Source organism: Janthinobacterium sp. OK676, from assembly GCF_900103595.1.
Taxonomy (GTDB): domain Bacteria; phylum Pseudomonadota; class Gammaproteobacteria; order Burkholderiales; family Burkholderiaceae_D; genus Janthinobacterium.
Map to the genome: position 1 here is coordinate 170,329 of NZ_FNHA01000002.1, position 230,686 is coordinate 401,014.

The window sequence follows — 230,686 nt, forward strand, 5'->3', positions numbered from 1 at the left end:
CCGATGACCAGCGTGTGGCCTGCATTGTGGCCGCCCTGGAAGCGCACCACACCCTGGGCGTGATCGGTCAACCAGTCGACGATCTTGCCTTTACCTTCATCGCCCCATTGGGTGCCGATGACAACGACGTTCTTTGCCATAATTTTCTTTGACATCACTTAACCTAAGTTTTTAAGAATCCAGCTACTACCATTATCGGCAAGTACCAGCACGCGATCGCACTCGAACTCGTCTTGTTCATTACTGTGACCCGGCATACTCTGGATCACGACCTCGCCCGCCTTGCGCAACTCGGCGATTTTTTCCTTCAATTCTGGCGCGCTGCCCCATGGGGCGCGGATCGAATGCTTCCGTTCCGCCGTTGGCAACAAGCGCGCCAGTTCGCGCAAATCGAGCGAGAAGCCGGTCGCGGGACGTGCCCGGCCGAACGCTTCGCCGACGTGGTCATAACGGCCGCCGCGCGCAACCGCGTTCGGCAAGCCAGGTACATACAGCGCAAACATCGCGCCACTTTCATATTGGTAGCCGCGCAGGTCGGCCAGGTCGATCGCCACTTCGGCGCGGCCCATAGCGGATCCTGCCAGCGCGGCCAGTTCGGCCAGCGCCTTCAGCACGCCCGGCAGCGGCGGCAGCACTTCGCGCGCACGCGCCAGCACGTCGATGTCGCCATACAGGTTCGGCAAGGCCAAGAGCGCATCGCGCGTGACGGCATCGTAGGATGCGGTCAGGGCGCGCAGGCCCGGCGCATCTTTCGCGCGCAGCAGGGTGTACAGCGCAGCTTCGTCGCGCACGGCGGCGGCGTCTTGCGCAATGATAGCGCGCAACAGGCCGACGTGCGACAAATCCAGGCGGACGCTGTCAAAACCGGCCAGCGCCAGCGAGGCGAGCGCCAGTTCCTGGATCTCGGCATCGGCTTCCAGGCCGGCGTGGCCATAGATTTCGGCGCCGATCTGCAGCGGCTCGCGGGTGGCGTGCAAACCCGACGGACGGGTATGCAGCACGCTGCCAGCGTAGCACAGGCGGGTCACGGTGGCACGGTTCAGCAGGTGGGCGTCGATGCGCGCCACTTGCGTCGTCATGTCGGCGCGCAGGCCGAGCATGCGGCCAGACAGCTGGTCGACCAGTTTGAACGTGCGCAGGTCGGTATCCTTGCCAGCGCCGGTCATCAGCGATTCCAGATACTCGAGCAGCGGCGGCATCACCAGTTCATATCCGTACAGACGGAAATTATCCAGCATGAGGCGGCGCAGCTCTTCGATCTTGCGCGCTTCCGACGGCAGAACATCGGCAATATTTTCGGGCAAAAGCCAATTCGGCATGAGGGAGCGAGATACGGAAGAAAGTTGAAAAAATGCATCATGCGAGGCAGCGGCGGGCGCGCCAGGCAAGAGGCCGAACCTGATATTTTACGCGAAAACACGGGCCTTTAGGGATAAGTTGTCCGAAACGCTGCCGCACAGCCCTAAAAACACCGCATTTTCCACCTTCCCGCAACAGCCCGGCGGGCACAAAAAAACGGGGCCGGCAATGACACCGGCCCCGCTCATGCTGTTCCCCGTCCTCGCGGCCGGGGGCAGTTTCGATGCTGCCTTACTTCTTGGCCGAACCGGCTGCGCCGCCGCCCTTGAAGTACTTGAAGAACTCCGAACTCGGATCGACCACCATCACGTCGCCCTTGTCCTTGAACGTAGCGCGGTAGGCTTCCAGGCTGCGATAGAACTTGTAGAACTCCGGATTCCGGCCAAACGCTTCCGCGTAGATCTGCGATGCCTTGGCGTCGCCCTCGCCGCGGATCTTCTCGGCTTCGCGGTACGCTTCGGCCAGGATCACCGTGCGCTGCTTGTCGGCGTCGGCGCGGATTTTCTCGGAGTCGGCCGAACCGGTCGAACGCAGCTCGTTGGCCACGCGCACGCGCTCGGACTTCATGCGCTCGTACACGGAGTTGTTGATCTGCTCGACATAGTCGACGCGTTTCAATCGCACGTCGACGATTTCCACGCCGATGGCCTTCGCTTCCGCCGACACCTTCGCCAGGATCGCTTCCATCACCTTGCCGCGCTGGCCCGAGATCACTTCGCGCACGGTGCGCTTGGTGATTTCATCGTTCAGCGCCGCCTTGACGATTTGCGACATGCGGTTGCGGGCCGGCTTCTCATCGCCGCCGAAGCTGCGGAAATACAGGCGCGGGTCGGCGATGCGCCATTTCACGTAGGCGTCGACGAGGATGTTCTTCTTCTCGGCCGTGATGAAGCGTTCCGGTTCCGGCGTGTCCAAAGTCAGGATGCGCTTGTCCAGGTACAGCACGTTCTGGAACGGCGGCGGCAGCTTGAAGTACAGACCCGGCGTGCTGATGACTTCCTTGACTTCGCCGAGGGCGAAGACGACCGCATACTTACGCTGGTCGACCACGAACACGGTCGAGGACAAGAGCATGATCGCGATAAAGCCCGCGATCAGGGCGGCTACGATACGGTTCATTAGCGGCTCTCCCGTTCACGCGAAGAGCGGCTGTCGCGGCGCTGATTGACTTCTACTGTCGGCATGGCTTCCTGTGGCAAAACGGTGTTGGCTGCGGGTGTCGCGGCAGCACGGGCGGCGGCAGCGGCAGCATCGGTAGCGGCCGTCTGGGCGATCAGCTTGTCGAGCGGCAGGTACAGCAGATTGCTGCCCGTCTTCGCGTCGACCATGACCTTGCTGGCACTGCTGAACACCTGCTGCATCGTTTCGAGGTACATGCGGTCGCGCGTGACGACCGGCGCCTTCTGGTACTCGACCAGCACCTGCTTGAAGCGCGAAGCATTACCGGCCGCGTTCTCGGTCACCAGCGCGCTGTACGCTGCGGCTTCCTCCATCAGGCGGAATGCGGCGCCGCGGGCTTTCGGAATGACGTCGTTGGCGTAGGCCTGGCCTTCATTCTTCTGGCGTTCGCGATCCTGGCCTGCCTTGACGGCATCGTCGAAGGCGGCTTGCACCTGCTCCGGCGGCTGCACGGCCTGCATCGTCACGTTGGTGATGACGGCGCCGACCTTGTAGCGGTCGAGAATCTGCTGCATCAGCTGCTGCGTATCGTAGGCCACCTTTTCGCGGCCTTCGTACAGCACGAAGTCCATCTTGCTGCGGCCGACGACTTCGCGGATCGCCGTTTCGGCGACCTGGCGCAAGGTGTCTTCCTGGTCGCGCGTGTTGAACAGCCAGGCCACGGGATCTTTCAGGGTGTACTGCACCGCGAACTGGATGTCGATGATGTTTTCATCGTCCGTCAGCATCAGCGATTCGCTGGCCTGCTTGTTACGCAGCGACTGGCGGTAGCCCACTTCCACCGTGCGCACCTGCGACACGTTGACGGTTTCGTCGGTCTGGAACGGGTACGGCCAGCGCCAGTTGAAACCGGCCGGCGTGGTGTGGCTGTACTTGCCGAACGTCAGCACGACGCCGTTCTGGCCCTCCTGCACGATGAAGGCGCCGCTGGCGAGCCAGATGAAGACGGCGATCACGCCGACCACGCCGGCGGTGATGCCTGCGCCCTTCATGTCGGGACGCGGACCACCTCCGCCACCGTTGTTATTGCCACCGTTGTCGGGACGGTTCTTCTGTCCGAAAAAGGCGTTCAGGCGCTGATTGAAATCGCGCCACAACTGATCGAGGTCCGGCGGACCTTCGCCGGGCTTTTTGCCTTCTTGGGCTTTCTTGCCGTCGTCCTTGCGATTGCCCCAGCGGGGATCGTTCAGGGACAACTTCAAGCCTGTTTTTTTGAGTAGGGAGACAAGCATAACTATCGTGTTCCGACTTGGGAGTGGGTGGAAATCCTATCGTCCTCGCCAGGCTCTTCGTCCTGGTCCGGGGCGGCGCCATCGTGCTGGTCGTACTGACCGTCAAACTGATCTTCCTGCGATGCTTCGTCGTTCTGATACAGGTGGGCCGAACCGGGCGCCTTCCTGGCCATCTCGACGATCGCATCGCGCAGCAGGTCGAGCCCGCTGCCCTTCTGCGCACTGACGAACACGCGACTGATCGTAGCATATTCGTCGCGCTCCACCGAAGGCTCCAGCCCGACCGCATCGATCTTGTTCCACACGAGGATTTGCGGAATATGATCGGCGCCGATCTCTTTCAAGACCAGGTTGACCTGCTCGATCTGCTCCATGCGCACCGGCGACGCGGCGTCGACGACGTGCAGCAGCAAATCGGCATGGATGGTTTCTTCGAGCGTGGCGCGGAAGGCGGCCACCAGCTGATGCGGCAACTCGCGCACGAAGCCGACCGTGTCGGAGATCACCACGTTGCCCACTTCCTGGCCCAGGTAAACCCGGCGCGAGGTGGTGTCGAGCGTGGCGAACAACTGGTCGGCGACATACACGCCGGCCTTGGTCACGGCATTGAACAGGGTCGACTTGCCGGCATTGGTATAGCCGACCAGGGACACCGAAAATGTGTGATTGCGGCCGCGCGCGCGGCGCTGCGTTTCGCGCTGCTTGTGCAGCTTTTCCAGACGCGCGCGCAAGGCCTTGACGCGCTCGCCGATCAGCCGGCGGTCGGTCTCGAGCTGCGTCTCGCCGGGGCCGCGCAAGCCGATACCGCCCTTTTGCCGCTCAAGGTGGGTCCAGCCGCGGATCAGGCGCGTGGCCAGATGCTGCAGCTGGGCCAGCTCGACTTGCAGCTTGCCCTCGTGGCTCTTGGCGCGCTGCGCGAAGATGTCGAGAATCAGGCTGGTACGGTCGAGCACCCGCACATTCAGGCGCTTTTCCAGATTGCGCTGCTGGGCAGGCGAGAGGGCGTGGTTGAAGATGACGATTTCCAGGCCATCATTGACGACGACGTCGCCAATTTCATCGGCCTTGCCGCTGCCGACGAAATACGCGGAATCGGGACTGGAACGCTTGGCCGTGATGGTGGAAATCGGGTCCGCGCCAGCCGAACGCGACAACAGCATGAGTTCCTCCATGCTGGCGGCGAAGTCGCTGTGACCAAAGTCAACCCCGACTAGTGCCGCGCGCATGATGGCATCTGATGAGTTGCGGCGAACGCCGACGCCGATGCAAACGCATCAGCGCCGCTGCTGCGGACGGGGGCGATGGACGGTGAAAGGCGCTGGGCCGTCAAGCTCAACGCTTTACTCCGCTTCAGATTCAATATTGAGATTGACGGCACGGGCCGGCACCACTGTCGAGATGGCATGCTTGTACACCATCTGGGTCACCGTATTGCGCAGCAATACGACATATTGATCGAACGATTCGATATGGCCCTGCAATTTAATGCCATTGACCAGGTAGATCGAGACAGGAACATGCTCTTTGCGTAATGCATTGAGGAATGGGTCTTGTAACAGTTGCCCTTTGTTGCTCATAACAGCTCCGTTGTTTATGTTGTTGTGTAAGAATTGGAGGCGACTCGCTTGATTTCAAGTGCTCTCACACCTTTCAAATAAAGAAAGATGCGTCATAGCTACTGTAACCTGTTTTCGCGATCGCTGTCGCGCATGGCGCATTAACACTTTATTATTTTCGTGCAAACAGCCATTAAATCGCTGTCGGCGCCGCATTATCTCCGCGGCGCCTTAATATGCACTTAATTCAGCATTTAAAACATTACTTGCTTGGCGTGCGTGCAAACGGGTTTTTACCCGTGCGCAGCTCGATGCGCAATGGCGTGCCGACCAGCGCAAACGTATCGCGGAAATGTTTTTCCAGATAGCGCTTGTACGGGTCGCCGACGGCGTCGAGCGCATTGCCGTGAATAACGATCACAGGCGGGTTCATGCCGCCCTGGTGGGCATAGCGCAGCTTCGGACGGATCGACCCCTTGCGGCGCGGCTCCTGCTTCTCCACGGCCTCGATCAGGGCGCGCGTCAGCTTCGGCGTCGACAGGTCGCACATGGCGGCCGCATACGCGGCGTTGAGCGACTTCATCAGCGGACCGATGTTGGTGCCCTTCAGCGCCGAAATGAAATGCATCTGCGCGAACGACAGGAAATCGAGCTTGCGGTCGATATCGATCTTGATTTCGTCGCGCTGGTGCGATTGCAAGCCATCCCATTTATTCACGGCCACGACCAGCGCGCGGCCCGATTCCAGGATGAAGCCGGCGATGTGCGCGTCCTGCTCCGAGATATCCTGCTGCGCGTCGAGCATCAGCACGACCACGTTGGCTTCGGAAATCGACTGCAGCGTCTTCACCACCGAGAATTTCTCGATCGCTTCGAACACCTTGCCCCGGCGGCGGATACCGGCCGTGTCGATCAGGGTGTATTGCTGGCCATCGCGCTCGAACGGGATTTCGATCGAATCGCGCGTCGTGCCCGGCATGTCGAAGGCGATCACGCGCTCTTCGCCCAGCAGGGTGTTGATCAAGGTCGACTTGCCCACGTTCGGACGGCCGACGAGGGCGATCTTGATGCCGCGATCGGTCTTTTCCAGCTCTTCAGGCTCATCCGGACGCTGCGCGAACGCCAGGTCCAGCATCACTTCGACGAGGTCGTTGACGCCGTCGCCGTGCGCCGACGAGATCGCATACGGATCGCCCATGCCCAATTCATAGAATTCGGACACGACGGCCGTATAGCGCATGCCTTCGCTTTTATTGACCACCAGCAAGACCGGACGGCCGCTCTTGCGCAGGAAGTCGACGATGGTCTTGTCATGCGGGGTCAGGCCTTGACGGCCGTCCACGATGAACACCACCACGTCGGCCTCGGCCACGGCCTGCTTGGTCTGCAGTGCCATCTGGTGCATGATGCCTTCCTTGGCGACGGGTTCGAAACCACCCGTATCAATGACGAGGAAGGGACGTTCGCCGACACGGCCTTCGCCATAGTGACGATCGCGCGTCAACCCAGGCAAATCCGCCACCAGCGCATCGCGCGAGCGGGTCAGACGATTGAATAAAGTCGATTTCCCAACATTGGGTCGACCTACTAGTGCAATTACCGGCTTCATTGTATTACTCGACCGCGAGAGCGGTCACTGTCCCTGATTGGGTTTGAAAAATCAAATTCGAACCGGCAACAACGGGAGCCGAAACAATCGGGCTGCCGTCGGTGCTGACACGACCTATTAATGCGCCATCTTCCCGTGACAGGAAGTGGATGTAACCTTGATAATCGCCGACGGCGACGCTGCGGCCGTAGGAGGCCGGCGTCGACAGGCGGCGGCGCGCCAGCGCCTCGTTCTTCCAGGCGCTCTGGCCGCCTTCGCGGCTGAATGCCACCACGCCGCCCTGGTCATCGGCGACAAACACGAAACGCTGGTCGACGGCCACGCCCACATCGGACGAGATCGGCTTGGCCCAGCGCGGCACGCCCGTGGCGGCGTCGAAGCAGCCCGCCTTGCCCTGGTAGGTGACGGCGCATACTTCGCCTTCGTACACCACCGGCGCGCCGGCGATATCGGAGACGCGCTCGAGTTCGGTGGCGCCGCGCGGTTCGCTGACGACGATCTCCCAGCGTACCACACCGGTGGCCGCCGTCAGCGCCAGCAGCTTGCCGCCAGGCTGGGCCACGTAGATGTTCGCGCCGCCCAGCACCATGCCCGGCGCATTGCGCAGGGTCAATGCCGGCGTGGCGCGCTGCACCGTCCACTTGCGCTCGCCCGTCTTGGCGTCGAAGCCGACGATGCGGTTGTCGACGCTGCGCACGACGACCACGCCCTGCCCCACGACGGGCGCCGTCAATACTTCGCTGGACGCTTGCGCCTTCCACAGTTGCTTGCCATCGGCATCGAATGCCAGCACGGCGCCCTTGGCCGCACCAACGGCCACGACCGTGCCATCGCTGCCGGCGCCGGACGTGATGTCGCTGCCAACCTTGACGCGCCACGTTTCACGGCCGCTGGCCGCATCGAGGCGCGCCAGCGCGCCATCGGCGCTGACCACGTACAGGCTGCTGCCGGCCAGCGCAGGCGTGAACGCGTACACGCCCGCCTTGCCGATCGAATACTTCCAGGCGTCGCGCACGGCGATGCTCGATTTTAACTCGACCAGCTTGGCCGGCTCGACTTTCGGATCCTTCGAAGCGAACGGGTTCCAGGACGAGCAACCTGCCATCAGGGCCAACAGACTTGCAGCTACCAGCTTTTCAGTGACACGCATAAGTGTTATCCAACCTTTTTCTTGTACTTGTAAGGGCAAGGCAGGCGGCGTACAACGCCGCGCCGCACAACCATCAGTGTTCCTGTCAGGCGGCAGCCTTGTCGGCCTTGGCCTTGTCTTCCGGCACCGTACCGCCGATCGCTTCCAGTTTGACCTGGATCAGTTGACGGCCTGGATTGTTCTTGTCCGTCGCGGCTATCGCGGCCAGGTAAGCCGTGCGGGCATCGGCCAGCTTGTTTTGCGCCACCAGGATGTCGCCCTTGCGGTCGGCCACGGCGCCGGCAAATTGCGCCACGGAAGCCGTTGCCAGCACTTTCAGCGCTTCATCGTAGGCTTTTTCATCCAGCAGGACGCCGGCCAGACGCAGCTTGGCGATGGCTTTGTACTCTTCCGTGCCATGCTCGGCAACCCATTGCAATTGAGTCTTGGCCGTTTTCAGGTCGTTCGCGTCGAACGCCACCTTGGCCGCGGCCAGGGCGCTCATCTGCGCATACGCCGTGCCGCTGAAACGCGACTGCATGTCGCCGGCCGCGCGCATCACCTTGGCCGTGTCCTTGGCGGCGATGGCGTTTTGCAGTTCGTCGTACAGCTGGCCCGCTTGCGCAGCCTGCGTGCGCTGGTAGTACTGCCAGCCGGCCCAGCCGCTGTAGCCTGCCAGCGCCACGATCAGGACCCAGGAGGTCAGATTGCCATTGCGCTGCCACCAGGCCTTGAGGGTTGCCAGTTGTTCTTGTTCTTCGTGATCGTATGCCATGGGTCGTCAGTTTTAATGAGTAGTTGATCGAGGGTAGAACGGTCTTGCTGCAAATCAGTGGTGGTGATGCACGTGGCCGCCAGGACCGTGGTCATGGCCGCAATCGTGGTCGCCGATGATCTGGTCCACCACGTAATCGACGACATCGTCGAACGGCACCGTGTTCTGCTGCGCGCCGGCATCGGCTTCGCGCATGGCTTTCACCGTCGCGACGCAGTTGGCGATTTCATCGTCGCCCAGGATCACGGCAAACGCCGCGCCGCTGGCATCGGCCTTTTTCATTTGCGTCTTGAAGCTGCCGCCACCGTTGCTCGCTACGCAATGTAGCACAACGTCCAGGCCCGCATCGCGAATCCGCTCGGCCAGCACGAACGCTTGCAAGCCTGCCTGCTCGCCCTGGTGCACCAGGTAGACGTCGCATTGGGCTGGCTGTTCCGGCTCGGCCGCGTCCTTCATCAGCAGCACCAGGCGCTCGACGCCCATGCCGAAACCGACGGCCGGTGTCGATTTGCCGCCAAACATTTCCACCATGCCGTCATAGCGGCCGCCGGCGCAGACCGTGCCTTGTGCGCCCAGCTTGTCGCTGACCCACTCGAACACCGTGCGGTTGTAGTAATCGAGGCCGCGCACCAGGCGTGGATTGATGGTGAACGGAATGTTGTTGTGGTTCAGGATCTTCTGCACGCCGTGGAAATGGGCCAGCGATTCCTCGCCCAGGTAATCGAGCAGCTTCGGCGCGCCATTGACCAGGTCCTGCATGGCAGGGTTCTTGGTGTCGAGGATGCGCAGCGGATTGCTGTGCAGGCGGCGCTTGGCTTCTTCGTCGAGCAGCTCGCTGTGGCTTTCCAGGTAAGCGATCAGGTCGGCGCGGTGGCGCAGGCGCTCGGCCGCGTCGCCGATCGAGTTCAGTTCCAGGCGGATGCCTTCCAGGCCCAGGTCATCCCACAGGCGGCGGGTCATCATGATCAGCTCGGCGTCGATATCCGGGCCCGTAAAGCCGATGGCTTCCGCGCCGAACTGGTGGAACTGGCGGTAGCGACCTTTCTGCGGACGCTCGTGGCGGAACATCTGGCCCTTGTACCACAGGCGTTTCGGGCCTTCGTAGACGAGGTTGTGCTCGACCACGGCGCGCACCACGCCAGCCGTGCCTTCCGGGCGCAGGGTCAGGTTGTCGCCGTTCATCGAATCGATGAACGAATACATTTCCTTTTCCACGATATCGGTCACGGCGCCGATGGCGCGCGCGAACAATTTCGTTTCTTCCACGATCGGCGTGCGGATCTGCTGGAAGCCGTAGCTTTGCAGCACGGATTGCGCCGTGTTTTCAAACAATTCCCACAGCGGGGCGTCGGCGGGCAGGATATCGTTCATGCCTTTGACGGCGGTAATCTTATCTGCTTTTTTATTTTCGGACATAGTGTTCTTCTTTGCTTTAACTGTGGCGTCGGATTACGCGCACGGCGCTAATCCGACCTACGCGGCAACCGGCGCGGTCTTGCCATAATGGCTTTTAACATAATTGAGGACGATGTCCTGGAATTCCTCGACGATGCGTTCGCCGCGCAGGGTGACGACTTTTTCGCCGTCGACAAACACGGGCGCGGCCGGCGACTCGCCCGTGCCGGGCAGGCTGATGCCGATGTTCGCATGCTTCGATTCGCCGGGACCGTTGACGATGCAGCCCATGACGGCCACGTTCATCGCTTCCACGCCCGGATACGATTTTTTCCATTCCGGCATCTGCTCGCGCAGATACGTCTGGATGTTGTCGGCCAGTTCCTGGAAGGTGGTCGACGTCGTGCGGCCGCAACCGGGGCAGGCGATGACCATGGGCGCGAACTTGCGCAAGCCCATGGTTTGCAGGATTTCCTGGCCGACGATGACTTCGCGCGTGCGGTCGCCGCCCGGTTCGGGCGTGAGCGAAATGCGGATGGTGTCGCCGATGCCTTCCTGCAGCAGCACGGCCAGGGCCGCCGTCGAAGCGACGATGCCCTTGCTGCCCATGCCCGCTTCCGTCAGGCCCAGGTGCAGCGGATAGTCGCAGCGCCGGGCCAGTTCACGGTACACGGCGATCAGATCCTGCACGCCCGAGACCTTGCACGACAGGATGATCTTGTCGCGGCCCAGGCCCAGTTCTTCGGCGCGCACGGCGTTTTCAATGGCCGACGTCACCAGCGCTTCATACATGACGGCTTGCGCCGGCCACGGTTCGGCGCGGCCCGCGTTTTCGTCCATGATGCGGGCCAGCAAGGCTTGATCGAGGCTGCCCCAGTTCACGCCGATGCGCACCGGCTTGTCGTAGCGACACGCCGCATCGATCATTTGCGCAAATTGCGTGTCGCGCTTGGCGCCCTTGCCCACGTTGCCCGGATTGATGCGGTACTTCGACAGCGCGCGCGCGCAATCGGGGTAGTCGTTGAGCAGGGTATGGCCGTTGTAATGGAAATCGCCTACCAGCGGCACGTCGATGTCCATCTTGTCGAGCTGCTCGCGGATGTACGGGACGGCCGCGGCCGCTTCCGGACGGTCCACCGTCAGGCGCACCAGTTCCGAACCGGCACGCGCCAGTTCCTTGATCTGGATCGCCGTGCCGATGGCGTCGGCCGTATCCGTGTTCGTCATCGACTGCACCACCACGGGGGCGTCGCCGCCCACCCAGATCTGGCGCTGGCCGTGCGCGATCAGCACCTTGCGGCTGTCGCGGCGGCCGGATGGACCGGAGCCGATCGCTGTTTTCGAGGTAGCCATAATATTATCTTCTGAGTTTGCTTGAACGGTTACTGCAATTATTTGATGCTGACGCGCGAGATCGTGCCGCCGGCAACGGTCGGCAGCTCCAGCTTGGCGCCGCGCAGGGTTGCCTGCACCACACCAGGTTTACCCACCACCAGGGTGGCCGGACCCGTGATATCAAACGTTTCCGTGCTGCCCGCCTTGACCATGCGCGAAATCAGCGGCGTACTGCCGGGGCGGCGGATTTCCACCCAGGAATCCTGCTCCACTTTCAACACGAGCGCATTCGCGCCCACGGCCGGGGCAGCGTCGGCAACGGGCGGCGTGGCGGCGGCGGCCGCTGGCGCGGGGGCTGGCGGCACGGCGGCGGCAGGCACCGAAGCGGCGGCGGATGCCGGCGCGCCCGTCTGCGTATCGTTGCCTGGCGGCGGCGGTACGGAAATCAGGGGCACGGACGGCGTCTGCACGGGCGTCAAGTCCTGGCCCGGCTTGATCAGGGTCGTTTCCACGGGGCCCACTTCCGCGTGCGATGTTTCTTTCCCCGCCTGCGAGGACAGCAGGCTGGCCGGCACATAACCGAGTTTATACGCGCCAAAGGCGGCCGCCACGACGACGGCCACGGCACCGGCGATCCAGAGGGGAGTCTGGTTCGACGAGCGCTGCGTCATCGACGGGAAGCGCGATTCGGAAAACGTGGCGGAAATCTCGCGCCGCACGGGCGCGGCCGGGTCTTGCGCCGGCGCCGGGTGGACTTCGATCATGGCCACCAGCGGCGCCGCGTCGAGACGCACGACCTTGGCGTAGGCGCGCACGAAGCCACGCACCACGGCCAGGTTCGGCAAGGCCGCCATGTCGCCCTCTTCCAGCGCGATCACCTGGCGCGGCGCCAGCTTGAGCTGGTCCGCCACCTGCTCCACAGGCCAGCCCAGCGCTTCGCGCTGCGCCTTCAACTGTGCGCCTGCCAACGCAAGATTGCCCTGGGGCTGCTGCTGAGGCGTTTCTGCCCACTCTGAATTCATTGGTATCCCTGTCTCACTCATCAAACGCCCCATTTTGATAAGCAGCATATTCGGGCGAGCCGGAATGGTGGTTGCGCAAATGCGCCCCCAGGCCAGCTTCCGCACCCGCATCCCCGAGCTTATGCTGCACCTTGATCCCGAGCCACAGCACATCGGCCGTCTGGCTCTCCATTGTTGCTATCTTACCGAGCCGCTGCAAATAATAAGCCGCTTGCCGGTAATCTTGCTGTTGGTAATGCACGCGCACCAGGCCGGCGTTCGTCACTGCCACGTCCGGTGCGATGCGTATGGCGCGCATCAAATATGCGCCCGCACGCGGGTAATCGTTCAAGGCCAGGCTGCAAGCGCCCCCATTGTTGAGCGCTTTTTCCGGCGATACATACGCAGCGTCCGCCAAGGCCGCATCGAAATATGCCAGCGATTGCGCGGCGCGTCCCGTCTGGCACAAAAACAGGCCGTAATTATTGCTCAAGTCGGGATTGTGGGGCGCCAGGCGCAAAGCGTAAAGGAAATCTTTCTCGGCAGACGCAGTTTGCCGCTGTGCCGCCAGGATCAGGGCGCGCACGCCATAGGCTTGCGCATCGCTTGGCGCCAGCTGCACGGCTTGCTGCGCTTCCGCCAGGGCCACGTCGAGCTGGCCTTGCGCATAATAGGCACTGGCCAGCTGCAGCCGCAGCGCGGCGCGTTCCCCTGTATTCGCCTGCCCATCCTGGGGCAAGGCGGCGCCCGCCTCAACGGGAGTGGAAGCACAGCCGACCAGCAGCACGGCCAGGCAGACAGCGGCCACAGCGAGCGAGCGTTGGTAAGCCATGCCTTCCCTCATCAGGAGCGGATCTCCACGATCTTGCCGAAATTGGCGCCAAATTTCTGTTGATACTCGGTCATCTTTTCCATGCGTTCCTGTACCCGCGTGCGGTCCTTGACTTCGCCGGCCAGCTGGCCGCAGGCCGCATCGATATCGTCGCCGCGCGTCTTGCGCACGGTGGTGATGATGCCGCCATCCATCAGCACCTGGGCAAAGGCCTTGATGCGCGGGTTTTTCGAGCGGAACAGGCCCGATTCGGGGAAAGGATTGAATGGAATCAGGTTGAACTTGCAGTTCACGCCGAACTCGCGGTCTTGCACCAGCGCCAGCAGTTCGCGCGCGTGCTCGTCGCTGTCGTTGACGCCGTCGAGCATGCAGTATTCGAACGTGATGAAATCGCGCGGCGCGAATTCCAGGTAGCGCTTGCAGGCCGCCATCAATTCCTTCAGCGGGTATTTCTTGTTCAGTGGAATCAGCCCGTCGCGCAAGGCGTCGTTCGAGGCGTGCAGCGAGACGGCCAGGGCCACCGGCACTTCCTGCGACAGCTTGTCCATCATCGGCACGACGCCCGACGTCGACAGGGTCACGCGGCGGCGCGACAGGCCGTAGGCGTTGTCGTCGAGCATCAATTTCAGGGCCGTGACGGTCGGCTCGAAGTTCAGCAGGGGCTCGCCCATGCCCATCATCACCACGTTGGTAATCTGGCGCTCGCCTTTCGGGCCCGGTTCGATGCCCTTGGTGCGGCGCAATTCGAATTCCGCCATCCACAGCTGGCCGATGATCTCGCCAACACTGAGGTTGCGGTTGAAGCCTTGCTTGCCCGTCGAGCAGAAACGGCAGTTCACGGCGCAGCCGGCCTGGGTCGAGATGCACAGGGTGCCGCGGTTGTCTTCCGGAATGAACACGGTTTCCACGGCATTGCCATTGCCCACGTCGACCAGCCACTTGCGCGTGCCGTCCGTCGACGTATGGTCGCTGATGATGGCCGGGGCGCGCACTTCGGCGCGCGTGGCCAGCTTGTCGCGCAGCGACTTGGCCAGGTCCGTCATGGCGTCGAAGTCGGAGGCGCCGAACTGGTGTATCCAGCGTTGCAATTGTTTCGCACGAAACGGTTTCTCTCCCAACTCGGCGCAGTAAGCGATGAGTTGCGCGGGATCGAGGTCCAGCAAGTTGGTGAGGGTCGTCGTATTCATGATCTTGTCTATTCTAAAAATCCGTCCCCGCGCGCATCCGGAGCGAAAACTCCACAGCGCAGCGGGAACAGGGGGGGGTGATAAGTTATTTCACAGATAACGCCAGGAAATAACGTTATCTAAGGCAATTAAGCCTTCAGTTCTGGGAAGAAGTAAGCGATTTCCACTTTAGCAGCTTCGACGGCGTCGGAACCGTGTACGGCGTTAGCGTCGATCGAATCGGCGAAATCGGCGCGGATCGTGCCTTTTTCTGCTTTCTTCGGATCGGTCGCGCCCATCAGGTCACGGTGGGCCAGAACGGCGTTTTCGCCTTCCAGGGCTTGGATCATGACTGGACCGGAAACCATGAAGTCGACCAGGTCTTTGAAGAAGCCGCGCTCTTTGTGCGCTGCGTAGAAGCCTTCAGCTTGTTCGCGCGACAGTTGGGTCATACGCGCTGCAACGATTTTCAGGCCAGCGTTTTCAAAACGGGTGTAGATTTGACCGATTACGTTTTTTGCAACTGCGTCTGGTTTGATGATCGACAGGGTGCGTTCGATTGCCATGTGTGAAAACTCCAATAAAAAGAAAGGTTTAAAACGGTAAATTGAGAACTCAATCAACCTTTGATTTTACCATACTCCACCCCATATCACCCAGACAGGCAGGGAGCATCTTGCCGCCCCGCACCTGTTTAATGAAATCTTAAGCTGCTTTTTTGGCAAATTCCGGCCCTCATGCTATCCTTGGACAAAGCAGTAATTTGAATTGACAACACGGAGGCACTATGAATCAGAACATGCAACGCACCTTTGATCTGTCGGGGGGCATGCAGCAAGTCCGCCACCAGGTCTTGCGCAACACTTACTGGCTGCTGGCGCTGTCCATGATCCCGACCGTGCTGGGCGCCTTCATCGGCGTGCAAATGCATTTGCCGATGCTGACCGGCGGCATGGGCTTCATCATCTTCATGGCCGTCGCATTCGGCTTCATGTACGCGATTGAAAAGACCAAGAACTCGGGCCTCGGCGTCGCCGTCCTGCTGGGCTTTACCTTCTTCATGGGGCTGATGCTCACGCCTATCCTGACGCGCACGCTCGGCTACTCGAACGGCGGCATGCTGATCATGACGGCATTTGGCGGCACGGCCACCATCCTGGCCGTGATGGCGACGATCGCCACGGTCTCGAAGCGCGACTTCTCGGCCATGGGCAAATGGCTGTTCGCCGGCGTGATCGTGCTGATCCTCGCATCGGTGGCAAACATTTTCCTGGGCCTGTCGGCACTGTCGATCGTGATCTCCATGGTCGCCATCGCCATCTTCTCGGCCTACATCCTGTATGACGTGCAGCAAATCATCAACGGCGGCGAGACCAACTACATCTCGGCCACCCTGCGCATCTACCTGGACGTGTACAACATCTTCACCAGTCTGTTGTCCTTGCTGGGTTTCGCCGGCGGCAGCCGCGACTAAGCGCCAGCGCAAAAACGCCCAGGGCGGCGTTGCAGTGCCTCGCCGTACTAGTCGTACTGTCTTCGGCACCGCGCCTTGCCCTGAACGTTTTATGCGCTGCGCTTATGCGCATGAGCAGGACAAGAAAAGCCGACCCTCGGGTCGGCTTTTTTACGTCCGTCGAACCTACTTGATTCTCTCCGCCACCTCGAGCAGGCAGGCGCGGGCCCGGTCGAGGGTAGGGTTATCGCGCTGGGCAGCATACACGGCGCAGGCGGAATGCGAGAATTCCGGCGCGTCGCGCACGCGGTGCAGCAAGCCCGCATCAAGGTAGGGTTGTGCGCTGCCGATGCGGAAGTAGCTGGCGCCGCCCACTTCCAGCAGGTAGACGAGGGCCAGCGGCCCCAGCGAGATCGACACGGGCGGACTGCTCAGCTCCGGATACGCCGCCTGGTGATTGGCCGCGAAGCTGGGCCCCCAGTCCACGTACACATAGGTATCGGCATGCATCTGCCCATCGGCGCGCGTGGTCACCATCACGAGCTTTTCCTCGGCCAGCAATTCGCTGGCCAGGCCCGGGCGCTGGGGCGGGTTGTACAGCACGGCCAGGTCCAGCGAGCCGTCATGCACGGCGTCGAGCAGGCGCGCGGGACTGTCGACCTCGGCGCGCAAGGCGATCTCGGGACAGTCGCGGCTCATGCGTATCAGCCAGTCGCCCAGCAGCGGCGGCCACAAGCTCAGTTCGCAGCCGATGCTGACGGCGTCGTCGCGCCCCGGCGGCAAGGCCACCTGGTGGCGCGCCCGCTCCCACACCTGCACCATCGTGGCCGCGTGGCGCATGAAGCGCTCGCCGGCCGACGTCAGGCGCGCGCCCGCCTTGTTGCGCACGAAGAGCTGGCGCCCCAGCTGCTGCTCCAGGGTGCGGATGCGGGCGCTGACGGCCGTCTGCGTCACGTGCATGCGTTCGGCGGCCATGATGAAGCTGCCGCAGGACGCCACTTCGAGGAAGGTCCGCGCTTGATTGATATCCATCAGTCCATGATATCAGCTGACACGCTCATACCCTCCCAGCACACCCTGCTTCGACAGCACCCACTGCCACAACTGCAGGTCGCGCGCGCGGAAAGCGCCCGCGCAGGACAGCAGATAATATGACCACATGCGGTGGAAGCGCTCGCCCAACTGGGCGGCAAAGCGTGGCCACGCCCGCTCAACATTGTCATGCCAGGCCATCAGCGTCTTGTCGTAGTCGGCGCCGAAGTTGTGCAAGTCCTCGACAACGAACAGATCGTCCATGGCGTCGCCGATCTGGCCGATCGACGGCAAGTCGCCATTCGGGAAGATGTATTTGTCGATCCACGGATCGCACGTGGAATGGCGCTTGTTTTTGCCTATCGTGTGCAGCAGGAACAGGCCGTCGTCTTCCAGGCAGCGGTGCGCCACTTCCATGAAGGTGCGGTGGTTTTTATGGCCCACGTGCTCGAACATGCCGATGCTGACGATGCGGTCGAATTTTTCATCGGTGTCGCGGTAGTCCTGCAGGCGGAAGTCCAGGTGCCCGCCGCCCGGCATGGCGCGCGCATACGCGGCCTGCTCTTGCGAGATCGTCACGCCCACGCATTGCACCTGGTATTTTTCCGCCGCATAGCGCATGAAGCTGCCCCAGCCGCAGCCGATGTCGAGCACGCGCATGCCCGGTTCCAGCCCGAGCTTGCGGCAGACCAGATCGAGCTTGGCTTCCTGCGCCTCGGCCAGGTTGCCCGCATCCTTCCAGTAGCCGCAGGTATAGGTCATGCGCGGGTCGAGCATGGCCGCATAGAAGGCGTTGCCCAGGTCGTAATGCTCCTTGCCCACCATCCAGGCGCGGCGTTCCGTCTGCAGGTTGAACAGGCGTGCATACAAGGCGTGGAAGGCCAGGCGCATGGGACGCACGTCGTCGGCCACCCGGGCGCGCAGCAGATGGCAAAAGAATTCGTCGAGCTGCTGCGCATCCCAGTCGCCGTCCATGTAGGCCTCGCCCAGGCCCAGGTTGCCGCTGGCGAAGGCGCGCTCCGGCACGCCCGGTTTGCGCAGCTGCATGTCCCAGGCGGCGCGGCCATTCAGATGGATATCGGCCCTGGCCAGCAGTTCGGCCGCTTCGCGTGTCAGCCGCGTGTCGAGCTTGAGTTCGGTACTACCTGCTGGTGCTTGCTGTAACTGCGTCATTTGCTGCGTGTTCATGCCCTGCCGCCTCCAGATGGTTGTCGGTGCTGGCGCCGCGCCAGCCATCAAATTATCCGCCCGCCACCGCCATCTGGATAATGAAACATCATGGCCATTCATATCAAAATAATTGCTGCAAAATGATTTGAATCAATTATTTTATGGAAATATCTTATACAAGAAGCGCGCCGTAGCATGAAAAAAGCCGCCCGTAAGGCGGCTGTTCGCGACACATTTGCAGCGTAATCAAAAGTCGTGATTCGGCGGATACTTGCTATAAAAATCGTTATCCCATTTGAAGTTGGTAAACGCCACCGTCATCGATACGTCGAGCGCTTCGACGAAATGCCAGCAGCCGACAGGCAAAAACAGGATCTCGCCCCGCGCCAGCACACATTCGCGCACCTGCACGTCGGCCATCAGCGGATAGCGCCGCACGTCGATGTCGCGCCCGTCGACGGGCGTAAAACAGTGGCGCTGGTTGTACACGCGCGCCACCTCGCAGGCGGCCATGATGCGCAGGCGCTTGCGCCCTTTCACCTGCGCCATGAAATTGTTCGTCAGGTCGTGGTGGAACGGCGTCACCGTGCCGGCCGGGCCGAACCACAGAAAGCCCGTGGGGCCGCCATCCTGCTTCAGGTATTCGGGCAGCTGGCCGATATCGTCCCACAGCTCGCGCAAGGCTTGCCGGTTTTGCGAATCGTTATTCGCCGTCATGTAGAAATCGTTGGTCGCGCCGCTGCCCTCGACCAGGCTCACGTACTCGCCGAAGGCCATCTTGCGCTTGTGGGCCACGCTGTTCATTTCGTACTGATCGTCCGCCTCGCGGCCGAACTGCACTTCCACTTCGCGCTGCGCGTAATGCGCGCGAAAATAGGCGGGGCTCCACTTGGCCATGGCGGGCCAGTCGTCCATCATGCCCGTGATGATCACGGGCTGGTTGGTGGAGTAATACTCGTCGAGGAATTCCTGCGCCGTCAATTTGTCGCGGCGCGGTATCTCGGGGTCGCGCAGCTGGTTCAGCTTGCGCTGGATATCAATCACCCAGTCGCGCTTGGCCAGGCGGTTCGACAGGCGCACGGCACCGGCCAGATAGGGGCTGTGCAGCGCCAGCTCGATTTCGCGGCGCGCCAGACTTTCCGCGATGCCGGCCTGTTGCAGCACCGGCATCAGCGCCGACGGGTGGCTGCCCAGCATGAGGTTTTCCGCGATCCAGCTGCGCCACTCGCGGCTCAGTTCCTGTTCCGGCTGCTGTTCTTTCTGTTTGACTCCGAATGTCGATACCGCCGCCATCGCCCATCTCCTGTTTTTTTATGTGCACAAGCGGCCGGGCAGCAATGCCGCCCGGCCGCGTCTTGCTCTACTCCAGTGTTACCGCACTTTCCACACCTCGGTCGCCAGCACGCCATTCGCGTCGCCATCGAGTTCCCACGAGAACGCGCCGCGCAAGCCCTGGTCCTTCACATATTTCACCTTGGTGCCGATGACGGTCGGGTCATCGTAGCTCCACCACTGGCCGCCCGCCCCCGTGTACAGGTACAGCTGCTTGGTCACGGGATGGTAGTAGCGCGTGCCGGCCTTGGCGACGAGGATTTTATAGTCCTCGATGCCCGACTCGTAGGTGCCTGGCGCCATGCCCGTGGCGGCCTGGTACAGGCCATCGCCATTCGGCCCCGGCGCCACGCCCGTCCAGCCGCGGCCATAGAACGGTATGCCCAGCAGCAGCTTGTCGCGCGGCACGCCGGCGGCAATCATGTACTGGACCGCCTTGTCGCCCACGTATTCGCGCGCCATGCCCGTCGACGGATCGGCGGGGTCGGCAAACAGCTGGGCGTTGAAGTTGGTGCTCGTTTCCCAGCCGCCGTGGAAGTCGTAGGTCATCAGGTTGATCCAGTCCATGTACTGCGAGTACAGGGCCGGTTCCGTGTTGTCGATCTTGTCCTTGCCCGCGCCGACAGCGGCCGTCAACAGGTAGCGCTTGCCGTTGGCCGCACCCAGCGCATCGAGCTGGCTGCGGAATTCCGCCATCAGCAAGGTGAAGTTGCGCTTGTCGTTCGGGCTGACCGTGTTGTACGGCTGGCCGCCGCCGACCGGATATTCCCAGTCGATGTCGATGCCGTCAAAGATGTTGGCCGCCGCGCCCACGCCACCACGGCCGCCCTGCACCGGCAGGTTGCCCTTGATGTAGATATCGATGCACGAGCGGACCATCTGCTTGCGCAGCGCATCCGTGGCCGAACCGACGGAGAAGTTCTTCGACCAGCTCCAGCCGCCCAACGAGATGAACAGTTTCAGGTTCGGGTGCGCCGCCTTCAGTTTTTTCAGCTGCAGGAAGTTGCCCGACAAGGGAGCATCCCAGGGAATGGCCTGGCCATCGACGGTGCGCTTCGGCGTGCGGATGTAGTCGGCCTCGGCATCGCCGCCCGTGCCCGCATCCGGCGCATTCGGATTCGTCGCGCCCGGCTCCGCCTTCGTGATCATGCCGCATTCATAGCCGCCGTTTTTCGGGTAGATATTGCCGAAGGCGTAGTTGATGAAGGTCAGCTTGTCGGCCACGCCGCTGGAATGCACGTTCGCCACTTCATAGTCGCGGCCATACACGCCCCACTGCGCGAAATAGGAACCGACTTCGCGGCCCGTTGGGGTTGGGGTTGGCGTTGGTGTCGGCGTTGGGGTTGGCGTTGGTGTCGGTGTCGGTGTTGGCGTTGGCGTTGGCGTTGGTGTCGGCGTTGGTGTTGGTGTTGGCGTCGGCGTTGGCGTCGGCGTTGGCGTAGGAGTCGGCGTGGTGCTGCAGATTTCCAGGCTGGTCCATGGCTTGCCCGTGCCGGCGGCGCCACTGCTGGTCGACGGGTTGTCGCCCTGCGTCCAGTAATTGGCGCGGTAATTCGTCCCCGCATAGCTGACGGTGGCGCCCGCGCTGTAAGCCGTGCCGGCCACCCAGGCCAATGCGCACGTGCCGCCGGTTGGCGTCGGTGTCGGGGTAGGCGTTGGGGTCGGAGTTGGATTCGGCGTCGGTGTCGGCGTTGGTGTGGGAGTAGGTGTCGGAGTCGGCGTGGTGCCGCCGTCGCAGGTGCCGCCGGCGCTCCACAGGCTCGGCGTGGAGACAGGGTTCCATCCGGAACCCACGTGATCGGTCTGCGTCACGAGGGCCGTGTAGTTGGCGCCCAGGTAAGTGACGACCGTGCCGGCGTTATACGTGCCGCCCTCCTGCCATGGCACGCACGCGACGACCGTGCTGGCCGCCAGCAATTGCGAGCCGCCCGGGGCGCTGGCGTCGCCGCCACCGCCGCATGCCGCCAGCACGCCGCCGCTGGCCAGACATACCATCATGTTCCTGATTGTTTTTTTAAGTATTAAATTTTCCACGCTGTCTCCTGTTCAGGTTTGCGGAGTGCCACTGTGCTTCGTAAATAACTACCCTGTGATCTTGTTTTTTTGCAGTTGCAAGAACAGCATGCTGCTGAAAAAATAGGCGGTCAAGTGGTTTTAAAGTGGCATCAAAGCGAGCAATACCACTTCGAACAGAAAGCGCTGCGGAAGATGCAGACGGCGTGTTGTCCTACTGGACAATGAAAAAATGGCAGAGGGAGAATGGAAAAAGACGCTGGAACGGGAAAAGACAGACCAGTTTTATAACACGGTGTAAGTGGTATTGGGGGAGTTCGCCGCGCCGCTGAATGCGGCAACGGCGGGTGCCTGCCTGGCCACCCGCCGTGTTTTGAATGCTTATTGCGCCAGATCAAACACGGCCATCGACTCCACGTGCGACGTATGCGGGAACATGTTGACCACGCCCGCCTTGCTCAGCACATAACCGGCTTCCAGCGCCAGGATGCCGGCGTCGCGCGCCAGGGTCGACGGGCTGCACGAGACGTAGACGATGCGTTTCGGCATCAGGGCAGGACGCACTTGCGACAGGCCGACCAGCGCCTGGCACAGGGCCATGGCGCCATCGCGCGGCGGGTCGACGAGGATGCGGTCGAACTTGCCCAGCGCGATCAGGTCGTCCGTCGTCACTTCGAACAGATTGCGCGTCGAGAACGAGGTTTTTTCCGCCAGGCCATTGGCCAAGGCGTTTTCCAGCGCCCGCTCCGTCAGGGTGGTGCTGCCTTCGATGCCGACCACTTCGCTGCCTTGCGTGGCCAGCGGCAAGGTGAAATTGCCCAGGCCACAGAACAGGTCGGCCACGCGGTCCGTCGGCTGCACTTCCAGCAGACGCAGGGCTTTCGACACCAGCACGCGGTTGATGTGATGGTTCACCTGGGTGAAATCGACGGGCTTGAACGGCATCTTGACGCCGAATTCCGGCAGCAGGTAGTGCAATTGCTTGTCGAGCGGATAGAACGGCACGGCCGTTTCCGGGCCTTTCACCTGCAGCCACCATTGCACGCCGTATTCGTCGGCAAAGGCCTTCAGTTTCGTTTCATCGTCCGCCGTCAACGGCGCCATGATGCGCAAGACCATGGCGGTGACGTCTTCGCCGACGGCCAGCTCGATCTGCGGCATCTGGTCGAAAATCGACAGCGAACCGATCAGCGCGCGCAAGGGCAGCAGCATGGCGGAGATGTGCGGCGGCAAGATTTCGCAGCTATCCATGTCGGCAACGAAAGCCGATTTCTTTTCATGGAAGCCCACCAGCACGGCGTCTTTCTTCTTGACGTGGCGCACGGACAGGCGCGCGCGGTAGCGGTAGCCCCACGTCGGGCCGTACATGGGACGCATGATGCTTTGCGGACGCACCTTGCCGATATGCCACAGGTTGTCTTCCAGCACGCGCTGTTTGATCGCCACCTGCGCCGACGGTTCCAGGTGCTGCATCGAGCAGCCGCCGCAATTGTCGAAATGCTTGCACTTGGGCGTCACGCGCATGGACGATTCGCGGTGCAGCGCCGTCATGCGGGCCATTTCCCAGTTCTTCTTTTTCTTGAACGTCACAAAGCTGACGCGCTCGCCCGGCAACGCGCCTTCGACAAACACGACCTTGCCCGGCGAGCCGTCTTCGTTCTCAATATGGCCAACGCCACGGGCGTCCATGTCGAGCGATTTGATTTCGATGATATTTTCTTGCATAGCGATCAATAGGTAAGAGTGGGCCAGGACGCAGGGCCGCGCTGGAACTTGAAAGAATGGGGGACAGGTCAGGCGCCGCGAGCGGGGCGTATGATAGCAGATGCGGCCCCGGAACTACCGGGACCGGGCGTCCTACAATAATGAGTCGCGCACGACGCCGCGCGCCGCCATGGCGCGTTTCAGTTTAATCAGCGCTTCCTGCTGGATCTGGCGCACGCGCTCGCGCGTCACGCCCATTTCCTCGGCCAGGGTTTCCAGGGTGGCCGGGTCGTCGTTGTCGAGGCCGAAACGGCGCATGATGACGACACGCTGCTTGTCGGGCAGCTTGGTCAGCCAGTCGCGCACGAGCACCGTCATTTCATGGTGTTCCGCGCGCGCGTCGGGGCTGTCTTCGCTGGCGCCGGGCAGCATGTCCATCAGCGACGATTGGGGGTCGTTGTCGAGCGGCGCGTCGAGCGAGGTGGCGTGCTCGGACAGGGCCAGGATATCCTGCACCTCTTCCACGGGACGGCCCACGAGATGGGCGATGTCTTCCGCGGTGGCATCCTTGCCATCGTGGTGCTGGGCTTCCAGGTGGTATTTGCCGCGCAAGATCTGGTTCAGTTCGCGCACCATGTGCACGGGCAGGCGCACCGTGCGCGCCTGGTTCATGATGGCGCGCTCGATGCTCTGGCGTATCCACCAGGTGGCGTAGGTCGAGAAACGGAAACCGCGTTCGGGCTCGAACTTGTCGATGGCGCGCATCAGGCCGATGTTGCCCTCCTCGATCATGTCGAGCAAGACCACGCCCCGGTTGATGTAATGCTTGGCGATCGACACGACGAGGCGCAGGTTGTGCTCGATCATGGTTTGCCGGGCTTCGAAATTGCCCTGCTTGGCGAGGGTGGCGTAATGCACCTCTTGCGCCACCGTCAGCAGGGGCCGCGTGCCGATCTGATTCAGATAGTGCTGCGTGGTATCGGTCGACAGCTCCGCCGCCAGCACTTTTTTCAGTTCATCGACACTTTCGACCAGCACGCTGACGCTGGCCACCTCGCCGCCCTCGCCCGCCTCGACGGCGTCAATGCCGTCGAGCTCGCCGACATCGTCCGTCACGACTTCGTCTGCCCCGTCTTCCGGCAGTTCCGGGTCATCGTCCAGCTGGTCGTGCGGCGCGTGTGTCATTGCTTTACCTAACGGTTAGGCAGGAATTTCGAAGGGTCGACGGGCTTGCCCTGCTGGCGGATTTCAAAGTGCAGCTTCACGCGGTCGGCATCGGAATCGCCCATTTCGGCGATGGCCTGGCCTTTGTTGACGTTCTGCCCTTCCTTCACCAGGATGCTGCGGTTATGCGCATACGCCGACAATAAACTATTACTGTGCTTCACGATGACAAGATTACCATAACCACGGATTCCGCTCCCGGCATACATGACTTTTCCCGCTCCGGCGGCCACCACTTGCTGGCCCGCCTTGCCTGCGATATCGACGCCCTTGTTCTTGCCTTCGTCGAAAGTGCCGATGACCTTGCCTTCGGAAGGCCACATCCAGCTGATCTTGTCTTCGCCAGGCGCCGATGCGGTCGGGGCTGCCGCGGCGGCGGCCGGGGCGGCGGCGGCGACTGCTGCCGGTGCCGGCGCAGGCTTGGCGTCGCTGGTGCCGCCATCGGCGCGCAGTTCGGCCAGGGCGGCGTCGGAATAGGCGCGCTTCTCGCCGCGCGGGCCCGTTTTCTTCGGCACGACAGGCGCGGCCGGCTTGATTTCCGTCGATGGCGGCATGACGATGGCCGACGTTTGCGCGCCGCCCGTGTCGCCGGTCGGCGGCAGCACGCGCAATACCTGGTCGACCTTGATGTCGTTCGGGTTGCTCAAGTCGTTCCAGGCCACCAGGTCGCGGTAGTTCTGGCCGTGCTCGAGGGCGATGCGCAACAGGGTGTCGCCGCGCTTGACGGTGTAATAGGCCGGGTCGCGGTCGCGCGGATCGCTGGCGGCGGCACTGCTGCTCGTTGGGTGGCGCTCCACGACGGGCGCCTGGACGCCTGTAGTGCCGCAACCGCTCAACAGCGCGGCCAAGGTGATGCTACATAGAAGTATGTTACTTTTCTTAATCATTCGCATGTAATTGTATGTCCTGCTTGCTAGCTGATCCGGGGATCATATGGTGCCCGGGCGCAAAGGCACGAAATGGCAATCTTCCAGGGTCTGGCTGGTCCATTCCATTTTCCCCACCCGGGTAATGAGTTGTAAGTGTTGCAATTTAGCCCCCACCGGCGCAACCAGACGCCCGCCGGGCGCCAGCTGTTCCAGCAAGGCTTGCGGGACTTCCAGGCCGGCTGCGGCAAGGATGATCCCGTCGAAGGGCGCCGCCTGCGGCAGGCCAAGCATACCATCTCCGTACTGCAAGCGCAGATTCGACACGCGCAGCGGGCGCAAATTCGCCTTCGCCAGCTCGTGCAGAGGCCGGATGCGCTCGATCGAATACACCTCTTTCGCCACCAGCGACAGCACCGCGGCCTGGTAGCCGCAACCGGTGCCGATTTCCAGCACGCGCTGCAGATTGCCGCCCTGACGCATCACTTCGATCATGCGCGCCACGATGTACGGCTGCGAAATGGTCTGGTGGTGGCCGATGGGCAAGGAGGCGTCGATATACGCCTGCGACGCCAGCGCCTCGTCCATGAACATGTGGCGCGGCACGGCTTGCAGGGCGTCGAGCACGACCTGGTCCTTGACGCCCTGCTTCGCCACGCGGGCCACCATGGCCCGGCGCACGGCTTCCGAGACGAGCGGGTTTTGCCGCGGCGGCGCCACCACGGCCGGCTGCGCCCGCTCATTGGCGATGGCTTGCGCGCGCGACGGCGCGATGGCCGCGTGCGCGCCATACGGCTGCGCCACGCCGCGCGCCGCGTTCTGCGCCGCATTCTGCGTGGCCGTCTGCGGCGTGGCGATCCGGGACTGGGCCAGCGACTGCCCCCCGCCCTGCCTGGCGGGCTTGCCGGCCAGCGAATCGAGGGAAAGAGGGAAGGTACGCGGCTTGTCAGTCATAGTGAGCGCTCATGCCAGGCCTTTTGCCAGCGCATCGAGTTGGGTGGTATGGGTCAGGTCGATCTGCAGCGGCGTGATCGATACTTTTCCATGTTCAACGGCATGGAAATCCGTGCCCGGACCGCCTTCCTTGGCCGCGCCGGCGGGACCGATCCAGAAGATTTCACGGCCACGCGGGTCGAGCGCGCGGATGACGGGCTCGGCCGAATGGCGCTTGCCCAGGCGCGTGGCCGCCATGCCTTGCAATTGCTCGTAAGGGATGGCCGGGATGTTCACGTTCAGCAAATACGGTTTTTGCAGGGCGTCGAACTGGCGCTCGACGATTTCCCTGGCCACGCGGGCGGCCGCGTCCAGGTTGGCCCAGCCGAACTGCGACTGGGAAAAGGCGATGGCGGGAATGCCGAACAGATAGCCTTCCGTGGCGGCAGCCACCGTGCCCGAATACAGGGTGTCGTCGCCCATGTTGGGGCCGTTGTTGATGCCGGACACCACCAGGTCGGGGCGCTCGATGAGCATGCCCGTCAGCGCCACGTGCACGCAGTCGGTGGGCGTGCCGTTGACAAAATAAAAGCCGTTGGCCGCCTTGTGCACGGACAAGGGCCGGTCCAGGGACAGCGAATTGGATGCGCCCGAACGGTTGCTGTCGGGCGCCACCACGACGATGTCGGCGATGGGCGCGAGTGCGTCGGCCAGGGCTGCCAGGCCTGGCGCCAGGTAACCGTCGTCGTTACTGATAAGAATTCTCATAACGAGATTTTACCTGAAGCAATGCCCACACTGCGCATGCCGCACACCGATAAGCAGCATTTTTTGTGCTGCCGTGCGGACATGGCGCGCAGCCTCAGCGCTGCTCGATGCGCGCTTCCGACAACGCTCCTTCCAGCGCCTGCACTTCATCTTCCTGCAAGGCCAGCAAGGCATTCAGGTCGCCTTGCAACTTGTACATTCTTTTCAGCTGCGCCATGCCGCGCCGGCGCAGCTTGCCCGGCACACCGGGGCGCAGCAGGCAGGACTTCAAATGTTCGGCCAGTTCGCCCGCCTGCGCATACTGTTCCCGTTCGATCATGCCTTGCAACATCGAGACCATGCTGCCCAGGGTGTCCGGTTCGGCCACGTCGTGTCCGCTGGCGCGGCCGGCCAGGATGGTTTCCTGCAAATGCCGCGCGCCGTCCAGCACGCTGTCCGCATGCCCCGTGACGGGCGCATTCAACAGCCGGTCGCTGCCGCTGAGCACGGCGTCTTCCAGCATGCGCGCCGCCTCGCTGTCGCCCTGCTGCTGCAAGGTACCGGCCAGCTGCTTCTTGCTGTGCAAGGTGTCGAGGTGGTCTTCGCCCAGCAGGCGCGCATGCACTTCCAGCACCTGCTCCTGCACGCTGCGCGCCGCATCGAGCTCGCCGCGCCGCAGCAGCGCCTCGGCCAGCTTGCGCTGGCTCATCAGGGTTTCCGGATGGTCGAGCCCGTGCGTGCGTTCGCGCGCCGCCACCTGGTCTTCGTGCAGCTGGCGCGCGCCGGCCCAGTCGCCCTGCCCTGCCACGATGTCGGCCAGCAAGTCGCGCGTGGCCAGGGTGGCCGCATGGTCGCCGCCCAGGCGCCGCTCCTGCGCCTGCAGCACGGCAACGAGCAGGCGCCGCGCGCCTTCCAGGTCGCCTTCGCGCCCCAGCGCCTGCGCCAGGGCCAGCTTGCTGCGCAAGGTATCGCCATGCTCGGCGCCAAACAGGCGCTCGCGCGCCGCCACCACCGTGCCCAGCACTTGCTGCGCCTGCGCCAGCCGGCCCATGCGCAGCAAGGTGGCCGCGCGGCCATCCATCGCTTCCAGGGTCAGCGGATGCTCGCCGCCCAGCTGGCGCGTATAGGTGGCCAGCACCGCATCCTGCAGCAGCAGCGCCGCCGCCAGTTCGCCCTGCAGCAACAGGGTTTGCGCCAGGCAGGCGCGGGCGGCCAGGGTGTCGGGATGCTCGCTGCCCAGCACGCGCTCGCGCACGTCGAGCACGTCTTCTTCCAGGAAGCGGGCTTCATCGAACTTGCCCAGCTGGCGCAACAGGCGCGCCATGCCGCTCTTGCACGCCAGGCTGTCGGGATGCTCCTCACCCAGCAGGCGCACGCGGATCTCGACGCTCTGGCGAAAGGCATCGAGCGCCTGGGCGCTGCGCCCATCCTTGCGGTACAGCTCGCCCAAACGGGCCAGGTCGCGCGCCAGCGGCAAGGCCACGGCGCGGCCCGGCTCGGCCAGCAAGGCCTGGCGCGCTTCGCTGATGGCGCCCAGCAAGGCGATTTCACGGCTCGACTGCCATGGGAAGTAGCCGCCCGTCAACCAGTGCAAAAACGCTTCGAAGGTGCGCGTGAGGGAAAAGCGGTCGCCGCCCTGGTCGATGCGCACGGCCAATTGCTCGCCATAGGCAAAGGTTTTCGTCTGCTGCAGCTGAACTTCGTCGAAATAGCTGTCGAGGGCGATCTGCGGCAAGCCGTAGGAAGTGCGCAGCAGGCGCTCGAACATGGGCTGGAAGCCGGCGATGCCCTTGTGTACATCGCCGCGGCGCCACTCGGCGCGCTGCGCCCCATCGCCCATCTCTATGCGCGAGGGCAAGGGGTAGACGAGCAGCGGGCGCTGTTCGTCTTCATGGCTGCGGCGATACTCGATCGCCCGCGTGACGAGCGCGTCAACGCCCTCCAGGCTTTGCCGGTTCGGCGTGAAGACCACCACCAGCTTTTTCGGCAGCAAGGTGGTGCAGATGCCGGCGCTGTCCGTGCGGCCCGTGCGCGAATCGACGAGCACGTAGCGGAAATGCTGGGCCAGGGTATCGGCGAAGCAGCGGAACAGGGCCGGGCACGTGTCGAACAGCTGATCCCAGCGCATCTGCGCCAGGCGCTCGCTGTAGCTGGCGTCGAAGCGTCCCGCGCGCATCAGGTACAGCGGACTGCCCTGGTCGACGCGCACCACGTACTGCTGCCAGTCGATGGCGTCGAGCACGCGCTGCGCCAGCGCCGCATCTTCGCGCCCGCCGCCCTGCCCGCCGGCGCGCGTGCCCGCCGTTTCCAGGCTGATGCGTTCGAGCTGCTGGCGACACGCCTCGAAGAACTCGAGCACGCCCGGTCGCTCCTCGTGCTGCTCGAAATAATGGTGCAGGCCCGGCGCTTCCATGTCCCAGTCCAGCATCAGCACGGGCACGCTGGCGTTTTCACGGCGCGCCAGCAGGACGGCGATGTTCGACAGAGCCATGGTGCGGCCGGTGCCGCCCTTGTAGGAATAGAAGGTGACGACTTCGCCAGGGGCGCTCAAAGGCGGCAGGGAGAGGCGTTGGCATTCCATGACAGGACCTTTTACGTGATTAACGCGGAAAGTGGGGAGGCGGAATGGCGCGCCATTCCGGTGGAATATCGGGCAACACGAAACGGCTGCAATCGTGGCCGGGCGGTGTCGACCGCTTGAGCAAGTGGTAATGCGTGGCGATGCGCTGCACGATGCGTTCGATGTCGGGCAGATATTGGGGGTTCGATTTCAGGTCGCCGCTGGCCAGGGTATAGCCGGAAAAATCGACGTACAGTCCCGATTCCGTGATTTGCGGCGGCAAGCCGTCCGGATGGCGCGTCATGATGATGGGGATGATCAGGTGGCTGGGCAGTTCATACCAGGCGCGCCGCTCCTGCTCGATCAGCTGCATGGCGGCAAATTCACGCCGCGTGTAGCCGTGCGCTTCATATTTGGGCGTGTACAGCACGATCATGCAGACGCTCTGGCACATGGCGCGCGCCACGCGCAGGTCGATATCGTCGCCGCCGCCCAGTTGCTCGCTGTCGATGAACAGGACTTCCTCGCGGTCCAGGTGCGGTTCCAGATAGCACGCCAGCGCCTCGATGAGGTCATTCTTGAACTTGTTCATGAACGCATATTGGCCGTGTGCATAACTCAAGAAACAGCCGTAGCGGATCTCCATGGCATCCCCCTGTTCCCCGTGCGGCCCTGCCATCGCCGCGCCTTGGTCCTGCAAGGCATGGGCTCACTGTAGACTGCCCGGCAACAGCCCTATTTGCGCTGGCGCAAAGATGTGTCTGGCGTCCTGGACATGCGTCACAATGCCAGAAACTGGCGCGATCGCGCCGCTTGCTGGCATACCGGGCGCGCAAGCGGGCGCCGCGCGAAAAACGCTACTCGCTTGATAACAAAGGGAAATATGCCGGCGCGCGGATGGCGCCGGCAAGCTGAATTTAAGCGCCCTTGGCGGGCAGGTTGCGGAAGAACTCCACCACTTCGGCGGTATCGCGCGTGCGCTTGAACGGCGGCAGGCTTTGCCAGATGCGCTTGCCATACGGCTTGGAAATGAGGCGCGGATCGCAAATCATCAGGACACCCCGGTCGCCCTCGTCGCGGATCAGGCGGCCCGCGCCCTGCTTCAGGTTGATGATCGCTTCCGGCAGCGAATGGTGCATGAAACCATTCTTGCCCTGCTTTTCCATCACTTCGATGCGGGCCGCCAGCACGGGATCGTCGGGCGGCGCGAACGGCAGCTTGTCGATGATGACGAGCGACAAGGCATCGCCGCGCACGTCGACGCCTTCCCAGAAGCTCTGGCTACCGATCAGCACGCCATTGCCGGCCGCGCGGAACTGGTCGAGCAATTCCGTACGGCCCCGGTCGCCCTGCACGAACAGGGGGAAGTTCAAACCGCGCTGCTTGAATTCGTCGGCCAGGCGTTCGGCCGCGCGCTTGACGGCACGCAAGGTCGTGCACAGGAAGAAGGTGCGCCCGCCCGCCGCCTCGATGATGGGCAGGGCGCAGTCGATGACGGCGTCCGTGTAGCCGAGCGAGTTCGGCTGCGGCAGGTTTTGCGGCACGAACAGCAAGCCTTGCTGGCCATAGTCGAAGGGACTTGGCCACGTATGCGACGGCTCGCCCGTCAGGCCCATCTGTTCGGAAAAATGCTTGAAGTCGTTTTTCACGGCCAGGGTGGCGGACGTGAAAATCCAGCTGCGCGGCGTGCCTTCGCGCTGGTTGTTGAAGATCGGCGCGATCGACAGCGGCGTCTTGTGCAATTGCAGGGAGCTGGAAAACGCTTCCACCCAGAACACGGCTTCTTCGCCGGCCGCCACTTTCGCCTTCGGATCGAACTTCCAGCCGCTCAGCTGCTGCGCCAGCTCGACGCCGCGCACGCGGCACTGCTCCAGCGTTTCCGCCCGTTCCGCCTGGGTTTCCAGCACGGCCACCATGCCGTCGAGCTCATCCTTGAGCGTATCGAGCGCGGGGAAAAAGTCGCTCGACGGGGCGATCTGCGGCAGGGACATGCGCACGATATCTTGCGGGAAGGTCAAACGCAGGTCGCGCGCCGCCTTTTCCACCACCGTGACGGTCTTGGCCCAGTCGATGCCGCGCGCGTGCGCGAGGCCCTCGGCCAGCACGTCGCGGCACAGTTCCAGGATTTGCGAGGTCGACACCGTGTTACCGAAGAACAAGGTCGCCGTATCGGGCAGCTGGTGCGCCTCATCGAAGATGATGGTATTGGCCGACGGCAGCAATTCCGCCACGCCCGTGTCTTTCAGGGCCACGTCGGCAAAGAACAGGTGATGGTTGACCACCACGACGTCTGCCTGCTGGGCTTCCTTGCGGGCCTTCATGACGAAGCAATCCTGGTAATACTGGCACTCGGCGCCCATGCAGGTGTCGCGCGTGGACGTCACCAGGTTCCAGATCATGGCGTTTTCAGGCACCTTGGCCAGCTCGGCCTTGTCGCCGGAACTGGTCATCTTGATGAAGCGCGAAATTTCCCGCAAATGGCCCACGTCGTCGCGCGACGTCATGCGGCCATTCTGCAGCGTGCGTTCCAGGTGGTAATGGCAGACGTAGTTCGAGCGGCCCTTGAGCAAGGCGACGGAAACGGGCGCCTGCAGCGCGGCGCGCACGGTGGGGATATCGCGCAGGAACAATTGATCCTGCAAGTTCTTCGTGCCGGTGGAGACAATGGTCTTGCCGCCCCACATCAGGGCCGGCACCAGGTAGGCGAAGGTTTTACCGGTGCCCGTGCCCGCCTCGGCGATCAGGGTCGTCTGGCTGTCGATGGCGCTGGCGATGGCTTTCGCCATTTCCGTTTGCGAACGGCGCGGCTTGTAGCTGCCCACGGCCGGACCGAGCGGGCCGCCGGCGCCGAACAGGCGCTCGATGTCGGCATCGTGCTTGCCGGGCGCCGCCTGCGGTTCGGCTGGCACATCGGCTGGCAAGGCAGCAGGCTGGCCATCTTGGCTTGCGGGCAATAAATTGTGATCGGTCAAAATATACTTAGGTGAAGGCTGGACTGGACGCTACTGGCGCCCCTCAGGCGGGAACGTCGGGCACCAACTGCATTTTCAGCAAGGTGATGTGATCCTTCAATTGCAATTTGCGCTTTTTCAGGCGGCGCAGCTGCAGCTCGTCATGGTGGCCATCGAGTATCAGCAACTCGATGACGGCATCGAGGTCGCGGTGTTCCACGTTGAGTTCAATCAGGCGCCGCTCTATTTGCTGTGCATCGCTCATGTGTTGCGTTCCAGGCAGTGTTGGTAACAGTGTTGGGAAACCGGCGCACGCAGCGTACGCAGGCAGCCATGGTGCGTAGTTTAACCTGCCGCGCGCCTTAGGGCACGCCATTTCCGGCCTGCCCCTGCGCGGCAGTGTTATTTGGCCGGCGGCACAGGCACAGCGGCGGCCGGCGTGCCGGCGGCGGCAGCGGCCGCCTTGGCAGCCTTGGCCTGCGCCTCGGCCTGGCGTTCGGCCAGGCGTTGCGCCACCCGCTTCTGGCGCGCCTCGGCATCCGCCTGTTTTTTCGCATATTGCGCTTCACGGGCCGCGCGGCGCGGCGCGTCGGCGGCGTCGGCGGCAGCCTGTTTCGCCACCTTCGCCGCTTGCTCGGCCTCGCGTTCGGCTACGCTCTTGCCTTGCGGCTTGGGCGGCGCCGGCTCGGGCGTGACCACTTTCACGGGCTTGGGCACGGCTGCGGCGCGCTGCTCGGCATCGAGGCGCGCACTTTCCTGCGTACGGGCCAGCTCGATATCGCGCAGGCGCACGGACTCGGCCCGCTTGAAGTAATTGGCTTCCGCGTCGATGGCGCGCAGGCGCACGAGGATCAGGCGGCGCTTTTCCTTGGCCTTGTCGAGGCAGTTATTCACGAAAAACTTGTCGTAGCACTCCAGTTCGCGCGCGGCAAACTCGTTCTCCGCCGCCTCGCGCTCGCTGGCCGATTGCTTCAGCTTGGCGTCCGCTTCTTCCACGGACAGGGTCGCGGGCACCTGCGGTACGCCGACCTCGTCCAATGCCGCCGCACCCTGGTGCGCGCAGGCGGACAACGCCAGGACCAGGCCCAGCGCCGCACCCAGCTTGTATAGTGTATTTGCCATCATGTTCATTATCCCTGCCTCAAACGATCGCGTCGGCCGCGCCGCGCTGTTCTTTTTCCATGTATTCGCGCGATTGCATCTCGATGATACGCGAAACGGTGCGGTGAAACTCGTTGGCCAGCATGCCGTTCGTGTACAGCTGCTCCGGCGGCACTTCGGCCGACATGATCAGCTTGACCTTCTGGTCGTAAAACACGTCGATCAGCCAGGTAAAGCGGCGCGCCTCGGACGACTGCGCCGCCGACATGGCCGGTATGCCGGACAATATCACCGTATGGAAGCGGCTGGCGATTTCCAGGTAATCATTTTGCGAGCGGGGACCGCCGCACAGGGTGGCGAAATCGAACCAGATGATGCCGCCGGCACGGCGCAGGCAATGGATTTCGCGGCTCTCGATACGGATGCGCGCGTCTTCGTCGGCCGTCTCGGCGATGCGCGCGTAGGCGTCGCGCAAGGCCTTGTCGGTCTCCGCACCGAGCGGGGTGTAGTAGCTTTCCACCTGTTCCAGCGCGCGGCCGCGGTAATCGACGCCGGCGTCGACGTTCATCACGTCGAGTTTTTCCTTCAGCAGCGCGATGGTCGGCAGCATGCGGTCGCGGTGCAGGCCGTCCGGATACAGCAGGTCCGGATCGTAATTCGACGTCATGATGAAGGACACGCCATTGGCGAACAGGGCCGACAGCAGGTTGTACAGGATCATCGCGTCGGCGATGTCGGAGACGTGGAATTCATCGAAACAGATGAGGCGGTATTTCTTGGCGATGCGCTTGGCCACCTCGTCGAGCGGGTCGGCCACGCCTTTCAATTCGTCGAGCTGCTGGTGCACGCCGCGCATGAATTCATGGAAGTGCAATCGCGTCTTGCGCACCAGGGGCACGACCGAGTAAAAACTGTCCATCAGGAACGATTTGCCACGCCCCACCCCACCCCACATGTACACGCCTTTCGGCACGGCGGGACGGTTCAGCAGGCGCTTGAAGGTGCTCGAGCGCTGGCCCTTGTAGGCCACCCACTCGTCATAGCACAGCTGCAGGCGGTCGACCGCGCGCCGCTGGGCGGCATCGGCCTTGAAATCACGCTTCTGCAGCGCGTGCTGGTAAAACTCTTCTACGTTCATGGGATTCGCTTTAACGCACAAGGGCGCCGGCGGAAAAAATCCGCGAGCGCCCCTGCAGGACTAACTACAATTAAAAGTTCAACGTGCGCTTGTCAATCGCCAGTGCCGCTTCCTTGGTCGCTTCCGACAGGGACGGATGGGCGTGGCAGATACGCGCGATGTCTTCGGCCGAAGCCTTGAATTCCATCGCCACGACGGCTTCGGAAATCAGTTCGGAAGCCATCGGGCCGACGATGTGCACGCCGAGGATTTCATCGGTGGTCGCATCGGCCAGGAATTTCACCATGCCCGAGGTGTCGCCCAGCGCGCGCGCACGGCCGTTGGCCATGAACGGGAAGGTGCCTGCCTTGTAGGCGACGCCTTCGGCCTTCAGGGTTTGCTCGGTCTTGCCGACCCACGCGATTTCCGGCGAGGTGTAGATGACCCAAGGAATTGTGTTGAAGTTGGTGTGGCCATGCTGGCCGGCGATACGCTCGGCCACGGCAACGCCCTCTTCTTCCGCCTTGTGCGCCAGCATCGGGCCGCGCACGACGTCGCCCACCGCCCACACGTTCGGCAGGTTGGTCTTGCAGTCGCCGTCGACGGCGATGAAGCCGCGCTCGTCCAGCTGCAGGCCGACCTTGTCGGCACCGAGGCCGTTGGTGTTCGGCGTACGGCCGATCGAGATGATCAGCTTGTCGAACACGGCTTTTTGCGCTTCGCCCTTGGCGTCCACGAATTCCACGGTGACGTCTTTCTTGCCTGGCGTGATCGCACCGATCTTGCAACCGAGATTGATCTTCAAGCCTTGCTTGGTGAACAGCTTCGACGCTTCCTTGGCGATCTGCTCGTCCACGGCGCCCAGGAAGACCGGCAAGCCTTCGAGCACGGTGACGTCGGAACCCAGGCGGCGCCATACGCTACCCATTTCCAAGCCGATCACGCCGGCACCGATGACGCCCAGCTTGGCTGGTACGGCGTCGATGGCCAGTGCGCCCGTGTTCGACAGGATCAATTTCTCGTCGAATGGTGCGCCCGGCAGTTCGCGCGCGTTCGAACCCGTGGCGATGACCACGTGCTTGGCGCTCAGGGTTTCGTTGGCTTCGCCCGTCACGCTGATCTCGTACGCGCCAGCGGCGGCGGCAGCGAATGCGGCGCGGCCGTGGAAGAAGGCGATCTTGTTCTTCTTGAACAGGTACAGGATGCCGTCGTTGTTTTGCTTGACGACGGTGTCCTTGCGCTTGAGCATCTGGCCCAGGTTCAGCTTCAGGCCGGCGACGTCGATGCCGTGCTCGGCGAAGCTGTGGCCCGCGTGTTCGAAATGCTCGGACGATTGCAGCAGCGCTTTCGACGGGATGCAGCCGACGTTGGTGCAGGTACCGCCAGGAGCGGCGCCGCCCTTGGCGTTCGACCACTCGTCGACGCAAGCGACGGAAAAGCCCAGCTGCGCTGCGCGGATGGCGGCGATGTAGCCGCCAGGGCCCGCACCGATGACAACTACGTCAAATTGTTTAGTACTCATGTTTTGTTATTCCAATCTCTTCGTCTGGTACGAAAATCCACAATAGAAGGTAAATCACCACGCCGAAGCCGAAGGTCAATGTAAACAGGACGAAGACGAGGCGCCAGATCCACGCATCCATGCCGGAAGCGCGGCCAAGGCCGCCGCAGACGCCGCCGAGCCAGCGGTCGTTGCGCGAACGGCGCAGGCGGTTGAATTCCTGCACCAGGTCGTTCGACGGAGCGGCAGCCGCACCGGCATTGGCGCCGGAAGTGCCGTCCGGCTTGTCCAGGTTGATACTGCTCAGGAGCTTGGCTTTCGCTTGCGCGAATTCCGCATCGCTCAGGGCGCCCGCCAGGTGCAACTCGTGCAGACGCTTGATTTCTTCAGAGATGTTCATAGGAATCCTCTTTCATTGAGATCAGCCAGCTGCGTCTTCTGGCAAGGGTATCAGCTACATTGCCCCGGCGGCTACGCCGGGGGACTACGGTGCTTACAGGTCCAGCAGCAGGCGTGCAGGATCTTCCAGCGCTTCTTTCATCGCCACCAGGCCCAGGACGGCTTCGCGGCCGTCGATGATGCGGTGGTCGTAGGACATGGCCAGGTAGTTCATCGGACGTACCACGATCTGGCCGTTTTCGACAACGGCGCGGTCCTTGGTCGCATGCACGCCCAGGATGGCCGATTGTGGCGGGTTGATGATCGGGGTCGACAGCATGGAGCCGAAGGTGCCGCCGTTCGAGATCGAGAACGTGCCGCCCGTCAGGTCGTCCAGGGTCAGCTTGCCTTCCTTGGCTTTCGCGCCGAATTCACCGATTTTTTTCTCGATGTCGGCGATCGACAGCTGGTCCGCGTTGCGGATGATAGGCACGACCAGACCGCGTGGCGAACCGACGGCGATGCCGATGTCGAAGTAGCCGTGGTAGACGATGTCGTTGCCGTCAACGGAGGCATTGATGATCGGGTACTTTTTCAGGGCGGCGACGGCGGCCTTGACGAAGAAGGACATGAAGCCCAGCTTGACGCCGTGCTCTTTCTCGAACTTGTCCTTGTACTTGTTGCGCAGGTCGATGACCGGCTGCATGTTCACTTCATTGAACGTGGTCAGGATGGCGTTCGTCGATTGCGATTGCAGCAGGCGCTCGGCGATACGTGCGCGCAGGCGGCTCATCGGCACGCGCTCTTCCGGGCGGTCGCCCAGGTTGGCGGCCGACGGCGTGGCAACTTGTTGCAGCGCCGGCTTGGCAGCGGCTGGCGCCAGCGGCGCGACAGCTGGCTTGGAGGAAGCGGCCAGGGCGTCGCCCTTGGTCACGCGGCCGTCTTTGCCCGAACCGGCGACGTCGCCAGCGGACAGGCCTTTTTCGGACAGGATCTTGGCGGCGGCAGGCATGGCGACATCGCCCTTGGTCGCGGCGGCTGGCGCCGAAGCGCTAGCGGTATCTTGGGCGGCGGCAGCCAGGGCTGGTGCAGGCACGGCCGACACTTCCATCGGGCTGACCTTGGCCGAGCCGTCGGTGTCGATGATGGCGATGACTTCGCCGGCAACGACGGTGGCGCCGTCAGCCTTGATGATCTGCACGATCACGCCAGCGGCAGGCGCCGGCAGTTCCAGCACGACCTTGTCGGTTTCGATATCGATCATGTTTTCGTCGCGCGCAACTGCTTCGCCGACTTTCTTGTGCCATGCCAGCAGGGTCGCTTCTGCAACCGATTCCGACAACTGGGGAACTTTGACTTCGATTTGTGCCATGTAAAACTCCGTTTATTTTGTTATTGCGGCGCCGCCCCTGCGTAGCAAGGGCGGCGCTCCGTCATGATGTAACGAGCAAGCGCCATGCAATCGCATGGCGCCCCTCATCCTGCCGCTTACTTGGTCAGGATAAAACCCTTCAGCTTCGAGAATGCCGTTTCCAGCAGATCTTTTTGCTGGGCGTAGTGCTTGTCATAGTAACCGACAGCTGGCGACGCCGAAGCGGGACGGCCGGCGTAAGCCAGACGCTGACCCGATTCCAGGCCTTCGAAGATGTTGTGCTGGATCTGGAACCAGGCGCCCTGGTTTTGCGGCTCGTCCTGCGCCCATACGACTTCGACCAGGTTCGGGAACTTCTTCAGTTCGGCAGCGAACGACTTGTGCGGGAACGGATACAGCTGTTCCAGGCGCACGATGGCCGTGTCGGTCTGGCCACGGGTCTTGCGTGCGTTGACCAGGTCGTAATAGACCTTGCCCGAGCAGGCGACCACGCGCTTGACTTTCTTGGCGTCGATTTTGTCGTCGACTTCGCCGATGACGGTCTGGAAACCGCCCTTGGCCAGGTCGGTCAGCGGCGAACCGGCATCCTTGTTGCGCAACAGCGACTTCGGCGTCAGGATGACCAGCGGCTTGCGGAACTGGCGCACCATCTGGCGGCGCAGCAAATGGAAGATCTGCGAAGCCGTCGTCGGCTGCACCACCTGCATGTTGTTGTCTGCGCACAGCTGCAGGAAACGCTCAGGACGCGCGGACGAGTGCTCAGGACCCTGGCCTTCGTAACCGTGCGGCAGCATCATGACCAAGCCCGAAGCGCGGCCCCACTTCACTTCGCCGGAGCTGATGAATTGGTCGATCACCACTTGCGCGCCGTTGGCGAAGTCGCCGAACTGGGCTTCCCAGATCGTCAGCGTGTTCGGTTCAGCGGTCGAGTAGCCGTATTCGAAGGCCAGTACGGCTTCTTCGGACAGCACCGAGTCGATGACGGTGAACGGCGCCTGGTTGTCCGACACGTTTTGCAGCGGAATATAGGTACCCGCATCCCAACGCTCGCGGTTCTGGTCATGCAGCACGGCGTGGCGGTGCACGAAGGTGCCGCGGCCCGCATCCTGGCCGGTCAGGCGGATGGCGTAGCCGGACGATACCAGCGAAGCGTAGGCCAGGTGTTCGCCCATGCCCCAGTCCAGGTTCATTTCGCCGCGGCCCATGGTGGCGCGGTCGCCCAGGACTTTTTCAACCAGCGAGTGGACCTTGAATTCTTCCGGCACGGTGGTGATGCGCGCGGCCAGGCGTTTGAGTTCCGTCATCGGCACGGCGGTGTCGGCCGAGTCGGTCCATTTCTTGTTCAGGAACGGCAGCCAGTCGACGGCGTACTTGTTCTTGAAGTTCGAAATGACCGGGTCGACGGTGTGCTTGCCGGCGTCCATGGCGTCGCGGAAGGCGGCCACCATCTTGTCGCCGCCATCGGCAGGGATCACGCCCTGGGCAACCAGCTTGTCCGCGTACAGCTTGCGGGTGCCTGGATGCTGGCCGATGCGCTTGTACATCAGCGGCTGCGTCAGGGCCGGCGTATCTTGCTCGTTGTGGCCAAGTTTACGGTAGCAGATGATGTCGAGGACGATGTCCTTCTTGAATTCCATGCGGTAGTCGAGCGCGATTTGCGTCGCCAGCACCACGGCTTCAGGATCGTCGGCGTTGATGTGCAGGACCGGCGCTTCGATCATCTTGACGACGTCCGAGCAGTACAGGGTCGAGCGCGAGTCGCGTGGGTCCGAGGTGGTGAAACCGATCTGGTTGTTGATCACGATGTGCACCGTGCCGCCCGTGCCGTAGCCGCGGGTTTGCGCCAGATTCAAGGTTTCCATGACCACGCCCTGGCCGGCGAAAGCGGCATCGCCGTGCACCAGGATAGGCAGCACTTGCGCGCCGTGCACGTCGCCGCGACGGTCCATGCGGGCCTTGACGGAACCTTCGACCACAGGGTTGACGATTTCCAGGTGCGACGGGTTGAACGCCAGCGACAGGTGGACCGGGCCGCCCGCGGTGGAGATGTCCGACGAGAAGCCTTGATGGTACTTCACGTCGCCGGCAGGCAGGTCGTCGCCATGCTTGCCTTCGAATTCTTCGAACAGTTCCTGCGGCGCCTTGCCCAGGGTGTTCACCAGCACGTTCAGACGGCCGCGGTGGGCCATGCCGATGACGATTTCCTGCACGCCTTTTTCGCCGGCGCGCTGGATGGTTTCATCCATCGAGGCGATGAAGGTTTCGCCGCCTTCCAGGGAGAAGCGCTTCTGGCCCACGTAGCGGGTGTGCAGATAGCGTTCCAGGCCTTCAGCCGCGGTCAGGCGGTCGAGGATGTGGATTTTTTTCTCTGGGGTGAAATTCGGGGTGGAGCGGATCGATTCCAGTTTCTCTTGCAGCCAGCGCTTTTCGGCCGGGTCGGAGATGTACATGAATTCGGCGCCGATCGAACGCGTGTAGGTGTCGCGCAGATAGTTGAGCAGATCGCGCAGGGTGGCGGTCTCGGGGCCAAAATACGTATTGCTGATGTTGAACACGGTGTCCATGTCCGCATCGGTGAAGCCGTAGAAGCTCGGATCGAGTTCCGGGATCATCGGACGTTCCTGGCGCTGCAGCGGATCCAAGTTGGCCCAGTGCGTGCCCAGGTAGCGGTAAGCGGCGATCAACTGCGTGGCGGCGACGCGCTTGCGGCCCATTTCGGCGTCGAAGGAAGCGGTCACTGTGCGGATCGGGCCTGCTTTTGCGCGCTCGGCGAACGAGGCGACGACGGAGGCGTGAGCCACGTCAGGCTTGTTGGTGCCATCGACGGCAGGCACGTGCTGCATGGCGTCGAAGTAGGAACGCCAGTTGTCGGGTACCGAGCCTGGGTTGTTCAGATACGCCTCGTACAGGTCTTCCACGTACGGAGCATTCCCACCGAACAGGTAGGAGTTGGTCGTTAATTGCTGCATATATTGCTCACCTTTCTTCGCGCTTCGCGAGGAATTAGCGGGTTAATCTAACCTTCCGCGACACGGCCTGACCGGTTAGCGGATTGCACATCAAGTTGTGGGGAAGGGCTTTTTTATTGCACCAGCATTCTGCATACCGTCATTTAGAATAGCACGCGGTATTGTAACGCAACAACTGCCAGTTGGATTTTATTTGGCAAGCAAATGTAAGCTGTGTTGTTGATTTTACCGGGCTTGCAAGCCTGCCACTGTTGCGCTTACGGCACGTCGGCGCCCCTGCCGGCCTGCCGTTTTCGCCCCACTGGTCTGCCCGGCAAAGGTGCCGCCGCGATGGCGGCCAGCCAGTCGGCATCGCCGGCAAACCACTCGACCAGGAAGTCGAGCATGGTGCGCAGCAGGGGCGACATGTGCTGGCGCGACGTGTAGACGCCGTAGATGCCCATGTTCTGCGGCTGGTAGGCGGGCAACAGTTCCACCAGCTGCCCGCTGGCGATCAGCGGCGCCGCAGAAAAGCGCGGCTGCATGGCGATGCCCGCCCCCGCCACCGTGGCCACCAGCAGGACCAGCGACTCATTCGCCGACAGGCGGCCGCTGACGGGGACAGTGAGCGCTTCCCCGTCATGCGTGAATTGCCACAGGCTCTTGCCGAAATAGGTGTACGTCAGGCAGTTGTGCAGGGCCAGGTCTTGCGCCCGTCGCGGCGTGCCGTGCGCCGCCAGGTACGATGGTGCGGCGCACACCACCGACGCGCAGCTGGCCAGCTGGCGCGCGATCAGGTTCGGCTCGAGCGCATTCGTGATGCGGATCGCCAGGTCGATGCGCTGCTCCACCAGATTGACGGCGCGGTTCTCCATCTGCAGGTCGACGGCGGCGCGCGGGTAGCGCCGCAGGTAAGCGGTTACTGCGCCAGCGAGCGCCGTCTGCGCCAGCGATTGCGAGCAGGTAATGCGCAGCAGACCGTGCGGCGTATCGAGTCCCTCGGGCGAAGTGACGGCCATGGCGCCGGCCACTTCCAGCATCTGGCGGCAGCGCGCCAGGGTGGTCTCGCCCGCATCCGTCAGGCTCAGACGGCGCGTGGTGCGATGCAACAGGCGTGCCTCCGCCCACTCCTCCATCTCGGCCAGATAACGCGTCACCATGGCGCGCGACATGTCGAGCGCGTCGCTGGCGGCCACCATGCTGCCCCGCTCGGCGATGGTGACGAATACTTGTGCGGCGGTGATACGGTCCATCTGCGGCTCCCTCTTGATTCGTCCGATCCATGCAACTAAGTATTGCAATCTACTCTATTTGTCCCGTTTGGTCGAAAGGATCTATGCAAGGAGCGTATCGAATAGCGAAAGAATCATATGCTTGCACGCGCCGCCCGCCCCTTCCGCCCCTTGGAAACCTTTCCGATGCGGCGCAGTTAGCGCACACCATCGCCGCCACTGGCAAGCGGCATTGAACTGAGGCTGGCCCCGCTGCCTACAGCGCCGCCAGGAAACCCACGTACTCGTGCGCGCTGCGCGCCAGTCGCTCGGCATAACCGGCTTCCTTCGGCCCGTCTTCCGCGCCATAGAAGGCAAAGAAGCGGCGGTTGTCGGCGCCCACATACGCCAGGGTGACGTCGAATGGCGCCAGCAGCTGCGCCAGGGTGACTTTCCACTTGCCTTCCGGCCTGAATTCTTCCTCGCGGATGCCGGCCGTGACGGCCAGTGCCACCTTGCGCCCCCGGAAAGCATCGCCGCCCGTGCCGTAGGCCCAGCCATACGCCAGCACCTCGTCAAGCCACTGTTTCAGCAAGGGCGGGCAGTTGAACCAGTACACGGGAAATTGCAGGACCACATTGGCGTGCGCCTCCACCAGCGCCTGCTCTTGCGCCACGTCGATGATGCCATCGGGGTAGGCCCGATGCACATCGTGGATGGTGTACTGCTCCGGGTATTGCGCCACTTCCTGCAGCCAGCGCTTGTTGGCCACCGAAGTTTCAATGGCGGGATGGAAGACGATAACGAGGGTTTTCAACATGCTGTTTTCCTGAAAATGGATGGACGCACCGGCCCCGCGCCCACAGAAAATCAGGCAAGCCGGTACCCTGCCCCATGGCGCGTGGTAGCGCCCGCAGAGGCAAAAACAGCATAACCATCACGAGTACTTTTCACAAGTACGCACATTGACTGGTCATACAGTAAGAAAAGTAAGTTACTTGACGAGGAAAAACCCCTTGGCCATGCGCATCGGGCTCAGGTTGGCTGGTGCCGCTCGCCCCACTCGCACAGGGTATGCAGCACGGGGATCAGCGAGACGCCCTTGCTTGACAGCGAATATTCCACCTTGGGCGGCACTTGCGGATATTCCTTGCGCACGATCATCGCGTCCGCTTCCAGTTCCTTCAGCACGACGCTGAGGGTCTTGAAGGCGATGCCGCCAAGATGGCGCTTGAGTTCGTTATGCCGCAGCACCGTGTTTGCCGCCAGCGCGTACAGGATCAGCATCTTGTATTTGCCGCCAATCAGCGACAAGGTGTAGCCAAACGCCGTATCGGCCAGGGCCACGCCGCTGGGGGCGCAGGTTTCTTCATTCATCGCGTGTGCTTCCTGTTGAACCAGGGCCCGAGCATAACAGCCTGGCATAAAAAAACGGGCCGAAGCCCGTTTTTTTGCTTGCTCGATACCGCTCTGGATTAACGCTTGTCCAGTGGCAGTACTTCACGCGTGGTCGAACCGACGAACAGCTGGCGCGGACGGCCGATTTTCTGTTCCGGGTCGGCGATCATTTCGTTCCACTGGGCGATCCAGCCGATGGTGCGGGCCATGGCAAAGATACCGGTGAACAGCGACACAGGGATGCCCAGCGCCGATTGCACGATGCCCGAGTAGAAGTCGACGTTCGGGTACAGTTTGCGCGACACGAAGTACTCGTCGTTCAGTGCAATCTTTTCCAGTTCCATCGCCAGCTTGAACAGCGGGTCGTCTTGCAGACCCAGTTCTTGCAGCACTTCGTAGCAGGTTTCACGCATCAGCTTGGCGCGTGGATCGAAGTTCTTGTACACGCGGTGGCCAAAGCCCATCAGCTTGACGCCGGAGTTCTTGTCCTTGACTTGCGCGATGAAGGCAGGGATGTTCTCGACGGTGCCGATTTCTTTCAGCATATTCAGTGCCGCTTCGTTGGCGCCGCCGTGGGCAGGGCCCCACAGGCAGGCGATACCGGCAGCGATACAGGCGAACGGGTTGGCGCCCGACGAACCGGCCAGACGGACGGTCGATGTCGATGCGTTTTGCTCGTGGTCCGCGTGCAGGATCAGGATGCGGTCCAGGGCGCGCACCAGCACGTCGTTGACCTTGTACTCTTCGCACGGGTTGGCGAACATCATGTGCATGAAGTTGGCGCTGTACGACAGGTCGTTGCGTGGGTACACGAACGGCTGGCCGACCGAGTACTTGTAGGTCATGGCGACCAGGGTAGGCATCTTGGCGATCAGGCGGATGGCCGACACTTCGCGGTGACGCGGGTCGTTGATGTCCAGCGAGTCATGGTAGAACGATGCCAGCGCGCCGACGGTGCCCACCAGGACCGACATCGGATGCGCGTCGCGGCGGAAGCCACGGAAGAAGAATTGCATCTGTTCGTGCACCATCGTGTGCTTGGTGACGGTGTCGACGAACTTGGCTTTCTGCGCCGCGTTCGGCAGTTCGCCGTTCAGCAGCAGGTAGCACGATTCCATGAAGTCGGCGTTGACGGCCAACTGTTCGATCGGGTAACCACGGTACAGCAGCTCGCCCTTGTCGCCGTCGATGTAGGTGATCGACGAGTTGCAGGCGGCCGTCGACATAAAGCCTGGGTCGTAGGTGAACTTGCCGCTACCGGCGTACAGTTTGCGGATGTCGATGACGTCCGGGCCAACCGTGCCTTTGTAGATTGGAAATTCAAGCGATGGGCTGCCATCGGAGAACGACAGGGTAGCTTTTGTGTCAGAGATATTCATGGGCTCTTCCTTCTCGGGAGTGAGTCGAAATTAAAATCAAAAATTCTGGCTGCAATTCGCACCGCACTCGGCAGTGCTACAGCGCGCCACTCGCACCGTTTGCAATATATCGCCCAGGCGTCTAGGCAATGCGCAGTCGTTGCAGCAGTGCGCGCACATGCGGCAGATCGACTTCGCCTTCCGGCTCTTTACGGGCCAGTACCAGATCCATTAACGCATTGTCCGATAAATCCAGCAAACGCGTCAGCGCGTCAACTTCTTCATCGGTCAATTCGGTTTCATACGCATCGAGAAAACGGGTCAGGATAATGTCGTTTTCCAGCAGGCCACGGCGTGAACGCCAGCGCAGGCGGGCGCGGTTGGCCGGGTCGGCCTGATGCGAGGACAAAATTGATTCTGTCATTTGGTTTACCACTTTACGTGTGCCTTGCGGCACGGTGCTGCTTTGCAGGCGCCGCCTGCAGGCAAGAGAGGATACCCTCTTCCCGCAAACGGCGCCCGGCGGATGCGATCAGGAGGATCAGATCGCGCGGCGGACCATCAATTCCTTGATTTTGCCGATCGCCTTGTTCGGGTTCAAACCTTTAGGGCAGACGTCGACGCAGTTCATGATCGAATGGCAGCGGAACAGGCGGTACGGGTCTTCCAGGTTGTCCAGACGCGCGCCCGTGGCTTCGTCGCGCGAATCGGCGATGAAGCGGTAGGCTTGCAGCAGGCCGGCCGGGCCGACGAATTTGTCCGGATTCCACCAGAACGACGGGCACGACGTGGAGCAGCATGCGCACAGGATGCACTCGTACAGGCCATCGAGTTCTTCGCGCTGTTCCGGCGACTGCAGGCGCTCTTTTTCAGGCGGGATCGAATCGTTGATCAGGAAAGGCTTGATCGAATCGTACTGCTTGAAAAATTGCGTCATGTCGACGATCAGGTCGCGGATGACCGGCAAGCCTGGCAACGGACGCAGCACGATAGGCTCGGTCAGTTCGTTCAGGTTGGTCGTGCATGCCAGGCCGTTCTTGCCGTTGATGTTCATCGCGTCCGAACCGCACACGCCTTCGCGGCACGAGCGGCGCAGGGCCAGCGAGTCATCGACGTCCGACTTGATGCGCTGCAGTGCGTCGAGCAGCATCTTGTCGGTGTCTTTCAGCTCGACCGTCAGGTCTTGCATGTAAGGCTTGGCATCCTGGTCAGGATCGTAGCGGTAGATTTTGAATTTGAGAGTGCGTGCCATGGTATAGCCTTAGAAAGTACGTGGTTTCGGTTTGAAGGTATCAACCGTCAAAGGCTTGGTCACGACTGGCTTGTATTCCAGTCGGTTGCCTTCCGAATACCACAGCGTGTGCTTCATCCAGTTGTCGTCGTCGCGGGTCGGGTGGTCGTCCTGGGCGTGGGCGCCACGCGATTCCTTGCGGGCCGCTGCCGAGACGATGGTCGCCTTTGCCGTTTCGATCAGATTGTCCAGCTCCAGCGCTTCCACGCGAGCCGTGTTGAAGACCATCGATTTATCCTTGAACGAGACGTGCTTGCGGCGCTCGTCGAGCTTCATGATTTCTTCGACGCCCTTGTTCAGCATCTCGTCGGTACGGAACACGCCGCAATACTTCTGCATGGTGGCGCGGATGTCGTTCGCCACGCCCTGCACGGTTTCCGTGCCGGTCGAGTTTTCCAGGCGCTGCAAGCGGCCCATGGCAAAGTCGGCGGCATCGGCTGGCAAAGGCTTGTTTTCCTTGGCTTTCAGGCCGCTGCCCACGATGTGGTTGCCGGCCGCGCGGCCGAACACCACCAGGTCGAGCAGCGAGTTCGTGCCCAGGCGGTTGGCGCCGTGCACGGAAACGCAGGCGCATTCGCCGATCGCGTACAGGCCGTTGACGACTTTCGCCGAACCTTCAGGACCGGTCGGGGTGACGACCTGGCCGTGGATGTTCGTCGGGATACCGCCCATCTGGTAGTGAATCGTCGGCACGACAGGAATCGGTTCCTTGGTGGCGTCGACGTTGGCGAACTTGTGGCCGATTTCCAGGATCGACGGCAGGCGCTTGGCGATGGTGTCGGCGCCGATATGGCGCAGGTCCAGCATCACGTGGTCCTTGTTCGGACCGCAGCCGCGGCCTTCCTTGATTTCCTGGTCCATCGACCGCGAGACGAAGTCGCGCGGCGCCAGATCCTTCAGGGTAGGCGCATAGCGCTCCATGAAGCGTTCGCCTTCGCTATTGATCAGGATGCCGCCTTCGCCGCGCACGCCTTCGGTGATCAATACGCCCGCGCCGGCCACGCCGGTCGGGTGAAACTGCCAGAATTCCATGTCCTGCAGCGGCAGGCCGGCGCGTGCCGCCATGCCCATGCCGTCACCGGTGTTGATGAACGCATTCGTCGACGCGGCGAAGATGCGGCCTGCGCCGCCCGTTGCCATGACCGTCGTCTTTGCTTCCAGGATCATGCATTCGCCGGTTTCCATTTCCAGCGCGACAACACCGATCACGTCGCCTTCGGCGTCACGGATCAGGTCGAGCGCCATCCATTCGACGAAGAAGTGCGTACGGGCGCGCACGTTGCGCTGGTACAGCGTGTGCAACAGGGCGTGACCGGTACGGTCGGCTGCCGCGCAAGCGCGCTGCACCGGCTTTTCGCCGAAGTGGGCCGTGTGGCCGCCGAAAGGGCGCTGATAGATGGTGCCGTCAGGGTTGCGGTCGAATGGCATGCCGAAGTGTTCCAGTTCGTACACGACCTTCGGTGCTTCGCGGCACATGAATTCGATGGCATCCTGGTCGCCCAGATAGTCGCCACCCTTGACGGTGTCGAACATGTGCCAGAACCAGTTGTCTTCGGCCATGTTGCCGAGCGACGCGCCGATACCGCCCTGCGCCGCCACGGTGTGCGAGCGGGTCGGGAAAACTTTCGAGAGGACAGCGACGTTCAGGCCGGCTTCAGCCAGCTGCAACGACGCGCGCATGCCGGAACCGCCGGCGCCAACGATGACCGCATCAAAGCGGCGGGTAGGAATTGCAGATTTATATGCTGCCACGATTACACACTCCAGAGTATCTGTACCGTCCAGCCGGCACAAGCGATCAACCACAGCATGGTGGCAATTTGCAGGGTCAGGCGGAGGCCAACGCTTTTCACGTAGTCCATCCAGATATTGCGTACGCCGACCCATGCGTGGTAGAACAAGGCAACAAACGTCACCAGGCTGATTAATTTGAACCATTGCTGTGCGAACAGACCAGCCCAGCCTTCATAGCTGAAGTTGCTGCCGGTCAGGAAGGCGATCAGCAGGATGGCGACGTAGGCCACCATGACGAGGGCGGTGACGCGTTGCGCCAGCCAGTCGCGCAGGCCGTAATGGGCGCCGACAACGAGGCGTTTCGGTCCGATGTTATTGTTTGCCATTAAAATACTCCAAACAGTTTCAAAGCGACCAGAGCGGTCAGTACCAGACTGATCACCAGAACGAACTTGGCCGTATTGCGCGCAGGCTCTTTCTCGGCGGCGACGTGCACGTCCATGAACAGGTGGCGGATACCGGCGCAGAAGTGGTGCAGGAAGGCCCAGACCAGACCCAGGGTGATCAGCTTGACGAACCAGTGCGAGGCGATGCCCTGGAAGTAGGCGTAGGACATTTCGGAACGCAGGCTCAGTTCCAGCATGTACAGGATGCCCGGCAGCAGGGCGAAAATGATGATGCCGCTGATGCGATGCAGGATCGAGACGATGGCGCCGATCGCCATGCGGTAGTTCGACAATTCGGTAACATGAATGTTACGGAATTGCGGCCGTTCTTTTTTTGGTACTTCTCTTACGGCTTCAGACATAACAAAAACCTCCCCTTTGAATTTCAACTAAATATTGAAGCCGCGATTTTCGCCGATTTTCGCAACCGATACCAATATCTATTGTTACATATAACCAAAATGGTTTTTTACTACAAAATACCGCGCTACTTTCCGTAGTTCACGTAATTTAATTACAGAATCGCCGGCAAAACACGGCCCGCCGGGGCCGGCCATGCTTTACCTGCGCGTTCTGTTGTCTCCATGCCCGCCTCGCGATGGGCACTTCAAGCGATGCACTTCCGCCTTGCCGCTTGTTCGGGCACCCATGGGCACCCCGCCGCTTCAGCTGAGTTCATTCTGATAATGGTGACGAATGGTCAGGTACAGGCCCCGGCGCAGTTCGACCGGCTTGTCGCCGTAGGTAAACGACACGCGCTCGGAACTGAGCAAGGGCGTGCCGAGGTCGATATTCAACAGTTGCGCGGCGCCCGCGTCGGCGCACACGGCGCGGATCTGCTCGGACGCGCGTATCATGCGCGTGCCAAATTCCGTTTCAAACAGGCCGTACATGGGGCCCTTGTATTCCACCAGGCGCTCGGCCGTCAGTCCCTTGAAGATCAGGCCGGGCAGCCACAGCTCTTCCACGATGGTGGGAATGCCGTCGAAATACTGCACGCGCTTGATGAAGATGACGGCGTCGCCGGACTTCAGGTCCATCAGGCGCGCCACGTCGGCCGGCGCACGCACGCGCTTGACTTCGATAAATTTGCTTTCGGGATAATGCGGCACGCCTTCGTCCGGCACCAGGCGCAGGAAGCGGAAATGCGCGCGCGCCTCATGGTGGGTGGAAACGAAGGTGCCCTTGCCCTGGCGGCGCATGACGAGATTCTCGGCGGCCAGCTCATCGATGGCCTTGCGCACGGTGCCCTGGCTGACCTTGAAACGGCCTGCCAGCTCGACTTCGCTGGGGATCAGCTCGCCCGGCTTCCATTCGCCCGATTGCAGGCTTTGCGTGATGAGCGCCTTGATCTGCTGGTACAGGGGACTGAAGGTGGGCGAAGCGGTCGCGGCAGGCGCGGGCGCGGATACGGCCGTGGCAGGGGTGGCATTAGCGCTGGCGGCAGGGGTGGCCGGGGCGCCCGCGGTCGGACTGACCGCCCCGCTTGCAGCAGTGGCATTGTTGGTCAGATTGGACGAGGCGGAATTCATAGTCCGACATTTCAACACAAATCACTGCCCGCGTCCAGTAAAACGCATGTAGTTATCTGTCTTATATAAGACATAAGATATGATTGACAGATAGGGATCAGAGGCCTAAACTGCCCTCGATAAAACTTGTGAGCCAGCGTTTTATGTTGTCGGCCAGCCACTCTGGCCTCGTGCAGCACATGCGTCGCGGCAGCGTACACCAGCAATTCGGTGGCGCGGGCCGGTTTTGGTATCATTACAGTTTTTCCGGATAAGCGTAAGCCCAGCTTCAAGCCCGTTTTCTTTCCCATTTTTGGAGATTCATCATGGCTAAAACCCCAATGCGTGTTGCAGTGACCGGCGCCGCCGGCCAGATCGGCTACGCCCTGTTGTTCCGCATCGCCAATGGCGACATGCTCGGCAAAGACCAGCCTGTCATCTTGCAACTGCTTGAAATCCCGGACGAAAAAGCCCAGAAGGCGCTCAAGGGCGTGATGATGGAAATCGACGACTGCGCGTTCCCGCTGCTGACGGAAATGACCGCCCACTCCGATCCGCTGACCGCATTCAAGGATGTCGACGTGGCCGTACTGGTTGGCGCGCGTCCGCGCGGCCCAGGCATGGAACGCAAGGACCTGCTGGAAGCGAACGCCCAGATCTTCACGGTGCAAGGCAAGGCGCTCGACGCCGTCGCTTCGCGCAACGTCAAAGTGCTGGTGGTCGGCAACCCTGCCAACACCAACGCCTACATCGCCATGAAATCGGCGCCATCGCTGCCAGCGAAGAACTTCACCGCCATGCTGCGCCTGGACCACAACCGCGCGCTGTCGCAAGTCGCTGCCAAGACCGGCACCGCCGTGAAAGACATCGAGAAGCTGACCGTCTGGGGCAACCACTCGCCAACGATGTACGCCGACTACCGCTTCGCCACCGTGAACGGCAAGGCCGTCAAGGACCTGATCAACGACCAGGAATGGAACGCCAACGTGTTCCTGCCTACCGTCGGCAAGCGCGGCGCGGCCATCATCGAAGCGCGCGGCCTGTCGTCGGCAGCGTCGGCAGCGAACGCCGCCATCGACCACATCCATGACTGGATGCTGGGCACGGCCGGCAAGTGGACCACCATGGGCGTTCCTTCGGATGGCTCGTACGGCATCCCTGAAGGCACCGTGTTCGGCTTCCCGGTCACCACCGACAACGGTGAGTACACCATCGTTCAAGGTCTGGAAATCGATGCATTCTCGCAAGAGCGCATCAACCTGACCCTGAAGGAACTGACCGAAGAGCGCGAAGGCGTGAAACACCTGCTGGCCTAAGTCCAGTTTTGGCGGCGCGGCAATGCGCCGCCCGCCAAGAAGGCCGCTCCGCGAGATTCGCGGCGCGGCTGTTTTCTCAAGTAGTCTTTACCTGCAGAAATGCCTTAAGCATGCACCCTTCCGAGGTTTTATTCCAAGGCAAACGCCAGCCGCTGTTGCTCGCCGCTTGCGACCACTACGCCGGCTCCGAAAAGCTGATGCGTAAATCGATTGCTTTGCAACAAGAGCTTGGCCCCCTGTTCGACATCACCTTCGACTGCGAAGACGGCGCCAGCGCCGGCAATGAAGAAGCCCACGCGCTGATGATCGCCGGCCTGCTGGCCAGCGACGAGAACCAGTTCAACCGCATCGGCGTGCGCGTGCACGACGTCGACAGCCCGTTTTTCGCGCGCGACGTGGAAATCATCTGCGGCGCCGCATCGCGCCTGGCCTACATCGCCGTGCCCAAGGTCGCCGGCGTGCAGGACGCCATGCTGGCCATCGACCTGATCAACCTGCACGCGCGCCGCGCCGGCCGCGACAACCTGCCCGTGCACATCCTGATCGAAACGCATGGCGCGCTGCGCGACGCCTACGCCATCGCCGCCCTGCCGCAGGTCGAATGCCTGTCCTTCGGCATCATGGATTTCGTTTCGGCCCATTACGGCGCCATTCCCGCCGCCGCCATGCGCACGCCGGGCCAGTTCACGCACCCGCTGGTGGTGCGCGCCAAGCTCGAAGTGGCGGCCGCCTGCCACGCGCACGGCAAGGTGGCGTCGCACAACGTGACGACGGACGTGCGCGATTCGGCCGTGGTGGCGAACGACGCCCAGCGCGCGACGGCCGAATTCGGCTACACGCGCATGTGGAGCATCCACCCGGACCAGATCAAGCCCATCATCAAGGCCTTCACGCCGCGCCTGTCCGAAGTCAACGAAGCGAGCAACATCCTCAATGAGGCGCTGCGCGCCAACTGGGGACCGATTGCGCAAAATGGCCGCTTGCACGACCGCGCCAGCTACCGATATTATTGGACCGTTTTGCAACGCGCCAAACTGGCGGGCCTTGGCCTGCCCGAGGCGGCCGCCGCATTACTCAACACCCCCTCTTCCAGCACCACTGAAAACTGACAGGAATTACACGATGTCCCTCTCCAAATTAGCCATTGCCTGCAGCGTCGCGCTGGGCGCCATGTCCCTCACGCTGGCGCCAGCCAGCTTCGCCGCCACGGCAGAGGCAAATCCCAAGGCCGTCAAGGCTGTCAAGGCCAAGCCAAAGGCCAAGACCGCCAAGGCCAAGGCAGCCGCCAAGGAAGCCCATCCGCTCGCCATGTCGGTCGCCGACAAGGAAGAATCCGATGAGCCGGACACCGCGGGCTCGGCTTCCACCGATTTCAATTGTGAACTTGGTAACAAAATTACCATCTACACCAATGCGACTGACGACAAACACATCGCCCTGCGCTGGAAGAAGCGCCTGCACCGCCTGAGCCGCGTCGGCACCACGACCGGCGCCAACCGCTTCGAGAACCGTCTGTACGGCCTCGTGTGGATCGGCATCCCGGCCAAAGGCATGCTGCTCGATTCCAAGCAGGGCCGCCAGCTGGCCAATGAATGCAAGGATGCGGAGCAAGCCAAGCCGGCGGCAGTGGTGGAAGCCGCGCCATCGCTGGGCGTGCTGCCGGCCGCCGGCGGCTGATGTGCGTAGCAAGGGCCTCTTCGGGGGCTCAGTCATGTTTTGTAATTTGAATAATCAATAAATAGACGATACCCAACAAGGAGAGGTCATGTCCCGCAACACTCTGAACACGCTCAAGGACTTTAATATTTCGGATAGCAAGAAGGGCAAGCTGTACTCCCTGCCTGCGCTGGAAAAAAGCCTGGGCATCAATGTCTCCCGCCTGCCAGTGTCGATTCGTATCGTGCTCGAATCGGTATTGCGCAACTGCGACGGCAAAAAAGTCACCGAAGAACACGTCAAGCAATTGGCGAGCTGGGGCCCGACCGCCGAGCGCACCGACGAGATCCCGTTCGTAGTGGCGCGCGTCGTGCTGCAGGACTTCACCGGCGTTCCATTGCTGGCCGACCTGGCAGCGATGCGCAACGTGGCCGCCAAGATGGGCATCAACGCCAAGAAGATCGAGCCTTTGGTGCCGGTCGACCTGGTGGTCGACCACTCGGTGACCATCGATCACTACCGCGAAAAGAAAGCGCTGGACCTGAACATGAAACTGGAATTCTCGCGTAACAACGAGCGTTACCAGTTCATGAAATGGGGCATGCAGGCATTCGACACCTTCGGCGTCGTGCCACCAGGCTTCGGCATCGTCCACCAGGTCAACCTGGAATACCTGGCACGCGGCGTGCACCACGCAGGCAAGAAAGCCGGCGACGTGTACTACCCTGACACCCTGGTCGGCACCGACTCGCACACCACCATGATCAACGGCATCGGCGTGGTCGGCTGGGGCGTGGGCGGCATCGAGGCGGAAGCGGGCATGCTGGGCCAACCGGTCTACTTCCTGACGCCGGACGTCATCGGCGTGAACCTGTCGGGCGCATTGCGCGAAGGCTGCACCGCCACCGATCTGGTACTGACCATCACCGAATTGCTGCGCAAGGAAAAAGTCGTCGGCAAGTTCGTCGAATTCTTCGGCGAAGGCACCGAGTCCCTGACCCTGACGGACCGCGCGACGATCGCCAACATGGCACCGGAATACGGCGCGACCATGGGCTTCTTCCCGGTCGACGAAGCGACCATCGACTACTTCAAGGGCACCGGCCGCAGCAAGGCAGAAATCGCCGCGTTCGAAGGCTACTTCAAGGCGCAAAACCTGTTCGGCGTGCCAAAAGCCGGCGACATCGACTACACCCGCGTGGTGGAACTGGACCTGGCATCGGTCGCTCCGTCGCTGGCCGGCCCGAAACGCCCGCAAGACCGTATCGAGATCGGCAACGTCAAGGCGAACTTCGCCGAGCTGTTCGCCAAGCCAACCACGGAAAACGGCTTCAACAAGAATCCGGCCGACCTGGCTGCCGTGTACGAAACGACGAACGGCGTGAAAGTGTCGAACGGCGACGTGCTGATCGCCGCGATCACCTCGTGCACCAACACCTCGAACCCGAGCGTGATGCTGGCTGCCGGCCTGCTGGCCAAGAAAGCCGTCGAAGCCGGCCTGAAAGTCGCTCCGCACATCAAGACCTCGCTGGCCCCTGGCTCGCGCGTCGTGACCGAGTACCTGACCGCTGCCGGCCTGCTGCCATACCTGGAAAAACTGGGCTTCGGCGTGACCGCCTACGGCTGCACCACCTGTATCGGCAACGCGGGCGACCTGACGCCCGAGCTGAACGCAGCCATTGCCACGCACGACATCGTCGCGTCGGCCGTGCTGTCGGGCAACCGCAACTTCGAAGCGCGTATTCACCCGAACATCCGCTCGAACTTCCTCGCTTCGCCACCGCTGGTCGTCGCTTACGCCATCGCCGGCAACATGACGCGCGACCTGATGACGGAACCGGTCGGCAAGGGCAAGGGCGGCAAGGACATCTACCTGGGCGACATCTGGCCGACCTCGGCTGAAGTGTCGGCCATGATGAAGTTCGCCATGAACGCCAAGGTGTTCAAGGACAACTACGCTGACGTCAAGGGCGCGCCAGGCAAGCTGTGGGAAAAAGTCACGACCGTGTCCGGTCAAGTCTACAACTGGCCGAAATCGACCTACATCGCGGAACCACCGTTCTTCGACAACTTCTCGATGACGCCAGCGGCAGTGGCCACCGGCATCGAAGGCGCACGCGCACTGGGCGTGTTCGGCGATTCCATCACCACCGACCACATCTCGCCGGCCGGCTCGATCCAGGAAAACGGTCCTGCAGGCAAATGGCTGAAGGAAAACGGCGTCCTGAAAGCGGACTTCAACTCCTACGGCTCGCGTCGCGGCAACCATGAAATCATGATGCGCGGCACGTTCGCCAACGTGCGCATCAAGAACCGCATGATCCCTGCCAAGGCAGACGGTTCGGCGGTCGAAGGCGGCATCACGATCCACCAGCCTTCCGGCGAACAGATGTCGATCTACGACGCGGCGATGAAATATGTTGCCGAAGGCACGCCAACCATGGTCTTCGGCGGCGAAGAGTACGGTACGGGCTCGTCGCGCGACTGGGCGGCAAAAGGTACGCAACTGCTGGGCGTGAAAGCCGTGATCACCCGTTCGTTCGAGCGCATCCACCGCTCGAACCTGGTGGGCATGGGCGTATTGCCGCTGCAATTCATCGGCGACGACAGCGTGCAAACCCTGGGCATCACCGGCAAGGAAACCTTCGACCTGAAAGGCCTCGAAGGCGAAATCAAGCCACAGCAACTGGCTACCCTGGTGATCCACCGCGCCGACGGCTCCAGCCAGGAAGTCAAAGTCCTGCTGCGCATCGATACGCCGATCGAAGTCGATTACTACAAGCATGGCGGCATCCTGCCATTCGTGCTGCGTCAACTGCTGGCCGAGTAATCGATCAGTTGTGATGCAAGATAAAGGCGCCGGTTTCGACCGGCGCTTTTTTTCGTCCCTGCATCCTGTTCCGACTTGAAATTTCGACTATTGGCATGATCTAAGGACAGCTTACGTATTGCGTGCGGCTGAATCCTCTACAATACGGTTATAAGGGTTTATCATTGTTTGACTGATCCATTTTTTTCACTTTCCGAGACTCTTATCCCGCTATGCGTCGTCCTTCCAAAGATTCATCCCATAAACTGACTGCCGACAGCCAGCGCCTGGTCACCTTTGCCCAGGCGATCGTACAGGCAGCCAGCCGTCTCGAAGAGCGGTCCTGGGAACACAGCCTGGATACGCAGCTCCAGAAATTACTCAAAACCGGCCACCAGGACACCATCGACAACACCCTGGGCAGCCTGTTCAAGGATGACTTGAACGCCTATGACGTGCTGATGGACTGCGTTGAAGCCGTCAGCGAATCGACCGTCATCACGCATGAAGACGTGCGCTACGACGCCCTGCTCGTCGCCGTGCCCATTCTCGCGTGGACGCGCTTTTCCATCGCCTCCGGCCCCATGGCCGGCGACGCGCACGGTGTGCTGTCGGCGCATTTCGCTGCCCACCTGCTGGCCGACGGCACGAAGATGGCCATGGCGCCAACGCTCTACTCGATCGACCAGTTGCCGCGCAGCCATGTCGAGACCTATGCCAAGACGCAGAAGCTGGCCCTGGCCGCGCTGAAAGGCACGGCCGTCAAGCCGTCAAGCAAAGAAGCGGAAACGGCGCCCTTCCTGGCCGACACGCGTTACCTGCTGGTGGCCGTGGTGGCCCCTGCCGGCGCGCCGCTGTTCCGCTGGCAGACGCCGGCCAGCCAGCTTGACTTCATCGCCGAACGCAGCGCCGCGCTGGAGCAATGGCGCACGCAGGCGACGCCGACGATTGCCCGCCTGCTGCCCGGCTGCGGCCTGGAATTGCTGCTGCCGGAAGCGTATTACGTGGCCTGCCGCGAAGCGGACAAGCTGATACGCCCCGTCTCCGTGCGCGCCGCCGTGCACTACCTGACGCATACCTTGGCCATCGAGCCGTCGGAACTGCGCGCCGTCATCGCCGGCTTCGGCGAGGAAGCGGCCGATGGCCAGGTGGACGAGTACCGCATCGCCTTTACCCTGCGCCAGGCGCCGGACGTCATCTACGGCATCGTCTGGCCTTTGTACGGCCAGGAAGACGAGGATGGCACGCCGATCGAAGGCCTGATCCAGGTCGGCATCGCCGCGCTGGACAAGCAAAAGACACCGGTCGATGAAATCATCGAGCACCTGAACGCCGCCGGCGTGACGCAGATCAAGCGCCATGCGGAACGTTTTGTCGGTGAATACTGCGACGATTGCGGCGCGCCCCTGTTTGCCGACCCGGTCGGCGAGCTGGCGCATGCGGAGATGCCGGAAGATACGCCGCAGGGCACGGAACACTTCCATTAATGCGGGCTTGTCGGATTACGCGCTGCGCGCTAATCCGACCTACGATGCTGTCATAGGCCGTAGGTCGGATTAGCCGGCACAGCGTAATCCGACAGCAGCGTTGGCGCACAAAAAAAAAGGCGGAACCGAGGTTCCGCCTTTTTCATTGCAACGTCATTTACAACGCCATCACCACTGCGAAAACGGATGGCGGATCAGATTCGCGTTGTAATAGCGCGCGTCGCCCGACACTTCCGCGCCTATCCAGTCCGGCTTGTCGAAGGGCTGGTCTTCCGAAGCCAGCTCGATCTCGGCCACCAGCAGGCCGGCATTGGCGCCGAGGAATTCGTCGACTTCCCATACCATGCCCGCGTGTTCGATGCGGTGGCGAACCTTTTCGATCAGCGGCTGTTCGCACAGGCCGTCGAGCAGTTCGGCCGCGTCGGCCAGCGGAATCGGATACTCCCACTCGCCGCGCGTGGCGCCCACGTTCGCGCCCTTGATGGTCAGCATCGCCTGTTCGCCCTCGATGCGCACGCGCACCACGCGCTCGCGCGCCGAGGACAAATAGCCCTGGCGCAGCAGCACCGCCTGCCCCAGGCCGCGCCAGGCATCGCCGGCCAGCAGAAATTTACGCTCGATCTCGACGCCCATGATCAACGCCGTTCAATCGAGCGACAGCAGGATAGGCTGCAGCATGGCCGCGCCCAGTGCCGCGCTGCGCGCGCCGTTCCAGCCCACGGCCGGATCCGGCAAGTCGGCGTTTTCCTTGAACGGCATTTCCAGGGTCAGCGCCAGGCAGCCGAAGTGGTGGCCAATGTATTTCGACGCCAGGGTCAGCATGTCGGACTTGTACTTGCTGGCCGCGTAGCCGAACTTGTCCTGGAAGTCGGGGCTGGCCTGCTTGTAGCGCTCGATGAAGGCCTTCTGGTGCGCCGCTTGCGCCGGCGTGAAGTTTTCCAGCATTTCATTGCCGGCCACAAAGTTGTACGGCAGCGCTTCATCGCCGTGGATGTCGAAGAACATGTCGACGCCCGTTTCGTGGATCTTGTTTTTCACGCACAGCACTTCCGGGCTCGATTCCAGCGATGGCGTCATCCATTCGCGGTTCAGGTTGGCGCCGGCCGCATTCGTGCGCAGGTTGCCGCGGATGGAGCCGTCCGGGTTCATGTTCGGCACGATGTGGAACACGGCGCGCTGCAGCAGTTTGCGCGCGATCGGGTTGGCGTCGTCGAGCAGCGAGTCGATCAGGCCTTCGACGAACCATTCGGCCATCGATTCGCCCGGATGCTGGCGCGCGATGACCCAGATTTTCTTTTCCGCCTGCGGATTGCCGATGGTGACCATGTTCATGTCGCGGCCGTCAACCGTGCTGCCCAGGTCGGACACGCGCGCCAGCGGATGCTCGGCCACTTCGCCCAGCAGGCGCAGATGACGTTCCCACGAGTACGGCTCGAAGTAGGCGTAATACACGCTGTCGAGTTCAGGCGTGTGCGAGATCGTCATGACCTGGCCATCGAACGCCGTCGGCACGCGGAACCAGTTTTCGCTGTCGTAGCTGGCCACGGCCTGGTAGTCTTCATAGCCGGCCGGATAGGTGGCCTGGCCCGCGTTCAGGAAGCGCATCGTGCATGCCTGGCCGCGCGCGCCCTGCAGGCGGAAGTGGAACCACTGGTGGATGTCGGCGTGGCTATCCTTGCGCAAGTTCAGGTCGATGGCGCCGGCGCTGGTGGCGCTCACCACGTCGATGGCGCCCGAGTCGAAGTTCTGGCTGATTTTAATGGTCATGTAATGATCCCGTCCTAGGTAAGTGTTCCGGCGCGGCCTCGTGGGCCACCGCCGTCGCGCTAAAAAACGCAGTGTAAGCTATCCCGCTATTTTCCGCCCTTTGACTCCGATCGCAAAGCCTGACCCGGCGATTTATGCACCATTCCGGGGCATCGATGGAAAAGTGCCGGGCAAAAGCGCGAAAAATCGGTCCGCTGTCGCATCTACCGGACAAAAAACTGAATTGTAACAATGTCAGAAACATTGGCGGCCCATCATCCCCCTATAATTCCTGCTTTCATAGAGTCGCCAGGAAAGAGTCGTGGACAAGAAGCTGACCAATATTCAAGAAAGAAAGTTACGCGAGGCACAAGCGCGGCGCGAGCACATCATCGACGTCGTCAAAGATCTCATCAAGAAGGGCGGCGCGCGCGCCGTCTCCATCCGCAAAGTGGCCGAGGCGGCCGGCTTTTCCACCACCGTCGTGTACGCCCTGTTCCGCGACAAGGCCACCCTGATCGCCCAGGCCATGGACAAGGATTTGCTGGAACTGGTGCGCGCCATGCGCACGGCCTGCGACACCAGCACTGACCCATGGGAACGCATCAGCCTGGTCGGCCGCGCCTACATCGAGTACGGCTTCCAGCATCCCGACGAATACTCGCTGATCTTCATGGAGCTGCGTCCGCACGCGGAAGTCGACGCCGTCGAAGTGGAACACGGCAATATCGAGCAAGACCCGTATGCCTACGCGCTGCACCTGTTCGGCGAGCTGGCGCAGGCGGGCCAGGTACGCCAGGATGAACCGGCGCTGCACACGATGACGCAAATCTTCTGGCAATCGCTGCACGGCCTCGTGTCGCTGCGCATCGTCATGGATGCGGGCGACCCATGGACGCCGCATCCGGAAATGAACGCGCACATCGACGACTTGCTCGCCGTCGTCACGGCAGGCATCCGCCTGCGCTTTGCACCGGCGGTCTGACCCTTAATCTGGCGCAACATGCGCCAGGCGAAAAAAAGGCAGGCGCGGTGCCGCAGCGCCCTGCCCTGTCCTTGCGCTGACGAGGATTTACTGCGCGGCCAGCATGCTCTGCGTTTCCTGATAGCGCACATGCCAGGCCAGCGCCTCTTGCAGGATGTGCGGCGTGTGGCCGCCGCGCTGGCATGCCGCGTCGTAATAGGCACGCAGCTGCGCGCGGTAATCGGGGTGCGTGCAGCGCTCGATGATCAACGGCGCCCGTTCGCGCGGCGCCAGGCCGCGCAAGTCCGCAAAACCCCACTCCGTCACCAGCACGTCGACGTCATGCTCCGTGTGGTCCACGTGCGAGACCATCGGCACGACGCTGGAAATGCGTCCGCCCTTGGCCGCCGATTTCGACACGAACATCGACACTTGCCCATTGCGCGCAAAGTCGCCCGAGCCGCCGATGCCGTTCATCATGTGCGTGCCGCACACGTGCGTGGAATTGACGTTGCCGTAGATATCGAACTCGAGCGCCGTGTTCAGGGCGATGATGCCCAGGCGGCGCACGATCTCGGGGTGGTTGCTGATCTCTTGCGGGCGCAGCACGATCTTCGAGCGGTAATGGTCGATATTGTCCATCAGCTTTTGATGCACGGCGGCCGACAAGGTGATCGACGAGGCCGAGGCAAACGCCAGCTGGCCCGAATCGAGCAGCTCGATGGCGCTGTCCTGCAGCACTTCCGAATACATGGTCATGTTCTGGAAAGGCGAACCGATCAGGCCATGCAGCACGGCATTGGCGATGGTGCCGATGCCCGCTTGCAGCGGCAGCAATTCCGGCCCCATGCGCCCGGCCGCCACTTCGCCTTCCAGGAAGGCGATCACGTGGCCGGCGATCGCCTGCGTTTCCGCGTCGGGCGGCAAGGCGTTCGACGGGCTGTCGGGGCTGTCCGTGATGACGATGGCGGCGATGCGGGCCGGGTCGATGGCGATGGCCGTGCTGCCCAGGCGCTGGTCGACGCGCGTGAGGGGAATCGGTTCGCGCCCCGGCAAGGTGTGTGGTATATAAATGTCGTGCAAGCCTTCCAGCGCCAGCGGCGTGGACAGGTTGATTTCGATGATCACTTGCGTGGCTTGCTGGGCAAAGGCGGCGGAATTGCCCACCGACATGGTCGGAATGATGGCGCCGGCCGCCGTGATGGCTGTTGCTTCGATGACGGCGATATCGACGGCGGCCAGGTTGCCCGAACGCAGCTGCTCGGCCGTCTCCGACAGATGCTGGTCGATGAACATGACCTCGCCGTTGTTGATCTTGCCGCGCAGCACAGGGTCGACCTGGAACGGCATGCGGCGCGCCAGCACGCCCGCCTCGGCCATCAAGCCATCGCTGCCATTGCCCAGCGAAGCGCCCGTGATCAGGGTCAGGCTTAATGGATCTTGCAGGGCGCGCTCGGCCAGCGCGCGCGGCAGGGCCTTGGCGTCGCCGGCACGGGTAAAACCGCTCATGCCGACACGCATGCCGTTATGGAACAATTTGGCTGCCTCATCGGCGCTCATGATTTTGCCGAGCAAGCCTGGGTGGCGGATACGGTCTTCGTACATCGGATGCTCCTGATCTTCTTCATATTCTCAAACTGGATGGCTGTCATACACCAGCCCCATAAGTGGAATCAGTATAAAATCGCGGTCACATGCATGGCATGAATTAATTTCGCCACATCCAGTCGATATTTTCATGGCTTGCCAACGCCGAGCACCTACCTTGGATATCCGTTCCCTGCGCTATTTCGTCGAAACCGTGCGCCTGTCGAGCTTTACGCAGGCGGCCGAATCGCTGCACCTGACCCAGTCGACCATCAGCAAGATGGTGCGCCAGCTGGAAGATGAAGTGGGCGCGCAGCTGCTGGTACGCGACGGGCGCAAGCTGACGCTGACGGACACGGGCCGCATCGTCTACCAGCACGGCCAGGAAATGCTGGCGAACATGCGCCAGCTGACACTGGAAGTGCGCGACACGCAGGCCTTGCAGCGCGGCAGCCTGACGGTCGGCATCCCGCCCATGATCAATGTGCTGTTCACACCTGTATTAAAGGCCTTCCGCGCGCGCCACCCGAACATCAGCCTGACCCTGCAGGAAGATACGGGCCAGCAGATCGAACGCCAGGTGGCGGCCGGCGAGCTGGAAATCGGCATGACGGTGCTGCCGGCCGATCCGGAACTCGATCTGGTGGCCGTGGAAGTGGCCAACTACCCGATCTGGGCCCTGGCCGAGCCGGGCACGTTCCAGAAAAACCGCACGACCCTGCCCTTCAAGGCGCTGGCCGAACTGCCGCTGGTGTTATTGAAGGATGACTTCGCCCTGACGCGCGGCCTGCGCCAGCATTTCGCGCAAGCGGGCTTCGCGCCGACGATCGCGGCGCAGAGCGGGCAGTGGGACTGGCTGGTGGCGATGGCGTCGGCGGGCCTGGGCGTGGCCCTGCTGCCCGAGCCCTTCATCCACCGCCTGGCCGGCGAACCGCTGGAAGCGGTGCGCATCGTCGAGCCTGAGGTGGCGTGGCAGGTGGCGCATGTCTGGAGCGGGCGCTATCTGTCGCATGCGGCGCGCGCCTGGCTCGAGGTATGCCAGGACGTGCTGGGCACGCCGTTCGCCCCCTGACGAAAAAAGGGTGGCCGAAGCCACCCTTTTGCCTGATCACGCCACCTTGCTTACTTGGCGCTGTCGTTGTACATGCTGGCGTACTTCCAGCCGAAGTACAAAATGAAGGTGTAGCACAGGGCCGGCACGAGGAAGGACAGTTGCAGGTTGATGTGATCGGCCAGGAAGCCCTGGATGAACGGCACGATGGCGCCGCCGACGATGGCCATGCACAGGATGCCCGAACCTTGTCCCGTTTGCGCGCCCAGCTTGTTCAGGGCCATGCTGAAGATGGTCGGGAACATGATGGAGTTGAACAGGCCGACGGCGATCAAGGCCCACATCGCCGTGTGACCGCTGGAGAACACGGCGACGAGGATCAGCGCGATGACGACGGCGGCGTTGAAGGCCAGGGTCTTGCCCGGGCTGACATAGCGCATCACGGCAAAGCCGACGAAGCGGCCCAGCATGGCGCCACCCCAGTAATAGCTGACGAAATAGGCTGCATCGGCATGGCTGAGGCCAGCGATATGGCTCTCGCCCAGGAAGTTGATCAGGAAGCTGCCGATGCTGACTTCACCGCCCACGTACAAAAAGATGGCCAGCGCGCCCAGCACCAGGTGGCGGTGCGACCAGATCGAGACTTTATTGCCATCGTGCGCCAGGGCGGCGGCATCGTCGGCATGCGAAATCTTCGGCAGTTTTGCCAGCGCAAACAGCACGGCCAGGATCACCAGGGTGGCGGCCAGCACCAGGTACGGGCCTTGCACGGAGGCCGCTTCCTTGGCGCGGTAAGCCAGTTGCTCGGCCGCCGGCAGCAAGTCGAACTGCTGCACCGTCAGCACGGTGCCCGACAAGATCAGCATGCCGCCCAGCGCAGGCGCCACCGTGGTGCCCAGCGCGTTGAACGCTTGCGTCAGGGTCAAACGGCTCGATGCCGTCTGCGGGTCACCCAGTTCCGTCACGTACGGGTTGGCCGCCACCTGCAGCACGGTGATGCCGGCCGCCAGGATGAAGAAGGACAACAGGAACAGCGCATAGCTGCCGGTCGACGCCGGGTAGAACATGGCGCAGCCGGCGGCCGCGATCAGCAGGCCGGCGACGACGCCGCGCTGGTAGCCGATCTTCTTGATCAGCATGCCGGCCGGCAGCGACACGATGGCGTAGGCGCCAAAGAAACAGAACTGCACCAGCATCGCCTGCACATACGTCAGGGTGTAGATCGAGCGCAGATGGGGAATCAGCACATCATTGAGCGATGTCAGCAGTCCCCACATGAAAAACAGCACCGTGACAATGATCAGGGCGCCCGTATTGTTTTGCGTGCCGGCCTGTGCGGACGGTACGCCCTGGCCTTGCTTTACGTATTCCATACCTTCTCCATTTTTCAATTCCAAGTTGATCTTGCCAGGCATGGAAGCGTTTCCACCCGGCAGCACCAGGACGCGCAAGCGCCACGCAGATATCAGCGTGGGCCATGACTGCCATCAGCAAAACAGGGGCAGGCATGGCGCTACTTGCACGCGGCAGGCGCACGGCCGACCGTTTCTCGCCAAAATGATGTCTTGTGGGCGCGGCACGCCTGCGGGCTGCGTCTGAAAACAACATTCAGGACAAAACAGTCTTGTAGTAAAACTACGATACTGCGCCCGCATTATGCCTTAAAGCCCCGTATTGCGCAGCTTTCGCAGCTGTTATTCTAAAAATGAATAGCCGACATTTGAAATCAAAAGTAGCCTTATAACTTGGAATCGCTATACTTATATTGCAGTGCAGCACAACGCGGCACGCCACATAAGGAGTCTGCCATGTCTACCGCATTTACTTACCACACCACGCAAAACAGCAATATCGTCGCCACCCTGGTCCACGCCGCCAAACGTGTTGGCGCCTGGCTGAACCAAAGCAGCGACCGCCGCGAACGCGCTTACGAAGAAGCGTACCTGGCCGAATCGACCGACCGTTACGACCTGGAATACCGCATGCGCGAACTGGCCCGTGCCAACCCGCAGCCAAGCTGGATGAGCGGTCTGAGCCGTTAATATTGCCGCAGTCCCCAGTCGCTCACCGGCTGTTGCAACATCGATAGCGCCATCCTGCTCGCCTTGCGCTTGAGCACAGGATGGGCTATACAGGCGGGATGCATACGCCCATGACCATTCTCGCCATCGCCGGCAGCCTGCGTGCTGCCTCGCTGAACACCGCCCTGCTGCGCGCCATCGCCGGGCTTGCGCCACCGCCATTCGACATCCGCATCTATTCGGGACTCGGTGAGTTACCGCTGTTCAATCCCGACCTCGACGCCGACAGCCTGCCGGCCGTGACGGGCCTGCGCGACGCCATCCTGGCGGCCGACGTGCTGATGCTGGCCAGCCCCGAATACGCGCATGGCGTGAGCGGCCCCATGAAAAACGCGCTGGACTGGATGGTGGGAAATGAATCGTTCATCGACAAGCCGCTGGTGCTGCTGAACGCCTCGCCGCGCGCCACGCATGCGCAGGCGGCCTTGCGCGAAACGGTGCGCACCATGTCGGCGCGCCTGATCGACGACGCTTGCATCAGCCTGCCCCTGCTGGGGTCGGGTCTCGATGCGGAAGGCATCGCCGCGGACCCGGCATTGCGCCGGGCCATCCTCGCCATGTTGCAGTGCATCAGGTCATTTTCATGACCTTCTGCACGTTTTACTATCAATTCATCTAGTTTTACTACGTACTTCTACGGACCGCTCAATGCGGGATCATGCCGGTGAACACGTAGGCCTGCAGCATGGTGATGATGCCGATGATGACGGCAAACAACAGGCTGTGCTTCAAGGTGAAACGGAACAGGTCCGATTCCTTGCCCACGAGGCCGGTCGCCGCGCAGGCGACGGCGATCGACTGGGGCGAAATCATCTTCGCCGTCACGCCGCCCGTCGTATTGGCCGCCACCATCAGGGTGTCGGACACGCCGATCTGGTGCGCCGTCGTGTTTTGCAGGGAGCAGAACAAGGCGTTCGACGAGGTGTCGGAACCCGTCAGGAAAACGCCCAGCCAGCCCAGGAACGGCGAGAAGAACGGGAAGGCGGCGCCGCTGCCGGCCAGCAGCAGGGCCAGAGTGGACGACATGCCCGAGTAATTGGCGACAAAGGCAAACGCCAGCACCAGACCGATCGACAGCACGGGACGGCGCAATTCCACGATCGTTTCCACAAACGCCTTCCAACCATCGCGCGGCTTCATGCGCAGCATCAGCATCGACAGCACGGCCGTCAGCAAAATCGCCGTGCCCACGGCCGACAGCAGATCGAGCTTGAACACGGCGTCGTACGCCTTCGGCTCCGCCACGATGGGCATGGTCTTCATCACCAGCTTGTCGAGATAGGGCACGTGGATCTTGATGACCAGGCCGGACAAGGCGCCGCCGGCGGCGAACAGGGCCTTGAAGCCGGGCAGGCTCCACACGGTGACGATGGCCGTCAGCAGACCGAACGGCGCCCAGGCGCGCATGGTCTGCGCCATCGTGTAGGGCGAGGCGGCGCGGTTGCCGGCACCGCGCACGGCCCCAGCACCGCCCGCACCGCCGAAGCCGGACAGCGCAGCCGTACCGCCGCCGACGGCGTGCGCCACTTTCGCATTCTTCGGCTGCCACACTTTCAGGAACAGGGTCAGCGACACGAGGCTGACGAGGGCCGAGGTGATGTCCGGCAGTTCAGGGCCGATATGGTTGGACGTGAAATACTGCGTGACGGCAAAGCTCAAGCCCGTCACCAGCGCGGCCGGCCACACCTCGCGCACGCCGCGGAATCCATCCATCATGAACACCAGCCAGAACGGCACCAGCAGCGACAGCAGCGGCAACTGGCGGCCCGCCATGGCGCCGATCAGGAAGGGGTCGATGCCCGTCACCTGGCCCGCCACGATGATGGGGATGCCCATGGCGCCGAAGGCCACGGGCGCCGTGTTGGCGATCAGGCACAGGCCCGCCGCGTACAGCGGATTGAAGCCCAGGCCCACCAGCAAGGCCGACGTGATCGCCACGGGCGCGCCGAAACCGGCCGCCCCTTCCAGGAAGGCGCCGAAGGCAAAGCCGATCAACAGCACCTGCAGGCGCTGGTCGTCCGTGACCGACAGCACGGAGGCGCGGATGATGTCGATCTGCCCCGTTTTGACGACGATCTTGTACAGGAAGACGGCTGTGACGATGATCCAGGCGATCGGCCACAAGCCGTACGCAAAACCGTAGCCGGCCGCCGCCAGCGCCTGCGGCACGGGCATGCCATACGCGAAGATGGCCACGGCCAGCGCCAGCGCCAGGGTAACGGCGGCGGCCACGTGGCCCTTGATGCGCAGCGCCGCCAGGGCGATGAAAAAGAAAATGATGGGAACGGCTGCCGCCAGCGACGACAGCCACAGGCTGCCGAGCGGTGTATAAAGTTGGGTCCAGGTTTGCATGTCGGGTCTCCTCCGGTGGATGCGGGTTAAATGAAAAAACGGCTTTTGATGTAATTGTGTGTAGCGTGTTTTTTGCGGTGCTCCGGGAACGGGCTATTCTTCCTGCCCCCGTGCATTGAGCAGGTCGGCCAGGCTGCGCGGCGCCGGCGTCAAGGGCTTGCGGTGCTGCGTCCAGCCCAGCTGCTTGCGCGGTGCCAGCATGCGCAGCCGCGTGGCGGCCCAGCGGAACAGACGGTAGCTGGCGGGGTGTGCGAAGGCGCCGCTCCAGAAGCGCCAGATCAGGCTTTCGCCGCGGCTGAACTTGGCGCCCTGCCCGCGCAGCGGATGGCTGACTTCTTCATGCGGATTGCGGTTCGCTTCCGTGCGCAGGCGCACCAGCAGCTGCGGAATCGGGATGCGCACGGGGCACACTTCGCCGCAGGCGCCGCACAGGCTTGATGCGGTGGCCAGGTCCGCCGTCGCGTCGAGTCCCAGCAAATGCGGCGAGATGATCTTGCCGATCGGCCCCGGATACGTGGTGCCGTAGGCGTGGCCGCCGATGCGCGTGTAGACGGGACAGTGGTTCATGCAGGCGCCGCAGCGTATGCATTGCAGGGTGGCGCGCAGCTGCTCGTCGGCGTAGGCCTGGCTGCGGCCGTTGTCGAGCAAGACCAGGTGCACTTCGCGCGGCCCGTCCTTTTCACCGGCGCGGCGCGGGCCGGAAATCAGGTTGAAATACGTGGTGATGGCCTGGCCCGTGGCCGAGCGCGTCAGGAGGCTGGCCAGCGGCACGATATGTTCGAGCTTGGCCACCACTTTTTCCATGCCCATGATGGCGATGTGCACGTCCGGCACGGACGTCGTCAGGCGGCCATTGCCCTCGTTTTCCACCAGCCACAGGGTGCCCGTGTCGGCCGCCGCGAAATTCACGCCCGACAGGCCGATATCGGCGTCGACGAAGGCCTGGCGCAGGGCGCGCCGTCCAGTCTGGATCAGGCTGTCGACGTCTTCCGTGTAGGGCGCGTCGGGGATATGCTCGGCGAACAGGCCGGCGATATCCGCCTTCGTCTTGTGAATGGCCGGCATGACGATGTGCGACGGTTTTTCGCCGGCCAGCTGCACGATGTACTCGCCCATGTCCGATTCCAGGCACGTCATGCCGCGCGCTTCCAGATAGTGATTGAGCTCGATTTCCTCGCTGGCCATCGACTTGCCCTTGATGAAGCGCGTCGCCTGATTGCGCTGGGCGATGGCGTGGATGATGGCGTTGGCCTGTTCGCCATCCTCGGCCCAGTGCACGTGCACGCCGGCCGCCGTCAGCTTGTCTTCCAGCTGCACCAGCAAATCGGGCAGGCGCGCCAGCGCGTGCCGGCGCACGGCTTCGCCGATGTCGCGCAGGCGTTCCAGTTCGTCACCATCGGGGAATTGCGTCTTGCGCTTGTCCTGTAAAAAATCCATGGCGCCGCGAAAGCTCTGGCGCAGTTTCGGGTCGTCCAGCGCGGCGCGGGCGCGCGCGTGGAAGTCGGCCGGCGTGACGAATTGCAGGGGCTTGGCATTCATGGCTGGCCTCCTTCATGGGCAGATAAATCATCGATGATCAACACCCACAACCAGCGCGGGCCGTGCGCGCCATAGGCCAGCGTTTGCTGGATGTCGGAGGTTTTCGAGGGACCCGACACCAGCACCAGATTGGCCGGCATGCCGTCGCACCAGCGCTCGGCGCGCGCCGCCGCATGCAAGTCCACGTGCAGGCTGCTGGCGTACACGAGGCAGATATGCAGGGGCGGCGCCAGGGACACCGTGCGCGGCGTGGCCGCATCGGGCGCGATGACCAGGGTGCCCGTGGCGGCGATGCCGGAACGCGCGACGGTGAACCCCGCGTCGACGGTGTCGAACAGCTCACTTTTCCACTGCGCCAGCGGACGCGCGAATGACAACGTCTCCACGCCAGCCGGCAGGGCGGCGCGCAAGGCCTGCCCTTCGGCGCTGCCGGCATCGAGCAGCAAACGGCGCACGCCGTGTTCACCGAGGCGCTGCGCCAGCAAGGCGGGCCAGGCCTCGCTACTGATGCAATCGACCTCCGCATGCGAGGCGCGCAAGGCGGCCTGCATGGCGTCTATCCTGTCCCGTGCCGGCAGCGGCGCGGCGGCGCGGCGCGCCAGGTAGTGCTGGTCGATGGCCGCATCGATGGCATCCACCGCTTCGGGTGCGGCGGGCGCGGCGGCGCGCAGGCGCCCCAGCATGCGTTCGCGGGCGGTCAAGGCTGCGCTCATGCCGCGCCTCCCGTGCGGCGCCACAGGAAGCTGGCCATATGCTCGACGGCCAGCGGCGCGCCCTGGTGCTGCGCGGCGTGACCGATATTGAGCAGGCAGCCGCAGTCGGCCGAGACGAGCCGGTCGCAGCCCGTGGCGCAGGCCGAGGCGATCTTGTCGCTGACCATGGCGCCGGAAATATCGGGGTGTTTTAGTGAGAACGTGCCGCCGAAGCCGCAGCATTCGGATTCGCGCTGGTGTTCGATGCGCGTCACGCCGGGCAAGGCGTCGACCAGGGCCACGCCGTGGGTGCGCGTGCCCATTTCGCGGCGCGCCCCGCACGAGGTATGCAGCACCACCTTTTCATCGGCCTGCGCGGCGGCACCCATACTGCCAAGATCGAGCTGCAGCACGCAGACGAGAAATTCGCTCAGTTCATATACACGTTCGGCCAGTTCCGCCGCCTTGGGGCCGGCGACGGGATCGTCCTGGAACAGCTGCGGCCAGTGGTGGCGCATCATGCCAGCGCAGGAACCGGACGGCACGATCACGGGCCACGGCTGCGCAAACAGGTCGAGCTGGGCGCGGGCCACGGCGCGCGCCTGTTCCGGATTGCCGCTGCTGTAGGCGGGCTGGCCGCAGCAGCTCTGGCCGCGCGGATAATGCACCAGCAAGCCTTCCCGCTCCAGCAGACGCACCGCGTCGAGGCCCGCCTGCGGCACGAACAGGTCGACGAGGCAGGTGGCGAACAGGTACACCTGTGGCGGTGGCGATGGATAGTGGCGTGACTGGCGCGAGTCTGGCTGCGATTCTGGCGGCATGGCTGTGTCTCCCCGGCGCTCTGTGTGTTGCTGCGGCGCCGCTGTGTGTTGTTAAGAATGACCGGTTCACGCATAATTCCAGCTTCCGCAAGCCACTTCAAATTGCTCGGACCACTTTAAAACAACACCGGAAGACATCGATGGCGACAGGCATGCAAACGCGGGGCAGGGTCGAGATGGTGATGCGCAGGCTGGAAACGGCGCTGCTGGACGGCAGCTTGCCGGCGGGTGCGCAACTGCCGGCCGAGCGCCTGCTGGCGCAGCAATATGAGGTCTCGCGCAACACCGTGCGCGAAGCCGTGCAGCGGCTGGCGGCGCGGGGTCTCGTGCGCAGCCGTCGCGGCGCCGGCGTGTTCGTCACGGATCAATTACGCACCGGCATGGCTTCGCCGTGGAGCCAGCTGGTGGCCGACCACCCCGCCCTGCGCGACGACATCCTGGAATTTCGCCGCGTGCTGGAAGGGGCGACGGCCTACTTTGCGGCGCAGCGGGCCAGCGGCGGTGAGCGCGCGCAGATCATGGCGCTGCTGGCCGAACTGGAACAGGCACGCGCCAGCGACGACAAGCACGGCGAGGCGCAGGCCGACGCGCGGCTGCATGAAGTCATCGCGCAGGCCTCGCACAACACCATGTTTTTGCACCTGCACACCAGCATCATCGGCATGCTGCGCGAACACATCACCATCAATGGCACGGGCTTGCGCCAGCAGGACGAGGCCACCTCGCTGCACCTGCTGTCGCAGCACCGCACCCTGTGCGAGGCGATCTGCGCCAGCCAGCCCGAGGAAGCGCGCACGGCCATGCAAAGCCACATCGACTTCGTGCGCACGCGCGTCACCAGTGACGAATAAGGGCTGCTGGTAGGACCAATCTGATAGGCAGCATGATGGGCAACGCGTCGCGGCTTGTCGCAGGGTCGGGCAAGAATGGGGTCCCGATTCGCTATCCGACAGGTTTCCATGCATTTGCACCATGCAACTGACGATATCCGCATGCCGGCGCCGCTTCCCTTGCTGGCGCTGCATGCCGGCGCCAGCGCCACCCTTGCCACCGCGCTGCTGCCGCCCGGCGGCTGGCCGCTGGCCCTGGCCTGCTGCCTGGCCATCCTGGCCATGCTGCTGCGGGCCTGGCACGCGCCTGCCGCAAGGCCGGGCCGCCCCGCCTCCGCTACCGCGCTGCTGGCGCTGGACCTGCTCGTGTTCCTGCTCTGCTATGCATTGCGCGAGACCGATGCAAGCTGGCACGCAACCGCCTTTTGCATCCTGCTCGTCGCGCCCTATGCCGGCGTCACGCCGCATCTGCTGGCCGGCACCGGCCTGGCCATCGTGGCGAGCCTGGCCTGGCTCGGCATGCAGGATGACTTTCAAGCCGGCAACGCCGCCAACTTGCTGCTGCTCAACCTGACCGGCCTGTGCGCCGGCCATGGCCAGCAGCGCCAGCGCCGAGCACGCATCCTGCAACACGCCATCCTCGCCGAACAGGCCGTGCGCGACCACCTGACCGGCTGCTACAACCGCCGCTACCTCGACGAGCACCTGCTGGGCGCCGAACTTGCGCGCTCACAACGTCATGGCCTGTGCCTGACGGCCATCCTGTGCGATATCGATCACTTCAAGCGCATCAACGACGCCCACGGTCATGCCGCAGGCGATGCCGTGCTGCGCACCTTTGCCGCCCTGCTCGGCAACGCCACGCGCCATGGCATCGACAGCGTGGTGCGCCACGGCGGCGAAGAGTTCCTGCTGATCCTGCCCGAAACGGACCTGACTGGCGGCGTGCGCCTGGCCGAACGCCTGCGCGACGGCTTGGCACAGCACATCGGGACGACGGCCAGCTTCGGCGTGGTCACGCTCGCGTGTGCGCCGGACAGCCAGGCGCCCTGCGCTGCCACCCTGGTCAATGCTGCCGACCGCCTGCTGTACCAGGCCAAGCACGCGGGGCGCAATTGCGTCAGGGCAGCCATGCTGGACGCCCTGTAATTGCCATCGAATCAATGTTACCATTCGTTAACTTGTGTACTTATCAGTACACATCCTGCCATTGACATCGAACGGAACCACCATGTCTGAACACACGACCCGCCCTTCCACCATCATGCGCCAATGGCAAATGCTGCGCCTGATACCGCCAGCGCCACGCACCATCACCGTCGCCGAATTGCACGACAAGCTCAAGGCCATCGACTTTGCCATCGGCATCCGCACCATCCAGCGCGACTTGCTCGACCTGGCCGAAATTTTCCCGCTGACCATGCCAGCCGATAGCAAGCCGTTTGGCTGGTGCTGGATGGAAAATGCGGCGCGCATGGACATGCCGGGCCTGTCGACGCCGGCCGCGCTGACCCTGGCCCTGATGGAGCAGCACATGCGCCATGCGTTGCCGCCATCCACCCTGGACAGCATGCAGCCGTATTTCAGCGCGGCGCGCCAGACCCTGAACGCGGCCAGCGAGCGTGCCAGCGCGTCTGCCTGGCTGGACAAGATACGTGTCATCGCCCCCATGCAGCGGCTGCTGGCGCCCGACATCGACGAAGCTTGCCAACGCACCGTGTATGAAGCGCTGATGCAGAACCGCCAGCTCAAGCTGAGCTACAAGAAGCGCGACAACGACAAGCTCGTCAGCTATGACGCCGTCCATCCGCTGGCCATCGTGCAGCGCGGCCAGTTGCTCTACCTGGTATGCCTGTTTGCCGACTACAACGATGTGCGCACCCTGGTCCTGCACCGCGTGCAGCAGGCGGAAATGCTCTTCCTTACCGCGCGCGCGCAGCCAGGCTTCGACATCGATGCCTATATTGCTTCGGGCGCCATGGGCATCCGCGATGGCGAACCGCTGCTGCTCGAAGCCGTGTTTGCCCGTCGCAGCGGCGAGCACCTGTACGAGACACCGCTGAGCGCGGACCAGCAATTGCGGGAGCGCGCCGACGGCTCGCTGCACCTGACCGCCACCGTGCCCAGCACCCGCGAACTGCAATGGTGGTTGCTGGGCCTGGGCGATGGCGTGGAAGTGCTGGCGCCCGCCGCGCTGCGCGAACAGATGAAAAGCACCATCGCCAGCATGGCCAGCCGCTACGCCGCCTGACGATGGACCCCGGCGGCCGCAAAAACTGCTACCATCGCGCGCCGCCAACTGATCCCTCCCGCCATGACCGTCCTCGCCCACACCCATCCGCTGGTGCGCCAGCTGGAAAACGACTTGCTGCCGCTGTTCCGCGCCGCCCTGCCGCCGCTGGCGGCCGCCGCGCCACGGGCGCTCGCCTCCGTCTTCGCCTTTTCCAGCGGCACGGCCAGCGCCTTCCAGGATTATCACTTCGGCATTTCCTGCCTGCTCGACGACGTGTCCGACGATGCGCCGGAAGAAGTCGCCCTGCTGGTCAGCGTCACGGGCCTCGAGTCGGATGCCCGGCTCAGCGCCCAGGTCGTGTGGGGCCAGCCATCGGGCCGCGTGGAAATGCAGGCCGAACTGCAGGCGGATGACTTGCCTGCCTTGCATGCCGCCCTGCCCGGCTTGGTGGACGGCTTGACGCAGGCAGCCAGCCGGGGCACCCCAGCCATATGACAGGCGCATGAAAAAGTGCCAAGAAACAACAACTTACGATTTCCGTAGCGCAACTTTATTGACTTCCACTGGCCCCACGCCCTATCCTTCCGGTTACGTTTGGTGAGAATGCCTGCTTGTTCATGCGAGCATGCACACTAGCCACCTTGCCTCCCCAAAAAAGTCCATTCCGCATTTTTATTGCAACCATCAGGGCAACGCGCCTGGACGGCCGCTGCCAGCAAATACGGAGCTGACTGCCATGCCATCGCACCACCATTTTCCTGCCACATCCTTGCTCGGCTGCCTCTTTTTTCTGGCCGCCCTACCCGCGCAGGCCCAGACCACGGACAGCCCTGCCGCCACCTTCAGCGCCAATGCCAGCCTCACCTCGCAATACATTTCGCGCGGCTTTCGCCAGACCTGGGGCAAGCCCGCGCTGCAGGCGGGTGCCGACTACGCGCACCCGAGCGGCTGGTCGCTGGGCACGTGGGCTTCCACCGTCAGCGACCGCTATATCGAGGATGCGACCGTCGAATGGGACGTGTACGGCGGCTACGGCGGCACGGTGGGCGAACTGGGCTATAGCGTGCTCGCCTACTATTACAAATATCCGGGCGCCGTCTACCGCGCCACGGGTGTCAAGTACGACTATGGCGAACTGTCGCTGGGCCTCAGCTACAAGATGCTGTACGCCAAGTACAACCGCACCGTCACGCGCGACTTCTTCGGCATCACGAATGCGCGCGGCACGGGCTACCTGGACGTGGGCGCGAATGTCGACCTGGGCAATGCCTGGACCTTGAACCTGCACGCCGGCGATGGCCGGGTGGCGGGCACGGGCAACGCCATGTGGAACTGGCGCGACGCCAAGGTGGGTGTCACCCGGACCTTCGACGGCGGCTGGAGCCTCAGTGGCGCCGTCACGCGCGCCTGGGGTGCCACCGACGCCTATGACCATTACACCCTGGGCATCCCGAATGCGGCCGGCCAGTTCGACACGTCGAACCCCGCCGCCGCCACCTTCGTGCTGGCCGTCAGCAAGACGTTCTGAACCGACATATCTCCCCATCAAGGAACAGCACCATGCAACTTTCACTGAACAGTAAAATCTGCGTCGCCGCCACCGCGCTCGCCGTCCTCAGCCTCGGCGTCACGGCGGCCGTGATCGGCTACAAGAGCAGCGCCAGCGCCGAAGCGGCCGCGCTGGACCTGGCGCGCACGTCGGCGCGCGAAGTGGCCGGCGCCTTGCAGGCGCGCATCGCCAGCAACCTGTCCAGCGTGTCCAGCCTGGCCGGCGCCATGCGCGGCACCAAGAGCGCCAGCCTGCCCCTGCAGCGCGAACAGATCAATGAACTGACCAAGGCAACGTTGACCAGTTCGGAGGACTTGCTGGGTTCGGCCGTGACGTGGGAGCCGAACGCACTCGACGGCAAGGATGCGGAGTTCGCCAACCAGAAACCGAACTACGACGCCAGCGGCCGCTTCATGCCCTACTGGACGCGGGGCGCCGGCGGCAAGCTGCAGGTCGAGCCCATCGTCTTCGACCCGAAACCGGGCGCCAACGACTGGTATGACGTGCCCAAGCGCACCGGCAAGACCTACTTTACGGAGCCGTACATCTACCCCGTCGATGGCAAGGATGTGCTGATGGCCTCGCTGGTGGCGCCCATCATGATCGACGGCAGCTTCAAGGGCACGGCCAGCGCCGACTTCATGCTCACGCGCCTGGCGAAAATCCTCGCCGACCTGAAAGTGATCGAAGGCGGCAAGCTGGCCCTGATTTCGAACGGCGGCCTGTACGCGAGCCACCCGCTGCCTGAGCGGCTGGGCAAGAAGGCCGACGACGTGCCGGCGGCCGGCCTGGACAAAGTGCGCCAGGGCCAGCCATATGAATACGAGGACGGCAAGGGCTACATCCACTTGCTGCAGCCGCTGCACATCCATCCCGACATCGCGCCCTGGAGCGTGGAGCTGAATTTCCCGAAAAGCGTGGCCACGGCCTCGGCGCGCGACCTGATGGTCTATACCCTGATCGTCGCCCTGCTGTGCGCGGCGGCCACGGCAGGTATTCTGATCCTCGTCGTCAACCAGCTGACGCGCCCGCTGCGCACCCTGGGCCGCACCATGACGGATTTGTCGAGCGGCGACGCCGACCTGCGCGTCAAGCTGGAAGTCAAGGGCACGGACGAGCTGGCCATCATCGGCAAGGGTTTCAACCAGTTCGTGGAAAAAATCCACGCCGTGCTGCTGCAAGTGCAGGCGAGCGCCGACAACGTGGCGCGCGCCAGTGCGGAAATTGCGCAAGGCAATAACGACCTGTCGGCCCGCACGGAGCAGCAGGCCAGTTCGCTGGAAGAAACGGCCGCCTCGGTGGAGGAGCTGACGGGCACGGTGAAGGAAAACGCCGACCATGCGCGCCAGGCGAATCAACTGGCAGCCTCCGCATCCAGCGTGGCGCAAAAGAGCGGCGAAGTGGTCGGCAAGGTGATCGAAACGATGACGTCGATTAACGATTCGTCGAACAAGATCGTCGACATCATCAGCGTCATCGACGGCATCGCCTTCCAGACGAATATCCTGGCCCTGAACGCGGCCGTGGAAGCGGCGCGCGCGGGCGAACAGGGGCGCGGTTTCGCCGTCGTCGCCACGGAAGTACGCAACCTGGCGCAACGCTCGGCGGCTGCCGCCAAAGAGATCAAGCTGCTGATCGACGATTCCGTCGGCAAGGTGGCGGCTGGCAGCAAGCTCGTCGATGAGGCGGGCGGCACCATGGAACAGGTGGTCGACAGCGTGCGCCGTGTCACCGCCATCATGGCCGACATCAGCGTCGCCACCACCGAGCAAAGCGACGGCATCGCCCAGGTCAACCAGGCGCTGGCGCAGATGGATGGCGTGACGCAGCAGAACGCGGCCCTGGTCGAGGAAGCGGCGGCTGCCGCCGAAAGCCTGCAGGACCAGGCCAGCCATTTGGCCGACGTGGTCAGCGTGTTCAAGCTGGGTGCACAGCAACAAATGACACCGCAGGCAGTGCTGGCGGTGACCAAAGTAGCGCCGCCAGCCCGGCGCCTTGCCCCGGTCAAGCCGGCGCCCGCGGAAAGAACGGCAGCCAAGGCGCCGGCCGGTGATGACTGGGAAGAGTTTTAAGCCAGCAACGTGCGCATCGACAAGCTGAACCTGTCCATCCCCGCGTATAGCTTCAACGTCACGGGACCTGGCGTGCCATAGGGGAAGGAGGACGGCAAACACAATGCTGCATCGAATATGAAGGCGGCGCCAGCTGCCTGCTCGACGAAGGCATGCGCCCGGCGCAAACCATCAAAGGTGGCATCTTCTTGCGCGACAACAATCTCTACGCCTTCTCGCATAACGGCAGCAGTTATGTGCCCGACATGCTGTACGTAAAAAATAAGCGCTGGACTTGCTGCGGCGCTCACGGCCTCGAGTCCGTCGGCGACGGTAGGTGTAGAATCGGACGGACATTGCAAAAGCACAAAGCTATCCTGTTTAAAAGGATCTTGTCATGTCGCCCAACGCTTTCTCCCTGCCGTCCGACGCCGCGCTGGCCACCCTGCTACAGCCGCAGGACAGCGCTGTCACCCCCATCGAAGGCTTGCGGCGCCTGCGCGACGCGGGGCTGGACCAGCTGCCCCTGCCCGGCCACGGCGCCACCTTGCGGCGCTGGCAAATGCTGGCCGCCATCGCCGCCATCGACCTCTCCCTGCTCAAGCTGTATGAAGGCCATACGGATGCGCTCGCCATCCTGGCGGACCTCGGTGGCCCCTGCGTGCCGGCCGGCGGCAGCTGGGGCGTCTGGTGCGCGGACGTACCGGACGCGCGCGTGCGCTTGCGGCAGATGGCAGACGGCCGCCATGTGCTCGATGGACGCAAGGCATGGTGTTCCGGCGCGCATGGCCTCGGCCATGCCTTGGTCAGTTGCTGGAACGACGATCACCAAGCTTGCCTTGCCACCGTAGACTTGTCGCAGCCTGCCGTGCACGTCACGGACGAAGGCTGGCAAGCCGCCGGCATGCGTGCCTGCGCCAGCGTGGACGTGACTTTTTCCGCCGCGCGCGCCTTTCCCGTCGGCACGCCGGGCGCCTACCTGAGCCGGCCCGGCTACTGGCATGGCGGCGCCGGCATCGCGGCCGCCTGGTATGGCGCCGCCTGCGCCATCGCCGGCCACCTGCATGCGCGCGCGCAGCACGCCGCCCCCGATCCCGTGCGCCTGGCGCAACTGGGCCAGATCGACTGCGCCTTGCGCGCCGCCGGCGCCCTGCTGCGCGAAGGCGCCGCCGAGATCGACGCGCATCCGCAACGCGACGCCACGGGCCTGGCGCTGCGCCTGCGCCTGGCAGTGGAAGACACGGCCACCCTGGTGCTGCACCTGGCCACGCGGGCGCTGGGCGCCGGCCCATTGTGCCGCGACGCCCATTTCGCGCGTCTGGCGGCCGACCTGCCAGTCTTTCTGCGCCAGAGTCATGCGGAACGCGACCAGGCCGTGCTGGGCGGCATCGTCGCCGGCGCGGAAGAACATCCGTGGAAGCTGTGACGCGCGCGGACAAAAAAATGGCTCTGTCATCGGCAAGTAGGGGAAATGCCGGAATCTTCCTGTGGCCGTGCTGTCTGACTCTGCATACTCACTCTGCGGGAGCCAATCATGCGGCCAGACGAATGGATCACCTTGATTGCGCAGTTTGCCCGGTTGAGCCAACGCCAGCGGCAGGCAGGCATTGCCCTGCTGCATGGCAACCCTCCACACGACGCGACCATCGCGCTGCTGGAAAGTGTGGCCCAGCCGCGATTGGCCTGTCCCGCCTGCCATTCAGACCACTTGCACCGGCACGGCCATGCGCACGGACTGCAGCGCTACCGCTGCGTTCCCTGCGGGCGCACCTTCAATGCGCTCACCGGCACGCCGCTGGCCCGCTTGCGTCACAAGGCGCTGTGGCTCGACTACGCCGATTGTCTGCTGGCATCGGATTCCGTGCGCAAGGCGGCATTGCAGCTGGGCGTGCACCGCAACACCACGTTTCGCTGGCGCCACCGGTTTTTATCGCTGGCAAGGACGGATCGGCCGCACGGCCTGCATGGCATTGCCGAGGCCGACGAGCTGTATCTGCTGGAATCGGAAAAGGGAGCCAAGAAAATGACGCGTCCGGCCCGCCGCCGGGGCGGCCATGCCCACAAGAGCGGCATTTCCAATGAACAGGTCTGCATCCTGGTGGCGCGCGACCGCACTGGCCAGACCCTGGATTTCGTCACGGGCAAAGGGGCGCTGACGCAGGCGCAGCTGCATCGCTGTTTATTGCCCGTCATCGACAAGGACGTGCTGCTGGTCACCGATGGCCATGCCGCCTACCGGGCTTTTGCGAGGGAAGCCGGCATCAGTCATCAGGCCGTCAACTTGCGCGCCGGCATCCGCGTGCAGGGCGCCGCCCATGTGCAGAACGTCAATGCGTATCACAGCCGATTGCGACAATGGCTGGGGCCGTTTCATGCGTGGCGACGCGCCACCTGCCGAACTACCTGGGGTGGCGCTGGATCCTCGACGCCGGGCGCATCCGTTCGCCGGAAACGTTATTGAAGGCAACACTGGGCGCATTCCCACATCTGACGGTGACATAGCCAAAAAAATCGCCGGACCGGATGAACTCCGGGCCGGCGATCAGTGCTGGCTGACTGATTACTTCAATGGCATGGCGATGCCGAACATCACCGACTGGGTACGCCCGCTATCGATGTTCAGATTGCTGTTGTAGTCCAGGGTGAGGGTCATGCCGTTCGACAGCAGCAGCTTGACGCCCAGCCCCGCCGTCCAGTTGCCCGTCTGCTGCGGTACCGTGCGGATCACGTACACGGGGCCGTCGGCCACTAGGTCGGCATATGCCAGGCGCGCATCGTCGGCACCCTGGAACTGGTGGCGATACTCGAGCCGCGCGCGCGGGAACCACGTGCCCAGGCCACCCACATAGATGCCCTCGGCCCGCACGCCGAGCGCGCCGATGCGCGAACGCACGGTCTGCTTGAAGTAGCTCAGGGCGTTGATGCCGCTGGCCTTTTCCGTGTACGGATCAAGTTTGGCCGACATCAGTTCCACTCGGCCGTAGGGCGACCACATCCAGGTGTCGTGGCGCATCTCGATGCCGCCGACCAGCGCGCCGAAGACCTGCTTGCCATCGCGCTCGCCCGTGGCGAAACCACTGCCATCGCTCAGGTAGCGCGACGCGTCGTACTGCAAAGTGCCGTAGCCAAGCACGCCGTCGAGGAAGACACCCTTGCTCGGACGCAGGCTGCCATACACGGCCGCGACGGCGCTGTCGGCCGTGCTGCGGCTGCCGTTCTGGCCCACGTCGCTGCGGTCATGGCTGAAGCCGGCGCCCACGCCCAGGGTCGCCAGGTCGCTGAGACGGTAATCGCCGCCCACGCTCACGCCGTTGGTGCGGAAACGGAAGCCCGTCTCGCGGCCATTCACATAGTGCTGGCCGAAGTCGACCGCACCACCGAGCCACAGAGACAAGGCCTGCTTCTGCGTGTCGGGTTTTTGCGGCATGTCCGGCAAGCCGCTGGTGGCACCGCTGACGTCCACCTGCTGCCGCGCATCGCTGCTGAAACCAGCGGCTGGCTGGCGCAAGGCCGCCTTGCGCATGAACGGTTTCACGGCCATGCCAAACACGCGGTCCGCTTCGTCCGCCTGCCAGCGCGCCAGCGCCGCCGTCGGGTTGCCGCTGTCGTTCGGCGGCGTCAGGCTCAGGCCAAAGCTCGAGCGTCCCCAGCCATCGCCATGCAGGCTTTCCAGGCGCTGCGTGAAGTTCGACAGCTGTGCGCTGGCAAAGCGCCGCGCCGCATCGGCTTGCGCCGCCTGCAGGCCGATCACTTCCGGATCGACCGACGGGTCGCGCCGCGCCGTCACCGTCACGTTGACGACGCCCGGTTTCGAGGTGGCGAAGGCATTGCTGAGGGTATAGCTGACGACGGCCGCGCCGGCGAACTTGCCCGAGGCCGCAAAGCTCAGCTGGTACGACGGCTTGCCGGCCGCGCCCACGTCGCGCACCACGACCTTGCCCGCCTCGGCCGGCGCCACGCTCAGTACATTGGCCGCCGTGAACGGACCGCCCGTTGCGCCCGCCGTCAGGTCGACAGTGACCGTCAGGCCGGCCACTACCGTGACGCTCTGGCTGACCACTTGCGGCATCGGATTGACGGTGATGGTCGATTTCACCGGCGCCGACGTGCCGAACACGTTCGACACGGTGTAGCCGATGCTGATCTCGCCGCTGGTGTTGATGCCTGGCGTGTAGACGATGTCCATGCCGCTGACCGCTGCCGTGCCGCTGGCAGGCTGCGTCGTGATGGCCACGGCCGTGAATGGGCCGCCCGTGGCGCCTTCCGTCACGGGCAAGGTCACGGGCGTGCCGGCCAATACCGTCGCCGTCTTGGCGACAGGTGCCGGCACCGGTTGCGGCGCCACCACAAGGCTGAACGTGGCCGGAGCCGATACGCCGCCAGGGCCCGTCAGCGTATAGCTGAAGCTGTCCGGACCAAAGTAATCCTTGTTCGGCGTGTAGGTGACGATGAAGCGGCTGACAGCGGGAGCCGCGGCAGCGATGCCGCGCGCCAGGCCGGCCATGCGCGCCGACGAAACGATATCGACCCGTCCATGGCTGGGCGGCGTGACGATCGTCACTGCCGTGATGGGGCTGCCGTCGGTTGCATCAATAGTCAGGCTCACTTCCTGGTTCGCCGAGATGGTCGCCGCTTCATTGGCCACGGACGGCGGTGCCTGGTTCACCTGCAGGGTCAAGGCTTGCTGCACCGTGAACTGATGCGCGTCCTTCGCCTGCAAGGTGAAGTTGTAGCTGCCCGCCACCGTCGGCGTGCCGCTGACGGTGCCGGTCGCCGCATCGAGCACCAGGCCCGCCGGCAAGGCGCCGCCGCTCACCGAATAGACGTAAGGCGCGACGCCGCCGCCTGCCGTGAATGGCTGGCTGTACGCGTCGCCGGCGCGGATCGCCGCCAGGCTGCTCGGCGTCAGGGTCAGGGTTGGCGCAGCGACGACCAAGGTATAACTGTTGGTGGCGCTGAACGGCGCCCCCACGCCCGTGCTGCTGTCCGTGACCTTGATGCTGACAGGGAAGCTGCCCGCCACATTGGTGGTGCCGGACAGCACGCCGGTCGCCGCATTCAGGGTCAGGCCGGCAGGCAAGGTACCGCTGCTGATGCTGAAGGTATGCGGCGCCGTGCCGCCCGCCGCCGTGAGGGTTGTGGTATAGGCCAACTCCGCCGTTGGATTGGGCAGGCTGGCTGGCGTCAGGCTGACCGTGGCTGACGCGACAGTCAGCGTATAAGCTTGCGTGCCGGTGAACTGGTGCGCATCTTCCGCCTGCACGGTCAACGTAAAACTGCCGGCCGCCGTCGGCGTGCCACTGAGCAAACCACTGCCGTTCAGGGTCAGGCCCGCAGGCAGGTTGCCGCTCGACACCGTATAGGCATACGGAGCGACGCCGCCGCTGGCCGTCAATTGCTGACTGTAAAGCGTGGCGACTGTCGCCGCCGGCAAGGTGCTTGGCGTCACCGTGATGGCGGGCGCGCCAACGGTCAAGGTATAGCTGTTGGTGGCGCTGAACGGCGCGCCCGTCCCCGTGCTGCTATCGCTAACCTTGATGCTGACAGGGAAGCTGCCGGCCACATTGGTCCTACCGGACAATACGCCCGTGGATGCGTTCAGGCTCAAGCCTGCAGGCAGGCTGCCGCTGGCCAGGCTATAGGTGTACGGCGCCGTACCGCCCGCCGCCGTCAGCGTCGCCGTGTAAACAGCTTCCGCCGTCGGATTGGGCAAGGTCGCTGGCGTCAGGCTGACATTGGCCGATGACACCACCAGAGTATAGCTTTGCGCGCCGGTGAACTGGTGCGCATCGGCCGCCTGCACGGTCAAGGTGACGCTGCCGGCCGCCGTCGGCGTGCCGCCGAGCAGACCGCTGCCGCTCAGGGTCAGGCCCGCTGGCAGGCTGCCGCCCGACACCGTAAAGGCATACGGGGCGATGCCGCCACTGGCCGTCAATTGCTGGCTGTATGCGGTGGCCACTTTTAGCGCCGCCAGCGTTGCCGGAGTCACCGCGATGGTCGGCGCGGCAACGCTCAAGGTATAGCTGTTGGTGGCGCTGAATGGCGCCCCCGTGCCCGTGCTGCTGTCGGTCACCTTGATGCTGACAGGGAAGCTGCCGGCCACATTGGTCGTCCCCGACAATACGCCAGTAGATGCATTCAGGGTCAAGCCCGCAGGCAAGGTGCCGCTGCTGATGCTGAAGGTGTATGGCGCCGTGCCGCCTGTCACCGTCAGGGGCGCGGAATATGTCGCTTCCGCTGTCGCATTAGGCAAGGTGACTGGCGTCAGTGCAACAGTAGGGTTGCCTACCGTTACTGTCACGGTGGCCGGTGGCGAGGTGCCGATACCATTACTGGCCGTGTAGCTAAAACTGTCGGAGCCGGCATAACCAGCCGCTGGCGTATAGGTGATGCTGGTGCCGCTGGCCGTCGCCGTACCATGCGCAGCGGCGGAGGCCACGGCCACCGACGTCGCCGCGCCGCCGCCCAAGCTCAACGTGATCGACGTGGGGCCGCTGCCGTAAGCTACCGTGGCGCTAACGGCGCCGGCAGTCGGCGCACCGGCCGCCACCGTGCCGGAATAGGCGCGCGAGCCCGAATAGGGACCGGCGCCGGTACTGCTGTCAGTCGCTGTGACGGTAAAGCTGTACGCGCCTGCCGCAGTGGGCGTGCCGGACAGGGTACCGTCCGCTGCCAAGACCAAACCTGCGGGCAGGCTGCCAGCCGTTTTGGCATAGGTGTACGTACTGGTTCCGCCGCTGGCGGCTATAGTCTGGCTGTAGGCAACACCGGACGTCATCGCCGGCAGGGTCGTCGGTGCGATGCTGATCGTCGGTGCCGCCACCGTGCCGGAATAGGCGCGCGAGCCCGAATAGGGACCGGCGCCGGTACTGCTGTCGGTCGCTGTGACGGTAAAGCTGTACGCGCCTGCCGCAGTGGGCGTGCCGGACAGGGTACCGTCCGCTGCCAGGGCCAAACCTGCGGGCAGGCTGCCAGCCGTTTTGGCGTAGGTGTACGTACTGGTTCCGCCGCTGGCGGCTATAGTCTGGCTGTAGGCGACACCGGACGTCATCGCCGGCAGGGTCGTCGGTGCGATGCTGATCGTCGGTGCCGCCACCGTCAGCGAATAGGCGCGCGCGCCGGAATATGGGCCGCTGCCCGTCGAACTGTCCGTTGCCCGCACGGTAAAGTTGAAGACGCCGCCCGCCATCGGCGTACCAGACAGCGCGCCGGTGGCGGTATTCAGACTCACCCCGGCCGGCAAGGCGCCGGCGCTGATCGCATAGGTGTATGGCGCGATGCCGTTCGCGGCCGTCACGTTCTGACTGTAGGTCGTCCCTAAGGTCGCTGCTGGCACGGTGCTTGGCGCAATCGTGATGGTGGGTCCGCCGACGGTGATCGTCACGGTGGCCGGTGCTGACGTGCCGCTGCCGTTGGTAGCGGTATAAGTAAAGCTGTCTGGCCCGCCGTAACCTGCCGTCGGCGTGTAGCTGATGCTCGTGCCGGTGGCCGTCGCCGTGCCATGCGCAGCTGTGGACGACACGGCCACCGAGGTCGCGATACCGCCGCTCAGGTTCAGGGTGATCGGATTGGCGCTACTGCCGTACGCCACCGTCGCGCTGACGGCGCCGGCAACGGGTACCGTCACGTAGGTGAACTGGTCCGCCGCACTGGTGGCGCTGGTGCCGCCCGTCGTGGTCACACGCACATCGACCGTGCCCGTGCCGCTTGGCGCCGTCGCCGTGATCTGCGCGGCGCTGTTGACGGTAAAGCCCGTCGCCGCCGTGGCGCCGAAGGTCACCGCCGTCGTGCCGCTAAAGCCCGTGCCGGTAATGATGACCGTGGCGCCCCCGGCAGTTGTGCCGGAGGTTGGGGAAATACCGCTCACCACCGGTGCGCCCACATACGTAAATTGATCGGCGGCGCTGGTGGCGCTGGTGCCGCCCGTCGTGGTCACGCGCACATCGACCGTGCCCGTGCCGCTTGGTGCCGTCGCCGTGATCTGCGTGGCGCTGTTGACGGTAAATCCCGTGGCTGCCGTGGCGCCGAAGGTCACCGCCGTCGTGCCGCTGAAATTCGAACCGGTGATGGTGACCGTGGTGCCGCCCGTCGAGGGACCCGCCGTCGGCGAAATGCTCGTCACCGTCGGTGTTGCCACGTAGGTGTACTGGTTTGCCGCGCTGGTGGCGCTGGTGCCGCCCGTCGTGGTGACGCGCACGTTCACCGTGCCGGCGCTGCCCGCTGGCGCCGTCGCAGTGATCTGCGTGGCACTGTTGACCGTGAAACCCGTCGCCGCCGTGGCGCCGAAGGTCACGGCCGTGGTGCCCGTCAAGCCCGTGCCCGTGATGGTGACGCTGGTGCCGCCGGCGGTAGGCCCTGCCGTCGGCGAAATGCTGGTGACCGTTGGCGCGGGAATATACGTGAACTGGTTGGCGGCGCCAGTGGCACTGGTGCCGCCAGCCGTGGTAACGGTGACGTTCACGGTGCCTGCGCTGCCGGCCGGTGCCGTCGCCGTGATCTGCGTGGCGCTGTTGACGGTATAGCCGGTAGCGTTGGTGGCGCCAAACTTCACCGCCGTGGCGCCCGTAAAGCCGGTACCGGTGATCGTGACGGACGTGCCGCCCGTCGTGGGGCCGGACGCAGGAGACACGCCGGTGATGGTTGGCGGCGGCTGGGCGTTGATCACCAGGGAATAGCTTCTGGACGTGTTGTACGGCCCGTTGCCGCCCGTGACATCCGTCGATTTCATCACAAAGTTATAGGTGCCCAGGGCGGTGGGTGTACCCGATAACAAGCCGCTGGACGACAAGTTCAGGCCAGGCGGCAAACTGCCCGACTCCACCACATACGTATAGGGCGCGGTGCCATTGGAAGTGGACATCTGCTGGCTGTAGGCCACAGACTGCCCGCCAGCCGTCAGCGTGGTCGGCGTGATGGACAAGATCGGTATGGCGATCGACACGGAATAGTTCTTGGTGACGGTCAGCGGCGTGCCGGCCGTCGAATCAGTGACCTTGACGCTGAACACATAGGCACCGGTAGCCGTCACGGTGCCGGAAATCACGCCGCTGGCCGATACGGTGATGCCAGGCGGCAAGGTGCCGGAATCAAACGCGTAGGTATAGGGCGCCACGCCGCCGCTAGCCGACATGGCCTGGCTGTACGGCACGCCGATCACGGGCGCCGTCAAACTGCCCGGCGACACGGTGAAGGCGGCGGAGGGAGGCAAGACGGTCACCGTAAAAGTCACGGCCTTGCTGTCCTCGTCCCACAGAACAAAGCTGTCGGACAGCGCCCCGTCGCCGTTATTGATATAGGTCGCAATACCGGTACCGTTACCGACAAGGCCGGTAATCGTGCCGTGCAGTGCCGTCGCGTCATTGTCCGTCAAGCCAAATTCGCTACAACTCGACAAATCAACCACATAGGAAGCCCCTGAAGCGACGGTAAAACTTCTCTGATTGGGAATACATTTCGTGCTCGGATCACCATTTGCAGCCTGTGCCGGGTTAATGCCGAGCGCCAGCATCATCAGGCACAGCGAAGCGCACCAGTGCACGAATCGGCCGGATACTGGCGGCCTGTCAGCGGCACGATCTGGCATTCGGCCCTTGTTTCGATCAAAAAAAGAAAGCAGGAAAGAAAATGCCGGGCGGGTGGCGACATCGTTGCAAGTGCGCAACATGATTTCTCCAATACAGAGTTTTTCAGATGAAAAAGAAAAGGGAATTCAGGCGGCTATCGAAGCCTGTCCAAGGCTCTTTTACAGGGCCAACAGCTGTTGACGCTTGCCATATGTCAACGTATGCTACTCCGAGATTTCAATAAAGTAACTATGACAAAAAGGGTTTTTCAAAAAACAATATTGATTGCAAACGGAAAATATTATTCCTTTCGCATTTGATGGCATTGCAACCGTGGGAGAGTGATGATGGCTGATGTATATCTGGGACAAATCATGATGAGCGGCTTTGGTTTTGTGCCGCGTGGATTTGCAGCATGTAACGGGCAATTGCTACCAATTGCGCAGAATCAGGCGCTATTTTCACTGCTGGGTACGTACTACGGGGGTAACGGCAGTACCACCTTCGCCTTGCCTAACTTGCAAGGCACCACCCCGGTCGGCGCAGGCAGTTCTGCGGACGGTTCCTGGCAGCCCAGCCCCTACCCGATCGGTACGCGTGCCGGTGCGGAAGCTATCACTTTGACATTAAGTCAGATTCCACCGCATACGCATGCGCTCAATGCCTCGACCGCTCCCGGCACCACGAAGAACCCCACCAACACGCTGTATGGCGGCAGCGGCGCGGAAGCCATCTATGGCACGGCGGGCCCGCAAGTACCCTTGAACAACCAGACATTGGCCCAGACAGGCGGCAACCTGGCGCATACGAATATGCAGCCATTCCAGGTACTCAATTTCAATATCGCCCTGAGCGGCACCTACCCTTCGCGCAACTAACGTGTCCGCCACTTCCCACGGAGCCCAGTCATGTCCACACCCTATGTCGGCGAAATCCGCCTGTTTTCCTTTCCCCGCATTCCCACCGGCTGGTTTGCCTGCGACGGCAGCCTGAAACCGATCTCCGAATACGAAGTGCTGTACATCCTGCTGGGTACCACCTACGGTGGCGACGGCGTCAATACCTTCGGCGTGCCCGACCTGCGCGGCCAGGTTCCCCTGCACCAGGGTACGGGCCCGGGCCTGACGCCACGCGTCATGGGGCAAAAAGGCGGCAGCGAAACGGTGACCTTGCTGCAGACCCAGCTTCCCGCGCATACGCACGTGGTCAGTGCGCTCAGCTCGCTGGCGACGGTGAATACGCCAGCGGCCAACACACAGCTGGCAGCCCCGGTCAATAACGACAAGATGTACACCAGCAGCCTGACTGGCCTCACCACCTATGCATTGGCGCCTGCGGCAACGGGCAGCGCTGGCGGCAACTTGCCGCATGAGAACACCATGCCCACCCTGACGGCGTCATTTTGCATCGCATGGGCAGGCATTTTCCCATCCCAGCAATAACATCAGGCAGGCAAGCGCAGCCCATCAAATCGATCAGGAGAACCTACCGTGACAACACCATACCTTGGCGAAATACAAGTCTTCGGTTTCAATTACACCCCCTACGGCTGGGCCAGCTGCAATGGCGCCACCCTGCAGATACGGCAAAATACCGCGCTGTTTTCATTAATTGGTACGCAATATGGCGGCGACGGGGTCAACACCTTCCAGTTGCCCAACTTCACGGGACGCGCGCCTTGCAGCCAGGGCCAAGGGCCGGGCCTGACACCACGCGTGATGGGCGAAACATTCGGCACCAACACGGTCCAGCTGGACGCCACGCAGATCCCCGCGCACACGCATCAACTGACCTTGAGCCGCCAGACCGATCCCAGCCTGCAACGCAACGTGCCGCAAACGGGCGATGGCCTGACCAGCATCACCGGTACGAACGCCTTCGTGCCGGCGGCAACGCCCAACACCACCTTGTCTCCCCAGGCAGTCGCCTCGGCCGGCAGCGGGCAGGCGCACGAAAATCGCCAGCCCATGCTGGCCCTCAATTTCTGCATCGCCCTGCAAGGCGAGTTTCCCGCGTTTGATTGACGGTTGAACGGCGGACAGGCGGCGCCACACGGCGCCCGCCTGGCCCGCCCGGCGTCCGCGCCGTTCGACAAGCAGCTCAGTTGAACACGGCCTGATACAGAAAACCGTGGCTGTCACGCGCCACCGGCACCAGGAATATCCCCACCTCGCCAAATGCATCATGCTGCAGCTGAAAGATTTTTTGGCTAAAGACGATGGCGGAGCTATGGTGGAACAATAAGCTGAACGGCGCGCGCAGCATGCCCTCCAGCGTAGCGGACTGCAAAGGACGCACCTCCTTCAGGATGAAAGCGGCATGCCCGTCGCTGACCGAGACAAATGTATCGTTGACGCGCGTGGCGAAGTGTTCCAGAGTCAATACATTCATCATTGCAGGTATTCCATTCCATGAGCGCTGTGACTGAAGCAATGATTTATTCTAATGCAAGCATTACCGCTTTGGCACATCTTTGGGCATGAAATGCTCCCCTTCCGCGCGCGGCAACAATGCGGCGGCCCGGGCCATCAAGCCCGTCCGCCCACATCGTTTCGCCAACTAGCGCATCGCCTCCAGCAAGCCCGGCGCGAACTCGGCGCCATGCTTGACCTGCGCGGTCGACGCCTTCAGGGTGGCGCCAATTGGTTCGGCGCGGCCAGCCAGGCATTGGCCCAGAAAGTTTTCCGTCACGGCATTGAAGGCGATGTTGTTGACGGGCCGGGCAAAACCATGTCCCTCATCGGGGAACAGCACATACGTGACGGGAATATTCTTCGCCGCCATGGCCGCCACGATCTGGTCCGATTCCGCCACATTGACGCGTGGATCGTTGGCGCCTTGGCCGATCAGCAGCGGGCGCTGGATGTTGTGCGCAAAGTTCAGCGGCGAGCGCTCCTTCAGCAGCGCCTTGCCCTCTTCCGTCGTCGGGTCGCCCATGCGCTTGTAGAACTGCTGCTTGCCCGCTTCCCAGTACGGCGGTATCGTTTGCAGCAAGGTAAACAGGTTCGACGGGCCGACGATGTCGACGCCGCAGGCAAACGTCGTCGGCGTGAACGCCATGCCGGCCAGGGTGGCGTAGCCGCCGTACGAGCCGCCCATGATGGCCACCTTGTCGGCACTCGTCACGCCGCTCTTGACGGCCCATTGCACGGCGTCGAGCAAGTCGTCATGCATCTTGCGGCCCCACTGCAGGTCGCCGGCCGAAATGAATTGCTTGCCGAAGCCCGTCGAGCCGCGGAAGTTCACCGACAGCACGGCATAGCCGCGGTTGGCCAGCCACTGGTGGTAGCCGTTGTAGCCATAGGTGTCGCGCGCCCACGGGCCGCCGTGCACCAGCAGCACCATCGGCACGGCCTGCATGGCCTTGCCGCCGGCGGTGGCCTTCGACGCCTGCGGCAAGGTCAGGTAGGACACCAAAGTCAGGCCGTCGCGCGCCTTGATCTGCTGCGGATACATGGGCACCAGCGGCGCGCCTTCCAGTTCAGGCCGGGTCACGTATAAACGCGTGAGCTTTTTGGTCTTGCGTTCGTACAGCCAGCTCGATGGCGGCGCCGTGACGGCGTCGACGGACACCAGCCACTTGTCGTCGGCGTCCGTGCGCGACGTCACCGTGAACTGGCCCTGCGTGTTTTTCTTCAGGAAAGCCAGATCGGCTTTCAGTTCGTTCGTCAGCGGCAGATATTCCTGCTGCAGATAATTGACCGTATAGGCTTGCACCTGGCCCGTGCGCGTATCGTACAGCGCATCGGCGATGTCGGAACGCGGGTCTTGCGCCACCACCGTGCTCTTGCCGCTGGCCACGTCCTGCGCCAGCAGCGCCGAAGTATTGCGGCCGCGCGAATCGGTCCAGTACAGGGTCTTGCCGTCGACCGTAAACGCCAGCGGCGCCGTCGTCTGCGAGTCTTCCAGGTCCACTTCGGCCAGCGGCGTACTCTCGACCTTGCCATCGGTCAGGCGGAAATACTGCATGCCGCCATCGGCGCGCGCCTTGCTGGCGATGCGCAGGTTGAGCAGTTCATCGGCCAGATAGCCGCCATAGCCATCGTTCTGCTGCACCAGGGTCAGCTTGCCGCTGGCCAGGTCCAGGCTGTACACGTCGTGCCAGCGCGCATCGCGGTTATTGATGCCGACGAGGATGCGGTCCTTGACCTTGCTGCTGATCTGCACGATCCGCACGCGCGTCTTCTCGAACGGCGTGTAGTTGACCTGCTTGCCGCTCGCCACGTTCACGCCGTACAGCAGGAAATTCTCGTCGCCGCCCTTGTCCTGGATGAACAGCAGGGTCGTCGAATCGGGCGACCAGAAGCTGCTGCGGATGGGCCGCACTTTTTCTTCCGTCAACGGCCGCGCCTGTGCCAGGTCATTGGCCGGCGCCACCCACACATTGAGCACGCCGTCGCGCGGCGCGATCCACGACAGCCACCGCCCATCGGGGCTGAGCTTGCCGCCGGACTTGCTGGGATTGCCGAACAGCTTGGCCCGCTCGATCAGCGGCGTTTCCTTGACAGGGGCTTGGGCGTGCGCCGGCAGTGCGCCGGCGAACAACAGGACAGGCAGGACATAGCGAATCATGGATACCTCATGGTTGTGGAATGAAGGAAAACTTGATAATTGTGCATGTGCCAGCACATCATAGGCCAAAGCCATATCGCCGGGTTGATGACAGTGATGGAGGACGCAAATCGAGGGATGGAATGCGGGAAAGGGAGCATGGAATGCGATGCGGACGACCCCCTCAAGGCCGGGCCGCCCTCGATGGGCTAGGCCTGCGGCACAGCCGTCGTCGTTTTCTTCGCCTCGGCCAGTATCCATTGCGTGAATGCCTGGATGGGTTTTCCGCTCAGGCCGATGGGCTCGGGGAGGACGATGCAGAAGGTCTTGGAGATGGTTTTTCCATCGGGCCACGGAGCGGCCAAGCGGCCTTGCGCCAGCTCCGTTTCCACGTAAAGGCGCGGCACCAGGGCGACGCCGAGGCCGGCCAATGCCGCCTCGATCAGCATGGCATGCAGATCGTAGCGCGCACCGGTCGCAGGATTGTTCAGCGCGACTCCGGTTTCCCGGGAATAACGTTCCCAGGCATCCGGATTCTGCCGCCGGTGCAGACGCGGCAGCGTGTCCAGTGCGGTTGCGCCTTTCAGAAGCGCGGGATGGCAAACCGGAACCAGCACCTCATGCGACAGTGGGTACGTACGCATTCCTGTCCAGGCCGGGTGCTCGAAATGGAGCGCGGCATCGAAGCCGCTGCCGGCAAGAACGAAGGGGTGCATGCGTTCGGTGAGATGCACAGTGATGTTCGGATGCTGCCGCTGGAATTGTGGCAGGCGGGGAATCAGCCACCGCATGGCGAACGTCGGGATGACGGCAATGTCGAGGCTGGCACCATCGATGGGTTGGCCCATCAGGTACTGGCTGTCGCGCTCCAGCCGGTCGAGCGATTCGCGCACTTGCGCCGCATAACGCTCGCCGTTCGGCAACAGCCGCACGCGATTGCCGACTCGTTCAAACAAGGTAACGCCAAGAAAGACTTCCAGCCGGCCAATCTGGCGGCTGATCGCCCCTTCCGTCAGCGACAACTCCGCCGCCGCCCGGGCGAAACTGCCATGGCGGGCGGCCGCCTCGAAGGCCATCAAAGCGGCGTTGCTGGGGATCTTGCGGCGCATGGGAGTTCCTGGGACGGAGCCAGGCAAACGGCTCACCTTGATTTTTAATCATGGAAGCATACCAAAAAATCGATTTATATGGCGAAACTCAGGGTGCACAATGACTGAACATCAACAAGGAAGGCCGGTGCGCAAAGCGTCCGGCCACGAACGATCTCATGATATATACCGTCGAATGCAGCTTTGCCGATCCCGCCAGCGAAGCGCAGTGGAATCATTTCTATAGCCTGGAAAAACTGCCCGCCCTCATTTCGGTGGGCGGCTTCCATACCTCGCAGCGCTTCAAGGCCTTGAGCGCCGGCTGCCCGGCCTACCTCGCCATGCATACGATCGACAGTCTCGATGTGCTACAAGGAGAAGAGTATCGCCAGAAAGGCGGCGGCAATTTCGCGCGCTGGCAGCAGCACATCAGCGACTGGCACCGCAATCTGTATGCCGGCCTTGAGCGCGCCCCGGCCATCGGCGCAGACGACTATCTGGTGACGAGTACGGTCGGCCCGGAACCGCTCATCGACATGGGCCTCGCTCCCTGTCGGATGCAGGCTGTCGCATTGGAAAGATTTCCCGAACATCGATGGGTGGCGAAGATGGAGCGCGCCATTGCCCCCGGCATGGAAGCGCTTCCCGAGGGCGTGCATCTGTATGCGCCCATGACCGCTCAATTGACGAATGGCAGCGATATCGCCGCGCACATTTCACGGTAGAGGCCACATGCCCAACGTGACAATTTTCATGCCAACAGAAAAGATGCCGCCAGATGCGAATCTGGCGGCGCTCACCGACCAATGTACCGAACTCTGCACAGGGATGCTTGAAGCGGCGCTGGAGAACGTGCACGTCATCTATGTCGGTGTCCGTCATGGCCGGGGGAATCCGGCTTATGCGGAAATCCGATACCGGCTTGTACCGTCCAGGACGAAAGCCGTCATGGAGGCGTTCATGGAAAGGCTGGAGGCCATCATCAAAGCAAATACGGGCCTGGCCGCACGCATCCGCTGTTTTGGCTATGCGCCCCCGGCCATTCATGCACGCAATTGATTATCAGATAGGAATACGGCAATGGATCACATACTATTTCCCAGCCAGCAGATAGGCGAGTTTTCGATCACGGCCATCAGTGACGGCTACCTGTCCGCCAGTCTGGATTTGCTCTCCAATATCGATAGGATGGATGCGTCAAAATTGCAGCAGGACGCGGGAGTGAACGATCCCTCTTCCATCCATATCAACTGCTATCTGGTGCGCGGCCGCGGCCGCACGATCCTGATTGATGCGGGTGCAGGCGGATTCAAGCACTGGGGCGGCAAGCTGAAAGTCAATCTTGCGCTGGCTGGCGCACTACCTTCCGACATCGACACGATACTGCTGACGCATGCGCATCCCGATCATGTCGGCGGGCTGCTTGATGCGTCAGGAGAAGCCGCCTTTCCCGACGCGCAGCTGGTGGTCCACCAGCACGAGGTTGCTTTCTGGGAGGACGATGGCAATCTCAGCCGGGCAAGTGAGCGCGCTCGCGGCAACTTCCTGTTTGCCCGCAAGGTGTTTGACAAGTACCGGGAGAAGATGCGCCTGTTTACCGGGAACGAAGTTCTCCCTGGCATTAGTGCCATGCCCCTACCGGGGCATACCCCAGGGCATTCCGGTTATCGCATCGAATCCGCTGGCCGCAGTCTGTTGATTTGGGGGGATATTGTCCACTTCCCTCAAATCCAGATTGCGCGGCCCGAGGTATCCATTGCATTCGACCAGGATCCCCTGCTGTCGGCCGCAACACGCTCGACACTGCTCGATGTGGTCAGCGCCGACAACATCCTTGTCGCCGGCATGCACCTTGGCGAACTCGGCTTCGCACACATCCGGCGCAAAGGCGCTCTCTACAGGATAGTCTACGAAGCCTAGCGGCTGCCCGCGCACAGCAAGATCAAGGCCTGCCGGCGAGTTGCTTCGTCCGCGGAAGCGACCCGGCGCCTTCACAGCCGTCGCTTGCCTGCGCGCAGATCTCCCAGCCGCCGCCCAGCGCCTTGTAGATGCTGACAACGGCAAGCCGCTGGTTGGTGCGGGCGACGGCCAGCGCGCGACGGCTGGCGAAGTCGGCCCGTTCCGCTTCGAGCACGTCCAGGTAGAGGCCGGCGCCTGCCGAAAATTGTAGCCTGGCAAGACGCGCAGCCTCGCGGTTTGCCGCCGACTCCAGCATCCGCAAGCCTAGCGTGCTGCCTGCCGTGTCATAAGCCTTGAAGGCATCGTCCGTTTCCTGGAGTGCGCGCAGGACGGCCCGGTCGTAGGCGATCAGGGCTTCCCGGGCGCGTGCCTCGCTGGCGGCGATGCGGGCGCGCACGCGCCCCGTGTCGAGCAGATTCCAGCGGATGACGGGGCCGAGCAAGCTCGATTGCATGCCGGCGTCGCCCATCGCATCGAGACTGCCCGCGACGAGTCCGATGGAACCCGTTACCTGGACCTCGGGATACAGGCCCGCCGTCTCCACCCCGATGCGGGCGGTTGCCGCGGCAAGGTTGCGCTCGGCCTCCGCGATATCGGCGCGCCGCGCGAGGAGCCCGGCGGGATCGCCCACGGCAATCGTCCGCACCGTCAGCGCGTCCCTTGGCGGCGTGGCGGCGGGAAGGCTGAACGTCTGCGGCACTTCGCCAAGCAGGACGGCCAGTGCGTTGACGGAGGCCGCGCGGCGGCGCTCCAGTTCGGGCGCGGCCACCTCCACCGAGCGCAGCAAGGCCTCGGCACGGAGCCGGTCGAACTCGCTGGCAGAGCCTGCGCTCACCATGCGTTCAACCAGTGCCAGGCTGTCGCGCTGGCTTTGCCGGATGCTGGCCACGACGGCGAGTTCAGCCTCGATGCCGCCCAGCTCGAACCAGGTGGCCGCCACTGCGGCGGCGACGCCCGCCTGCACGCCGCGCAGCAAGGCCTCGCGCGAGCCCGCCTGCGCCTGGCCCGCCTCCACGGACCGCCGCACGCGGCCGAACAGGTCGATCTCCCAGGACGCATCGACGGTGCCGCGATAGCTTTCGCTCTGACGCGGCTGGCCGGGCAGCGTTTCGGCCTTGCTCAGGCGGCGCTTCTCGTACCCGAGCGCGGCGCCGCCTTGCGGCAGGAAGCCCTGCCTGTCTTCGCGCAGCAAGGCTTTTGCCTGCGCGAGCCGGGCGGCAGCGATGCCGACGTCGTGGTTGGCCGCCAGCGCCCGCTGGATCAGGGCGACCAGCGCCGGGTCGTCGAAGCTGCGCCACCACTCTACCTCGACCGCTCCCGGCACAAGACCGGCGTAGGCCTGGCCTGCGCTGCCGGAAAACTGCGATGCGGACAGCGGCGGCGGCAAGGGCGGCGCATAATCGGGTCCCACCGCGCAGCCGGCCAGCAACGTGAGCCCACTCAATGAGACTAGAATTGTTTGATACGGGCGATTCATGTCGTGCTCCTGTGCATGCTTGTCTGGGTCGTTGGCGTGTGGCGTTCGAAGCGGACCGCCAGGGCGCGCATCACCACATAAAACACGGGCGTGAGGAACAATCCGAACAGTGTCACGCCCAGCATGCCGGCGAACACCGCGATGCCCATGGCCTGGCGCATCTCGGAGCCGGCGCCACTGGCGAAGACCAGCGGCACGACGCCGGCGATGAAGGCGAGCGAAGTCATCAGGATGGGCCGCAGTCGCAACCGGCAAGCTTCGATGACCGCATCGAGCGCGCTCGCCCCTTCCATTTCCAGGCTACGTGCGAACTCGACAATGAGGATGGCGTTCTTGGCGGCCAGTCCGACGAGCACGATGAGCCCGATCTGCACAAAGATGTTGTTGTCGCCGCCCGCCAGCCACACGCCGATGATCGCGCTCAGCAGACACATCGGCACGATCAGCAGGACGGCCAGCGGCAGCAGCCAGCTGTTGTACTGCGCGGCCAGGATCAGATAGGCGAGCAGCACACACAGCGGGAAGATGAACAGCGCCGAATCGCCGGCCAGCTTTTGCTGGTAGGTAAGGTCGGTCCATTCAAAGCTCATGCCTTCAGGCAGCACCTCCTTCGCCAGCCGTTCCATGGCGGCCACGGCCTGCCCCGAACTGACGCCTGGCATCGCGCCGCCCGAGATGTCGGCCGAGGGATAGCCATTGTAGTGAACCACGCGGTCAGAACCGGAACTGGGCGTGACGGTGACAAACGACGACAAAGGCAGCATGTCGCCGGCCGCGTTACGTACCTGCAAGCGGCCGATGGCCTCGGCCTGCATGCGATGCTCCGCATCGGCCTGGGCCGTCACCTTGTAGGTTCGGCCGAAGCGGTTGAAATCGTTGACATAGAGGGAACCGAGATAGATCTGCAGCGACTCGAACACGTCGGCCAGGCGCACGCCCTGGCTCTTGACCTGGGTACGGTCGATGGCGACCTCGAGCTGCGGGGCATTGACGTCCAGGCTGGTCATGAGTCCGGCCACCTGTCCCGACTCGCTGGCCTTGGTCATCAGGATATGCGTCTGCTGCACCAGGGCATCGAGCCCGGCGCTGCCACGGTCCTCGACCAGCATCTTGAAGCCGCCGGTCGCGCCAAGGCCGGGCACTGGCGGCGGCGGGAACACGCCGAGGAAACCGTCGGGAATGCCGGCGAACTTCGCCTGCAGGCGCCCGGCGATCGCGCTCGCCGTGAGGTCAGGCGTCGTGCGGGCCTTGAACGGGTCGAGCATGACGAACATGACGGCCGCGTTCGGCACGTTGACGAAGCCGTTGATCGACAAACCAGGGAAGGCGACGACGCTTTCAACGCCAGGCTCGGCCAGCGCAATCTTCGACATCTGCTTGGCGACGGCATCGGTGCGGTCCAGCGATGACGAGTTGGGCAGCTGAGCGATTGCCACCAGATAGTATTTGTCCTGCATCGGCACGAAGCCCGGCGGCACGGCCTTGAAGCCGAAGAAGGTCAGCGCGAGCAGGCCGCCGTACACGAGCAAGGCCACGCCGCTGACCCTGACGACTTTGCGCACGGTGTTGCCATACGCATCCGGCGCGCGCTGGAACGGCCGGCCCAGCATCTGCAACAGGCGCTCGGCGCGGCCACGCAGGCTGCGCGGGTCATGCACGGCCCCGGCCTTGCGGGGCTTGAGCAGGAGGCCGGCAAGCGCCGGGCTGAGCGTGAGCGAATTGACGGCCGACAGGATGGTAGAGATGGCGATCGTCAGCGCGAACTGGCGGTAGAACTCGCCCTGCAGGCCGCTCAGGAAGGCGGTCGGAATGAACACGGCGGCAAGCACCGAGGTGATCGCGATGATGGGGCCCGTGACCTCGTCCATGGCGCGCCTTGCCGCTTGCCTGGGCTCTTCGCCATTTTCGATGTGGCGTTCGACGTTCTCGACCACCACGATGGCGTCATCGACGACGATACCGATCGACAGAACCAGGCCGAACAGGGACAGGGTGTTGAGCGAAAAACCCATCAGATGCATGACGGCGAAGGTGCCGATCAGCGAGACCGGCACCGCCATGAGGGGAATCAGCGACGCGCGCCAGTTGCGCAGGAACAGCACCACCACGATGACGACGAGAATGATCGCCTCCAGCAGAGTTGTTGCCACCGATTCCAGCGAGGCACGCACAAAGACCGTCGGGTCATAGGCGATGCGCGAACTCAGTCCTGCCGGGAAGTTTTCCTCCAGCCGCTGCATGGTGTCGCGCACCGCCTGCGCTACGTCGAGCGCATTGGCGCCCGGGCTTTGAATGATTTGCAAGGCGACGGCCGGCTCGCCGTCGAGCAGGCTGCGCAGCGCATACGCGTCGGCGCCCATCTCGATGCGGGCCACGTCGCGCAAACGCGTCACCTGGCCTTCGGCGCCCGTGCGGATGATGATGTCGCCGAACTGTTCCTCGTCGGTCAGGCGTCCGAGCGTGTTGACCGTCACCTGGAAGGCGGCGCTGGAGTCGGGCGACTGGCCGACGGAACCGGCGGCCACCTGCACGTTCTGTTCGCGCACGGCGGCAATCACCTCGCCTGCCGTCAGGCCGCGTGCGGCGATCAGGTTCGGGTCGAGCCACAGCCGCATGCTGTATTCGCCCGCGCCCCAGACGAGGACGTCGCTGATGCCGGGAATGCGGGACAGCTCGTCGCGCACCTGCAGGTAGGCGTAATTCGAGATGTACAGGGGATCGTAGCGCTTGTCGGGCGACAGCAGGTGCACCACCATCAGGATATCCGGCGAGGTTTTCTGCGTGACGACGCCCTGGCGCTGCACTTCTTCAGGCAAACGCGGCAGTGCGCGCGCGACCCGGTTCTGCACCTGGACCTGCGCCATGTCGGCGTTCGTCCCCTGCGCGAAAGTGACGGTCAGGGTCATGCGGCCGTCGGTTGCCGATTGCGACGACATGTACTGCATGCCCTCGACCCCGGTGATGGCCTGCTCGAGCGGCGCCGCCACCGTTTCGGCGATCACCTTGGGATTGGCGCCAGGATAGGCGGCGCTCACTTGCACGGTCGGCGGCGTCACGGCAGGATACTCGCTGAGCGGCATCTGGAAGAAGGCGACGATGCCGGCGAGCACCATCAGGACCGAGAGGACGATGGCAAAGATCGGGCGGTCGATGAAGAAACGTGGGAAGGACATTACGCGGCTCCCGAGGTTTTCGGCACGGCGACGGGCGTGCCGTCGATGCCGGCCGGCTGCGGCGTCACCTGCATGCCAGGGCGCACGAGACCCTTGACGACGATGCGCTCGCCCGGCTGCAGCCCCTGCTCGATCACGCGCAAACCGTCGACCATCGGGCCAAGCTCGACGGGCCGGAACTCCGTCTTGTCGCCTTTACCGACCACCAGCACATAGCGGCGCCCCTGGTCCGTGCCTATCGATTGATCGGACACCAGCACCCTGGCTTGCTGCGCCCCCGTCTCCAGCCGGACCTTGGCAAACAGGCCGGGCGTGAGTTTCCCATCGGGGTTGTCGACGACGGCGCGGACACGCACCGTACCCGTCCCGCGATCCGCGGCGTTGGCCAGGAAATCGACACGGCCGGGACGTACATATGTCTTGTCCGTGGCCAGCGCCACCATGACCTTGGCCGCCTGCGCCCCACGCGCGGTGGCGCTGGCGCGGCCGGCGGCGAGCGAGCGCAAATAGGTGCGTTCATCGACATCGAAATACACGTGCAGGGGATCGATGGAAACGATCGTCGTCAGGGGCGTCACGCCGCTGGCGACGTAGTTGCCCTCGGTGACCAGCACTTGGCCGACACGTCCGCTGATCGGCGCCGTGACGCGCGTGAAACCGAGCTCCAGCTGAGCGGCGTCGAGCGCGGCCTTGGCGGCGTCGACCTGTGCCTTGCCCGCATGCAGGGCCGCCGTCGCCACGTCGAGACGGTCGCGCGCGACGATCTTCATGGCGAACAGCTGTTCGGCGCGTGCATGCTCGGTCTGCGCCAGCATCGACGCCGCCTCGGCCTCGCGCAGGCGCGCCGTGGCGGCATGCACCGCCGCCTGGAACACGCGCGGATCGATCACGAAGAGCTTGCTGCCCTTCTCGACAAAGCGGCCTTCCGGCACGCTCACGTCCTGCAAGTAGCCGGCCACCTGGGGGCGCAACTCGACCCGCTTGACGGCGGTCAGCGAGCCGTTGAACTCGACGTACGGTGTTGCCTGGCGCACGATCACTTCGGCAACGGGAACGCCGGGCGGCTTGGCCGCAGCGGCAGGCGACGCCGTCTGCTTGCATCCGCTGACGGCAAGCGCGGTGCCCAGCACCGCGGTAATCAGGGTTATTGGTGTGACTTTCATCATTGTGCCTTTCGCGACTGGAGTCGACATGGTTTTGTTGAGCTGAAACAACTCCCATGACCTTTATCCGACCTGACACACTAGGAAGGTCAAGCATTTTCAAGTTTGCGCGCTGTACCGGACGGAGTTGTTATCGACAATGTGCTGGGCGGGCGCCCGGCCGGGCGCAAGGGTGCGGACTTTGCCGTATTTCCGCAAGCTGATTGCGGTGCGCAGATTGCCCCGCCGCCGAGTTGCCCGGTTCGTTACAATGGGGATGAAACTGCCGGTCGAAATTGCCTTGGCGTCACGCCTGTCGCTTTGCGCATCAGGCGCCTGAGTGCCGTCGTATCGACATAACCCACGCGCTCAGCCACTTGCTCAACCGTCAGCTTGCTCGTTTCGAGCAGCATGCGTGCCTTGTTGAGCCGTACGCTCTGCAGCAATGCCGACGTACTGCGCCCCGTGGCGAGGCGCACGTGCCGCGAGAGCGTGCGCTCGGACATGCAAAATTCCGCCGCCAATGCCGCAACGCCGGGCGGATCGGGCAAGGCGGACTCGAAACGTTCCACCAGCTTCGCGATCAATGCATTGCCATTGGCGAGCATGGCAGGAACGATGAATTGTGCCTGGGATTGTCTGCCATCGATCAACAGCGCACGCGATACGGCGTCGGCAAGCACCGGGCTGAACTGCGTGCTCAACAGGTGCAGCATCAAATCGGTCTGCGCGAGCGCCGCTCCGGCGGTCACGACCGTTCCATCGCGTATCACCATGCGGTCGGCATCGACCACGCAGCGCGGCTCCAGCTGCTGCAATAGCGGCGCCAGCCACCATGACGTACTGACCCGTCGTCCTGCCAGCAGACCGGCGGACTGCAGCAGAAAAACGGCCGAGCACGACGCTGCCACGGTACCTCCTGCTTGCGCATGCGCTTGCAAGGCCTGCACGGCCCGCAGCGCGTCGGGCTGCGCCAGGCGCTCCTTGATGGCGGGCGGACTCTCCAGGCCGAGGCCGGGAATGATCCAGGTAGAACCATCCGGACGAGCGGTTTTCGGCAGAATTGTGGCGTCGATGGTCATGCCGTGCCCAAGCTTGATGGCGCCCTGCGTTGTGACCACACGCCAACGAGGCGTAGCGCAAGCGGCAGTGGCAGCCAGCGACGCGGCGGCCGATAACATATCGAGGGTCAGCGCGACACTCGACGCAAAGGCGCCTGACAAGACCAGAACCGTGAAATCATGCATTGGCTGAAATAGCTCGAAATATGTCAAAACAGACACTGTGAGTCTGCATCAATCGAGGTTGTAATACAAGCTCCGATCCACACACAGAAAAGCTGACCATGCCTAACATTCTCGTCAAGATACCGAAGGGTGCATTTCCAAGCGAACATCGCGCCGCCCTGGTGCAAAAGCTCAACGACGCTGCCGCCGCCGCGGAGCAAATTCCCGACGACCCGCGGAAACGGTCAATGTGCTGGGTGCTCATCGACGAAGTGGAGCCAGGCGCTTGGACCTGCGGCGCAAGCGACATGAGCGCACGATTGCTGCCCTGCCTTGCCGTGATCTACGTTCCGGCCGGCGTCCTGGACGACGCGTCCCAGGCCATGTATGTCGATTTGGTCCACGCGGCGTTCCAGCAATCTCTGCCAGCGGCCGAGAAACGGCAGTTAGCGACATCCGTCATCCTCCACCATGTCGTCGACGGCACCTGGGGTGTCAATGACGCCATCTGGCGACTGCCCGACTTCGCACAGGCAGCAGGCTATGCGCACCTTCAGGCATTGCTTCCCCGCGCCTGACGCGGTCAAAAGGCGGCCTGGCTGCGCCGGCACCATCCGGCGGCAGTTCGCTGCCGGACTCGATGGACGAGCCGGGCGCCATTGCATTGCTCCACGACGAGCGACTCCATTTGAGAGCAGACCGCCGCGACAGCGGTATCGGGGGCATGGTATCGAGTTCCAGTTCTGCCTTGGTAATGTCCCTTTAACCCCGGACCACACGAATAGGCCACCGCTCACACGGTTGAGCCATAACGTGACGGCAGGGTTGAGCTTGACGCGAGCGCTGGCACGCCCACCTGATCAATCTGGTGTAGGCGGTCGGAAGGCCTGAGCTATCAAGGCATGCAAGCGAAATTCTCCGCCTTTTCGGGATCGCCATTGCCGCGGTAGCGCGCCACTCGCGGATACGGGCAAAGGGGGCGGGTCCGGCCCGGCCATGGCGTGTCCGGTCCTGCGCTGGCCTCGAGACGATCCGGCGCGCGGCCGTGCTCCACCCAGTCCACCATCGCCGCCAGGGAATCGAACTGCGTCGTGGCCGGACCGCCCGAGCAGTGGCACATTCCCGGCACAGGAAACACCCGCGCGAACTCGCCGGCCCGGCCATGCTCGCGCCGGTTCAACTGCTCGAACCAGTCCAGCGTGTCGGCCAGCGAAAACACCGGATCGGATTCGCCATGCGGAACCATCAGGCGGCCGTGACGCGCCTTGAAGCGCGTCAGGTCGGTCGAGCGCGCGGAGATGTCTTCCCAGGCCGAGTGCCGGAATGGCGCCGCCACCGCCTGGACCTTTGCCGCCGCGCTGTCGAAGTCAAGTCCGGTCTGATAGTCGGCCAGCGCCTGCGGTCCCGGCGGCAACATCACCGGCGGCGTGCTGAACACCGAGGCCAGCGCCTGGCCACCCAGCACCACGTTAAGCGGCGGCACCTGGCCATCTTCCGAGCCGATCTTCCATACGCGCCACGCCGGACTGTCGATCCCGGACGGCCAGTACCAGCGGCTATAGAGAGACTGACCGGCGCTGCCCAACGGCCCGCGCATCGATTCGACCAGCGCGTCAATCTGCGTCACACTCAGGCAGCCGGCCGTCGCGCCACCGGCCGTACAGGTCTTTTTGCGCAGCTGCGCCAGCACCTTCGGATCGGTGCAGCGGTCCACGTCGGCGACCATCCCGTCGCGCAGGCCATCGTCGGCGTCGCAGGCGTCGATGATGGCCTCGCGCACCAGCTTGAGCTGCACGCCGTTGAAGGCGGTATGCAGGCGCGACACGTCGAAGCCGGCGCCGCCGGGCGCCTGGATAACACGGCTGAAGGCGCGCGTGTCCCAGGCCTCCGCCAGAGCCGCCTTGGGCAGCGCGAAGCCCGGTGCGGAAGCGATGATGCCATCGAAGATTTCGGGATAGCGCTGGGCGAACGCCATGCCCTCCTGCCCGCCCTTGGAACAGCCGACGAAATAGTTATAGCGCGGTTTTTGTCCGTAGTACTGGCGCACCAGCCAAAGGCCGGCGTCGGCGCTGCGCTTGAGCGACGCGTGGCCGTAGTCGCTGCGCGCGGTCGGATCGGAACCGAACACCATCGCTCCGCCGCGCAGCGGGTCGTTGTTGCTGGCGTTGTCGTGGCCGGAGTCCTGGCTCAGCACCGCGTAACGCCGTTCGATGGCGGTGTCGTCGGCGCCATACAGCTTGCCGGTGGCGTCGCCGATGTCGCCGTTGCTGCCGCCACCACCCTGGAACAGGAAACGGTTGTTCCAGTCCGACGGCAGCCTCAGGCGGAAACGCAGGGAGTAACGCTGGCCGTCGGCCTGGCGCGCCGGCGTCTCGGCGATCAATTCGCAGTGGGCCGGCAATTTGGCCATGCGCGCGCCGCCCTGCTCCAGGCGGATTTCCTGGGGCTCGCCCTCGGCATGATAGATGGCCTGCCGCACGCGGAAAGTGCTGGAGGTACTGGACGGTGGCGCCTTGTCAGCCATCGCCAGGCAACGTTGCTCGAAGCTGGCGCCGAAGGACGGCGCGGTGGCGATGGCGCCCAGGCAGGCGAGCAGCACCGCGGCGGCAGGCGGGCGTTGTTTGTATCGAACGAAGCAGCGTGTCATGGTGTTATCCCGATGTGATTAACTTGATAAAAGCGAAGCCGGACGGCACCCCCTTGATTCGGCAGGGCGTGGCGTCAGGATTCGACGTGGCCGATTAAAAAGGCCACCGTCCTGGCGATGGCGCGCCGGGCTTCCGGGCTGGTGTCGGCCATCGTCTGATGCACGTGCGGCATGCCCTCGTAGGCATCGAGCGTCACGGCGACGCCGCCGGCGGCCATCGCCTGGTACAAGCGCACCGAGTCCGACAGCAAGACCTCGCGCAAGCCGCATTGCACCAGGGTCGGCGGATAGTTTTTGCTGTAGTTGCCATACACCGGCGAGGCGTACGGATTGCGCCGCTCGCCTGCGCCGACATAGGCGTCGCGGCTCGGCCGCAATGCTTCCTTGGAAACGATGGGATCGGCGGCGGCCAGGGTGAGCAAGGTGTCGCCCTGGAAGTCGAGATCGGCCCAGGGCGACCACAGCGCGGCGGCGGCCGGCAATGGTATGTTGCGGTCGCGCATGCGCAGCAAGGCACCCGCCAGCAGGCCTCCGCCGGCCGAGTCGCCGAAGCAGCCGATCCGGCGCGGCGCGTAGCCATTGGCGTAGAGTGCGGAGAACACCTTGCCCACGTCGTCGGTGGTGCGTTCCCACTTCGCGCGCGGCGCCGTGGTGTAGTCGATCGAGACGACGCAAAAGCCCGTCGCCAGCGCCATTTGCGCCGGCGCCAGCAGCGTCGAGCCGGCCGTGCCGAGCGTGTAGGCGCCGCCGTGGGCATACACGATCAGGCAGTCCCGGCGCCGCACGTGCGGCGGCTCCAGCCATATCACCGGCACGCCGCCGAGCGTGTCCTTGCGCGATCGCACGCCGGTGGCGGCGACGCGCTCGCGGCTCATTTCCTCGAACATCGCCGCCAGGCGCTGGCGCAAGGCATCCCAGGCTTCCACATCGTCCGGCGACGGCAGCGCCGGTTTGGGGAAGGCCGCCAGGTCCGCGAACATCTTGGGCCAGCCGGCCGACACCGTCGGGGGCAGCGGTATCGGCCCCGGCGCCGCCGAGACTGGCGTCGCCGCCCGGGCCGCCCCGTGTGCCGCGACGGCGGCCGCCAGCGCACCGCACGCGCTTAAAAAGGCGCGCCGTGGCGCCGCCTGCACTGCCTTGAAATCGGACTCGCTCATGCTGTTACTCCTTGACGGTAGGTGTGGCGGCGCGCCCGGTTGACGATACCTTCTCGGGCAATCGACTGAGCGCCGATTCCAGCACGCTTTTCATGCGCGCATAGCCCCGGTTGTTCGGATGGACGCCATCGTTCGAAAAGTCCGCGCGGAACGCGCCATCCGGCGCCGCCAGCACCGCATGGTAGTCGACGTAAAGCAAGCCCTCGCTGACCGCCAGCGCCTTGAGCCAGCGATTCAGCGCCTCGATGCGCGCCGGCGTGCCGGGGCTGGGCCGCCAGGGCATGCTGGCCGCCGGCGGGATACTCGCCAGCAGCACGGCTATCCCCTGGCGCTTGGCGATCGCCACCATGGCCTCGATGTTGTCCTGATAGCGCCGCGCCGAAGTGGGACCGGTGTTGCCGGCGATATCGTTGGTACCCGCCATGAGATGGACGAAACGGGGCCGCAGCGCCACCACGTCGGCGGCAAAGCGCAACAGAATCTGCGGCGAGGTCTGCCCCGCGATGCCGCGATTGAGCCAGCGGTCACCGAACACCCGGGCCGCCGACTCTGTCCACAACTCGGTAATCGAGTCGCCCAGGAAGACACCGTCGACGGCGGTGCCGGCCGCCGTCACGGCAGCGTTGGCGGCGGCGTAATGGCACAGGTCCGGCCAGTCGAGCTGGCGCCGCGTCTCCTCGGCCCGGGCACGCTGCGCCATGACCGGTCCGGCGATCAGGCGCTCCAGTTCGGCGGGACGCATGGCGCCGGGCTCGATGAACATGTCGACCAGCGCGCGCGGCACGTCGGGTAGGGCCGGCAAGCCGTCGCAAGGTGCCTCGACCATGCCTTGCGTGTTCGGGGATGGCGTCGCGGCGCCTGCCGGCAGCGCGCAGCACAGCGCGGCAGCAGCGGCGGCCAGGCGCCTACGCGCCAGAGTTGTCAAGTGAGTCGTCATGATGATCCTTGTTAAATAATGTAGCGACAAAATCGATGAAATTGCGCCGCCAGACGGGCCATGCATGCGCGCCATCGACCACTTGCCAACGGTGCGCGACGCCGCGCGCGGCCAGCCAGTCGGCGAAGCCACGGACGTCGTCGAACAAAAAGTCATCGCGCCCGCAACTGAGGGACAGGCGCGGCACCGCCGCCGGCGACGGGGCCTGCCGCAGGCAGGCCTCGAAGTCGCCCTCGAACATGAAGGTGGCGGGGCTGAACGCGCCGACATGGGCAAAGCGGTGCGGCGCGTTCAGACCGACGAACAGCGCCTGCGCACCGCCCATCGACAAGCCGCCAACCGCCCTGCCCCGCCGCCCGGCGTCGACCGAGTAGCTCCGCTCGACCAGCGGCAACACCTCGTCGAGCAGACTGGCGCCCAACAGCTCGATATTGCGCAGCGCTACCCCGGCGGACGGCGGCGGCAGGTCGCTGGCCATGCCTGGATCGCAATGCCCGGACGGGCACACCACCAGCATGGGGCGGCAACGGCCGTCGTGGATCAGCGCGTCGAGCATGACGTCGGCGCGGCCGGCACTGAACCAGGCGCCGGCGGTATCGCCCAGGCCATGCAGCAAATACAGCACCGGGTAGGCGCGGCCGGAACGCCGGTCGTAACCGGGCGGTGTGTAGACGTGGAACTCGCGGTCGCCGCCGATGGCGGCGGAACGGTAGCTGTGGCGCGCCACCAGCCCGCGCGGCACGTCGCCATGCTGCCATGGCAACGCAGCGGCGTCGGGCTGGCCGGGCAGCAACACCATGCTCTCCCCCAGGCCCGTGCTGGACGGCTTGATCCACGGGTTGGCGGGGTCGAGCACGGACACGCCGTCGATGACGAGCCGGTAGCAATACAGGTCTGGCGGCAGCACCGGGCTGCTGCCGCGCCAGATGCCGTCGGCGGCGCGGTCCAGCGGCAGCGGCGCCGCCAGCGCGTCGATCTCGACCCGCACCTGACGGGCCGCCGGTGCCTCCACCCGGAAAATCAGCGAGCCGTCGCCGCCCACCTCGGGCGAACGGATGGCTGGCCGAAAGACTTTACTTAGCATACGCTGGACTCCGTTGGTTGGATATTGTTGAATGCGCGGTCACGTTCAATAGAAGGTGTAGCCGACACGCAGGCCGAAGGTGCGCCGCGGCATGTATGACGCAATACTGAGCGCCACGATCTGCGTGTTGGTGGTGTAGACCTTGCGGTCCTCGGCGTTGTAGACGTGGGCGTTGACGTTCCAGCGCCTGTCCTGGCTTTGCCAGTCGAGGTTGAGGTCGGTCTTGCTGTAGGCCTTGCGGTAGCCGAGCAGCGGATCGGTGCTGGAGAGGCTGTCGATGACCGAATGGCTGCCGCTCTGCCAATACGTCTGGATCGATGGCGTCCATTGCCCGTTGGCGCCCAGCTCGACGGTATGGGCGTAGCGCAGGCGTGCGCTGACCTTGGGCGCGTTGGGCAAGCGGCGGCCGCTGTTGTCGAGCGGGGCGGTGTTGATCGGCGTCGGCGCGAAATTGTTGTACAGCGCATCGACGGCGTTGGCGTTGTCGATGCCCGGCGCGACGGTGCCGAACTTGGCGTCGAGCAGGGTAAGAAAGCCCTGCAGATGGTCCTGGCGCGTGACCCTCCAATCGAGCTCGGCCTCGATGCCGCGCACGCGCGCGGTGGCCGCGTTGCCGGTCACGACGGTGTTGTTGCCCGACAGATTCTTGCCGATGGTGCTCACCTGCAGATCCTTGTAATCCATGCTGAAGGCCGTCAGGTTCAGGCCCAATGTGTCGCCCCGCAGCCGGCCACGCCATCCCGCCTCGAAGCTGGTCAGGGTCTCCGGCTTGTAGGTCAGGTACGGGGTCGCCACGTTCGGCGTGACGCCGCCGCCGCGATAGCCGGTCGACACGGTGGCGTACAACATGTCGGTTTTGCTCAGGTCAAACTCGGAGGTCACTTTGTAGCTGGTGTTGCGCGAACTGGTGGTGCCGGAAGCGTTGACCGCCGGGCCGAACGGCACGCTGCACGGCAAGTTGGCCGCCAGCGCCTGCATGGTCCCGTACTGGCAAGCCTGGGTGTCGGTGTCGGTCAGCGCCGTGTCGCGCGTGCCTCGCAGGCCCAGAGTCATGCGCCAGACATTCGAAACGCTGTAGGTGGCCTGGCCGAAAGCCGCCCGGGAGGTATTCTTCAACGCGTTGTTGCGCACTGCTGCGTCGAGGTTGCCATAGCCGGACGGCAGGTTGCCCACACCGGGGGCGAAGGCGAAGCCCGGCGGCAGCACGCCCGCCAGCGGCGCCGGCAGCACGTTGCCGATACGCACCCCGTAGAGCCCGGTCTGCTCGTCGCGGTAGTCATACAGGCCGCCGACCAGTTTGAGGCGGTCGCTCTCGTAATTGACGTTCAGTTCATGGCTGCGGGTGATGGTCTTGTTGTCTTTATTGTAGAGACTGAAGATGCCGGAGTTGAGGTCGACGCCGTTGTTGACCAGCTTGGTCAAACCGGCCAGGTAGGTCACCGTCCAATCGTCGTTGACGGCCCACACCAGCGACGAACGCAGCCCCGTCTGGGCCAGATCCTTGCGGATGCCGGTGCCGGCCCCGCCGCCGCCGATGCCGCCGACGTTGGTGTCGACCGGCACAGTGACACGCTTGCCCAGGCTACCGGCGGCGATGTTGGCGTCGGGGAAGTAGTTATAGGCGACGCTGTGGGCCGCCGCAATCGTGCCCTTGTCTTCCAGCTTGCTCAACGACACGTTCCATTTCAGGCTGTCGCTCAATTGCCAGGCCGCAGCCAGACGCGCGCTCGACAGGTCGACCTTGCCGTAGCGGCTGGAGACCGCCCTGCCCGGCTCGTCACCATCGCTGGTACGCCGCAGTGCGGAAGCGCGCAGAAGCAGCGTCTCGGATACCGGCACATTCACCACGGCGCGCGCGGTCACGTCGTTGTGGTCGCCATAGCTGACGTCGCCGAACAGTTGCTGGCGCGCGGTCGGGCGCGCGGTGATCACATTGACTACGCCGACGGTGGCGTTGCGGCCGTACACCGTGCCCTGCGGGCCGCGCAGCGCTTCGATGCGGCCGACGTCGTACAACCCGAGACTCAGCACTTGATAGTTCGGTTCGTAGATGCCATCGACGTGGACCGCGACCGTCGAGTAACCGCCGAAGGAGGCGTTGCTGCCGATGCCGCGCATCGAGAAGCCGTTGCTGGCAACGGCCATGTTGGGCACCGACGAGGCGATGTCGGTCAGCGAAGTGATGCCCTGGGCATCCAGCGCCTTCTGGCTGACCACGCTGACCGCGAGCGGCGCCTTCGACAGCACTTCCGAACGGCGCTGGGCGGTGATGGTCACCGCTTCGAGCGTGCCCGTGTCGGCTGCCTTGACCGCGGCCTCCTGCGCGTGGGCGCCAGCGGCCTGCACCAGCATGGCGCACGCCAGGGAAAGGGGGGTGAGTTGAAACTTCATCTGGTCTCCTTGATTTTTTAGTTTCCGAGCTTGTCCTCGTGCTCGACGCGCCGCCACCCCGGTCGTACCGGGTTTTGATGGTCAGCAATCTGAATGTCGCTTTTGCGCAATCGATTGCTCACTATCGCATTTCCGGGGATTGCCTGCAATAACTTAATTTTTTGTTGTTAAAATCTAACAATTCAAATGGATAGAAACTTTTATAATGATTTTGAAGCTAAAAACGTGTATGCAGGAATGGGTATTTTGCGCAATCGGTTGCCTTTTCATCGGACACGTGCGTTGCGAAGGTTGGGCACGCCCGGTGTAAGATGCCCGGCGAGCGAGCATCGCCATTTTTAAATAGTTATCGGGATTCACAATGACTGACAAGAAGCAGCCGGACGACAGCTTGGTTTCACCTTTCCAGCGGCCATCGCGCACGCAGATGGAAGACATCGCGCGCATGGCCGGCGTGTCGCGCTCGACCGTGTCGCGGGTGCTGTCCGGAACCGGGCGCATCGGCGAGGAAACCCGCAAGCGCATCACCGAACTGGCCAAAACGAGCAATTACAGCGTCGATGCCAGCGCCAGGAATCTGCGCCTTAATCAAAACCGCACCATCTCGGTGGTGGTGCCGTACGACCCGGTCGAGCAATTGCCGCTGTCGGAGCCGTTCTTTCTCACGCTGATCGGCAGCATCGCCGATGCCCTGACCGCATGCGGCATGGACATGCTGCTGTCACGGGTGTCGGCCGACCGTCTCGATCTGGCGGCGGAGGCGTACAAGGGAGGGCGGTGCCTCGGCTTTATCCTGATCGGCCAGTGGGGGCATCATGACCAATTGACGGCGATGGCCGTGCAAGGCTTGCCCTTCGTGGTGTGGGGCGCGCGGCTGCCCGGGCAATTGTACGGTTCGGTGGGCGGCGACGACGTGCAGGGCGGCTTCCTGGCGACGTCGCACTTGCTGGACGCGGGCGTGCGGCGCATCGCCTTCCTGGGCGACACGGCGCTGCCCGAGATCAGCCAGCGCCACACCGGCTATCTGCAGGCCCATCACGCGCGCGGGCTGGTTCCCGCCGCCGACCTGACGCTGGCGGCCAACCAGTCGCGCGAATCGGTGGTCGCCGCGATCACCGAGCGCTATCCGCGCGACGGCGGCTTCGACGGAATTTTCGCCTCCACCGACCCGATGGCGATGAACGCGATCGGCGCATTGGCGGCGCTCGGCAAAAAAGTGCCTGACGACGTGCGCGTGATCGGCTACGACGACATCATCACCGCCTCCAATTTTCAGCCGCCGCTGAGCTCCGTGCGCACGCCGATGATCGACGCCGGCAAGGCGCTGGTCGACAGTCTGCTGGCGCAATTGTCGGGCACGCCGCCGCGGCAGTTGCAGCTCGCATCGTCGCTGGTGATACGGGAGAGCAGCGGCAGCGGACCGCGCGCCGCAAGCTAGCCGTTCGCGACCACTGGCATCACGATTTGCCCGCAGGTTCGCCCGCCCCTGTATGCATCCGCCACCAGATCGAGCCGGTCGGCTGACGCACCGCCCTGCCCTCGTCCTGGCGGCAGACGCCGTTCACTGCTGCCCCGGCACACCCTTGCGCAGCAGGATGTTGCCGTACTTGCGGCGCTCGCCGGTGACGACGATGGCGAAGGCGGCGCGCGAGCGTGCCAGAAACTCCTGGCGCCCAATGCGGGCGATCGCCGGCGTGTCCGGCCAGCAGCGGTCGATGGCGGCGCGAAAGTCGCGCTCCAGCTCCGGGTCGCAGCGGTCGTGCGCTTCGGGCTGCATCATCGCCACCGGCGCGGCGACGTAGTCGTCCAGGCACAGCAGCGGCAGCACGCCGGCCAGCAGCTCGGCAGCCGTGCTGCCGTCGCAGCGGATCACCAGGTCGTTGTTGCTGTGGCCCGGATAGTAGGCGTCGACCACAGCGATCTCGTCGCCATGGCCCATGCGCGCCAAGGCGTAGAGCAGCTCGGGGCTGACGCAGGGATGGATTCCAACAAGCATGTTCGTCTCCCTTATTCGCCGCTGGCGGTTTTTTTCATGTCGAAGTAGACGGCGACGATGATGATGCCGCCCTTGATCACCAGCTGGAAGTAGGAGTCGACGCCGAGGAAGGTCATGCCGTAGTTGATGATCCCCAGCGTCAGCACGCCCAGCACCATGCCGCCGGCGGTACCGATGCCGCCGCTTTGCGAGACGCTGCCGATGGTCACGGCGGCGATGGCGTCGAGCTCCATGCCCCGTCCGGTGAGGGCGTTGGCCAGGCCGAGCCGGCTCGACAGCAATACGCCGGCGATGCCGTACAGGACGCCCGCATACAGATACACCAGCACCAGTTCCCGCTTGACGTTGATGCCCGACACCCGCGCCGCGGCAGGGTTGCCGCCGATGGCGTACAGGCTGGCGCCCTGGCGCGTGTGGGCCAGCATCAGGTACACGGCGGCGGCGGCCAGCAACGCGAACAGCGCCAGGTGGGGCACGCCGAACAGCGCGCCCTGGCCGATTTCCTTGTAGGCGTCCGTCAGGCTGCCGACCACGTTGGCACGGGTGTAGATCAGCTGGCAGCCGAAGGCCACCGACATCGTGCCCAGCGTGGCGATGAAGGGCGGGATGCGCGCCAGCGCCACCAGCAGGCCGTTGAGCAGGCCGAAGGCGGCGCCGGTCAGCACGCCGGCCACGACCGGCAACCACAACGGGAACACGACACCCGGATACAGTGCGGCGGCGTAGTCGCTGTTCTGGGCGAACGAGGCGGCCACGCTACTGACCAGGCACACGACCGCGCCGATGGACAGGTCGATGCCGCGGGTGATGATGATCATGCCCACGCCCAGCGCGGCCAGGGCGCGCACCGACTCGGCCACGGCCAGATTCTTGATCGATTCCGGCGACAGCGAGGCGCCGTCGGTGAGCAGTGCCAGCGCCGTGGCCAGCACGACAAAGGTCAGCAGGTTGGTGCGCGCGCGCAGGTAGGCGAGCAGGCGGCGGCCCGGCGCTAGCGCCGGGGTGGGATGGGGCGCGGGTGCGCCGGGCGTGGCGGGCTCGCCGGCCGCCTTGGTCAGGGTGTTCATGCTAGATTGTCTCCGTATGGTGTGTGGGGTGTGGGACGGCGCGGGCGGCGCCGGCGTCATCGGTATTGCGTAGCCAGGCGCATGATCTCTTGCTGGCTGGCGTGGGCGCGTTCAAGGGTGCCGGTGTGGCGGCCCTCGCACAGCACCATGACGCGGTGCGACATGGCGATCAGCTCGGGCATTTCGGATGACACCATGATGATCGACTTGCCTTGCCGCGCCAGCTTGGCCATGACCGAGTAGATCTCGAACTTGGCGCCGACGTCGATGCCGCGGGTGGGTTCGTCCATGATCAGGATGTCCGGATCGGTCATCAGCCAGCGCGCGATCAGCACCTTTTGCTGGTTGCCACCCGACAGGCTGCCGATCGGCGTCTCCATCGAAGCGCTGCGGGTGCCGAGCTGGCGGTTCAGGCGCGCCGCCTCGGCGCCGGCGCGGGCATGCTGCAACGTGCGCCAGCGGCCTGTATAGCGTCCCAGAGAACAGATCACCGTGTTGCGGGTGATCGACAGCTGCGGGAAGATGCCGGAGCCGCGGCGGTCCTCGGTGACCAGGCCCATGCGCTGGGCTATGGCCTCGCCGCTGCTGCGGATGCGCACCACCCGGCCGTCGATCTCGATGCTGCCAGAGGCCACCCGGCGCAGGCCGAACAGGGCCTCGACGAACTCGCTGCGGCCGGCGCCGATCAGGCCGCCGATGCCGAGGATCTCGCCGCGGCGCAACTCCAGGCTGACCTGCTGGAAGGAGCGCGGGTCGGGCGAACTGAGCGCGGTCACCTTCAGGCGTGCCGCGCCTGGCACACTGTCGAGCGGGGGAAAGCGCTGGCTCGACTCGCGCCCGACCATCAGCTGGATCAATCGCTCCTCGTCGATCGCGCCAGCGTCGTAGGTGCCGAGCATGCGTCCGTCGCGCATCACCGATACCTCGTCGGCGATCTGGAAAATTTCGTGCATCTTGTGTGAAATGTAGACCACCGCCACGCCGCGCCGGGTCAGCTCGCCGATGATGCGGAACAGCTGCTCGGCCTCCTTGTCGGTGAGCGACGAGGTCGGCTCATCCATGACCACGACGGAGGCGTCGCAGGCGACCGCCTTGGCGATCTCGCACGCCTGCTGGTGTGAAATCGACAGCTCGCCGATGATGGCGTCCGGATCGATGTCCATGCCCAGCTTGCGCATCAGCGCGGCGGTGTCCGTACGCATCTTGCGATGGTCCAGCAGGCGCAGCGGCCCGACCCGGCGGGTCGGCTCGCGGCCCAGCCACAGATTACTGCGCACCGAACGCGCCGGTGCGTTGGCCAGCTCCTGATGGATCATCGCCACCCCGGCGTCGAGGGCGTCGCGGGAATGCTGGAACTGCCGCACCTGGCCACGCAGGCGCACCTCGCCCTGATCCGGTCGGACCATGCCGAACAGGCACTTCATCAGCGTCGACTTGCCGGCGCCGTTCTCCCCCATCAGCGCATGCACCTTGCCCGGGCGCAGCCTCAGCGTGACGCCGTCGAGCGCCTGCACGCCGGGAAAGCGCTTGCTGATGTTGTTCATCTCAATAACGTAAGGCTTGCCATCCATGTTCGTCCCCTCCAGTGACGCAGCGCGCGGCCGGCGGCGTGGCGCGCGCTGCCGGTGCGCCTCACTTCTTCGTGAAGCTCTTGTAATTTTCCTGCGTCACGGCCTTGAAGGGCACCAGGTAGACCTGCCCGATGATCGCCGCGTTGTTGGCGGGGGCTTCTTCGATGGCGACGGCCAGCGGCTTGTAGCCGCGCACCGTGGCGCCGCCGACGGCGCCCTTGGTGGCCATCAGATAGGCAAGCTCAAAGGCCGTCGCCGACTGCTCGCCGGCGTCCTGCAGCACGGTGGCGTAGAGTTTTTTCTCGGCCATCGAGCGCAGCGCCACCGGGGTGGCGTCAACGCCGATCACCGGCACCTTCAGCGAGGTACCGTCGCCGTCGACGTCGACGCCCGGCCGGGCCGGGTCATCGACGTACTTGGCGGTGACCAGCGACTCGACCGCGCCCAGCGCCATCGAATCGTTATTGGCCAGCACCAGGTTGAACTTGCCGCGGTAGGCGTTGAGCCAGGCGTCCATCTTTTGCTGCGCTTCCTCCGGCTGCCAGTTGGCGGTGTCCTTGGCCAGTACATTGACCTTATAGCCCTTCTGCTGCAGCGACGCCAGCACCGCCTGCGTGCGGTAGATCTGCGCCGGGTGACCCAGCTGGCCGAGCAGCATCAGCAGGTTGATCGACCTGCCGGGACCCAGCTTGGCGGGAAATTTCTTGAAGTAGTCGTCGACGATGCCGGCCTGAATCTGCCCTGCCACCGATTCGGGCGAAGAAGCGAGGAAGAAGTTGCGCCCCGTCTTGAGCGCCTTTACCGTCGGTGCCGTGTTGGAAAATGCCGCGCCGCCGCCCTTGGCCGCGATCGCCTGGGCGATCTGGTCGCTGCCTTCGGTCACCACCGGCACCACCACGAAATACTTGACGCCCTGGCTAAGCAAGGTGTTGAGCTGGTCGAGCTGGGTCGCCATGTCGCCGTGGGCGTCCATCAGTTTCAGCTCGGCGCCCTTGGCGGCGGCGATCTTTTTCAGATTGCTGCCGTAGTCGCCGAGGAACTGGTCGTCGAGGTTACGGATCAGGGCGCCGATCACCGGCTGGGCGGCTGCGGCGTTGCCGCCGAGCACGGTCAGTCCGGCCAGCGCCAGGGCGCTTACGAATGTTTTCATCTGTCTTGTCTCCATATAGGTAGTACTGGTCCGCCAAGTCGGCTGGTGCGGAGGCCGCGTCTGCGCGCGGTGTCATGAAACGGACTCGCCGCGATGCCGCGGCTTTCCTCATTTCAAGCTCCGAATAGATAGTACGACACATACAAGCGCTTGCGCAAGCGCTTGCGCGGCAAAAATAACCACTATTTCTGACAGTTGTCAATTTTTCCATCCTCTGCGCGCAAGCGCTTGCGCCTGGCCGTGCTATCCTGCACGACCAAACACAAAACAATGGAAGGGCCGCTCTTTGGCTAACATGAACGACGTCGCCCGGGTTGCCGGCGTATCCGTGTCCACCGTTTCTCACGTCATCAACGGGACCCGGCGGGTCGACCCGGAAACCGAGCAGGTGGTGCGTCTGGCCATCGCCTCGGCCGGCTACATCCCCAACTCGCTGGCGCGCTCGCTGGCGCGCTCGACCACGAGCACGATAGGCGTGGCCATCTCGACGTTCGCCAACCATTATTTTTCGGAAATCGTGCGGGCCATCGACACCGCCTGCGGCAAGGCCGGCCTGATGATGCTGTTTGCAGACACCCACGACGACCCCGAGCAGGAACTGCGCGTGGTCCAGGCCTTCCACCAGCGCCGGGTCGACGGCATCCTGATGGCGCCGACCAACGACGGCGCGCTGCGCTCGCTGAAGTACCTGGAGGCCAACCAGATCCCGGCGGTGCTGGTCGACCATCTGCTGCCGACACCATTCGACCAGGTCGGCGTCGAAAACACCGAGGCGATGCAGGCGCTGGTGGCGCACCTGATCGGACACGGCCACACCCGCATCGGCTACCTGTCCGGGGCGCAGTGGAACTCGACCAGCGGCGAGCGGCTGACAGGCTACCGCAGGGCGCTGGCGGCGGCCGGGGTGGCCATCGACGAGCGCCTGGTGGCATACGGCGAATCGAGCATCGAACCGGCGCGCCTGGCCGTGCACGCGCTGCTGGCCCTACCCGACCGGCCCAGCGCCATCGTCTCCGGCAACAACCTGATGACCTTGGGCGCGATGCGCGCATTGAAGGAAGCTGGCGTGGCGATACCGGGGGAAATAGCCTTCGCCGGTTTCGATGACCTCGACTGGGCCGACCTGCACAGCCCCAGCCTGACTGTCACCGCCCAGCCGCTGGAAGACATCGGCGCGCGCGCGGTGAGCCTGCTGATCCGACGCATGAGGGAACCGGACGCGGCGCGCAGCGTGGTGCGCATGCCTGTGACCATGCGCATCCGCCGCTCCTGCGGCTGTCCTTAGGGTACGCCTGCAGCGTGGCTGCAGGCATCAGCACGTCGGCATCGCCCGTGCGCTTATCCTGCTCATGACATTGCGTGAGCAATTGCAGTGATCGATGTGGCATTACTCGGCATTATCCGACGCTGGCAAGGTCGCGGCGTTCACGAGGACATGGAGGGAGGGTCAATCGTCAAGAGGAAGAACCTGTTTCAACCCATGCCAAATGATTGCAAACAAGCCCATGTTTTCGTAGGGGTAAATGCAGGGGTAAAAACCTCGCACCAAAAGAAAAAGGCCACTCCGAAGAGTGGCCTAATTCCTTGAATCTAATGGTCGGGGCGAGAAGATTCGAACTTCCGACCCCATGCACCCCATGCATGTACGCTACCAGGCTGCGCTACGCCCCGACGAGGTGGGAATTATAGCAGACGCTTTTAGGTTTTTGCCATGCTTTGCGCATGATTCATGTCGAACTGCGCAAACTTTTTTGCATGGCCCGGCCAGACCCTCTATTCGCTCAGCAGCAGCGCCCTCAGGACGATGCGGAAACCGGCGATCAGCGGTTCGACCTTGACGTCCGGATGATGAATGAAGCGCACGGGCAAGCCCTGGTACAGGGCCACCAGCGCATCGAGGCGTCCTTGCAGCATTTCCTCGTCGGCCGGCAATCCTCGCTTGATGCGCGCGTCGCGGACGATGGCAAGGAACAACTGGCGCGAGCGCACGTCCGCCGAGCGCAGCATTTCGGCGATCACCGGATTGCGCGACGCTTCGGCAAAAATCTCGAGCGGCATCAGCCACGTTTTCTGGTCCAGCGCCTCGAGCACGTGATCGCCCGCATTGTCGATCACGGACTGCAGCGGGTCTTCGCGCTGCGCCAGGTCCTGCATCAGGTTCGACACCCGCTCCGTATTCTGCATGACGAAGGCGGCGATGATCGCATCCTTGCTGTCAAAATAATTATAGATGTGGCCCGCGCTCATGCCGGCCGCTTTCGATATCTCGGCCATGCTGGCGCCGTGGAAGCCGCGGCGGCTGAAGCAGCTCTCGGCCGCATCTAGCACCTGCTTGCGCCGCGTGTTGGCGCGCTCGGGGTCCGGATGCTTCTTTTCAACTTGGTTCATGATTTTCCAGTAGCGCGCCGGCCCTGCCCCTGCGAACAAGGGCAAGGCCGGCGTCGGCGTCCCCGTGGTTATTGGGCGCCGCCAGCCGCCGCGACGGCTGTCTGCTCAGGCTGCCAACCGCCGCCCAGCACCTTGTACAGGGTGACCAGGTTGGTCGACTTGGCCAGGCGCGCCGTGATCAGGCTTTGCTGCGCCGTGTACAGCGCGCGCTGGGCCACCAGGGCGTTCAGGTAGGACTCGGCGCCCTGCTTGTAGCGCGCGTCATGGATGGTGTAGCTCTTCGTCGACGCCTCGACCAGCGAAACCTGCGACTGCAGGCGCTCGTCGATGGTGCCGCGCTGGGCCAGCGCATCGGACACTTCACGGAAGGCGACCTGGATCGCCTTTTCGTATTGCGCCACGGAGATTTCACGCTGCACCTTGGCGATATCGAGGTTGGCGCGGTTCACGCCGCCATCGAAGATCGGCAAGCTGATCTGCGGCAGGAAGCTCCACGTGCCGCTGCCCGCCTTGAACAGGCCGGACAGGTTGTCGCTGACCGAACCCGCCGTCGCCGTCAGCGAAATGCGCGGGAAGAAGGCCGCGCGCGCCGCGCCGATGTTGGCGTTGGCCGCGCGCAGGGTGCGCTCGGCCGCCAGCACGTCGGGACGGCGTTGCAGCACGTCCGACGGCAGGCCGGACGGAATGTCCGCCAGGGCCGTCACGGCGCCGAACTCGCCTTGCGGCAGCAGCTCGGCCGGCACGGGGCCGCCCACCAGCAGCACCAGCGCGTTCTGGTCGAGCGCCACCTGGCTCGTGTAGACGGCCACGTCGGAACGGGCCGATTCCACGCTGGTCTGGGCATCGTACTTGTCCAGGCCCGACGTGGCGCCGGCACTGAAGCGGCGCACGGCCAGGTCATACGACGATTGCTGGCTCTTCAAGGTGTCTTGCGCCACGCGCAGGCGCTGCTGGTCGGCCACCAGGTTCAGATAGGTGCTGGCCACTTCGGCCACCAGGCTGATCTGCTGTGCACGGCGTGCTTCTTCCGTGCCCAGGTATTGTTCCAGCGCGCTGTCGGACAGGCTGCGCACGCGGCCGAAGAAATCCAGCTCGTAGGCCGACACGCCCAGGTTCGCCGTGTACTGGCGGTTGATCGACGCTTCGCCCGTCGGGCTGGCGTTTTTCGAAATGCGCGTGGCCGACTGGCCGCCCGAGGCCGACAGGGTCGGGATCAGGGCGGCGCGTTCGATGCCGTAGGTGGCGCGCGCCTTCTCGATGTTCAGGATCGAGACGCGCAGGTCGCGGTTGTTGGCCAGCGCCAGTTCCAGTACCTGGCGCAAGCGCGCATCGGCAAAGAACTCGCGCCAGGCGACGTCCGCCACCGGCTTGGCGTCGGCGGCGGCCGCGTCGGCCTTGTAGGAAGGACCGGTCGGCCACCCCGTGGGCGCCGGCGCTGCCGGACGCTCGTACGTGGGAGCCAGGCTGCAACCGGCCAGCAAGGCCAGTGCCGCCATGGAGAGTAGCGTTTTTTTCATATTAATGCGCATCCTTAGAAAGCGTGACGGCTGGCGAACCAGGCGTCGCCGGCGTGGCGGGCGCGTCCGACTTCGAGAAGAAGCCGCGCACCAGCACGAAGAACACCGGCACGAAGAAGATACCGAGGAACGTGGCCGTCAACATGCCGCCCAGCACGCCGATACCGATGGCGTTCTGGCTGCCGGAACCGGCGCCGCTGGAGATCGCCAGTGGCAACACGCCCAGGCCGAAGGCGATCGAGGTCATCAGGATCGGACGCAGACGCAGACGCACCGCGTGCAAGGTCGCGTCCAGCAGCGACATGCCCGATTCCTGCATTTCCTTGGCGAATTCGACGATCAGAATCGCGTTCTTCGCCGACAGGCCCACCACCGTGAGCAAGCCCACCTGGAAGTACACGTCGTTCGACAGGCCGAAGAACCACGTGCCCAGCACGGCGCCGATCACGCCCAGCGGTACCACCAGCAGCACGGAGAACGGAATCGACCAGCTTTCATACAGCGCGGCCAGACACAGGAACACGATCAGCAGCGACAGCGCATACAGCTGCGGTGTCTGCGAACCGGATTCGCGCTCTTCCAGCGACACGCCGGTCCAGCTGAAGCCGATGCCAGGCGGCAGCTTGGCGACCATCTCTTCCATCGCGTTCATGGCGGCGCCCGTGCTCTGGCCCGGCGCCGGCGTACCGAGGATCTCTACCGACGGCAAGCCGTTGTAGCGTTCCAGGCGTGGCGAAGCGTAGATCCACTTGCCCGTGGCGAAGGCCGAGAACGGCACCATCTGGCCAGCGCTATTGCGCACGAACCACTTGTTCAAGTCTTCCGGCTGCATGCGCGATTCGGCATTGCCTTGCATGAACACTTTCTTCACACGGCCGCGGTCGAGGAAGTCGTTCACATACGAACTACCCCAGCCCACGCTCAGCACGCGGTTGATTTCCGAGATCTGCAAGCCCAGCGCGGTGGCTTTCTGCTGGTCGATGTCGATCTTGTACTGCGGCGTATCTTCCTGGCCGTTCGGACGCACGCCGACCATGGCCGGATTCTGCGACGCCATGCCCAGCAACTGGTTACGCGCCGCCATCAGGGCGTCATGGCCGACACCGCCGATATCCTGCAGCTGCATGTCGAAACCGGTGGCGTTACCCAGTTCCAGCACGGCAGGCGGAGCGAACGTAAACACCATCGCATCCTTGATCTGCAACAGCTTGCCCATGGCGCGACCGGCCACGGCCGGCGCTTTTTGCGCCACGTCCTTGCGCAGCGACCAGTCTTTCAGGCGCACGAAGGCGATACCCGTATTCTGGCCGTTACCGCCGAAGCTGAAACCGGCCACGGCAAACACGGAAGCGACGTTGTCCTTCTCGCTGTTCATGAAGTGGTCTTCGACCTGCTCGATCACTTTCAGGGTGCGCTCTTGCGTGGCGCCCGTCGGCAATTGAATCTGTGTAAACAGGATGCCCTGGTCTTCTTCCGGCAGGAAGGAGGTCGGCAGGCGCATGAAGATGAACACCAGGCCGGCCAGCAACAGCACGTACAGCAGCATCGAGCGGGCGCGGTGGCGGATCATGGCGCCAACCATGCCCTGGTACTTGTTGCTGCTGCGATCGAAACTGCGGTTGAACCAGCCGAAGAAACCCTTGTTCGTCGCGTGATGGCCCTTTTCGACCGGCTTGAGCAAGGTGGCGCACAAGGCGGGCGTAAACACCAGCGCGACGACGACGGACAGCACCATCGACGAGACGATCGTGATCGAGAACTGGCGGTAAATCACGCCCGTCGAACCGCCGAAGAAGGCCATCGGCACGAACACGGCCGACAGCACCATGGCGATACCGACCAGCGCGCCCGTGATCTGCGTCATGGACTTGCGCGTCGCTTCCAGCGGCGACAAGCCCTCTTCGCTCATCACGCGCTCGACGTTTTCCACCACCACGATCGCATCGTCGACCAGCAGGCCGATGGCCAGCACCATGGCGAACATGGTCAGGGTATTGATCGAGTAACCGAAGGCATTCAGGATGCCGAAGGTACCGAGCAGCACGACCGGCACGGCCATGGTCGGGATCAGGGTGGCGCGGAAGTTTTGCAGGAACAGATACATCACCAGGAACACCAGGATGACGGCTTCGACCAGGGTTTTCACCACTTCTTCGATGGACAGTTTCACGAACGGGGTCGTGTCGAACGCCACCTGGTAGCTCATGCCTTCAGGGAATTGCTTGCTCAGGTTGCCCAGCATGGCTTTCGCCGCATTGGCCGTATCGAGCGCATTGGCGCCCGTTGCCAGCTTGATCGCCACGCCGGTGGCCGCATGGCCGTTGTAGCGGGCCACGGTGTTGTAGTTCTCGCGGCCCAGTTCCATGCTGGCCACGTCCTTCAAGTACACCATGGCGCCGTTGGTCGTAGTTTTCAGCAAGATGGCGCCGAACTGTTCGGCCGTCTGCAAGCGGCTTTGCGCCGAGACGGTGGCGTTCAGCTGCTGGCCCTTGACGGACGGCGTGCCGCCCAGCTCACCGGCCGACACTTCCGCATTCTGCGCCTGTACGGCCGTGATCACGTCCGCCGGGGTCAGGTTGAAGCTTTGCAGCTTGGCCGGGTCGAGCCAGATACGCATGGCGTACTGCGAACCGAACAGGGTCACGTCGCCCACGCCCGGTACGCGGCTGAGCGGATCGACGACGTTGGCGGCCACATAGTCGCTCAAGTCGGTCTGGTCCATCTTGCCGTTTTCGGAAATGAAACCGAACACCATCAGGAAGTTCTTCGTCGCTTTCGACACGACCAGACCCTGTTGCGTGACAGCCGTCGGCAGCAGTGGCGTGGCCAGCTGCAGCTTGTTCTGTACCTGCACCTGGGCGATGTCGGGATTGGTGCCACTGGTAAACGTCAGCGTAATGCTGATGCCGCCAGTCGCATCGCTCGACGAGGACATGTAGCGCAAGCCGTCGATACCCTTCATCTTTTGTTCGATGACCTGGGTAACGGCATCTTCCACGGTCTTGGCGGAAGCGCCAGGGTAGGAGCCGCTGATCGAAATCGACGGCGGAGCGATGCTCGGGTACTGCGCGATCGGCAGGCTGAGGATCGAAATCACGCCGGCAAGCATGATGACGATCGCGACCACCCAGGCAAAAATCGGGCGGTCAATGAAAAAACGGGCCATTAATATTCTCCTGAATTAGTGGGCGCTGGCAGCCGATGCTGCGGCAGAGGCGGCAGCGGCGGGCGCAGGAGCGGCTTCGGCCTTGGCCGGCACGGCAACGGCTGGGGCGCCTGGCTTGACTTTTTGCAAGCCTTCCACGATCACGCGGTCGCCTGCGGCCAGGCCGGACGTCACCAGCCAGTTGGTGCCGACGGTGCCGCTGGTGGTCAGCACGCGCTGCTCGACCTTGTTTTCCTTGTTCAGTATCATGGCCGTGGCCTGGCCCTTCTGGTTGCGCGTCACGCCCACTTGCGGCACGGTAATGGCTTTCTCATCCACGCCCGTTTCCAGCTGCGCACGCACGTACATACCTGGCAGCAATTCGCCTTTCGGGTTCGGGAACAGCGCGCGCAAGATCACGTTGCCCGTGGTCGGATCGACCGACACGCCGGCGAACTGCAGCTTGCCCGATTCGCTGTACTTGCTGCCGTCCGGCAAGATCAGATCGACCTTGGCCTGGCCTTCGCCCGCTTTTTTCAGCGAGCCGTCGGCCATCTGCCGTTTCAGGCGCAGCAGGTCGGTGCTCGACTGGGTCACGTCGACATAGATCGGGTCCAGTTGCTGCACGGTCGTCAGCGCGTCGGCCTGGCCTGCCGTCACCAGCGCGCCGGCCGTCACGGTCGAGCGGCTGGTGCGGCCGCTGATCGGCGCCGTCACGGTGCTGTAGCGCAGGTTGATGTTGGCCGATTCCAGCGCCGCAGTGGCGGACTCGACGTCTGCCTTCGCTTGCTCGAACGCGGCGACGGCATCATCGTATTCCTGGCGGCTCACGCCTTCGATGGCGACCAGTTCCTTGTAGCGGGCCGCTTTCGGGCCGGCCGTCAGCAAGTTGGCCTTGGCTTTCGACAGTGCGGCCTTGGCCGAATTGGCGGCGGCCTGATACGTGGCGGAATCGATCTGGTACAGGGCCGTGCCCGCTTTCACATCGCTGCCTTCGACGAACAGGCGCTTCTGGATCAAGCCACCGACTTGCGGGCGCACATCGGCGACCTGGTAGGCATTTGTACGGCCGGGCAATTCGGCACTCATCGGCAACGCGGCCGGATTAACAGTAAACACGACCACCTGTGGCGCTTGCTGCGCGTGAGGTGCTTCCTGTTTTTTACTGCAGCCGGCCATGATTACAGTGGCGCACAGAACGGCAATAGCGCCGCTCGTACGCGGCGACGTCAGGGAAAAGGTTGGTTGCATCTTGGACTTTCTGAAAAAGAAGCTGGCTAGTGTCGTTAGAAATGACTAAATTTATTAACGCAGATCAAAGAATGAACGATCATTCTAAAATCGTCAAGCATCGTTACAATTGAAACATAGTAACCATCAAGCGAATTAAATTATCAATGAGGCAATAAAATGAAGACAGCAACAGCGGCGGCACGCCAGAAAAGTCATCCTGGAACCTGGCGGGCGGTGGCAAAACGACAATGCGGAAAAGGTGGATTGAGTGAATACTGTAGCAGGGTCAAGATTTCTTTGCTGAACTAACCGAAGCGGACGCAACGCTATTCCTCGCGGCAGGCGCGGCAGAATAATTATTTACCAATGGTATCGAAAAGACATGTTCCGGCAGACGCGCTACTATATTGGCCACGGCGTGGCGAAGCGGGGTGCGATGATGACGGCACAGGCGCATGGATGGGCACAACACGATGGCGCGAACGGCCCGGACGCGCTGCTGTCAACGGGCGTGCCCGGTCTCGACGCCATTCTCATGGGCGGCCTGTTGGCCGAGCGCCTGTACCTGGTTGAAGGCGTGCCCGGCACGGGCAAGACCACCCTGGCGCTGCAATTTCTGGCCGACGGGGCGCGCAGCGGCGTGCCCGTGCTGTATATCGCCCTGGCCGAGTCCGAGATCGAACTGCGCGCCGCCGCCCTGTCGCACGGCTGGGACCTGGCCGGCATCGCCATCGAAGAAGTGGCGCCCAACGACGACATGCTCGACCCCGAGCGCCAGTACACGATCTTCCACCCGTCGGAAATCGAACTGGCCTCGACCAACCAGCGCATCCTGGCCGCCATCGAAAAACACCGCCCGGCCCGCCTCGTGCTCGATTCGCTGTCGGAACTGCAGCTGCTGGCGGAAAACCCCCTGCGCTACCGGCGCCAGGTCGTGGCCTTGAAACAATACCTGGCCAGCCGGCACTGCACCACCATGCTGATCGATGACCGTTCCGCGCTCGACGACGGCTTGCAAGTGCGTAGCGTGGCCCACTGCGTGATCTCGCTGGAGCTGCAAAACCAGGCATATGGCAATGACCGGCACCGCGTGCGTATCGTGAAATACCGGGGCGTGCCGTTTCGCGGTGGCGCACACGACTACAAGATCGCCCAAGAGGGCCTGGTCGTCTATCCGCGCCTGGTGGCGGCCGAGACGCGCCGCGACGGCGAGCACCGGCGCCTGTCGAGCGGCGTGCCCGAACTCGACGCCATGACGGGCGGCGGCCTGGAAGAAGGCATGAGCACCCTCATTTCCGGTCCCGCCGGCAGCGGCAAGTCCACCCTGGCCGCGCAATTCGTGCACGCGGCAACAAAGCGCGGCGAACCGTGCGCCATGTTCCTGTTCGAGGAAGCGCGCAGCAAGCTCCTGAGCCGGGCCGACAGCGTGGGCCTGCACCTGCAGGCGGCGCTCGACACGGGGCTGCTCAGCGCCCAGCAGATCGATCCGGCCGAACTGACCCCGGGCGAATTCGCCCAGGCCGTCGTCGACGCGGCGCAGCGGGGTGCCAGGGTGATCGTCATCGATAGCCTGAATGGCTACATGCATGCGGTGCCCGATGAACGCTTCCAGAGCACCTATCTGCACGAACTGCTCAATTACCTGAGCCAGCACGGCGTGGCCACCCTGCTCGTCGGCGTGCAGCAAAACATGCTGGGCACCTCGATGACGACGGCGGCCGACGCCAGCTATCTGGCCGACAGCGTCATCATGCTGCGCTATTACGAAACGGAAGGCGAGGTGCGGCAAGCCATTTCCGTCTTCAAGAAGCGGGGCAGCGCGCACGAGCGCAGCATCCGCCGCTTCGAGATCAGCCCGCAGGGCATCCGCATCGGCCCGGCGCTGGCCGGCTTTCACGGCATCCTGTCGGGCTTGCCCACCATCGGCGGCACGCCCTTCCCCTAGGAAACGCCATGGAGCAGCGCATCCTGATCTACGCGCCAGCCGGCCAGGATGCCGCCCTGGCCGGCACGGTATTGGCAGGCAGCGCCATCGCCAGCCATGCCTGCCGCTCGCCCGGCGAACTGGCCGAGCAGCTGGCGCTGGGCGCCGGCGGCGTGCTGACGGTGGATGAAGCCTTGCATGCGGGCGTCTACGCCGTGCTCGACGCCTATACCCGCCATCAGCCGGACTGGTCCGACTTGCCAATTACCCTGCTGACCCACGCGCGGCTCGATTCCCTGCCCTTGCGGCAAGCCATTGCCACCCTGGGCAACCTGACCCTGCTGGAACGCCCCGTCCACATCCTGACCCTGATCACCTCGGCCCACGCCATGCTGCGCGCGCGCCAGCGCCAGTACCAGGTGCGCGAGACGCAGCGGCGCAAGGACGAATTCATTGCCAGCCTCGGACATGAACTGCGCAATCCGCTGGCGCCCATCAAGTCGTCGGTGGCCTTGCTCAAGCACCTGTTTCCCGCATCGGAGCAGGTGGGCAAGCTGAGCGACGTGATCGAGCGCCAGGTAACGCACCTGACGCGGCTGGTGGACGACTTGCTCGACGTGGCGCGCATCACCAGCGGCAAGGTAGTGCTGCAACGCAAGGCGTTTGAACTACAGCAAGTGCTCGAACATGTCATCGAATTGTGCCAGCCTGCGGCCGGCAGCCGGCACATCGGTATCACGCTGGAATTGCCGCCGCATGCCGTGACCTTGCACGCCGACTATGCCAGGGTGGTGCAGATCTTTGCCAATATCGTGTCGAACGCCGTGAAGTTCACGCCGGAGGGCGGCCACATCCACATTACGGCGCGCCTGGAACAGGGGCAGTTGCAGGTGAGCATCGAAGACAATGGCATCGGCATCGCCCCGGACGCCATCGCGCGCATCTTTTCCATGTTCGAACAGGGGCGCACGGTGGCGGGCCAGATAAAAAGCGGCCTGGGCATCGGCTTGAGCCTGGCACGCCAATTTGCCGACATGCATGGCGGCAGCATCGAAGCCTGCAGCGACGGCCCGGGGCGTGGCAGCCGCTTCGTCGTCACCTTGCCGGCCAGCGCCGGCGCTGCCCGGGGCGCTACGATGGCCACGCCCGCCGCCGCCGGGAGTGAATCGCCCGGCAGCGCCAGCCAGCCCGTGCAAGTGTTGGTGGTGGACGACAACCGCGACGCGGCCGATTCCTTGCAAAGCCTGTTCCAGCTCGAAGGCTATGCGGCCACCGTCGCGTATGACGGCGCGCAGGCGCTGGCGGCCGTCGACATGGCGTGGCCGCAACTGGTTGTGATGGATTTGGGGATGCCGGACATGGATGGCTACGAGACGGCGCGCCAGATCCGCCAGCGCGCGCAGGGGCGCGACGTGCTGATGATCGCCCTGACGGGCTGGGGCCAGGGCGAAGCGCGCGCACGGACCGAGCAAGCCGGTTTCGACCATCACCTGACGAAACCGGTGGATTTCGACGCCATCACCGCCCTGCTCCGCGCGCACCTGGAGCGACAGGAAGGGACGGCTATGCGAACGGAGTGACGCTTACTTCCACTTGCCGCGCAATTCCTGCACCTTCTGTTGCAGCAACTCCGGCGTGGCGGCCTCGGGCGCCACGGGCATGCCCACGGCCAGCGACAAACGCGAGCGCAAGCCCGCCTTGAAGGCGCGCTCGAACAAATGGCCGTTGCGGTGGCTCAACAGATGACCCCACAAGCCGCGCAGCGCCAGCGGAATCACGGGCACCTTGCTGCGCTCGACGATCTTGGCGATGCCGCCCTTGAATTCGCTGATCTGTCCCGTGCGCGTCAATTTCCCCTCGGGGAAGATGCATACGAGTTCGCCTTCGTGCAGCGCCTGCGCGATATCGATGAAAGCCTTTTCCATCAGGAAGGGATCTTCCTTGGCTGGCGCGATGGGAATGGCCTTGGCCGTGCGGAAAATCCAGCCCATCAGCGGCATCTTGAAAATGCGGTGATCCATGACGAAACGGATGGGGCGGGGGCTGGCCGCCATGATGACGATGGCGTCCACATAGCTCACATGGTTGCACACGAGCACGGCCGCGCCTTCCGTCGGGATGCGCTCGCCATCGACGACTTTGACCCTGTGCACGGTCTGGATCAAAATCCACGCGAGGAAGCGCATGAGGAATTCCGGCACGAGGGAGAAGATATAGGCGGCCACCAGCGCATTCAAGATGGCCGTGACGAGGAACAGCTGCGGGATGGTAAAACCTTGGCCCAGCAGCACGATGGCCACGCCGGCGGCCGCCACCATGAACAGCGCGTTGAGGATATTCATGCCGGCGATCGTGCGCGAAATGTGTTTCGGGTCGCAGCGCGTCTGGATCAGGGCGAACAGGGGCACGATGAAGAAGCCGCCGAACACGCCGATCATGACGATGTCGATCAGGATGCGCGGCACGCCCGCCTGGCTGACAAACGCCAGCGCATCGACCACTTGCGTATTCGCATACGCATTGCTGGCGAAATACAGATCAATGCCGAACAGCGACAGGCCGATGGAGCCGAACGGCACCAGGCCGATCTCGATCTTGTGGCCGGACAACCTTTCGCACAGCAGCGAGCCCGTGCCGATGCCGACGGAAAACACGGTCAGCAGCAGCACGAATACGCTGTGGTCGCCATGCAGGAAATCCTTCGAGTAGACGGGGAACTGGGCGAGGATCAGGGCGCCGTAAAACCAGAACCAGGAATTGCCCAGCATGGCCAGGAAGACGGGCCGGTTCTTGCGCGAAAAATTCAGGTTGCGGAACGATTCGGCGACAAAATTCAGGCTCACCTTCAAGTCCGGCTCGGGCGCTGGCGTGCGCGGCACGCGGTAGCTGGCGATCAGGCCGAACACGGCCACGGCAATCGTCGCACCGGCCACCAGTTCCACGCCCAGCGGCTTGTGCACGATCAGCACGGCGCCGAGAATTTCGCCCAACAAGATACCGACGAACGTGCCCATCTCGATCAGGCCATTGCCGCCGACCAGTTCCTCGGGTTTCAGTTGCTGCGGCAGGTAGGCGTACTTGACGGGGCCGAACAGGGTCGAATGCACGCCCATGCCCACGACGGCGGCCACCAGCAGCCACAAGGTATGCGTCATCCAGCCGGCGGCGGCGACCGCCATGATGGCCAGTTCCATCCATTTCACGAAACGGGCCAGGCCCGCCTTTTCGAACTTGTCGGCCAACTGGCCCGCCGTGGCCGAGAACACGACGTAGGGCAGGATGAACAGGCCCGGAATCAGGTTGGTGATGGTGGACGGGTCGAGCGTGGTCCAGCTCAGCGCATCGTAGGCGAGGATCACCATCAGGGCCGTCTTGAACAGATTGTCGTTGAAGGCGCCAAAGAACTGGGTCCAGAAGAAGGGCCCGAAACGGCGCTGCGACAATAAGGAAAACTGGCTGCTTTGACTCATGGCATGGGGAACCGGCAATTAAGGAATTGCTAAAATACAGCACTATCTTGCGCACGACAATCTGAATGTCGTCATCTTGCTTGGCGTCAATACGGAAAGCGCCGCGCCGCGCCATGCTGGCCTCGCGTCTTGTTACTTTCCCTATCGCAACAGAAATCGCCTGTTTCTTGATAATAAGGTAATGTGCGCATACTGTGGGCGCCTTCGCCCTGACCATCCCGGAAAGCTGCCCCCATGTTTGGATTGATAACGCTGATCATATTTGGCTTGCTGATCACCGCCTTCGTGCAGGTGCTGCAATACCGCAGAAAGGTGGCCGATCTGGAATTGCTGACGGCCCGCCTGCGCAAGGAAGTCGACGGCATCCAGCAGCGCCTGCTGACACTGGAAGGCCAGGACCTAGCGCCAGCTCCCTCCTCTGCCGTGCCAGCCGCCGTAGCGCCAGTAGCAGTGCCGACTCCTGCTCCGGTTCCTGTTTCCGCGCCTGCGCCGCAGGCGGCCGTGATCGAGCCGGTCGAACTGGCAAAGGCCGCGCCTGCCGTTCCCGTGCCGCCGAAGCCATCGCCCCCCACTGCGCCAGCTCCCGCCAAACCTGCCCCAGCCGCCCCCAACACCCCGTCCTGGATCGCGCGCCCGGACGGCCTCGTTGCCAAGGCAAGGAACTGGCTGTTTACCGGCAACCTGGTCGCCAAGCTGGGCTTGCTGATCCTGTTCCTCGGCGTCAGCTTCCTGCTCAAGTACGTGTCGGCGCAGGTCACCGTGTCCATCGAACTGCGCCTGGCCGGCATCGCGCTGGCCGACATCGCCCTGCTGGCCTGGGCCTGGCGCATCCGCACCAGCCGCCCCGGCATCAGCCTGCCGCTGCAGGGCACGGCGCTGGCGATACTGATGCTGGTGACGTTCGGCGCCTTCCGCCTGTATGAACTGATCCCGGCCGGCATGGCGTTTGCCGTGCTGTTCGTGCTGACGGCGTTCACGTGTTTGCTGGCGGTGCTGCAAAACGCCGTCTGGCTGGCCGTCTTCGGCATCGTCGGCGGCTTTGCCGTGCCCCTGCTCGTGTCGACGGGCAGCGGCAACCATATCGGCCTGTTCAGCTATTACGCGCTGCTCAACGCGGGCGTCTTCGCCATCGCCCTGAAACGCGCCTGGCGCGTCCTGAATGTGCTCAGTTTTGGCTTTACCTTCGTCGTCGCCACCACCTGGGGCCTGCTGCGCTACTCGCCCGAGCACTACCTGTCGACGCAGCTGTTTTTGATCATCTTCGTGCTGTTCTATATCGGCATCGCGATTGCCTACTGCGCGCGCCAGGCGCCGCGCTTGAAACATTACGTGGATGGCACCCTCGTGTTCGGCACGCCGCTGGCGGCGATGGGCCTGCAATACGGCCTGGTGCGGCACTTTGACTTCGGCCTGGCGTTTTCCGCGCTGCTTGCCGGCTTGACCTACACGGGACTGGCCGTGGCCCTGTGGCGCAGGAACGGCTTCAAACTGCTGGCCGAAGCCTTCCTGGCGCTGGGCATCGTGTTTGGCACGCTGGCCATTCCGTTTGCATTGGATGGCCGCTGGACGTCCGCCGCCTGGGCGCTGGAAGGCGCGGGCATCGTCTGGGTCGGCTTGCGCCAGCGCCAGACCCTGGCCTGGGCCTTCGGCTTGCTGGTGCAGGGGGCCGCCTGGATTGCCTTCCTCATCGCCATGCAGGAACTCAATACGGCAGCGGCCCTGGACGCCAACATCTGGCTCGGCTGCGCGCTGCTGGCCGCCGCAGCGCTGGTGATGGCCTACAATTTCCGCCGCCATGGCAGCCACTTGCATCCGGAATTCATGCGCAGCCTGTCCGTGCTGTTCCTGACGGCGGCCACGGCCTGGCTGCTGGGCGGCATCTGGACCGAAATCCTGCTGCGCACGGCTGCCGCCACGCAACTGAACCTGCTGACCGTCAGCGCGCTGGCGGTGGCAGCCTTGCTGGCGGCGCTGGCGCGGCGCGAACAATGGCATGCGCCGCGCGCCCTGCTGCTGGCCGTGCAGGTGCTGGCCGGCATGGTCATGCTGAGCCGCGCCAGCTGGGCCTGGGACCAGCACCCTGCCAGCCTGTTCGACGGTTCCTTCCTCAGCGCCCTGCTGCTGGGCGCCGCCGCCTTTGCCAGCGCCCGCTTCCTTGCGCTGCGCGCACGCGGCGGCGACGAACTGCTGGCCCTGGTAGCGCGCCCCCTGCTGGTGTGGAGCGGCTTGCTGTGGTTTGCCGCCATCGTCGTGCCCTTCACCAGCTGGCTGCTGCGCTTGATCGACGGCGACCTGACGCTGCAGCCGCACGCGGGCGAACACTGGCTGGCGCTGTACCTGATCGCCGTGTGCGTCACGACGCCCGCGTTCGCCCTCCTGGCGCGGCGCCTCGACTGGCCACAGCTGCGCTGGTTCACTGTCGCCGCCTGGCTGGGCCTGGGCCTGTGGAGCGCCAACCTGCTGCTGGCGCTGTACCTGCGCGATTACCTGCCGACGGGCTTGAGCTGGCTGGCCTTGGGATGCGCGCTGGCGGCCGGCGAATACCTGCTGCTGGCCTGGCCAAAAGCGGGCTGGCAACTCGACGCGCGGGCGCTGCGCCTCTTGCATACCTTGCGCGCGGCCGCGCCATGGCTGATGCTGTGGCCCGTGGGCGCCATGCACGTGGGCGCCTTGCTGGCGCGCCACGAAGGCAGCGTCAGCCCCGCCTGGGCCCGCTATTTGCCGGCCTGGGCCATGATGCTGGTGCTGGCCTGGCTGATCCGCCGCTGCCGCGCCGGCGCCTGGCCGGTGGCGCCGATTGCAGCGTGGTACCAGCGCACCCTGATACCGCTGGGGGCGCTATGGTCGCTGCTCTTGATCGCCGCCTGGAATATTGTCGACGACGGCGCCATGGCACCCCTGCCCTACTTGCCGCTGCTCAATCCGCTGGACTTGAGCACGGGTTTTGCCGTCCTGCTGGCCATTGCCAGCTACCGCTTGCTGCCGGCAAAACAGTCACCGCTGCCCGCCCTGTGGCAGGCGCGCTTGCCCGTCGCGGCCGCCTGCTTGCTGTACGGCTGGTTCAACCTGATGCTGCTGCGCACCGTCTCGCACTATGTCGGCGTGCCCTACACCTTTGACGCCATGCTGGCCTCGCAGTTCGTGCAAGCGATGCTGTCGCTCGTGTGGAGCGTCACTGCCCTGCTGCTGATGCGCCACGCGGCACGCCAGCAGCGGCGCCAGCAATGGAGCCTCGGTGCCGTGCTGCTGGGCTTGGTTGTCGTGAAACTGTTCCTGATCGACCTGTCCAACGTGGGCGGCATCGAACGCATCATTTCCTTTGTCGGTGTCGGCTTGCTGATGGTCTTGATCGGCTACCTGGCCCCCTTCCCCAAGGCTGCCGCGCCAGCGCCAGCCGAACCGCAACCGGGAGCAGCATGAAAACCACACTCATGTTCGGCATTGTGTTGATGGCAGGCGCCGCGCTGGCCGCGCCGCCCCAGGACCGGCCACACGACTACGGCTGGAGCATGCCGGTGACCGTGCCGGCCGGCGCGGGCATCGTCCAGCTGTCATTGCCCAGGGAAGTCTACCTGCACGCCAGCTCGCCCAGCCTGGCCGACGTGCGCCTGTTCGATGCCGACGGCAAGCGCCTGGCCTACGCCATGGCGGCGCCGCCCGCGCAATCGGCCACGCAACGCAGCAACATTCCAGCCCGCATTTTCCCCGTCACGGGCGCGCAGCACACTGGCGATGGCTTGCAAGGCATCGATATCCGCACGGCTGACGATGGGCGCTTGCTGTCGGTCAGCACCCGCGCCGGTGCGGCGGCCAGCACGGCGGCGCTGCAAGCGCTGATCCTCGACCTGGGCAAACAAACGCAAGACAGGCGCATCGCCGCCTTGCGCTTCACACCACCGGCCCGCACGGACAATTACAGCGCCCAAGTGCTGCTGGAAGTGAGCGATGACCTGAAGCAATGGGACGCCATCGGCACCACCACCCTGAATTGGCTCAGCAACAGCGACACGCAAACCCTGGCCAACGACAGCATCGCCTTCGCGCCGCGCGCGTTTCGCTATGCGCGCCTGAGCTGGCAAGCGGGCGAACCGCTGGCCTTTGCGGCGATCACGGCGCAAGCCGTCAGCGAAACGGACATCGCCCCTCCGCGCGCCGCCGTCGTGCTGCAAGGCGCACCCGGCAAGCAGGCCAATGAATGGCGCTACGCCACTCCGTTCGCCATTCCTGCCGACAGCATCGCCCTGCAATTGACGCAGACCAACACGGTCCTGCCCGTGGCCTTGGGCGTGTATCGCCAGAACAGCTATGTTCCCCGGCACCGGCTGCACCTGCGCCAACAGGCACGCCCCGCGCAAGGCGCGTATTTCGATCCCCTGCTGAGCACCACGTTTTACCGCATCGGCCTCGACGGCAAGGAAAGGATCTCGGGCGACCTGGCCATGCCGGTGACGCAGACAAACGAGTGGGTGCTGCAGACGGCCACGGAACTCCCTTTCTCCGCCAGCAGCGCGCCCGCCCTGCGCCTGGGCTGGACGCCGGCCACCGTCGTCTTCCTGGCCAGCGGCAAGCCGCCTTATCAACTCGCGTTCGGCAACAGCAACGCCACCGCCGTCGCGCAGCCGCTGTCGCAGGTGGCGCCCGGCTTCAAGGCGGATGAATTGCTGGCGCTCAAGACAGCGAGCGCGGGTGCGCTCCAGCCCAATACCGGCGCGGCGGCGCCGGCTCCCGCCACAAAGGACGGGGCACCGTGGCGCCTGGCCGCGTTGTGGGCCGCACTGCTGCTGGGCGTAGGTGTGCTGGGCTTTTTTGCCTGGCGCCTGCTGTCGCAAATGAAAGAGGAACAAGGCAATACGGACAAACAGTAACCTTAGCCACAACGTTTGCCACTAGAACGCCCCACTCGCCGCCTCACTGCCGTAGCAGCGCCTTGAACGTCTGCGGCATCCAGGGACGCGCCGCCAGCATGAAGCTGATGGCCAGGCGCTCGTCGCCGGGCAGGCGCGCGTCTTCCTGGTGTTGCTGCGAGAATTCCACCGCCACTTGCTTCAGGCGTTCCAGCAAGGCGGCCGTGGATTTTTTCGACAACATCACGTTCACCAGGCGCAGCAATTCCGTCTCGCCATCGAACTGCGAATTCAAATAGTCGCCATAGGCTTCCTTTTTGAAATACGAATGGATGGGGCCATTCGGTATCCACGCAAACGTGCGCGCCACCAGCAGTTTGACCCGGTTATTCGGCAGCAGTTCCAGAAAACCGATCTTGTCGAGGCGCAGCAGGTATTTCACGGCTTGCGCTTCGCTGATGTCGTAGATGGCGACGATCTGTTCCAGCGGCAGCAAATTCAGGGCGGAGACGGCCACCACGAACAGCCGGGTGTCGTCGATGATTTCCTTTTCCTGCGCATACGTCAGGCGCGTGATCAGGGTGGGCGCGGCCTGGGCGGACTGCACGGCCAGCGCCAGCTGCTGGAAATCGCTGCCGATGGCGACCAGGATCTGGTCCAGGCGCTGCAAGGAGAATTGTTTCAGCGAGAACATGCGCTTGACGCTGGCTTCGGACATGCCGATGCGCTGCGCCAGTTCGGCATAGGTCACGGAACGCGCTTTCAACAGGCGCTTCAGGGCTTCGATCAGGGCGTGGGTTTGTGGCATCGCTATCCTTTGCAAACGGCAGAGCAATATAGTATCAAATAGTAATACCCAAAGTATGGCCGGCCACTACGAGTCGCGTTCCGATTGACCGCAGCGCCGCGCTAGACAATCATGCGCTTGCCAATCAGGCACATAAAGGAGATACCCATGAAACGCTTGCTGCCCCTCTGCTTGTCCTTGTCGCTGTTGACGTTCTCCGCGGCCGCTCCCGGCCTCGTCCACGCCGCCGCCTCCGAGAACCTGTCGAAAGGCTCGCAAAACCTCAGCGAGGGCTCCGCCGTCGTCGTCGCCGGTTCCATGTCGATGCTGGTCGCCTCGGGCCAGGTCGTCGTTGCCAGCGTGGAAACGGTGGGCGAAGGCATCGTCATCGTGCTCAAGGGCGCATCCGAAGCGGGCGGCGCCTCCATCCAGATGAGCGGGCAAGCGGCCAAGGGCCTGTCGCTGGCGGCCGGCACCGTGGTCAATGTGGTGGCGCTGTCCACCGGCCACATGCTGGTGCTGTCCGGCAAGGCCATCGCCTTCATCCCGAACGAACTGGGCAAGGCGCTGCTGCACCACTCCCAAGTGTAATCACCAATAAGGAACGGAAATCCCATGAAACATCTGCTTGCTACCGCCCTGCTGTGCGCCGCCACCATGACGCCGCTGGCCCAGGCCGCCAACTCCGACACCACCAACGCCTCCGACAACGCCAGCATGGCTTCGGCCATCGTGCTCGTCGGTTCCATGTCGGTGCTGGCCGCCGCCGGTGAAATCGTCATCGACAAGGTGGAAGACGTGGCTGACGGCAGCGTCCTCGTGCTCAAAAGCGCGGCCAGGGGTGCCTCGCAGGCAGCCACGGCTACCGTCAAGCTGAGCCAGAAGGCCACGCAAGGCCTGTCGCTGGCGGCCGGCACCGTGGTCAACGTGGTGGCCGTCTCGACGGGCCACATGCTGGTGCTGTCGGGCAAGGCCATCGCCTATGTGCCGAATGCGGCCGGCCAGGCGATCCTCCACCATTCGAAAGCGTGAACCCATGAAACGCCTGACCGCCATTATCATCAGCCTGGCCCTGGCCGGCGCCGCCCATGCGGGGCGCTCGTGCGAGGACAAGCCAACGGATGCCGCCACCCTCGTCAAGTCGATGGACCTGGCAAGCAAGACCCTGCAGGCGCTCGATGCTTCGGGCGCGCAGGTGGCGCTGGTGGCGCGCGTCGGCCAGGACCTGTCGAAATACAATTTGCGCTATTCGCATATGGCGCTGGCCTGGCGCGACCACCCGAAAGGACGCTGGCTGGTGGTGCATGAGCTCAACGAATGCGGCACGGCCCAATCGTCGCTGTACAACGAAGGCTTGGGCAATTTCTTCATGGATGATGTGTTCATATATGAAACCCTGATCGTGGTTCCCGGCCAGGATACGCAGCAGCAACTGGTGCGCCTGCTGGCGTCGAACACGCCCAAGCGCCTGCATGAGGCGCACTACAACATGCTGGCCTACCCGTTTTCCACCAAGTACCAGAACTCGAACCAGTGGGTACTGGAAACCCTGGCCGCCGCCAGCAACGAGCCCGGCAAGATCGAAACGCGCGCCGAAGCGCAAGGCTGGCTGCGCAGCGCCAGCTACGCGCCGCAAACGCTGAGCATACCGGCCGCCACGCGCCTGGGCGCGCGCATGTTCCGCGCCAATATCGCTTTTGACGATCACCCGTTCGAACGCCGCATGACGCGCCAGATCGACGTCGTCACCGTCGACTCCATCGTGCGCTTCATGCGCCAGCGCGAACCGCAGGTGCAGGAAATCGTGGTGCGGGGGAACTAAGGCCGTTGCAGCAGGCGAAACAGCGGCCCCGTCAGCAATACCAGCACCACCATGCGCGCCACGTGGAAGGCCGTGACGATGGGCACGCCCAGGTGCAGGGTCTTGGCCGTCAGCGACATCTCGGCGATGCCGCCGGGCGAGGTGGCCAGGATGGCCGTGCCGGGGTGGAGACCCAGCCAGTATGACAAGCCCAGTCCGAAGGCGGCGGCCAGCAACAGCATCAGGATGCTGCACAGGGCAACGCCGGCCAGGTAGCGCGGGGCAGTATGGAGGAAGGCGGGGCTGAAGCGCGTGCCCAGGGCGATGCCGATGAACAGCTGGCCCGCGCGTATCATCGATTCGGGCAGGCGCGACAGATGGAGGCCACAGGCCGTCAGCAGCAGCGCGGCCAGCAGCGGGCCGATGACCCAGGCGTTGGGCAACTGCCACCGTTTCAATGCAAGGGCCGCCAGCACGGTGATGCCGACCAGCAGCGCCAGCCCGCCGTAATCGACCAGCGCGGCGCCGGGCACGAAAGTCTCATGCCCTGCAGCCAGGCCATGGCTGCCCCAAAAGCGCACGCCGAACGGGATGATCGCCACCACCAGCATCATGCGCAGGCTGTGTGCGGCGGCGACCTTGCCCACGTCGGCGCCATGGCGCTCGCTCTGTACCGCCATTTCGGAGGCGCCACCGACGGCCATGGCAAAGAAGGCCGTCGCATCATCGACGCCGCAGAGGCGCCGCAGCAGCATGGCGCCAGACGCTCCCAGCGCCAGCGCGAACAGCACGGCGCCGGCGATCCACGGCGTATAAATAGTGAGGACGGCCAGCACGGGCGCCGTGAAGTACAGGCCCAGGGCCGTGCCGATGGCCCACTGGCCCGCCTCGCGCACGCGCACGGGGCAAGCCAGGTCGCTCCCCGCCAGGCGCAGCGCGGCCGTGGCAAACAGGGGGCCGATCATCCACGGCAGCGGCGTATGCAGCCACAGGCAGACGGCCGCGCCCGCCAGCCCGGCGGCCAGCGCCGCGCAGAACGGGCAATGGACTGCGCGCCAGCGTGGCCGCCAAGGCACCGTTAAAACACCCAGAGCTTGTCGGCCGGCATGTGCAGCCAGTACTTGCCCGCTTCGAGCTTGTGGCGCGAATACGCGCGCAGGCTGATGTTCTCGGCGCCGCCCCGTTCGAACAGGCATTCCCAGCGGTCGCCCAGGTACATGCAGGTCAGCAGCGGCAGCTCGATGGCGTTGTCCACCTGCGTGGCGCTGATCTTCACTTCCTCGACGCGTATCATGGTGGTCACTTCCGTTCCCACGTTGGCGCCGCGCGCCACGCCCTGCATGGAAGCGCCGTCGACCAGCAGGCGCACCTGCTTGCCTTCGCGCTGCACCACCTTGCCGGGCAGGCGGTTGTTACTGCCCATGAATTCGGCCGTGAACAGGGTGTCCGGCGTTTCATACATGCTTTGCGGCGTGCCCTGCTGCTCGATCTTGCCGTTATTGAGCAGCAGGATGCGGTCGGAAATGGCCATCGCCTCGCCCTGGTCATGCGTCACCATCAGGGCCGACAGCCCCAGGCGCACGATCAGTTCGCGCAGGAAGGCGCGCGCTTCCTCGCGCAGCTTGGCGTCCAGGTTCGACAGCGGTTCGTCGAGCAGGATCACGGGCGGGTTGTACACCAGCGCGCGGGCGATCGCCACGCGCTGCTGCTGGCCGCCGGACAGCTGATGCGGATAGCGCTCGCCCAAGTGTCCCAGGCCCAGCTGCGTGAGCACTTCCTTCACGCGTCCGGCGATATCGGACGTGCCCATCTTGCGCAACTTGAGGCCGTAGGCGACGTTGTCGAACACGGTCTTGTGCGGCCACAGCGCGTACGACTGGAACACCAGTCCCAGGTTGCGCTGCTCGGCCGGCATCTCGAAGTGCTTCGCGCCATCGAAGACATTGCGCTCGCCGATCTCGATGGTGCCCGCCTTCGGGCTTTCCAGCCCGGCGACGGCGCGCAGCAAGGTGGTCTTGCCGCTGCCCGAAGGCCCCAGCAGGGCGACCACTTCGCCTTTTTTCAGGTGCATCGAGACACCTTTCAGGATCGGGTTGGCGGAGGCGCCGGTGCCGTAGTCCAGGTGCAGCTCATTGACGGTCAGTTCATTCATGATGTGGTCTCAGTCTTTGTATTTAGTTATGCAGCTTGACGCCAAAGCGCAGCGCGATGCCCAGGCCGATGGCCACCAGGGTGATATTGATGAAGGACAGCGCCGCCACCAGGTCGGTCGAGCCGCCTGCCCACAGCGACACCAGCATGGCGCCGATCACTTCCGTGCCCGGCGAGAGCAGGTACACGCCCGTCGAGTATTCGCGCTCGAAGATCAGGAACACCATCAGCCAGGCGCCCAGCAAGCCGTATTTGATCAGCGGCAGGGTGACGTCGCGCGTCACCTGGCCACGGCTGGCACCGACGGCGCGCGCCGCCTCTTCCAGTTCCGGCCCCACCTGCAGCAGCGCCGTGGAAATGAGGCGCATGCCGTAGGCCATCCACACCACCGAGTACGCAAGCCACAGAGCGAAGATCGTCGAGCGCAGTTCGCGCAGCACGGGGATCACATGGCCGCTCAGCCACAGTGCCACGCCGTTGTCCATGCCTTTCAATACGCCGTCGAGCCAGGCCGGCACGAACAGGAACACCCACAGGAACGACAGGCCGGCCAAGAGGCCCGGCACGGCACGCGGCACCAGCACGCTGTAATCGAGCAGGCGCGTGATGCCGTCCTGCTTGCGGTGCATGGCCAGCGCGATGAAGCTGTAGCAGCCGACGGCCAGTGCGCCGCCGACGACGCCGATCAGGATGGTGTTGACGATGCCGCGCACCAGCGATGGCTGGTCGAAGATATCGCGGAAATGCTGCAGGGTCAGCACGTCGGCCAGGTGCACGCCTTCGCCCCAGTACTGCACGAAGGAACGCAGCACGATGCCCGTCAACGGCAGGATGATGGTGAAGATCAGCCAGCCGGCCAGCAAGGCAAACGCCAGCCACTTCCAGCGGCCCAGCGGCATGGCCTTGCTGCGCGCGCCCTTGCCCTTGATCGACACGTATTTGTTGGCCGATTTGAGCAGCCAGCGCTGTATCATCACCAGCGGCATCGTCACCATCACCAGGCACACGGCGACGGCGGCCATCAGGTGGTACGACGGCGTGCCCAGTTTATTCGTCAGCTTGTACAGATAGGTCGGCAGCACCAGGTGGCCTTCCGGATCGCCGAGCACCAGCACCAGGCCGAATACTTCGAAGCCGAGGAAGAACACCAGCACGCCCGCATACGCCAGCGCCGGCATGATCATCGGCAGCGACACGTTGAGCATCACCTGGATCGGCGAGGCGCCGGCCACACGGGCTGCCTCTTCCACGTCCGAACCCAGGCTTTTCAGGGCCGACGAGGCGTACAGGTAGACGTGTGGCACGTGCGTCAGGCCGGCGATGATGACGATGCTGGTGAAGGAATAAATATTCCAGGGCACGAAGCCGAGCAGCTCCTTGGCCCAGATCGAATAAAAGCCCACGGGTCCCATCGACACGACGTAGCCGAAGCCCATCACCATCGGCGAGACAAAGATCGGCACCAGCAGCATCGGTGCTACCCAGCCGCGGCCCGGCAAGTCCGTGCGCACCATCAGGAAGGCCAGCATGCCGCCCAGCGGCACGGCGATGACGGTCAGGCCAAAGGCCAGCATCAGGCCATTCTTGAAGGCCATGGCGAAATCGGGATCATCGAAGATGAAACGGTAGGAGTCAAAGCCGAATTCGCGCACCGGCATGAAGAAGGGCGCGTTCAAAAAGCTTTGATAGAAAATCAGGAACAGCGGCAGGAAAATGGCGACCACGGTGAGCGCCACGACCACGCCGCGCGGCCAGTTCAGGCGCGACAAGGGAGAGCGCGACCGGGCAGGCAGCGGCAAGATAGCAGTTTGCATGATGAATCCAATGAATGAAGGGTGCGGCATCCGTCCGCAGGCACGCGCCCGCGGACGGCCAGAACGGCATTATTTTTTGCCGGCTGTTTCTTTCCACTGCTTCAAGAAGGCCATGCGCTTGGCTGGCCCCAGGAATTGCAGGATGATCGGATGCACGGGAATCGGCTTGACGTTGGCCGCGCCGATTTCCTTGATCAGGTCCGCCGAAGTGGTCTCGCCCGTGACGTCGGCGCGGATGGCGAACAGCTTGGCGCCGTTGGCGATGATGGTCTGGCCGCGGTGCGACAGCACGTAATCGAGCCACAGCTTGCTGGCGTTGACGTTCTTCGCGTTCTTGTTGATGAACTGTACGCGCGACAGGATCAGCGTGTAATCCTTGGGCAGCACCACGCCGATCGACGGGTCGGTCTTGGCGCGCACCAGCGCATAGGAACCGAGTACGTTGTAGCCGATCAGGTTTTCACCCGACGAGATACGTTCCATCATCGTGCCCGTCGACGACTGCACGCGCACCTTGGCCGTGCCGAAGGCGTTTTCCAGCGCCAGGAATTGCGGATACTCCTTCGCATCCTGCGCCATGAACATGAAGCCCACGCCCGATTTTTCGATATCGTAGGTGGTGACCTTGTCCTTGAATTTCGGCGTGGCGATCAGCTTGACGAAATCGTCGTGGTTCTTCGGCACTTCCTTGGGGTCGAGCAAACGCTTGTTGTAGACGATGGCGGCCGGCTCGAACGTGGTGCCGTAAGCCTGGTCGTCCCACATGGCCCAGCCGGGAATCTTCGCCGCTTCGACCGACTTGTACTTGAGCGCGTAGCCATCGGAGGCGAGGCGCATCTGCAAATCCATCGCCGACGACCACATCACGTCGGCCGTGTTGCCGCCGGCGGCCACCTCGGAAATGAAGCGGTTGTACACTTCGGTGGAATTCATGTCGTTGTATTCGACGGAAATACCAGGATACAGGGCGCTGAAATCCTTGATCAGCGGAGCGGCGGCCTTGCTGTCCGTGGCGCTGTAGATCACCACCTTGCCTTCCTTCTTGGCCGCGTCGATGATCTTCTGGTAGTCGGCCGGATAACCTGCCGGTACCTGGGCGAAAGCGGCGCCGGTGGTACCGGCGAAAGCGGCGGCCAGGGCGATGGCGAGTAGGGTCTTGGTTTGCATGGTTAGTCTCCGTCTGTGATTGTTGTATGGTTTGCTATTGGCTTCAGCGCATCAGGCCCAGTTCGGCGGCCTGCCTGGAATAGCGTTCGACTGCCTGGTTCACGTACTGCGTCAATTTGTCGCCCGTCAGCGCGAACGGATACATGCCCGCCTGCGTGCGCCACTGGGCAAACTGCGGCGTTGCCATGGCACGGTCGAACGTGGCCACCCAGCGCTGGTAATCGGCTTCCGGCACCTGTGGCCCCATCCACAAGCCGCGGATGATGGGCCACACCACGTCGATGCCCTGCTCGCGCGCCGTCGGTACGCCGGCCAGCACGCCGGGCAGGCGTTTTTCCGACAGCACCGCCAGCACGCGCGCATGGCTGTCGCCCGCATTCAGGGTCGCTTCCGACGTATCGCCCGACATCACCTGCACGTAGTCGGCCTGCATCGCCGTGAAGATCTCGCCGCCGCCCTCCAGCGCCACGAAGCGCAGCACTTTCGGGTCGATGCCGGCCTGGCGCGCCACCAGCGCCATCTTCAGCCAGTCCTGGCTGCCGATGGTGCCGGACACGCCGATCAGCACCTTGTCGGGGTGGCGCTTGAGCGCCGCGATCAGGTCGGACAGGCTCTTGTAGGGCGAGTCGCTGCGCACGGCGATCATGCCGTAGTCGGCGCCCAGCGCCGCCACCCAGCGCACGTCGCGCGTCTTGGCGTTGCCGAACTTGCCTTGCGCCAGGTTCAGCAGCGAACCGCCCGAAAACACCACCAGGGTGTTGGCTTCGGCGCGCCGGCGCTGCGAACCCATCGAGCGCCACGCCACCGCGCCGATGCCGCCCGGCAGATAACTGATGCGCACCGAGGACGCGAACGGCGCCGCTGCCGCCGGATCGGGCTGCAGCAGCCCTTTCTGCGCCAGCTTGCAGGTCAGGTCCATGGCGCCGCCCGGCTTGGACGGCACCACGCAATCGACTTCAGGCACGGGCGCTGTTGCCAGCGCGGGCAGCGGCGCGGACAACAACAGCAGCGACAGGAACGCGGTGCGCAGCATGGTCATGCCTTAGAAGCGGTGCTGGATGCCGGCGATCAGGCCACGCTGCGTGTCGCCGAAACCGGCATCGTCGCGCGACAGGCTGACCAGCTGGTTGTGCTTGGCCTTGGCGTAGGCGCCGGCCACGTACAGGTCGGTGCGCTTGGACAGGGCATAGCGCACGCGCGCCACGTACATGATCGGATCGGCATCGAGGTTGGCGGCCACGTTTTTCACGTCCTGGTAGTAGATCACGCCCGTCAGGGTGATGACCGGCGTGGTCTTGTAGCTGACGCCGCCCCAGTACAGGGTGCCGCGCACGTCGGCCTTGCCGGCTGCAGCAGGATCGAGCTTGTAGTCGCGCGCCGCCGCCTGCACTTTCCACGGGCCGTCGTCGTACATGGCGCCCAGGTGGTACACGGTGGTCTTGTCGCGCGCGCCGCCGGCGATGGTGTTGCCGTTCACTTGTTCATACGTGGCCAGCAGGCTGACCGGACCGGTCTTGTAGGTGACGGCCGTCGACAGCTTGGCGCTGTCCGAGGTGCCCGTCGACTGTTCCCCGAAGCCGTACGATGCGCCGTAGCTGAAGTCGCCCGTCTTGCCCGAGTACTTGACCATGTTGTCGAAGGCCGTCGTCATGCCGTATTTGCTCGGCCCCGTTGCGTTGCCCGAAGTAGCCCACGAGTAGAACGGCGCATACGCCATCGGATCGAATGGCAGCACGAAGTCGTATACGGTGGTGAAAGAGCGTCCCAGCACGACACGGCCGAACGCGCCTTCCAGGCCCACGTTGGCCTGGCGCTTGAACAGCGCGCCATCGGCCGCGCCCGTGTCGACCAGGATGCCGCCTTCCAGATTGAAGACGGCTTTCAAGCCGCCGCCCAGGTCTTCGCTGCCCAGGATGCCCCAGCGCGAAGTGTTCATGCCGCCCGAGCTCACCTGCGTCATCGAGCTTTTGTTCGGACCGGCGTTGCTGGTGTTGCTGATGCCGGCGTCCAGGCGGCCGTACAGGGTCACGTTCGACTGTGCCTGGGCGGCGCCGGCTGCGGCGGCAAGAACGGCCATGGCGGCCAGCGAGAATGCGGTTTTCTTCATGTGGGATCCCCTTTAGATATAGTTATTGGTGATAAGCCTGATCAATTTCATGAATCAGGATCACACTATATGATCGCCATCCTTTCAATTGGCTTTCAGAATGACAGGTGTCGTCCGCCAGCCACAAGAGAGGCAAACATATTCATCGCCGCCCCTGTCGGTGGCGCGCCGACAGGCTTACACTGCACCAATTCAAACGAATGGCGGAGACCATGCGCATATTATTAGTGGAAGACCATCTGGAACTGTCGCACTGGCTGGCAAAGGCCCTGCGCGACGCGCACCTGACGGTGGAGACAGCCCACAACGGCGCCGATGCCGACGCCCTGCTGCATACGCAGGAATATTCCCTGGTGCTGCTCGACCTCTCCCTGCCAAAAATGGACGGCCTGGACGTGCTGCGCCGCCTGCGCGCGCGCGGCGGCACGCGCGGCAAGACTCCCGTCATGATACTCACGGCGCGCGGCGGCCTCGATGAAAAAGTGCAGGGCCTGAACCTGGGCGCGGACGACTACATGGCCAAGCCCTTCGAACTGGCCGAACTGGAAGCGCGCGTAAAAGCCCTGCTGCGCCGCAGCCAGGGCAACGAAGCGCTCGTGCACACCTGCGGCGCCCTCAGTTTCGACACCGTCACGCGCATGTTCAGCTATGGCGGCGCGGCGCTGGCCCTGACGCCGCGCGAACACGCCGTGCTCGAGGCGCTGATCACGCGCTCGGGGCGGGCCGTATCGAAGGAAAAGCTGTTCGACGAAGTCTTCGCGCTGGCCGACGACGCCAACCTCGATGCCATCGAACTGTACATCCACCGCGTGCGCAAAAAACTCGAAAACGGCGTGGAAAGCGGCTCGCCCGACGGCGCCGTCATCACCACCCTGCGCGGCATCGGCTACCTGCTGCAACCACGCAGCGCCATGGCGCCGGCCGCGTCAAAATGAACATCGCCAGGCAACGCCAGCCCCTGATCGAGCGTTTGCGCCGGCACTGGGCGCGGGGCCGCCCGCTGGGCAGCCTGCGCAGCCAGCTGCTGCGCTGGCTGCTCATCCCGCTGGTGATGCTGGTGCTGCTCGATGCCGTTTTTGTGTACCGCAACGCGCTCGACGCGGCCGACATGGCCTACGACCGTTCCCTGCTGGCGTCGACGCGGGCGCTGGCCGAGCGCGTCTCCATCGTGGGCGGCAAGGTGGTGGCCGACGTGCCCTACGTGGCGCTCGACAGCTTCGAGACCGACACCCTGGGCCGCATCTACTACAAGGTCACGGGCATCAATGGCGAGCTGGTGTCGGGCTATGGCGACTTGCCGCCCGTGCCGAAAAACGTGCCCCGCTCGCAGAATTATCCGGCCCTGGTGCGCTTCTACCACGCCGACTACCACGGCAAGCCGATCCGCATCGCCGCCCTGCTGCAACCCGTGTATGACGACTCGATGCGCGGCATCGCCCTGATCCAGGTGGGCGAGACGCTGGACGCGCGGCGCGGCCTGTCGAACCAGATCCTGTTCGATACCCTGATCTGGCAGGCGGCGATGATACTGGCAATGGGCGCCCTCGTGTGGTTCGCCGTGCGCCTGGTGCTGCGCCCGCTGATGCGCTTGAAAACGGAAGTCGAGACGCGCACCCTGTCCGACCTGTCCGACGTCGATCCCACGCTGGTGCACAAGGAAATGCGCCCGCTGGTGAGCGCCATGAACGGCTCCATGTCGCGCCTGCAGCAACTGATCGCCAGCCAGCGGCGCTTCATCGCCGATGCCTCGCACCAGCTGCGCACGCCCTTGACGGTGCTGAAAACCCAGGCCGAACTGGCCATGCGCGAATGCGACCGCCAGGCGGGCGCGCCGCCGGACATCGCCGCCCTGCGCGATATCGTGCGCTCGATCGCCACCACCACCGATTCGACCGTGCTGCTGGCCAACCGCCTGCTGACCCTGGCGCGCATCGAGCATGGCGGCGAGAATCTGGCCATGGACACCGTCGCGCTGCGCGACGTGGCGCAGCAGGTGGGACTGGAAATGGCCGTGGTCTCCGTCGGCAAGCATATCGACCTGTCGCTGGAAGCGCCCGACGAAGCGCACGTGCATGGCCAGGACCTGCTGCTGCACGAACTCGTGGCCAACCTGGTCGACAACGCCTTGCGTTATACGCCGCAGGGCGGCAGCGTGATCCTGCGCGTGCGCGCGGGCGGCCATGGAAACGAAACGGTGCTGGAAGTGGAAGACAGCGGCGCCGGCATCCCGCCTGCGGAACGCGAACGCGTGTTTACACCGTTCTACCGGGTCGGCGCGGCGCTCGAGAGCAACCCGGGCGGCGCAGGCCTGGGCCTGGCCATCGTGCGCGACATCGCGGCCCTGCACGGCGCACGGCTGGAACTAGCGACGGCGGCGAATGGGCATGGACTGAAGGTCGGCGTGTATTTCAGCGGCGCCCCGTGAGGGCCGGCGCATATATGCATTGCATATTGCGCGTTGCTCAAAAACAACAAATATTCTATTTGTAATATTTTTTAAATAATTGCCTTACATAAACATATTCATCCCTATACAATTCGGCTCCCATTAAGCGGTGAGATAGTCTCTCCGTATTAATTACCTAGGATTAATATGAAAAAGCAATTGTTTGCAGCAGTCATCGGCGCCGCCCTGGCATTCCCATTGTTCGCGCAAGCCCAAGGCGCCTACATCGGCGCTAACATCGGCCGTTCGGAAATGAAGCTGTCCATCGATCAAGAAGGTTCGACCAAGAAAAGCAATACCGGCTACAAGGCTTACGCTGGCTACGACTTCACGCAAAACTTTGGCGCGGAAGCTGGCTATGTCGACTTCGGTAAAGTAGACCGCACCATCGACGGCACGAAACTGGAAGCGAAAAACCACGCATTCTACGTCGCCGCGACCGGCACCCTTCCACTGAACGAACAGTTCTCGCTGTTCGCCAAGGCTGGCGTTGCGCAAAACCGCACCAAAATCACCATCAGCGAATTGAATTTCCGTGAAAGCGATTCGAAAAACAAAACCTCCGCCATCTTTGGCATCGGCGCTGCTTACAACATCAACAAAAACCTGTCGGCTGTTGCCGAATACGAAAACTTCGGCAAGGTAGCAAGCGAAGGCGGCGACAAATTGAAAGCCGACCTGCTGTCGATCGGCCTGCGCTACAAGTTCTAATTCACGCTTGCGTGAATCAGCCCCCCGCCGTTTTAATGGCGGATAAAAAACCGGCTGCAATAAACTGAACCCCAAAAGTTGGACACCAACTTTTGGGGTTTTTCATGTCGAAGTACAGTGAGCAATTTAAGCTCAGCATTATCGAGCAATATTTGTCCGGTTCGGTGGGGCATAAACAGATTGCCGACAAGCACAATCTTCATCATTCAACTGTGAGATTGTGGATTAAATTGCATGCAGCGCATGGCATTGGAGGTCTGGTAAAAAAGTTCAGCCATTACAATGCAGAGTTCAAACTCTCTGTGTTGCAGCATATGTGGGCCGCTGATTTGTCTTGCTGGCAAGCCGGCTTGCTTCCGTATGGCTATATCCTTGATCCAGTACAAGGCATGCCGCCTGCTGTTTGAACTCAGGGGAAAACGTACGTCTTTGCTTGCTCATCAAACACCTCTCCATGGCGAGCATTCTCGCCTAAATCAGTGTCCGGGTACATTAAACCACTACAGTTCAGCAAAGCCGGTTTTTTCATGGGCGCGTGGCGCGTCACTGACACCGATGTTAAGATCGCGCCCTGAAATCGACTGAAAGATCCCGCCATGATGACCAAAGAAGATGTGACCGAACTGTTTGCCAATATCGCCGAGAACGCGCCGTGGGATTTGTCCCGGCCGCTGCTGTGGGGCTATTACTTCACCAACCCCACGTCCGAACCGCTGGAACAGGCCGCCGCCCTGCTGGCGATCCAGGGTTACCGCCCCGTGGAACTGTACCAGCCGGAACTCGACGATCCGGCCGCGCCGCCCGTGTGGGTGCTGCACGTGGAAAAGGCCGAAGTGCACGGCGTCGACAGCCTGCACGCGCGCAACGGCGAACTGATGGCATTTGCGCAGGAAAACCGGCTGGCCAGCTATGACGGCATGGACGTGGGCCCGGTCGCCGCGCCTTGAACAGCGTAGGCGCAGGTCGGATTAGGTCCGAAGGGCCGTAATCCGACAGCATCATCGGCCATGCCAACAATGTTGTCGGATTACGTGCGGCCTTGCCGCACTAATCCGACCCACTGGCCATGACCACATGGACGTGGACGCCGTAATCCGACAACATCACGCATAAAAAAACGGCGCCTGCGGGCGCCGTTCTGCATGGCTCGCCGCAAACGATCAGCTGAGGTTTTCCAGGCGGATCTTGGTGACGGTGCCCACCACGCTGTTCAAGGCTTCCATCTTCTCGATGGCGGCCGTGACGTTCTTTTCCTGCGTCTGGTGCGTCAGCATGATGATGTCCGTATGCGTTTCGCCCTCGGCCGGCTCTTTTTGCAGCATGGCGTCGATCGAGATGCCGCGTTCGGCCAGGATGCGCGTCAGGTCGGCCAGCACGCCCGGCTGGTCGGCCACGTGCATGCGCAGGTAGTAGCTGGTGGTGATTTCCGACATCGGCAGGATCGCGATATCGGTCATCGCGTTCGGCTGGAACGCCAGGTGCGGCACGCGGTGTTCCGGGTCGGCCGTGGCCAGGCGCGTGATGTCGACCAGGTCGGCAATCACCGACGAAGCGGTCGGCTCGGCGCCCGCGCCGCGGCCCGAGTAGAGGCTGGCGCCGACGGCGTCGCCATGCACCAGCACGGCGTTCATGGCGCCTTCCACGTTGGCGATCAGGCGCTTGGCCGGGATCAGGGTCGGATGCACGCGCAGCTCGATGCCTTCCACGCCGTTGACGGTGGCGCGCTTGGTGATGCCCAGCAGCTTGATGCGGTAGCCCAGCTGCTCGGCGTAGCGGATGTCGACGGCATTGAGATTGCTGATGCCTTCCACGTAGGCCTTGTCGAACTGCACCGGGATGCCGAAGGCGATGGCCGACATGATGGTCGCCTTGTGCGCGGCGTCGACGCCTTCGATGTCGAAGGTGGGGTCGGCCTCCGCATAGCCCAGTTCCTGCGCCTGTTTCAGCACGGTGGCGAAATCGAGGCCCTTGTCGCGCATCTCGGACAGGATGAAATTGGTGGTGCCGTTGATGATGCCGGCGATCCATTCGATGCGGTTGGCCGTCAAGCCTTCGCGCAGCGCCTTGATGATGGGGATGCCGCCGGCGACGGCCGCTTCGAAGGCCACCATCACGCCCTTGTCCTGGGCGGCGGCGAAGATTTCGTTGCCGTGCACGGCCAGCAGAGCCTTGTTGGCCGTGACCACATGCTTGCCATTGGCAATCGCCTGCATGACCAGGGTTTTCGACAGATCGTAGCCGCCGATCAGTTCGACGACGATGTCGATCTCGGGATCGTTGACGATCAGGTGCGGGTCGTTGACGACCTTGCAGCCGCCGGCGACGAGTGCTTCGGCGCGCGCCACGTCGCGCACGGCGACGGCGACGACTTCAATGCCGCGGCCAGCGCGGCGCTTGATTTCTTCCTGGTTGCGTTTCAGGACGCTGAACGTGCCGTAACCGACATTGCCCAGGCCCAGCAGGCCGATCTTGATGGATTTCATAGTTGTGCTTGACTGCTCATAAGTGGCGCCCCCTAAGGCGGCGCCAGGTTGATCGAGATTGCTGCTGCTGGCTGATTCAGCCCCGGCCGTGACGCTTGCGGTAACCTTCGAGGAAACGCGCAATGCGCCCCATGGCCTCGGTCAAGTCATCGGAATTGGGCAGGAAGACGACGCGGAAATGGTCGGGCGCGATCCAGTTGAAGCCCGTGCCCTGCACGATCAGGACCTTCGCTTCGGCCAGTAATTCATAGGCAAACTGCTGGTCGTCGGCGATCGGGTAGATCTCCGGGTCCAGGCGCGGGAACATGTACAGCGCGGCCTTCGGCTTGACACAGGTGACGCCCGGAATATCGGTCAGCAGCTTGTGCGCCAGGTCGCGCTGTTTCAACAGGCGCCCGCCGGACCCCACCAGGTCTTGTATGCTCTGGTAGCCGCCAAGCGCCGTCTGAATGGCAAACTGCCCCGGCGCGTTGGCGCATAGCCGCATCGAGGCCAGCATGTTGAGGCCCTCGATGTAATCTTTTGCGTGGCGCTTTTCGCCCGAGACCACCATCCAGCCGGAGCGGTAGCCGCAGGAGCGGTAATTCTTCGACAGGCCGTTCATGGTGATGAACAGCACGTCGTCGGCCAGCGAGGCGATCGACACGTGCTCGGCTTCGTCGTACAGCACCTTGTCGTAGATCTCGTCGGCGAAAATGATCAATTGGTGCTGGCGCGCCAGTTCGACGATCTGCAGCAGCACGGAAACCGGATACAGCGCGCCCGTGGGATTGTTCGGGTTGATGACGACGATGGCTTTCGTTTGCGGCGTGATCTTGCGGCGCATGTCCTCGATGTCGGGATACCACTCGTTCTGCTCGTCGCACACGTAATGCACGGGATTGCCGCCCGACAGGCTGACGGCGGCCGTCCACAGCGGGTAATCGGGCGCCGGCACCAGCACTTCGTCGCCGCTGTTGAGCAGGGCGTTCATCGACATGACGATCAGTTCCGAAGCGCCATTGCCCAGGTAAATGTCTTCGATGGTGACGCCGGCAATGTTCTTGCCCTGCGTGTAGTGCATGACGGCCTTGCGCGGCGCGAACATGCCTTTCGAATCCGTGTAGCCGGCCGCATTCTGCAGATTGAGCATCATGTCGCGCACGATCTCGTCGGGCGGATCGAAGCCGAATACGGCCAGATTGCCGATATTGAGCTTGGTGATCTTGTGGCCTTCTTCTTCCATTTGCCTGGATTTTTCCAGGACCGGGCCGCGGATGTCGTAGCAGACGTCCGCCAATTTATTCGATTTCTGAATCGGTCGCAAAATAAATCCCTGTCGTGATGCGGCGCGGTGAGCAGAGCTTGCAGCATGGTCGCCGCGCCAGAACTATGAACCCGTGAAACTGCGATGCGAAAGACTGCAAGGCGAAAACAACCATTCTCGCCGAAAACAGGCCATTTTATCAAATTAAACATGGCGAACTGCAGCATTTGACGCCGATTCTGCCACGCCGGCCCATCCGGACACCAATCCGGCCGCCGCCATCTTCATCTTCCCTTAATCTTGCGCCATTACCATGGCGCAAGCATGCAGCGCCACTGTGGCGCCGAACATTGCGATTTGGAAAGGAAGTTGCTTTTTAGTCGCTCTTTTTTGTCATTTATGGCATGCTTGCGCCCTTGGCCGCGGCACCCAGTTTGGCCGCGCGCGTACCGATCAACCGACACGACCAGCCCCGATATCGCCATGAAACTCCACGCCAGCAGCACCCAACAATACCAGACTGTCACCGGCTATGACGAAAACGGCGTCGAGATCAATGCCCAGCCGTACAACTACAGCCTGATCGTCATGCCGGAAACAGCGCCGCGGGCCTGGGACGTCGCCAGTTTCGAAGAATTGACCGAGGCGCATTTCGCGCAAATCCTCGCCGACGCTCCCGACGTGGTCATCCTCGGCACGGGCGAACGCCAGCGCTTCGTGCACCCGAAACTGACGGCCGCGCTGACCATGCGCCGCATCGGCGTCGAATGCATGGATAGCCAGGCCGCCTGCCGCACCTACAATATCCTCATGGGCGAAGGCCGCAAAGTCACCCTGGCGCTGATCCTGGCCCCGGCCGCAGGCAAGGCCGCATGAAAATCAATGTCAACGAACTGCACTCGTCGCGGGTGCTGATGTGGTCCCTGCTGGGCATCTTCATCGTCGTCACCCTGTACGCATTGGGCGTGCGCACTCTGGTGCCGCCCGACGAAGGCCGTTACGCCGAGATGGCGCGCGAGATGTTCGTCACGGGCGACTGGATCACCACGCGCCTGAACGGCATCAAGTACTTTGAAAAGCCGCCGCTGCAAACGTGGATGAATGCGCTGACCTTCGCCGCCTTCGGCCTGGGCGAGTGGCAGGCACGCCTGTGGACTGGCCTGTGCGGCATCATCGGCGTGTGCATGACGGCCTACGCGGGCAAGAAAGTCTTCGGTCCGCGCGTGGGCCTGTATGCCGGCCTGGTGCTGGCGTCGAGCCTGTTCTGGCTCGCTTCGGGCCAGATCAATTCGCTGGACATGGGCCTGTCGGGCATGATGACCCTCACCCTGGGCAGCCTGCTGGTCGCCCAGCGCGACGACGCCACCGCGACCGAGCGGCGCAACTGGATGCTGGCCTGCTGGGCCGCCATGGCGCTGGCCGTGCTGGCCAAGGGCCTGATCGGCATCGTCCTGCCGGGCGCCGTGCTGGTGCTGTATTCGCTGTGCGCGCGCGACTGGCGCATCTGGACGCGTCTGCACCTGGCCAAGGGCTTGCTGGTGTTCTTCGCCATCGCCACGCCATGGTTCGTGCTGGTCGCCCTGCGCAATCCGGAACAGCCGCATTTCTTCTTCATCCACGAGCATTTCCAGCGCTTCCTGATGAAGGGCCACAAGCGCGAAGGCGCCTGGTACTACTTCCTCGTGCTGCTCGTTCCCGGCATCCTGCCATGGATAGGCCTGCTGCCGCAAAGCCTGGCCGCCGCCTTCCAGCGCCAGGAAGGCGCCTTCCAGCCCCGTTTGATGCTGCTGGTCTGGGCCGTCTTCATTTTCTTCTTCTTCAGCTATTCGACCTCGAAGCTGCCTGGCTATATCGTGCCCATCTTCCCGGCGCTGGCCTTGCTGGTGGCGCTGTATCTGGAATCGGCATCGCGCCGCCAGCGCCTGTTCGCCGCCGGCCTGCTGTGCGTGCTGGGCGCGGCCATCCTGATCGGCGGGCCGATCGCGTTCGGCAAGGCCAGCGCGCGCGATCCGGCCGCCCTGATCGCCTTGAAAGGCTATCAGCCATGGCTGATGGCGGCCGGTTTCTTCGCCTTGGCAGGCGGCGCCCTGGCCCTGCTGCATGCACGCCAGCTGCGCCGCGACATGACGGTACTGACGATTGCCGGCGCCGGTTTCCTGGCCACGCACTGCATCCTGGCCGGCTCCGAACTGTATGGCCAGAACCGCGCGGGCACCGACATGCTGCCGCAGATCCAGGCCGAACTGACGGCCGGTACCAAGCTGTATTCGGTCGGCATCTATGAGCAGTCGCTGACGTATTACCTGCAGCGGCCCGTGATCCTCGTCGATTACTGGGATGAATTCACGTTTGGCCTGAAACAGCAGCCGGAACTGTCGATCCCGACCATCGAACCTTTCATCACGCAATGGACGAACGATGCCAACGCCGGCGTGCACGACATGGCCATTATCAGCCTGGACCGTTACAAGGAACTGCAACAACGTGGCGTGCCCATGCGTGTGATTGCCGAAGATGCGCGCCGCATGGTCATTGCCAATAAATAAATGGATATCGGGGCGCGACGCAGCACGGATCGCGCCTCCCGGCCCAGCTTGCCCCGCCCCCGCATCAGCGAGATTTTTCACCGCTGAACCGGCTGCGCCGCCATACTGACGATATAAAATAGCCATGCCTGCCAGCGTCTTTTGACCGCACTGGCAGCTTCGGCGACACTGATACCCTGACACAATACCGACCCAAGAACCGCGCCATGACCTCTACCCTGCCCTTTTTGCCCTTTTCCAAACCCACCATCGACGAGGCGACCATCGCCGCCGTCGGCGAAGTGCTGCGCTCGGGCTGGATCACCAGCGGCCCGAAAGTGCAGGCCTTCGAAGCCCAGCTGTCCGAATATTTCGGCGGGCGTCCCGTGCGCACCTTCAATTCGGGCACCTGCACCATGGAAATCGCGCTGCGCATCGCCGGCATAGGCCCCGGCGACGAAGTCATCACCACGCCCGTGTCGTGGGTAGCGACGGCCAACGTCATCATCGAAGTGGGCGCCACGCCCGTGTTCGCCGATATCGACCCCGTCACGCGCAATATCGACCTCGACAAGCTGGAAGCGGCCATCACGCCCCGCACCAAAGCCATCATCCCCGTCTACCTGTCCGGCCTGCCCGTCGACATGGACCGCCTGTACGCGATTGCTGAAAAATACAATTTGCGGGTCGTCGAAGACGCGGCGCAAGCGTTCGGCTCCACGTGGAAAGGCAAGCGCATCGGTGCATTTGGCGACTTCGTCTCGTTCAGCTTCCAGGCCAACAAGAACATCACGACGGGCGAAGGCGGCTGCCTTGTCCTGAACAACCTGGAAGAAGCGAAGCTGGCCGAGAAATACCGGCTGCAGGGCGTCACCCGCAGCGGCGTCGACGGCATCGACGTCGACGTGCTGGGCGGCAAATACAACATGAGCGACATCATGGCCGCCATCGGCCTGGGCCAGTTCGCCAATATCGACGCCATCACGGCCCACCGCCGCGCGCTGGCGCGCCATTACTTTGAGCAATTCGGCAGCGACTTCGAAGCGCAGAGCGGCGCCCAGCTGCCCGTGCAGGATTTTGACAACAGCAACTGGCATCTGTTCCAGATCATCCTGCCCGACAACGGCCCCGGCACGCGCGCCGCCTTCATGCAGCAAATGGCACAACAAAACGTGGGAACGGGCTATCATTACGCACCGATCCACCTGTTTACCATGTACCGCGAACGCGGCTTTACCGAGGGCATGTTCCCCGTCTCGGAAAAGATCGGCCGCCTGACCGTGACCTTGCCGATGTTCTACGCCATGACGACACAGGACGTGGAACGCGCCGTCGCCACCGTCAAATCCATACTCATCAAATGAGCAGCGCGCCGATGAAACCTGAACTGTCCGTTATCATTCCGATCTACAACGAGCAGGATGGCCTGGCCAGCCTGTTCGCCCGCCTGTATCCGGCCCTCGATGCCCTGCAGACGAGCTACGAGATCATCTTCATCAACGATGGCAGCCGCGACAATTCGGTGGCCATCCTGGCGGAACAGTTCCGCCAGCGCCCCGACGTCACGCGCGTCGTCCTGTTCAACGGTAATTATGGCCAGCACATGGCCATCCTGGCCGGGTTCGAGGCATCGCGCGGGCAGATCATGGTCACGCTCGACGCCGACCTGCAGAATCCGCCCGAAGAAATCGGCAACCTCGTGGCAAAGATGCGCGAAGGCTACGATTACGTGGGCTCGATCCGGCGCAAGCGCCAGGATTCCGCCTGGCGCACCCTGGCGTCGAAGATGATGAACCGGCTGCGCGAGCGCATCACCAACATCAAGATCACGGACCAGGGCAACATGTTGCGCGCCTACGGCCGCAACGTGATCGACCTGGTCAACCAGTGCGCCGAAGTCAACACCTTCGTGCCCGCCCTGGCCTACACGTTTGCCCGCAAGCCCACGGAAATTACCGTCGAGCACGAGGAACGGGCAGCCGGCGAGTCGAAATACTCGCTGTACAGCCTGATCCGCCTCAATTTCGACCTGGTCACGGGCTTTTCGCTGATTCCGCTGCAAATCTTTTCGATGCTGGGCATGCTGCTGTCGCTCAGCTCCGCCGGGCTGGTGATCTATCTGCTGGCGCGCCGCTTCCTGTTCGGCGCCGAGGCGCAGGGCGTGTTCACCCTGTTCGCCATCGCCTTCTTCCTGATGGGCGTGATCCTGTTCGGCATCGGCCTCGTGGGCGAATACGTGGGACGCATCTTCCAGCAAGTGCGCGCCCGTCCCCGCTACGTGGTGCAAACCATCTTGCAGGACGGCATGGTCCAGGCGGAAGCCGAGGCGCCATCGTACGTGCGCCTGGAAAAACGCCAGGTGGGCCGCTGATGGGCGCCCCGCGCGCCGTCGTCTTCGGCTACCACAATGTGGGCGTACGCTGCATCAAGGTGCTGCTGGCCGGCGGCGTCGATATCGCCCTCGTCGTCACGCACGAAGACAGCCCCACGGAAAACCTGTGGTTCGAATCCGTGGCGGACCTGTGCCAGGCCGAAGGCATCCCCTACATCACGCCATCGGACGCCCGCGCGCCCGAACTGCTGGCCCAGGTGCAGGCGGCAACACCGGACATGCTGTTCAGCTTTTACTACCGTCACATGCTGCCGGCCAGCATCCTGGAAGTGGCGCCCGCCTACAATATGCACGGCTCGCTGCTGCCGCAGTTCCGCGGCCGCGCGCCCGTCAACTGGGCCGTGCTGCACGGCGCCACGGAAACGGGCGCCACCCTGCATGAAATGACGGTCAAGCCGGACGCCGGCGCCATCGTCGCGCAGACGGCCGTGCCCATCCTGCCCGACGACACGGCGTTTGAAGTCTTCGGCAAGGTCACCGTGGCGGCGGAGCAAACCTTGTGGGGCGTGCTGCCAGCCTTGCTGGACGGCACCGCGCCGCGCCAGCTCAACGATTTGCGCCAGGGCGGCTATTTTGGCGGACGCAAGCCCGACGATGGCCGCATCGACTGGAAGTTACCCGCGCAGCAGGTTTACAACCTGCACCGGGCCGTCGCGCCGCCCTATCCCGGCGCCTTCACCGAAGTCAACAATGTCATTTACATCATCGAAAAAGCCCGTTTAAGCAAGCATTCAGCAGGAAGTTTGCCACCGGGCTTGGCGGTAGTGGATAATTGCGTCTTTGGCGTCTGCGGAGACGGCCGCATGCTGGCCATTTCCGCGCTGAGGGCTGGCGGGGAGCCGATTTCGGCTCAGCAATTGCAAGCAAGTCTGACCGCCCGCGTCAGCACACACTGATATCACTCAAGAGAATCTCACATGAAAAAAGTCCTCATCTTAGGCGTCAACGGCTTCATCGGCCACCACCTGTCCAAGCGCATCCTGGAAACCACCGACTGGCATGTCTACGGCATGGACATGAACACGGACCGCATCACGGAATTGCTGGAAGATGACAACTACAAGTCGCGCATGCACTTCTTCGAAGGCGACATCACGATCAACAAGGAATGGGTCGAGTACCACGTCAAGAAATGCGACGTGATCCTGCCGCTGGTGGCCATCGCCACGCCGTCGACCTACGTCAAGCAGCCGCTGCGCGTCTTCGAACTGGACTTCGAAGCCAACCTGCCCATCGTCCGCTCGGCCGCCAAGTACGGCAAGCACCTGGTCTTCCCGTCGACCTCGGAAGTGTATGGCATGTGCCATGACGAAGAATTCGACCCGGAAAACTCGGAACTGATCTGCGGCCCGATCAACAAGCCGCGCTGGATCTATTCGAACGCCAAGCAGCTGATGGACCGCGTGATCTGGGGCTACGGCATGGAAGGCCTGAACTTCACCCTCTTCCGTCCATTCAACTGGATCGGCGCGGGCCTCGATTCGATCCACACGCCGAAAGAAGGTTCCTCGCGCGTGGTGACGCAATTCTTCGGCCATATCGTACGCGGCGAAAACATCTCGCTGGTCGACGGCGGCGCGCAGAAACGCGCGTTCACCTACATCGACGACGGCATCGATGCGCTGATCCGCATCATCGCCAACAAGAACGGCATCGCCAGCGGCAAGATCTACAACATTGGCAATCCGACCAACAACTATTCGATCCGCGATCTGGCCGGCATGATGCTGACCCTGGCCGCCGAATACCCGGAATACGCCGAAGGCGCGAAACACGTGAAAATCGTGGAAACGACCTCGGGCGCCTACTATGGCGCCGGCTACCAGGACGTGCAGAACCGCGTGCCGAAAATCACGAACACCTGCGAAGAACTGGGCTGGGCGCCGACCACCACGATGGCCGATTCCCTGCGCAATATTTTCGACGCCTACCGCAGCCAGGTAGCCCAAGCCAAAGCCCTGATGGATTAATGTTGAGCAAGCCGTTCCTGACCCTGAAAATCGACGTCGATACCTATCGCGGCACCCGCGAAGGCATGGGCAATCTGGTGCGCATGCTGACCGCGCACCAGGCCAAGGCCACCTTTCTGTTCTCGCTGGGCCCCGACCACACGGGCTGGGCCCTGCGGCGCGCCTTGCGGCCCGGCTTTTTCAGCAAGGTGTCGCGCACGTCGGTGGTCGAACACTACGGCTTGAAAACATTGATGTACGGTACCTTGCTGCCGGGACCCGATATCGGCAAGCAATGCGCGGCGCAATTGCGCGCCGTGCGCGATGCCGGTTTCGAGTGCGGCATCCACACCTGGGATCACACCCTGTGGCAAGACAACGTGGCCAGGCGCAACGCCGCCTGGACCATCAACATGATGCGCAAGGCCGCCAATCGCTACGAGCAAGTGTTTGGCGCCAAGCCGCACACGCACGGCGCGGCCGGCTGGCAAATGAACGTCAGCGCCTTTGTCGAACACGACACGGCCGGCTACCGCTTTGCCTCCGATGGGCGCGCCATGCTCGACGCGCGCGGCGCCATGGCGCAGCCGTCGCAAGGCCCGCACCGCGTGCGCAACGGCAACACCATCCTGCAATGCGTGCAACTGCCCACCACCCTGCCCACCCTGGACGAGCTGCTGGGCTGCGAAATCGACGGCAAACTGATCACCACCGGCAATGTTGCCGCGCACATCCTGTCCTTGACGGCGGACAATCCGCGTGATCACGTGTATACCTTGCACGCGGAACTTGAAGGACAGAAACTCGCCCCCATTTTCGAACAGCTGCTGGCTGGCTGGAAAGCCCAGGGCTACCAGTTTGCGGCGATGGGCGATTATTATGAAAAGATAAAAGAGTCGGACTTGCCCGTGTGCCCCATCACCTGGGATGAGCTGCCCGGGCGTTCGGGACGCCTGATTGTGCAGGGCAAAGCGGCCTGAATGCTGTATTGTTGCATCTGGATGCGTTGCCAGATTAAAAAAACAGCGCTGATGATCACCGTTCAGGAGAGAACCTGTGGCTGATAGCCAATCCCTCGTTAGCATACCCGACTTTAGCGCCGCCATGACCAGCGGCAAAACCTTTCAATTGCTGGGCCGCCCGGCCAAGGCCACGGTGCTGTTTTTCTATCCGAAGGACAACACCCCTGGCTGCACCACTGAAAACATCGCCTTCCGCGATGCCTATCCGCAATTTGTCGCCGCCGGCGTGGAAATCTACGGCGTCAGCCGCGATTCCCTGCGCTCGCACGAAAGCTTCAAAGCCAAGCTGGAGCTGCCATTCGAGCTCATTTCCGACCCGGACGAAGCCGTTTGCCTGCTGTTTAACGTCATGAAGATGAAACAGATGTACGGCAAGACGGTCCGTGGCGTCGAGCGCAGCACGTTTGTGATTGACGCCCAGGGCCGATTGGTGAAAGAATGGAGAGGCGTGAAGGTCGCAACTCACGTGGAAGAAGTGCTGGAATTCGTAGCGCATCTGAATTGATCGTCCATGTTGATCCAATGCGTGTTGCCAGCTTCCAGCGAGCCTAGTTCAACCGCAGTTCAGTTCACGGTACCTATCGCCATTTTGAGTCAACGAAGCGCCTCCACCCACTCCGCCAGGCGGGCCTGCAGCCCGGCTATGGCGTCCATGACCGGCCTTGCTGCCGGCCTCCCGGCAGTTATTCGTCCTGTAGCATTGTTGTTCCCCTCGCATCCCCCCATGAGAAGTGCCGCCAGAAGCTGGCTGCCCATGGGAGATTCATTCCAGAAATTTTTTGATTGAGATCCTGATGCCACTGCCAAAATTACCGAGCAAGCCAGCCACCATCCTGGCCACCCAAGATTACCCAACCGCAGGCGCAGCGCGCCCGGCCACCAAAACCCCGGCAGCCAAGAAAGTGGCTGCACCGATCATTGAAGCGGCAATCGCCGACGTCGCCAAACCGGTCCGCAATGCGGCCACGAAGATCAAGCAAGTGGCGGCCCTGATGGTCGCCAAGCCGGCGCCTGCGCCAGCCGTCGCCGCGCCTGCGGCCGTTGCTCCTGCGGCGAAAGCCAAGCCTGCGGCAAAAAGCAAGGTCACGCCGATCAAGTCCGTCAAGCAAGCCGAGCAACCGCACCCGGCCAAGCACAAGCCTGTGGAAGTCCAGCTCAAGTCGTCCGCCAGCCGCGCCGCCGACCAGCGCGGCATCAGCAAGCTGTTCGTGCTCGACACGAACGTGCTGATGCACGATCCATCGTCGCTGTTCCGCTTCGAGGAACACGACGTGTATCTGCCGATGATGACCCTGGAAGAGCTGGACAACCATAAGAAGGGCATGACGGAAGTGGCGCGCAATGCACGCCAGGTCTCGCGCACGCTCGACGCCCTGATCAGCAACACGGACGACGACGCCATCGAACACGGCATCCTGCTGTCCAAGCTGGGCAACAAGGACGCCAAGGGCCGTCTGTTCTTCCAGACGCGCTTGCAAAGCGCCGACCTGCCGGCTGGCTTGCCAGTGGGCAAAGCCGACAACCAGATCCTCGCCGTCGTGCGCTCGCTCGAGTCGGAACAGGAAGGCCGCCCTGTCGTGCTGGTGTCGAAAGACATCAACATGCGCATCAAGGCGCGTGCCCTGGGCTTGCCGGCCGAAGATTACTTCAACGACCATGTGCTGGAAGACACGGACTTGCTGTACTCGGGCATCGTGCAATTGCCGGACGACTTCTGGAACAAGCATGGCAAGGACATGGAATCCTGGCAGGAAAGCAAGAACGGCTACAGTTCGACGTTCTACCGCGTGACGGGCCCGTTCATTCCATCCTTGCTGGTCAACCAGTTCATCTATCTGGAACCGAAAAACGGCGAAACGCCGTTCTACGGCCAGGTGAAACAGATCAACGGCAAGACGGCCGTGCTGCAAACCCTGCGCGACTTCAGCCACACGAAGAACAATGTGTGGGGCGTGACGGCGCGCAACCGCGAGCAAAACTTCGCGCTGAACCTGCTGATGAATCCGGAATGCGACTTCGTCACCCTGCTGGGCCAGGCCGGTACCGGCAAGACCCTGCTGGCCCTGGCCGCCGGCCTGGCGCAAGTGCTGGAAACCAAGCTCTACAATGAAATCATCGTCACCCGCGTGACGGTGCCGGTCGGTGAAGACATCGGTTTCCTGCCAGGCACGGAAGAAGAAAAAATGTCGCCATGGATGGGCGCCTTCGACGACAACCTGGAAGTGCTGAACAAGTCCGACTCCGATGGCGGCGAATGGGGCCGTGCGGCAACGCAAGACCTGATCCGCTCGCGCATCAAGATCAAGTCGCTCAACTTCATGCGCGGCCGCACCTTCGTCAACAAGTTCCTCATCATCGATGAAGCGCAGAACTTGACGCCGAAACAGGTGAAGACCCTCGTCACGCGCGCCGGTCCCGGCACGAAGATCCTGTGCCTGGGCAACATCGCGCAGATCGACACGCCATACCTGACGGAAGGCTCGAGCGGCCTGACCTACGTGGTCGACCGCTTCAAGGGCTGGACCCACAGCGGCCACGTCACCCTGGCCCGCGGCGAGCGTTCGCGCCTGGCCGACCACGCCAGCGAAGTACTGTAAATCGTAGCGGGCGGCGCGAGCCGCCCCGTCATTCGAAGCCCCGGCTGCAGCGATGCAACCGGGGCTTTTTTCATGTGCGCAGCTTTTCGTGGCGGCATGTTCTAATACCGCTCCTTTCTTTCAGGAAACCATATCCGATGGCTCCCGCCCTCCAGTTACTGCTCTGTTTCATCCTTTTCATGCTGATCCACATTTCCGTCATGGCCGCGTGCGCCCGCGCTATGGGCATCACCGTGCGCAGCATCAGCTATGGCGTGGGCCCGACTTTGCTGACCTGGGGGAAAGTCCACGTCAAGCTGCTGCCCCTGGCCGGCAATGTGGTGCTGAAAGATACGCGCGCGGAAACCTTGTATGACGAAGATCCCTGCCTGGACGCGTATAACTTCCAGCCGCTGTGGAAGCAGCTGCTGCTGCCATTGAGCGGAGTGGGGGGGCTGCTGGCATTGTCGCTGGGCATCATGGGAGCTTCGGGCTGGGACGGTTTCCTCGCCGCCTTCGGGCAAATCATCCACGGTGCACTGGCACCGTTGTCGACGGCGCAGGCATTGCTGGGTGATGGAGAACGGTTTGCCCGCACGCACGGCTTTGCGCTCGTGTTCGCCCTGTTCTCATTGAAACTGTGCGCGTTCAACCTGCTGCCGTTTGCCGGCTTGAACGGGGGCCAGGCGCTGCTGGCCATCGCGCGCGGCGGCAAGCCGTACGTGGAGTGGGAAGAAACGGCGACAAAATGGCTGTTGCTGCCGGGGCTGGCGATCTTGCTGGCGTGGGCGGCGGCGTTCGGCTGGTATGGCTGGAAAATCATGGCTACCTAGGCCGCTGGCGCTATTATTTTTTGGACACTTGTCGTATGCTCGCATCACCGTCTTGACGCCCCCGGCAAAGGAGCTGGCATTTTCTCATTCAACACTTGTGGCAAGCGCCTGGCCCTGTGGGCCATCCGCGCCTACCAGCGCTACCTGTCACCATGGAAGGGGTTCTCCTGCGCCTACCGCGTGCTCACGGGACGCGACAGCTGTTCCGCCTACGGCGACAAGGTCATCGCGCGCCACGGCTTGCGCGCGGGCCTGCCTTTGTTGCAACGCCGCTTGCGCGCCTGCGGCGAGCGGCATCGCCAGCACCTCGCGCTGCATCCGCAGGCGCGGCGCAGTGCGCGCCGCCAGGCACAGGCAGGGTATTGCGATTGCGACATACCCATGGTCGACTGTGCCTGCGACTGCGCCGACGTGGCCAGCCTGGCTGATTGCTCCCGGCCGGGCCGAGGCAAGACGTGGTTTCGCAACGACTATGCAGCCAGTGCCGCACTGAAACGGCAGCAGGAAGAACACCGCAAGAAGATACGGCAGGGACAGACCCCGGAAAGCTGAAATTTACACATATAAATGAAATATTCATTCATGAAATGAATAATACCCATTATCACTGTGAATTGGCCTGAAGAGAAACGGCGGCCTATACTCAAGCCGTCTCCCCTACTCTGCTTCCCATGCACACCCAGCTCAGCCCGCATACATCGCGGGCTTTTTGTTCCCGGCAATTGCCGTTTCGTCTTTCCCCTCTTAGCGATCACCGGCCCCGTGTTTCCCCGCCAGCCCAATCCCAAACCGGGAGCACAGCATGATCGTGCGCGAGCGTCCGTCGGCGCTAAGGCTGTTCCTCGTGGTACGCGGCTCCGTCCTGCCGCGCATCCGCATCACGCTGATCGTCAATACCCTGATCGCCACCCTCGTCACCTGGTGCCACGGCACCCTGTTCGACCACAAGGTGATCCTCACGACCATCCCGTTTACCCTGATCGGCTTGCCGCTGGCCATCTTCCTCGGCTTTCGCAATACGGCCGCCTACGACCGTTACTGGGAAGCACGCAAGCTGTGGGGTGAACTGGTCTTGCGCAGCCGTAATTTCTCGCGCCAGTGCCAGACCATGATACGCGGCGACACACCGGCCCACGCGAGGCTGGGCCTGGAAGACGTGCGCGTACGCATGATTTACCGCACCATCGCCTTTTGCCATGCGCTGCGCCACCAGTTGCGCGACACGCGCGGGCCGGCCGACTTGCAGCCGCTGCTGCGCCCGGCCGAATGGGCAGCGGCCTGCAGGGCGGCGAACCCGTCCGACTATCTGATGCTGCAGATGGGTCACGACCTGGCCGACTGCGTCCGCCAAGGCCGCATCGACAGCATCCTCGCCACGCAGATCGATAACACGGTCTCCGCCATGGTGGGCGCAGGCGCTTCGTGCGAACGCATCCGCAGCACGCCGATTCCGTTTTCGTATTCGCTGCTGCTGCACCGCACGGCGTACCTGTACTGTTTCCTGCTGCCCTTCGGCCTCGTCGATTCGCTCGGTTTCATGACGCCGTTCGTCGTCGCCATCGTCGCCTACACCTTCTTTGGCCTCGATGCGCTGGGCGACGAGATCGAGGAACCGTTCGGCGAGGATGCCAACGATCTGCCCCTGTCGGCCATGTGCCGCGCCATCGACATCAGCCTGCGCGAATCCGTACAGGACGACAATGTGCCGCCGCCCATGCAAGCCGTCGATTTCCTGCTGAATTGATTCCTGCGGCAGCTTTCCCCTTGACCTTACCATCGGGGGAAGGCTTACAGTGGACACACTTAACCATTGAAGGAGTGCTTGCCATGTACCAGTTACAAGTTGAAAACATGAGCTGCGGCCATTGCGTCGGCTCGGTCACGAAAGCGGTGCAAGCCATCGATCCGCAAGCCCAGGTGCAGATCGACCTGGCCAGCAAGCGCGTCACGGTGGAATCGCCCGCCGAACTGGGCGCCATCAGCGCGGCCATCGTGGAGGCGGGATTTCCCGTTACCAGCGCACAATAACAGCAGTCGCTTCAACAAGACAGCCGGCCCTTGCGCCGGCTGTTTTTTTATCCGTCCAGCTCGGGATAGTGGCGGAAGATGCCGTCCTCGTTGAAGGCGATTCTGCGCTTCGACTTCATGTAGCGGGCGATGTTCGGCCGCGCCGCCACGGCATCGTGCAAGTCGGACAAGGCGGGATATTCGGGCGCGAGGCCCGCCATGGCTTGCGGAAAGGCATAACGCAAGCCCGCCAGCATCTGGAACAGCGACAGGTCGCCATACGTGAGTTTTGACCCCACCAGATACTGGCCCCGGCTGTTCAGCAGCACTTGCGCGAAATAATCGAGAAACTTGGGCAAGCGTGCTTCTCGGAAATCCGCGCTGCGCAGCAGGGCCGCTTCTTTTTGCTCTTCGTAATATTGATTCACCGACAGCGGATGGTGCGTGTCGTGCACTTCCGTCAGCCAGTCGGCCATCGTCAGTTGCAGCTGGTTCAGCCACAAGCGGCCGCTTTCCGCGCGCGGCGCCAGCCCCAAACGCCGGCCCAGGTAGAACAGGATGTTCGTCGTCTGGCCGATCAGCAGCTCGCCATCGCGCAGCACGGGTGGCGCGTAGGCCGCGTGCGGCGTGCTGCCGCCGTCGAGGCAGGCCAGCATGGCGGGAACGCCCTGCCCCTGGCGTTCAGGCAAACGGGCGACGTCGCGGTAGTCGACGCCCGCCTCTTCCAGGGCCAGCCGGATGAATTCGCCGCGCCCCTGTATCGTGGGCCAGTAATACAGTTCAAACGCCATACCCCACCTCCGTCGATTTACCTCAATGGCAACATGCTGTCGCTTCCGTATCGCCGGCCAGGCCCAGGCTTTGCAGGATGGGGCAATCGGGCTTGTCGTCGCCGTGGCACGATTGCGCCAGGTGGGCCAGGGTATCGCGCATTTCCGTCAGTTCGGCGATGCGCTGGTTCAAGTCCGCCACGTGGGCCAGGGCGATGCCTTTTACGTCCGCGCTGGCGCGCTGGTCGTTTTGCCACAGCGACAGCAGTTCGCGGATCTGCTCGAGCGAAAAGCCCAGGCTCCGCCCGCGCTTGATGAAACGCAGGGCGTGCAAGTCATTCGGCGTGTAGATGCGGTAACCGGCGTCGCTGCGCGCGCTGGGTTTTAATAGGGTAATGCTTTCGTAGTAGCGTATCATTTTTGCCGATACGCCCGTTTCGCTTGCCGCTTGGCCGATATTCATCCTATGACTCCTTGGTATGCGCACTGCGGGCTTTCCAGCGGCGCAGCAACAGGGCATTGCTGATCACGCTGACCGAACTGAAGGCCATCGCCGCGCCCGCCACCATGGGGTTGAGCAGGCCGAAGGCGGCCAGCGGAATGCCGATCAGGTTATAAATGAAGGCCCAGAACAGATTCTGCCGTATCTTGCTGTAGGTGCGGCGCGAGATATCGATGGCGTCCGCCACCAGGGCCGGATCGCCGCGCATCAAGGTAATGCCGGCCGCATGCATGGCCACGTCCGTGCCCGTCGACATGGCGATGCCCACGTCGGCGGCCGCCAGCGCGGGCGCATCGTTGATGCCGTCGCCCACCATGGCCACCTTCGCGCCCTCACCCTTCAGCGCGACAATTTTAGCGGTTTTATCGGCCGGCAGCATTTTTGCCGCCACCGTGTCGATGCCCAGCAACTGGCCGACGGCGTCCGCGCTGCCCTGGTTGTCCCCGGTCAGCATCACCGTCTGGATACCGAGGCTATGCAAATGGGCAATGGCCGCCTGCGCGTTCGGCTTGACCTGGTCACTGAAAGCAAACAGCCCCAGCAATTGCGTGCCCGAGGCCAGCCACGAAATCGTGTTGCCCGTGTTTTCCAGCGACAAGGCCTGTGCCGCCAAAGGCGTCATGTCTACATTCAATTCCTGCATCAGCCGCGTGCTGCCCAGCTTCAACTCCAGGCCATCGACGTGGGCCGCCAGGCCGCGGCCCGGCAAGGCCGACAGGGCCGTGGCTGGCAAGGGTTCGATATGGCGCGCGGCAGCCGCATCGAGCACGGCCGTAGCCAGGCTGTGCTCGCTGCCGCGCTGGATGCTGGCCGCCAGTTGCAACAGGCGGGCATCGTCGATGCCGTGCGCATGCAGGGCTGCCAGCGCGGGTTTGCCCACCGTCAGGGTGCCTGTCTTGTCGAACACGACGGTATTGACGGCGTGCGCCACTTCCAGCGCTTCCGCATCCTTGATCAGGATGCCGTAACGGGCAGCCACACCGGTGCCGGCCATGATGGCCGTCGGCGTGGCCAGGCCCAGCGCGCAGGGGCAGGCGATGACGAGCACGGCGACGGCATTGATGATGGCGTTTTCCAGCTCGCCGGTGGCGAACCACCAGCCCAGCATGGTCAGCAGCGCCAGCACCAGCACCACGGGCACGAAAATCGCGCTGACCTTATCGACCAGATGCTGGATCGGCGCCTTGGCCGCCTGCGCATCTTCCACCAGGCGGATGATGCGCGACAAGGTCGTCTCGCCGCCCACGGCTTGCGTGCGCACCAGCAACAAGCCGTCGGCATTGATGGCGCCGCCCGTGACCTTGTCGCCCGGGTGCTTATCGACGGGCAAGCTTTCGCCCGTGATCAGCGACTCGTTGATCTGGCTGGCGCCTTCCACCACGACGCCATCGACGGCCACCCGCTCGCCGGGACGGATGACCACCAGGTCACCCACTTTCACCTGCTCCACGGGCAAGTCGAGCTCCACGCCGTCGCGGCGCACGCGGGCCGATTCCGGACGCAAGACTTGCAGCGCGCGAATGGCCGAGGCCGTCTGGCGCTTGGCGCGGCTTTCCAGCCATTTGCCCAACAGCACCAGGGTGATGACGACGGCCGACGCTTCAAAGTACAGGTGCGGCAGCATTTCGCCCGCCGTCAGCCACTGGTAGACGGACAGGCCGTACGCGGCGCTCGTCCCCAGCGCCACGAGCAGATCCATATTGCCGCTGCCGGCGCGGGCCGCCTTCCAGCCCGCCTTGTAGAAACGCGCGCCAAAGTAAAACTGCACGGGTGTCGCCAGCGCGAATTGCAGCCAGCCGGGCAACATCAGATGGATGCCGGCCCATTCGAGCAGCATAGGCAACATCAAGGGGAAAGCCAGCACGGCAGCGAACGCCACTTTCATGCCGTCGCGATTCGGCGCCACGGCGGGCGCGCTGGCCTGGCTGGCGGCGGGCACCCTGGCTTCATAGCCGGCCTTGCCGATGGCCGCGACCAGGCCAGCCGCATCGGCCTCGCCCGTCACCTTGACGCGCGCGCTTTCCGTGGCCAGGTTGACGCTGGCGGCCAGCACGCCAGGCACTTTCAGCAAGGCTTTTTCCACCCGGCCCACGCACGAAGCGCACGTCATGCCGGCAATGTTCAGGTCGATTTCGCGCTGCGCCACGCTGTAGCCGGCCTTTTCCACGGCAGCCTGCAAGGTGGCCAGCGGAATCGGCGTGCTGGACGTGACTTTGGCCATTTCCGTGGCCAGGTTGACGCTGGCCAGGCTCACGCCGGGCACGGCGGCCAGGGCCTTTTCCACGCGGCCCACGCACGAGGCGCAGCTCATGCCTTCGATGGCCAGCGCCTGCGCATGCGCGGCGGCGGGAGGAGAAGCGGCGGGAGCGAGTGCACTCTGGTTCATGGCAGATCCTGTACGAAAGATTGACTAATAAGGTCAGGATCTGCTATCCAACGATGGGAAGGTCAAGCCCTATTTCAAAGGAAACAGGGGCCAGTCCAAGAAAGCTAGCGCACCACGCAGTCGATGGCGGCAGGCTTGGTGCCGCCGGCAGGACCGCCGCCGCTTGAGGCCGATGGCAAAAAGGCCGGCGGCAGCGTGAACTGCAGGCCTGGATTGACGGGCAACAGGGCGGGAGGTTGCCGGAAGTTGGGTGTGTAGCCAAACTGGCCCGGGGCAAAGTTTTGCGAGCCCACTGAATTCGTCACATGAATCATGCCGTCGATCACGTGCACATACAGGCCGGGAGCCATTCCCTGCCCTGCCGATGACGGCGCCGTCGGCAGCGGCGCCGAGGGAGCAACATAGCTGGCAACAAACGTCGTGCCGCGGATGCCGATGGTGGCGGCCGGCGTCTTCATCTCGAAGCGTTCCTTGTTGCGCTTGCCCAGCAAGCCCGTGACGGAGCGCAGGCCGCCCTTGAGCAAGCTGAAGATGGCGTGGTCGCCGTCGGGCTGCTCGGCCGTGTAGCTGAATTTCTCGATCACGAAACTGGTATCCGGTTTCAAGATGATTTCGCTATTGTCGATCAGCTTGATCAAGGCATACGTTTCCTTTTCCGTCAGCAAGGTATCGCCCTGCTCGACCTCGGACTTGATGGCCAGGATTTTCACCTTGCCGTCCATCTTCTTGGCCATCAGCGGACCGCTCAATTGCATCACCGTGCCGGCCACCTGTCCGGCCCAGGCGTGCGCGCCCACGCACATCAAGGCCAGCCACAACAAGGCCTTAATTGCAGTACATTTTTTTAGTAGGTTCATCGAATTTGTATCCTGTTGGTTTATCTGTGGCACCGGCAACCTCCTTGCTGTCTTTCTTTTTATCGTCAGCCGTGGTGGGCGAAGTCGACGCGAGCGCATCATTGGCGCGGTCGGCCTGCTTGATGATGCGCAAGGCATCGTCGATGGCCGCGCTCGTGACGGTGTCGATCACGGGCTTGTCGATGGTCGTGGCGGGCAGGAAGATGGCGTCCGCCATGTTCACCGCGCCATTCGGTGCCAGCAGGGTCACGCCGCTGCGCTGGCGATTGACGCGCACGCCCGCGTCGCCCGTGATGCTGCCCGTTTTCGCCAGCACGCCGATGCTGCCCGCTGCCGGCAAGGTGACGCTGGCCGTGTCCGCAAAGCGCACATTGGTCCCCGCGATGGCGCTGAAATTGCCGGCGCCAGCGATAGTCGCATTGCCGCCGACGCGGATATCGCCGCCAGCCACCACGCTGATGTCGCGCGCGGCGGCCAGCTGCGCACCATCGCCCAGCAGCACGTCCGTGCTGGCATTGAGCGTGATGTCATTGCCCGCGATCTTGCCGTTGACGGTGACGGGGCTGTGCGCCGTCACGCTGACGTTGCCGCCATTCGCATTGATATTGCCAGCCGCGACGCCGCCCGTATTGTCGATGGCGATATTGCCCGCGCCCGTGTCCAGCGTTCCCAAGGTCAAGGTGCCCGGCGCCGAGGTATTGTTCAGCGCAATGCCGCCCCCTGCGCTATTGCTGGCGGTAAAACTGCCCACCTGGTTGCCAGCATTGCCCAGCACGATGCCATCGCGCGCTTGCGCAGCCACGCTGCCGGCGAGCAGCGCGCCGTCCTGGGCGATGGCGCCGTTCAAGGCGCTCAGCTGTACGGTGTTCGCCGCCAGGCTGGCGAAGCGCAAGTCGCCAGCCGCTTGCGTGATGGCCAGCTGGCCCGCCAGCCGGATGGCGCCGGCAGTCTGATTGAAGCTGTTGGCGATGAGCAGGTTGCCATTGCCGCTCAGCAGGCCGCCGCCCTGCGCATAGCGGTCCGCCGACAGGCTGCCGTTCAGCAGCAAGCTGCCGCCGTTGATTTCCAGACCAGCCAGGCCGCCCAGCACGGAGCGGTCCAGCGCGCTTTCACCCAAGGTCAAGCTGCCGCCCGTCAACAGCAAACCCGTCGCCGAGTTCAGGTTTTTCAGAATGGTGTTGCCGGCCGCCGCGCTGTAGGTAACGGTGCCCTTGCTATTGCTAAAGTCGACGGCCAGCACGTTCGCGCCTTCCGGCACCACGCCGCCGTCCCAGTTGGCCGCATCGCTCCACAGACCGTTGCCGCTGCCGACCCAGGTGGACAATTGTTTTTGTGCAATCGATGCCTGCGCCGTGCCGCCCGTCGTCTCCAGGGTATAGTTGCCCGCATCGGCGCCCGCCAGACGGAAGCCGCTGGCCGTCACCAGTTTTCCGGCACCCGCGTTCTTGTCGGCAAAGCTGCCGCTGCCGCCCACCACGCTGACCACATCCTGACCCAGCACGCCGTTCGCCGAAGCGCTGACGGTGGCGGAAGTCGTGCCGTCATACACCTTGCCGGCTGCGGTCACGCCTGCCAGGGTCAGGCTGGCGGGCGTGATACTGGCCAGCAAGCCTGTCGGCAAGACGATAAAATAATTGCCCGCATCGGCGCCCGTCACGGTCGCGCCGCTCAGCTGCACCGCCTTGCCCGTGCCCACGTTCTTGTCCGCAAAGTTGGCGACTGCCGAGGCAGTCAAGATGTCGCCGGCGACACGGTCATCACCCAGGCTCAGCCGCGCAGCCGTCGTGCCATCGTAGACCTTGCCGCCCGCCACGCCGGACAGGTTCAGCGCGCGCGCACCAATGTCGGCCGTGGTGCTGCCAGCATTGCTGCTCAGCACATAGTTGCCTGCATCGGTACCGCTCACGCCCACATTGCTTATATTGACCGCCTTGCCGGCACCCGCGTTCTTGTTGCCAAACGCGGCATTGCCCGCCACCGTCAGGACATCGCCCTGGATGCGGTCGTCGCCAAAAATCACTTGCGCACCCGTCGTGCCGTCGTAAGTCTTGTTGACGCCGTTAAAGCTCACGTTCAGGGTGCGCGCCGCGATATCGGCCGTGGTGCCGCCGGTGTTTGCAACCAGCACGTAGTTGCCCGCATCGCCACCGCTCAGCACGACGTTCGTGACATTGACGGCCTTGCCGGCACCCGCATTCTTGTTGCCAAACGCGGCATTGCCCGCCACCGTCAGGACGTCGCCCTGGATACGGTCGTCGCCAAAATTCACTTGCGCGCCTGTCGTGCCGTCGTAGGTCTTGTTGACGCCACTGATATTGACGTTCAAGGTGCGTGCCGTGATGTCGGCCGTGGTGTTGCCCGCATTTCCATTGAGCACGTAGTTGCCTGCGTCGTCGCCGCTCAACGCCACGTTCGTCACGTGCACTGCCTTGCCCGTTCCTGCTTTCTTGTTACCAAACGCGGCATTGCCCGCCACCGTCAGGACGTCGCCCTGGATACGGTCGTCGCCGAAGTTCACCTGCGCGCCTGTCGTGCCATCGTAGGTCTTGTTGACGCCACTGATATTGACGTTCAGGGTGCGTGCCGTGATGTCGGCCGTCGTGCTGCCAGCATTTCCATTGAGCACATAGTTGCCCGCATCGGTGCCCGTCAGGTGGCCGGTCGATACCTGATAATCGACCGTTTTGCCGGTGCCGACATTCTTGTCGCGGAAGCTGCCCTGCAAGCCTTCCATGCCGACCTGGTCGCCCGTCGCGAGACCTTCGAAGTAGCCGTTCAGGGCCGCCTGCAAGGTACCGTCGTAGACGCGGCTTTGCGCACCCGAGACGCCATAGTTCAGCAGGCGCGCCGTGATGGCCGCCGTACCGTCCGCCGTCGTCGCGGCCAGGCTGTAGTTGCCCAGTTCATTGCCGACCAGGGCCAGGCCGCTCGCGTGCACGGCCTTGCTGCCGCCCACGTTCTTGTCGAGGAAGGCGGCGCTGCCGCTGGCGCTGATGTTGTCGCCCGTCACCAGATTGCCCAGCACGAAACTGGCGCCGTCGTAACCGAGTGTGCCGTCATAGACCTTGCCGTTGCCGCCGATGCTCACCGTCAGCGCGCGCGGCGTGATGGCGAAGGTCGTCGTGCCGCCCAGGGTGATGTCGTACTTGGTCGACCACAGGCCCGTCGCCGCATAGCTGCCCACGTTGCGCGCATTGCTGCCGTAGCCGAGGCTGCCATTGACGCCCGTGTCGCCATCAAGCAATCCCACATAGCCGATCGAGCCGAGGAAGGCGGCCAGCTGGCCATCGTAGACCTTGCCTGCGGCGTTGCCCGACAGGTTCACTTGCAGCGGCTTCAGGAAAGCCTTCAGCATCGGCGTCGTATAGCCTTCGTAGATGCGCCACACGCTGCTGAAATTGTAGTCGTTGAAGCTGGCCTGCTGCCGCATCTGCGCCGTACTGAGGCCGGTGGAGCCGCCGCCACCGGCCTGCACCAGCGACGTTTCATAATTGAAAAAACCATAGCTGAACGGGGAGCCGGCGGACACGCGGCCGGCCACCGCGCCCACGTCCGCATAGCCGTCGCCAGTCACGGCGCCGCTGCTGAAGACATGGCTGACGCTGCCCGTGCTTTCACCGACCAGCCCGCCCATGTTTTCCCTGGTCAGGATGGGATCGGCAGTGGCGGCCCGGCCCACGGCGCCGCTGGCGTACGCATCGTCGATGCTGCCGCCGTTCAGGCCCACCAGGCCGCCGATGCTGCGCGCGCCGCTGACATTGCCGGTGGCATAAGACTGGCTCAACGTGCCTTGGTTGTTGCCGACCAGGCCGCCGATCATTTCACGCGCGCCCGTCACCACGCCGGTGGCATACGAAGTCGCGATGCTGGCGCCGGACGCATTCCATCCCGCCAGGCCGCCGATGGCGCCGCCGCCATCGGCATTGACGCCGGTGACGGCGCCGCTGCTGCTGGACAACGTGACGGCGCCGCCGTTGCTGCCCACCAGGCCGCCGACATTGCGCTGGCCGCTGACGGCCACGCTGCTGTTCACGTTCTCGATAGTGCCGCTGGCCACATTGCCCGCCAGCGCGCCCACGTTCGCCGTGCCGGCGACGCTGCCGCCGCTCAGGATCAGGTTGCGCAAGGTGCCGCCCTGCACGGTACCAAACAGGCCTGCCGCCGAACCTGGCACCTGGCTGCGGTCGATCACCAAATTGCTGAGCGTAAATCCGCCGCCATCGAACACGCCGGAAAAACCGCTGCCGCCGCCAATCGGCACGAGGCCTTGGCCATTGTTCCAGTTCACGGTGCCGCTGGCGTCGAGATTGCCGGCCAGGCGATAGTTGTTGCCTAGACCCAGGCTGGCAATGCCTTGCAAGCCGTAGATATCGGCGATCAGGTAGGGCGAGGAGGCGCCGTCGCCGCCGGTCGCGCGCAGGAAGCTGGCGCCGCTGCCGATGGCAAAGCTTCTGGCGCTAAATCCTGGCAAGGCCGCCCCGTTTTGCACCCAGCTGCCGCCGTCGAGGAAAAAGCTGCCGTCCACCGTCACGGCGCTTGTGGCCGTGATGGCGGAACCTGAATTGAGGTGCAGGTCGCCAGCCCTGGCAAGCGTATCCGATATCCGTATGCCAGCCGTGTTCGTGCCGTCGCCGATGGTCAGCGATGCGGCCGAGATGCCAGCCAGCTCGACCGCGTTCAGGCCGAGGGCTGTGCCCGATTTGGTGCCCAGGTCGATGCTGCGCGAACTGCTCAGCGGCTTGATGATCACGTTCGCGCTGCCGGCCGTGCCGCCAAAGTTGAGCTTCCCGTTAATGCCGATATTATCTGCCTGCAAAGTCACTGTTTGGCCAACGCTACCGCTACCGAACAACTGGTCACCGCTGCCGGTCAGGTCGATAGTGCCGTCCTGGATATTGCTGGTCAGGGCCAGATTTCCGCTGCCCACATTGACCACGCCAGCACCGCCCACGCTGGCACCGGACAGGGCAACGCTGCCGCCATTCGTGCTGATCGGCGCGGCCAGGTTGACAATCGAACCGGCACCGTAAGGTGTGCCACTGCTGGCATCGTTGGCCAGCAGCGTGACGCTACCGCCGTTGGTGGTGATCGATGAGTTGACGTTGATCGTCTCACCCGCCCTGGCGGTCAAGCCTATGCCGGACTGCGTCATACTGATGGCGCTGTTGAAATTGATGCGATGCGTGGCTTGCAGCATGACATTGCTGCTGGCGCCGGAGATGAGGTCGGCGCCGATGTTGCTGCTGCCGGTGGCCGGCGCGTCGGCGAACTGGTTCACGTCGCCCAGCTGGCCGCCGGCGCCGGCCACCACATTGATATCATACGGATCAAGCAGCCAGTTGCCGCGCTTGCCACGCGCCGCGCCCGTATTGACGCGGATGCCGTCGACGGCCAGGTAGTGGCCGGACGTTTCCACGACACCGCCGTCGCCGCCTTGCGCGCCGCCGCGCGCGGAAATGCTGCCGTGCACCTGGGCCGATTCATTGCCCCAGGCGATGACCTTGCCGCCATTGCCGCTGTCGATGCCATCGGCAGCGACGCTGGCATCCTTGCCGACGAGCACCTGGCGCGCATTCTGCACGGCGGCGTTCTTGCCCTGGTAGTCGCCGCCCAGCAAGACCGTGCCGCCGCCCGTGGCGCCGCTGGCGTCGACCTTCGCATTGCCCAGCAAGCCCACCTGCTCGCCCAGCACCTGGATGTCGCCGCCTTTGCCCGCCGCGCCCGTGGCGCTGGTGACGCTGTCCGCTTCGAGCAGCGCCTTGCCGCTGGCCTTGAGCACGATCTTGCCATGCTCGCCGACGATGGCGCTGTTCGCGTTGAGCACGCCGCGCTGGCTGACCAGCGCGCCGGCCATGCCGATGCTGCCGCCCTGTGCGATGATCTGGCCCAGGTTCAGCGCCTGGTCGGCTGGCGCCGAGACGAGCACGCGCAATTGCGGATTGCCGGGGTCGGCCAGCTGCACGCTGCGTCCGGCCGCCAGGATCACTTCGCCGTTTGGCGCCGTGATGATGCCCGTGTTTTCCACGTTCGGCGCGATCAAGAGCACTTGCCCGCCCTTGCCCGCGTTGATGGTGCCCGCGTTGCCGACGCCGCCGGCCACGCCGCCGGCCGTGAACTGGCGCTTGCCCGCCAGGAAATCCTCGTTCGTCATGCCCAGGCTGGACGCGACCAGCCCGTTCACGTCCACTTTCGCGCCCTGGCCGAAGACGATGCCGTTCGGGTTGATCAGGAAGACCTTGCCGTTCGATTCCAGGCTGCCCAGGATCTTGCTGGGGTCTTGTCCCGTGATGCGGTTCAGTACGGCGCTATTGCCGTTTTGCTGGATGAAGCGCGTGATTTCGCCCGCATGGATGGAAAAGCTCTGCCAGTTGATGATGGTGTTGGGCGTGTTCGTGATCGAAAAGATGTTGCCCTGCTGATTGAACGTCGCTTGGCCGTTGACCACCTGCGGCAAGGCGGGGTTGGCTTGCGCGGCGCCGAAACAGCCGGCCAGCAGCAGCGCCAGCGCCGTGCGGCGCAGGGGCGGCGCATAGGGTGGCGTCAGGATGAAAAGGGAGGCGTGCTGGACGTGGTTGTGCATGGTGTTCATCCTGATGCTAGTAGGCCAAGGCGAGGCGGAAATGCAGGCGGTTGGCGCCCCGCTGTCCCGTGTCGCCGCCATTGACGACATGGGCGTAATCGAGTTGCAGGTTGGCGTAGCGGCTCAGCAGCAAACGCAGGCCGAGGCCGCCGCTGCTGACGCCTTGCGACGCGCTTTCGCCGGGCAGCACATGGCTGCGGCGCAGCCAGGCAGTGTCATGGAAGGCCAGCGCGCGGCATTGGAAGCCGAGCGCCTCTCCGCACCAGTTCGGCGTGTACAGTTCCAGGTTCAGGTTGACGCCCGAATCATTCGATACTTCGCGCTCGGCGAAGCCCCGCACGGACGACGCGCCGCCGGCGCCGAACTGCTCGCCCGGCACCAGCGCATCCGGCGTGACTTGCGCGTTGACGAGCGCGCGCCACTGCCAGTCGTTGGCCAGCACGCGCCCCGAGCTGGCGCTCAGGCGCAAGGTGTTGTAGGCGGCCTTGGCGTGCGCGCGCACGCGGTCGAAATCGGCTTGCGCGCCGTGCTTGCCGCCGGGGATATTGTGCGAGAAGGTGACCGCCACGCTGGTCTCGCCCGTGGGCAAGGTCCAGTTGCCGATGTAGCTGACGCTGAGCGGATGCACGGTGACGTCGGCACCCAGTTCCATGCCGAACAGCTGCACGCTGTTGCGGTACGCCTTGTAGTCGACGCCGTACACGAGCTTGGGTTCGAAATCGCCGCTGCGGGCAAAGTTCTGGTTGTAGCGAATGCCGGCCATGCTGCCCTGGCCGCTGACGGCCAGGTCGAAGATGCCGGCCGAGACGCTGCCCGAATCGACGTTCGAATAACTGGCGAAAAAGTCCATCGAGTCGCCCAGCGCATACAGCGGCAAATGGTAGCCGGCGCCATACACGCCCACCTTGTCCGGTTTTTCCAGGCTGCTCGTGTATTGCAGGCTGGCCACATGGTCGAGCCCGAACAGGTTGGCATGCTGGAGCACCACGCCCACGTGCGTCTTGCCCGTTTGCGCATTGCCCGTATTGTCCACGTTGAGCATGGCTTTCCACGGCTTTTCATCGGCCACCGTGACGATGGCGTCGATGGCGCCCGCCGGCTCGTCGGCTTGCAAACGCACTTCGATCTTGCGCGCCGGGTTTTCATTGGCCAGCCTCAGATTTTGCGACAGGGCCGGCAGGTTCGGCGTCTCGCCTTCGCGCAAGGCCGGCAAGGCGCGCCGCACGTTGGCCTCGTCCACATGCGTGTTGCCGCTGATGGCGAGCTTGCCCAGCGGCGTTTGCAGCACGTTCAGGCGCACCACGCCCTGTTCCAGTTCCTGTTCCGGCAATTGCACCTGCACGGCGCTGTAGCCGCGCTCGCGGTAGGCCGTTTCCAGCGCCTCGACGGCGCGGGCGATGTCGGAAAAATCGCGCTGCACTCCCGTAAAAGGCGCCAGCAAGGCTTGCACCTGCGCGGGCGCGAGCAGGGTATTGCCCTGGACGTCGAAGCGGCGGATCTCGAAGCGCGGCACGCCGTCTTCCTGCGCGGCAGGAGCGGCATCATCCATAGGAGCGGCAGCGCCGGCGGCGCCGACGGCGAACAGCAGCGCGGAACCCGCAAGCAGGTGCACCAAACGATATGTCATGTGAAGGATTTCTTGTGTAACAGGACAAGCGCGCGGCCCGCAGGCGCCAGCGTGTCCGGCAATGGGTTGAAGACAAATTTTAGACGGCTTTTAGTTTCCAGTCAGAAATTTCTAACATTTCTCCCTGATTTTTATCGCAACGCAACAAACAGCGCGCCCACGATGGTAAAAAGTGCCGCAACGGCCGGCCTATTTGCTGTGCAATTCCGTCACCCCATCCCAGCCGGCGGACGGCGGCGCGTTGCGGTACTGCGCCAGGCGCGCCGCGTACAGGCGGTACAGGCCATCGTCGGGAAATTCCGCCTGCAAGCTGGCCAGCTGCGCGCCCGCCGCCGCCCAGTCGCGCGCGCGCAGACTGGCCAGCGCCGCGTGCCAGCGCTCGAGCTGCGCCAGCTCGGCGGCAGGGGCATCGGCCAGCAGGCAGCGCGGCTCGAAGATGGCCACCGCTTCCTGCTTGCCGACCACTCTGACGCGGTCCAGCTCGCGGTACAGGAAATCCGGGGCCGCGGCGCGCGTGGCCTCGCCCACGACGATGCCCACGCCATACAGCTTGCTGGCCCCTTCCAGGCGTGCGGCCAGGTTGACGCTGTCGCCCATCACGGTATAGGCGCGGCGGATGCGCGAACCCATGTCGCCCACATGCATAGGCCCCGTATTGAGGCCGATACCGATGCGCAGCGCCGGCCAGCCGCGCGCGCAAAACTGCCGGTTCAGCCGCGCCGCGCTGGCCTGCATCAGCAGCGCGCTGGCCACGGCGCGGCTGGCGTGATCGCCAAAGGCGACGGGCGCGCCCCAGAACGCCATCACGGCGTCGCCGATGTATTTGTCCAGGGTGCCGCCATGGCTGTCGCGGATATCTTCCGACATGGCCGTCAGGTATGCATTGATGTATTCGCGCAGCGCGGCCGGCGCCAGCTGCTCGGAAATGGCCGTGAAACCGCGCACGTCGGCAAACAGCACCGTCAGTTCGCGGTTTTCGCCTTCCATCGTGTAGCGCTGCGGATCGTCGGCCATCTCGGCCACCAGTTCGGGCGCCACATATTCGCCGAAGCGGGCCACCAGCGCACGTCCCTTGCGTACCTCGAAAAAGTAGCCCCACGCCAGGTTGGCGATGAACAGCGCCAGGACCAGCAACAGCAGCACGGCGCCGCCCAGCACCAGGTCGTGCACGGCGTACAGGTACAGATTGATGCCGACGGCGGCCGCCAGCGCGCCCACGGTGGCCAGCATCACGCCAGCCGGCGGCAGCACGGCCAAGGCGCCCGCCAGCAGCAGGCCAAACAGCAGTATCTGCACCAGCTCCAGGGCCAGCGCATAGTCGGGCCGCGCCTTGAAGCGCCCGTCGAGCATGGACTTGATCAGGTTGGCGTGCACCTCCACGCCCGGATATTCGGCATTCACGGGCGTGGCGCGGATATCGTTCAAGCCGGGCGCCGTCGTGCCCACCAGCGCGATGGCGCCCTTCAGCAGCGCCGGCGCCACCGTGCCGGCCAGCACGTCGGACGCCGAGACATAGCGGAAAGCGCCGCCATCGGGACCGCCCGCGCCGCGGTATTGCACCGTCGTCGTCAAGGCTTCGCCCACGGGAATCGCCAGCGCGCCGCGCGGCGTAAACAGCATGATGTGTTCGAGGCCGCCGCTGGCCAGTTCGCGCGCCGACAGGGTATCGGCCGTGCCCGTGAAACGGGGAGCGATGGCGCGCGCCTGCAGGTAGACGGCGACGGTGGCCAGCGACAGCGACGGGTAATAGCCGTCGCCGATGCGCTGCAGCAGGGTCGAGGAACGCACGACGCCATCGGCATCGGTCAGCGCCGTGAAGATGCCAGCGCCCTGCGCGGCCGCCTGCAGCGGCGCGATATTGGCTTCGTAGCCGCGCGCCACGTAGGCCGTCACCGTGCGCCCGTTCAAATCGGCGACCGTGAAGGCGGGTTTGGGCAGCACCCCCTTGCGCTGCTGCTCCGAGACGCTGTAGCCGAGCACCACGGGCTGGCCGCGCATGGCTTCGGCGAACAGGCCGTCGTAGTCCATGGCCGGGCGCAGCTTTTCCAGCTGCGCCGGCAAGCCGGGCACGCCCGCCAGTGCGCCATGCGCCAGTCCTTGCAGCACGGCGTAGCCGGAACTGGTGTCCGCTTCGGGAAACGCAATATCGAAGCCCAGCGCGGCCACGCCGTAATGGCCGGCGAGCTGGCGCACCAGGCGCGCCTGGACGTCGCGGCTCCACGGAAAGCGGCCCACCTTGGCCAGGCTTTGTTCGTCGATGTCGACGATGACGATGCGGTGGTCCAGCTGCGGCGTCTCGGCACGCATGCGCCAGTCGCCCAGCATGGCGTCCAGGCGCGCGATGTTCTCGTTGCCGGCCAGGCACAGCACGGCCGCCGCCACAGTCAAGAGCACGCCCAGCAGCGAGCGCGCCCCATGCTTGCGCAAGGCCTGCGCCAGCTTCAAGGGGTATAGCCCGGAATGGCCGCCTCGTCGACGGCATCGATCTGGCTCGGATGCATGTGCTTTTCAGCGAAGGTCAGATAGACTTTGCTGCGGATGAAAACGTCGAACAGCTCCGGGTCGATATGCCCGTTCAGGCTGAAATTGCCGAGGATGCGCAAGGATTCGGACAGCGACTTGCCCTTTTTGTAGGGCCGGTCGCGCGCCGTCAGCGCCTCGAAAATGTCGGCGATGGCCATCAGCCGCGCCGGCACCGACATCTGCTCTTTCGTCAGCCCCCGTGGATAGCCCTTGCCATCCATGCGCTCGTGGTGGCCGCCCGCGTATTCGGGCACCTTCTGCAGGTGCTTGGGCCACGGCAGCGCTTCGAGCATGCGGATCGACACGCTGATATGGTTGTTGACGATGGCGCGCTCGGCCGCCGTCAGCGTGCCGGCGCGGATGGTCAGGTTTTCCGTCTCGTCGGCGTCGAGAAAGTCGCGCAGTTCGCCGTCGGCCGCGCGCCAGCGGCGCCTGGCGATCTGCCGCACGCGTTCCTGGTCGGCCTGCGCCATGCTTTCGCCGCCGATATTGACCGTGCGGATGAAGTCGCGTTCTTCGCGCAGCGCCGCCCGCTCCTGCTCCAGCGCGCGCGCGATGGCCTCTTTTTGCTGCGGCTGCGCCGCCTGCTGGCGCAGGGCCGCGATCTCGGCGTCGCGCAGCAGCACTTCGTAGCGCGTGTCGATCAGGGCGATGCGGTCGAAAATGGTTTCCAGCTTGGTGGCCTTGTCGACCACGTGCACGGGCGTGGTGATCTTGCCGCAGTCGTGCAGCAGACCGGCCAGCCACAGCTGCTTGCGCTCGTTGTCGCTGAGCCGGAAATCGGCCAGCGGCCCCGTTTGCGTGGCGTGCGCGGCGTCGGCCAGCAGCATCGTCAGCTCGGGCACGAACTGGCAGTGCCGCCCCGTGTAGGGCGACTTTTCATCGATGCCGATATTGATCAGGGTCACGAGCGATTCGAGCAGCTCTTCCAGCTGCGAAATGAGCAGCTGATTCGTCAGCGCCACGCCCGCCTGCGCGGCCAGCGCCTCGATGAAGCGCTGGTCGGTGGAGGAAAAGGCGCGCACCTGGCCCGTCTCGCCATCCTTGGCATTGACCAGCTGCAGCACGCCGATCAGGTCGCCCTCATGGTCGCTCATGGGCACCGTCAGGATCGATTGCGTGTGGTAGCCGTGGTGGCGGTCGAACTCGCGCATGCCGGAAAAGTTGAAGGCCTCGTCGCGGTAGACGTCGGCGATGTTCACGCTGCGGCGCATGTTCGCCGCATACGCGGCCACGGACGCCAGATTCGGCTGGTCCGCGCCATCGAACAGGGGCACGCCCGGCAAGCCCATGTCCGCGCCCTGCGCAATGCCCAGGCTGTCGTTGACGCTGATGTCGAACGCCAGCTGTCGGCCCTCGAGCACGGGCCGGTACAGGGTGGCGCCGTCGGCGCCGCTCATGCTTTTTGCCAGCAGCACAATGCGCTGCAACAGCGCGCCGATATCGTGTCCCTCGCCGCCCAGGCCGTGGCCGAGCGCGACGCTGAGTTCGGTCAATTGCTCCAGTCTGTGGGCGATTTTCTCAGGGTGCAGCTGAGGCATATTGGTGACAATCAGGTAATGGGCAAGCAAAAAAGGGGAAGTCGGCAAGCGCCAGTGTAACGGCCGTCCCGCGCACTGTACATTACTTACTCACAACAAAATGAAATAACTTTCCGTATCGCAACACACATAAATGTTGCCGCCAATCTCATTAATTAGAATAGAATCAACAATAATTACACCGTAACAAGGTACTGAATGAAATTCACGTTCAGGGGCGTGCGCGGCTCCATCCCCTCCCCCGGCCCGCGCACGGCGCGCTATGGCGGCAACACCACGTGCATCGAAGTGCGCACCGATAACGACAGCCTGATCATCCTCGATGCGGGCAGCGGCATCTTTTCGCTGGCGCAGCAGCTGCCGCCCGGCCAGCCCGTCGATGCGCACGTCTTCATCACGCACAGCCACTGGGACCACATCCACGGCTTGCCCATGTTTTCGCCCCTGTTCGTGGCCGGCAACCGCATGCGCCTGCATGGCGCCTTTGACGGCATCAACGGGCGCGGCATCGAGCACGTGATGGCGGTGCAGCTGCAAGGCAGTTATTTTCCCGTCAGCGAAGCGGCCATGGCGGCCAGCATCGAGTACCGCACCCTGGCGCCCGGCGAAGCCGTCGACGTGGGCGGCGCGCGCGTGCGCGGCGCGGAAATGAACCATCCCGTCGTCAACCTCGGCTACCGCATCGACTGCGCCGGCGCCTCGCTGTTTTTCAGCGGCGACCATGAACCGTTCTACAACCTGCATCCACCCGGCCACGCCGAACACGCGGCGTGCGCGGCGCGCAATGCGCAGCGCCAGGCCGGCATCGACGCGCTCGTCGCCGGCGTCGACGCGCTGATCATGGATTGCTCGTACACGCGCGAAGAATACCCGGGCAAGCAGGGCTGGGGCCACGGCACCTTCGACGCCGCCTTCGACCTGGCCCTGCGCTGCGGTGCGCGGCGCCTGTACTGCACCCACCACGAACCGACGCGCAGCGACGAGCAGCTCGAAGCCGTCTTTGCCGACGTGATGGGGCGTTACAGCAGCCGGCTCGACGGCTTGCAAGTATTCCTCGCCTGCGAGGGACTGACGGTGGAACTGGCCGGCGCATAAAAAAAGGGAGCCGCAAGGCTCCCTTTTTACTGGCGTCGGCTATCCATTACATTATATGGTGGCCGATCCACCAGGCGACTGCCGCGACGAACGCGGAGGCGGGAATCGTGAAGATCCAGGCCCAGACGATATTGCCTGCCACGCCCCAACGCACGGCCGACATTTTTTGCGACGAGCCGACACCGACGATGGCGCCCGTGATGGTGTGCGTGGTCGACACGGGAATGCCCAGCGCCGTCGAGACGAACAGGGTGATCGCGCCGCCCGTTTCGGCGCAGAAGCCGCCGACCGGTTTGAGCTTGGTGATCTTCTGGCCCATGGTCTTGACGATGCGCCAGCCGCCGAACAGCGTGCCGAAGCTGATAGCCGTGTAGCACGAGATGATGACCCACATCGGCGGCATCTGGTCCGCTGCGTTCGAATAACCGGCGGCGATCAGCAGCATCCAGATGATGCCGATGGTTTTTTGCGCGTCGTTGCCACCGTGGCCCAGGCTGTAGGCGGCCGCCGATGCCAGTTGCAAGCGGCGGAACCATTTATCGACCTTGCGCGGCGTCGATCGGACAAAAATCCACGACACGATCAGCATCATGATCGAGCCGAAGACAAAGCCCAGCACGGGAGCGATGACGATGAAGGCGACGGTCTTCCACAGGCCGGCCGCGACCAGCGCGCCCGTACCGGACTTGGCGACGGCCGCGCCCACCAGGCCGCCGATCAGGGCGTGCGAGGACGACGAGGGAATGCCGTAGTACCAGGTAAACAAATTCCAGAAGATGGCGCCCATCAGCGCGCCGAAGATCACGTACTGGTCGATCACGGCCGGATCGATGGTGCCCTTGCCTACTGTGGCGGCCACGGTCAGCTGGTGGAACACGAAGATGGCGACGAAGTTGAACGTGGCGGCCATGGCAACGGCGGTCTGCGGTTTCAATACGCCCGTCGAGACCACCGTGGCAATCGCGTTGGCGGCATCGTGGAAGCCGTTCATGAAGTCAAACAGCAGCGCCAGGACGATCAACAGGCCTAGCACATAGATGCTGATTTGTATGGTCATTATAGTTTCTTTTCTGATTCTGGTTCAGGACAGGCCCAACGCTTACGCGTTTTCGACGATGATGCCTTCGATAATATTGGACACGTCTTCGCAACGGTCGGTCACGGTTTCCAGAATTTCGTAGATCGCTTTCAGCTTGATCAGGTTGCGCACGTCCGGTTCGTCGCGGAACAGCTTGGACATGGCGGCGCGCATCACGTGGTCGGCATCCGATTCCAGGCGGTCGATCTCTTCGCAGATGGCGACGATCTTGCGCGAGTTGTCCATGTTGTGCAGCATGGCCACGGCGTCGCGCACTTTTTCGGTACAGGCCAGCACCAGTTCGGCCAGGCGCTTGGCTTCCGGCGTAACGGCTTTCAGGTCGTACAGCGAGACGGTTTGCGCCGCATCTTCCAGCAGGTCGAGGATGTCGTCCTGGCGCGTGATCAGCTGATGGATGTCATCGCGGTCGATCGGCGTGATGAAGGTCTTGTGCAGCATTTCCACGGTGGCGTAGGTGACTTTGTCCGCCTGTTTCTCGATGCTTTCGATCGCATGCACGCGGTTTTCCAGGTCGTCGAAATTGGTCATCAGGCCGAGCATCTCTTTGGCGCCCTTGACGCACAGTTCCGCGTGCTGGTTAAACAATTCAAAAAACTTGCCCTCAGTGGGCATCAAGCGTCCAAACATGTCATTCTCCGTTAAGCATTGAGTCGTGTTATTTACTACAGAAAGCCGCCCCGTTGTCGGGGGCGGCCGATGGAATTGCCAGTGCTGCTGAGTCTTAGTCGCCTTGGTAAAGCGCCAGGCCACCACTGTAATTGCCAAATTTGGTGTACTGCCCCATGAAGGTGAGGCGGATGCTGCCGATTGGACCGTTACGCTGTTTACCGATGATGATCTCGGCCGTTCCCTTGTCGGGCGAGTCGGGGTTATACACCTCGTCGCGGTAAATGAACAGGATCACGTCGGCATCCTGCTCGATAGCGCCCGATTCGCGCAAGTCGGACATGACAGGACGTTTGTTCGGGCGTTGCTCCAGCGAGCGGTTCAGCTGGGACAGCGCGATCACGGGGCATCCGAGTTCTTTCGCCAGGCCTTTCAAGCCCCGCGAAATCTCGGAAATTTCCGTGGCGCGGTTGTCGCCCGGCGTATTGGCCGACATCAGTTGCAAGTAATCGACGATGATCAGGCCCAGCTTGCCGCATTGACGCGACAAGCGGCGCGAGCGGGCGCGCAATTCGATGGAATTGAGCGCGGGCGTTTCATCGATGTACAACTGCGCGTCGTTCATCTTCTGGATCGCATTCGTCAGGCGCGGCCAGTCTTCGTCGTTCAGGCGGCCAGTACGCAAACGGTGCTGGTCGAGCTGTCCGACGGAGCCGAGCATACGCATGGCCAGCTGGGCGCCGCCCATCTCCATCGAGAACACGGCCACGGGCAAGCCGCTGTCGATGGCCACGTTTTCGCCGATGTTGACGGAAAACGCCGTCTTGCCCATCGAAGGACGGCCCGCCACGATCACCAGGTCGCCCGGCTGCAGACCGGAGGTCATGCGGTCGAGGTCGATGAAACCGGTGGGCACGCCCGTGATTTCACTCTGGTTGTCGCGGCTGTACAGCTCGTCGATGCGCTCGACCACCTGCGTCAGCAGGGGCTGGATGGCGGTCCAGCCCTGGGCGCCGCGCGCGCCTTCTTCGGCGATGGCGAAAATCTTCGATTCGGCCTCGTCAAGCATCTGCTTGACTTCCTTGCCTTGCGGGCTGAAGGCCGTGCCGGAGATATCGTCGGCGACGGTGATGAGCTTGCGCAGCACGCCGCGGTCGCGCACGATCTCGGCGTAACGCCGGATGTTCGCGGCCGATGGCGTGTTTTGCGCCATGGCGTTCAGGTAAGCGAGTCCGCCCACGTCATCGGCCTTGCCGAGCTGGGTCAGGGTTTCAAAAACAGTAATGACATCGGCTGGCTTGGAAGCGTTAACCATCTTGACGATTTGCTCGAAGATGATGCGATGGTCATAGCGATAGAAATCCTCCGCATGCATGAAGTCGGCGATGCGGTCATACGCGGCATTGTCGCGCAGCAGACCACCGATGACGGATTGTTCTGCTTCGATCGAATGCGGCGGAATACGGAGGGAATCCAGTTGCGGATCAGAGGGGGCGTTCATGGCGCGAATTATACCCGCTTCGGCGTGCTGGCAAAAATAAAGGGCTGAAATTGAGCGAAAAAAAGGCCACAAAAAAGCCGGGCGAACCCGGCTTTTCATAGTGCGGCAATGCTTGCGGGCCAGGCCCGCAGACAATTACGCGTTCGCGTCTGGAACGACAGCGATAACAACTTCCACGACCACGTCGGTGTGCAGAGCAACCGAAACGTTGTGCTCGCCAACGATCTTCAGCGGGCCGGTAGGCATGCGGATTTGTGCTTTTTCAACAGCAAAACCTTGCTTGGTCAGCGCTTCAGCGATGTCGAAGTTAGTGACGGAACCGAACAGACGGCCATCGACGCCAGCTTTTTGAGCAACTTGAACGGTCAGGCCGCTCAGTTTTTCGCCCTGGGCTTGCGATGCGGCCAGTTTGGCGGCAGCAGCTTTTTCCAGTTCGGCGCGCTTGACTTCGAATTCAGCCACAGCGGTTGCCGTAGCACGACGTGCCAGGCGTTGTGGGATCAGGAAGTTACGTGCGTAACCGTCTTTGACTTTGACGACTTCGCCGAGGTTACCGACGTTAACAACTTTTTCTAACAGAATGATTTGCATAGTTCTTCTCCAGGAATATCTGACCGATTAAGCGTGGTGCAGATCGGTGTATGGCAGCAGCGCGAGGAAGCGAGCGCGCTTGATTGCGGTGTCGACTTGGCGCTGGTAGTGCGCTTTGGTACCGGTCAGGCGCGCTGGCATGATCTTGCCGTTTTCCTGGACGAAGTCTTTCAGCGTGTCGACGTCTTTGTAGTCGACTTGCTCAACGTGAGCTGCCGTGAAGCGGCAGAACTTCTTACGTTTGAACAATGGGTTTTGCTGTTTGCGTTTTTCTTTAAGCTTGAGCTTATTTTTGTCGAACTTTTTACCGAATGCCATGTCAGGCTCCTGTATCTAAAATGCGCTAGTCGGGAATGACTGCACTAAAATCAATGATGTGAAACACCAAACTCTTGCTGTTGCGGCTTTTTCTGGCCAGGAAACCCGTGAACTGATAGATCCCGCCCAAGCTTGCCTGACTGAACCGGCCTGAGATTTCGCCAGCGGCTAGCGCGGCAACATCAAACTCGGTCAAACGGGCAATCCCTGCTTCCATCTGCTGCGAACTGTGTTGCAATACTGCATTCACAATCGGCAGCCCTGCCGGGGTGTAGCGCAATATTTCGCGCTCGGCAATGATGGCGGTTACTTGTAGCTGGTTCAGCGCACGATCCTGGTCAAAAATTAAGCGGCTGCGGCTGGAGCGGCTGCTGGTGCTTCGGTGCGGTGGCTTTTGGCCGCGTCTTCGCGTTGTACCGATTTCATCATCGGCGAAGGAGCTGTTTCAGCTTTCTTCATTTTAACGGTCAGGTGACGCAACACGGCATCATTGAATTTGAATGCTGTTTCCAACTCGACCAGGGTCTCGTTGTCGCATTCGATGTTCAGGCAGATGTAGTGTGCTTTAGGCAGCTTTTGGATCGAGTAAGCCATTTGACGGCGGCCCCAATCTTCCACGCGGTGAACCGAACCGCCGCGGGTGGTTACGCTGGCTTTGTAGCGTTCGATCATCGCGGGCACTTGCTCGCTTTGGTCCGGATGGACGATAAAGACTATTTCATAATGACGCATGCAAACTCCTTCAGGTCGGATTGATAATCGCCCACCCCGGCGTCAAGACGGGTGTGGGAAGGTCAGCCGAAGATTATAACCGCCTTTCGCAAACTATTCAATCATTGCTTGCGCCGCGCCCACCAAGCCGCCCCTTTCTTGCCCGGATAGCAGTATTTCTTTCAAAATCACGCAAAAAGGCCGAAATCCCCTTGCATAGTGCGCGATACTGTACAAAAATACAGACTGTTCATATAGACAGCATTTTAGTATGCACCCACCGCTCATGATCAAGCTGACAGCACGACAAGAACAAATCCTGAACCTGATCAAGGACGCGATTGAAAACACGGGTTTTCCTCCTACCCGTGCCGAAATCGCCAATGAACTGGGTTTCAAATCGGCCAACGCGGCCGAAGAGCATTTGCAGGCCCTGGCCCGCAAGGGCGCGATCGAGATTTCGCCCGGCACCTCGCGCGGCATCCGCCTGATCGGCGCGGCCGCCGAAGCGCCGCCATCGAAAGTGCCGGCAGCGCTGCTGATGTCGCTGCCCCTGATCGGCCGGGTGGCGGCGGGCTCGCCCATCCTGGCGCAGGAAAACCTGGAAGCGAGCTACAACGTGGACCCTGCCCTGTTCTCGGCCAAGCCCGACTTCCTGCTCAAGGTGCGCGGCTGGTCCATGCGCGACGCCGGCATCATGGATGGCGACTTGCTGGCCGTGAAAAAAGTCGACAGCGCCAAGAATGGCCAGATCGTCGTCGCCCGCATCGGCGACGAAGTCACCGTCAAGCGCTACAAGAAGACGGGCTCCGTCATCGAACTGCTGCCTGAAAACCCGGACTTCAAGGTGATTACCGTGTCGCCGGAAGATGAGTTCGCCCTGGAAGGCTTGGCGGTAGGACTCATGCGCAGCTGGCATTAAGCTTTTAGCGTAAAAAAAGGGCCGCGACAGCATGACTGTCGCGGCCCTTTTTTACATTATGCGCGGCTGCTTATGCGTCCAGCGCATTGCTGAAATCCTCGAGCAGATCGGCCTCATCTTCGATGCCCACCGACACGCGGATCAGGGATTCGGCGATACCCATGCTGGCGCGACGCTCGGCCCCCATCTCGTAGAAAATCGTGTGGGCGACGGGAATGACGAGGGTGCGCGTGTCGCCGAGGTTGCTCGCTGGAATGGCCAAGTTCAAACGGTTGAGGAAATCGAAGCAGTCGATGCCGTCTTTCAGCTCAAAGCTGAACAGCGAGCCATAGCTGCGGAACAAGTCCGTCGCCAGCGCGTGCTGCGGGTGCGACGCCAGGCCCGGGTAATGCACGGCCGCCACTCTCGGGTCGGCGGCCAGCATGGTGGCCAGCGCCAGGGCGTTCGAGCAAGTGCGGTCCATGCGCAAGGCCATGGTTTCCGCGCCGACGGCGATATGGTGCGCCGCCTCCGGCCCCAGCGAGGCGCCGAAGTCGCGCAAGGCCTTGGCACGGATTTGCGCGATGCCCCATTGCGCGGGCGCCGCCTTTTTGTAATTCTCAAAGATATTCGGATATTGCGTCCAGTCGAACACGCCCGTGTCCGTCAAGCTGCCGCCCAGGGCATTGCCGTGGCCGCCGATCGATTTCGTCAAGGCATTGACCACCAGGCCCGCGCCCACGGCTTTCGGGCGGAACAGATATGGCGTCGTCATCGTGTTGTCGACGATGTACAAGATGCCTTTTTCGCGGCACAGGTCGCCGATTTTCTTCAGGTCGGCGATCTGCGTGCGCGGATTGGCGATGGTTTCCACGAACACGATGCGCGTGGCCGGCGTGATGGCGGCCGCCACGTTGGCCACGTCCGTGGCGTCGACGAAGGACACGCCGATACCCTGCCCCGTCACCGTTTGCCACAGGCTGTTGGTGTTGCCAAACAAGAAGGCCGACGACACGACATGGTCGCCCGCGCGCAGCAACGATTGCACCACGGCGCCGATGGCACCCATGCCGGTGGAGAAGCACAGGGTCGCCACGCCGTCTTCCATCTGGTTGACCTTGTCTTCCAGCGCGGAAACGGTCGGGTTACCCTGGCGGCCGTAGCGGAAGCCCGCTTCCTTGCCTTGGAACACGGACGCCAGCTGGCGCGCATCGGCGTAGCCAAAGGCAACGGAGGTATGCACGGGCTTGTGCAAGGAGCCGTGCTCGATGCCCTTGCGGCGGTCGTTATGCAGGATGGTGGTGGTGAAGCCGTAGTTTTTTTTGGTGGTCATGGTGGAAGTTCCAAAATACTCGTCTTGCCGCTTAACCCAAGGCAAGTGCTGGGGTCAGACCTGAAGGTCCGCCCCCAAAAAAAGCCCGGCATCGGCCGGGCAGGTACTTATGCTTCCGTTGTCGCCAGGTTCAGGTTCAGTTGGGAACGTGGCGTATCTTCGGGCGCTGCCGCCTTCGGATGGTGGCGCGCATATTCCAGGCGGTCCAGGTATTCCTGCGACACGTCGCCCGTCACGTAGACGCCATCGAAGCACGAAGCCTCGAAGTTCGTCAGGGCCGGGTTGACGTCGGCGATGGCCTGCTTCAGCGCGCCGATATCCTGGTAGACCAGGTAATCGGCCGTGATTTCGCGGCACACCTCTTCCGTCGTGCGGCCGTAGGCGATCAGCTCGTCGCGCGTCGGCATGTCGATGCCGTACACGTTCGGGTAGATCACCGGTGGCGCGGCCGAAGCGAAGATGACCTTCGTCGCACCGGCTTCACGCGCCATCTGCACGATTTCACGGCTGGTGGTGCCGCGCACGATGGAATCGTCGACCAGCAGCACGACTTTGTCCTTGAACTCGGACGGGATCGCGTTGAGCTTCTGGCGCACGGATTTCTTGCGCGCCGCCTGACCCGGCATGATGAAGGTGCGGCCGATGTAGCGGTTCTTGATGAAGCCTTCGCGGTACTCGATGTTCAGCGCCATGGCCAGCTGGATGGCGGCCGGACGCGAGGAATCGGGAATCGGCATGACCACGTCGATATGCACGCCTGGCAATTCGGCGCGGATCTTCTCGGCCAGGTATTCGCCCATTTTCAGGCGCGTGGCGTACACGGAAGCGCCGTCGATGACGGAGTCGGGACGGGCCAGGTAGACGAATTCGAACACGCACGGGTTCAGGCTGGCGTTGTCGGCGCACTGGGCGCTGTGCAATTGCTTGTCGGCGTCGATGAACACGGCTTCGCCGGGACCGATGTCGCGCACGAAGCGGAAACCCATGCCTTCCAGGGCCACGGATTCGGAAGCGATCAGGTATTCGGGACCTTGCTCCGTTTCATTGATGCCCAGGCACAGCGGACGGATGCCGTGCGGATCGCGGAAGGCCAGCAAGCCCACGCCGGCGATTTGCGCGACGGCGGCATAGCCACCCTTGACGCGGCGGTTCAGCACGGTAACGGCCTTGAAGATGGCTTCCGGGTCCAGGTTCAGGCCCGTCGTCGCTTCCTGGATTTCATGCGCGAGCACATTGAGCAGCACTTCCGAATCGGAATCGGTATTGATGTGGCGGCGGTCGTTCTTGAACATTTCCTGTTTCAACTGTTCCCAGTTGGTCAGGTTGCCATTGTGCGCCAGGGTGATGCCGAACGGCGCATTCACATAGAACGGTTGTGCTTCCTCTTCGCTCGACGATCCGGCCGTCGGATAACGGCAGTGGCCGATACCCGAGTTGCCTTGCAGCGAACGCATGTTACGCGTGCGGAAGACGTCACGCACGAGGCCGTTGGCTTTGTGCATGGAAAACATACTGCTGTGATTGGTCGCAATCCCTGCCGCGTCCTGACCGCGATGTTGCAGGAGCAACAATGCATCATAGAGCAATTGATTGACAGGTTGATGGGAAACGACGCCGACGATGCCACACATGGTGTGCTCCTAAACTGTGCTACTGATTTTAAAAAAATTCAAAATTTCACATGCTGCGCGTAAGCGGCAGGCAGATAAGGCTTGATGGCGCGCGCGCCCTGCTCCGCGAGCGGGCTGAGCTGCGCGTTTTTCCAGAATGGCTGCTGCGGTATGGACGTCATGCCACACAAGATGACGGCGGTCAGCACGATCACAAGGCCCCGCGCCACGCCGAACAGGGTGCCCAGGGTGCGGTCGGCCAGGCTCAGGCCCGTTACCTTGACGAGCGCGTCGACCGTCATGGACAGCAATCCCATCAAAATGCGAACGCCGATGAACAGCACGACGAAAGCCAGCAGCAAACGGATGGCTTCGCCCGGCACGGCTTCCGGCAGGAATTTCGCCAGGGTGGCGCCATACGCGTTGGCAATGACGAAGGCCACGATCCAGCTGACCAGGGACAGTATTTCCTTGACCAGGCCACGCATCATGCTGATCAGCACGGACGTCACCAGCACGAACAGCACCAGGTAATCGAAGATCGTCACGCCGATTCAGCCTTGCAACATCACGCCGGTACCAGGCTGCCGCCCAGGCCCAGCTTTTGCAGCTTGGCGCGGGTCTTTTCAGCGTCTTCACGACTGCCGAACGGCCCCACGCGCACGCGGATGCGCTCGCCCGCCGGGCTGGACACCTTTTGCGTGTACGACTTGATGCCCGCGTCGCGCAGCTTGTCCTGCAATTCATCGACCTTGTCCTGCGTGGCCAGGGCCGCCACCTGCACCACGAACTTGCCGCCGCCGGCGTCGTGCGCCTTGTCCTGCGCTTTCTCTTGCGGCTTGCCTTCCAGAATCGCCAGCGCGCGCGCGGCATCGTCGGCCGATTGCGCCGGCTTGACAGGCTTCGGCTCGGGCTTGGCTTCCGGTTTTACTTCATGCTTGGGCTCAGGCTTGGGTTCGGGCTTGGCCTCGTGTTTCGGCTCGGGCTTGCTTTCGTGCTTCGGTTCCGGTTTCGGCTCCACCTTGACCGGCTTGGGCTCAGGCTTGGGCTCAGGCTTGGGCTCCGGTTTCGGCTCCACATAGGCAGGCTTGACTGGTGCGGGCTGGGCGGCGGCCAGCACGGGCGCCGGTGCGGGAGTCGGCTTGGCCGCGGCCGGCAGCGGCGCATCGACGATTTCCTCGGACTGGTCCAGGCCATTCGCCGCAGCCCGGGCAGGGGCCGCCGGCACGGGCGCCGGTGCAGGCGCAGCCTTTTCCTTCGACGGAATGTCGATGGCGATATCGTTGAAGGGCGCCTTCGGCTCGGAGTCGAGCAGCATCGGCAAGCCGACAGCGACGCCCAGGGCCAGGGCGATGGCCCCGACCAGGCGGCGGCGTGCGCGCTTTTTTTCAGGCAAGACCGGGTCCGGCGCTTCCTTGCCGCCACGGCGCGATCCGCCGCCACCGGCCGTGTTGGCGGCGCGCTTGCGGGTCGGCGACTGTGCTTCGCCAGGGACATAAAAGCCGCTGTCTTCGCCAGAGGATTCTTGCTTGTTTTTAAACAGTTTCGAGAACAAGCCCATGCGTGATTTTCAGTCGAGTGCGTTTCAGTGAAGTGAGGATTTTCGGGCCTTCATCACGCCGGCAACGGTGAGGAAAGAACCAAAGACCACAATTCTATCATTCTCACCGGCCCGGCTCATTGCATTTGCAAAAGCTTGTGCCGGATCATCGAAAATAGACACAGTATGTTCGCTGCTGTCGGGCTTGTCTTCGAGCATGATCTGCACCTTGGCGGCCAGCTCGGAAGCCGTGGCCGCGCGCGGCGAAGGCAGGCCCGTCAGGCACCAGTGGTCGACGTGTTCGCGCATCGCGGCCAGTACGCCATCGATATCCTTGTCCTGCATGGAACCGAACACGGCATAGGTGTACGGGTGGAAACCCATGTTGCCGAGGTTCTGGTTCAGCGCCGACGCCGCATGCGGATTGTGCGCCACGTCGAGGATTACGCTGGGACGGCCAGGCAGGACCTGGAAGCGGCCCGGCAGTTCCACCGTCACGAGGCCCGTGCGCACTTCCTGCGCGCCCACGGGCAGTTTCAGCTTCAGCACCTCCAGCGCGGCCAGCACGGCCGTCGCATTGAGGATCTGGTTGGCGCCGCGCAAGCTTGGATACGCGAGCGAATTGCGGCGCTGCTCGCGCCCGCCGTAGTTCCACTGCTGCTTGTCGCCCGAATAATTGAAATCGCGGCCCATCAGCCACAGGTCGGCGCCGATGGCCTCGGCATGATCGATCAAGGATTGGGGCGGCACGGGATCGCTGCAGATGGCCGCCTTGCCCGGACGGAAGATGCCTGCCTTTTCAAAGCCGATCGCTTCGCGCGTGTCGCCCAGGTAATCCGTGTGGTCGATATCGACGCTGGTGACGATGGCCACGTCCGCGTCGATCACGTTGACGGCGTCGAGACGCCCGCCCAGGCCCACTTCCAGGATGGCCACGTCCAGCTGCGCCTGCGACAGCAGATGCAAAATCGCCAGGGTGGTGAATTCGAAATACGTCAGCGGCGTGTCGCCGCGCACGGCTTCGACGGCATTGAAGCTGGCGACGATCTGCTCATCGCTGGCCATCTCGCCCAGCACGCGGGCGCGCTCGTTAAAATCGAGAAAGTGCGGCTTGATGTACAGCCCCACTTTGTAGCCTGCACGCAACAGTACGGATTCCAGCATGGCGCAGGTGGAACCCTTGCCATTCGTGCCCGCCACCATGATCACGGGGCAGGCAAACGCCAGCTGCATGCGTGCCTTGACGGCTTGCACGCGGTCCAGGCCCATGTTGATCTGGGTTTCCGAATGGCGGGTTTCCAGCATGGCAAGCCAGTCCGGCAAGGTGGTGGGGAGATTTTGCATGGGAGACTTCTTGTGTAAGGATGCGCGAGGCAGAGAAACAGGCAACCCTAAACAACATCTGGGGTCGGACCCTCAGGGTCCGACCCCAGCGGTTCATGGGTTCGGGTAAATGGACATTATTCCATTCAATACAATCAAGCCAGGACTTCCACAGCCTGGTTTTGCAACAAGGCCAGCAGGCGGGCGATTTCTTCGCGCATCTGGCGGCGGTCGACGATCATGTCGACGGCGCCCTTGGTGACGAGGAACTCGGCGCGCTGGAAGCCTTCCGGCAGTTTTTCGCGCACGGTGTTTTCAATCACGCGCGGGCCGGCGAAGCCGATCAACGCTTTCGGTTCGGCGATCACCACGTCGCCCATGAAGGCGAACGAGGCGGACACGCCGCCCATGGTCGGGTCGGTCAGCACGCTGATGAATGGCAATTTCTTTTCCGACAGCTTGGTCAGCATGGCCGTGGTTTTCGCCATCTGCATCAGCGACAGCAAGCCTTCCTGCATGCGCGCGCCACCGGTGGCGGTGATGCAAATGAACGGCACTTTCTGTTCCAGCGCGATTTGCGCGCCGCGCACGAAGCGCTCGCCCACGACGGAGCCCATGGAGCCGCCCATGAATTCGAATTCGAAGCACGCCACGACCACCGGCAGGCTCATGATGGCGCCGCCCATGACGACCATCGCATCCGTCTCGCCCGTCGCTTCCATGGCGGATTTCAGGCGGTCCGGGTATTTCTTGCTGTCCTTGAATTTCAAGGTATCGACGGGCAGGATTTCCTGGCCGATTTCATAACGGCCGCCCGCGTCGAGCAGGCTGTCGAGGCGTTCACGCGCGCGGATGCGCATGTGGTGATCGCATTTCGGGCACACGTGCAGATTCGATTCCAGGTCCGTACGGTACAGCACGGCTTCGCACGACGGGCACTTGACCCACAGGCCTTCCGGCATGGTCTTGCGCGCGGCAGCATCCGAACGCTGGATGCGCGGTGGCAGCAGTTTTTCCAACCAACTCATATTTTCTCCTTGGGCCCTTGTAGGGGTAGCGTCGGTGGACGCCCCCGGCAGACGGTAAACGGCGACGCCCCCATAGGGCGCCACCAGAAATTTTATCTATTGCACAATTACAGGCAAATCAGTGGCCGAAGTGTAGCCGTTTATCGCCGGGCTGTCGAACTTTGCCGCCAACGCATCTTGCGTAAACGGCAAGCTTGCTCAGGCGTCCAGTGCGGCGCGGATGCCTGCCGTAAAGCTGCGCACAGCGTCGACGGCGCCGCCTTCCGGGGCATTTTCAATCTCCTGGATGATGCGGCTGCCGATGACGACGGCATCGGCCACCTTGGCAACGGCCTTGGCCGTGGCGCCATCGCGTATGCCGAAGCCCACGCCGATGGGTAATTTTACATGCTGGCGGATGGCCGCGAGGCGCTCTGCCACCTGTTCCGTATCAATGTTGCCGGCGCCCGTGACGCCCTTGAGCGACACATAATAGCTGAAGCCGCCGCCAACCTTGGCCACTTGCGCGATGCGCTCTTCCGTCGAAGTCGGTGCCAAGAGAAAAATCAGGTCCAGGCCCGCTTCGCGCATGGCGGCCGCGAATTGCTCGCACTCCTCCGGCGGATAATCGACGACGATGGCGCCGTCGGCGCCGGCCGCTTGCGCCGCTGCAATGAACGCGGCGCTGCCGATACGCTCGATGGGGTTCGCATAGCCCATCAGCACCACGGGCGTCGTCTGGTTGGTTGCACGGAACTGGCGCACGTAACCGAACACGTCGTGGATGCCGACATTGAATTTCAAGGCCCGCTCGCAGGCGCGCTGGATGACGGGGCCTTCGGCCATGGGGTCGGAAAACGGCACGCCCAGTTCCAGAATGTCGGCGCCGCCCTCGACGAGCGCGTGCATCAGGGGCACGGTGGCGTCGGGGCCGGGGTCGCCGGCGGTGATGAAGGTGACCAGGCCGGTCTTGTTGTTCGATTTCAAATTGGCGAAGGTGGTGGCGATACGGGACATGGTGAGCTTTCGTGGTGATGGATAGAGGAAGTAATTTCAACCCAGGAGCAAAGACCGGGGTCGGACCCTGAGGGTCCGACCCCAGCCGTTATTGGGGCCTTAGGAGAAATTGAGTCCCATGCGTTCCGCCACGGTATGCATGTCCTTGTCGCCACGGCCCGACAGGTTGGCCAGCACGATCTGGTCTTTCGGCAAGGTGGCCGCCAGCTTGGCAGCGTAGGCCAGCGCGTGCGACGATTCCAGGGCCGGGATGATGCCTTCGATATGGCAGCAGTCGTGGAAAGCCTGCAAGGCCTCGTCATCGGTGATCGACACGTATTGCGCGCGGCCCGAGTCTTTCAGCCACGCATGTTCCGGACCCACGCCCGGATAATCGAGGCCGGCCGAGACGGAATGCGTCTCGATGATCTGGCCGTTTTCATCCTGCAGCAGATAGGTGCGGTTGCCGTGCAGCACGCCCGGGAAGCCGGCCGTCAGCGAGGCCGAATGCTTGCCCGTGTCCAGGCCTTCGCCGGCCGCTTCCACGCCGATCAGTTTCACGTCCTTCTGGTCGATATACGGATAAAAAATGCCCATGGCGTTCGAGCCGCCGCCGATACAGGCCAGCACGTAGTCGGGCTGGCGGCCCGTCATTTCCGGCATCTGCACCAGGCATTCCTCGCCGATCACGGACTGGAAGTCGCGCACCATCATCGGATACGGGTGTGGTCCCGCCACGGTGCCGATGATGTAAAAAGTGTTTTCGATGTTCGTGACCCAGTCGCGCATCGCTTCGTTCAGCGCGTCCTTCAAGGTCTTGGAGCCGGACTCCACGGGCACGACGGTGGCGCCAAGCAGTTTCATGCGGTACACGTTCTGCGCCTGGCGCTTGACGTCTTCGCTGCCCATGTAGACCACACATTCAAGGCCGAAGCGGGCGCAGATGGTAGCGGTGGCCACGCCATGCTGTCCCGCGCCCGTCTCGGCGATGATGCGCGGCTTGCCCATGCGCTTGGCCAGCAGGGCCTGGCCGATCACGTTATTGATCTTGTGCGCGCCCGTGTGATTCAAGTCTTCGCGCTTGAAATAGATCTGCGCACCGCCCGCCAGCTCGGACCAGCGCTTGGCGTGGTAGATCGGCGATGGGCGGCCAACAAAATGTTTCAGCTCGTAGCGGAACTCTTCAAGGAATTCAGGGTCGGCGCTGTAACGGGCGTAGGCGTCTTTCAGCTCGGCCAGCGCGTGCGTGAGCGTCTCGGCGACAAAGGAGCCGCCGTAGGGGCCGAAGTGGCCGCGCAGGTCGGGAAACGGATAATCGGTGGCGTGGAACAATGCGGCGGCTGCGCCGGGCGCTGTGGTGTGGTCATTCATGGTTGTTTCCTCTGGCAATGATGGCATCGGCATCCTGCACCGCGGCGATGAACGCGCGGACACGGGATGCGTCCTTGATGCCCTTGGACGCTTCGACACCACTGCTGATGTCGACGGCGTAAGGGCGCACGCGCACCACTGCGTCAGTCGCGTTTTGTACGCTCAAGCCACCACTTAAAACGACCCGAGGCGCGAGTTCTTCTGGAATGAGGGACCAATCGAATACCTTTCCTGCACCGCCATACGCATCCACATAGGTATCCAGCAAGAGGCTGGCAAACAAGGGACTGGCGGCGCGATAGCGCTGTTCGTATTCTAGCAAATCTTCAAAGCTGGTGTCAGGTTTCACCCTGAACACTTGCGTAAACGGCATATTCACGGCCGCGGCCAGCGCCGCGCTGTGCTCGGGCGTCTCGTCGCCATGAAATTGCAGCAGGGACAAGGGCGCAACGGCCCTGGTCGCCTGTATTTCTTCCACGCTGGCGTTGACGAACAGGCCTACCGCCGTCACATAGGGCGGCACGGCGGCGATCAGGGCAGCCGCCTGTTCGGGCGTCACGTAGCGGGGGCTTTTCGGATAAAACACGAAACCGATGGCGTCGGCGCCCGCCGCCACGACGGCCTGGATATCTTCGGCGCGGGTCAGGCCGCAGATCTTGATGCGTGTGCGTGGCATGGCTTTTCCTTGAAGTAAACGTCAGAACCAGGGCAAGGCACTGCTGCTGTCTTGCGGCAATGCCCACTTCGGATCGTAATCGATCTGCGCCAGGTACAGGCCGTCCGGCATGAAGGTGGGCGCGGCCGCGTGGCGGTCCTTGCTTTCCAGCAAGTGCCCGAGCCATTCCGGCTTTTCGCGCCCCGTGCCGATGTAGACGAGCGAACCGACGAGGTTGCGCACCATGTGGTGCAGGAAGGCATTGGCCGTTATCGTAAAGATCACGCAATCGCCGCGCCGCTCGATGCGGATGTCATGCATGAGCTTGACGGGAGACTTGGCCTGGCATTGCGCCGCGCGGAAGGCCGTGAAGTCGTGCCAGCCCAAGAGCGGCTGCACGGCCTGGCGCATCAGTTCCACGTCCAGCGGACGGAAAAAGAAGCCGGCGCGCCCTTCCACCAGTGGCGAACGGGTGGCGTTGTTGTACAACACATAATGATAGGTGCGCGCGCGGGCGCTGAAGCGGGCGTGGAAGAAATCGTTGACCGTCGGGTCGCCTTCGAGTTCCCTGGCCCAGCGCACGGCGATGGATTTGGGCAGGAAGGCGTTGACGCCGCGCACCCACGAGTGCACGTCGCGGCTCAGTTCCGTATCGAAGTGCACGACTTGCTCGAGCGCATGCACACCCGTATCCGTGCGGCCGGCGCAGGTGGTGGCCAGGCGCACGCGGGCAAACTGCTCCAGCGCGTTTTCCAGCTGGTCCTGCACCGTTTGCCCGTCTTCCTGTTTCTGGTATCCATGCCAGGCCGTGCCGTCGTACTGCAGGCCGAGGACGATGCGCTTCAATGGCGTTGCTGTCGTAATATTTTGCATCGAAGCATTATACCGGCGCGACAGCCTGCCGCGCCGGCGGGCATTGCTAGCTAAGCAGCGCCTTCATTGTGTTCGCCTTGGCGACCTGCTCTTCGCTACCGCCCTTGATGACCTCATCGATCAGCTCGCGCGCGCCTTCCTTGTCGCCGATTTCCTGGTAAGCGATCGCCAGGTCCAGCTTGGTATCCATTTCCATGTGGATGGCCGACAGCGGGTCGTCCACGCCCACGCTGGCCGTCTTGCCGTCGTTGAGGTCCAGGTCGATGCCGGACAGGTCGAACTCCTGTGCCGGCGGCATGGCTTCTGGCAAGCTCGCTGGCGTTTGCGCATCGTCGAACAGGCTGTCGATGGAAGGCTCGGCCGCCGCGACCGGCGCGGCAGCCGGCGCCACGGGCTCGTCGAGGTCGAAATGGGCCAGGTCGATATCCTTCAGCGGATCAGGCAGCGGCGCCAGGCCGGCACCCACGCCATTGACGGGGCCGGCAGGCGGCTCCAGGTCCAGGCCGAAATCCATGCTGGCGTCATAGTGCGCATCGTGCGCGGCGGAGACCGGCTTGCTGTCCGGTCCCGGCATGACGATCGGGTCGCCGGTGGTGACGGGCTCGAAATCGAGGCTGTCGAGGTCGAAATCGAGGGGATCGCGCGCATCGCGGGCCGTCACGGAGGACACCGGCTCGGCCGGCGGTGCTGGCGGCTCGTCGGGCAAGTCCATGCTCTGGCCATGCAAGTCGTCGCCGGCGCCCTTGCTCAGGCTGACGACGGCGTCGTCTTCCGTATCGCCATACAGGGGATTGGTGGGATCGAGCGCCAGGCCCAGCGCGGCCGCTTGCGGCCACTCTTCGCCCTGACCCCGCGTCAAACTGTACAGTTCGCTGGCCTGGTCTTCAAACGCGCGCACGTCGCTGCGGGCGGAATAGATTTCCAGCAGCTTCAGGCGGGCCGCATGGCGTTCCGGATGGATGCGCAAAGCTTCCTTGAGAATATCTTCCGCCTGGCCATCGCGGCCGTAGGCGATATACACGTCCGCTTCGGCGACCGGGTCCGTTTCATTCGCGTCGAGCATGCTGGCGCCCGCCGCGGCAGCCACGCCGGCAGCGACGGTGCCCGTGCCGAACAGGTGGTTGCTCGCTTCGGACTGCTGGTCTTCCGGCGCCAGGCCGGCTGGCGGCGCGACGGGCGCTTCCGGTTCGAAGACGGGGGCCACGCTCTCTGGCGCGGGCGGCGGCACGTCCTTGCGGCGGCGCGCGACCACCAGCGCCGCCACGGCGGCCAGCAAGGCGGCGATGCCGATGCCGATGGCGCCCAGGTGGTCATTGATCTTGTCGGTGATGGTCGGTTCCAGCGGCGACGGTTTCTTCGCCAGCGGCACCGGTTTCGCTTTCGGGACGGGCGGCTGCGCCTCGGCTGGCACGCTGGCAACAGCCGGCGAGCTTGCCAATGCACTGGCGGCGGTTTCGGCCGGCTTGGCGGGCGCGGGAGCGCTCTTGTCGGCCATGGCCTTGTTCTTGACCGCCATCAGCTTTTCCAGGTCGCTGACGTTCTTTTCCAGCTCCTTGACGCGGGCCGCCGCTTCATCGACCTGTTTCGCCTTGGCGATCTTGTCTTCCTCGCTGGCGACGGCGCTCTTGCCGGCCGACTTGGCCGCCGGCTCCGCCTTCGACAGTTTCAGCTTGTCTTGCGACTCGCTCACGGCCGTCGGCTTTTCCTGCACCTTGGTCGCGCCGATCTTGCCGGCCGTGCTTTGCGTCGCTTCCGCCGCCTTGGCCGGCTTGCTTTGCGACACCTGGCCCGCCAGCTTGTTGCGGTAGGCTTCGAAATCGATGGCGTGCGCCGTCACGATGGCCTTCGCTTCGGCAGCGCCCGTGGCGCGCACGGCGTCCGCGCCCGGCACGGCCAGGATGCGCCCGGCCTGCATGCGGTTCATGTTCTCGCCCTTGAAGGCGTCGGGATTGGCGCGGTACAGGGCCACGAGCATCATGTCGAGCGAGACGCCCGCCGGCTTCAGTTCGCTGGCGATGCGGCTCAGCGTATCGCCCGTCCTGACCTTGTACTCGCCTGCCGCCTTTTTCGGCGCAGCATCAGCGGCCGCGGCAGCCGGCTTGGCCTTGCCTGGCTCGACTGGCGCCGTCACTTGCGCGCCGCGCGTCTGGCGCGCTTCGGGCGTGTCGAGCACGAACGCATATTCGCGTACCTGGCGTCCGCTCTTGCTGCTCAGCTCCAGCAACAGGTCGACCATCGGTTCGGCCACCGGCTGCGCCGAACTGATGCGGATGAAGGGCTTGCCATTGCGGTTTTCCACGGCAAACGTCAAGGCATTCAGCGCGGGATTGAATTCCACGTTGGCCTGGCGGTAGGCGTCCGGCGGCGCCAGCTTGGCCAGCAGGCTGGTCGCCTCGCCTGGCTTGACGGCCGACAATTCGACCTCGGCGCGCAACGGCTGGCCGGCGGCGGACAGCACCGTGATCTTGCCCAGCTCGGCTGCGGATGCCGCCGGTGACAACAACACCGCACAGGCGACAGCGCTGCTGAGTGTTTTAATGGCAAGGGAGGCGACCCGGGGACGAATGTGTACAGGCATAGTTGGCGGCATCTTAGTTGACATGGGAAAACTGTTACTTTTCCAGAGGTATCAACATATCATCATGCCCAGAGCTATGCAAGCTCCGCATGGTTGAGCCTTGACGGGCTCGGGACGAAAAAAAAGCCGGGAAAACAGCCCCGGCTTGATCTTGATCAGCAATTTGTGGCGATTACGCGTCGAGCAAAATACGCAGCATGCGGCGCAGCGGCTCGGCCGCGCCCCACAGCAACTGGTCGCCCACGGTGAACGCGGACAGGTATTCGCCGCCCATGCTCATCTTGCGCACGCGGCCGACGGGAATCGTCAGGCTGCCCGTCACGGCCGCCGGCGACAGGTCGCGCACGGACGCTTCGCGCGTGTTCGGCACGAATTTCACCCATTCATTGTTGCTGGCGATGATGTCGTTGATTTCATCGAGCGGCACGTCTTTTTTCAGCTTGATGGTCAAGGCTTGCGAATGGCAGCGCATGGCGCCGATGCGCACGCACAGGCCGTCGACGGGAATTTCCTTGGTGCCGAAATCGATGCCGCGACCGAGGATCTTGTTCGTTTCCGCGCCCGCCTTCCACTCTTCCTTCGACTGGCCGTTGCCCAGGTCCTTGTCGATCCACGGGATCAGGTTGCCGGCCAGCGGCGCACCGAACTGCTTGATTTCATCCGGGGAATAGCCGTGCTGGGTAGCCAGCACCTGGCGGTCGATTTCCAGGATGGCGGAAGCGGGGTTGTCCAGCAGCGCCTTGACGGAACCGTTGATGGTGCCGAACTGCGTCAGCAGTTCGCGCATGTGCTGCGCGCCGCCGCCCGATGCCGCCTGGTAGGTCATCGACGTCATCCAGTCGATCAAATCGTGCTGGAACAGGCCGCCCAGGCCCATCATCATGCACGACACGGTGCAATTGCCGCCGATATAGTTCTTGACGCCCTTGCCCAGCGCATCCTTGATGACGTGCAGGTTGACGGGGTCGAGCACGATGACGGCGTCTTTTTCCATGCGCAAGGTCGAGGCCGCATCGATCCAGTAGCCATTCCAGCCGCTGGCGCGCAGCTGCGGGAAGACGGCGCTCGTGTAGTCGCCGCCCTGGCAGGAAATGATGATGTCGCACTTGGACAGTTCGGCGATGTTGTTGGCATCCTTCAGGATGGTTTCATTCTTCGCCATGGCCGGCGCCGAGCCGCCCGTGTTCGAAGTGGTGAAAAACACCGGTTCGATGTGGGCGAAATCGCCCTCTTCCTGCATGCGTTGCATCAGGACCGAACCGACCATACCGCGCCAACCTACCAAGCCAACTAATTTCATTACCATTCCTCAAGATGAGACGGCGACTGCCGTCATTAGACTATTTTATCCCAGTGCTTTTACAACTGCATCACCCATGGCCTCGGTACCGACCAAAGTCGTGCCCGCTTCGTGGATGTCGGCCGTGCGCAAGCCCTGCGCCAGCACTTGCTTGACGGCGGCTTCCACCCGGTCCGCCTGCTCTGCGCGGTTCAGCGAATAGCGCAGCATCATGGCGGCCGACAAGATCGTCGCCAGCGGATTGGCGATGCCCTTGCCCGCGATATCGGGCGCCGAACCGTGCGATGGTTCGTACAGGCCCTTGTTGTTGGCGTCCAGCGAGGCCGACGGCAGCATGCCGATCGAGCCCGTCAACATGGCGGCCGCATCGGACAGGATGTCGCCGAACATGTTGCCGGTCACCATGACGTCGAACTTCTTCGGCGCCCGCACCAGTTGCATGGCCGCGTTATCGACATACATGTGGTCGAGCGCCACGTCCGGGTATTCCTTGTGCACGTCGGTGACGATGTCTTTCCAGAACTGGAACGTTTCCAGCACGTTCGCCTTGTCCACGCTGGTCAGGCGCTTGTCGCGCTTTTGCGCAGCCTGGAACGCCACGTGGGCGATGCGGCGGATTTCGCCTTCCGCATAGCGCATGGTGTCAAAACCTTCGCGCTGGCCCTTGAACGGACCATCCGGGCACTCGCGCACGCCGCGGGGCTGGCCGAAATAAATGTCGCCCGTCAATTCGCGGATGATCAAAATGTCCAGGCCGGACACCACTTCCGGCTTCAGGGTCGAGGCGCCCGCCAGTTCCGGATACAAAATGGCCGGACGCAGGTTGGCGAACAGGCCCAGGTTCTTGCGCAAGCCCAGGATCGCTTGCTCCGGACGGAACTGGCGCTCCAGGTTGTCATATTTATAGTCGCCGACGGCGCCGAACAGCACGGCATCGGCCGCTTTCGCCAGGGCCAAGGTACCTTCCGGCAAGGGGTGGCCATGGGCCGCATAGCCGGCGCCGCCCACGGGCGCCGTTTCCAGCTCGAACGATTCGCCCAGCACGTTCAAGACCTTGACGGCTTGCGCGACGATTTCAGGACCGATCCCGTCGCCGGGTAAGATTGCAATTTTCATGGAGTGATCTTTAGATGACGTTGGCCAGCCAGGGCTGATTGTTCAAATGGCGTTCTTCGAAGGCGCGGATGTCGTCGGCGTGGCGCAGGGTCAGGCCGATATCGTCGAGGCCATTCATCAGGCAATATTTGCGGAAGGCGTCGATCTCGAATGGATACGACACGGAACCATTGCTGGTGCGCACGCACTGCTGCTCCAGGTCCACCACCAGCTTGTAGCCGGGGAAAGCCTTGACTTCATTGAACAGGTGCTCGACCTGGCTTTCCGACAGCACGATGGGCAGCAAGCCGTTCTTGTAGCAGTTGTTGAAGAAGATGTCGGCAAACGATGGCGCGATGATGGCGCGGAAGCCATATTGATCCAGAGCCCACGGCGCGTGTTCGCGCGAGGAGCCGCAGCCGAAGTTCTTGCGCGTGAGCAAGATGGAAGCGCCCTGGTAGCGCGGCTCGTTGAGCACGAACTCGGGGTTCAGCGGGCGGCGGCTGTTGTCCTGGCCCGGCTCGCCATGGTCGAGGTAGCGCCATTCGTCGAACAGGTTGGGGCCGAAGCCGCTGCGGTGGATCGATTTCAGGAATTGCTTCGGGATAATCGCGTCGGTGTCGACGTTGGCGCGGTCCAGCGGGGCCACCAGGCCTTCGTAAATCGTAAATTTATCCATGCTGTTTCTACTCGGTAAGACGCGCGGCGCAGGGCGCCGGCACGTCACGGTTTATTTTCCGCCGGCGCCAGTGACAACCTGGCCGACTTTCTGCACGTCGCGGCCGATGCCGGAGACGGTGTTGCAGCCAGACAGGATGACGGTGGCGATGAGGAGGGCAAAGAGTTTTTTCATGATGAGTTCTCGATAAGAAAGATAGGACTGATAACGCTAGTGTAAACCAGCGGCGCCAGTCCCTTCCGTCATCGCAATCCCCGCACGTCGACAAAGTGGCCGGCGATGCCCGCCGCGGCCGCCATCGCTGGCGACACCAGGTGGGTACGGCCGCCCTGCCCTTGCCGGCCTTCGAAATTGCGGTTCGACGTGGAAGCGCAGCGTTCGCCCGGTTCGAGGCGGTCCGCATTCATGGCCAGGCACATGGAGCAGCCCGGCTCGCGCCATTCGAAGCCGGCATCCTTGAAGATGCGGTCCAGTCCTTCGCGCTCGGCCAGGTCCTTGACAAGGCCGGAACCGGGCACGACCAGCGCCAGGGTGACATTTGAGGCGCGGTACTTGCCGCGCACCACGGCGGCGGCGGCGCGCAAATCCTCGATGCGCGAATTGGTGCAGGAACCGATGAAGACCTTGTCGATGCGGATGTCTTCGATGGCCGTGTTCGGCTTGAGGTTCATGTAGACGAGCGCCTTTTCCATCGCATCGCGCTTGACGCTGTCTTTTTCCAGGTCGGGATCGGGCACGCGGCCATTGATGCCCGTCACCATTTCGGGCGACGTGCCCCAGGTCACTTGCGGCACGATGTCGGCGGCATTGAGGGTGACGACGAGGTCGAAGCGGGCGCCCGGGTCCGAATGCAGGGTGCGCCAGTAGGCCACGGCGCGCTCCCAGTGCGGACCGGCCGGCGAAAACGGACGGCCCTTGACGTAATTGATGGTGGTGTCGTCAACGCCGATGATGCCGGCGCGCGCGCCCGCCTCGATGGCCATGTTGCACACCGTCATGCGCCCTTCCATCGACAGCGCGCGGATGGCCGAGCCGCCGAACTCGATACAGTAGCCCGTGCCGCCGGCCGTGCCGATCTTGCCGATGATGGCCAGCACGATATCCTTGGCCGTCACGCCGGCCGGCAATGCGCCGTCGACTTGCACCAGCATGGATTTGGATTTCTTTTGCAGCAAGGTTTGCGTGGCCAGCACGTGTTCCACTTCGGACGTGCCGATGCCGTGCGCCAGCGCGCCGAAAGCGCCATGCGTGGACGTGTGCGAATCGCCGCAGACGACCGTCATGCCGGGCAGGGTCGCGCCCTGTTCGGGGCCGATCACGTGCACGATACCCTGGCGCTTGTCATTCATGTTGAAGTAGGTCAAGCCGTAGTGCTTGGCGTTCTTGTCCAGGGTTTCCACCTGCAGGCGCGAGACCGGATCGGCAATGCCGTCGACCCGGCTGGTGGTGGGCACGTTATGGTCGGCCACGGCCAGGTTGGCGGAAATGCGCCACGGCTGGCGGCCCGCCACGCTGAGGCCATCGAAGGCTTGCGGGCTGGTGACTTCGTGCAGCAGGTGCCGGTCGATGTACAAAATTGTCGTGCCATCATCTTCGGCCCGAACAACGTGGGATTCCCAGAGTTTGTCGTAAAGCGTCTTCATCATGATTTATGCAGCGTTGCCACAGCCTGTAGTAAGTGATCAAGTGATACCAGGTCATACGGTGATCCACAAGGATTATGCCATATATTGCGCGGCACAGAACCGAAACAGGCAAAAGCGTGGGATTGGCGATACAAAGTTTGGCGACATTGTTGGATATGAGCTGGAAATTGCCGATATTGGCTTGCCAGCGGCATTACAAGCCCATCCGCGCGCGGCCTGCCGAAGGACTGACGGCGGCGACAGAAATACATGTTTTTTCCTCAACATTTCGTGTATTGTGTTTCAACAATCATGACCGGCGCATGCGCGCCATCACACAGGGGACTTCGATGAAACTGAACTTGTTGGCGCTGGCCGCCCTGACCCTGGCCGGCAGCCATGCGGCGGCGGCCACGCCGGGAGACACCTGCGTACAGGACTTGCGCGCCATGGCGCCCTTCCTGCTGGAAAACGACACGGGCGCGCGCCAGCACCTGGAACAAAAGGGACAGGCATATTTCGACCTGGCGCTGGCCACGGCCGCCACGGCGGCGGCCGGCGCGGCGGACGGCAAGGCTTGCGATGCGATCCTGGAAAACTATGCACGCACGTGGCGCAAGGGCCACCTGCACGTAAAGCCAGGCAGCGCGCTCGATATCGCCAAACCGGCGCCGGCGCGCCCCGCCGCACCGGGACAAGCAGCGCCATCAAAGGCACCGGCGCTGCAGATATTGTCGGACTCGACTGTGCTGCTGACCTTGCCCAGCTTTCACGGCAGCTACCGGGCCGCCATGGCCAGCCTGCTCGACACGCACCGCGCGGCCCTGGCGGCGCGTCCCAACTGGATACTCGACGTGCGCCGCAACGGCGGCGGCAGCGACAGCACGTATACGCCGCTGCTGTCCTGGATCAGTTCGGATGAAATCGTCACGATGGGCGCCGAATGGCTGTCCACGCCAGCCAATATTGATGGCCAGGAAAAAGTCTGCGCGCTGCTGGCGCCCGGCGACGAGGCCTGCACCGCCTTTGCGGCCCAGGCCGTAGCGCAGATGCGCAGCGTCAAGCCTGGCCAATACGTGCCGCAGCAAAGCGGCGGCACCATCAGCTATACCCGCCTGGACACGCCGGAGCCGCGCCGGCCGGCGCGCGTGGCCATACTGGTCGACCGCGACTGCGCCAGCTCCTGCGAGGAATTCCTGCTGGCGGCGCGGCAAAGCTTTCATGTGAAATTAATCGGCCGCAACAGCTATGGCGCACTCGATTATTCGAACATGCGCCTGCACATCCTGCCGTCGGGCCAGCGCCACCTGCAATACGCCATCTCGCGCTCGGCCCGCCTGCCGCAACTGCAGGTGGACCTGGCCGGCATCATGCCCGACATCTATTTGCCGCCACCGAAGGACGAGGCGGGCCGCGCCGAGGAAGTGCTGCGCGTGCAGCGCTGGCTGGAAGGCGGCACGCTACGCCCGGACAATATTTGACACCGCTGGCGCCATTAAAAAAGCCCGCTATATCTAGCGGGCTTTCTAACGAATCAAGCAAGCCTCAGGCAGCTAAACGCACGCTACCCCGGCACCCATCCATCAGGAACGACAGGCCCACGACCAGCACCAGCTCGCCTTCGGCCGAGCGGGCCGTGCCCGTGATGCCTTCCACGGTGATGGCCGTCATCGGCTTGATCACGAGGTCGGCCGTGCCATCGACGGCTTCCACGGCCAGAATGTACGGCTGTGGCGCGGCGACGACAATGCCGACGCGCTCGCTGCACGATTCGTAGCCCAGCGAGCTGGCCAGCGACCGTACGGGCAATGGCCGGCCCTGGTCTTTCAGCACGGGCGCGCCGCCCACTTCCATGAAGGTTTCCGGCAATTCGACGACGCGCTGCACCACGGCCATCGGCAGCGCCAGCGCGGCGCCCGAGGTCGAGACCAGCATGGTCGGCACGATCGACAGTTCGATCGGCAGGCGGATGGCGAACTTCGTGCCCTTGCCCAGCATGGATTCGATGTGGATGGCGCCGCGGTTTTTCTCCACGGCCGTCTTCACCACGTCCATGCCCACGCCGCGCCCGGAAACGCTGGAGGCGACTTCCTTGGTCGAGAAGCCCGGCAGGAACACCAGCTGGAAGCATTCGTCGTTGCTCAACTGCGCGTTTTCGCTGATCAAGCCCTTTTGCTGGGCCTTGCTGCGCAGGAAGACCGGGTCCATGCCCTTGCCGTCATCCTGCAGCACGATCATGACGCTGTTCGCTTCCTGCCATGCCTTGAGTGAAATATACGATTTGGCGGGCTTGCCTGCGGCCAGGCGCGCTTCCGGCGATTCCACGCCATGGTCGAGCGAGTTGCGCAGCATGTGCACGAGCGGATCGTACAGGCTGTCCACGACGACGCGGTCGACTTCCGTCTCCGCGCCTTCGATGGTCAGCTCGACATCCTTGCCCAGGTCTTTTGCCAGTTCGCGCACGAGGCGCGGGAACTTCTGGAACAGACGGCCGACGGGCTGCATGCGCGTGGCCAGGGTGGCCCGCTGCAGTTCCGTCGAGTAGCGCGAAGCGCGTTCCAGGGTTTCCGCCAGGGTCGCCATCAGGGTGGCGGCCTGGCCTTCGAATTTGAATTGCAGCAAGCGCTCGAGCAGCACGGCGGCCTGATTGGCGGCCTGTACGGATTCGCCGGCCACTTCCAGCAACGCGTCGAGCTTGACGGCGTCGACGCGGATGCTGTCTTCCTTGACGGGCGCGGCATGGCGTACTTCCGGACGCTCTTCGCGCCGTTCGTTGCCATCCCAGGCCTTGGCGGCCGGCTTGGCGGCGGCAGCGGCAGGCGCGGCGACCACGGCGGCAGGCGCAGCGGCGACGGCGGACACGGGTGCGGCGGCGATCTGGCTAGCGGCCGGCACGACGGCGTTGTACATGGCTTCCCAGTCCAGGCCATCGGCGCTGGCGGTGGACACGGCGGCGGCAGGCGCCGCAGCAGCAACTTCGACGGCCTCGGCAACGGGCACGGCCACTTCCGCCACCACGGCGGCGGCAGGCGCAGGCGCATCCATGCCCTTGCCTTCGATGGCGTTCGTCAGGATGTGTTCCAGCTCTTCCGGCATGGCGGGCAAGCTTTCCGGCGCGGAACCATTGGCCAGTTCCGTCAGCTGGTCGGCCACGAAACCGGACGCCTGCAGCGCCGCCTCGATGGCGATCGGGGTGACGGGCGCGGCGCCCGTGCGCAAGGCGTCGAACAGGTTTTCCGTCAGATGGCAGGCCGCCACCAGCGCGGGCAAGCCCATGAAGCCGGCGCCGCCCTTGATGGTGTGGAAGGAACGAAACACGGCATTCAGTGTTTCCTTGTTGTCAGGATCGCGCTCGAGGCGCAATAAGTGCTCTTCAACATTAACCGCAAGATCCATCGCCTCGACGACGAAATCCTTGAGCATATCGTCCATTAGAATCCCAAATCCGCAAGAAGGTCGTCTACATTATCCTGGTCCAGCGCCACCGATGGCACGGACGGGCCCTGCATCAGCGGCACCGGCTTTTGCGCCAGTTTCTCGCGTACTTCGGCCGGCGCGTTGTCGCGCAGCAGCTGGGCCAGTTCGTTTTCCACCGTCTTGGTGATGTTGACCACTTTTTTGATCAGCTGGCCCGTGATGTCTTGGAAGTCCTGCGCCATCATGATTTCCAGCAAGCGCGCTTTTTCCGCTTCCGTTGCTTCGGCAACGGCTTGCGCGAACTGGCGCGAGTCGCCGGCCAGGGCCTTGAATTCTTCCAGGCTCAGCTTGCCGTCGAACAGGGCCGTCCAGCGGCCGTCCATGTCCTTGGCCTTCTTCGACAGCACGTCTTGCGCCGGCATGCCTTCATCGAGCGTGTTCAGGACCTTGTTGGCGGCCTGTTCCGTCAGGGTGGCGACGTATTCCAGGCGGTCCTGGGCGTCGACGATTTGCGACGACGCTTCCGTCAATGCCTTGTCGTAGCCCAGTTCGCGCAGCGAATCGTGCAGCAGGCGCACGATGCCGCCCAGGCGCTCGAACATCGGCTTGTCGGACTGGTCGACGGGGTCGGCCGCGTCGCCAGGCGCGTCGGCGCTGGCCGCGGACGCCACTTCCGGCGCGGCTGGCGTTTCGGCCGCGGCGGCTGCCGGCACGGCGGCGCTGGCCGACACGGAGTCGAACAGCGCGTCGAAATCGTCTTCCGCAATCACGGCGGGAGCGGGCGCGGCAGGCGCGGGCTGAGCCGCAGCCGCACTTTGCGCAGATACTTCATCGAATAATGCATCGAAATCATCAGCGGCGTTGGTCATATCCCTGCTTCTCCATAATTTGTCAAAATTCCGCCTGAACTGTGCGTTTTACAGACTGATACCCACAATTTCTCGATTAAGATGATTTGAGGCAATACCGCTGCGATGGTGCGAGTGTAGCAGGGCGCCGCCCTGTTGGTAAATCTCAAAACGCGCTTCCTGGTGCAAAGCTGATCCACAAGAGCTTTTCCGCCAGGAAATAAGTGTTCCTGCTGTTGTATTTTGAAATACTACCATTGGCGTGCGTGCAAGACCACGCGCCGCGCAAGAAATCCTGCTTCCGGGCACCGGTACAACAGCGCCGTGCGGACATCGTTGCAGCTAAACACGATCTTTCTGCCAATGTTGTCTATACTGAAGGTGCAGTTGTGTTGATAATTATCAAGTCTTTACATGAATACAATGCTGCCGCCGCGTCTACAATAAGAGGCGTTGCGGGCGCTCAGTCACCGTCAAAGGATCTGCCATGTATAAGAAAATTCTGATCGCCACGGACGGCTCCACCGTCTCCAACTTGACGGCCTGTGCCGGCGTTGCCTTTGCCGAACAAATGCACGCCGACATCCTTGCCGTGTACGTCGCACCCGAATACCAGTACCCGGTATACATCGAAATCATTCCGCCCAGCTATCCCAGCGAGGAGGAATACCGCATCGCCATGCGCAAGGCGGGCGCCGACCACTGGCAGCCCATCCTCGACGCGGCCGCCAAGCGGGGCCTGGAAGCGACGGGCCTGACGGCCTTTTCCGACAGCCCGGCCCTGAAAATCGTGGAAGTGGCGCAACTGCAGCATTGCGACCTGATTTTCATGGGCTCGCATGGCCGCAGCGGCTGGGGACAACTGCTGCTCGGCAGCGTGACCAACAAGGTACTGTCGCACTCGAAATTGCCGGTGCTCGTGCATAGGCTGATCAAGGAACCCCCATCGAAATAAGGGGGTACATGCCACAGGGCCGCCGCTGCCGGCAGCTGCATTAAACGGCAAACGTGCGGCCATTTCAGTTAAAATGACAACGTTTTTCGCCTCTCAACATTTGATAGTCCGGTGACGGACACCCCTGCAGATTGCACGCCTATGATACGTATTGTGATTGCCGACGACCACACCATCATGCGAGAAGGATTGAAGCGCATCCTTGACGGCGCGCCGGACATCGATATCGTGGGTGAGGCCATCGACGGCTTCGAGGTGCTCAATCACGTGCGCCAGGGCGGCTTCGACCTGCTGCTGCTCGACCTGTCGATGCCGGGCCGCAGCGGCGTCGACCTGATCCGGCAAATTCGCAGCGAAGCACCCAAGCTGGCCATCCTGATCCTTACCATGCACGAGGAAGAACAATATGCGGTGCGCGCCATCCGCGCCGGCGCGCAAGGCTATCTGACCAAGGAAAGCGCGGGCACCCAGCTCGTGGGCGCCATCCACAAGGTGGCGTCGGGGCGTCCCTACATCAGCGCCGAAGTGGCGGAGCAGCTCGTGCTCAACATCATGATGCCGAATGAAAGCTTGCTGCACAAACAGCTGTCGGACCGCGAGTTCGAAGTCTTTTCCCTGCTGGTGGCGGGCAAGTCGATCACGGAAATCGCCAACAACCTGCACCTGAGCGTCAAGACGGTGAGTACGCACAAGACGCGCATCATGCAAAAGATGGGCATGAGTTCGCTGTCGGAAATGGTGCAGTACGCCGTTGCGCACCGCCTCTTATCCCCCTTCAAGACTTGAGCACGGCGGCGCGCGCCCGCGCATCGACCGTAGGAACAATCCTACTTCACCTACCGCAGCTCCTACTGCCATATTCAGCCACTGCTGATATTAATTGGATACGGTTGTTGGCATACTGAAACCAGTAATCAAGTTGCTGGGAAGTTATTTCATCACACAGCAAGTCGTCAGCGAATCGAGCTTTACCTGCCTGGACGCGCGCCGCCCCTTCCCTGCCCGCCGTCCTGCACACCCCGTCATTCAACTCTGAACTACCTGTCACCAGGAGATGAACATGCTGTCCACGCAAACGCCCGAAACCCGCGCTGCCGCCCCATCGCTGGCCCCCTCCTCCTCGATGGAAGCAGGGCGCCAGCGCCAGGGGCGGCTCTGGTCGAACCTGAAGGAGGTGTGCGACCTGCTGCATATCTCCAGCGCCTGCACCATCGCCGCCGACGAACTGCTGTTCCAGCACGTGCAATTCAAGACGGGCCAGCGCGTGCACACCATCGGCCAGCCGTTCGACACCCTGTACATCGTCAATTCCGGCTTCCTGAAAACCGTGCTCATCGATGAATTCGGCAATGAACAGGTATTAAGTTTTCCCATGAAGGGCGACATGCTGGGCGTCGACGGCATCCACTCGCGCCATTACTCCTCGGAAGCGGTGGCGCTGTCCGACTGCGACCTGATCCTGCTGCCGTTCAAGAAATTGACGGCGCTGGGACGCGTGCACCTGGAACTGGAAAACGTCATGTACGGCGTGATGAGCCGCGAACTGGTGCGCGAACAGGCGATGATCGGCATGCTGGGCGCCTTGAGCGCCGAAGCCCGCGTGGCGCGCTTCCTCGTCTCGCTGGCCGACCGCTTCGCGCAGATGGGCTACTCGAGCAAGCTGTTCAACCTGCGCATGACGCGCCATGAAATCGGCAGCTACCTGGGACTGACCCTGGAAACGGTAAGCCGCACCTTGTCCGCCTTCAATGAAATCGGCCTGATCACGGTTGACCAGCGCACCATCGGCATCAAGGATCCGGACGCCCTGAAAACCCTGCGCCGCCTGCCGCCCTCGCGCTCGCGCGCCAAGCAGCTGGCCGCCGCCAAGCTCAAGGCCGACACCACGGCGGCCGCCACCGCCTCGGCGCAATTGCTGGCCACTATTTAAGTCACCCCGCTTTCTTCCAGCTTGGCACAGGCTTGACCCGGCAAGGCGCGCACCGCCTTGCCGGGTCTTTTTTGCTGCCGCCTCCCCCTCCGTGCCGCGCCAGCGGCCGCCTTTGTACGACCTCCTCGTCGAAGGTGCCGTGCCGTCATAAAAAAGCGCGGATTCCCTACAAATAAACCTTGCTTTTCGGGCCACATTCAACAATAATGCAAATACGAATCATTCTCAACTGAGATAAAGAAAGCCTAACATGCAAAGCTCAAAACCAGCCTTGATCCAGGATGCCGCTACCGCCCACGTCCGTCCTCCCGTCAGCATGGCCCAGCCTGCGCGCCGCATCACCAGCGAAGCGCTGCTGCAGCAGGGCCGCGAAGTGGAGATTGAGCACAGCGGCAAGATCTATCGCCTGCGCGTCACCCAATTGAACAAGCTGATCCTGACTGCCTGAAGCAGCACGGCAGCCAGTCACCACACTCGCCAGCCAGTCGCGCCCCGTGCGCGCAGCCAGCCAAACCACCGCACAGGAGTGTTTGATGGCGCACGACCGACCTTCCCCGATGTTTCCTTCCCCGCAAGGCCAACAGCCTGAATTGCTGCTGTCGGCCGTGCTGCACCTGATGTCGCACTACCATGCGGGCAGTCCGTGCGAGAAACTGGCCGGTGTCATCGAACGCCATCTGCAAGCGCTGGCCGGCTCGCCCGGCCTGAGCCCCGTGCTGCAAGCGACTTGCCAGCAACTGTCGCAGCAATGGGCCGCCCTCGTGGCACTGCACCAGCCCACGCCGCCGAAGACCACCTTGCTGGAGCGCCTGGCACGCATGCTGAGCGCCAAACGCCCTGCCTCACCCCTGCCGCAATAATTCCTTTTCAACCTCCCCACCGCCCAACAGGATACCGCCATGTGTGACAAAGATCAGTCCCTGCCCGTCATCAGCAATTGCGCCCACGCCGGCACGGAAACGGCGGCGCTCGCTTCGCGCCGCCGCCGGCTGTGGGAACTGTCGCACACCTGCCATTGTCCGCTGGTCGGTGTGGGTTTGCCATTGGGCTACCTGCGCAAGCTGGTGGGCAAGATGACGGGCGGGCGCGTGCTGGCCGACGACTATGAAGTACACGTGGGCGCCGTGACGGAATGCGGCGCGCGCAACCGCCTGTCCGAAGCGCTGCAAAAGGAACTCGAACGCCGCTACGCTCCCGTGATCCTGCGCTTTCGCGGCGCCAGGACTACGGAGCAGGTAGCGCAACTGTGGCGCACGGCCGTCGCCAACGGCGACGTGTCGGGCGCTTTCTGGGCCGGCCTGACGCACCCGCGCTGCGACGCCGAACTGGAAGAGCAGATGTGCCGCGACCTGCACATGATCCAGCACCAGGCCGGCGCCTGCGTGCGGGCCGACATGGGCAAATTTACGGCCTTGCAGGAAGAAAACGCGCGCCTGACACAGGAACTGGCCAGGCTGCAACAACGCAGCCAGGCCGCACTGATGGAAAAGACGGGCGAGCTGGAACGCCAGGAAGCCGTGCTGCTGCGCACGCGGGCCGACGCCATCGGCAAGGACAGCGTCATCGATGGCTTGCGCGCGGAGCTGGCGCAATTGCAGGCCGCCATCCCCGCGCTGGAATCGCGCACGCGCCTGGTCGAGCGCCTGGCGCAAATGGATGAGCGCGAAAAGGAATTGCGCCAGCAAATCGCGGAATTGAAACAGGCCCAGCCGCGCCCGGCCGCTGTCGCGCCGCCACCGGCGCCGAAGCTGGAAGTGCCGACGGGCGGCAAGCTGAAGATGCCGATCCGCCTCGTCGATCAAAGCGTCTTGTGCGTGGGCGGACGCAGCGGCAATGTCGCCACTTACCGCGCCCTGATCGAGCGGGTCGGCGCGCAGTTCGCCCACCACGACGGCGGCCTGGAAGACAATGCCAACCTGCTCGACTCGAGCCTGGCTGCGGCCGACCTGGTGATTTGCCAGACGGGCTGCATCAGCCACAGCGCCTACTGGCGCGTGAAGGATTATTGCAAGCGCACGGGCAAGCGCTGCGTCTTCATCGACAACCCCAGCATCTCGAGCCTGGCGCGCGGCTTGCAGGAAGTGAGCGGGGAAATGGAAGCGGCACCGCAGGCCGCCACCCTACCCTAAGCAGCCCCTTCCTGACTAATACACGTCGCGCCGGTAGCGCCCTTCGGCTGCCAGCGCGTCGAGTGCGGACCGGCCCAGTATCTCTTGCAGCGCCTGGTCGACGCCGCCTGCCATGCCGGCCAGGCTGCCGCAAATATAGATGGCCGCGCCCTGCTCCAGCCACAGCTTGACTTCATCGGCATTGCCGCGCAGGCGGTCCTGCACGTAGGTCCGTTCAGCCTGGTCGCGCGAAAACGCCAGGTCCAGACGCGGCAAGTCGCCGCTGGCGTGCCAGCCTTCAATCTCTTCACGATAATGGAAATCGTGGGCCACATTGCGTTCGCCAAAGATCAGCCAGTTGCGCCGCTGCCCTGCCAGCACGCGGCTTTTCAAATGCCCGCGCAAGCCGGCGATGCCGCTGCCGTTGCCGATCAAAATCAATGGCCGCTGGGCATTGTCTTCCAGACGGAAACGCCGGTGCTGGCGCAAGCGCAGCTGCACCACGTCGCCCACCTTGGCCTGCGCCGTAAGCCAGCCCGAGGCCAGGCCCAGGCTGCCATCGGGATGCGCATGCTGGCGCACCAGCAAGTGCACGCCGCCATCGCACGGGATCGAGGCGATCGAATATTCGCGCGGCTGCGATGGGTCGGCGGGCGCCGTCACCTGTACCAGGTCGCCCGACTGCCACTCCGGCAGGCTGCCGGCCACGGGCGCCAGTTCCACGTGATAGATGGCGCCGCCGGCGCTGCCAGGGTTGAGGTGGCGCCGCTGCGTCAGCCGCCAGTCGCCAAACGCGGGCGCACTCCAGTCGGGTGCGTCGCTGGTGCCGGCCAGGTGGCTCAGGTGCTGGAACCATTGCTCGATGGCGGCATTCGCGCTGCGGTCCACTTCGATGCGCTCGAACAGGCGCGACGCGCCCTGCGCCGCCAGCCAGGCGTCGAGCGCGCGGCCGAAGCCGCAGAACTGGCCATAGCTGCGGTCGCCCAGTGCCAGCACGGCATAATGCAATTGCGACAGCGCAATCTCGCCCGTCATCAAGCGGCCCATGAAGGCGGCCGCATTGTCGGGCGCGTCGCCTTCGCCATACGTGCTGACCAGGAACAGGGCCCGCTCGGCCTGCTGCAGGTCGATGGCCGTCACTTCGGCCAGCGCGCACAGGCGCACGGGGATGCCGGCCAGCTGCAGGCTGTGCGCCGTTTGCGTGGCCAGTTCCTCGGCATTGCCCGTCTGGCTCGCATACGCCAACAGCCAGGCGGGACTGTTGGCCAACGCCTCCTTGGCCGCATCGGACGCGCGGCGCTTGGCGCGCGCGCGCAGCCAGGGCGCCAGGCACACGCCCGCATAACTGAGGGACAGGGCGGCCAGCAAGGCCAGCCGCGTCGTATCGTGCGTAAAAATCATGGAATTAACTATTCATTCGTCGAGCATGGCCAGCATATGGCTGCTCAGCGTTTCACGGTAGCCGTGGCCATCGCGCTGCAGGAAGCGCGCGGCCAGGCCCTGCTCTTCGGCCAGCGCCATGCCGGCCTCGGCACCCAGCACGGTCAGGGCCGTCGACCAGGCGTCGGCCGCCATGCATTCCGCATGCACGACGGTGACGGAAGCGAGTTGATTGGCGATCGGCATGCCGCTGCGCGGATCGATGGTATGTGAGAAACGCACCGTGCCGTCCTCGAAGAAACGCCGGTAGTCGCCCGACGTCGCCACGGAGAGGCCGTGCAGCGCCAGCAGCATTTCCGCCGGATGCCGCGCATCATCGGCACTATCGGCGCCATCGACCTGTTCCAGCATGACCCACCACGGCTGGCCGTCGGGCTTGCTGCCGGCGCCGCGCAGCTCGCCGCCCACTTCGACCAGGTAATGCTGGATGCCCTGGCTGTCCAGGTAGCGGGCCAGGCGGTCCACGCCATAGCCCTTGGCGATGGCGGACAAGTCCAGCTGCAAGCCGCCGGGCTGGCGCGCGCGGCGGGCCGGCAAGTCCAGCTCCAGGCGGCGGCGCTGGCGCTGCGCCAGCAACAGGGCCACGGTGTCGTGCTTGGGAGGAAGAAAACCGGGCTCGTCATAACGCTTGCGGGGACCGAAGCCCCACAGGTTGACAAGCGCGCCCGCGCACGGGTCGTAGGCGCCGCCCGATGCTTGCGACACGTGCATGGCAAAGCCCAGCACTTCGCAAAAGGCGGCGGGCAGGCTGTGCCAGCTGCCCGGCTCGGCCCGGTTGTAGCGGCCCAGGTCGGACTCGTCGCTCCAGTGGCTCATTTGCGCCACCACCAGGTCCAGCTGCTGCTGCAAGCCCTGCTGCAAGTCGGCGCTGCCCGCGCGTCCCGGCATGGCGGACTCGAGCAGGCGCACCGACCAGCTGGTGCCCATGGTCAGGCCACGCAAGTCCCGGATCACGGCGCCGGAGGGCGCGGCATGATCGGAAATATGCTGCGGCAGCAGGACCCGGCGCATCGGCGCTCTCGTGACGATGCCGCCGCTTACTGCGGCAGCACTTCCACGGTGGCCGCGTACGTCATGCGGCGCTCGGGCATCACCGGCGGCTGGCCAGCCACGGCCGGTGCGGCCGCTGGCCAGGTGCTGCTCAGGTAATACATGCCGGCCGCCGGCACCGTAAACGTGATCTCGCCCTTGGCATCCGTGCTCTGGCGAATTTCACCGAGCACGCCACGGTAGCGCACGCCGCCTGGCACGAGGCTGAAGGCCTGGTTCGCCGCCGGCTTGCCGTCGACGAGGAAGCGCCACGTGGCCTTCTCGCCAGCGCGCAAGTCATTCGGATGCGTGACGGGCACGAATTCCAGGCCCACGCCGGTCGGCTTGAACACTTCCGTGCTCGTTTCGCCATTGCTGAAGAAGGTTTCCAGTCGCGCTGCCGTGCGCGTGATTTTCAGCTCTTGCGCGTCGGCCGGCACTTCCTTCCTGAACGTCTCTTCATTGCCGCGGAAACGCTTCTGCTCGCCATTGAGCTTGTAGCTGCCCATGACGTTTTGCGACACGATGGCTGCCTTGTACGTGCCCGGCTTTTCCATTTTGACGTCGAAGACGCTGCGCAAACGGCCCGTAACCGTGTTCGCCGGCGTGACTTTCGCGCCGTCCGGACCGATCACTTGCAGCGCGTCCAGGCGCAGCGGCTGGTGGTCGATCTCGAACAGGCCGTCGGACACGGCCGCATCGACCGTCACCCAGGCGTCCTTGCTTTCCACCATCGTGCTCGATGGCACCATCCAGCCGCGGTGGGCGTGGGCGTTCATGGCCAGGCCGGCCAGGGCCACGGCGATCAGGGATTTGTTGAATCGATTGAACATGATGTGCGCCTTATGGTTTGAGTTGGACGACGACATTGCCGAGTTCTTCCTTGCCCTTGCCAGGCACGGACTGGGCCGATTTCAGCGGCCACTGGAACGGCACGCGCACCAGTTCGCGTCCGCCCGCTTCGCGCGCCGCTTCCACCACCACCTGGTATTCGCCGGCCGGCAGCTTGTCGAGCAAGGCCTTGGCGCCAGGGAAAGTCAGGGTATGTTCGCCGGGCGCGCGCGTGGCGCCGCTGACACCGTCTACGGGCATGGCCAGGTCGCGGCCGCTCTTGCGCCACCATTGACGCATGTCCTTCAGCCATTTCTCACCAGCCTTGTCCTTCTTTTTCACGTCATACAGCACGGCCAGGTTGCCAACGACCTTCTGGTCCGCCGTTTCCAGCCACGCCGCCACGTAGGGACGGTGGTATTCCGCCACGTTCAATTGCGGCAGTTCAATCTTGAGGGACAGGTCGGCAGCCATCGCCGACGTACCGATCAGGGGAAGGCCAAGCGCCAGGGAGTAGCGTAATTTCATGGTGTGCCTGTAAAAAAGGAAAAAAATCAGTGGATAAACAGCAAGGCGATCGCGCAAGGTATCAGGATACCGAGGCCCACCATCGGCCAGGTAAATGGCCGGTTGGCCGCATGGAACTTCAAAATCAATAGCCCCGTCAGGCAAAACACGATGCAGGCGCCAGCAAAGATATCGATGAACCAGCTCCAGGCCACGCCCGTGTTGCGGCCCTTGTGGACATCGTTGAGCCAGGACACCCAGCCCCGGTCCGTCAATTCATATTCGGCGGCCCCGTCTTCCAGGCCGATGCGCACCCAGGCGTCGCCCCCCGCCTTGGGCAGCGGCAAATACACTTCGTCGCTTGACCATTCGGCGGGACGCCCGCCCGCATTAAGCGACCACTGCTGCTGGAGCCAGGCTTCGGCGGCAGCCGGCATGGGCGTATTGGCGCCATCGTGCCTGGCGGCATAGGCGGCCAGTTCCGTGACGAGGGGCGCCGGCAGCTCGGCCTTCTGGCGCGTGATCGCCGGCTTCGCTTCGATCTGGCCGGCGTGGTTGAGGGTGATGCCCGTAATGGCGAACAGAAACATGCCCAGCAGGCAAAGCGCCGAGCTGATCCAGTGCCATTGGTGCAGATTCTTCAGCCAGACGGCGCGGCTGGCATTGTTCCTGGCCTTGTCGGCGGCGCCCGCACTATTCATGGTCCGCTTCCGGCAAGGAGCGGGCCAGGTGGCGCGACAAGTCAGTGTGCTTCATTCCCATCCTTCAATCAAAGTGTATGCTGATATTTTCAAACAAATGATAATGATTATCATTTATTAAGTCAAGACATGGGGCGCCCGCCGGGCCGGCGTTTTGTAACAGCTTTGAAACAAAGCTGGCCTGCTACGTAAGCTGCCGTACAGAACCGACTGCCACGCCCGCCTATGCTGTTGTTCAGGACAACCACCAAGGGAGCATCCCATGCAACAGTATTCCAGCGAACAACTGGCCAGCATCGCGGCCAAGATCAAGGACGTCAAATTCGGCATGCTGACCACGAGCGACGACATGCGCACGCTCACCAGCCGGCCGTTGACGCAGCAGCAGGTCGACAGCGAAGGGCAAATCTGGTTTTTTGTCTCGGACGATGCCGCCTACACGCGCGACTTGCCGAACAATCCGCAAGTCAACGTCAGCTTTGTCGACACGGGCGACAGCCTGTACGTCTCCGTCTGCGGCCATGCGCAGCTGCTGAAAGACCGCGCCAAGGCGGAGGAATTGTGGAACCCGCTGGTGAAAGCCTGGTTCCCGGGCGGACTCGACGATCCGAAGCTGTCGCTGATCAAGGTGACGATACAGTCGGCCGAATACTGGGATAGCAGCGCCAGCAAGATGATGCAATTCTATGAAATGGCCAAGGCCGCCATCACGGGCGAGCCGCCGAAGGATATGGGCGAACACGGCCGGGTCGATCTGTAGCAACACCAGCTTATTTTTAAGAAGGAGTGCGCATGCGGGAATGGCCAGCCGGCATGCGCGAACACATCTGCGGCTGGCCTTGCGGGGATGATCAGAAAGTCAGGATGGAAAGCTCACACGCCCGTAGTGCCCGTGGTGTCGGGCGCATCGTCGGCGCTCTGCCGGCTCTGGCCTGCGGCGCCGGACTGGTGATGGGGCAAGCGGTCGGCGCGCCGCACTTCGCCGATGGAAAACAGATCGTCGCCGATATCGAGGCCTTGCTCGCTATCGACCAGCACAAAGTTTTCGGCCGAGTCGGCCGTGCTTTGCTTGTTGCCTGCCATGGACGGCGCGCCACCCTGGCTATTGCCGGGCTGCGGCGTAGTGGAGTTGCCCATCATCTTCTCCCTGATCGTGAGTACGTGAGTGCATGAGTAAATAAAAATTGACTGCGCGTTAAAAATTGACTGCGCGTGCGCCGTGGCCGGCGCTATTTCATCATAGTCCATGCCTGCTGCATTGCATCAAAAATTTGCGGTCGCCAGCGGTAGCCAAACAAGCGTGGCCCTGGCCAGCGGCGTGCCTGCTTGCCGCTGGCCAGGGCCATGCTAGTGCTTACCAGACACTACTTGTTGCGCGACCCCGAGCTGGAACCCGAACCGCCGCTTTGCTTGTTGCCACTGTCGCGGCCGCCATCCTGGTTCATGCTGGCATTGTCGCGCGAACCGCTGGAGCTGGAAGCGCTTTGCCGGTTGGCATCGTTCTTGTGGCTTTGGCTGCCTGCGCGGCGTGCCTCTTCCGACGTGAATTCATGGGCCGTGCCTTTTTCATGCGCGGCACGTCCGCCTTCGCTGGCGATTTCACGCTGCTGGGCGGGGTCCATGGAAGCGAAACCCCGTTTGCTGGTATCGCTTTGCTTGTTGCCGCCGCTACTGCTGCTACTGGTTTTATTACCTTGCTGTTTATTGTCGCTCGATGTGGCCATGATGATCTCCTTGATCGATGGAATCAGAAACAATGCAAAAAACAATGCAAACCATGCAAATCTTCCCCCTCGCATGGCAAGGGAACCGTCATCTTAGTGCGCGCATGGGCCACAAGAAATAGGAGGATGGCAAGAGCGCATGTAGGATGAGTCCCGCCTACGGTAGTGTAGTTACTTTTAGTTTTCCACCAAAAGTACCAGACACTCAGCAGTTTGCGGGCAGCGGGAAAATCGCCGCATCGGCCGTCACGTAGACGCGCTCGCCAACGCCCGGGCGCACCGCATGGCCACCCGTGAAGGCGCCAAACGAAGGCAGGATGGCGCGCTGTCGGCCCAACAGAAAACACGGCAGGCGCAAGCCGCCAATATCTCCGCGCAAGTGGAACACGGGATGCACGTGACCGGCCAGCACGTAAGCGGGCGCCACGGTATCGGGATGATGGCAGAACGACAGCTTGCCCACCTGGTGCGGTTCATCGACCATGCGTATCCCCAGCGCGGCGGCCGGGTCGCCCGCATGCGCATCGTGGTTGCCGCGCACTACCGTCAAGCGCAGGTCCCGATGGCGCGCACGCCAGGCCAGCATGGCCGCGACGGTAGCGGGCGCATGGGCGGCGCGCGCGTGCAAAAAATCGCCGAGAAAGACGATTTCCTCGCAGGCGTAACTGGCCAGCAAGGCGTCGAGCGCCAGCAGGTTTTGCGTCGTGGTACCGCGCGGCACGGGCACGCCCAGCGCGCGAAACGCGGCCGCCTTGCCAAAATGAATGTCGGCGATGACCAACATCTTGCGCGCCGGCCAGTACACTGCCTTGTGCGCCAGCAGCCACAGAATCTCGCCGGCCAGCTCCACCACGCAGTGCGCTTGCGAGCCGCTCATGCGGCTGCCTTTTCCAGCGCGCTGACCAGGCGCGCCACCCGGTCCGACAGCTTCTCCGTCGTCAGCTGTTCGCGGAAGCGCTCGACCATCAGGCCGAAGGCAAATGGCGAGGCCCGCTCCAGCGCTTGCAGGCTGATGCTCCTGCCATGCAGCTCGCGCAAGGTGGCGCGCAAGCGCGTCAATTCCAGCTCCTGTTCCAGCACTTCGCGCTGCGCCTGCGTGAGCAGCAGATTGGCCGCATCGTGCTTGCGGAACACTTCAAAGAACAGCGAAGACGAGGCCTGCAACTGGCGCGCGCTTTTCGGCTGGCCCGGATAGCCCTGGAACACCAATCCGGCGATGCGGGCGATTTCGCGGAAGCGCCGCTGCGACAGCTCCGTCGCATTCAGGCTGGCCAGCACGTCTTCGAGCAAGTTGTCCGTGCTGAACAGGGCAAGGTCGGCGCCGCTGGCGCCCGTCAACAGCGGCGCAAAATCGATATCGTCCGCACCCAGCAATTCAAAGCCGTAATCGTTGACGGCGATCGACAAGGTTGCCGGCTGCACGCGCGCGATGCGGTAGGCCAGCAAGGACGCCAGGCCCAGGTGCACGGAGCGTCCCGCAAACGGATACACGAACAAATGATGGCCTTCGCGGCTGGAGAGGGTTTCGAGCAAGAGGGTCGCGCGCGTGGGCAGGCTCGACCATGCCTGCTGGATGGCCAGCAGCGGCGCCAGCGCCCGCATTTCCGGACCGCTGGTCTTGCCTTCCTGCGCCAGCTGCAACTGGTCCAGCACGGCGTGCGCCAGTTCCGACGACAGCGGCATCTTGCCGCCCTGCCAGCGCGGCACGGCGCCGCGGCTGCCTGTTGCGCGCCGCACGTAGGCCGTCATCTCGTGCACGCGCACGAATTCCAGGATGCGCCCGCCAAACAGAAAATGGTCGCCCTGCTTCAGGCGCGCGATGAACGATTCCTCGATGCTGCCGATGCGGCCGCCACCGAGGAACTTGACCTGGATCGCCGCCTCCGACACGATGGTGCCGATGCTCATGCGGTGGCGCCGCGCCAGCGCCACGTCGGGCACGCGGTACACGCCCTCCTCGTCCGGCAGCACTCTGCGGTATTCCGGATACACGGTCAGGCTTTGCCCACCGCGCGCGACGAAATCGAGCGCCCATTGCCACTCGTCCGGGGTCAGGTGGCGATACGACCAGGCCGCGCGCACTTCCGCGTACAGCTCGGCAGACTGGAAACCGCCGCCCAGCGCGATCGTCACCAGGTGCTGCACCAGCACGTCGAGCGGCTTGTCCGGCACGGGCCGCGCTTCCAGGTGGCCTTGCGCCAGGGCAGTGCGGGCAGCGGCCGCTTCCAGCAATTCCAGGCTGTTGGTGGGCACCAGGGTCACGCGCGAAATGCGCCCCGGCGCGTGACCGCTGCGCCCGGCCCGCTGCACCAGGCGCGCGATGCCTTTCGCGCTGCCCACTTGCAGCACCCGCTCGACGGGCAGGAAATCGACGCCCAGGTCCAGGCTGGACGTGCACACGACGGCTTTCAGCTCGCCCGTTTTCAGGTGCTGCTCGACCCAATCGCGCACTTCGCGGTCCAGCGAACCGTGGTGCAGGGCGATCAAGCCCGCCCAGTCGGGCCGCGCCTCGAGCAAATGCTGATACCACAGCTCGGCTTGCGATCGCGTGTTGGTAAACACCAGGGTGGTGGCGCTACCCTCGATCTCGGCGATCAGGGGCTGCAGCATCTGGATGCCCAGGTGGCCGCCCCAGGGAAAGCGTGTGGGGTTGACGGGAATCAGGCTGTCGACGAGGATGCGCTTCTTGACTTTGCCTTCGACCAGCACGCCGGCGTTTTCCTCGCCCAGCAAGACGTCCTGCGCCTGCTGCAGATTGCCCAGGGTGGCCGACAGGCCCCACGTCATCAATGCGCCATGCCAGCGGCGCAAGCGGGCCAGCGCCAGCTGCACCTGCACGCCGCGCTTGCTGCCCATCAATTCGTGCCACTCGTCGACGATCACGGTTTCCAGCAGGCTGAAACGTTCGCGGGCATCCGCCTGGCTCAGCATCAGGGACAGGCTTTCCGGCGTCGTGACGAGCACCTCGGGCCAGGCCTTCGCCTGCCGTGCCCGCTGCGCGGCGCTCGTGTCGCCCGTGCGCGCCTCGATGCGCCGGCCGGGCGCCAGTTCCGAGCCGGACGCCTGCAAGGCGCGCACCGTGTCGGCCGCCAGCGCCCGCATGGGCGTGATCCACAGCACGCGCAAGCCCTGCTTTCGTCCCTTGCGTTGTAGTCGCTCGGCGCGCAGCAAGGCGCCGAACCAGACGGCGTAGGTCTTGCCCGAGCCCGTGCTCGCATGCAGCAGGCCGGACTGGCCCTGTGCTGCCGCGCGCCAGACGGCGCGCTGGAACGGGAACACGGCCCAGCCGCGCGCGGCAAACCAGGCATCGATGCGCTGCGCCAGCGCGCTTTTGCTCATGTGGCCTGGGCCAGCATGGCCTTCAGGGTGGCCAGGGTGTCCGCGTCGGCGACGGCCTTGTCGTCACGCCGGCGCAGGATGCGGGGAAAGCGCACGGCGATGCCCGCCTTGTGGCGGCTGGACGCGGCGATGCCCTCGAAGCCGATCTCGAACACCATCGTCGGCTGGACGCTGCGCACGGGGCCGAATTTTTCTATCGTCGTCTTGCGGATGGCGGCATCGACTTGCCCGATTTCCGCATCCGTCAAGCCCGAATACGCCTTGGCGAACGGCACCAGCTTGCGCTCGCCTTCCGCTACGTCATCCCACACGGCAAACGTGTAATCCGTGTACAACGACGCGCGCCGGCCGTGGCCCGCCTGGGCGTAGATCAGCACGGCGTCGATCGAGTACGGGTCGATCTTCCACTTCCACCAGGTGCCCACGTCTTTCGTGCGGCCCACGCCATACGCGGCCGACTTGGCCTTGAGCATCATGCCTTCCACGCCGCGCGCCCGCGATTCGGCGCGGATGGCCGCCAGCGCCTCCCAGCTTGCCGCCGCTATGCGCGGCGACAAACGCAGCGCGTCAGAACCGACGCCGGCCACCACCGTTTCCAGCAGCGCGCGGCGCTCGAGCTGGGGCAGCTGGCGCACGTCCACGCCATCCATTTCCAGCACATCGTAGGCCACGAGCACGGCCGGCAGCCCGGCCAGCAACTTGGGCGACACGCTCTTGCGGCCCATGCGCTGTTGCAAGTCAGCAAATGGCGCCGGCACGTCGCCCGGCTGCCAGACGAGGATTTCGCCATCGAGCACGGTGCCCTCGGGCAAAGCCAGCTGTGCCAGTTCGGGAAAGCGCTCCGTGATCAATTCCTCGCCGCGCGACCACAGCCAGTTCACGCCCTCGCGGCGCAGCAGCTGGGCACGCATGCCGTCGTATTTCCACTCGGCCAGCCAGTCGCCGATGTCACCGAGGCTCTGCGGCTCCGCCTGCAAGGGATGGGCGAGGAAAAATGGATACGGCTGGCCGCCGCGCAGCGCATGTTCGCCATCGGACTGCGCGGCGATCAGTTTGAGAAAGCCCGCGCCCGTGGGGCTGACCTTGCCATCGGTCCAGCCCATCAGGCGCTGGGCGATCAGCTTGCTGTTAACGGCGGCAATCGACGCCAGCGCGCGCGTCACCAGCAGTTTGGACACGCCCACGCGAAAGCCGCCGCCGATCAGTTTGATCAGCAGGAAGCGTTCGCGCGTTTCCAGCTCGTCCCAGTAGGCCAGCAAGTCGGCGCGGATGGTGTCGGGCGGCGCGCCGCGCAACGGTGCGATGCGCTGCTCGACCCACTCGGCCAGGCCGACGTCGCTGCGCTTGCCCGGCGCGGGCAGGATCAGGGCGATGGTTTCGGCCAGGTCGCCCACGGCGTGATAGGCCTCGTCGAACAGCCAGGCATCGAGGCCCGCCCGCTCGGTCGCGTACTCGCGCAGCAATTTGGTGGGCACGGCCTGGCGCGGCTTGCCGCCGGCCAGGAAGTACACGGCCCAGGCCGCATTCTCGGGCGATGCGCTGCGAAAATACGCTTGCAGCGCCGCCAGCTTGCGGCTGGTGGAGGTCGTCTCGTCGAGTTCCGCGTACAGCCGGGCAAAGTCACGCATGGGCGGCGTCCTCCGCTGCCGTGGACGCACCGGGCACGCCGTCATCGGCTTCATCGTCGCCATACTCCGTCTCGAAGCCGCCCGCCTGCCAGCCGTTCTGCTGCAGCCAGCGCACCATCACGGGAATCGAGCCGTGCGTGACGATGATGCGTTCGGCCTGCGTGGCCTTGATCGCTTGCATCAGGCCGGGCCAGTCGGCATGGTCGGACAGGACGAAACCCCGGTCCACGCCACGCCGCCGGCGCGCGCCGCGCAGCAGCATCCAGCCGCTGGCGAAGGCATCGCTGTAGTCGCCGAAACGCTTCATCCATGGCGACCCGGCGGCCGACGGGGGCGCGATCACCATCGCCGTCTTCAGGGCCGCCTTGTCCGTCACGTCGCCCACCATCACGGTGGCGGGCAAGGCCACGCCCGATTCGCGGTAGACCTGCGTCAGCGCTTGCGCCGCGCCATGGCAGATGATGGGGCCGATGGAAGGATCGAGTCCCGCGAGGATGCGCTGTGCCTTGCCGAAGGCATAGCAGAACAGCACGCTGGTGCGCCCTTCGGCCGCATTCCTGCGCCACCACTGGTTGATGTCGTCATACACTTCCTGCGGCGCCTGCCAGCGGTAGATGGGCAGGCCGAACGTCGATTCCGTAATAAAAGTATCGCAGCGCACGGGTTCGAACGGTACGCAAGTGGGGTCGGGCTGCAGCTTGTAGTCGCCCGACGCCACCCACACTTCGCCACCGACTTCCATGCGCACCTGGGCCGAGCCCAGCACGTGGCCGGCCGGGTGCAGCGACACGCGCACGCCGTGGTGGTCGATGGTCTCGCCATACGCGAGGCCCTGGATGGACACGGCGCCCAGGCGCGCGCGCAATACTTGCTCGCCGGGCGCGGCGCACAGGTAATGCCGGTGGCCAACTCTTGCATGGTCGGCGTGCGCATGCGTGATGATGGCGCGCTCGACGGGGCGCCACGGGTCGATGTAAAACCGACCCGGCACACAGTACAAGCCTTCCTTGCGCACCACCACCATGTCTGCCATGCCCTGCCCCCTGCGTTAAAAAAGCGCGTTGGAATGGGCCGATTCTAGCGCGCTTGCGCCAGATCACTGTTCGGCAGCGCACCATGGCTTCACGCGGGGACGACGAACTCCGCCATGAAGGTGCGCGTGGTGTTTTCCGGAAAGGCAATGGTGATCTGGTCGCCCGCCACGGACAGCACGGTGCCGATCTGGTAGCGGGGCACGCGCACGCGGCTGCCGACGGCAATCTGGGGCGTCGCCGGCGCGGGTGCTTCAGCAGGCGTTGGCGGGAACTCGTCCAGGGAGATGGGTGCGGCCAGCGCGGGCGGCGACTGGCAATTGTCGCAGTTGCAGCAGCGCTCGAAATCGCCCGCATCGCCAAAATAGTCGAGCAGCAGTTTCCAGCGGCACAGGCCGCTTTGCGCGTACGCCACCATCTGCTCGAGCGCCTGCTTGTCGCGCTCCTGCTTGTCGACATAGATCTGCGCCAGTTGCGCATAGGAAGGCGTGGCGGGCGATGGCGCTTTCAAGCTGTAGCCGAGCTTGCGGTCCTGGCGCAGCAGCTTGCCGTCTTTCAATAGTTTCAGGCAGACCTTCAGATGACCATCGGAAAACTCGGGCAGGCGCGCTGCCAGCGCGGCGAACGCGAACGTGGCGGGCAATTCCTGCGCGGCCGCCACGATGGCGGCCAGTTCTTCGGCCGTGGGATAGTGCTTGGCCAGGAAGAATTGCTGCACCCGCTTGTCTTCCTGAAAATACAGCAAGGTGCAGTCGGCGGGCAAGCCGTCGCGCCCTGCCCGGCCCGATTCCTGGTAGTACGCTTCCAGGTTGGCCGGCACCTGCAAGTGGATGACGAAGCGCGTGTCGGGCTTGTCGATGCCCATGCCAAACGCGTTGGTGGCGACCATGATGCGGCGCTCGCCATTCATGAACAAGTCCTGGTTGTGCTTGCGCTCGCGGGCCGCCAGCTTGCCGTGGTAGCAGGTGGCGCTCTCGCCCAGCTCCCCCAGCCGCGCCGCCAGCTCTTCGACGGCCTTGACGGTGGCCGCATACACGATGCCCACGCCGGCTGTCTCGCGCAGCAGGCGCAGGACTTCGTCCTGCTTCTCTCCCGCATTCGTGACCTGGATCACGCGGTAGCGCAAATTGGCGCGGTAGATGCCCGTATTGATGACCTGCAACTTGCGCGCTTCCAGTTGCGTGTCGATATCGGCTATCACTTCCCCCGTGGCCGTGGCCGTCAGCGCCAGCACGGGTGGGCGGCCCAGCGCGCGCAGGGCGGCCGCGATTTCCAGGTAGGCGGGACGGAAATCGTGGCCCCACTGGGAGATGCAATGGGCTTCATCGATGACGACGAGGCTGGGCGGCGCGCTGGCCAGCAGGGACAGAAAGTCGGGCATCGCCAGGCGTTCCGGCGTGCAAAAGATAATGAGCCTGCCGCCCTGGGCGATGCGCGCGAGGGCGTCTCCCTCCTCGGCGCGCGACAGGCTGCTGTTGAGCTGCACGGCCGTGATGCCCAGTTCGTGCAGCTTTTCCAGCTGGTCCTTCATCAGCGAAATCAGCGGCGACACGACCAGGGTCGCGCCCGGCAATAGCGCGGCGGGCAACTGGTAGCACAGCGACTTGCCGCTGCCGGTGGGCATGATTGCCAGGGTATCGCGCCCGGCCAGCACGCTGTCGATGACGTCCTGCTGGCCCGCGCGCAGCCGCGCCACGCCAAAAACGGAGCGCAGCAGGCGCTGAATGTGTCGACCGGACTTGTTCGCAATAGCCTGCATCATTGCCATCCCAAAAGTAAAACCGCCATGCCGGCGCCCGTGCGCCTGGCTGCAGCTACTTTACGGCCGGGCCCGGCGCACCGCCATAGGACGGGCTCCACAGCTGACGTAGGAATTCAGGAAGCAAAGAGGATGGCCCAGAACAGCATCAGCAAGCCGGCTATCGACACGCACCACACGAGCGTGCGCACGACAGGCACGCCGAACGCGTACAGGGGCAGATACAGCACGCGCGCGGCCAGGTACAGGGCGGCGCCGTACAGGGTCAGCGCGCTTTCCTGCGCCGTCACGTGGGCGATCAGCACGGCGGCGGCGAACAGGGGCAGGGTTTCGAACAGGTTCGCCTGGGCCCGCCGCAAGCGGCCCGTGATCTTGCCCACGGGCGGGCCGTCGCCGTCGCGCGCGCTCACGTTATAGGCCGTGCCCGTTTCGCGCGTGCGAAACAGGGCGGGCAGCAGGATTTGCACCAGCGCCAGCACGAGGGTACAAGCCAGCATCGTCAGTTCAGGAGTCATCCTTGCCTCTGCGTGTGAGACGGGCAAGCCGTGCCGGCGCATGCCCGTCAGGGTTGGTCGAGTGCCGCTTGCAACTCCAGCAAATCATAGGGCTTGCGCAAGACGCTGGCGGAAAAGCCCAGCTCATCCATCGACTCCTTGCCATAGCCCGTGGAAAAGATGATGCGCATGCCAGGTTTATCGCGCAATACCATGCGCGCCAGCGCGATGCCGGACATGCCGGGCAGGCTGACATCCGTAAACAGGATATCGAAGTCTTGCTCGTTGAGCAATTTCCACGCCGCCTCGCCATCGGACACGCCGCTGACCGTGTGGCCCAGCATGCCCACCAGTTCGCACACCATCAGCTGCGAATCGAGATTGTCTTCCACCACGAGTATCTTCATCGATGTCGGCATGTCCCCCTGCGGTTCTGGCGCATGCCCCGTCAAGTCCAGCCCCGGCGTGCCGCCTGCCAGCACGCTGGCCGCCAGGCCACCACCCGCCTGGGTGCCGGTCACCGGTGCGCCGGACCGCTCGAACTGGCGCGCGCGCATTTGCTGCTGGCGGTTGGCCAGCACGTGGCGCAGCTTGCGCGCCAGCTCTTCGCGCCGGTACGGCTTGCTGAGCAATTCCACGCCCGCGTCGAGACGCCCCTCGTGCACGATGACGTCCTGCGCATAGCCCGACGTAAACAAGACGGCGATATCGGGCTGCAACTCGCGCGCCTGGCGCGCCATCTCCGTGCTGCTGACGGGACCGGGCATGATCACGTCCGTAAACAGCAAATCGATCTGCGCGCCGCTGTGCAGCACGGCCAGCGCGCTTTCGCCATCCTCGGCCTTGAGCACCTTGTAGCCGAGCGCGCCAAGCATGTCGACGACGGTCGTGCGCACGCCCACGTCGTCTTCCACCACGAGCACGGTTTCCGTGCCGCCCGTGACGACGCCGCTCAATTCCAGTTCCTCGTCCGCTTCCGCCATCAGGGAACGGGGCAAATAGATTTTGACTCCCGTGCCCACGCCAGGTTCACTGTAAATGCGGATATGGCCACGGCTTTGCGTGACAAAGCCATACGCCATCGACAAGCCCAGGCCCGTGCCCGCGCCTTCCGGCTTGGTCGTGAAAAACGGCTCGAACGCGCGCTGCAGCACGGCGCCGCTCATGCCTCGGCCCGTGTCCGTCACCGACAGCATCACGTACTGGCCGGCCGGCACGTCGACCAGGTTGTGCACATACTGCTCGTCGAGCACGACGTTGCCCAGCTCGATGGTCAGCTTGCCCGCGCCATCCATGGCGTCGCGCGCATTGATGGCCAGGTTGAGGATCACGTTCTCGATCTGGCTGCGGTCGACCAGGGTATTCCACAGCCCGCCGCCGCCCACCAGCACGATGTCGATCGCTTCGCCCAGGGCGCGCCGCAGCAGCGCATCCATGTTGCGCACCACGCGCGACAGGTCGGCCACGACCGGTTGCAAGGGCTGGCGCCGCGCAAACGCCAGCAGGTGCGACGACAGCTTGGCACCCCGCTCGACGGCAGCAATCGCCGTGTCGAGGCGCTGGCGCATCAAGCCATCCGTGCCCGCCAGGTGCTGCAGCAAATGCAAATTGCCCGAAATGATTTGCAGCACATTATTGAAATCGTGCGCGATGCCGCCCGTCAGCTGGCCCACGGCTTCCATCTTTTGCGCCTGGCGCAGCGCGTCTTCCGCCTTGGTGCGCTCATTGACTTCCTGTTCGACCCGGTGTTCCAGCGTTTCGTTCAATTCATGCAGCGCTTTTTCCACGCGGCGCCGGTCCGTGATATCCGTCTTGACGGCGATCAAAGAGCGCGTATGACCCTGCTCATCGACCAGGCGGCTGACATTGCTCGAGACCCACACTTGCGAGCCATCGGGCTTCAGGTAGCGCTTTTCCAGCGAGAACGACTCGCCCGTTTCCACGAGGCGCCG

General features: G+C 63.5%; 193 protein-coding genes, 1 tRNA gene and 3 pseudogenes (2 of these 197 running past the window's edge). 64 read left to right on the forward strand and 133 right to left on the reverse strand.

The features are described from left to right. From BLU39_RS04410 to ndk, 15 genes are all read right to left on the reverse strand, one after another. Nucleotides 1-155, reverse strand: partial view of an adenylosuccinate synthase gene (locus tag BLU39_RS04410; RefSeq protein ID WP_034752021.1) — the beginning only. 1,159 nt of this gene lie to the left of the window's left edge; 155 of the gene's 1,314 nt are visible here — the first part of the coding sequence; the start codon lies at nucleotides 153-155; its stop codon lies off the left edge, out of view. Between the two features lie 3 nt (nucleotides 156-158). After that, nucleotides 159-1,319 carry an ATP phosphoribosyltransferase regulatory subunit gene (locus BLU39_RS04415; protein ID WP_092710292.1) on the reverse strand — a complete coding sequence of 387 codons (1,161 nt, stop codon included), beginning with the start codon at nucleotides 1,317-1,319 and terminating at the stop codon, nucleotides 159-161. Nucleotides 1,320-1,590: 271 nt separating this feature from the next. Further along, nucleotides 1,591-2,478: a protease modulator HflC gene (gene hflC, locus BLU39_RS04420; protein WP_034789029.1), complete on the reverse strand. Its 888-nt coding sequence runs from the start codon at nucleotides 2,476-2,478 to the stop codon at nucleotides 1,591-1,593. Then, the gene (gene hflK, locus BLU39_RS04425) at nucleotides 2,478-3,770 is read right to left on the reverse strand and encodes an FtsH protease activity modulator HflK (protein WP_092710295.1); all 1,293 of its coding nucleotides are present in this window, start codon (nucleotides 3,768-3,770) and stop codon (nucleotides 2,478-2,480) included. The genes hflC and hflK overlap by 1 nt, the downstream gene beginning before the upstream one ends. A gap of 2 nt (nucleotides 3,771-3,772) precedes the next feature. Then, on the reverse strand, nucleotides 3,773-4,996 hold the full coding sequence (hflX, locus tag BLU39_RS04430) for a GTPase HflX (protein WP_092710298.1): 1,224 nt from the start codon (nucleotides 4,994-4,996) through the stop codon (nucleotides 3,773-3,775). Between the two features lie 114 nt (nucleotides 4,997-5,110). Continuing rightward, nucleotides 5,111-5,347 carry an RNA chaperone Hfq gene (gene hfq, locus BLU39_RS04435; RefSeq protein WP_008450615.1) on the reverse strand — a complete coding sequence of 79 codons (237 nt, stop codon included), beginning with the start codon at nucleotides 5,345-5,347 and terminating at the stop codon, nucleotides 5,111-5,113. Nucleotides 5,348-5,588: 241 nt separating this feature from the next. Beyond that, nucleotides 5,589-6,935 (reverse strand): ribosome biogenesis GTPase Der, encoded by a 1,347-nt coding sequence (gene der / locus BLU39_RS04440; RefSeq protein ID WP_070221915.1) that lies wholly within the window; start codon nucleotides 6,933-6,935, stop codon nucleotides 5,589-5,591. A gap of 4 nt (nucleotides 6,936-6,939) precedes the next feature. Beyond that, nucleotides 6,940-8,085 carry an outer membrane protein assembly factor BamB gene (gene bamB / locus BLU39_RS04445; protein WP_092710301.1) on the reverse strand — a complete coding sequence of 382 codons (1,146 nt, stop codon included), beginning with the start codon at nucleotides 8,083-8,085 and terminating at the stop codon, nucleotides 6,940-6,942. Nucleotides 8,086-8,170: 85 nt separating this feature from the next. Beyond that, complete coding sequence (locus BLU39_RS04450) at nucleotides 8,171-8,839, reverse strand: YfgM family protein (protein ID WP_092710303.1); 669 nt, start codon at nucleotides 8,837-8,839, stop codon at nucleotides 8,171-8,173. A gap of 54 nt (nucleotides 8,840-8,893) precedes the next feature. Then, nucleotides 8,894-10,255 carry a histidine--tRNA ligase gene (gene hisS, locus BLU39_RS04455; protein ID WP_092710306.1) on the reverse strand — a complete coding sequence of 454 codons (1,362 nt, stop codon included), beginning with the start codon at nucleotides 10,253-10,255 and terminating at the stop codon, nucleotides 8,894-8,896. 57 nt (nucleotides 10,256-10,312) lie between these two features. Continuing rightward, complete coding sequence (ispG, locus tag BLU39_RS04460) at nucleotides 10,313-11,587, reverse strand: flavodoxin-dependent (E)-4-hydroxy-3-methylbut-2-enyl-diphosphate synthase (RefSeq protein ID WP_092710308.1); 1,275 nt, start codon at nucleotides 11,585-11,587, stop codon at nucleotides 10,313-10,315. A gap of 38 nt (nucleotides 11,588-11,625) precedes the next feature. Then, nucleotides 11,626-12,537: a helix-turn-helix domain-containing protein gene (locus tag BLU39_RS04465; RefSeq protein WP_368087021.1), complete on the reverse strand. Its 912-nt coding sequence runs from the start codon at nucleotides 12,535-12,537 to the stop codon at nucleotides 11,626-11,628. A gap of 67 nt (nucleotides 12,538-12,604) precedes the next feature. Continuing rightward, nucleotides 12,605-13,402 (reverse strand): type IV pilus biogenesis/stability protein PilW, encoded by a 798-nt coding sequence (pilW, locus tag BLU39_RS04470; protein WP_254788889.1) that lies wholly within the window; start codon nucleotides 13,400-13,402, stop codon nucleotides 12,605-12,607. Nucleotides 13,403-13,413: 11 nt separating this feature from the next. Next, nucleotides 13,414-14,589 carry a dual-specificity RNA methyltransferase RlmN gene (gene rlmN / locus BLU39_RS04475; protein ID WP_092710317.1) on the reverse strand — a complete coding sequence of 392 codons (1,176 nt, stop codon included), beginning with the start codon at nucleotides 14,587-14,589 and terminating at the stop codon, nucleotides 13,414-13,416. Between the two features lie 128 nt (nucleotides 14,590-14,717). Next, nucleotides 14,718-15,134, reverse strand: a complete 417-nt coding sequence (ndk, locus tag BLU39_RS04480; protein ID WP_070223377.1) for a nucleoside-diphosphate kinase — start codon at nucleotides 15,132-15,134, stop codon at nucleotides 14,718-14,720. Between the two features lie 221 nt (nucleotides 15,135-15,355). Between ndk and BLU39_RS04485 the strand changes: the two genes are divergently transcribed. Further along, on the forward strand, nucleotides 15,356-16,042 hold the full coding sequence (locus BLU39_RS04485; RefSeq protein ID WP_034752039.1) for a Bax inhibitor-1/YccA family protein: 687 nt from the start codon (nucleotides 15,356-15,358) through the stop codon (nucleotides 16,040-16,042). Between the two features lie 165 nt (nucleotides 16,043-16,207). On the opposite strand, the gene BLU39_RS04490 is transcribed toward BLU39_RS04485, so the two are convergent. The 29 genes from BLU39_RS04490 to BLU39_RS04630 all read right to left on the reverse strand — a co-directional run bounded on the left by BLU39_RS04490 (nucleotide 16,208) and on the right by BLU39_RS04630 (nucleotide 49,940). Beyond that, entirely contained in the window at nucleotides 16,208-17,053 is an 846-nt protein-coding gene (locus tag BLU39_RS04490; RefSeq protein ID WP_092710320.1) for a LysR family transcriptional regulator, read from the reverse strand. Between the two features lie 12 nt (nucleotides 17,054-17,065). Next, nucleotides 17,066-18,241: a cyclopropane fatty acyl phospholipid synthase gene (cfa, locus tag BLU39_RS04495; protein WP_217635050.1), complete on the reverse strand. Its 1,176-nt coding sequence runs from the start codon at nucleotides 18,239-18,241 to the stop codon at nucleotides 17,066-17,068. Nucleotides 18,242-18,469: 228 nt separating this feature from the next. After that, nucleotides 18,470-19,516, reverse strand: coding sequence for a cupin-like domain-containing protein (locus BLU39_RS04500; RefSeq protein ID WP_092710324.1), 1,047 nt, complete (start codon nucleotides 19,514-19,516; stop codon nucleotides 18,470-18,472). A gap of 78 nt (nucleotides 19,517-19,594) precedes the next feature. Beyond that, nucleotides 19,595-21,550 (reverse strand): glycosyl hydrolase family 18 protein, encoded by a 1,956-nt coding sequence (locus BLU39_RS04505; RefSeq protein ID WP_092711276.1) that lies wholly within the window; start codon nucleotides 21,548-21,550, stop codon nucleotides 19,595-19,597. A gap of 399 nt (nucleotides 21,551-21,949) precedes the next feature. After that, nucleotides 21,950-23,293: a 23S rRNA (uracil(1939)-C(5))-methyltransferase RlmD gene (gene rlmD, locus BLU39_RS04510; protein WP_092710328.1), complete on the reverse strand. Its 1,344-nt coding sequence runs from the start codon at nucleotides 23,291-23,293 to the stop codon at nucleotides 21,950-21,952. A gap of 132 nt (nucleotides 23,294-23,425) precedes the next feature. Next, nucleotides 23,426-24,457 carry an RNA polymerase sigma factor RpoS gene (rpoS, locus tag BLU39_RS04515; RefSeq protein ID WP_092710331.1) on the reverse strand — a complete coding sequence of 344 codons (1,032 nt, stop codon included), beginning with the start codon at nucleotides 24,455-24,457 and terminating at the stop codon, nucleotides 23,426-23,428. Nucleotides 24,458-24,465: 8 nt separating this feature from the next. Further along, entirely contained in the window at nucleotides 24,466-25,383 is a 918-nt protein-coding gene (locus BLU39_RS04520; protein ID WP_092710334.1) for a peptidoglycan DD-metalloendopeptidase family protein, read from the reverse strand. 42 nt (nucleotides 25,384-25,425) lie between these two features. Continuing rightward, the gene (locus BLU39_RS04525) at nucleotides 25,426-26,316 is read right to left on the reverse strand and encodes a protein-L-isoaspartate(D-aspartate) O-methyltransferase (protein WP_092710337.1); all 891 of its coding nucleotides are present in this window, start codon (nucleotides 26,314-26,316) and stop codon (nucleotides 25,426-25,428) included. A 9-nt stretch (nucleotides 26,317-26,325) separates the two neighbouring features. Beyond that, a complete protein-coding gene (surE, locus tag BLU39_RS04530) occupies nucleotides 26,326-27,063 on the reverse strand; it encodes a 5'/3'-nucleotidase SurE (RefSeq protein ID WP_058049368.1) in 738 nt (245 codons plus the stop codon). 94 nt (nucleotides 27,064-27,157) lie between these two features. Next, nucleotides 27,158-29,623: a tetratricopeptide repeat protein gene (locus BLU39_RS04535; protein WP_092710340.1), complete on the reverse strand. Its 2,466-nt coding sequence runs from the start codon at nucleotides 29,621-29,623 to the stop codon at nucleotides 27,158-27,160. 19 nt (nucleotides 29,624-29,642) lie between these two features. Further along, the gene (locus tag BLU39_RS04540) at nucleotides 29,643-30,248 is read right to left on the reverse strand and encodes a toll/interleukin-1 receptor domain-containing protein (protein WP_034752049.1); all 606 of its coding nucleotides are present in this window, start codon (nucleotides 30,246-30,248) and stop codon (nucleotides 29,643-29,645) included. A 271-nt stretch (nucleotides 30,249-30,519) separates the two neighbouring features. After that, nucleotides 30,520-32,523: a DNA repair helicase YoaA gene (locus tag BLU39_RS04545; protein ID WP_092710342.1), complete on the reverse strand. Its 2,004-nt coding sequence runs from the start codon at nucleotides 32,521-32,523 to the stop codon at nucleotides 30,520-30,522. A 94-nt stretch (nucleotides 32,524-32,617) separates the two neighbouring features. Beyond that, a complete protein-coding gene (locus BLU39_RS04550; protein WP_034752051.1) occupies nucleotides 32,618-32,818 on the reverse strand; it encodes a YdcH family protein in 201 nt (66 codons plus the stop codon). 137 nt (nucleotides 32,819-32,955) lie between these two features. Then, nucleotides 32,956-33,678, reverse strand: a complete 723-nt coding sequence (locus BLU39_RS04555) for a hypothetical protein (RefSeq protein WP_139178159.1) — start codon at nucleotides 33,676-33,678, stop codon at nucleotides 32,956-32,958. Nucleotides 33,679-33,694: 16 nt separating this feature from the next. Next, nucleotides 33,695-34,792: a cell division protein ZapE gene (gene zapE, locus BLU39_RS04560; RefSeq protein ID WP_092710347.1), complete on the reverse strand. Its 1,098-nt coding sequence runs from the start codon at nucleotides 34,790-34,792 to the stop codon at nucleotides 33,695-33,697. 70 nt (nucleotides 34,793-34,862) lie between these two features. Then, nucleotides 34,863-36,293 carry a dihydrolipoyl dehydrogenase gene (gene lpdA, locus BLU39_RS04565; RefSeq protein ID WP_092710351.1) on the reverse strand — a complete coding sequence of 477 codons (1,431 nt, stop codon included), beginning with the start codon at nucleotides 36,291-36,293 and terminating at the stop codon, nucleotides 34,863-34,865. Continuing rightward, nucleotides 36,283-36,672: a PspC domain-containing protein gene (locus BLU39_RS04570; protein ID WP_092710354.1), complete on the reverse strand. Its 390-nt coding sequence runs from the start codon at nucleotides 36,670-36,672 to the stop codon at nucleotides 36,283-36,285. The genes lpdA and BLU39_RS04570 overlap by 11 nt, the downstream gene beginning before the upstream one ends. 93 nt (nucleotides 36,673-36,765) lie before the next feature. After that, nucleotides 36,766-38,022: a 2-oxoglutarate dehydrogenase complex dihydrolipoyllysine-residue succinyltransferase gene (gene odhB / locus BLU39_RS04575; protein ID WP_092710356.1), complete on the reverse strand. Its 1,257-nt coding sequence runs from the start codon at nucleotides 38,020-38,022 to the stop codon at nucleotides 36,766-36,768. A 116-nt stretch (nucleotides 38,023-38,138) separates the two neighbouring features. Next, a complete protein-coding gene (locus BLU39_RS04580; RefSeq protein ID WP_092710359.1) occupies nucleotides 38,139-40,991 on the reverse strand; it encodes a 2-oxoglutarate dehydrogenase E1 component in 2,853 nt (950 codons plus the stop codon). A gap of 257 nt (nucleotides 40,992-41,248) precedes the next feature. Then, nucleotides 41,249-42,223, reverse strand: coding sequence for a LysR family transcriptional regulator (locus tag BLU39_RS04585; RefSeq protein WP_092710361.1), 975 nt, complete (start codon nucleotides 42,221-42,223; stop codon nucleotides 41,249-41,251). Between the two features lie 235 nt (nucleotides 42,224-42,458). Next, nucleotides 42,459-43,001 carry an NAD(P)H-dependent oxidoreductase gene (locus tag BLU39_RS04590; protein ID WP_092710364.1) on the reverse strand — a complete coding sequence of 181 codons (543 nt, stop codon included), beginning with the start codon at nucleotides 42,999-43,001 and terminating at the stop codon, nucleotides 42,459-42,461. Between the two features lie 215 nt (nucleotides 43,002-43,216). Next, on the reverse strand, nucleotides 43,217-43,558 hold the full coding sequence (locus tag BLU39_RS04595; RefSeq protein ID WP_092710366.1) for a winged helix-turn-helix transcriptional regulator: 342 nt from the start codon (nucleotides 43,556-43,558) through the stop codon (nucleotides 43,217-43,219). Nucleotides 43,559-43,656: 98 nt separating this feature from the next. Next, complete coding sequence (gene gltA / locus BLU39_RS04600) at nucleotides 43,657-44,958, reverse strand: citrate synthase (protein WP_034752071.1); 1,302 nt, start codon at nucleotides 44,956-44,958, stop codon at nucleotides 43,657-43,659. A gap of 121 nt (nucleotides 44,959-45,079) precedes the next feature. After that, the gene (locus tag BLU39_RS04605; RefSeq protein WP_034752073.1) at nucleotides 45,080-45,361 is read right to left on the reverse strand and encodes an FAD assembly factor SdhE; all 282 of its coding nucleotides are present in this window, start codon (nucleotides 45,359-45,361) and stop codon (nucleotides 45,080-45,082) included. Nucleotides 45,362-45,478: 117 nt separating this feature from the next. After that, nucleotides 45,479-46,189 (reverse strand): succinate dehydrogenase iron-sulfur subunit, encoded by a 711-nt coding sequence (locus tag BLU39_RS04610; protein ID WP_046685729.1) that lies wholly within the window; start codon nucleotides 46,187-46,189, stop codon nucleotides 45,479-45,481. 9 nt (nucleotides 46,190-46,198) lie between these two features. Continuing rightward, the gene (gene sdhA, locus BLU39_RS04615; protein WP_092710369.1) at nucleotides 46,199-47,980 is read right to left on the reverse strand and encodes a succinate dehydrogenase flavoprotein subunit; all 1,782 of its coding nucleotides are present in this window, start codon (nucleotides 47,978-47,980) and stop codon (nucleotides 46,199-46,201) included. Nucleotides 47,981-47,982: 2 nt separating this feature from the next. Beyond that, nucleotides 47,983-48,348, reverse strand: a complete 366-nt coding sequence (gene sdhD, locus BLU39_RS04620; RefSeq protein WP_046685731.1) for a succinate dehydrogenase, hydrophobic membrane anchor protein — start codon at nucleotides 48,346-48,348, stop codon at nucleotides 47,983-47,985. After that, entirely contained in the window at nucleotides 48,348-48,770 is a 423-nt protein-coding gene (sdhC, locus tag BLU39_RS04625) for a succinate dehydrogenase, cytochrome b556 subunit (RefSeq protein WP_046685732.1), read from the reverse strand. The genes sdhD and sdhC overlap by 1 nt, the downstream gene beginning before the upstream one ends. A gap of 303 nt (nucleotides 48,771-49,073) precedes the next feature. Then, a complete protein-coding gene (locus BLU39_RS04630; RefSeq protein ID WP_092710372.1) occupies nucleotides 49,074-49,940 on the reverse strand; it encodes a GntR family transcriptional regulator in 867 nt (288 codons plus the stop codon). A gap of 305 nt (nucleotides 49,941-50,245) precedes the next feature. On the opposite strand from BLU39_RS04630, the gene BLU39_RS04635 reads away from it, so the two are divergent. From BLU39_RS04635 to BLU39_RS04655, 5 genes are all read left to right on the forward strand, one after another. Then, nucleotides 50,246-51,235, forward strand: coding sequence for a malate dehydrogenase (locus tag BLU39_RS04635; protein WP_034752084.1), 990 nt, complete (start codon nucleotides 50,246-50,248; stop codon nucleotides 51,233-51,235). A 110-nt stretch (nucleotides 51,236-51,345) separates the two neighbouring features. Further along, nucleotides 51,346-52,344: an HpcH/HpaI aldolase/citrate lyase family protein gene (locus BLU39_RS04640; RefSeq protein WP_092710374.1), complete on the forward strand. Its 999-nt coding sequence runs from the start codon at nucleotides 51,346-51,348 to the stop codon at nucleotides 52,342-52,344. Nucleotides 52,345-52,357: 13 nt separating this feature from the next. Next, nucleotides 52,358-52,912, forward strand: a complete 555-nt coding sequence (locus tag BLU39_RS04645) for a hypothetical protein (RefSeq protein ID WP_092710377.1) — start codon at nucleotides 52,358-52,360, stop codon at nucleotides 52,910-52,912. 88 nt (nucleotides 52,913-53,000) lie between these two features. Next, entirely contained in the window at nucleotides 53,001-55,721 is a 2,721-nt protein-coding gene (gene acnA, locus BLU39_RS04650; RefSeq protein ID WP_092710380.1) for an aconitate hydratase AcnA, read from the forward strand. Nucleotides 55,722-55,933: 212 nt separating this feature from the next. Then, a complete protein-coding gene (locus BLU39_RS04655; protein ID WP_092710382.1) occupies nucleotides 55,934-57,187 on the forward strand; it encodes a DUF2863 family protein in 1,254 nt (417 codons plus the stop codon). 168 nt (nucleotides 57,188-57,355) lie between these two features. On the opposite strand, the gene BLU39_RS04660 is transcribed toward BLU39_RS04655, so the two are convergent. Then, nucleotides 57,356-57,820, reverse strand: coding sequence for a CYTH domain-containing protein (locus BLU39_RS04660; RefSeq protein ID WP_092711278.1), 465 nt, complete (start codon nucleotides 57,818-57,820; stop codon nucleotides 57,356-57,358). 12 nt (nucleotides 57,821-57,832) lie between these two features. Beyond that, the gene (locus tag BLU39_RS04665; RefSeq protein ID WP_092710385.1) at nucleotides 57,833-58,954 is read right to left on the reverse strand and encodes a M14 family metallopeptidase; all 1,122 of its coding nucleotides are present in this window, start codon (nucleotides 58,952-58,954) and stop codon (nucleotides 57,833-57,835) included. A 301-nt stretch (nucleotides 58,955-59,255) separates the two neighbouring features. Here BLU39_RS04665 and BLU39_RS04670 point away from each other — a divergent pair, with 301 nt between their 5' ends. Beyond that, the gene (locus BLU39_RS04670; protein ID WP_092710387.1) at nucleotides 59,256-59,918 is read left to right on the forward strand and encodes a TetR/AcrR family transcriptional regulator; all 663 of its coding nucleotides are present in this window, start codon (nucleotides 59,256-59,258) and stop codon (nucleotides 59,916-59,918) included. 87 nt (nucleotides 59,919-60,005) lie between these two features. Here BLU39_RS04670 and BLU39_RS04675 read toward each other — a convergent pair whose 3' ends face one another. Then, on the reverse strand, nucleotides 60,006-61,502 hold the full coding sequence (locus BLU39_RS04675; RefSeq protein ID WP_092710390.1) for a succinate CoA transferase: 1,497 nt from the start codon (nucleotides 61,500-61,502) through the stop codon (nucleotides 60,006-60,008). A gap of 160 nt (nucleotides 61,503-61,662) precedes the next feature. Between BLU39_RS04675 and BLU39_RS04680 the strand changes: the two genes are divergently transcribed. Then, nucleotides 61,663-62,556 (forward strand): LysR substrate-binding domain-containing protein, encoded by an 894-nt coding sequence (locus tag BLU39_RS04680; protein WP_092710393.1) that lies wholly within the window; start codon nucleotides 61,663-61,665, stop codon nucleotides 62,554-62,556. A 50-nt stretch (nucleotides 62,557-62,606) separates the two neighbouring features. Here the strand turns inward: BLU39_RS04680 and fucP are convergent, their stop codons facing one another. Then, nucleotides 62,607-63,908 (reverse strand): L-fucose:H+ symporter permease, encoded by a 1,302-nt coding sequence (fucP, locus tag BLU39_RS04685; protein WP_092711279.1) that lies wholly within the window; start codon nucleotides 63,906-63,908, stop codon nucleotides 62,607-62,609. 435 nt (nucleotides 63,909-64,343) lie between these two features. Here fucP and BLU39_RS04690 point away from each other — a divergent pair, with 435 nt between their 5' ends. Further along, entirely contained in the window at nucleotides 64,344-64,577 is a 234-nt protein-coding gene (locus BLU39_RS04690; protein ID WP_080698581.1) for a DUF3563 family protein, read from the forward strand. Between the two features lie 110 nt (nucleotides 64,578-64,687). Continuing rightward, nucleotides 64,688-65,203, forward strand: a complete 516-nt coding sequence (locus BLU39_RS04695) for an NADPH-dependent FMN reductase (RefSeq protein WP_092710395.1) — start codon at nucleotides 64,688-64,690, stop codon at nucleotides 65,201-65,203. A gap of 58 nt (nucleotides 65,204-65,261) precedes the next feature. Here the strand turns inward: BLU39_RS04695 and BLU39_RS04700 are convergent, their stop codons facing one another. From BLU39_RS04700 to BLU39_RS04715, 4 genes are all read right to left on the reverse strand, one after another. Next, nucleotides 65,262-66,968: a lactate permease LctP family transporter gene (locus BLU39_RS04700; RefSeq protein WP_092710398.1), complete on the reverse strand. Its 1,707-nt coding sequence runs from the start codon at nucleotides 66,966-66,968 to the stop codon at nucleotides 65,262-65,264. Nucleotides 66,969-67,061: 93 nt separating this feature from the next. Beyond that, a complete protein-coding gene (locus tag BLU39_RS04705) occupies nucleotides 67,062-68,507 on the reverse strand; it encodes a LutB/LldF family L-lactate oxidation iron-sulfur protein (protein WP_092710400.1) in 1,446 nt (481 codons plus the stop codon). Further along, nucleotides 68,504-69,220 carry a LutC/YkgG family protein gene (locus BLU39_RS04710; protein ID WP_092710403.1) on the reverse strand — a complete coding sequence of 239 codons (717 nt, stop codon included), beginning with the start codon at nucleotides 69,218-69,220 and terminating at the stop codon, nucleotides 68,504-68,506. The genes BLU39_RS04705 and BLU39_RS04710 overlap by 4 nt, the downstream gene beginning before the upstream one ends. Next, complete coding sequence (locus BLU39_RS04715) at nucleotides 69,217-70,020, reverse strand: (Fe-S)-binding protein (protein ID WP_092710405.1); 804 nt, start codon at nucleotides 70,018-70,020, stop codon at nucleotides 69,217-69,219. Before BLU39_RS04715 ends, BLU39_RS04710 begins: the two co-directional genes overlap by 4 nt. 140 nt (nucleotides 70,021-70,160) lie before the next feature. Between BLU39_RS04715 and BLU39_RS04720 the strand changes: the two genes are divergently transcribed. From BLU39_RS04720 to BLU39_RS04745, 6 genes are all read left to right on the forward strand, one after another. Continuing rightward, a complete protein-coding gene (locus BLU39_RS04720) occupies nucleotides 70,161-70,871 on the forward strand; it encodes a FadR/GntR family transcriptional regulator (protein ID WP_175539213.1) in 711 nt (236 codons plus the stop codon). A 141-nt stretch (nucleotides 70,872-71,012) separates the two neighbouring features. After that, nucleotides 71,013-71,999 (forward strand): GGDEF domain-containing protein, encoded by a 987-nt coding sequence (locus BLU39_RS04725; protein ID WP_232731159.1) that lies wholly within the window; start codon nucleotides 71,013-71,015, stop codon nucleotides 71,997-71,999. Nucleotides 72,000-72,081: 82 nt separating this feature from the next. Continuing rightward, nucleotides 72,082-73,101: a helix-turn-helix transcriptional regulator gene (locus tag BLU39_RS04730; protein WP_092710411.1), complete on the forward strand. Its 1,020-nt coding sequence runs from the start codon at nucleotides 72,082-72,084 to the stop codon at nucleotides 73,099-73,101. 63 nt (nucleotides 73,102-73,164) lie between these two features. Next, nucleotides 73,165-73,578 carry a hypothetical protein gene (locus BLU39_RS04735; RefSeq protein WP_092710413.1) on the forward strand — a complete coding sequence of 138 codons (414 nt, stop codon included), beginning with the start codon at nucleotides 73,165-73,167 and terminating at the stop codon, nucleotides 73,576-73,578. A gap of 241 nt (nucleotides 73,579-73,819) precedes the next feature. After that, entirely contained in the window at nucleotides 73,820-74,611 is a 792-nt protein-coding gene (locus BLU39_RS04740; protein WP_092710416.1) for a TorF family putative porin, read from the forward strand. 32 nt (nucleotides 74,612-74,643) lie between these two features. Beyond that, nucleotides 74,644-76,704, forward strand: a complete 2,061-nt coding sequence (locus BLU39_RS04745) for a methyl-accepting chemotaxis protein (protein WP_092710418.1) — start codon at nucleotides 74,644-74,646, stop codon at nucleotides 76,702-76,704. Here BLU39_RS04745 and BLU39_RS04750 read toward each other — a convergent pair. Further along, the gene (locus BLU39_RS04750) at nucleotides 76,701-76,994 is read right to left on the reverse strand and encodes a hypothetical protein (protein WP_139178161.1); all 294 of its coding nucleotides are present in this window, start codon (nucleotides 76,992-76,994) and stop codon (nucleotides 76,701-76,703) included. The two genes, BLU39_RS04745 and BLU39_RS04750, sit on opposite strands and share 4 nt — an antisense overlap. Nucleotides 76,995-77,080: 86 nt before the next feature. Between BLU39_RS04750 and BLU39_RS04755 the strand changes: the two genes are divergently transcribed. Together BLU39_RS04755 and BLU39_RS04760 are read left to right on the forward strand one after the other, a co-directional pair. Beyond that, nucleotides 77,081-78,109: an acyl-CoA dehydrogenase family protein gene (locus BLU39_RS04755; RefSeq protein ID WP_092710423.1), complete on the forward strand. Its 1,029-nt coding sequence runs from the start codon at nucleotides 77,081-77,083 to the stop codon at nucleotides 78,107-78,109. A 108-nt stretch (nucleotides 78,110-78,217) separates the two neighbouring features. Beyond that, a pseudogene (locus BLU39_RS04760) lies at nucleotides 78,218-79,185 on the forward strand (IS1595 family transposase). 58 nt (nucleotides 79,186-79,243) lie between these two features. Here BLU39_RS04760 and BLU39_RS04765 read toward each other — a convergent pair. Then, complete coding sequence (locus tag BLU39_RS04765) at nucleotides 79,244-86,053, reverse strand: putative Ig domain-containing protein (protein ID WP_175539214.1); 6,810 nt, start codon at nucleotides 86,051-86,053, stop codon at nucleotides 79,244-79,246. Nucleotides 86,054-86,590: 537 nt separating this feature from the next. On the opposite strand from BLU39_RS04765, the gene BLU39_RS04770 reads away from it, so the two are divergent. The 3 genes from BLU39_RS04770 to BLU39_RS04780 are packed head-to-tail and all read left to right on the forward strand — an operon-like array spanning nucleotide 86,591 to nucleotide 88,270. After that, nucleotides 86,591-87,124 carry a phage tail protein gene (locus tag BLU39_RS04770; RefSeq protein WP_314607724.1) on the forward strand — a complete coding sequence of 178 codons (534 nt, stop codon included), beginning with the start codon at nucleotides 86,591-86,593 and terminating at the stop codon, nucleotides 87,122-87,124. A gap of 30 nt (nucleotides 87,125-87,154) precedes the next feature. Then, nucleotides 87,155-87,688, forward strand: coding sequence for a phage tail protein (locus BLU39_RS04775; RefSeq protein ID WP_092710429.1), 534 nt, complete (start codon nucleotides 87,155-87,157; stop codon nucleotides 87,686-87,688). Nucleotides 87,689-87,736: 48 nt separating this feature from the next. Then, nucleotides 87,737-88,270: a phage tail protein gene (locus tag BLU39_RS04780; RefSeq protein ID WP_092710431.1), complete on the forward strand. Its 534-nt coding sequence runs from the start codon at nucleotides 87,737-87,739 to the stop codon at nucleotides 88,268-88,270. A gap of 76 nt (nucleotides 88,271-88,346) precedes the next feature. Here BLU39_RS04780 and BLU39_RS04785 read toward each other — a convergent pair whose 3' ends face one another. The 3 genes from BLU39_RS04785 to BLU39_RS04795 form a co-directional block, all read right to left on the reverse strand. After that, complete coding sequence (locus BLU39_RS04785; protein WP_232731160.1) at nucleotides 88,347-88,640, reverse strand: DUF6916 family protein; 294 nt, start codon at nucleotides 88,638-88,640, stop codon at nucleotides 88,347-88,349. A 165-nt stretch (nucleotides 88,641-88,805) separates the two neighbouring features. After that, nucleotides 88,806-90,818 carry a S9 family peptidase gene (locus BLU39_RS04790; RefSeq protein ID WP_092710434.1) on the reverse strand — a complete coding sequence of 671 codons (2,013 nt, stop codon included), beginning with the start codon at nucleotides 90,816-90,818 and terminating at the stop codon, nucleotides 88,806-88,808. A gap of 188 nt (nucleotides 90,819-91,006) precedes the next feature. Further along, nucleotides 91,007-91,906: a LysR substrate-binding domain-containing protein gene (locus BLU39_RS04795; RefSeq protein ID WP_092710436.1), complete on the reverse strand. Its 900-nt coding sequence runs from the start codon at nucleotides 91,904-91,906 to the stop codon at nucleotides 91,007-91,009. A gap of 158 nt (nucleotides 91,907-92,064) precedes the next feature. Between BLU39_RS04795 and BLU39_RS04800 the strand changes: the two genes are divergently transcribed. From BLU39_RS04800 to BLU39_RS04810, 3 genes are read left to right on the forward strand one after another with little or no spacing between them, the layout of a single operon-like run. Next, nucleotides 92,065-92,610, forward strand: coding sequence for a sugar ABC transporter (locus BLU39_RS04800; protein ID WP_092710439.1), 546 nt, complete (start codon nucleotides 92,065-92,067; stop codon nucleotides 92,608-92,610). Nucleotides 92,611-92,617: 7 nt separating this feature from the next. Then, complete coding sequence (locus BLU39_RS04805; RefSeq protein WP_092710441.1) at nucleotides 92,618-92,944, forward strand: hypothetical protein; 327 nt, start codon at nucleotides 92,618-92,620, stop codon at nucleotides 92,942-92,944. Nucleotides 92,945-92,965: 21 nt separating this feature from the next. Further along, a complete protein-coding gene (locus BLU39_RS04810) occupies nucleotides 92,966-93,805 on the forward strand; it encodes an MBL fold metallo-hydrolase (protein WP_092710444.1) in 840 nt (279 codons plus the stop codon). Nucleotides 93,806-93,827: 22 nt separating this feature from the next. On the opposite strand, the gene BLU39_RS04815 is transcribed toward BLU39_RS04810, so the two are convergent. The 4 genes from BLU39_RS04815 to BLU39_RS04830 form a co-directional block, all read right to left on the reverse strand. After that, nucleotides 93,828-95,321, reverse strand: coding sequence for an efflux transporter outer membrane subunit (locus BLU39_RS04815; RefSeq protein ID WP_092710447.1), 1,494 nt, complete (start codon nucleotides 95,319-95,321; stop codon nucleotides 93,828-93,830). Continuing rightward, complete coding sequence (locus tag BLU39_RS04820; RefSeq protein ID WP_092710449.1) at nucleotides 95,318-98,494, reverse strand: efflux RND transporter permease subunit; 3,177 nt, start codon at nucleotides 98,492-98,494, stop codon at nucleotides 95,318-95,320. The genes BLU39_RS04815 and BLU39_RS04820 overlap by 4 nt, the downstream gene beginning before the upstream one ends. Next, nucleotides 98,494-99,660, reverse strand: coding sequence for an efflux RND transporter periplasmic adaptor subunit (locus BLU39_RS04825; protein WP_302848391.1), 1,167 nt, complete (start codon nucleotides 99,658-99,660; stop codon nucleotides 98,494-98,496). Before BLU39_RS04825 ends, BLU39_RS04820 begins: the two co-directional genes overlap by 1 nt. A 242-nt stretch (nucleotides 99,661-99,902) precedes the next feature. Further along, nucleotides 99,903-100,883 carry a GlxA family transcriptional regulator gene (locus BLU39_RS04830; protein WP_092710454.1) on the reverse strand — a complete coding sequence of 327 codons (981 nt, stop codon included), beginning with the start codon at nucleotides 100,881-100,883 and terminating at the stop codon, nucleotides 99,903-99,905. 98 nt (nucleotides 100,884-100,981) lie between these two features. Between BLU39_RS04830 and BLU39_RS04835 the strand changes: the two genes are divergently transcribed. Beyond that, nucleotides 100,982-101,440 carry a tautomerase family protein gene (locus tag BLU39_RS04835; protein ID WP_092710457.1) on the forward strand — a complete coding sequence of 153 codons (459 nt, stop codon included), beginning with the start codon at nucleotides 100,982-100,984 and terminating at the stop codon, nucleotides 101,438-101,440. Between the two features lie 317 nt (nucleotides 101,441-101,757). Here BLU39_RS04835 and BLU39_RS04840 read toward each other — a convergent pair whose 3' ends face one another. The 5 genes from BLU39_RS04840 to BLU39_RS04860 form a co-directional block, all read right to left on the reverse strand. Next, nucleotides 101,758-103,509 carry a tannase/feruloyl esterase family alpha/beta hydrolase gene (locus tag BLU39_RS04840; RefSeq protein ID WP_092710460.1) on the reverse strand — a complete coding sequence of 584 codons (1,752 nt, stop codon included), beginning with the start codon at nucleotides 103,507-103,509 and terminating at the stop codon, nucleotides 101,758-101,760. Between the two features lie 74 nt (nucleotides 103,510-103,583). Beyond that, entirely contained in the window at nucleotides 103,584-104,666 is a 1,083-nt protein-coding gene (locus tag BLU39_RS04845) for an alpha/beta hydrolase fold domain-containing protein (RefSeq protein WP_092710462.1), read from the reverse strand. A 4-nt stretch (nucleotides 104,667-104,670) separates the two neighbouring features. After that, the gene (locus tag BLU39_RS04850) at nucleotides 104,671-105,603 is read right to left on the reverse strand and encodes a GDSL-type esterase/lipase family protein (protein WP_175539215.1); all 933 of its coding nucleotides are present in this window, start codon (nucleotides 105,601-105,603) and stop codon (nucleotides 104,671-104,673) included. Then, entirely contained in the window at nucleotides 105,572-106,687 is a 1,116-nt protein-coding gene (locus tag BLU39_RS04855) for an alpha/beta hydrolase (RefSeq protein WP_092710468.1), read from the reverse strand. Before BLU39_RS04855 ends, BLU39_RS04850 begins: the two co-directional genes overlap by 32 nt. A gap of 45 nt (nucleotides 106,688-106,732) precedes the next feature. After that, nucleotides 106,733-109,078, reverse strand: a complete 2,346-nt coding sequence (locus BLU39_RS04860) for a TonB-dependent receptor (RefSeq protein ID WP_092710471.1) — start codon at nucleotides 109,076-109,078, stop codon at nucleotides 106,733-106,735. A gap of 361 nt (nucleotides 109,079-109,439) precedes the next feature. Between BLU39_RS04860 and BLU39_RS04865 the strand changes: the two genes are divergently transcribed. Continuing rightward, nucleotides 109,440-110,516 carry a LacI family DNA-binding transcriptional regulator gene (locus BLU39_RS04865; RefSeq protein WP_232731161.1) on the forward strand — a complete coding sequence of 359 codons (1,077 nt, stop codon included), beginning with the start codon at nucleotides 109,440-109,442 and terminating at the stop codon, nucleotides 110,514-110,516. A gap of 123 nt (nucleotides 110,517-110,639) precedes the next feature. Here the strand turns inward: BLU39_RS04865 and BLU39_RS04870 are convergent, their stop codons facing one another. The 4 genes from BLU39_RS04870 to BLU39_RS04885 all read right to left on the reverse strand — a co-directional run bounded on the left by BLU39_RS04870 (nucleotide 110,640) and on the right by BLU39_RS04885 (nucleotide 114,862). After that, nucleotides 110,640-111,074: an RbsD/FucU family protein gene (locus BLU39_RS04870; RefSeq protein WP_092710474.1), complete on the reverse strand. Its 435-nt coding sequence runs from the start codon at nucleotides 111,072-111,074 to the stop codon at nucleotides 110,640-110,642. An 11-nt stretch (nucleotides 111,075-111,085) separates the two neighbouring features. Continuing rightward, on the reverse strand, nucleotides 111,086-112,141 hold the full coding sequence (locus tag BLU39_RS04875) for an ABC transporter permease (RefSeq protein ID WP_092710476.1): 1,056 nt from the start codon (nucleotides 112,139-112,141) through the stop codon (nucleotides 111,086-111,088). A 56-nt stretch (nucleotides 112,142-112,197) separates the two neighbouring features. Further along, nucleotides 112,198-113,712, reverse strand: coding sequence for a sugar ABC transporter ATP-binding protein (locus BLU39_RS04880; RefSeq protein ID WP_092710479.1), 1,515 nt, complete (start codon nucleotides 113,710-113,712; stop codon nucleotides 112,198-112,200). Between the two features lie 61 nt (nucleotides 113,713-113,773). Further along, on the reverse strand, nucleotides 113,774-114,862 hold the full coding sequence (locus BLU39_RS04885; protein WP_198511194.1) for a substrate-binding domain-containing protein: 1,089 nt from the start codon (nucleotides 114,860-114,862) through the stop codon (nucleotides 113,774-113,776). 295 nt (nucleotides 114,863-115,157) lie between these two features. Here BLU39_RS04885 and BLU39_RS04890 point away from each other — a divergent pair, with 295 nt between their 5' ends. Beyond that, nucleotides 115,158-116,147, forward strand: coding sequence for a LacI family DNA-binding transcriptional regulator (locus BLU39_RS04890; RefSeq protein ID WP_232731162.1), 990 nt, complete (start codon nucleotides 115,158-115,160; stop codon nucleotides 116,145-116,147). Between the two features lie 309 nt (nucleotides 116,148-116,456). On the opposite strand, the gene BLU39_RS04895 is transcribed toward BLU39_RS04890, so the two are convergent. The 5 genes from BLU39_RS04895 to BLU39_RS04915 all read right to left on the reverse strand — a co-directional run bounded on the left by BLU39_RS04895 (nucleotide 116,457) and on the right by BLU39_RS04915 (nucleotide 123,163). Further along, nucleotides 116,457-116,533, reverse strand: a tRNA-Pro gene (locus BLU39_RS04895). A gap of 102 nt (nucleotides 116,534-116,635) precedes the next feature. Then, nucleotides 116,636-117,250 carry a TetR/AcrR family transcriptional regulator gene (locus tag BLU39_RS04900; protein WP_092710487.1) on the reverse strand — a complete coding sequence of 205 codons (615 nt, stop codon included), beginning with the start codon at nucleotides 117,248-117,250 and terminating at the stop codon, nucleotides 116,636-116,638. A gap of 68 nt (nucleotides 117,251-117,318) precedes the next feature. Continuing rightward, a complete protein-coding gene (gene adeC / locus BLU39_RS04905) occupies nucleotides 117,319-118,767 on the reverse strand; it encodes an AdeC/AdeK/OprM family multidrug efflux complex outer membrane factor (RefSeq protein ID WP_092710490.1) in 1,449 nt (482 codons plus the stop codon). A gap of 1 nt (nucleotide 118,768) precedes the next feature. Further along, nucleotides 118,769-121,933, reverse strand: coding sequence for an efflux RND transporter permease subunit (locus BLU39_RS04910; protein ID WP_092710494.1), 3,165 nt, complete (start codon nucleotides 121,931-121,933; stop codon nucleotides 118,769-118,771). A gap of 15 nt (nucleotides 121,934-121,948) precedes the next feature. Continuing rightward, nucleotides 121,949-123,163 (reverse strand): efflux RND transporter periplasmic adaptor subunit, encoded by a 1,215-nt coding sequence (locus BLU39_RS04915; RefSeq protein ID WP_092710497.1) that lies wholly within the window; start codon nucleotides 123,161-123,163, stop codon nucleotides 121,949-121,951. Nucleotides 123,164-123,584: 421 nt separating this feature from the next. Between BLU39_RS04915 and BLU39_RS04920 the strand changes: the two genes are divergently transcribed. Then, the gene (locus BLU39_RS04920) at nucleotides 123,585-125,090 is read left to right on the forward strand and encodes an ATPase domain-containing protein (RefSeq protein WP_092711289.1); all 1,506 of its coding nucleotides are present in this window, start codon (nucleotides 123,585-123,587) and stop codon (nucleotides 125,088-125,090) included. Nucleotides 125,091-125,098: 8 nt separating this feature from the next. Next, nucleotides 125,099-126,649 carry a hybrid sensor histidine kinase/response regulator gene (locus BLU39_RS04925; RefSeq protein WP_092710500.1) on the forward strand — a complete coding sequence of 517 codons (1,551 nt, stop codon included), beginning with the start codon at nucleotides 125,099-125,101 and terminating at the stop codon, nucleotides 126,647-126,649. A gap of 3 nt (nucleotides 126,650-126,652) precedes the next feature. On the opposite strand, the gene BLU39_RS04930 is transcribed toward BLU39_RS04925, so the two are convergent. Beyond that, nucleotides 126,653-128,539, reverse strand: a complete 1,887-nt coding sequence (locus BLU39_RS04930; RefSeq protein WP_035820937.1) for an MFS transporter — start codon at nucleotides 128,537-128,539, stop codon at nucleotides 126,653-126,655. A gap of 234 nt (nucleotides 128,540-128,773) precedes the next feature. Here BLU39_RS04930 and BLU39_RS04935 point away from each other — a divergent pair, with 234 nt between their 5' ends. Together BLU39_RS04935 and BLU39_RS04940 are read left to right on the forward strand one after the other, a co-directional pair. Then, nucleotides 128,774-131,959, forward strand: a complete 3,186-nt coding sequence (locus BLU39_RS04935) for a DUF2339 domain-containing protein (RefSeq protein WP_092710503.1) — start codon at nucleotides 128,774-128,776, stop codon at nucleotides 131,957-131,959. After that, a complete protein-coding gene (locus tag BLU39_RS04940; RefSeq protein ID WP_092710506.1) occupies nucleotides 131,956-133,404 on the forward strand; it encodes a DUF3999 family protein in 1,449 nt (482 codons plus the stop codon). The genes BLU39_RS04935 and BLU39_RS04940 overlap by 4 nt, the downstream gene beginning before the upstream one ends. A gap of 43 nt (nucleotides 133,405-133,447) precedes the next feature. On the opposite strand, the gene BLU39_RS04945 is transcribed toward BLU39_RS04940, so the two are convergent. After that, nucleotides 133,448-134,191 (reverse strand): helix-turn-helix domain-containing protein, encoded by a 744-nt coding sequence (locus BLU39_RS04945; RefSeq protein ID WP_139178163.1) that lies wholly within the window; start codon nucleotides 134,189-134,191, stop codon nucleotides 133,448-133,450. Nucleotides 134,192-134,338: 147 nt separating this feature from the next. On the opposite strand from BLU39_RS04945, the gene BLU39_RS04950 reads away from it, so the two are divergent. The 3 genes from BLU39_RS04950 to BLU39_RS04960 are packed head-to-tail and all read left to right on the forward strand — an operon-like array spanning nucleotide 134,339 to nucleotide 135,992. Continuing rightward, nucleotides 134,339-134,761, forward strand: a complete 423-nt coding sequence (locus BLU39_RS04950; protein WP_092710509.1) for a hypothetical protein — start codon at nucleotides 134,339-134,341, stop codon at nucleotides 134,759-134,761. Between the two features lie 24 nt (nucleotides 134,762-134,785). Continuing rightward, the gene (locus tag BLU39_RS04955; RefSeq protein WP_092710511.1) at nucleotides 134,786-135,202 is read left to right on the forward strand and encodes a hypothetical protein; all 417 of its coding nucleotides are present in this window, start codon (nucleotides 134,786-134,788) and stop codon (nucleotides 135,200-135,202) included. Nucleotides 135,203-135,206: 4 nt separating this feature from the next. Further along, on the forward strand, nucleotides 135,207-135,992 hold the full coding sequence (locus BLU39_RS04960) for a DUF2145 domain-containing protein (protein ID WP_092710514.1): 786 nt from the start codon (nucleotides 135,207-135,209) through the stop codon (nucleotides 135,990-135,992). Here BLU39_RS04960 and BLU39_RS04965 read toward each other — a convergent pair. The 6 genes from BLU39_RS04965 to BLU39_RS04990 form a co-directional block, all read right to left on the reverse strand. Further along, nucleotides 135,989-137,047 carry an AbrB family transcriptional regulator gene (locus tag BLU39_RS04965; protein WP_092710516.1) on the reverse strand — a complete coding sequence of 353 codons (1,059 nt, stop codon included), beginning with the start codon at nucleotides 137,045-137,047 and terminating at the stop codon, nucleotides 135,989-135,991. The two genes, BLU39_RS04960 and BLU39_RS04965, sit on opposite strands and share 4 nt — an antisense overlap. Nucleotides 137,048-137,049: 2 nt before the next feature. After that, nucleotides 137,050-138,123, reverse strand: a complete 1,074-nt coding sequence (locus BLU39_RS04970; RefSeq protein ID WP_092710519.1) for an ABC transporter ATP-binding protein — start codon at nucleotides 138,121-138,123, stop codon at nucleotides 137,050-137,052. Between the two features lie 22 nt (nucleotides 138,124-138,145). Next, nucleotides 138,146-139,936 carry an ABC transporter permease gene (locus tag BLU39_RS04975; RefSeq protein WP_092710520.1) on the reverse strand — a complete coding sequence of 597 codons (1,791 nt, stop codon included), beginning with the start codon at nucleotides 139,934-139,936 and terminating at the stop codon, nucleotides 138,146-138,148. A gap of 69 nt (nucleotides 139,937-140,005) precedes the next feature. Beyond that, nucleotides 140,006-141,103 carry an ABC transporter substrate-binding protein gene (locus BLU39_RS04980; protein ID WP_092710523.1) on the reverse strand — a complete coding sequence of 366 codons (1,098 nt, stop codon included), beginning with the start codon at nucleotides 141,101-141,103 and terminating at the stop codon, nucleotides 140,006-140,008. Nucleotides 141,104-141,146: 43 nt separating this feature from the next. Continuing rightward, nucleotides 141,147-142,142: a Bug family tripartite tricarboxylate transporter substrate binding protein gene (locus BLU39_RS04985; protein WP_092710525.1), complete on the reverse strand. Its 996-nt coding sequence runs from the start codon at nucleotides 142,140-142,142 to the stop codon at nucleotides 141,147-141,149. A gap of 3 nt (nucleotides 142,143-142,145) precedes the next feature. Beyond that, the gene (locus BLU39_RS04990) at nucleotides 142,146-143,210 is read right to left on the reverse strand and encodes a porin (RefSeq protein ID WP_092710527.1); all 1,065 of its coding nucleotides are present in this window, start codon (nucleotides 143,208-143,210) and stop codon (nucleotides 142,146-142,148) included. A 212-nt stretch (nucleotides 143,211-143,422) separates the two neighbouring features. Here BLU39_RS04990 and BLU39_RS04995 point away from each other — a divergent pair, with 212 nt between their 5' ends. The 4 genes and pseudogenes from BLU39_RS04995 to BLU39_RS28875 form a co-directional block, all read left to right on the forward strand. Then, a complete protein-coding gene (locus tag BLU39_RS04995; protein ID WP_092711293.1) occupies nucleotides 143,423-144,145 on the forward strand; it encodes a response regulator in 723 nt (240 codons plus the stop codon). Next, a complete protein-coding gene (locus tag BLU39_RS05000; protein WP_232731163.1) occupies nucleotides 144,142-145,635 on the forward strand; it encodes a sensor histidine kinase in 1,494 nt (497 codons plus the stop codon). Before BLU39_RS04995 ends, BLU39_RS05000 begins: the two co-directional genes overlap by 4 nt. A gap of 168 nt (nucleotides 145,636-145,803) precedes the next feature. Beyond that, a complete protein-coding gene (locus BLU39_RS05005) occupies nucleotides 145,804-146,367 on the forward strand; it encodes an outer membrane beta-barrel protein (RefSeq protein WP_092710529.1) in 564 nt (187 codons plus the stop codon). Between the two features lie 104 nt (nucleotides 146,368-146,471). Continuing rightward, nucleotides 146,472-146,645, forward strand: a pseudogene (locus tag BLU39_RS28875) (transposase); the annotation flags it as partial. Between the two features lie 67 nt (nucleotides 146,646-146,712). Here the strand turns inward: BLU39_RS28875 and BLU39_RS28090 are convergent. Next, nucleotides 146,713-146,808, reverse strand: a pseudogene (locus BLU39_RS28090) (transposase); the annotation flags it as partial. A gap of 155 nt (nucleotides 146,809-146,963) precedes the next feature. Here BLU39_RS28090 and BLU39_RS05015 point away from each other — a divergent pair. After that, nucleotides 146,964-147,314, forward strand: coding sequence for a ribonuclease E inhibitor RraB (locus BLU39_RS05015; protein ID WP_092710534.1), 351 nt, complete (start codon nucleotides 146,964-146,966; stop codon nucleotides 147,312-147,314). A 213-nt stretch (nucleotides 147,315-147,527) separates the two neighbouring features. On the opposite strand, the gene BLU39_RS05020 is transcribed toward BLU39_RS05015, so the two are convergent. Beyond that, on the reverse strand, nucleotides 147,528-148,850 hold the full coding sequence (locus BLU39_RS05020) for a homoserine dehydrogenase (RefSeq protein ID WP_034750424.1): 1,323 nt from the start codon (nucleotides 148,848-148,850) through the stop codon (nucleotides 147,528-147,530). A 76-nt stretch (nucleotides 148,851-148,926) separates the two neighbouring features. Further along, on the reverse strand, nucleotides 148,927-150,156 hold the full coding sequence (locus BLU39_RS05025) for a pyridoxal phosphate-dependent aminotransferase (RefSeq protein WP_092710537.1): 1,230 nt from the start codon (nucleotides 150,154-150,156) through the stop codon (nucleotides 148,927-148,929). 423 nt (nucleotides 150,157-150,579) lie between these two features. On the opposite strand from BLU39_RS05025, the gene BLU39_RS05030 reads away from it, so the two are divergent. From BLU39_RS05030 to BLU39_RS05090, 13 genes are all read left to right on the forward strand, one after another. Beyond that, nucleotides 150,580-150,972 carry an Mth938-like domain-containing protein gene (locus tag BLU39_RS05030; protein ID WP_092710540.1) on the forward strand — a complete coding sequence of 131 codons (393 nt, stop codon included), beginning with the start codon at nucleotides 150,580-150,582 and terminating at the stop codon, nucleotides 150,970-150,972. Then, nucleotides 150,969-152,642 carry a glycosyltransferase family 39 protein gene (locus tag BLU39_RS05035; RefSeq protein WP_092710542.1) on the forward strand — a complete coding sequence of 558 codons (1,674 nt, stop codon included), beginning with the start codon at nucleotides 150,969-150,971 and terminating at the stop codon, nucleotides 152,640-152,642. Before BLU39_RS05030 ends, BLU39_RS05035 begins: the two co-directional genes overlap by 4 nt. A 206-nt stretch (nucleotides 152,643-152,848) precedes the next feature. After that, the gene (locus BLU39_RS05040; protein ID WP_092710545.1) at nucleotides 152,849-153,985 is read left to right on the forward strand and encodes a DegT/DnrJ/EryC1/StrS family aminotransferase; all 1,137 of its coding nucleotides are present in this window, start codon (nucleotides 152,849-152,851) and stop codon (nucleotides 153,983-153,985) included. An 11-nt stretch (nucleotides 153,986-153,996) separates the two neighbouring features. Further along, a complete protein-coding gene (locus BLU39_RS05045; protein ID WP_092711297.1) occupies nucleotides 153,997-154,992 on the forward strand; it encodes a glycosyltransferase in 996 nt (331 codons plus the stop codon). Next, nucleotides 154,992-155,909, forward strand: a complete 918-nt coding sequence (locus BLU39_RS05050; RefSeq protein WP_092710548.1) for a formyltransferase — start codon at nucleotides 154,992-154,994, stop codon at nucleotides 155,907-155,909. The genes BLU39_RS05045 and BLU39_RS05050 overlap by 1 nt, the downstream gene beginning before the upstream one ends. Nucleotides 155,910-155,930: 21 nt before the next feature. Further along, entirely contained in the window at nucleotides 155,931-156,983 is a 1,053-nt protein-coding gene (locus BLU39_RS05055; protein ID WP_070290550.1) for a bifunctional UDP-4-keto-pentose/UDP-xylose synthase, read from the forward strand. Continuing rightward, nucleotides 156,983-157,942: a polysaccharide deacetylase family protein gene (locus tag BLU39_RS05060; RefSeq protein WP_092710551.1), complete on the forward strand. Its 960-nt coding sequence runs from the start codon at nucleotides 156,983-156,985 to the stop codon at nucleotides 157,940-157,942. Before BLU39_RS05055 ends, BLU39_RS05060 begins: the two co-directional genes overlap by 1 nt. 76 nt (nucleotides 157,943-158,018) lie before the next feature. Next, complete coding sequence (locus tag BLU39_RS05065) at nucleotides 158,019-158,489, forward strand: peroxiredoxin (RefSeq protein WP_092710554.1); 471 nt, start codon at nucleotides 158,019-158,021, stop codon at nucleotides 158,487-158,489. A 289-nt stretch (nucleotides 158,490-158,778) separates the two neighbouring features. Further along, nucleotides 158,779-160,581 carry a PhoH family protein gene (locus BLU39_RS05070; protein WP_092710557.1) on the forward strand — a complete coding sequence of 601 codons (1,803 nt, stop codon included), beginning with the start codon at nucleotides 158,779-158,781 and terminating at the stop codon, nucleotides 160,579-160,581. Nucleotides 160,582-160,718: 137 nt separating this feature from the next. Next, the gene (locus tag BLU39_RS05075) at nucleotides 160,719-161,393 is read left to right on the forward strand and encodes a site-2 protease family protein (protein WP_092710560.1); all 675 of its coding nucleotides are present in this window, start codon (nucleotides 160,719-160,721) and stop codon (nucleotides 161,391-161,393) included. A gap of 114 nt (nucleotides 161,394-161,507) precedes the next feature. Next, a complete protein-coding gene (gene yidD / locus BLU39_RS05080) occupies nucleotides 161,508-161,945 on the forward strand; it encodes a membrane protein insertion efficiency factor YidD (RefSeq protein ID WP_302848394.1) in 438 nt (145 codons plus the stop codon). Between the two features lie 250 nt (nucleotides 161,946-162,195). Then, complete coding sequence (locus tag BLU39_RS05085; protein ID WP_092710568.1) at nucleotides 162,196-163,137, forward strand: bestrophin family protein; 942 nt, start codon at nucleotides 162,196-162,198, stop codon at nucleotides 163,135-163,137. Between the two features lie 83 nt (nucleotides 163,138-163,220). Further along, a complete protein-coding gene (locus BLU39_RS05090; RefSeq protein WP_034750458.1) occupies nucleotides 163,221-163,421 on the forward strand; it encodes a heavy-metal-associated domain-containing protein in 201 nt (66 codons plus the stop codon). A 47-nt stretch (nucleotides 163,422-163,468) separates the two neighbouring features. Here BLU39_RS05090 and BLU39_RS05095 read toward each other — a convergent pair whose 3' ends face one another. The 8 genes from BLU39_RS05095 to BLU39_RS05130 form a co-directional block, all read right to left on the reverse strand. Continuing rightward, the gene (locus tag BLU39_RS05095; protein WP_092710571.1) at nucleotides 163,469-164,191 is read right to left on the reverse strand and encodes a glutathione S-transferase; all 723 of its coding nucleotides are present in this window, start codon (nucleotides 164,189-164,191) and stop codon (nucleotides 163,469-163,471) included. A 22-nt stretch (nucleotides 164,192-164,213) separates the two neighbouring features. After that, nucleotides 164,214-164,633, reverse strand: coding sequence for a Cu(I)-responsive transcriptional regulator (cueR, locus tag BLU39_RS05100; RefSeq protein ID WP_092710574.1), 420 nt, complete (start codon nucleotides 164,631-164,633; stop codon nucleotides 164,214-164,216). Nucleotide 164,634: 1 nt separating this feature from the next. Continuing rightward, the gene (locus tag BLU39_RS05105) at nucleotides 164,635-167,058 is read right to left on the reverse strand and encodes a heavy metal translocating P-type ATPase (RefSeq protein WP_092710576.1); all 2,424 of its coding nucleotides are present in this window, start codon (nucleotides 167,056-167,058) and stop codon (nucleotides 164,635-164,637) included. 104 nt (nucleotides 167,059-167,162) lie between these two features. Then, nucleotides 167,163-167,915, reverse strand: a complete 753-nt coding sequence (locus BLU39_RS05110) for a FecR family protein (RefSeq protein ID WP_254788890.1) — start codon at nucleotides 167,913-167,915, stop codon at nucleotides 167,163-167,165. Continuing rightward, a complete protein-coding gene (locus BLU39_RS28505; RefSeq protein WP_092711301.1) occupies nucleotides 167,884-174,495 on the reverse strand; it encodes a YDG domain-containing protein in 6,612 nt (2,203 codons plus the stop codon). The genes BLU39_RS05110 and BLU39_RS28505 overlap by 32 nt, the downstream gene beginning before the upstream one ends. A gap of 16 nt (nucleotides 174,496-174,511) precedes the next feature. Beyond that, nucleotides 174,512-176,122: a ShlB/FhaC/HecB family hemolysin secretion/activation protein gene (locus tag BLU39_RS05120; protein ID WP_092710579.1), complete on the reverse strand. Its 1,611-nt coding sequence runs from the start codon at nucleotides 176,120-176,122 to the stop codon at nucleotides 174,512-174,514. 189 nt (nucleotides 176,123-176,311) lie between these two features. Further along, complete coding sequence (locus tag BLU39_RS05125) at nucleotides 176,312-178,567, reverse strand: CHASE2 domain-containing protein (RefSeq protein ID WP_092710582.1); 2,256 nt, start codon at nucleotides 178,565-178,567, stop codon at nucleotides 176,312-176,314. Further along, the gene (locus BLU39_RS05130) at nucleotides 178,564-180,186 is read right to left on the reverse strand and encodes a GAF and HD-GYP domain-containing protein (protein ID WP_092711303.1); all 1,623 of its coding nucleotides are present in this window, start codon (nucleotides 180,184-180,186) and stop codon (nucleotides 178,564-178,566) included. Before BLU39_RS05130 ends, BLU39_RS05125 begins: the two co-directional genes overlap by 4 nt. Nucleotides 180,187-180,384: 198 nt before the next feature. Between BLU39_RS05130 and BLU39_RS05135 the strand changes: the two genes are divergently transcribed. Then, nucleotides 180,385-181,281, forward strand: coding sequence for an MBL fold metallo-hydrolase (locus BLU39_RS05135; RefSeq protein WP_092710585.1), 897 nt, complete (start codon nucleotides 180,385-180,387; stop codon nucleotides 181,279-181,281). A gap of 46 nt (nucleotides 181,282-181,327) precedes the next feature. Here BLU39_RS05135 and BLU39_RS05140 read toward each other — a convergent pair whose 3' ends face one another. The 7 genes from BLU39_RS05140 to rpsF all read right to left on the reverse strand — a co-directional run bounded on the left by BLU39_RS05140 (nucleotide 181,328) and on the right by rpsF (nucleotide 186,128). Next, the gene (locus BLU39_RS05140; RefSeq protein WP_092710588.1) at nucleotides 181,328-182,341 is read right to left on the reverse strand and encodes an inorganic phosphate transporter; all 1,014 of its coding nucleotides are present in this window, start codon (nucleotides 182,339-182,341) and stop codon (nucleotides 181,328-181,330) included. 39 nt (nucleotides 182,342-182,380) lie between these two features. Then, the gene (locus tag BLU39_RS05145) at nucleotides 182,381-183,007 is read right to left on the reverse strand and encodes a DUF47 domain-containing protein (protein ID WP_010400015.1); all 627 of its coding nucleotides are present in this window, start codon (nucleotides 183,005-183,007) and stop codon (nucleotides 182,381-182,383) included. A 94-nt stretch (nucleotides 183,008-183,101) separates the two neighbouring features. Next, on the reverse strand, nucleotides 183,102-184,487 hold the full coding sequence (locus BLU39_RS05150; RefSeq protein WP_034750488.1) for a replicative DNA helicase: 1,386 nt from the start codon (nucleotides 184,485-184,487) through the stop codon (nucleotides 183,102-183,104). Between the two features lie 135 nt (nucleotides 184,488-184,622). Next, nucleotides 184,623-185,078, reverse strand: coding sequence for a 50S ribosomal protein L9 (gene rplI / locus BLU39_RS05155; protein ID WP_034783456.1), 456 nt, complete (start codon nucleotides 185,076-185,078; stop codon nucleotides 184,623-184,625). A 27-nt stretch (nucleotides 185,079-185,105) separates the two neighbouring features. Then, the gene (rpsR, locus tag BLU39_RS05160) at nucleotides 185,106-185,396 is read right to left on the reverse strand and encodes a 30S ribosomal protein S18 (RefSeq protein ID WP_010400024.1); all 291 of its coding nucleotides are present in this window, start codon (nucleotides 185,394-185,396) and stop codon (nucleotides 185,106-185,108) included. 25 nt (nucleotides 185,397-185,421) lie between these two features. Continuing rightward, complete coding sequence (gene priB / locus BLU39_RS05165; RefSeq protein WP_092710591.1) at nucleotides 185,422-185,721, reverse strand: primosomal replication protein N; 300 nt, start codon at nucleotides 185,719-185,721, stop codon at nucleotides 185,422-185,424. A gap of 20 nt (nucleotides 185,722-185,741) precedes the next feature. After that, a complete protein-coding gene (rpsF, locus tag BLU39_RS05170) occupies nucleotides 185,742-186,128 on the reverse strand; it encodes a 30S ribosomal protein S6 (protein ID WP_010400028.1) in 387 nt (128 codons plus the stop codon). Between the two features lie 265 nt (nucleotides 186,129-186,393). Here rpsF and lexA point away from each other — a divergent pair, with 265 nt between their 5' ends. Next, nucleotides 186,394-187,029 (forward strand): transcriptional repressor LexA, encoded by a 636-nt coding sequence (gene lexA, locus BLU39_RS05175; protein WP_034750502.1) that lies wholly within the window; start codon nucleotides 186,394-186,396, stop codon nucleotides 187,027-187,029. Nucleotides 187,030-187,099: 70 nt separating this feature from the next. Here lexA and BLU39_RS05180 read toward each other — a convergent pair whose 3' ends face one another. From BLU39_RS05180 to leuC, 16 genes are all read right to left on the reverse strand, one after another. Continuing rightward, nucleotides 187,100-188,341, reverse strand: coding sequence for a cystathionine gamma-synthase family protein (locus BLU39_RS05180; RefSeq protein WP_092710594.1), 1,242 nt, complete (start codon nucleotides 188,339-188,341; stop codon nucleotides 187,100-187,102). 107 nt (nucleotides 188,342-188,448) lie between these two features. Next, nucleotides 188,449-189,972 (reverse strand): amidophosphoribosyltransferase, encoded by a 1,524-nt coding sequence (gene purF, locus BLU39_RS05185; protein WP_092710597.1) that lies wholly within the window; start codon nucleotides 189,970-189,972, stop codon nucleotides 188,449-188,451. Between the two features lie 38 nt (nucleotides 189,973-190,010). Beyond that, nucleotides 190,011-190,499, reverse strand: coding sequence for a CvpA family protein (locus BLU39_RS05190; protein ID WP_046685790.1), 489 nt, complete (start codon nucleotides 190,497-190,499; stop codon nucleotides 190,011-190,013). 20 nt (nucleotides 190,500-190,519) lie between these two features. Then, entirely contained in the window at nucleotides 190,520-191,512 is a 993-nt protein-coding gene (locus BLU39_RS05195; RefSeq protein WP_092710600.1) for an SPOR domain-containing protein, read from the reverse strand. 24 nt (nucleotides 191,513-191,536) lie between these two features. Continuing rightward, nucleotides 191,537-192,835, reverse strand: coding sequence for a bifunctional tetrahydrofolate synthase/dihydrofolate synthase (gene folC, locus BLU39_RS05200; RefSeq protein ID WP_092710603.1), 1,299 nt, complete (start codon nucleotides 192,833-192,835; stop codon nucleotides 191,537-191,539). 134 nt (nucleotides 192,836-192,969) lie between these two features. Next, nucleotides 192,970-193,842 carry an acetyl-CoA carboxylase, carboxyltransferase subunit beta gene (gene accD, locus BLU39_RS05205; protein ID WP_086136250.1) on the reverse strand — a complete coding sequence of 291 codons (873 nt, stop codon included), beginning with the start codon at nucleotides 193,840-193,842 and terminating at the stop codon, nucleotides 192,970-192,972. Nucleotides 193,843-194,040: 198 nt separating this feature from the next. After that, on the reverse strand, nucleotides 194,041-194,838 hold the full coding sequence (gene trpA / locus BLU39_RS05210) for a tryptophan synthase subunit alpha (protein ID WP_092710606.1): 798 nt from the start codon (nucleotides 194,836-194,838) through the stop codon (nucleotides 194,041-194,043). A gap of 99 nt (nucleotides 194,839-194,937) precedes the next feature. Beyond that, on the reverse strand, nucleotides 194,938-196,188 hold the full coding sequence (gene trpB / locus BLU39_RS05215) for a tryptophan synthase subunit beta (protein ID WP_034750528.1): 1,251 nt from the start codon (nucleotides 196,186-196,188) through the stop codon (nucleotides 194,938-194,940). Further along, nucleotides 196,181-196,864 (reverse strand): phosphoribosylanthranilate isomerase, encoded by a 684-nt coding sequence (locus BLU39_RS05220; RefSeq protein WP_092710609.1) that lies wholly within the window; start codon nucleotides 196,862-196,864, stop codon nucleotides 196,181-196,183. The genes trpB and BLU39_RS05220 overlap by 8 nt, the downstream gene beginning before the upstream one ends. Before the next feature lie 21 nt (nucleotides 196,865-196,885). Continuing rightward, a complete protein-coding gene (gene truA / locus BLU39_RS05225; RefSeq protein ID WP_175539216.1) occupies nucleotides 196,886-197,716 on the reverse strand; it encodes a tRNA pseudouridine(38-40) synthase TruA in 831 nt (276 codons plus the stop codon). A gap of 46 nt (nucleotides 197,717-197,762) precedes the next feature. Further along, nucleotides 197,763-200,222 (reverse strand): motility hub landmark protein FimV, encoded by a 2,460-nt coding sequence (locus tag BLU39_RS05230; RefSeq protein WP_254788891.1) that lies wholly within the window; start codon nucleotides 200,220-200,222, stop codon nucleotides 197,763-197,765. A gap of 244 nt (nucleotides 200,223-200,466) precedes the next feature. Beyond that, nucleotides 200,467-201,594, reverse strand: a complete 1,128-nt coding sequence (gene asd, locus BLU39_RS05235) for an aspartate-semialdehyde dehydrogenase (RefSeq protein ID WP_082127896.1) — start codon at nucleotides 201,592-201,594, stop codon at nucleotides 200,467-200,469. Between the two features lie 45 nt (nucleotides 201,595-201,639). Then, nucleotides 201,640-202,710, reverse strand: coding sequence for a 3-isopropylmalate dehydrogenase (gene leuB, locus BLU39_RS05240; RefSeq protein WP_092710619.1), 1,071 nt, complete (start codon nucleotides 202,708-202,710; stop codon nucleotides 201,640-201,642). 10 nt (nucleotides 202,711-202,720) lie between these two features. After that, nucleotides 202,721-203,368 (reverse strand): 3-isopropylmalate dehydratase small subunit, encoded by a 648-nt coding sequence (gene leuD, locus BLU39_RS05245; protein WP_046685799.1) that lies wholly within the window; start codon nucleotides 203,366-203,368, stop codon nucleotides 202,721-202,723. Between the two features lie 51 nt (nucleotides 203,369-203,419). Next, nucleotides 203,420-203,542 (reverse strand): entericidin A/B family lipoprotein, encoded by a 123-nt coding sequence (locus BLU39_RS05250; RefSeq protein WP_010400408.1) that lies wholly within the window; start codon nucleotides 203,540-203,542, stop codon nucleotides 203,420-203,422. Between the two features lie 68 nt (nucleotides 203,543-203,610). Beyond that, nucleotides 203,611-205,014: a 3-isopropylmalate dehydratase large subunit gene (leuC, locus tag BLU39_RS05255; protein ID WP_092710622.1), complete on the reverse strand. Its 1,404-nt coding sequence runs from the start codon at nucleotides 205,012-205,014 to the stop codon at nucleotides 203,611-203,613. On the opposite strand from leuC, the gene BLU39_RS28510 reads away from it, so the two are divergent. Beyond that, nucleotides 205,013-205,309 carry a hypothetical protein gene (locus BLU39_RS28510; RefSeq protein ID WP_175539217.1) on the forward strand — a complete coding sequence of 99 codons (297 nt, stop codon included), beginning with the start codon at nucleotides 205,013-205,015 and terminating at the stop codon, nucleotides 205,307-205,309. The genes leuC and BLU39_RS28510 overlap by 2 nt on opposite strands. 34 nt (nucleotides 205,310-205,343) lie before the next feature. Then, entirely contained in the window at nucleotides 205,344-206,474 is a 1,131-nt protein-coding gene (locus BLU39_RS05260) for a S41 family peptidase (protein ID WP_175539218.1), read from the forward strand. 64 nt (nucleotides 206,475-206,538) lie between these two features. Here the strand turns inward: BLU39_RS05260 and BLU39_RS05265 are convergent, their stop codons facing one another. Together BLU39_RS05265 and BLU39_RS05270 are read right to left on the reverse strand one after the other, a co-directional pair. After that, nucleotides 206,539-208,425, reverse strand: coding sequence for a chemotaxis protein CheA (locus tag BLU39_RS05265; RefSeq protein WP_092710630.1), 1,887 nt, complete (start codon nucleotides 208,423-208,425; stop codon nucleotides 206,539-206,541). Beyond that, nucleotides 208,425-209,279 (reverse strand): protein phosphatase CheZ, encoded by an 855-nt coding sequence (locus tag BLU39_RS05270; RefSeq protein WP_092710633.1) that lies wholly within the window; start codon nucleotides 209,277-209,279, stop codon nucleotides 208,425-208,427. The genes BLU39_RS05265 and BLU39_RS05270 overlap by 1 nt, the downstream gene beginning before the upstream one ends. Before the next feature lie 203 nt (nucleotides 209,280-209,482). On the opposite strand from BLU39_RS05270, the gene BLU39_RS28105 reads away from it, so the two are divergent. The 7 genes from BLU39_RS28105 (at nucleotide 209,483) to BLU39_RS05300 (ending at nucleotide 214,272) form a co-directional block, all read left to right on the forward strand. After that, nucleotides 209,483-209,764 (forward strand): hypothetical protein, encoded by a 282-nt coding sequence (locus BLU39_RS28105; protein ID WP_139178171.1) that lies wholly within the window; start codon nucleotides 209,483-209,485, stop codon nucleotides 209,762-209,764. Beyond that, nucleotides 209,746-210,213 carry a universal stress protein gene (locus tag BLU39_RS05275; protein ID WP_092710636.1) on the forward strand — a complete coding sequence of 156 codons (468 nt, stop codon included), beginning with the start codon at nucleotides 209,746-209,748 and terminating at the stop codon, nucleotides 210,211-210,213. Before BLU39_RS28105 ends, BLU39_RS05275 begins: the two co-directional genes overlap by 19 nt. A 141-nt stretch (nucleotides 210,214-210,354) precedes the next feature. Further along, entirely contained in the window at nucleotides 210,355-210,999 is a 645-nt protein-coding gene (locus BLU39_RS05280) for a response regulator (protein WP_034750556.1), read from the forward strand. 337 nt (nucleotides 211,000-211,336) lie between these two features. Further along, the gene (locus BLU39_RS05285) at nucleotides 211,337-212,143 is read left to right on the forward strand and encodes a Crp/Fnr family transcriptional regulator (protein WP_034783488.1); all 807 of its coding nucleotides are present in this window, start codon (nucleotides 211,337-211,339) and stop codon (nucleotides 212,141-212,143) included. Between the two features lie 250 nt (nucleotides 212,144-212,393). Next, nucleotides 212,394-212,591, forward strand: a complete 198-nt coding sequence (hemP, locus tag BLU39_RS05290; RefSeq protein WP_034750559.1) for a hemin uptake protein HemP — start codon at nucleotides 212,394-212,396, stop codon at nucleotides 212,589-212,591. An 85-nt stretch (nucleotides 212,592-212,676) separates the two neighbouring features. Then, nucleotides 212,677-213,003 carry a hypothetical protein gene (locus BLU39_RS05295; RefSeq protein ID WP_092710639.1) on the forward strand — a complete coding sequence of 109 codons (327 nt, stop codon included), beginning with the start codon at nucleotides 212,677-212,679 and terminating at the stop codon, nucleotides 213,001-213,003. 39 nt (nucleotides 213,004-213,042) lie between these two features. Then, on the forward strand, nucleotides 213,043-214,272 hold the full coding sequence (locus tag BLU39_RS05300; protein WP_092710642.1) for a DUF2325 domain-containing protein: 1,230 nt from the start codon (nucleotides 213,043-213,045) through the stop codon (nucleotides 214,270-214,272). Between the two features lie 15 nt (nucleotides 214,273-214,287). Here BLU39_RS05300 and BLU39_RS05305 read toward each other — a convergent pair whose 3' ends face one another. From BLU39_RS05305 to BLU39_RS05325, 5 genes are read right to left on the reverse strand one after another with little or no spacing between them, the layout of a single operon-like run. Beyond that, complete coding sequence (locus BLU39_RS05305; RefSeq protein WP_092710645.1) at nucleotides 214,288-215,652, reverse strand: sulfite reductase subunit alpha; 1,365 nt, start codon at nucleotides 215,650-215,652, stop codon at nucleotides 214,288-214,290. 12 nt (nucleotides 215,653-215,664) lie between these two features. Beyond that, nucleotides 215,665-216,702 carry an FAD:protein FMN transferase gene (locus BLU39_RS05310; RefSeq protein ID WP_092710648.1) on the reverse strand — a complete coding sequence of 346 codons (1,038 nt, stop codon included), beginning with the start codon at nucleotides 216,700-216,702 and terminating at the stop codon, nucleotides 215,665-215,667. Nucleotides 216,703-216,728: 26 nt separating this feature from the next. Further along, entirely contained in the window at nucleotides 216,729-217,553 is an 825-nt protein-coding gene (locus BLU39_RS05315) for a DUF4198 domain-containing protein (protein WP_092710651.1), read from the reverse strand. Nucleotides 217,554-217,563: 10 nt separating this feature from the next. Then, complete coding sequence (locus BLU39_RS05320) at nucleotides 217,564-218,079, reverse strand: DUF2271 domain-containing protein (RefSeq protein WP_070221103.1); 516 nt, start codon at nucleotides 218,077-218,079, stop codon at nucleotides 217,564-217,566. Between the two features lie 26 nt (nucleotides 218,080-218,105). Then, entirely contained in the window at nucleotides 218,106-218,759 is a 654-nt protein-coding gene (locus tag BLU39_RS05325; protein WP_092710654.1) for a PepSY-associated TM helix domain-containing protein, read from the reverse strand. 262 nt (nucleotides 218,760-219,021) lie between these two features. Here BLU39_RS05325 and BLU39_RS05330 point away from each other — a divergent pair, with 262 nt between their 5' ends. Then, complete coding sequence (locus BLU39_RS05330; RefSeq protein WP_034750577.1) at nucleotides 219,022-219,519, forward strand: pyridoxamine 5'-phosphate oxidase family protein; 498 nt, start codon at nucleotides 219,022-219,024, stop codon at nucleotides 219,517-219,519. 113 nt (nucleotides 219,520-219,632) lie between these two features. On the opposite strand, the gene BLU39_RS05335 is transcribed toward BLU39_RS05330, so the two are convergent. The 9 genes from BLU39_RS05335 to BLU39_RS05375 form a co-directional block, all read right to left on the reverse strand. Further along, on the reverse strand, nucleotides 219,633-219,899 hold the full coding sequence (locus BLU39_RS05335; protein WP_034750581.1) for a hypothetical protein: 267 nt from the start codon (nucleotides 219,897-219,899) through the stop codon (nucleotides 219,633-219,635). 224 nt (nucleotides 219,900-220,123) lie between these two features. Then, nucleotides 220,124-220,483 carry a KGG domain-containing protein gene (locus BLU39_RS05340; protein WP_034750907.1) on the reverse strand — a complete coding sequence of 120 codons (360 nt, stop codon included), beginning with the start codon at nucleotides 220,481-220,483 and terminating at the stop codon, nucleotides 220,124-220,126. A 205-nt stretch (nucleotides 220,484-220,688) separates the two neighbouring features. Next, the gene (gene pdeM / locus BLU39_RS05345; RefSeq protein ID WP_092710657.1) at nucleotides 220,689-221,360 is read right to left on the reverse strand and encodes a ligase-associated DNA damage response endonuclease PdeM; all 672 of its coding nucleotides are present in this window, start codon (nucleotides 221,358-221,360) and stop codon (nucleotides 220,689-220,691) included. Next, nucleotides 221,357-223,822 carry a ligase-associated DNA damage response DEXH box helicase gene (locus tag BLU39_RS05350; RefSeq protein ID WP_092710660.1) on the reverse strand — a complete coding sequence of 822 codons (2,466 nt, stop codon included), beginning with the start codon at nucleotides 223,820-223,822 and terminating at the stop codon, nucleotides 221,357-221,359. Before BLU39_RS05350 ends, pdeM begins: the two co-directional genes overlap by 4 nt. Then, a complete protein-coding gene (locus BLU39_RS05355) occupies nucleotides 223,819-225,450 on the reverse strand; it encodes an ATP-dependent DNA ligase (RefSeq protein WP_092710663.1) in 1,632 nt (543 codons plus the stop codon). Before BLU39_RS05355 ends, BLU39_RS05350 begins: the two co-directional genes overlap by 4 nt. Beyond that, a complete protein-coding gene (locus tag BLU39_RS05360; RefSeq protein WP_092710666.1) occupies nucleotides 225,443-226,483 on the reverse strand; it encodes a ligase-associated DNA damage response exonuclease in 1,041 nt (346 codons plus the stop codon). The genes BLU39_RS05355 and BLU39_RS05360 overlap by 8 nt, the downstream gene beginning before the upstream one ends. A gap of 89 nt (nucleotides 226,484-226,572) precedes the next feature. Beyond that, a complete protein-coding gene (locus BLU39_RS05365; RefSeq protein WP_254788892.1) occupies nucleotides 226,573-228,243 on the reverse strand; it encodes a RecQ family ATP-dependent DNA helicase in 1,671 nt (556 codons plus the stop codon). A gap of 113 nt (nucleotides 228,244-228,356) precedes the next feature. Next, nucleotides 228,357-228,755, reverse strand: a complete 399-nt coding sequence (locus BLU39_RS05370) for an MAPEG family protein (protein ID WP_034750597.1) — start codon at nucleotides 228,753-228,755, stop codon at nucleotides 228,357-228,359. A gap of 47 nt (nucleotides 228,756-228,802) precedes the next feature. Beyond that, on the reverse strand, nucleotides 228,803-230,686 hold the 3' portion of the coding sequence (locus BLU39_RS05375; RefSeq protein ID WP_092710672.1) for a hybrid sensor histidine kinase/response regulator. Its footprint extends 1,515 nt past the window's final position; 1,884 of the gene's 3,399 nt are visible here — the last part of the coding sequence; the start codon falls outside the window, past its right edge; the stop codon is at nucleotides 228,803-228,805.

Coding starts and splice junctions, on each gene's coding strand:
- BLU39_RS05295 (WP_092710639.1), top strand. CDS start 212,677: ATGGCGCACGACCGACCTTCCCCGATGTTTCCTTCCCCGCAAGGCCAA.
- BLU39_RS04985 (WP_092710525.1), bottom strand. CDS start 142,142: ATGACCATGCTGCGCACCGCGTTCCTGTCGCTGCTGTTGTTGTCCGCG.
- hemP (WP_034750559.1), top strand. CDS start 212,394: ATGCAAAGCTCAAAACCAGCCTTGATCCAGGATGCCGCTACCGCCCAC.
- BLU39_RS04950 (WP_092710509.1), top strand. CDS start 134,339: ATGAAACGCTTGCTGCCCCTCTGCTTGTCCTTGTCGCTGTTGACGTTC.
- asd (WP_082127896.1), bottom strand. CDS start 201,594: ATGAAATTAGTTGGCTTGGTAGGTTGGCGCGGTATGGTCGGTTCGGTC.
- BLU39_RS04835 (WP_092710457.1), top strand. CDS start 100,982: ATGCCTAACATTCTCGTCAAGATACCGAAGGGTGCATTTCCAAGCGAA.
- bamB (WP_092710301.1), bottom strand. CDS start 8,085: ATGCGTGTCACTGAAAAGCTGGTAGCTGCAAGTCTGTTGGCCCTGATG.
- BLU39_RS05130 (WP_092711303.1), bottom strand. CDS start 180,186: ATGCCTCAGCTGCACCCTGAGAAAATCGCCCACAGACTGGAGCAATTG.
- rpsF (WP_010400028.1), bottom strand. CDS start 186,128: ATGCGTCATTATGAAATAGTCTTTATCGTCCATCCGGACCAAAGCGAG.
- BLU39_RS05370 (WP_034750597.1), bottom strand. CDS start 228,755: ATGACTCCTGAACTGACGATGCTGGCTTGTACCCTCGTGCTGGCGCTG.
- BLU39_RS05360 (WP_092710666.1), bottom strand. CDS start 226,483: ATGGCAGACATGGTGGTGGTGCGCAAGGAAGGCTTGTACTGTGTGCCG.
- BLU39_RS05300 (WP_092710642.1), top strand. CDS start 213,043: ATGTGTGACAAAGATCAGTCCCTGCCCGTCATCAGCAATTGCGCCCAC.
- BLU39_RS04700 (WP_092710398.1), bottom strand. CDS start 66,968: ATGCAAACCTGGACCCAACTTTATACACCGCTCGGCAGCCTGTGGCTG.
- BLU39_RS04535 (WP_092710340.1), bottom strand. CDS start 29,623: ATGGAATGCCAACGCCTCTCCCTGCCGCCTTTGAGCGCCCCTGGCGAA.
- hisS (WP_092710306.1), bottom strand. CDS start 10,255: ATGTCCGAAAATAAAAAAGCAGATAAGATTACCGCCGTCAAAGGCATG.
- trpA (WP_092710606.1), bottom strand. CDS start 194,838: ATGTCCCGTATCGCCACCACCTTCGCCAATTTGAAATCGAACAACAAG.
- BLU39_RS04580 (WP_092710359.1), bottom strand. CDS start 40,991: ATGCAGCAATTAACGACCAACTCCTACCTGTTCGGTGGGAATGCTCCG.
- ispG (WP_092710308.1), bottom strand. CDS start 11,587: ATGGCTACCTCGAAAACAGCGATCGGCTCCGGTCCATCCGGCCGCCGC.
- BLU39_RS04960 (WP_092710514.1), top strand. CDS start 135,207: ATGAAACGCCTGACCGCCATTATCATCAGCCTGGCCCTGGCCGGCGCC.
- BLU39_RS05095 (WP_092710571.1), bottom strand. CDS start 164,191: ATGGCGTTTGAACTGTATTACTGGCCCACGATACAGGGGCGCGGCGAA.
- BLU39_RS04800 (WP_092710439.1), top strand. CDS start 92,065: ATGATATATACCGTCGAATGCAGCTTTGCCGATCCCGCCAGCGAAGCG.
- BLU39_RS04710 (WP_092710403.1), bottom strand. CDS start 69,220: ATGAGCGCAGCCTTGACCGCCCGCGAACGCATGCTGGGGCGCCTGCGC.
- BLU39_RS04705 (WP_092710400.1), bottom strand. CDS start 68,507: ATGAATGCCAAGCCCCTGCAATTCGTCACGCCGGCCGACTTCCACGCG.
- BLU39_RS05275 (WP_092710636.1), top strand. CDS start 209,746: ATGTATAAGAAAATTCTGATCGCCACGGACGGCTCCACCGTCTCCAAC.
- BLU39_RS05005 (WP_092710529.1), top strand. CDS start 145,804: ATGAAAAAGCAATTGTTTGCAGCAGTCATCGGCGCCGCCCTGGCATTC.
- pilW (WP_254788889.1), bottom strand. CDS start 13,402: ATGGCTTACCAACGCTCGCTCGCTGTGGCCGCTGTCTGCCTGGCCGTG.
- truA (WP_175539216.1), bottom strand. CDS start 197,716: ATGCAAAATATTACGACAGCAACGCCATTGAAGCGCATCGTCCTCGGC.
- leuB (WP_092710619.1), bottom strand. CDS start 202,710: ATGAAAATTGCAATCTTACCCGGCGACGGGATCGGTCCTGAAATCGTC.
- BLU39_RS04590 (WP_092710364.1), bottom strand. CDS start 43,001: ATGTTGAAAACCCTCGTTATCGTCTTCCATCCCGCCATTGAAACTTCG.
- BLU39_RS04790 (WP_092710434.1), bottom strand. CDS start 90,818: ATGATTCGCTATGTCCTGCCTGTCCTGTTGTTCGCCGGCGCACTGCCG.
- BLU39_RS04720 (WP_175539213.1), top strand. CDS start 70,161: ATGGCGACAGGCATGCAAACGCGGGGCAGGGTCGAGATGGTGATGCGC.
- BLU39_RS04770 (WP_314607724.1), top strand. CDS start 86,591: ATGATGGCTGATGTATATCTGGGACAAATCATGATGAGCGGCTTTGGT.
- BLU39_RS05120 (WP_092710579.1), bottom strand. CDS start 176,122: ATGACATATCGTTTGGTGCACCTGCTTGCGGGTTCCGCGCTGCTGTTC.
- BLU39_RS05195 (WP_092710600.1), bottom strand. CDS start 191,512: ATGGGCTTGTTCTCGAAACTGTTTAAAAACAAGCAAGAATCCTCTGGC.
- BLU39_RS04640 (WP_092710374.1), top strand. CDS start 51,346: ATGCACCCTTCCGAGGTTTTATTCCAAGGCAAACGCCAGCCGCTGTTG.
- BLU39_RS04655 (WP_092710382.1), top strand. CDS start 55,934: ATGCGTCGTCCTTCCAAAGATTCATCCCATAAACTGACTGCCGACAGC.
- BLU39_RS04740 (WP_092710416.1), top strand. CDS start 73,820: ATGCCATCGCACCACCATTTTCCTGCCACATCCTTGCTCGGCTGCCTC.
- BLU39_RS04450 (WP_092710303.1), bottom strand. CDS start 8,839: ATGGCATACGATCACGAAGAACAAGAACAACTGGCAACCCTCAAGGCC.
- gltA (WP_034752071.1), bottom strand. CDS start 44,958: ATGAATATCTCTGACACAAAAGCTACCCTGTCGTTCTCCGATGGCAGC.
- BLU39_RS04980 (WP_092710523.1), bottom strand. CDS start 141,103: ATGCAAACCAAGACCCTACTCGCCATCGCCCTGGCCGCCGCTTTCGCC.
- BLU39_RS05050 (WP_092710548.1), top strand. CDS start 154,992: ATGGGCGCCCCGCGCGCCGTCGTCTTCGGCTACCACAATGTGGGCGTA.
- BLU39_RS05340 (WP_034750907.1), bottom strand. CDS start 220,483: ATGGCCACATCGAGCGACAATAAACAGCAAGGTAATAAAACCAGTAGC.
- BLU39_RS04870 (WP_092710474.1), bottom strand. CDS start 111,074: ATGCTTGTTGGAATCCATCCCTGCGTCAGCCCCGAGCTGCTCTACGCC.
- der (WP_070221915.1), bottom strand. CDS start 6,935: ATGAAGCCGGTAATTGCACTAGTAGGTCGACCCAATGTTGGGAAATCG.
- BLU39_RS05315 (WP_092710651.1), bottom strand. CDS start 217,553: ATGTTCAATCGATTCAACAAATCCCTGATCGCCGTGGCCCTGGCCGGC.
- BLU39_RS04940 (WP_092710506.1), top strand. CDS start 131,956: ATGAAAACCACACTCATGTTCGGCATTGTGTTGATGGCAGGCGCCGCG.
- BLU39_RS04595 (WP_092710366.1), bottom strand. CDS start 43,558: ATGAATGAAGAAACCTGCGCCCCCAGCGGCGTGGCCCTGGCCGATACG.
- rlmN (WP_092710317.1), bottom strand. CDS start 14,589: ATGAATACGACGACCCTCACCAACTTGCTGGACCTCGATCCCGCGCAA.
- BLU39_RS04970 (WP_092710519.1), bottom strand. CDS start 138,123: ATGAATGAACTGACCGTCAATGAGCTGCACCTGGACTACGGCACCGGC.
- BLU39_RS04815 (WP_092710447.1), bottom strand. CDS start 95,321: ATGAATCGCCCGTATCAAACAATTCTAGTCTCATTGAGTGGGCTCACG.
- BLU39_RS04605 (WP_034752073.1), bottom strand. CDS start 45,361: ATGACAGAATCAATTTTGTCCTCGCATCAGGCCGACCCGGCCAACCGC.
- BLU39_RS04725 (WP_232731159.1), top strand. CDS start 71,013: ATGCCGGCGCCGCTTCCCTTGCTGGCGCTGCATGCCGGCGCCAGCGCC.
- BLU39_RS04840 (WP_092710460.1), bottom strand. CDS start 103,509: ATGACACGCTGCTTCGTTCGATACAAACAACGCCCGCCTGCCGCCGCG.
- BLU39_RS04635 (WP_034752084.1), top strand. CDS start 50,246: ATGGCTAAAACCCCAATGCGTGTTGCAGTGACCGGCGCCGCCGGCCAG.
- folC (WP_092710603.1), bottom strand. CDS start 192,835: ATGCAAAATCTCCCCACCACCTTGCCGGACTGGCTTGCCATGCTGGAA.
- BLU39_RS04630 (WP_092710372.1), bottom strand. CDS start 49,940: ATGAATTCCGCCTCGTCCAATCTGACCAACAATGCCACTGCTGCAAGC.
- BLU39_RS04485 (WP_034752039.1), top strand. CDS start 15,356: ATGAATCAGAACATGCAACGCACCTTTGATCTGTCGGGGGGCATGCAG.
- BLU39_RS05260 (WP_175539218.1), top strand. CDS start 205,344: ATGAAACTGAACTTGTTGGCGCTGGCCGCCCTGACCCTGGCCGGCAGC.
- BLU39_RS04995 (WP_092711293.1), top strand. CDS start 143,423: ATGCGCATATTATTAGTGGAAGACCATCTGGAACTGTCGCACTGGCTG.
- BLU39_RS05250 (WP_010400408.1), bottom strand. CDS start 203,542: ATGAAAAAACTCTTTGCCCTCCTCATCGCCACCGTCATCCTGTCTGGC.
- BLU39_RS05075 (WP_092710560.1), top strand. CDS start 160,719: ATGGCTCCCGCCCTCCAGTTACTGCTCTGTTTCATCCTTTTCATGCTG.
- BLU39_RS05135 (WP_092710585.1), top strand. CDS start 180,385: ATGAAATTCACGTTCAGGGGCGTGCGCGGCTCCATCCCCTCCCCCGGC.
- sdhD (WP_046685731.1), bottom strand. CDS start 48,348: ATGGCAAACAATAACATCGGACCGAAACGCCTCGTTGTCGGCGCCCAT.
- BLU39_RS04915 (WP_092710497.1), bottom strand. CDS start 123,163: ATGCAACCAACCTTTTCCCTGACGTCGCCGCGTACGAGCGGCGCTATT.
- BLU39_RS05355 (WP_092710663.1), bottom strand. CDS start 225,450: ATGCGTGACTTTGCCCGGCTGTACGCGGAACTCGACGAGACGACCTCC.
- BLU39_RS04860 (WP_092710471.1), bottom strand. CDS start 109,078: ATGAAGTTTCAACTCACCCCCCTTTCCCTGGCGTGCGCCATGCTGGTG.
- zapE (WP_092710347.1), bottom strand. CDS start 34,792: ATGAACGTAGAAGAGTTTTACCAGCACGCGCTGCAGAAGCGTGATTTC.
- BLU39_RS05180 (WP_092710594.1), bottom strand. CDS start 188,341: ATGACCACCAAAAAAAACTACGGCTTCACCACCACCATCCTGCATAAC.
- BLU39_RS05150 (WP_034750488.1), bottom strand. CDS start 184,487: ATGAACGCCCCCTCTGATCCGCAACTGGATTCCCTCCGTATTCCGCCG.
- acnA (WP_092710380.1), top strand. CDS start 53,001: ATGTCCCGCAACACTCTGAACACGCTCAAGGACTTTAATATTTCGGAT.
- BLU39_RS04810 (WP_092710444.1), top strand. CDS start 92,966: ATGGATCACATACTATTTCCCAGCCAGCAGATAGGCGAGTTTTCGATC.
- BLU39_RS04805 (WP_092710441.1), top strand. CDS start 92,618: ATGCCCAACGTGACAATTTTCATGCCAACAGAAAAGATGCCGCCAGAT.
- BLU39_RS05110 (WP_254788890.1), bottom strand. CDS start 167,915: ATGAACCTACTAAAAAAATGTACTGCAATTAAGGCCTTGTTGTGGCTG.
- BLU39_RS04735 (WP_092710413.1), top strand. CDS start 73,165: ATGACCGTCCTCGCCCACACCCATCCGCTGGTGCGCCAGCTGGAAAAC.
- BLU39_RS04975 (WP_092710520.1), bottom strand. CDS start 139,936: ATGCAAACTGCTATCTTGCCGCTGCCTGCCCGGTCGCGCTCTCCCTTG.
- BLU39_RS04930 (WP_035820937.1), bottom strand. CDS start 128,539: ATGAGTCAAAGCAGCCAGTTTTCCTTATTGTCGCAGCGCCGTTTCGGG.
- BLU39_RS04825 (WP_302848391.1), bottom strand. CDS start 99,660: ATGATGAAAGTCACACCAATAACCCTGATTACCGCGGTGCTGGGCACC.
- BLU39_RS05320 (WP_070221103.1), bottom strand. CDS start 218,079: ATGAAATTACGCTACTCCCTGGCGCTTGGCCTTCCCCTGATCGGTACG.
- BLU39_RS04820 (WP_092710449.1), bottom strand. CDS start 98,494: ATGTCCTTCCCACGTTTCTTCATCGACCGCCCGATCTTTGCCATCGTC.
- BLU39_RS04890 (WP_232731162.1), top strand. CDS start 115,158: ATGAACGACGTCGCCCGGGTTGCCGGCGTATCCGTGTCCACCGTTTCT.
- leuD (WP_046685799.1), bottom strand. CDS start 203,368: ATGGATAAATTTACGATTTACGAAGGCCTGGTGGCCCCGCTGGACCGC.
- BLU39_RS05350 (WP_092710660.1), bottom strand. CDS start 223,822: ATGAGCAAAAGCGCGCTGGCGCAGCGCATCGATGCCTGGTTTGCCGCG.
- BLU39_RS05020 (WP_034750424.1), bottom strand. CDS start 148,850: ATGAAATCCATCAAGATCGGCCTGCTGGGCCTGGGCAATGTCGGTTAC.
- BLU39_RS28510 (WP_175539217.1), top strand. CDS start 205,013: ATGATTTATGCAGCGTTGCCACAGCCTGTAGTAAGTGATCAAGTGATA.
- BLU39_RS04500 (WP_092710324.1), bottom strand. CDS start 19,516: ATGGCGGCGGTATCGACATTCGGAGTCAAACAGAAAGAACAGCAGCCG.
- odhB (WP_092710356.1), bottom strand. CDS start 38,022: ATGGCACAAATCGAAGTCAAAGTTCCCCAGTTGTCGGAATCGGTTGCA.
- BLU39_RS04550 (WP_034752051.1), bottom strand. CDS start 32,818: ATGAGCGATGCACAGCAAATAGAGCGGCGCCTGATTGAACTCAACGTG.
- rlmD (WP_092710328.1), bottom strand. CDS start 23,293: ATGCAAGAAAATATCATCGAAATCAAATCGCTCGACATGGACGCCCGT.
- BLU39_RS04525 (WP_092710337.1), bottom strand. CDS start 26,316: ATGACTGACAAGCCGCGTACCTTCCCTCTTTCCCTCGATTCGCTGGCC.
- BLU39_RS04955 (WP_092710511.1), top strand. CDS start 134,786: ATGAAACATCTGCTTGCTACCGCCCTGCTGTGCGCCGCCACCATGACG.
- BLU39_RS04755 (WP_092710423.1), top strand. CDS start 77,081: ATGTCGCCCAACGCTTTCTCCCTGCCGTCCGACGCCGCGCTGGCCACC.
- BLU39_RS05090 (WP_034750458.1), top strand. CDS start 163,221: ATGTACCAGTTACAAGTTGAAAACATGAGCTGCGGCCATTGCGTCGGC.
- BLU39_RS05265 (WP_092710630.1), bottom strand. CDS start 208,425: ATGGACGATATGCTCAAGGATTTCGTCGTCGAGGCGATGGATCTTGCG.
- BLU39_RS04520 (WP_092710334.1), bottom strand. CDS start 25,383: ATGATTAAGAAAAGTAACATACTTCTATGTAGCATCACCTTGGCCGCG.
- BLU39_RS04690 (WP_080698581.1), top strand. CDS start 64,344: ATGTCTACCGCATTTACTTACCACACCACGCAAAACAGCAATATCGTC.
- BLU39_RS05000 (WP_232731163.1), top strand. CDS start 144,142: ATGAACATCGCCAGGCAACGCCAGCCCCTGATCGAGCGTTTGCGCCGG.
- pdeM (WP_092710657.1), bottom strand. CDS start 221,360: ATGAGCGGCTCGCAAGCGCACTGCGTGGTGGAGCTGGCCGGCGAGATT.
- BLU39_RS05015 (WP_092710534.1), top strand. CDS start 146,964: ATGATGACCAAAGAAGATGTGACCGAACTGTTTGCCAATATCGCCGAG.
- BLU39_RS04730 (WP_092710411.1), top strand. CDS start 72,082: ATGTCTGAACACACGACCCGCCCTTCCACCATCATGCGCCAATGGCAA.
- sdhC (WP_046685732.1), bottom strand. CDS start 48,770: ATGTCTGAAGCCGTAAGAGAAGTACCAAAAAAAGAACGGCCGCAATTC.
- BLU39_RS04715 (WP_092710405.1), bottom strand. CDS start 70,020: ATGCCGCCAGAATCGCAGCCAGACTCGCGCCAGTCACGCCACTATCCA.
- purF (WP_092710597.1), bottom strand. CDS start 189,972: ATGTGTGGCATCGTCGGCGTCGTTTCCCATCAACCTGTCAATCAATTG.
- BLU39_RS04540 (WP_034752049.1), bottom strand. CDS start 30,248: ATGGAGATCCGCTACGGCTGTTTCTTGAGTTATGCACACGGCCAATAT.
- BLU39_RS04660 (WP_092711278.1), bottom strand. CDS start 57,820: ATGGGCGTCGAGATCGAGCGTAAATTTCTGCTGGCCGGCGATGCCTGG.
- BLU39_RS04880 (WP_092710479.1), bottom strand. CDS start 113,712: ATGGATGGCAAGCCTTACGTTATTGAGATGAACAACATCAGCAAGCGC.
- lexA (WP_034750502.1), top strand. CDS start 186,394: ATGATCAAGCTGACAGCACGACAAGAACAAATCCTGAACCTGATCAAG.
- BLU39_RS05365 (WP_254788892.1), bottom strand. CDS start 228,243: ATGATGCAGGCTATTGCGAACAAGTCCGGTCGACACATTCAGCGCCTG.
- BLU39_RS04695 (WP_092710395.1), top strand. CDS start 64,688: ATGACCATTCTCGCCATCGCCGGCAGCCTGCGTGCTGCCTCGCTGAAC.
- BLU39_RS04645 (WP_092710377.1), top strand. CDS start 52,358: ATGTCCCTCTCCAAATTAGCCATTGCCTGCAGCGTCGCGCTGGGCGCC.
- BLU39_RS05310 (WP_092710648.1), bottom strand. CDS start 216,702: ATGCGCCGGGTCCTGCTGCCGCAGCATATTTCCGATCATGCCGCGCCC.
- BLU39_RS04775 (WP_092710429.1), top strand. CDS start 87,155: ATGTCCACACCCTATGTCGGCGAAATCCGCCTGTTTTCCTTTCCCCGC.
- BLU39_RS05060 (WP_092710551.1), top strand. CDS start 156,983: ATGTTGAGCAAGCCGTTCCTGACCCTGAAAATCGACGTCGATACCTAT.
- BLU39_RS05325 (WP_092710654.1), bottom strand. CDS start 218,759: ATGAATAGTGCGGGCGCCGCCGACAAGGCCAGGAACAATGCCAGCCGC.
- BLU39_RS04555 (WP_139178159.1), bottom strand. CDS start 33,678: ATGATGGCAAATACACTATACAAGCTGGGTGCGGCGCTGGGCCTGGTC.
- rplI (WP_034783456.1), bottom strand. CDS start 185,078: ATGCAAATCATTCTGTTAGAAAAAGTTGTTAACGTCGGTAACCTCGGC.
- surE (WP_058049368.1), bottom strand. CDS start 27,063: ATGAGAATTCTTATCAGTAACGACGACGGTTACCTGGCGCCAGGCCTG.
- cfa (WP_217635050.1), bottom strand. CDS start 18,241: ATGAACACGCAGCAAATGACGCAGTTACAGCAAGCACCAGCAGGTAGT.
- BLU39_RS04415 (WP_092710292.1), bottom strand. CDS start 1,319: ATGCCGAATTGGCTTTTGCCCGAAAATATTGCCGATGTTCTGCCGTCG.
- BLU39_RS05280 (WP_034750556.1), top strand. CDS start 210,355: ATGATACGTATTGTGATTGCCGACGACCACACCATCATGCGAGAAGGA.
- fucP (WP_092711279.1), bottom strand. CDS start 63,908: ATGGAATACGTAAAGCAAGGCCAGGGCGTACCGTCCGCACAGGCCGGC.
- BLU39_RS04935 (WP_092710503.1), top strand. CDS start 128,774: ATGTTTGGATTGATAACGCTGATCATATTTGGCTTGCTGATCACCGCC.
- hflK (WP_092710295.1), bottom strand. CDS start 3,770: ATGCTTGTCTCCCTACTCAAAAAAACAGGCTTGAAGTTGTCCCTGAAC.
- rpoS (WP_092710331.1), bottom strand. CDS start 24,457: ATGACACACGCGCCGCACGACCAGCTGGACGATGACCCGGAACTGCCG.
- BLU39_RS05105 (WP_092710576.1), bottom strand. CDS start 167,058: ATGAACCAGAGTGCACTCGCTCCCGCCGCTTCTCCTCCCGCCGCCGCG.
- BLU39_RS04945 (WP_139178163.1), bottom strand. CDS start 134,191: ATGCCACAAACCCACGCCCTGATCGAAGCCCTGAAGCGCCTGTTGAAA.
- cueR (WP_092710574.1), bottom strand. CDS start 164,633: ATGAATATCGGCCAAGCGGCAAGCGAAACGGGCGTATCGGCAAAAATG.
- BLU39_RS04830 (WP_092710454.1), bottom strand. CDS start 100,883: ATGCATGATTTCACGGTTCTGGTCTTGTCAGGCGCCTTTGCGTCGAGT.
- BLU39_RS05055 (WP_070290550.1), top strand. CDS start 155,931: ATGAAAAAAGTCCTCATCTTAGGCGTCAACGGCTTCATCGGCCACCAC.
- BLU39_RS04875 (WP_092710476.1), bottom strand. CDS start 112,141: ATGAACACCCTGACCAAGGCGGCCGGCGAGCCCGCCACGCCCGGCGCA.
- BLU39_RS05305 (WP_092710645.1), bottom strand. CDS start 215,652: ATGATTTTTACGCACGATACGACGCGGCTGGCCTTGCTGGCCGCCCTG.
- BLU39_RS05145 (WP_010400015.1), bottom strand. CDS start 183,007: ATGTTTGGACGCTTGATGCCCACTGAGGGCAAGTTTTTTGAATTGTTT.
- leuC (WP_092710622.1), bottom strand. CDS start 205,014: ATGATGAAGACGCTTTACGACAAACTCTGGGAATCCCACGTTGTTCGG.
- BLU39_RS04845 (WP_092710462.1), bottom strand. CDS start 104,666: ATGAGCGAGTCCGATTTCAAGGCAGTGCAGGCGGCGCCACGGCGCGCC.
- BLU39_RS05085 (WP_092710568.1), top strand. CDS start 162,196: ATGATCGTGCGCGAGCGTCCGTCGGCGCTAAGGCTGTTCCTCGTGGTA.
- accD (WP_086136250.1), bottom strand. CDS start 193,842: ATGAGTTGGTTGGAAAAACTGCTGCCACCGCGCATCCAGCGTTCGGAT.
- BLU39_RS05045 (WP_092711297.1), top strand. CDS start 153,997: ATGAAACCTGAACTGTCCGTTATCATTCCGATCTACAACGAGCAGGAT.
- BLU39_RS05220 (WP_092710609.1), bottom strand. CDS start 196,864: ATGCCACGCACACGCATCAAGATCTGCGGCCTGACCCGCGCCGAAGAT.
- hflX (WP_092710298.1), bottom strand. CDS start 4,996: ATGCGCGCGGCACTAGTCGGGGTTGACTTTGGTCACAGCGACTTCGCC.
- lpdA (WP_092710351.1), bottom strand. CDS start 36,293: ATGAGTACTAAACAATTTGACGTAGTTGTCATCGGTGCGGGCCCTGGC.
- BLU39_RS05335 (WP_034750581.1), bottom strand. CDS start 219,899: ATGATGGGCAACTCCACTACGCCGCAGCCCGGCAATAGCCAGGGTGGC.
- BLU39_RS04920 (WP_092711289.1), top strand. CDS start 123,585: ATGACGGCACAGGCGCATGGATGGGCACAACACGATGGCGCGAACGGC.
- hflC (WP_034789029.1), bottom strand. CDS start 2,478: ATGAACCGTATCGTAGCCGCCCTGATCGCGGGCTTTATCGCGATCATG.
- BLU39_RS05270 (WP_092710633.1), bottom strand. CDS start 209,279: ATGACCAACGCCGCTGATGATTTCGATGCATTATTCGATGAAGTATCT.
- BLU39_RS04795 (WP_092710436.1), bottom strand. CDS start 91,906: ATGCGCCGCAAGATCCCCAGCAACGCCGCTTTGATGGCCTTCGAGGCG.
- BLU39_RS04505 (WP_092711276.1), bottom strand. CDS start 21,550: ATGGTATGTCTGGCCAGCGGCGGCGTGCTGGCGGCATGCGGCGGTGGC.
- BLU39_RS04910 (WP_092710494.1), bottom strand. CDS start 121,933: ATGGCCCGTTTTTTCATTGACCGCCCGATTTTTGCCTGGGTGGTCGCG.
- BLU39_RS04865 (WP_232731161.1), top strand. CDS start 109,440: ATGACTGACAAGAAGCAGCCGGACGACAGCTTGGTTTCACCTTTCCAG.
- BLU39_RS28505 (WP_092711301.1), bottom strand. CDS start 174,495: ATGCACAACCACGTCCAGCACGCCTCCCTTTTCATCCTGACGCCACCC.
- BLU39_RS04990 (WP_092710527.1), bottom strand. CDS start 143,210: ATGAAGAAAACCGCATTCTCGCTGGCCGCCATGGCCGTTCTTGCCGCC.
- BLU39_RS05030 (WP_092710540.1), top strand. CDS start 150,580: ATGAAACTCCACGCCAGCAGCACCCAACAATACCAGACTGTCACCGGC.
- rpsR (WP_010400024.1), bottom strand. CDS start 185,396: ATGGCATTCGGTAAAAAGTTCGACAAAAATAAGCTCAAGCTTAAAGAA.
- BLU39_RS04855 (WP_092710468.1), bottom strand. CDS start 106,687: ATGCTAAGTAAAGTCTTTCGGCCAGCCATCCGTTCGCCCGAGGTGGGC.
- BLU39_RS05035 (WP_092710542.1), top strand. CDS start 150,969: ATGAAAATCAATGTCAACGAACTGCACTCGTCGCGGGTGCTGATGTGG.
- adeC (WP_092710490.1), bottom strand. CDS start 118,767: ATGAAAAAAACGCTACTCTCCATGGCGGCACTGGCCTTGCTGGCCGGT.
- BLU39_RS05040 (WP_092710545.1), top strand. CDS start 152,849: ATGACCTCTACCCTGCCCTTTTTGCCCTTTTCCAAACCCACCATCGAC.
- trpB (WP_034750528.1), bottom strand. CDS start 196,188: ATGAATGACCACACCACAGCGCCCGGCGCAGCCGCCGCATTGTTCCAC.
- ndk (WP_070223377.1), bottom strand. CDS start 15,134: ATGGCAATCGAACGCACCCTGTCGATCATCAAACCAGACGCAGTTGCA.
- BLU39_RS05330 (WP_034750577.1), top strand. CDS start 219,022: ATGCAACAGTATTCCAGCGAACAACTGGCCAGCATCGCGGCCAAGATC.
- BLU39_RS04610 (WP_046685729.1), bottom strand. CDS start 46,189: ATGGCACGCACTCTCAAATTCAAAATCTACCGCTACGATCCTGACCAG.
- hfq (WP_008450615.1), bottom strand. CDS start 5,347: ATGAGCAACAAAGGGCAACTGTTACAAGACCCATTCCTCAATGCATTA.
- BLU39_RS05285 (WP_034783488.1), top strand. CDS start 211,337: ATGGAAGCAGGGCGCCAGCGCCAGGGGCGGCTCTGGTCGAACCTGAAG.
- BLU39_RS04675 (WP_092710390.1), bottom strand. CDS start 61,502: ATGTACGAAGACCGTATCCGCCACCCAGGCTTGCTCGGCAAAATCATG.
- BLU39_RS04745 (WP_092710418.1), top strand. CDS start 74,644: ATGCAACTTTCACTGAACAGTAAAATCTGCGTCGCCGCCACCGCGCTC.
- BLU39_RS04665 (WP_092710385.1), bottom strand. CDS start 58,954: ATGACCATTAAAATCAGCCAGAACTTCGACTCGGGCGCCATCGACGTG.
- BLU39_RS04850 (WP_175539215.1), bottom strand. CDS start 105,603: ATGACGACTCACTTGACAACTCTGGCGCGTAGGCGCCTGGCCGCCGCT.
- BLU39_RS04490 (WP_092710320.1), bottom strand. CDS start 17,053: ATGGATATCAATCAAGCGCGGACCTTCCTCGAAGTGGCGTCCTGCGGC.
- BLU39_RS04900 (WP_092710487.1), bottom strand. CDS start 117,250: ATGAACCAAGTTGAAAAGAAGCATCCGGACCCCGAGCGCGCCAACACG.
- BLU39_RS04885 (WP_198511194.1), bottom strand. CDS start 114,862: ATGAAAACATTCGTAAGCGCCCTGGCGCTGGCCGGACTGACCGTGCTC.
- BLU39_RS04585 (WP_092710361.1), bottom strand. CDS start 42,223: ATGGACCGTATCACCGCCGCACAAGTATTCGTCACCATCGCCGAGCGG.
- BLU39_RS04785 (WP_232731160.1), bottom strand. CDS start 88,640: ATGATGAATGTATTGACTCTGGAACACTTCGCCACGCGCGTCAACGAT.
- BLU39_RS05070 (WP_092710557.1), top strand. CDS start 158,779: ATGCCACTGCCAAAATTACCGAGCAAGCCAGCCACCATCCTGGCCACC.
- BLU39_RS04570 (WP_092710354.1), bottom strand. CDS start 36,672: ATGAACATCTCTGAAGAAATCAAGCGTCTGCACGAGTTGCACCTGGCG.
- BLU39_RS04925 (WP_092710500.1), top strand. CDS start 125,099: ATGGAGCAGCGCATCCTGATCTACGCGCCAGCCGGCCAGGATGCCGCC.